Origin of the sequence: Streptomyces sp. NPDC017991 (assembly GCF_044328075.1) — a bacterium.
Taxonomy (GTDB): domain Bacteria; phylum Actinomycetota; class Actinomycetes; order Streptomycetales; family Streptomycetaceae; genus Streptomyces.
This window is the reverse complement of the sequence record NZ_JBIRGP010000004.1, coordinates 1-226,811: the sequence shown is the minus strand read 5'-3', so window position 1 is coordinate 226,811 and position 226,811 is coordinate 1. Positions and strand designations below refer to the sequence as shown.

Here is a 226,811-nt window from a genome sequence, read left to right as displayed (position 1 = left end):
ATGCGTCCCGGGCCGCGGCCGGTGTGCGGCCGGGGTGCCCCGGGGTGCGGCCGGCCGCCGGGCCGGAGCCGGACGGCCGGCGAGTCGGGAGGGTCGGGATTCGGGAGCCGAGCGAGCCGGGAGTCGGGAGTGGCGGCCGGGGACAGCCGGCTCCCGGCCGCCGTCAGCCGATGACGCCGCCGAAGAGACCGCCGTGCGCCATGCCGAGGAGGAAGCCGACAGCAGAGGCACCCAGACCGAGGATCAGCCCGAATCGTTCCCGGGTGGTCTCGGAGACGAACTGTCCGTACGCGCCGGTGATGATGCCGATCAGCCCCGCCCACGAACTGAGCAGATGGAGGCTGTGGAACATCGCGGAGACGAAGGCCGTCACTCCGAGGACCAGCGTCACGGCGAGCAGCGTGTCCTGGAGCGGATGGGGCTTGTGGTCGGTGGCGAAGAGAGAGCCGGCGGTGTTGGGTCGCAATGTCTGTGCCATCTGGCACCTCCTGCGGAAGGTGGCGCATCGTAGCGCCGTACACACCCGATGGGTACAGACTGACGGTCATCGGGCCCTGATTTCAACCGGAAGCCCGTGAGCGGGTAGTCTGTAGCGTCTGCACCGGTGTCTGCCCAGGCCGCAGCACGGTCCCTCGCTCAGTTCGCTGATCGGCGGTCCGATTGTCAGTGGCTGCCGATACCGTTGCGAACGCATCACAACCCTCCTGCCACGGAACGACCGTGGCCGCTGAGTCCAAAGGAGGTGGGTTACACATGCGTCACTACGAAGTCATGGTCATCCTCGACCCCGATCTCGAAGAGCGTGCTGTCTCGCCGCTGATCGAGAACTTCCTCTCCGTCGTCCGTGAGGCGAACGGAAAGGTCGAGAAGGTCGACACCTGGGGCCGTCGTCGTCTCGCGTACGAGATCAAGAAGAAGCCCGAGGGCATCTACTCGGTCATCGACCTGCAGGCCGAGCCTGCGGTCGTCAAGGAGCTCGACCGCCAGATGAACCTGAACGAGTCGGTCCTCCGGACCAAGGTCCTCCGTCCCGAGACCCACTGAGCATTCCAGCTCAGCTGAACTCGGGCATCGAGTAGCAGCACCAAGCAGCCAGCAGCAAACCCGCCGAGAGGTTCCCCCATGGCAGGCGAGACCGTCATCACGGTCGTCGGCAATCTTGTCGACGACCCCGAGCTGCGCTTCACCCCGTCCGGTGCGGCGGTCGCGAAGTTCCGTGTCGCGTCCACTCCCCGCACCTTCGACCGTCAGACCAACGAGTGGAAGGACGGCGAAAGCCTGTTCCTGACCTGCTCGGTCTGGCGTCAGGCGGCGGAGAACGTCGCGGAGTCGCTCCAGCGAGGCATGCGCGTCATCGTGCAGGGCCGGTTGAAGCAGCGGTCCTACGAGGACCGTGAGGGCGTCAAGCGCACGGTCTACGAGCTGGACGTCGAGGAAGTCGGCGCCAGCCTGAAGACCGCCACGGCCAAGGTCACCAAGACCACCGGCCGAGGTGGCCAGGGCGGTTACAGCGGCGGCGGTGGCGGCGGCCAGCAGGGCGGCAGCTGGGGCGGAGGCTCCGGCGGCGGTCAGCAGCAGGGTGGTGGCGGTGCTCCCGCCGACGATCCCTGGGCGACCAGCGCTCCTGCCGGCGGCGGCCAGCAGGCCGGCAGCAGCGGCGGCGGCGGTGGCTGGGGTGGAAACTCCGGCGGCTCCGGCGGTTCCGGCGGCTCCGGTGGCGGCTACTCGGACGAGCCCCCCTTCTAGGCCCAGGGCCGAAGAGGGTGGGCCGTACCCACACTTCTTGATCAAACAGGAGAGACACACATGGCGAAGCCGCCTGTGCGCAAGCCGAAGAAAAAGGTCTGCGCATTCTGCAAGGACAAGGTCACGTACGTGGACTACAAGGACACGAACATGCTGCGGAAGTTCATTTCCGACCGCGGCAAGATCCGTGCCCGCCGCGTGACCGGCAACTGCACGCAGCACCAGCGTGACGTCGCCACGGCAGTGAAGAACAGCCGTGAGATGGCGCTGCTGCCCTACACCTCCACCGCGCGATAAGGGAAGGGTGACCGAAACATGAAGATCATCCTCACCCACGAGGTCTCCGGCCTCGGTGCCGCGGGCGACGTCGTCGACGTCAAGGACGGCTACGCTCGCAACTACCTGATCCCGCGGAGCTTTGCCATCCGCTGGACCAAGGGCGGCGAGAAGGACGTCGAGCAGATCCGTCGTGCTCGCAAGATCCACGAGATCGCGACGATCGAGCAGGCCAACGAGATCAAGGCGCGCCTTGAGGGCGTCAAGGTCCGCCTGGCCGTCCGCTCCGGCGACGCCGGCCGTCTCTTCGGTTCCGTCACCCCGGCCGACGTCGCTTCGGCGATCAAGGCTTCCGGTGGCCCCGAGGTCGACAAGCGCCGCATCGAGCTGGGCTCGCCGATCAAGACGCTGGGCGCTCACGAGACGTCCGTGCGTCTGCACCCCGAGGTGGCCGCCAAGGTCAACATCGAGGTTGTCGCAGCCTGATCGCTGCGCTCAGCAGAGCTGAGAGAAGGGCCGCACCCCGCGTGGGTGCGGCCCTTCTTGCTGTTCTGCCCTGGTGCTCCAGGCTGACCGACCGGTCCCTTGTTTCACGTGAAACGGGAGCGGGAGCGTCCTCGTTTCACGTGAAACAACAATGCTCCAGCTTCCGTTTCACGTGAAACGTTCGGTCAGCGCGTAGCGCCCGTGACGATCCAGCGGCCCGAGCGGGTCCGCAGCCACAGGGTCAGCATGCGCACGGTCATCATGAGGGTCATCGCCGCCCAGACAGCGGTGAGGCCGCCACCGAGGGTAGGAATGAGCAGCGCCACCGGAGCGAAGACCGCCAGGACGAGCACCATGGCCCGTGCGAGGTACGGGCCGTCCCCCGCGCCCATCAGCACGCCGTCGAGGACAAAGACGATGCCGCAGATCGGCTGGGAGAGCGCAACCATGAGCAGAGCGGGCAGCGCGATGTCGTGGACGGCCGAGTCGCTGGTGAACAGCGGAAGGAACAAGGGCCGGCAGGCGATCACCAGGCCGCCGAGTACGACTCCGACGGCGATGCCCCACTCCACCATGCGTCGGCAGGCTTCACGGGCTCCTTGGGTGTCGCCGGCACCGAGGTAGCGCCCGATGATGGCTTGTCCCGCGATGGCGATGGCGTCGAGCGCGAAGGCGAGCAGGCTCCACAGGGTCAGGATGATCTGGTGGGCCGCGATATCGGCGTCTCCGAGACGCGCGGCGACGGCGGTGGCGATCATCAGCACCGCTCGCAGGGAGAGGGTGCGGACGAGCAGCGGTGCACCGGCCTGGGCGCAGGCGCGTATCCCGGTGGCGTCGGGCCGCAGGGAGGCGCCGTGCTTGCGCGCGCCGCGGACCACCACGAAGAGATAGGCGGCGGCCATTCCGAACTGGGCGATGACGGTGCCCCAGGCGGATCCGGCGATGCCGAGGTCCGCGCCGTAGACGAGACCCGCGTTCAGGGCCGCGTTGGCGACGAAGCCGGCGATGGCGACATAGAGCGGTGTCCTTGTGTTCTGCAGACCCCGCAGCACACCGGTGGCGGCGAGGACGACGAGCATCGCGGGGATGCCGAGCGACGAGATACGCAGATACGTGATGGCGTAGGGCGCGGCGGTTTCCGAGGTCCCGAAGAGCTCCACCAGTGCGGGTGCGGTGGGCAGGAAGACGGCGATGACGGCGGCGCCGAGCAGCAGTGCGAGCCAGATACCGTCCATCCCCTGGCGGATGGCGGCCTGGAGGTCGCCCGCCCCGACCCGTCGGGCGACAGCGGCCGTGGTGGCGTACGCGAGGAAGACGAAGATGCTGACGGCTGTCGTGAGGAGGGCGGAGGCGACTCCGAGACCGGCGAGTTGGGCGGTGCCGAGATGACCGACGATGGCGGTGTCGGCCATGAGGAAAAGAGGCTCGGCGATGAGCGCGCCGAAGGCCGGAACGGCCAGCGCGACGATCTCTCGGTCGTGCCGTCGCCGGGAAGCCTTGGGGGCCGATGGAGCCTGTGTCATGCACATCAATCTAATCTTCCACAGGTAAGAGATGCAACTGTCTAGCAACCCTTACTGGCAAACTCGTGCGACGTGCCACCACACGCCATTCGCATCGATCTTGGCCCGAGTCTGAAAGTTTTTCTTCTGCACAGCCGGTGGATGGGATATGCCCAGGTCAGAGCCGATGTGGAAAACAGGCTGAGTGCTTGTTCACAGGCCTGTCCACCGGGTCGTGCACAGGTTTTGCGGAGTTCTCCACAGCATCGGGGCCGTCGTCCACATGGCCTGTGGATAACCAGATTGGCTGACGGTGCCCGCGGGCCTACCGTGGTGCGGCACCCTCTCCCTCCTCCGTCCTCGGAAACCTCGCAAAACCGACGCGTCAGAACCGGAGTTGGGCGTCTCATTTGTCAGTGTCGTGCCGTAGGAATAAAGGGCACGGCGAGGTCCGCTCGGCGGACGGGAGGAGGTGGCCCGGTGAGTATCTCCGAGCCCTTGGACGACCCGTGGGCCGACAGCGGTCCCAGTGACCGTCTGCCCGCCTCCCGACAGCGCCGCGATGGTGGCGGCCGGGGCAGGGAGGATCAGCACGACCGCGGTTCGGACAGCGGTGGCTGGGACGGCGGGGGGTCCTCCTTCGAGCGAGTGCCCCCACAGGACCTGGACGCCGAGCAGTCCGTGCTCGGCGGCATGCTGCTCTCGAAGGACGCCATCGCCGACGTGGTCGAGGTGCTCAAGGGCCACGACTTCTACCGGCCCGCGCACGAGACCGTCTACGGCGCGATCCTTGACCTCTACGCCAAGGGCGAGCCGGCCGACCCGATCACGGTCGCCGCCGAACTCACCAAGCGCGGCGAGATCACCAAGGTCGGCGGTGCGTCGTATCTGCACACCCTGGTCCAGACGGTCCCGACGGCGGCCAACGCCGAGTACTACGCGGAGATCGTCCACGAGCGCGCGGTCCTGCGCCGCCTGGTCGAGGCCGGTACGCGCATCACGCAGATGGGGTATGCGGCCGACGGCGACGTGGACGAGATCGTCAACAGCGCCCAGGCCGAGATCTACGCGGTCACCGAGCAGCGCACGACCGAGGACTACCTGCCGCTCGGCGACATCATGGAGGGCGCGCTCGACGAGATCGAGGCGATCGGTTCGCGCTCGGGGGAGATGACCGGTGTGCCGACCGGCTTCACCGACCTCGACCAGCTCACGAACGGCCTGCACCCCGGCCAGATGATCATCATCGCGGCCCGTCCCGCGATGGGTAAGTCGACGCTGGCGCTGGACTTCGCCCGAGCCTGCTCGATCAAGCACAACATGCCGAGCGTGATCTTCTCGCTCGAAATGGGCCGCAACGAGATCGCCATGCGTCTGCTGTCCGCCGAGGCGCGGGTGGCCCTGCACCACATGCGTTCCGGCACGATGACCGACGAGGACTGGACCCGGCTCGCCCGCCGGATGCCCGACGTCTCGGCCGCTCCCCTCTACATCGACGACTCCCCGAACCTGTCGATGATGGAGATCCGTGCCAAGTGCCGCCGCCTCAAGCAGCGCGCCGACCTGAAGCTCGTCATCATCGACTATCTGCAGCTGATGCAGTCGGGCGGCAAGGGGCGCTCCGAGAGCAGGCAGCAGGAGGTCTCGGACATGTCGCGAAACCTGAAGCTGCTGGCCAAGGAGCTGGAGCTGCCCGTCATCGCGCTGTCCCAGCTGAACCGTGGTCCCGAGCAGCGCACGGACAAGAAGCCCATGGTCTCCGACCTCCGTGAATCCGGTTCCATCGAGCAGGACGCGGACATGGTGATCCTGTTGCACCGCGAGGACGCCTACGAGAAGGAGTCACCGCGCGCGGGCGAGGCGGACATCATCGTGGGCAAGCACCGAAACGGCCCCACGGCCACCATCACGGTCGCCTTCCAGGGCCACTACTCCCGCTTCGTGGACATGGCGCAGACCTGATCTCTCCCCAGGAGCGACCGGGTCGGGGCCAAATGCGCTCGACGGGGGGCGTCGGGGCAGGTGGACTGGGGTCATGACGACGACTTCCGCGGAAGAACTGCTTCCCGCCACGCGCCGGGCCCTCCTGCACAGAATCGCCACCGCCCAGGCGCAAGGGCGTGCGCCGTCGTTGGTCGCGGCGGTGGTGCGGGGCGGGGACACGGTATGGCACGGGTCCCGCACCTCGGTGGACGGTCATGGACCCGACGAGAACGTGCAGTACCGCATCGGTTCGATCACCAAGACCTTCACGGCCGTCCTGGTACTGCGGATGCGCGACGAGGGCCTGCTCGACCTCGGTGACCCGCTGGAGAAGCATCTGCCGGGCACCGGCGCGGGGGAGGCGACGATCGCCGAACTCCTCGCGCACACAGCCGGGTTGGCCGCCGAGGCGCCTGGCCCCTGGTGGGAGCGCACTCCCGGGTCGCTACGTCCCGAACTCGCCGACGTCCTGGGCGAGCAGCCGCACCGGCATCCGGTCGGCCGGCGATTCCACTACTCGAACCCCGGTTACACCCTGCTGGGCGCGCTGATCGAGGAGCTGCGGGGCGCCTCCTGGAAGGAGGTCCTGCGGAGCGAGGTGCTCGAACCACTGGGACTGCACCGGACGAGCGCGCAGCCGCAAGCCCCTCACGCGGGTGGCTGGGCCGTGCACCCCTGGGCGGACGTCATGCTTCCCGAGCCGGTCGAGGACCTGGGACTGATGGCGCCGGCCGGTCAGCTCTGGTCGACCAGCGGCGATCTGGCGCGCTTCGCCGTCTTCCTCGCGCGGGGCGACGACCGGGTGCTGAGTGCGGAGTCCGTACGGCAGATGCGTACGCCCGCCGCGCCCGCCGAACCGGAGGAGGTGGTGGCCGGTGCCGCGTACGGGCTCGGTATGCAGGTTCAGCACCGGAAAGGCCGGACCCTGGTGGGGCACGGCGGTTCCCTCCCGGGCTTTCTCGCCGGGCTCATGATCAGCGTCGAGGACGACCTCGCCGCCGTCGTGCTCGCGAACTGCACCTCGGGTCCGCCGGTGGCGACGGTCGCCGCCGACCTCGTGCGTATCGTCGCGGAGGCCGAGCCCCGGATTCCCGAGCCGTGGCGGCCACTGCCCGAAGTCGACCGGTCCGTACTGGAGTTGGCCGGACCTTGGTACTGGGGGACGCACGCGTTCGCGCTGCGTCTCACGTCCGACGGGGGTGTGACGCTCGGGCCCCTGGCGGGAAACGGCCGGCGCTCGCGTTTCCGGGCCGAGGGCGATGGGACCTGGACCGGGCTCGACGGCTATTACGCCGGTGAGCTTCTACGGGCCGTTGAGGAGCCTGAAGGGTCGGTGAGCCACCTGGACCTCGGCTCGTTCGTGTTCACGCGTCAGCCGTACGGTGAGGGCGCTCCGGTCCCGGGTGGAGTGGACTCCGAGGGGTGGCGCGGCATCAAGTAGCCGCTTCCCTGTCCGCGTCGCATGGATGCGGCATGCCGAGGGGCGTCCTGTTTCACGTGAAACAGGACGCCCCTCGGCATGCCGTCCAATGTCATGATCCATGGTCCATGACCCGATTCGCCGGGACGGGCCTCAGAGCTGCAGCTTGAACCCGACGTGTGATGCCGTGAAGCCGAGACGCTCGTAGAACCGGTGAGCATCCGTCCGAGTGGCGTCCGACGTCAGCTGTACCAACTGGCAGCCCTTGCTTCGGGAACGGTCCACGGCCCACTCGATGAAGCGGGTGCCCAGGCCGCTGCCCCGCTCGTCGGCCTGGACACGTACGGCTTCGATGATCGAGCGGGTGGCTCCCTTGCGGGACAGCCCGGGAACGATCGTCAGCTGAAGCGTGCCCACGACCCGGCCCTCCCGCACAGCGACGACCACGTGCTGGTTCGGATCTGCGCTGAGGCGTTCCAGCGCGGCCAGGTACGGGGGCAGGTCGTCCGGTGACTCACGCTGCGAACCCAGCGGGTCGTCGGCGAGCATCGCGACGATCGCGGGGATGTCGTCGGCGACCGCGGGGCGTATCTCAAGATCTCCCATGGCGTCAGCCTATGCAGAACGAGAACGGCACAGCCGTGTCCGCGGTGGACCCGCCCTATGCGGGCGCGGGCAGGCTCGCCGACTCCACGACGCGAACCAGCGGGGCAAGCTCGGGGCTCCGGGCCGCCTCGTCCAGCGCCTCCCGAAGGGCCGCGTCGTTGGTGGGCCGAGCCTCCTCCAGAAGCGTGAGCCCCGCCTCGCTGACGTTCGTGTAGATGCCGCGGCGGTCCGTCGGGCACAGGTAGCGCGAGAGCAGACCTCGGTCCTCCAGCCGGGTCACCAGTCGTGTGGTGGCGCTCTGGCTGAGGACGACCGCGTCGGCGACCTGCTTCATCTGCAGATGGCCGCCGTCGCCGTCGTGCTGACGGCTGAGGACGTCGAGGAGCGAGTACTCGCGCACGCTCAGCTCGTGTCGCGACTGCAGGGCTCGTTCGATGTGAGCCTCGATCCTCCCGTGCAGCAGAGAGAGGGCACACCAGCCCTGGGCGAGAGCGGTGAGCGCGGGGTCCGTCGCTGTCATGGCATTTCCTCCGTCCCGGAGTGGCTGACACCAGGATAGGGCACGACCGCAATATACCGCGCTTGCACTTAACCCGCGTCTGCAACTATTGTGGACGCACGTAAAGCGCTCGTGCAATCTTCTGGAAGGTCGTCCCCATGCCTCTCGCGCTTCTGGCCCTCGCGATCGGGGCCTTCGGAATCGGAACCACCGAGTTCGTGATCATGGGCTTGCTGCCCGAGGTCGCCGGCGACTTCGGTGTCTCCATCCCCACCGCGGGCTTCCTCGTGACCGGCTACGCGCTCGGAGTCATGTTCGGCGCGCCCCTCATGACCGTGCTCGGCACGAAGGTGTCCCGCAAGCGGATGCTGATGCTGCTGATGGGACTCTTCATCGTCGGCAACCTGATCTCCGCGGTCGCCCCCACCTTCACCGTCATGCTGATCGGACGCGTGATCGCCTCGCTCGCGCACGGTGCCTTCTTCGGCATCGGTTCGGTCGTCGCCGCCGATCTGGTCGCGCCGGACAAGAAGGCCGGCGCCATCGCCATGATGTTCACCGGCCTGACCGTCGCCAACGTCGTCGGCGTACCGCTGGGCACCCTCATCGGGCAGTCCGCCGGCTGGCGCGTGACCTTCATGGTCGTCGCCGCGCTGGGCGTCCTCGGCCTGGCCGGCATCGCGAAGCTGGTACCCGACATGCCCAAGCCGGAAGGCGTGCGACTGCGTCACGAACTGGCCGCCTTCAAGAACGTCCAGGTCCTGCTCGCCATGGCGATGACCGTGCTCGGCTTCGGCGGAGTCTTCGCGGCGATCACCTACATCGCGCCGATGATGACCAACGTCACCGGCTACGCCGACGGCTCCGTCACCTGGCTGCTCGTCCTCTTCGGCCTCGGCATGGTCGGCGGCAATCTCGTCGGCGGCAGGTTCGCCGACCGCGCCCTGATGCCGATGCTGTACGTGTCACTGGGCGCCCTCGCGGTCGTGCTCGCTCTGTTCACCCTCACCGCGCACGACAAGATCGCGGCGGCCGTGACCATCACGCTGATCGGAGCCCTCGGGTTCGCCACCGTTCCGCCGCTGCAGAAGCGGGTGCTCGACCAGGCACACGGCGCTCCGACACTCGCCTCCGCGGTGAACATCGGTGCCTTCAACCTCGGCAACGCCCTGTCGGCCTGGCTCGGCGGCGTCGTGATCGCGGCCGGCATGGGCTACACCGCCCCCAACTGGGTCGGCGCCGTCCTGGCCGCCGCCGCCCTTCTGCTCGCCGTCCTGTCGGCCGCCCTGGAGCGCCGTGCCGACTCCGCCGATTCGGCGGACCCGGTCGCCGTGACGGCGCAACAGACGCACTCGGTGCAGCAGCAGGCCGTCGTCCACAACTGAGCGTCGGCCGCATTCCCCCACACCGCACCCTCTCGCAAGGAGAAACCCCCTCATGAGCACCACCACCGTCACCCCGCTGACCATCCAGGACGCCGAGGCGCTCGTCACGGCCGCCCGTCGTGCCGCGGAAGCCGCGGACGTCAAGGTCAGCGTCACGGTCCTCGACGCGGGCGGCCACCTGCTCGCCTTCCGGCGGGACGACCGAGCGGTGCTGATCTCGGGCGAGACCAGCACCCGTAAGGCCTACACGGCACTGCAGCTCGGCGCTCCCACCGCGGATCTCGTCGAAGCTGTCCAGCCCGGAGGGCTCTTCCACACCCTGCCGACCGCACTCGACCGCCCGCTCCTGTTCATCGCCGGCGGTGTGCCGGTCCATCGCGACGGCCGCCTGATCGGCGCGATCGGAGTCGGCGGCGGCGCACCGGAGCAGGACCACGGCTTCGCCACCGCCGCGGTGAAGGCCCTCGTCTAGGAAGGCCGGCGACCGGAGCGCCCCGTACCGGCGAACCGCCTGCTCATCCCGAGCGGGCGGTTCGCTCGGTTCAGCCCAAGTTGCTCGGTTCAGCCCGCGGCCACGGTGAGCGGAGCGAACCGCCGCGTCCAGTCGCCGGGCAACTCCCCGATGCCGTACGTCATGACCGCGTTGAAACTCAGGGGGGCGAGTCCGCGCTCCTTGACCCACGCCAGCAATTCCTCATGGCGTACATCGATGTCCGTGCGCAGTGGACGGTCGATACGGGCGGCCAGCGAGGCGATGAGCGATTTCGCCGTCTCGGTGTCCCGGGCGATCAGCGGGCCCACGACATGGTTATCCATGTTGGGCCAGGCGGCTGCGTACCCGATGATGCGGCCGTCCTCCTCGGCGACGCGCAGCTGATCGGAGAAGGCGGGCAGCCGCGTGATCATGTGCGTCCGGTCCGTGCCGAAGACCTCCTCGTCGAGGCGGAGGATCGTGACGAGATCCTCCGCCGTGGCCGCGCGCGTGGCCACCTCGGGTTCCGGGCCCAGAGGGCTGAAGCGGCCACGGACCATCTCGACGCGCCCGATGGTCTTGAAACCCAGTTCCTCGTAGAGAGGGCGCCCGTACGGCGTGGCGTGCAGGGTCACCGGGGTCGTCCCCAGTTCGGCCACGACATGGCGCATGAGGCGGCGCCCGATGCCCTGCCGGGCGTACCGCTCGGCGACCAGCACCATGCCGATGGCCGTCAGATCCGGTTGTTCCCGGGGCCCGTAGGCGGTCACGATGCAGGCGGCGACAAGGCCTCCGCCGGGGTCGTCGATGCCGTAACCCGTCCCGGCCGTGAGCAGTAGACCCCACTTGTGTTCCTCACGGGGCCAGCCCCGGTTCTCGGAGAGGTCGGCGCAGGCGGAGAGATCGCGAGGCGTCAGACGGCGGATGGGCAGAGCGGCGGGGAAAGGAGTCGGCACGCAGATCAGGCTGTCCGACCGGCGGCTTCCACGTCCACCGGTTTGCGGGCGGCCGCACGGATCCTTTGCCCGCGTCGCGTCAGTCCCCAGGGCTTGAGGACCGAGATCACCGTCATGAGGAGATACGCGGACAGCGAGACGATCGGCCCGAACAGGACGTCACCGGGGTCGGGCAGTGGTCCGCCGTCCGACACCGCGGTGACTGCGGCGTCGACCCCGGGGCGCAGGGCGAAGACCGTGGCCGTGGCGGTGGCCAGAGTCAGCCAGAACTTGGTGTAGACCCACCGATGCCTCGCCAGCCCCCACGGCGTGCCCAGGGACAGCACCAGGCCGGTGAGGAGCGTAAGGAACGCGAGGGGGAGCAGAAGCCAGTCGGCGAAGGTCTTCATGGCGCGGACGGAGGCTTCCACGGTCACCGCGGACCCGGTGGTGGTCGCGGTGACTCCGAGGGCGAGCAGCCCGAGCGTGAGCCCGAGCCAGCACGCGGAGGCGGCTACATGGACGACGAGGTTGGCCCGGCGTGCGGGGCGGCTTAGTTTCACGTGAAACACCGTGCCGGGCACGAGCGGCCGAGGCGTCTGACAGCGGGAGTAACCCCGCGTACTAGCCTCGGCGTACACGCTGTGAATTGGCCTGCCCCGCCCGGTAATTGAAAGAATTGATGAGACGTCCACCACGCAATTCCTGACGTAAGGAAGTGGGGACTTGTGTGTCGGACCGCGGCCGGTATGGTCGACTCCGGTTCGTGTCCGACGAGGTGTCCGCACATCCCGTCGGGACGATCACAGGGCAATGCAGCCTAACGGGACAGAAAGATCGAAGACCCGCATTTCCGGTTACGCGACCGGGCTGATGGTAGTGGGCGGGATGCTGCTGACATGGCTGTAGTGCGGCCAATGTCACATTCTCAGCTCACTTGTCCCCAGCGTGCGGTGGCGCGGTCCAATATGGGCGCATTGGCCGACAGGACGGAACGGGGCGAAGCAAGCAGTCTGCGGGGGGAAAGCAGGCATCTTCCGATTGAGGAGGTGCGCAGACCGACCGAAAGATGTTCGAGGCGAGGCACAGCATGGACGCTCCGACCACCACGTCGGCCGACAACGGCACTTCAGGGGGTGGCGGCGGAGGCGGCTGGTTCACCCCGCACACGCCACCGGAGCCGCCCGCGGGCGGCGAGCAGGGGGCGACCGAGGGGCGGCGCCTGGCCGCTTTGCGGCCCGTCCGCAGGTCCGCGGCGGGAGAGAGCGGCCCGATACAGCGGCGAATACCCCCGAAGACGGAGCCCGGATCGGACACGGATCGATCCGACGTCGACCGATCCGACGTCGAGCGAACCGACGTCGACGACCGAGCCGACGCCGGCTCCGGCTCCGGCCGCGGAGCCGGAGGCGTCCCTGGCGAGAGCGAAGACACCGCTCGTGCCGTCTCGTCCGTGCCCCCGGCGGCGTCACGCGAGGCGACACCTCCCGCAGCGACACACAACGGGCCTCCCCCTTCGTCGAAGCCCGGTTACGAGCACCCGGGCCACGAGCACGTCGTCCCCGGTCGGCGGCCCTCTCACCTCGCAGCTCCCACAGCAGCCGCCACCACGCCGGTCTCGGTCCCCACGCCGGTCTCGGTCCCCACGGCGGTCTCCGCGCCCGCCCCGGACTCAGTGCCCGCGCCCCCGCCCGCCCCCGCGAGGCCCGCCTCCCCCGACGCCGTCCTCATCCGCCGCACCATGGCCGAGGTGGCGCCCGTCGCCGACAAGGTCACCTCGTACTTCTACGCACTGCTCTTCGTCCGCCATCCCGACCTGCGCCCCCTGTTCCCGGCCGCGATGGACACCCAGCGGGACCGGCTGCTCAAAGCCCTGCTGACAGCGGCCGAACACATCGACAACACCGAGGTCCTGGTCTCGTACCTGCAGAACCTCGGCCGCGGCCACCGCAAGTACGGCACGCGCCCCGAGCACTACCCCGCCGTGGGAGAGTGCCTCCTCGGTGCGCTCAGCCGGTTCGCCGAGGCGGCCTGGGACAGGGAGACGGAGGCGGCCTGGGTCAGGGCCTACACGAAGATCTCCCAGGTCATGATCGACGCCGCCGCGGCGGACGAACTGCGCGCCCCGGCCTGGTGGTACGCCGAGGTGATCTCGCACGATCTGAGGACCCCGGACGTCGCTGTCGTCACGGTCCGCCCCGATCAGCCGTACCCCTTTCTCGCCGGTCAGTACGCGAGCCTGGAGACCCCGTGGTGGCCCCGCGTCTGGCGGCACTACTCGTTCGCCTCCGCGCCCCGCTCGGACGGACTGCTGTCGTTCCACGTGAAGGCGGTTCCGGCGGGCTGGGTCTCCAGCGCGCTGGTGCACCGGGCCCGCCCCGGCGACATCGTCAGGCTCGGCCCGCCCGCGGGCTCGATGACCGTCGACCACACCACCGCCAGCGGACTGCTCTGCCTGGGCGGCGGCACCGGCATCGCGCCGATCAAGGCACTGGTCGAGGACGTCGCCGAACATGGGCGGAGGCGGCCGGTCGAGGTCTTCTACGGGGCCCGCACCGATTACGACCTGTACGACATCGACACCATGCTCCGGCTCCAGCAGAGCCACTCATGGCTCGCGGTGCGTCCCATCGTCGACCATCAGGCGCACCTCCAACTGCCGGACGCGGTCCGCGAATACGGTCCGTGGAACGAGTACGACGCCTATCTCTCAGGCCCACCCGGCATGATCCGCAACGGCGTTGACGCGCTCCGGGACATCGGTATCCCGTCGGAACGGATCCGTCATGACGCGGTGGAAGACCTCGTCGCGGCACGGGACTGACGCCGGACCGACCCGAAATCACGAACCCGGCCCGCCGAGCCGAGCCGCCGAGCCGTCGCGCCAACCCGGCCCGCCAACCCCGGGCCACTGACCAGGGCTGCCCACCAGGGCCACCAATCAGGGCCACCAAGCGAAATCGGCTCGCAACAGCGGAGCGGGCTGTTCAGCCGAGATCGGGTGCCTGCATCGCCCGTACGCCCTCGATGTTCCCGTCGAGATAGTGCCGCAGCGACAGCGGTACGAGGTGGACGGTCGCGATGCCCACGCGAGTGAAGGGGATCCGCACGATCTCGTACTCGCCGCAGGGCTCCTCGATCTCGGGGCCGTGGCGGAGCGAGGGATCCATGGATTCCAGATGGCAGACGAAGAAGTGCTGCACCTTCACCCCGGTCGAGCTGCTGTCCTCGCCGATGTGTTCGACGGTGTCGACGAAGCAGGGCACGACGTCGGTGATCTTGGCGCCGAGTTCCTCGTGCACTTCACGGTGGAGCGCGTCGACGACGGTCGTGTCCTCGGGCTCGACCCCGCCGCCCGGCGTCAGCCAGTAGGGATCGACGCCGGGTTTGGTCCGCTTGATCAAGATCAAGTCGTCGCCGTCCAGCAGGACGGCCCGGGCGGTGCGCTTGACCACGGGTCGGTCGGTCATGGGAGGAATGTGGCCCGGTTGGTTCCACGTGAAACATCGCCGTCCGGACCAGGCGAAGCATCCGTGTCACGACCAGCTGGCAGCGGCGCGCATCAGCCACTCGTGGGCTCGCGCGATATGCGGCATGGCCAGTGTGCCGGTCCGTACCACCAGGAAGTATGTACGAAGGGGTGGGACCGGCGGCTCGCTCAGCGCCACTACGTCGCCCCGCTCCAGAGCCGGTCCGCACAGATAGCGCGGCAGAACCGCGAGTCCCGCGCCGGTGGTGGCGCAGGCGAGTACCGCCCGCAGGTCGGGAACGATGACGGTGCCCGATGCGGCGGGCAGGGAGTCGAAGACGGAAGCCCAGTAGCGGGCGATGAACGGCAGTGACTCGTGAACCTCGACCACGGGCAGGTTCTCCAGGGCGGGCGCGCCCTGGCGTCGTAATGTGTCGGAGTCGATACGGGCGACCCAGCGCGGGGCGGCGACCAGTACATGCTCCTCGTCGCAGAGCGGAGTCGCGGTGAGCAGGGAGCCCCGGGGGCGTGCCGTGCAGATGGCCAGATCGTGATGCCCGGCAGCGAGTCCTTCCAGCGCCTCCTCCGCATTGCCGAAGGAGGCCCGCAGCGCGAAGCCGTGGCCGTCGTCCCCGATCAGCTCGGTGAGCGCGGGCAGCGCGCGCTCGGCGGTGAACTCCGGTGGCCCGGCCAGGTGGAGGGTGCGCAGGGAGGAGTCCGCGTCGAGGCCGGTCTCGGTGATCTCCACGAGGGCGTCGAGATGCGGAGCGGCCTTGTGGGCGAGTTCGTCTCCGATGGTGGTGGGGGTCACCCCGCGGGCCTGGCGCAGGAACAGGGGGCGCCCCAGCTGCCGTTCGAGTGTGCGGATCTGTGAGGTGACGGCCGGCTGGGAGAGGCCGAGCAGGGCGGCGGCACGGGTGAAGGAGCCGGCCCGGTGCACGGTCAAGAAGGTCCGCAGCAGGGCCAGATCCATGGCTTCCCTTCGATCTCCAGCGTTCCGGAAGCCCTTAACTATAAATAAGTCGATAGCCCCCTGTCGCTACCGTGATTGGACACTGACACAGAGTCAACTAGCCTTGTTCGCGCGGTTCTTAGCGCAGAGAACCGGGGCGGTCCGAGCCACGAGGGGGGAGGCTCGGACCGCCCGTTGTGCGTAGTACGGCTACTGGCCGGCCACTCAGCAAGCGCTCACTTCGCGGACTCGTCCAGCGCCCGCCGGACATCAGCCACCAGGTCCTCCGGATCCTCGGCGCCGACCGAGAAACGGATGAAGCCCTCCGGGACCGCGTCGCCGCCCCAGCGCCCGCGCCGTTCGGCGGTCGACCGCACCCCGCCGAAGCTCGTCGCGTCGTCCACGAGCCGCAGCGCGTCGAGAAAACCGTCGGCACGCGCGCGCGTGGGCAAGGTGAACGACACCACACATCCGAAGCGCCTCATCTGCTGCGCGGCGATCTTGTGCGAAGGGTCGCCCGGCAGCCCGGGATAACGGACTCCGAGCTCCTCGGGCCAGTCCCGCAGCAATTCGGCGATCACCTGGGCGCTCGCGTTCTGCCGGTCCACACGCATCTGCAGCGTGGCGAGCGAGCGGTGCGCGAGCCATGCCTCCATGGGCCCCGGGATCGCCCCGACGATCTTGCGCCAGCGCCGTACGGAGGCCATGGCGGAGGCGTCGCTGCCCGTGACGTACCCCAGGAGGACGTCCCCGTGCCCGGTGAGCTGCTTGGTGCCGCTGGCCACGGAGAAGTCCGCACCCAGCTCCAGCGGCCGCTGCCCGAGCGGGGTCGCCAGGGTGTTGTCGACCGCGACGAGGGCTCCGCGCGCGTGGGCCGCCTCGGCGAGCCGTCGCACGTCGCACACGTCGAGCCCCGGGTTCGACGGGGTCTCGATCCACAGGAGCTTCGCTCCGTCGAGGACGTCGAGCTGGGCGTCGCCGCCGGTCGGCGCCGTACGCACCTCGATGCCGTACGCCTCCAGTTGTCCGCGTACGAGCGGCAGGACCTGGTAGCCGTCGTCGGGCAGCACGACCGTGTCGCCGGCGCTCAGCTGGGAGAAGAGGGCGGCCGAGACGGCGGCCATGCCGGAGGCGAAGACGAGCGTCTCGACGCCGTCCCGGCCCGGCGCCTCCAGCTCGCCGATGGCGCGCTCCAGGTGGGTCCAGGTCGGGTTCTCGTCACGTCCGTAGGTGTAGGGGCCGGTGGGATCGCCCGGCAGATGGAAGTGGGCGGCGAAGACCGGGCCGGGGAGGGTCGGCTCGTGCTTGACCGGCTCGGGGAGCCCCGCCCGCACGGCACGCGTGCCGTCACCCACTCCCTCGGAACCCGCTTCCTCGAAAGAATTCGTCATGCCGCCTGTTCCTCCACTTGCTCGCGTACAGCGGCGAGCAGTCCGGTGCTCGCCGCCTCCACCATCTCAAGACACTCCTCGAAACCGTCCATCCCCCCGTAATAGGGATCTGGTACGTCGAGATCGGCGCGGGTGGCGAGGTCGTACGAGCGCATCAGCCGGACCTTCTCCGCGTCGGCCGGGGTCGGCGCGAGGCGGCGCAAGGCCTTGAGGTGGCCGGAGTCGAGAGCTATCACCAGGTCGAGCCGGGAGAACCAGTCGGGCCGGAACCGGCGGGCCGCATGGTCGCTGTCGTAGCCGTTCGTCTCCAGCACGGAGACGGTGCGCGGGTCGGCGCCGTCACCCTCGTGCCAGCCGTCGGTACCGCGCTGTCCACCTCGACCAGAGTGTCGAGCCCCGCTTCGGCCACCCGCGCGCGGAAGACGGATTCGGCCATCGGGGAGCGGCATATGTTGCCGGTGCATACGAAACACACGCGGTAGGGCATCCGGGTCGCTCAGTCCTCGTCGGGAAGGACGACGTTCAGGGCCCAGGAGACGATCGAGATGATCAGGCCGCCCAGGACGGCGGTCCAGAAACCGTCGACGTGGAAGCTCAGGTCGAGCTTGTCCGCCAGCCACGAGGTGAGCAGCAGCATCAGGGCGTTGACCACCAGCGTGATCAGTCCGAGCGTGAGGATGAACAGCGGGAAGGTGAGGACCTTCACGACCGGCTTGACCAGGAAGTTCACCAGCCCGAAGAGCAGCGCGACAAGCAGCAGCGTGCCGATCTCCTTGCCGGTGCTGTCACCGGTCAGGGTGATCTTGTCGAGCACCCATACCGCGATCGCCAGGGCGCCCGCGTTGGCGATCGTCTTGACTACGAAATTCTTCATGTGTCTGATCGTGACAGAAGAGATCGGACACGAGCAGCGGGGCAAGGGCGGACAAGGGCGATGAAGGCATTCCGGCTGGACGAACTGGAGGCGGAGCGCGCCGCCAACGACGGCGCGTACCTCCAGTTCCTGCGCGAGAAGAACATGTCGGTCGGCCTGTACGCGCTGGACGCGGGCGCTCAGGACCCGCAGCAGCCCCACCGCCAGGACGAGGTGTACCTCGTCGTCAGCGGCCGTGCCGCGATCACGGTCGGTATGGAGACGACGCAGGTGGCGCGCGGCAGCGTCGTGTACGTACCCGCGGGGGTGGCTCACAAGTTCCATCACGTCAGCGAGGATCTGCGGGTCGTCGTGGTCTTCTCTCCGCCGGAGAGCTGACGTCCGCCTCAGGGTTCCCTAGGGGAACGGTCAGGGGCAGACAAGGGGTGCGAGGCCCCCGCCGGCACCCCTGCCGCGCCTAGCATCGAGGCAGGACATTCGTGGCCCGTCGGCACGGCGGGAACGATCAGGGACAGCACTCGGAAACGGGCAGAGAGACAAGGAACAAGAGCGATGCGAGAGATCTTCGCGGGGATGCCGTGGTGGGTTAAGTGGATCGCGGTGCCGGTCATCGCTCTGGTCGTGTTCGGCGGCCTGATAGCGAGTGTCGTCGGATTCGTGATCGGCCTGCTCTTCAAGCTGCTGCTCTTCGTGGCACTCGTCGGCGGACTGATCTACGTCGTACGGAAGTTCATGTCGGGCTCCTCGTCGAGGAGCGACTGGTAGACGGGCGGCACGGGGGACAGATGATCCGCCGGACCTGACCCTCCGGCAGTCCCTCATCGTGGAGGCGAACTTCAGTTCCCTCGGGTGGGGGGAGTTTTCGAGGCATGTCGTCAGCGATCGGTGGCAGACGGTTAAAGTCCGGAACTCGCCTCGGGGTCGATCCTCGTGAGCGGCGTTTCGAACCGTCCCGTGTCACCCTCGCACGGGCGGCCCCTCGCGCTTCGGGAGTGACCTTTGGCCACGGTTGACACCGCACCCGCAGGACCGAAGGTTTCGGCCTCCGAGCCGCATCCCACGACCCTCATCGGTTCGGTGCAGCGTGCGATGCGTCTCCTGGAGTCCGTCGCGCGTCACGAGCTCGGGGCGCCCGCGAAGCAGCTGGCCCGCGAAGCCGGACTCGCTCTTCCCACGGCGTACCACCTGTTGCGCACCCTGGTGCACGAGGGATATCTGCGCCGCGAGAAGGGGCTGTTCTACCTCGGCGAGGCGGCCGAGCGGCTTAGCCGCGGTGGCGCCCAGCAGAAACGTCGCAGCACGATCGCCGACGCCCTGGGGAGCTGGCGTGATTCGATCGGTGCTCCCGTCTACTACGCGGTCTACCGCGACGGGGAGATCGAGGTCCAGTGCGTCGCCGACACCCCCGCCAATCCCGCGGTCGAGGAGTGGGCGGACTTCCGGGAGACGGGGCACGCGCACGCGATCGGCCAGTGTCTGCTGTCCCAGCTCAACGCGGAGGGGCGCAGGGACCACCTCGACCGCTACCCCGTGCGATCCGTCACGCCGTACACGGTGCGTGACGATCAGACCTTGATTCGCCGTCTCGAATCGACCGGACGCATGCAACCGGTGATCGAACGTCAGGAGTACGCGCTGGGCGCGGTCTGCGCCGCGATCCCTCTCACACTGGGCAGCACGGCCGCCACGGTGGCCATCTCCATGCCGTCCCACCAGGCCGAACGGCTGCTGCCCGCGGCGCGGCGACTGCAGAGCGAGATCGACACGCTGCTGGGGACACTTGCGGTCTCTATCAGCATCTGAAAACTCACTCCTTGTGATCTGGTGTACACGTTAAGCAAGATGCCAGAAGTGTTTAGGTGGACGATTCCCGGCCATGGACGGCAAACGACGGGGTAGGCGATGCGCGAGTCGGTAGTACAGGCAGAGGTCATGATGAGCTTCGTCGTCTCGGAGGAGCTCTCCTTCCGCATTCCGGTGGAGCTGCGTTACGAGACCTGTGATCCCTATGCCGTGCGTCTGACCTTCCACCTGCCCGGCGACGCTCCGGTGACCTGGGCCTTCGGTCGGGAGTTGCTGATCGACGGTGTGGGCCGACCGTGCGGGGACGGAGACGTGCACATCACTCCCTCGGACTCCGAGGGTTTCGGCGATGTGCTGATCCGGCTTCAGGTGGGCGTCGACCAGGCCCTGTTCCGCTGCGGTACGGCGCCGCTGCTGGCGTTCCTCGACCGTACGGACCGGCTGGTCCCGCTGGGCCAGGAGCGCTCCCTCGCCGACTTCGACACGCACCTGGACGAGGCCCTGGACCGCATCCTGGCGGAGGAGCAGAGCGCGGGGTGACGCGGCGGCGGCCGACGTGAGGTGACGCTTCCCCCCTTCGTCGGTCGTCGTTCCCCGCTGCCCGCGCTCGGCCGACAGCCGTCCTGCGCGGGAGCGCCCCCGCCCTGGGAAGGTCCAAGGAAGACCGGCCCGTCCCGGTGACGCGCCGGTTTCAGTGCTTGCGGCGGCGGCCGCTCCCACCGCGCAACGGTGCCTTCGAGCCGGACTGGGACTGCGGCTGCGATTGCTGTGGTTGCGGCTGCGGGGCCGGGACAGCGTCACCCGGGCGGTCAGCCGAGACGACCAGGGCCGCGAGAGCTGTCGTGACCGGCACCGAGGCGACCAGCCCGATCGAGCCGACGAGGGTGCGGACGATCTCCGCGGCCACCAGTTCGCTGTTGGCCACCGTCCCCACGCTGCTCTGCGCGATGGAGAAGAGCAGCAGCAGAGGCAGCGCCGCGCCCGCGTAGGCGAGGACGAGCGTGTTGACGACGGACGCGATGTGGTCGCGGCCGATACGGATGCCCGCGCGGTACAGACCTCGCCAGCCCATCGTCGGGTTGGCCTCGTGCAGCTCCCAGACCGCCGACGTCTGTGTCACCGTGACGTCGTCGAGCACTCCGAGCGAACCGATGATGACACCCGCGAGCAGCAGACCGCTCATGTCGATGGACGGGTAGAGACCGTGGATCAGGCCGGTGTTGTCGTCGGTGTTGCCGGTCAGCGCGGCCCAGTCGATGAACAGAGAGCCGAGCAGCCCGATCAGCACCAGGGACAGCAGCGTGCCCAGTACGGCGACCGACGTCCGGGCCGAGAGACCGTGACACATGTAGAGCGCGATCAGCATGATGGCGCTGGCCCCGACCACCGCCACGACCAGCGGATTCGACCCCTGCAAAATCGCGGGCAGGATGAAGAACGTCAGGATCAGGAAGCTGACGGCCAGCGCGATCAGCGCCATGACACCCCGCATCCGGCCCACCACGACCACGGCGAGGGCGAAGATGCCGGCGAGCAGCGCCATGGGGAGCTTGCGGTTCACATCGGTGACCGAGTACTGGAGTTCCTTGGGGGCGTCGGGCGCGTACGCCACGATCACCTCCTGGCCCTGCTCCAACTGGCGCGAGGAGTCCGGCTGGACGATCTCCGTGAAGGTACGGCCCTTGTCCTTGCCGGAGTCGACCCGGATCGTCGCCTTCTTGCAGGTGCCCGAGTCCTGCTGCTGAGCCGATGAGCCCTCGGCCGTCGAGGTGTCGCCGGTCGGAGTCTCGCCCGAGGCGTTCACGGACTTGCAGTCGACCTTGTCGATCTTGGTCACGGTGGCCTGCTGGGTCTGCCGGTCGAAGCCGACACCCGTGCGCTCATGTCCGGGTGCGCCGCCCGGCCAGAGCACCGCGAGACCCACAACGACCGCCACGGCGAAAGGAATCAGCACCGCCGCGATGATCTTGCGCAGATGCATGGAGACTGGGGCCGCGGGGCCATGACTGTGTGAGTGACCGTGCCCGCCGCCCGCAGGTCCGTCGCCGCCACCGCCGGGGCCGTGGGGTCCATGTCCGCCGCCGTGACCGTGGCCGTCGTGGCCGTGTCCGTGGGGCGGTTCGGACGGCGGAAGTGGGGGCTGCTGCGTCGTGGTCACCGACCGATCATCGCAAGAACGAGAGGGGCCCACTGTTCACCGCGCCCATTGTGACGCTAGCGTGGAAGCACCTTTGCACACGCGGGAGCTCGGAGCACCGGGCTGAGAGGGCGCTGACCTCCGTATCCGCGATGTTTCACGTGGAACATCGCCGGACGGGAAACGCTGCGTCGACCGCCGAACCTGTTACCGGGTAATGCCGGCGTAGGGAGTAGGTCTCATGACCAACAAGGACGTACGCACGCCTGCCTCCAGTCAGACGGGCGGGGCGCTCGCCCCGGTCGACGGCACCGAGGTGTCCGCAGCGGTCGAGGACGGCGGGGCAACTGCTTCACCCGAGAGCGGCGAAGCCGGGAAGTCCGAAGCCGGCAAGTCCGAAACCGGGAAGTCGATCGGCTGGCACAAGGCGTATGTCGCGGGCTCGCGCCCCGATCTGCGGGTGCCGGTCCGTCAGGTGCACCTCACCAACGGTGAGTCGATCACCCTGTACGACACCTCCGGCCCGTACACCGATCCGGTCGTCGACACCGATGTACGCAGGGGTCTGGCGCCTCTGCGCGACAACTGGATCATCACCCGTGGCGACACCGAGGAGTACGCGGGCCGTCCCGTGAGCCCCGAGGACGACGGGATCAAGCACACCTCGCCGCGCGGCGGCCTGCGCAACCTGGACGCGGTCTTCCCGGGGCGCCCGCGGCTGCCCCGCCGGAGCCGTGACGGGCAGGCGGTGACACAACTCGCCTACGCGCGGCGGGGCGAGGTGACGCCGGAGATGGAGTACGTGGCCATCCGGGAGAACGTCGACCCCGAGGTCGTCCGTACGGAGATCGCGGCGGGCCGGGCCGTGCTGCCGGCCAACGCCAACCATCCCGAGATCGAGCCGATGATCATCGGCAAGCGGTTCCTGGTGAAGGTCAACGCCAACATCGGCAACTCCGCGGTCACCTCCTCCATCGAGGAGGAGGTCGACAAGATGACCTGGGCGACGCGCTGGGGCGCCGACACGGTGATGGACCTGTCGACCGGCCGCAACATCCACACCACCCGCGAGTGGGTGCTGCGCAACTCCCCGGTCCCCATCGGCACGGTCCCCCTCTACCAGGCGCTGGAGAAGGTCGACGGACGGGCCGAGGAACTCACCTGGGAGATCTACAAGGACACGGTCATCGAGCAGGCCGAGCAGGGCGTGGACTACATGACCGTCCACGCGGGTGTGCGTCTGCCGTACGTCCCGCTGACCGCGAACCGCAAGACCGGCATCGTCTCGCGCGGCGGTTCCATCATGGCGGCGTGGTGCCTGGCGCACCACAAGGAGTCGTTCCTGTACGAGCGCTTCGAGGACCTCTGCGAGATTCTCGCCGCGTACGACGTCACGTACTCGCTCGGCGACGGCCTGCGGCCCGGGTCGATCGCGGACGCCAACGACGCCGCGCAGTTCGCGGAGTTGCGGACCCTGGGGGAGCTCAACAAGGTCGCGAAGCGTTTCAACGTACAGACCATGATCGAGGGCCCGGGGCATGTCCCGATGCACAAGATCAAGGAGAACATCGACCTTCAGCAGGAGATCTGCGAGGAGGCCCCGTTCTATACGCTCGGCCCGCTGACGACCGACGTCGCGCCGGCGTACGACCACATCACCTCCGGCATCGGGGCTGCGATGATCGCCTGGTGGGGCACGGCGATGCTCTGCTACGTCACGCCCAAGGAACATCTGGGCCTGCCCAACCGTGACGACGTCAAGACGGGTGTCATCACCTACAAGATCGCGGCCCACGCGGCGGACCTCGCCAAGGGGCATCCGGGCGCACAGGAGTGGGACGACGCGTTGTCGGACGCCCGCTTCGAGTTCCGCTGGGAGGACCAGTTCAATCTGGCCCTGGATCCGGACACCGCCCGGGAGTTCCACGACGAGACCCTGCCGGCCGAACCGGCCAAGACGGCACACTTCTGCTCCATGTGCGGGCCGAAGTTCTGCTCGATGAAGATCAGCCACAGCATTAACGAGCAGTTCGGCGGTACGGCGGCCGCAGGGGCCTCGCCCGAAGAGGTCGCCGACGGGATGCTCCAGAAATCCAAGGAGTTCGCCGCCGCGGGCAACCGGGTCTATCTGCCCATGGCCGACTGAACCGCGCGGCCCATCGGTTCCGCATACCTTTGGTCGACTGATCAGTCGTGTGCCGTGACGCCGTGGCCTTGGACGATCATTTCCAGGGCCTCGGCGTTCCGGGCCGTAGGAACAGTCTCGGCTCCTTTTCGGCCAGTCGTTTGGGCGACGCACCCTGCCCTTTGTTGTGTTTCTTGTGCATATACCTCCATTTAATAGCCTGCGTCAGGCGTTCATGTGCGTCTTGGCAGTGCTGATGGCGACGCCCATACTGATTTCGATGCCGAATTGCAGGGCATCGCCACTTTTCACAGGTGAAGATGTGGGGGTTGCATGAGGCCCGATGATGCTGAAGTGCGTTGGCTGAAGAGTTCGGCCAGCATCGAGGGAAACTGTGTCGAGGTGGCCGCCATCCGCGGGATAGCGGTACGAGACTCGAACCACCCTGGCAGGGCATCCGTGGGATTCAGTGCATATGCTTGGCGCTCATTCCTCTCCGCCCTGAAGGACTGTGACACATCCCTACGGGCATCCTCGTAGGAAGACCTGTATGTCCGAACGGTGACGGGATTCTGTTCGTGCGGTCAGAATGTTTATCCGTGGCACGCTCCCCTTGGCGCCTTTAGCTCTGGCCGAACAGAAACTCTCTCGTCACCTCCGTCGCCACCTCCCTCTCCACTTCCCAGAAGTCGTCCAGATAGTCGGTCGGGCGGCGTTGCGAGATGCGTCCCAACGCCTTCTCGCTGATGATGACTTCGCCGTCCGCGCTCTCCAGATAGGCGACCATCTCGTCTTCGTCGCCGGGAAATTCGAAGAGCACGTAGGGTGAGCGGAACTGCCGGTAGATGCCGGCGCCGAAAGGGACAGTGCGTACTGTCACGTTCGGCAGTTCGTTGATGGCCAGCAGTTTCTCGTACTGCCTTCTCATGGTCTCCTGCGAGCCCACCGCTCTGCGGATCACGGCTTCGTCCAGGACGCAGAAGACATCGGGGCCATCGGCTCGCACAAGACGGTTCTGCCGCTCGATCCTGAGCTGGACGAGCCGTTCCGTCGCCTCGGTGCCGGCGTTGGTCCGCGTCATGAGTTCTCGGGCGTACTCCTCCGTCTGCAGAAGACCGGGCACCACATGGGGTTCGAAGTTCCGAATGATCGACGCCGAACTCTCATAACCGAGATAGGTCTCGAAATCCTGGCTCACCCAGGAGCGGTACGGCGCCCACCACGGCGGTTGACGCGCCGCCCGGGCCATGTCGGTCAGGGCTTTCACCTGAGCCTGGCCGGTGATTCCGTAGTGGCCCAGGAGAACGCGTACATCGGTCACGGAGACTCCTACAGTGCCCGCCTCGATGCGGATCACCTTGGAGGGTGACCAGTCGAGCTGTTCGGCCACCTCGCGCTGCTTCAGCCCCGCGCCCTCCCTCGCCTTCCTCAGGCGGTCCCGCAGTCGTGCACGCTGGAATCCGGGATCTTCCTGGGCCACTTGACACTCCGTCCCCACGCAGTTGGCGTTCTCGGTCGGCGGGCTAACGGCCTCTCCGCCGCCGATACTCTGCACAGGGCCGCACGGCGGAGTGCCTGTCCGCTTCTTGCCTGGTGATGGATTGCCACATGGCATACAGCATCCGTCGTGTCACCGCACAGAACAAGCCCACCTGCGAATTTGTGCAGAAGAGCTACAGAAGTGCAGTCGTGTTGTTCCTGCCGCGCATGGAGCATTTCTTGTCCAGTGGTGCAATCGAAGGGCTGCGGGGCGCAAATCTTCGTATGCGGGCACGACTGTCAATTGCACAAAAAAGATCGACGACGGATTTCCGTCGTCGATCATTCTTGCCAGGGCGGGCGGTGTCGGCGGTCCCGGCCCTACTCCGGAGCGTGCTCCGGTCCCCCGAAGTCCGGGCTGCTGAAGTCCGGGCTTGAGTAGCTGGGGCGGGGGCCCGCTGCCGCACCCCCGTCCGGGCTGCTGAAGCCCGGGCGGTTGTAGCCGAGCTGCGGCATCCGGCTGACCGGTGCCGTCGGCTTCGTACGACTGAGGGCCGCTGTGCCCGGGTCGGCGAGAGCCTCCCTGAGGAACGGCATGAGGCCCCGCTCCAGGAGTGCTTCGTGCCAGGCTTCCCTGGCCAGAGAGATCTCCTCGCTTCGTTCGCCGTGCACACCGGCCCGGAGCGAGCTGGCCCCGTTGCGCAGGGCGGCGAGCAGCAGGCAGACCGCGGCGACCAGGATCGAGACCGCCGTGATGGCGCCGAAGACCCAGCCGGTGGTGAGAAGGGTCCGTGCGATGCCCGGCTCGGGGTCGAGCATCTTCAGGATGTAGCCGACGAGCAGGAAGATCGCCGCGGCGGTGCCGGCGAGGACCGGGGCGAGCACGGCGACGACCGCGGCGGCACCGGCCCCCGCGGTCTCGGCGACTTCCCCCATGGCGGTGGCGAGCCCCACCGCACTCGTGCCCGGATCCGACGAACTGCTGGATCCTTCGCGGACGGGAGGGGTGGACGGCGCAGGCTGGCGCAGTTCCTCGCGGACCTTCACGTAGTGCTGGTACTCGCTCGCCGCGGCCGCCGTGATGAGCGCGGTGGCGTTGAGCGCCATCGTGCGCAGTTGCTCGGGGTTGAGCCGCTGACCGACAGCGGCGAGTTCCGGACGGTGTGGTGCGGAGCGCAGCGCCTCGTCGAGGATCCGCTCGTACTCTTGGCGGTCCTCGCTCAGCAGGTGCTGCGGAACGCTGTTCATGTGCATCCCCCGATGCTCCGTAGGGCTGGGTGACTCGGCATGCTGACGAGCCGTCGGGCAGAAACGGAGGGGAGCCTGCTACGGATAAGCCGATGGTAGAGCGATGACGGCACAGGGTGACAGGGGGTTTCCAGAATTTGCCCCCGGACCGCACGCGTCCTCCATCGGAGGACGTGTGCCCCGTGAACGCTCAGATATCCAGGGGAAGCTGCTGGACCAGCAGTTTTCCGGCCATGGTCACGCCGCCGTCCATAGCGATCGCGAGCTTGTCGGCGTACACATGAGGTTCTTCGACCGCCTGAGCCGGCGAATTCTCCCCGTCCTCCGAGCCGACCTCGCCCCGGAGATACGGAATGGGGCTGTGACCATGGACGATGCGGGAACCGCCGTAGGTCTCCAGCAGGGAGCGGACCGCCTGCGCACCGCCGTCGTCGCGGAACGCGAAGCGCTTGGTGAACTTGCGGAAGAGGTCCCAGCACTCGTCCGCGTCATTGCGGGTGAGGGTTTCGCGGATGGTGTCGTTGACCGCTTCGATGGAGTCGCCGTAGTCGAGATAGGCGGTCGTGTCGGAGTGCACGAGCAGATGCCCGTCGGCGAGTTCCATCGCGTCCAGGCGGGCCATCCACTGCAGATGATGGTCCTGGAGACGCTCCATGTCGGTCTTCTGGCCGCCGTTGAGCAGCCAGGCGGCCTGGAAGGTGGCGGTTCCCGCGCCCGAGTTGACGGGGGTGTCCCCGAACCGCCTGGCGCCCAGGAGCAGCAGTTCGTGGTTGCCCATCAGCGCCTTGCAGTAGCCACCGACCGCGGCGGCCTCCGCGGAGAGCCGCATCACGAGGTCGATGACGCCGATCCCGTCGGGTCCGCGGTCGGTGAAGTCGCCGAGGAACCACAGCCGGGAGGTCCCGGCCGCCCAGCGGCCTTCGAGGTCGATGAGCCCCTTCTCGTGCAGCGCGGAGACGAGTTCGTCGAGGTACCCGTGCACGTCACCGACGACGTACAGCGGACCCGGCCCCTCCTCGGGCTGCGGAATCTGCCCGGCCTCGGGGTCGACCGGCACCTGAACGGTGTCACCGCGGTTGATGACCGGCAGATCGCGCTCCGTCGGCGTGTAGCCCTCCGGCTCGGCGGCGGGGACGCCGGCCTCACCGTGCGGCGGCCCGCCCGCGTAGGAACCGGATCGGACGTACGGCTCCGGGGGCCCGGTGTACGGGTCGGCGGCCTGGTCGTACGGCTCGGCGGAGCGGTCGTACGGCTCCGCCGGCCGGTCGTACTGTCCGGGCGGTGCCGGGTGCGGTCCGGGCGGCTGCGCGTACGGACCGGCTTCGTGGACGTACGCCGGTACGCGGAAGTCGCGCACCGTCGGCGTCCGCATCTCGGGTCCCTGACCGGCCCCCTGAGTCATCGACCCCTCCACCACCATCGCGCCGCATCTGCACCGCGTCGGACTGCCTGGTCGCAGCGGCCCGCGGTGTCGTCCGCCCATCATAGGAATGCGGATCGCGCCATGTGATGACCCAGGGGTGGTGAATCGGAGCAGAACCCCAGTTCACCGTGGTTTTCTCCCGAATTGGGAGGGGCTTTCCGCGTCGGAGGTCACCCCTGTTCCGGAGACCTCGGCGGGCTGACGGTCGTCCGTGGCGGCCGTCGCTCGGAGGAGGTGCGCACGATCAGCTCCGTCGGTATCACCTGCTCGACCGGTTGGTCCGATTCGACCCCCTCGATGGCGTCGATGAGGAGCTGGACCACGGCCGTACCGATTCGTCTCGGTTTGAGGGAGAGTGTCGTGACGGGCGGTTCGGTGTTGGCGTAGACGGTGGACTCGCTGCAGCACACGAGAAGCAGGTCGTCCGGTACGCGCAGGCCGTAGCGCCGGGCCGCCGCGAGGAGGTCGGTGCCGTTCGGGTCGAACAGCCCGTAGACGGCGTCGGGCCGGTCGGGCCGGGCGAGCAGCCTGTCGGCCGCGACCGCTCCCGCGCACGGATCGTGCGCGGGATAGGCCTCGTACACAGGATCCTGGCCCACACGCTCGCACCAGCGGAGGTACGCGGTCGTGGAGAGGTGGGTGTACGTGTCCGTGGTCGTCCCGGTCAGCAGGCCGATTCTGCGGGCCCCGGCGGCGGCGAGGTGGTCGAGGATGCCCAGGACCGCGGCCTCGTGGTCGTTGTCCACCCAGGCGGTCACCGGCAGCGAGCCGGCCGGGCGGCCGTCCGAGACCACCGGTAACCCTTGGCGGACGAGTTCGCTGACGACCGGGTCCTGGTCGGAGGGGTCGATGACGACCGTCCCGTCCAGGGCCACGTTCGACCACACGTCGTGGCGCGAGGTCGCCGGGAGGATGACCAGGGCGTAGCCCCGGGCGAGCGCGGCCGAGGTGGCGGCTCTGGCCATCTCCGCGAAGTACGCGAACTCCGTGAAGGTGAAAGGTTCGTCCCCGTAGGTCGTCACGGTCAGGCCGATGAGGCCCGACTTGCCGGTACGGAGGGTTCGGGCCGCCGCGGAGGGCCGGTAGCCCAGCCGATCGGCGACCTCGCGGACATGGCGTCTGGTGGCGTCCGGGAGCCGTCCCTTGCCGTTGAGGGCGTCGGAGACCGTCGTGATGGAGACTCCGGCCGCCGCGGCCACGTCTCTGATGCCCGCCCGGCCCGGCCGGTTTCCTCGACGTGAGGTATCCGAGCGGCTCACCTGGTGCTTCCCTGCTGCTGTCATGGCGAGCCGATAGTAGGGCTCATGCGGTGGGGTAGTGCGGACGCATATGCACTCGTTGACAGGCACGTTTCTGCATGGTCATAAGTAGGTAACTTCCTTGGAAAGCAAGGGAGTTGACCGTTTCAATGGCAGTACGTCACTTGTCGACGCGCATGAGCCTGCCAAAGGGGCCATGTCTCGAAGAGGTCTCAACTCACCTGCACGAGGGATGCGCGCCACGGCGCGAGCCACCGGCGCGGGCTGCGAGGAGCAGCGCGCCCCCTCTTTCGTACGCCTTCGTGCGGTGATGCCCGGGAGTGCGCACACGGAACTACGGTGCCGGCCGGGAGGTCGGTCCCGGGCCGTACTCAGCGGCTCCGAATCCTCTTAAGGTGAGCAGTATTGGTAGCCGGTGGTGTTGATGAGCCGGAGACGGTCACAAGGAGGACTGCGGTGAGCGAGACGAGCCCGAAGCTGCGAGCCGAGCTGGAGGGTATCCCCACGTACAAGCCGGGCAAGCCCGCAGCCGCGGACGGCCCGGTGGCGTACAAGCTGTCCTCCAACGAGAACCCCTATCCGCCGCTGCCGGGTGTGCTGGAGAGCGTGACCGCGGCGGTCGGGGCCTTCAACCGCTACCCCGACATGGCGTGCACGGGGCTGATGAGCGAGCTGGCGGACCGGTTCGGGGTGCCGCTGACGCATCTGGCGACCGGTACCGGCTCGGTCGGCGTCGCCCAGCAGCTGGTGCAGGCGACCTCAGGACCGGGCGACGAGGTGATCTACGCCTGGCGGTCCTTCGAGGCGTACCCGATCATCACCCGCGTCAGCGGGGCGACGCCGGTCCAGGTGCCGCTGACGCCGGGGGATGTCCACGACCTCGACGCGATGGCGGACGCCATCACCGACCGGACCCGGCTGATTTTCGTCTGCAACCCCAACAACCCCACGGGTACAGCGGTGCGCCGGGCCGAGCTGGAACGATTCCTCGACCGGGTGCCGGGCGATGTCCTGGTGGTCCTCGACGAGGCGTACCGGGAGTTCGTGCGCGACGCCGAGGTGCCGGACGGCGTCGAGCTGTACCGGGACCGGCCGAACGTGTGCGTGCTGCGCACGTTCTCCAAGGCGTACGGTCTCGCCGGGCTGCGGGTCGGCTTCGCGATCGCTCATGAGCCGGTGGCGGCGGCGCTGCGCAAGACGGCCGTGCCCTTCGGTGTGAGCCAGCTCGCGCAGGACGCGGCGGTCGCCTCGCTGCGCGCCGAGGACGAGCTGTTCGGGCGGGTCGGTTCGCTGGTCTCCGAGCGCACGCGGGTGGTCGAGACGCTGCGCGGGCAGGGCTGGACGGTGCCGGACACCCAGGCGAACTTCGTGTGGCTGCGGCTCGGGGAGCACACGGTCGACTTCGCGGCCGTGTGCGAGCAGGCCGGGGTCGTCGTGCGGCCGTTCGCGGGCGAGGGCGTCCGGGTGACGGTGGGGGAGACCGAGGCCAATGACATCTTCCTGAAGACGGCGGAAGGCTTCCGCAAGGAGATCTAGCCGAACTGCCGACAGAGGCTGTTGATCAAGGCCCCGGCCTCCCGCGCTCGCGGGAGGCCGGGGCCTTGTGGCGTTCGTCTCGTCCGGTGCCTTTGCGTGCCCTCTGACCTGGTGCTTCGTGCCGGACGTGCCGAGCTCCGCAGTTAGGCACCCCCACCTGTCACCGCTCGAACGGCCATGCGTCATAATTGCTTGTGAATGTGAACGCGTTCACAAGCGCGTCCCATTTGCTCCCGGGATGTCTGGGGCAAGCGGGGCAAACCGCCGCGGTTACCACGGCGACGTAAGGAGTTGACGACGTGGAATTGGCTTTGGCGCCGGAGACGATAGCGCGATGGCAGTTCGGCATCACCACCGTCTACCACTTCCTCTTCGTCCCGCTCACGATCTCGCTCGCCGCGCTCACCGCGGGCCTGCAGACCGCATGGGTGCGCACGGAGAAGGAGAAGTACCTCAGGGCCACCAAGTTCTGGGGCAAGCTCTTCCTGATCAACATCGCGATGGGTGTCGTCACGGGCATCGTGCAGGAGTTCCAGTTCGGCATGAACTGGTCCGACTACTCGCGCTTCGTCGGTGACGTCTTCGGTGCCCCGCTCGCCTTCGAGGCCCTGATCGCCTTCTTCTTCGAGTCCACGTTCATCGGGCTGTGGATTTTCGGCTGGGACAAACTGCCGAAGAAGATCCACCTGGCCTGCATCTGGATGGTCTCGATCGGCACGCTGCTGTCCGCGTACTTCATCCTCGCGGCCAACTCCTGGATGCAGCACCCCGTCGGCTACCGCATCAACGAGAAGAAGGGGCGCGCCGAACTCACCGACTTCTGGCTGGTCCTGACCCAGAACACGGCGCTCAACCAGGTGTTCCACAGCTTCTCGGCGGCCTTCCTGACGGGCGGCGCCTTCATGGTGGGCATCGCGGCGTTCCACCTGATGCGCAAGAAGCACATCCCGGTGATGCGGACCTCGCTCCGGCTCGGACTGGTCACCATGGCGGTCGGCGGTCTCCTCACCGCGATCAGCGGGGACACCCTCGGCAAGGTCATGTACGAGCAGCAGCCGATGAAGATGGCCGCCGCGGAGGCCCTGTGGGACGGCGAGAAGCCCGCACCCTTCTCCGTGTTCGCCTACGGGGACGTCGACAAGGGGCACAACTCGGTGGCCCTGGAGATCCCCGGCCTCCTGTCCTTCCTTGCCCACAGCGACTTCGACTCGTACGTGCCGGGCATCAACGACACCAACAAGGCCGAGCAGGAGAAGTTCGGCCCCGGCGACTACAAGCCCATCGTCCCCGTCGCCTACTGGGGTTTCCGCTGGATGATCGGCTTCGGCATGGCGTCCTTCTCCTTGGGCCTGCTGGGGCTCTGGCTGACCCGGAAGAGGTTCCTGCTGCCGGCTGCCCGGCGGACGGGCGAGGACGAGGTGCCGCATCTGGTGCTGCTGAGGAAGCCGCTCGGGTCCAGGCTCACCCGGCTGTACTGGCTCCTGGCGGTCTGGACGATGGCCTTCCCGCTGATCGCCAACTCATGGGGCTGGATCTTCACCGAGATGGGCCGGCAGCCCTGGGTCGTGTACGGCGTCATGCAGACCCGGGACGCGGTCTCCCCCGGTGTGTCGCAGGGCGAGATGATCACCTCGCTGATCGTCCTCACGACGATCTACGCGATCCTCGCCGTCGTCGAGGTGAAGCTGCTCGCGAAGTACATCAAGGCCGGACCGCCCGAGCTCACCGAGGCCGACCTCAACCCGCCCACGAAGATCGGTGGCGACCCCCGGGACGCCGACAAGCCGATGGCCTTCTCGTACTAGGCCCAGGGAGCTGCTGAGTCATGGAACTTCACGACATCTGGTTCGTCCTCATCGCCGTCCTGTGGACCGGCTACTTCTTCCTGGAGGGCTTCGACTTCGGGATCGGCGTCCTCACCAAACTGCTCGCCCGCGACCGGACCGAGAAGCGCGTACTGATCAACACCATCGGCCCGGTCTGGGACGGCAACGAGGTATGGCTGCTCTCGGCGGGAGGCGCGACCTTCGCCGCCTTCCCCGAGTGGTACGCCACGCTCTTCTCCGGCTTCTATCTGCCCCTGCTGCTCATCCTCGTCTGTCTGATCCTGCGCGGAGTCGCCTTCGAGTACCGGGCGAAGCGCCCCGAGGAGCAGTGGCAGCGCAACTGGGAGAACGCGATCTTCTGGACCTCGCTGCTGCCTGCCTTCCTGTGGGGTGTGGCCTTCGGCAACATCGTCCGGGGCGTGAAGATCGACCAGAACTTCGAGTACGTGGGCAGCCTCGGGGACCTGCTCAACCCGTACGCCGTCCTGGGCGGCCTGGTGACGCTGACGCTGTTCACCTTCCACGGAGCGGTGTTCGCCGCGCTCAAGACCCTCGGTGACATCCGGGAACGAGCGCGGAAGCTGGCTCTGCGGCTCGGAGTGGTGACGGCTGCGCTCGCGCTGGTCTTCCTGCTCTGGACCCAGGTCGAGAACGGCGACGGCAAGAGCCTGGTCGCACTGGTCGTGGCGGTGGCCGCACTGGTCGCGGCAATCGGGGCGAATCAGGCAGGGCGTGAGGGCTGGGCCTTCGGACTGTCGGGGCTCACCATCGTCGCCGCGGTCGCGATGCTGTTCCTGACGCTCTTCCCGAACGTCATGCCGTCCTCGCTGAACGACGAGTGGAGCCTGACGGTCACCAACGCCTCGTCGAGCCCGTACACGTTGAAGATCATGACCTGGTGTGCGGTGATCGCGACACCGGTGGTGATGCTCTACCAGGGCTGGACGTACTGGGTGTTCCGCAAGCGGATCGGCACCCAGCACATCGCTGACGCTGTGCACTGAGCCCGGCCGAAGCGTGTTCAGCCGGGCTGGAGCCGCGCGCCGAGGCCCGATGAATCCGGGGGCATGTTTCACGTGAAACATGCCCCATGAGAAGAAGGTGTGTTTCACGTGAAACACACCTGCTTGACCCGAGGGTGTGTTTCACGTGAAACCGATCGACCCGCGACTCCTCCGATACGCCCGGGCCACCCGTCTCTTCCTGATGGCGGTCGTGGGACTGGGAGTTGTGGGAGCGGGACTGGTCGTCGCGCAAGCCATGCTCATCGCCGAAGTGGTGGTCGGCGCCTTCCAGCACGGACTGTCGACGGGCGAACTCCGCACGCCCCTGCTCCTGTTGGCGGCTGTCGCGGTCGGTCGCGCGCTCATCTCCTGGCTCACCGAACTCGCGGCGCACCGGGCGAGCGCGGCGGTCAAGTCGGAGCTGCGCGGGCGGTTGCTGGAACGGGCGGGAGCGCTCGGTCCGGAGTGGCTGAGCGGGCAGCGGACAGGGTCACTGATCGCGCTCGCCACCCGCGGCGTGGACGCTCTCGACGACTACTTCTCGCGTTATCTGCCGCAGTTGGGGCTCGCGGTGGTCGTACCCGTCGCCGTGCTCGCGCGGGTCGTCACCGAGGACTGGGTGTCGGCGGCGATCATCGTCGGCACGCTGCCGCTCATCCCGATCTTCATGATGCTCATCGGCTGGGTCACGCAGTCCCAGATGGATCGGCAATGGCACCTGCTGTCCCGGCTCTCGGGCCACTTCCTGGACGTCGTCGCGGGGCTGCCCACGCTCAAGGTCTTCGGGCGGGCCAAGGCGCAGGCCGAGTCCATCCGGCGGATCACCGGGGAGTACCGGCAGGCGACCATGCGGACCCTGCGGATCGCCTTCATCTCGTCCTTCGCGCTGGAACTTCTCGCCACGATCTCGGTCGCCCTGGTCGCGGTGACCATCGGCATGCGGCTTGTCCACGGTGAGATGGCGCTGTACGACGGACTGGTCGTACTGATCCTCGCCCCCGAGGCGTATCTGCCGCTGCGCCAGGTCGGGGCGCAGTACCACGCGGCGGCGGAGGGGCTGTCGGCCGCCGAGGAGATCTTCTCGGTCCTGGAGACGCCCGTGCGGGAGTCCGGGACCGGTGTGGCGCCCGCCTCCGGGGAGCTGCGCTTCGAGGGAGTGACGGTCCGCCACCCCGGGCGGTCGTCCGACGCGGTGTCCAACGTGTCCTTCGCGGTCGGGCCCGGCGAGACGGTGGCGCTCGTCGGCCCCAGCGGCGTGGGCAAGACGACTCTTCTCAATGTGCTGCTGGGTTTCGTCCGGCCCACGGAGGGGCGGGTCGAGGTCGGGGGAGTCGAACTCACGGCAGCCGATCTGAGGGAATGGCGTTCGCACGTCGCCTGGGTGCCGCAGCGGCCCCATCTGTTCGCCGGGTCCGTCGCCGAGAACGTACGGCTGGCGCGGCCGGAGGCGGACGACTCCGCGGTGCGGGAGGCGCTGGTCGACGCCGGGGCCCTGGAGTTCGTGGACGCGCTCCCCGACGGAATGCGCACGCTCCTCGGTGAGGACGGTGCCGGGCTGTCCGCCGGGCAGCGGCAACGACTCGCCCTGGCCCGGGCGTTCCTCGCGGACCGGCCGGTGCTGCTGCTCGACGAGCCGACGGCCTCGCTGGACGGGGAGACCGAGGCCGAGGTGGTGGAGGCGGTCCGGCGCCTCGCCGTCGGACGGACCGTCCTGCTCGTCGTCCACCGGCCGGCCCTGCTGGGCGTGGCCGACCGGGTGGTGCGGCTGGAACCGGCGGCTTCGGCGGACCGTGCCGTGTGGTCCGCAGAGACGCGGACGCGTCGCTCCGACGTGGTGGCGTCGGTGCCCTCGGCAGGCGCCGACAGTGCGGCTCCGCTCCTGGAGAGGCGTGGTGACGTGCTCGCGCGGGTCCGTGCCATGGCCGGGCCGCGCCGGGGGCGGCTCGCGCTGGCCCTCCTGCTCGGCAGTCTCGCGCTCGGAAGTGCCGTCGGCCTCATGGCCACCTCGGGCTGGTTGATCTCCAGGGCCTCACAGCAGCCGCCCGTGCTGTATCTGATGGTCGCTGTGACGGCCACGCGGGCTTTCGGGATCGGGCGGGCCGTCTTCCGGTACGCGGAGCGGCTGGTGTCGCACGAGGCGGTGCTGCGGATGCTCGCCGACACCAGGGTCGCCGTGTACCGGCGCCTCGAACGGCTGGCGCCCGCGGGACTGCGGACCACCCGGCGCGGCGATCTGCTCTCGCGGCTCGTCAGTGATGTCGACGCGCTGCAGGACTACTGGCTGCGCTGGCTGCTGCCCGCCGCCGCGGCGGCCGTCGTGTCCGCCGGCTCGGTCGGGTTCACGGCCTGGCTGCTGCCCGAGGCGGGTGCCGTTCTCGCCGTCGGGCTGCTGGCCGCGGGCGTGGGCGTTCCGCTGGTGACCGGCGCCGTCGCGCGCCGCGCCGAGCGCCGACTGGCACCGGCACGCGGTGCACTGGCGACCCGGGTGGCCGATCTCCTCACGGGAACGGCCGAACTGACCGTCGCGGGCGCGCTGCCCGCCCGTACCGCCGAGGCGCGGCGGGCCGACGCGGAACTCACCCGCATCACCTCGCGAGCCGCCACCGCCACCGCGCTCGGCGACGGACTGACCGCGCTGATCTCCGGCCTCACCGTCACAGCCGCCGCGCTCGTCGGCGCCCAGGCGGTCGTCGACGGACGCCTCAGCGGCGTGGCGACGGCCGTCGCCGTCCTCACACCCCTGGCCGCCTTCGAGGCCGTCCTGGGGCTGCCGCTCGCCGCCCAGTACCGACAGCGGGTGCGCAGGAGCGCGGAGCGCGTGTACGAGGTCCTGGACGCGCCCGAGCCCGTACGGGAACCGGAGCGGCCGGTGGAGGCGCCCGGGTCGCCGTTCCCGGTCGTGGTGAAGGGCCTGGCCGCCCGATACGAGGGACAGGAGCGGGACGCGGTCACCGGGGTCGACCTGGTGCTCGAACAAGGGCGCCGGACCGCTGTCGTCGGGCCGTCCGGATCCGGCAAGACGACGCTGGCTCAGGTGCTGTTGCGCTTTCTGGACCCACGCGGGGGGACGTACACGCTGGGAGGCGTGGACGCGTACGGCATGGACGGTGACGACGTGCGGCGACTGGTCGGACTCTGTGCGCAGGACGCGCACCTGTTCGACAGCTCGGTGCGCGAGAACCTGCTGCTCGCACGGAAGGACGCGACGGACTCCGCGCTGCGGGACGTGCTGGGACGGGTACGGCTGCTCGACTGGGCCGACGGTCTGCCCGACGGGATCGACACGATGATCGGGGAGCACGGCGCACGGTTGTCCGGAGGACAGCGGCAGCGGCTGGCGCTCGCCCGTGCGTTGCTCGCGGACTTTCCCGTGCTGGTTCTCGACGAGCCCGCGGAGCATCTCGACCTGGCCACCGCAGACGCCCTCACCGCCGATCTGCTGGCCGCGACCGAGGGGCGTACGACGTTGATGATCACTCACCGGCTGGCGGGCCTCGAAGCGGTCGACGAGGTGATCGTCATGGCGGAGGGGCATGTGGTGCAGCGGGGCGCGTTCGACGAGCTGGTGCGTGCGCGGGGGCCGTTGCGGGAGATGTCGGAGCGGGAGAGCCGGACGGAGATGGCGGCCCTCGCACGGTGAGGGCTTCGGACGGGCCTGGCACTCCGTTCGGCGCTTCCTACGGCACTTCACGGGTCGCGACGTTCCACTTTCCCTGACAAATGGGACTAACTAGGCTCGGTGCATGTCAGTCGAGCCGGGCCCCGGTGGCGCCCCGAACCCAGACGACGTGCCGCGGCTGCTGGAAGCGATGCGGGCGGTCGGAAGCGGTCTGCAGCTGCGGTCCACGCTGGAGCGGATCTGTGAGACCGCGGCGGAGCTGGCGGACGCGCGGTATGCGGCGGTCGGGCTCGCGGCGGAGTGCGGGGACGGCCTCGCCGAGTGTGCGGGCGAGGACACCGACGGGCAGGCGGTCCGGTGGATCGGGCGGCTGCCGGACGGCTACGAGGAGACCGGGGGGACCGGAGGGACCGGGAGGTCCGAGGGGGCCTGTCATCCGTCCGAGGCCGGCTTCCTGGCCGTCCCCGTCCGCGTACAGGGCGAGAGCCTCGGGACCTTCTACCTCGCCGAGAAACGCGACGGGGGCCCGTTCGGCGAGCACGACCTCGACATGGTGCGGGTACTGGCGCGCGAGGCGGGCATCGCGGTGGGGAACGCGCGACTCTACGGGGCCGCCAAGCGGCGTGAGCGCTGGATCGACGGATCCGTGGCCGTCACCACCGCGCTGCTCTCCGGAGGAGACGCCGACGAAGCCCTCCAAGTGGTCGCCGAACAGGCCCGCCGGCTCTCCGACTCGATGGCCGGGCTCGTGCTGCTGCCCGCGGCGACGGGCGGACTGGAGATCGTCGCCGTCGCGTCCGAGCACCCGTCGAGGGCCTTGGGCCTCGTCGTGCCGCCCGAGAACGCGGTGGCGGGCCAGATCCTCGCGGGGAAGGCCGTGTTCGTCGAGGACGCGGCCTCGGACCCACGGATGCTCGTCGACCTCTCCCGAGGCTACGGGCCGACGATGCTCCTTCCGCTCCAGAGCGGAGGCCGGGTCCTGGGGACCCTTGTCATGGCACGCGCGGCGGGCGCCCGCCCGTTCACCGATGCCGAGCGCACCCTGGCGACGCAGTTCGCCTCCCAGGCCGCGCTCGCGCTGATGATGGCCGAGGCGCAGCGGGACCGGGAACAGCTCGCGGTCTACGAGGACCGTGACCGGATCGCCCGTGACCTGCACGATCTCGTCATCCAGCGGCTGTTCGCCACCGGGATGCTGCTGGAGAGCGCCCAGCGGCGGTCCGTGCTGCCCGAGGTGCGCAAGGGCGTCGGCAAGGCGGTCGACGAACTCGACGTCACCATTCAGGAGATCCGTACGGCCATCTTCGCCCTCCAGCAGGGACCTGCGGAGTTTCCGGCCCGGCTGCGGACGCGCGTACTGCGGGAGATCAACATGGCCGCCGTACCGCTCGGCTTCAAGCCGTCCCACCGCTTTGTCGGATCCGTGGACACGGTGGTCGGCGAACTCACGGCCAAGAACCTCGTCGCGGCCCTCCGCGAAGCCCTGTCCAACGCCTCCCGGCACGCGGGAGCGTCCAGGATCGACGTCACCGTGGACGCGACGGTACGGCTTCCGGACGAGGAGACCGGCGTACGCCTGACGGTCACGGACGACGGTATCGGCATCCCCGAGGGGGGCCGGCGCAGCGGACTGAAGAACCTGAAGCGGCGCGCGGAGTCGCTGGGCGGGGACAGCTGGTACGGGCCGGGGTCCGGGAAGGACGGCGGTGGCACGTCGGTGGTCTGGGAGGCGCCGTACTGAGTCCGGGGCAGGGCAGCGCGGGGGGCGTACGGGCGGGCGGCGCGACTCGACGAAGTGGTTTCGGCAGGACCCCTGTTCGGCCCAGCGCAGTGGTCCATCCGTGCCGGCCGCTCCCCCAGGTGTACGACTTGAACAGGACCGGAGCCGTCCCCGCGCGACACGATCCATGTCATGCGCTCACGTCGACGTCGCCGTCCCCTGCTCGTCACGGCGCTGTCGTGCGCGCTGGCCGTCCTGGTGGCGGGGCCCACGGCGGCCACCGGGGACGCCGACAGCTCCGGCGGGGTCGGCGCCGAGGTCGTGCGGTTGTACGAGGAGGCGTCACTGGCGACGCAGCGGTACGAGGCAGGGCGCCGCGAGGCCGAGGAGCAGCGGGGCCGGGCCCAGCGGCTGGAGCGGCTTCTCGACCGGGAGCGGCGGGACATCGCCGTGCTGCACGGGGACCTCGGCCGCATCGCACGTGCCCAGTACCGCACCGGCGGTGGGCTCCCGCACACCGCACAGCTGCTGCTCGCGGACAGCCCGGAGGAGCTGCTGCGCGGTCAGCGTGCTGTCCGGCAGGTGGATCTGGCGGTCGACAACGCCGTCACCAGGAGCCGCCGGGCCGAGAGCAGGCTCGCCGCCGACGAGTCGAAGGCGGCCTCCGCCCGGCAGGTGCTGGAGCGGCGCAACGACGAACTCGCCGGGATCAAGCGCGGCATCGAGCGGAAGCTGGCGGAGGCCCAGGGCACGCTCCAGGGACAGGCGGACGCCTCGGCGGCCGCCGGTGCGTGCCGGGGTTCGGTCCGGCTCGACCAGCCGGACGCGGCCTTCACCCAGCCGTGGATCCCCCCGGTGGAGACGTACGGACTCTCCGCGGGGTTCGGCAGCGGCGGTGAACGCTGGGTGAGCCGGCACACCGGGCAGGACTTCGCGGTGGACATCGGTACGCCGGTGCGTTCGGTGGGCCGGGGACGGGTGGTCAGGGTGTCGTGCGGCGGCCCGTTCGGCATCGAGGTCGTGGTGCGGCATCCGGGCGGCTACTACACGCAGTACGCCCATCTGGCGGCCGTCACCGTGGATCAGGGGGAGCGGGTGTCCACCGGGCAGTGGGTCGGCCAGTCGGGCACGACCGGCAACTCGACGGGTCCGCATCTGCACTTCGAGGTACGCCTGACCCCGCAGCCGGGCTCGGGGGTCGATCCGCGCGAGTGGCTCGCCGAGCGGGGAGTTCAGCTGTAGCTGCAGCTACAGGAGCGGGTCGGCTGCCGGCCGTGCTCCGTTCCTACCGGTGTTCCGCGAGCATCCGCTCGATCACGACGGCCACGCCGTCCTCGGTGTTGGCGGCCGTACGTCCGGACGCCGCGGCGATCACGGCGGGGTGCGCGTTGCCCATCGCGTACGACGTGCCCGCCCAGGTGAGCATCTCCACGTCGTTCGGCATGTCACCGAAGGCGACGACCTCTTCGTTCGAGATGCCGCGCTCGGCGCAGCACAGTGCGAGGGTGCTGGCCTTCGAGACGCCGGGGCCGCTGATTTCCAGCAGCGCGCTGGGGCTGGACCGGGTCACGTTGGCCCGGTCGCCGATGGCCAGCCGGGCGGTCATGAGGAAGTCGTCCGGGGCGATCTCGTGGTGGTACGCGAGGATCTTGAGCACTGGCTCATCGGCACCCGGGGCGTCCGGCGCCAGAAGTTTCTCGGCGGGCGCGACGGTGTCGGGCGCCTCCAGGTGCAGCTTCGGGTACGCGGGCTCCTGGTAGAAGCCGTAGGTCTGCTCGATGGCGAAGAGGGTGCCCGGAGCGGCGTCGCGCAGCAGCCGTACGGCGTCGAGCGCGTTCTCCCGCGCCAGTTCCCGCACCTTGACGAAGCGGTGGGCGCCGGGGCCGCCGTGCAGATCGACCACGGCGGCGCCGTTTCCGCAGATGGCCAGGCCGTGACCGTGGACATGATCGCTCACGACGTCCATCCAGCGGGCCGGGCGCCCGGTCACGAAGAAGACCTCGATGCCGGCCGCCTCGGCGGCGGCCAGGGCGGCCACGGTGCGCGGTGAGACGGACTTGTCGTCGTGCAGCAGGGTGCCGTCGAGGTCCGTGGCGATCAGGCGGGGCGGGAGGGAGGAGGCCGGAATCCCGGGCCGTCGGGTCGCTGAGGTCACTCCGTCATTCTCCCGCATATGCGCGCACGGGCGTGCGGCGGTCCGCACATGTGAGTGACGTAACCTTTCACCTGCCCTTTTGCGGGCGAGGGGCCGCTCGGCGACCACCGTCCGGCAGCGCTCCGCAAGGGGCGCGGGGAACAGGCGCGAGCAACCCACGACGACCCGCGGTCGCTCACCGGCCCCCTGGGCCTCCTTCCCACTGGGCGCCGGCCCGCAACTGAGCGTCAGCTCAACTGCGCGACCGCTTCCAGCGCGATCTGCTCGAAGACCTTCTCGTCCGCCGCGAAGTCGGAGCCCGGGATCGGCCAGTGGATCACGATGTCCGTGAAGCCCAGCTCCAGGTGGCGGCCCGCGAAGTCGACGAACGCGTCGAGGGACTCCAGCGGACGTCCGCGGTCCGGGGTGAAGCCGGTGAGCAGGACCTTGTCGAGTTCGCGCACATCGCGGCCGACCGTCTCGCACGCGGCGGCCAGCTTCTCCGTCTGGCCGCGGAGGGCGTCCACCGACTGCTCGGGAGTGCCCGCCTCGAAGAGCTTCGGGTCCCCGGTGGTCACCCACGCCTGCCCGTGCGCGGCGGCGAGCTTCAGCCCGCGCGGCCCGGTGGCGGCCACCGCGAAGGGCAGCCGGGGCCGCTGCACACAGCCGGGGATGTTGTACGCCTCACGCGCCGAGTAGAACGTGCCGTCGTACGACACGGTGTCCTCGGTGAGCAGCCGGTCGAGCAGCGGTACGAATTCGGCGAAGCGGTCGGCCCGCTCGCGCGGCGTCCACGGCTCCTCGCCGGTGCGCAGCAGTGTCGTGGCGTCGAACCCGGAGCCGCCCGCGCCGATGCCCAGCGTGATCCGGCCACCGGAGATGTCGTCGAGGGAGATCAGTTCCTTGGCGAGGGCCACCGGGTGCCGGAAGTTCGGGGAGGTCACCAGGGTGCCTAGGCGCAGCCGGTCGGTGGCGCCCGCGGCGGCGGTCAGTGTCGGCACGGCGCCGTACCAGGGGCCCTCGCGGAACGTGCGCCACGCCAGGTGGTCGTACGTGAAAGCGGTGTGGAACCCGAGCTGCTCGGCGCGCTGCCAGGTGGAACGTCCTCCCTCGTGCCAGCGGAGGTACGGCAGGATCACGGTGCTCAGGCGCAGACTCATGCCGCAGAGCCTAAGCGCAGCCGTGCGGCACACCGAAGCGGCCGACCTGCGGGGGCGGCCACGGCCGGACCGCGCGAGCCACACCGTTCACCGGTTCATAGGTTCATCGGGGCGTGGCTCATCGGGTCATCGAGGCATGGCCGGAAACCGCAGGTAGCGCGGAGGCACGGTGGCCGTGAGCCATACGCCGTTGGCGCTGACCGTGAAGACGTGGCCGTCGCGGCTCATGGCGCCGGCGTCCACGCGGAGCACGTCGTGCCGGTTCATGGGCCGCAGACCCTCGGCGCGGATCGCGTCCAGACTGCGGGCGGCGGTGCCGTGGTAGAGGTACGCGGGCGGGGTCGCCGACGGCATCCCCAGGTCGACCTCCACGGAGGGGTGCCTGGAGAGACGCTGATCACGCATTTGATTTTGGTCCGGAGGTTTGATCCACAGCCAAATGCGTTATCCACAGGCGTAGTTGGGGAATCTGTGGACAACTGCCTGACGGTTTACGACGGTTCGTCAACTACCGCTGCCGGAAGGGAACGTGCGGCTAGCGCATCCAAGGCCCGTGCCCTGACCTCGCGTTCGGCGGCCACGGTGAAGAACTCGGCCGCGTGCTCCGCGCCGACAAGCCCCTCCACAGCGGCCATTGCCGCCGCCGGAACCGTCACGGTACGCGTCTCCTGCGTGTCCGCCAGGGGTTCCTCCCCACCGAGATGCCGACGCAGCTGGCGGTGGGCGAACAGCTGCATGGCCCGGGCCAGTTCGGCGTCCACCGTCTGGCGTGCGAGCGGTCGCAGCCGGCGTACGAGCGCGGCCGCTTCCGTGGCGTCCGCGTCGGTCGGCGGATGTTCGCCGAGGTAGCGGGCGAAGACGTGCTCGGCCGTGAACTCCAGGAAACGGGAGGCGATGTGCTCCACCTGGCCCCTCAACTCCCGCAGATGGCCGGAGATCGCGGACAGCGGGACGCCCGCCCCGTACAACTCCGCCGCCACAGCCAGCTCTTGGGGGCTCGGCACGAGAAAGGTGTCCTCCTGCTCCGGGATCCGTTCGAGCACTCCCAATTCGATCGCCTCGGCGACCGCCGCGTCGTCCGGGTGACCGCCGAACCGTTCGTCGAGCTCGGCCCGTGAGATACGGACCGCCTCCTCGTCCGTCCACGGTCCGTCGACCTCGGCGACCAGACCGAGCACGCCGCCCAGGCCGCGCCCCGCGTCCCAGGCCTCCAGGAGCTCCTTGATGGAGGCCAGGGTGTAGCCGCGGTCCAGCAGGTCCGCGATCTGCCGCAGCCGGGCCAGATGGGTGTCCGCGTAGACGTTGGCGCGCCCGCGCCGCTCCGGGCGGGGGAGCAGCCCGCGGTCCTGATAGGCGCGGATCGTCCGGACCGTGGCACCACTGCGGTGCGCCAGGTCCTCGATCCGGTACGCCGCGCCGGCCGGCTCGTCGATCACAGTCCCTGCCCTTTCGGTTCCCGCCCTGCCGAGCGCCCGTCGCTACGCGATCGCCGCCCTGCCGATCGCCCCCGCCGCCGCCCGGGCCGCGGGCGACGTCGCCAGATACTCGACCGCGCGGCGCATCGAACCCTCCTGCGAAGGATGGTACGAGCGCCGCAGATAACGCGGTACGGCCGAGCCGAGCTCCTTCCACGTGGGCAGCAGCCCCTTGCGCACCGCACGGTTGTGCGCCCCGAGCGAATAGCGCGACCGCCCCGCCAACTGCGGGTCGTGGCGCAGCAGATAGGCCGCGCCCCACGCCCACATGTACAGCATCACCGGAGCCGTGACCGCCATGCCCGCCACCCGGCGCGCATACCGGGGCAGGCCCTCGCCGCCGCAGTGCTGGTACATGTCGAAGGCGACCGCACGGTGCTCGACCTCCTCGGCGCCGTGCCAGCGCAGCAGATCGAGCATGACCTCGTCGGACCCCGCCTCGTCCAGCCCTTCGGCGGCCAGCACCCAGTCACCGAGCACCGCGGTGAACTGCTCTATGGCCGCGACCACCGAGAGCCGGAAGAGCAGCCACTCCCGGGCCGGTATCCGGCCCAGCGGCGGGGTCTCGCCCAGGATCCTCCGGAAGAGGAACTCGACATGCCGCGTGTAGGCGTCCGTGTCCAGCCGCTGCGCCGCCAGATGGTCCAGCACGTACGAGTGCTGCACGCTGTGCGTCGCCTCCTGCCCCATGAACCCCTTGACGTCCCTGAGCAGTTCGGGGTCGGTGACCAGCGGCAGGCCCTCCTTGAAGACTTTGACGAACCACCGCTCCCCCGCGGGCAGCAGCAGATGCAGCACATTGATGACGTGGGTGGCGGTCGGCTCGTCCGGTATCCAGTGGAGCGGGGTCCGCTCCCAGTCGAAGGAGACCCGGCGGGGCGTGATGGTGTGGTGCTCGGTCACAGTGGTGGCTCCATCCGTGCGATCGCGCGCAGTGCCCTCGGAGTGAAACGGGACATGAGGCGGCCGCCGCGTGCCTCCGCCGTCACGGGCACCACGGCCTGGTTGCGGACGACGGCCCGTACAACGGCCTCGGCGACCTTCTCCGGCGGGTAGTTGCGCAGCCCGTACAGCCGCGCGGACCTCTTTCGGCGCCGCTTCTCCTCGTCGGCGTCGACTCCGGTGAAGCGCGCGGTCGAGGTGATGGCGGTGTTGACGAATCCGGGGCAGATCGCCGATACGCCGATGCCCTGGCCCGCCAGTTCGGCGCGCAGGCACTCGCTGAGCATCAGCACCGCCGCCTTGGAGGTGCTGTAGGCGGGCAGCGCCTTCGAGGGCAGATACGCGGCCGCCGACGCGGTGTTGACGATGTGGCCGCCCTGTCCGCGCTCCGCCATCTGTTTCCCGAAGAGCCGGCAGCCGTGGATCACACCCCACAGATTGACGTCGAGGACCTTCCGCCAGTCCTCCACGGTGGTGTCGAAGAAGGAGCCGGACAGTCCGATCCCGGCGTTGTTCACCAGGACGTCGACCACCCCGTACTCGGCGGCGACCTTCGCGGCCAGCTGCTCCATGGCCTGCTCGTCCGAGACGTCGACCGTCTCGGCCCAGGCCTCCGGGGCGCCGATGAGCCGGGACAACTCCGCGGTGCGCGCCGCGCTCTCCGCGTCCCGGTCGACGGCCACCACGCGCGCGCCGGCCTCGGCGAACGCGAAGGCCGTGGCCCGCCCGATGCCGCTGCCCGCGCCGGTGACCAGTACGAGCTGCCCGCCGAAACGGTCGGCGTGCGGGCCGCTCACCACGGGCGCCGGCCGTCCGCCCTCGGTCGAGGTCACGAACTCGGTGATCCAGGCGGCCACCTGGTCGGGCCGGGTGCGCGGAATCCAGTGCTTGGCCGGGAGGGTGCGGCGCACCAGCCGGGGGGCCCACTGCTCCAGTTCGTCGTAGAGCCGCTCCGAGAGGTAGGCGTCTCCCAGGGGCGTGATGAGCTGCACGGGCGCGTGCGCGTACGCGTCGCCGCGGGGTCTGCCCAGGCGGGGACGGATGTTGTCGCGGTACAGCCATGCGCCGTTGGCCGCGTCCCTGGGCAGCGACGCGGTCGGATAGTCGCCGGCGGGGACCTTCTCCAGGCGGCGCAGGATCTTCGGCCACTGCTTGCCGAGGGGGCCGCGCCAGGCCAGTTCGGGCAGGACGGGGGTGTGCAGCAGGTACACGTACCAGGACTTGGCGCCCTGGCCGAGCAGCTGCCCGACCCTGCGGGGCGTGGGGCGGGACATGCGCTTCTTGATCCAGTGCCCGAAGTGGTCGAGAGAAGGACCGGACATCGACGTGAAGGATGCGATCCGCCCTTGCGTGCGCTTGACCGTGGTGAACTCCCAGGCCTGCACCGAACCCCAGTCGTGGCCGACCAGATGGACCGGCCGGTCCGGGCTGACCGCGTCCACGACCGCCAGGAAGTCGTCCGTCAGCTTCTCCAGGGTGAACCCGCCGCGCAGGGGCCGGGGCGCGGTGGACCTGCCGTGACCTCGTACGTCGTACAGCACGACATGGAAGCGCTCCGCCAGGCGCCCGGCGACCTCGGACCACACCTCCTTGGAGTCCGGATAGCCGTGCACGAGCACCACCGTGGGCCGCGTCGCGGGGTCGCCCCACTCGGCGACGCACAGCTCGACGCCACCCGTACGCACCCAGCGCTCACGCGCGCCCGCGAGGGCCACTCGTCCTTCGCCAAGGGTCACTTGTCCTCCGCCCAGCGCCGCACGTGCGGCAAGTCGTCGTCCAGCCAGAACGCGCTCTGCTCGGAGTCCCTGGAATCGGTGACCACGAGGATCTCCTCGAACTTCGCTCCCGTACCCCGGAATCCGAGGTGCGGTTCGACCGCCCACAGGCCCGGATGCGGCGGGTGGTCGGAGAAGCGGTACGGCGACCACAGGGGCGACCAGCCTTCGCGGTGTCCGTGGAGCGCGTCGCCCGCCAGACCTTTGAGTGCCTGGGTGCCGAAGCCGAACAGACGCGGCGACCAGCGCCGTTCACGGACGCGGTCCACCTTGTGGGCGATCACGCCGAAGGGGTACGCCCGGTGCCGGTTCGCGTAGCCCTGGCGGACCATGAGCCGGTCCACATCCTCGTAGATCTCCCGCAGCGGGCGCCGCTCGCGCACCTCGCGCAGGAGCAGCTCGCGGTGCGCCTCCAGATCGGCGATCAGCCGGTCCTGGACCGGATTCGGGCCCAGCGAGCCGGAGTAGCCGATGTCCGCGGTGCAGCCCTTGAGGACCGGGGCCATGTCGAGGATGAACGGCATGCCCGGCTCCAGGCGTCTGTTCGTGGGGAAGAACTGCAGCGGGATCCGGAAGTTCGCGAACGCCGTCCGGTCCCCGAACCAGGCGAAGGGCAGATGGAACCAGTCCCGGACCCCGCGCTCACGCAACCACTCGCGCTGCATCCGTGCCGCCTCGCGCTCGGTCACCCCCGGCTTCAGCCGCGCGGCCACCGCCTCGGCGCACGCGTACGCGAGCCGCTGCACTTCCCTGAACCCGCCGAGCTCCCCGGTGAGCGGGCCGGATGAGGCCCCTGGCGAGGCCGCTGCTGAGGTCATGCCACCGTCCGTTCCAAGCCGACTGCCGTACGCGCCCGTAACTTGACACTGATGAATGTGACTGTTGTTGGTGGCTGCGTCAAGAGGTGGGTGCGGGACCTGTGGAAAACCGTGTGGTTGTGGACAACCCGGCCGACCCGGACGACCAGGGCACAGCGGCAGCCGCCGGTTGTTCGACCTGAGGGGGACCCCTACGGGCCCGTACGACTGGAGGGTGACAGCGATACAGCTCCCAGGTCTGACGACTGATGTGGCCTGCGCCACTACCTTCGAATCGTGACTGTGATCGCGACCGAAAGCCTGAGCAAGCGGTTCCCGAGGGTGACCGCTCTTGACCGGCTCTCCGTGGACGTCGGACCCGGTGTGACCGGACTCGTCGGAGCCAACGGAGCCGGCAAGTCCACACTGATCAAGATCCTGCTGGGTCTGTCCCCCGCCACCGAGGGCCGCGCCGCGGTGCTCGGACTCGATGTCGCCACCAAGGGCGGCGACATCCGGGAGCGCGTCGGATACATGCCCGAGCACGACTGCCTGCCGCCCGACGTCTCGGCCACCGAGTTCGTCGTCCACATGGCGCGCATGTCCGGCCTGCCCCCGGCGGCGGCCCGCGAGCGCACCGCGGACACGCTGCGCCACGTCGGCCTCTACGAGGAGCGATATCGCCCCATCGGCGGCTACTCGACGGGCATGAAGCAGCGCGTGAAACTCGCGCAGGCGCTGGTCCACGACCCGCAGCTGGTCTTCCTCGACGAGCCGACGAACGGCCTCGACCCGGTCGGCCGCGACGAGATGCTCGGCCTCATCCGCCGCATCCACACCGACTTCGGCATCTCCGTCCTGGTCACCTCGCACCTCCTGGGCGAGCTGGAGCGCACCTGCGACCACGTCGTCGTCATCGACGGCGGCAAGCTCCTGCGGTCCAGCTCCACCACGGACTTCACACAGCGCACGGCGATCCTCGCGGTCGAGGTCACCGACACGGACGAGCACCCGGACGGCACCGGCGCACTGCGCGAGGTCCTTCACGAGCGCGGGATCGAGACCCACGACGGCAGCGGACTGCCGGGCGCGGGCCACATCCTCCTGCTCACCGCGCAGGGCGAGGAGACGTACGACCTCGTACGGGACGTCGTCGCCGACCTGGGCCTCGGTCTGGTGCGCATGGAGCAGCGCAGGCACCACATCGCGGAGGTCTTCAAGGACAGCGACGAGCAGGCAGCCAGGGACGCCGAAGCGCGGTCGGCCCTGAAGGACGGCGACGAACAGCGGAAGGAGGCGGTCGGCCATGGCGGTTGAGCAGCCCCAGGCACAGGTCCCGGCTCCGGCTCGCCCGGGCGAGCAGACCCGGATCCACAACATCGGCTACCGCAACTACGACGGCCAGCGCCTGGGACGCGCGTACGCCCGCCGCTCGCTCTACTCGATGTCCCTGCGCGGCTCGTACGGCCTCGGCCGCTCGGTGAAGTCCAAAGTGCTGCCGATGCTGCTCTTCGTAGTGATGTGCGTCCCCGCACTGATCATGGTCGCGGTCGCCGTCGCCACCAAGGCGAAGGACCTGCCCGTCGACTACACGCGGTACGCGGTCATCATGCAGGCCGTCATCGGTCTGTACGTCGCCTCCCAGGGACCGCAGTCCGTCTCCCGCGACCTGCGCTTCAAGACCGTCCCGCTGTACTTCTCGCGTCCCATCGAGACCGCCGACTACGTACGCGCCAAGTACGCGGCGCTGGCCTCGGCGCTGTTCCTGCTCACGGCCGCACCGCTGCTCGTGCTGTACGTGGGGGCGCTGCTCGCCAAACTCGACTTCTGGGACCAGACCAAGGGCTTCGGACAGGGGCTCGTCTCCGTGGCACTGCTTTCCCTGCTCTTCGCCGGCATCGGCCTGGTCATCTCGGCGATCACCCCGCGCCGCGGCTTCGGTATCGCCGCCGTCATCGCCGTGCTGACCATCTCCTACGGAGCGGTGTCCACCGTCCAGGCCATCGCCTACGAGCAGTCCAGCACCGACGCGATCGCCTGGCTCGGCCTCTTCTCGCCCATCACGCTGATCGACGGGGTGCAGACCGCCTTCCTGGGTGCCACGGCCGCGTTCCCCGGCGGCGAGGGTCCTTCGAGCGGCCAGGGCGTCGTGTATCTGCTCGCCGTCCTGGGACTCGTCGCGGGCTGCTACGGCCTCCTGATGCGCCGCTACCGAAAGGTCGGACTGTGACCGCCCGCCCGTCGTCCGCCACCACCCTTCCAAGGAACGGGCCGCGCCCATGAGCACCCTCACCATCGACCACGTCTCACGCTGGTTCGGCAACGTGGTGGCCGTCAACGACATCACCATGACCATCGGCCCCGGCGTGACCGGCCTGCTCGGCCCGAACGGCGCCGGAAAGTCCACCCTCATCAACATGATGGGCGGCTTCCTGGCCCCCTCCACCGGCTCGGTCACCCTCGACGGCCGGCCGACCTGGCGCAACGAGCAGATCTATAAGCAGATCGGCATCGTCCCGGAGCGCGAGGCGATGTACGACTTCCTCACGGGCCGCGAATTCGTCGTCGCCAACGCCGAGTTGCACGGTCTCGGCGACAAGGCGGCGCACCGGGCCCTCGCCACGGTCGAGATGGAGTACGCGCAGGACCGGAAGATCTCGACGTACTCCAAGGGCATGCGCCAGCGCGTGAAGATGGCCTCCGCGCTCGTCCACAACCCCTCGCTGCTGCTGCTCGACGAGCCCTTCAACGGCATGGACCCGCGCCAGCGCATGCAACTGATGGAGCTGCTGCGGCGCATGGGCGACGAGGGCCGCACGGTCCTCTTCTCGTCGCACATCCTGGAGGAGGTCGAGCAGCTCGCCTCGCACATCGAGGTGATCGTCGCCGGACGGCACGCGGCCAGCGGTGACTTCCGCCGGATCCGCCGCCTGATGACCGACCGCCCGCACCGCTATCTGGTCCGCTCCAGCGACGACCGCGCGCTCGCGGCGGCGCTCATCGCCGACCCGTCGACGTCCGGCATCGAGGTCGACCTCCAGGAGGGCGCCCTGCGCATCCAGGCCGTCGACTTCCCGCGCTTCACGGCACTGCTGCCGCGAGTGGCCCGCGACCACGGCATCCGACTGCTCACGGTCTCGCCGTCCGACGAGTCCCTTGAGTCCGTCTTCTCGTATCTCGTCGCGGCGTAGGAGGCCGAAAGATGTACGACCCCACAGTCGCCCGGCTCACCTACCGCGGCCTCCTCGGCCGCCGCCGGGCCCTCATCCTGGGCGCCCTGCCCGTCCTGCTGATCGTCATCTCCGCGGCCGTACGCGGCTTCACGGGCGCCGACGACCAGGTGGCCGCGGACGTCCTCGGCGGCTTCGCGCTCGCCACGATGGTGCCCATCATCGGCGTCATCGCGGGCACCGGCGCGATCGGCCCCGAGATCGACGACGGCTCGGTCGTCTACCTGCTCGCCAAGCCGATCAAGCGCCCCACGATCATCTTCACCAAGCTGATCGTCGCCGTCGCCGTCACCATGGTGTTCTCGGCGGTCCCGACGTTCCTCGCCGGGCTGATCCTCAACGGCAACGGCCAGCAGGTCGCCGTCGCCTACACCGTGGCCGCACTGGTCGCCTCGATCGCGTACGCGGCGCTCTTCCTGCTGCTCGGCACCATCACGCGGCACGCGGTGGTCTTCGGGCTCGTCTACGCCCTCGTGTGGGAGGCCCTCTTCGGGACGCTGGTCTCCGGGGCGAGGACGCTCAGTGTCCAGCAGTGGTCGCTCGCGGTGGCCCACAAGGTGTCCGGCGGGGATCTCGTCACCTCGGACGTGGGTCTCACCACCGGCACGGTGCTGCTGGTCGTGGTGACCGTCGCCGCCACCTGGTTCGCGGGACAGAAGCTGCGGACGCTGACGCTGGCCGGCGAGGAGTAGCCGTACCGGGGCCCCGGAAGGCGGGGCTTCGGGTGGTCGATGCGGCTCCACGCGTGCGTGGAGCCGCATCTGGTTTGATCCAGCCGTGGATTCTCGATCTTGAAGTGGGTTTTACGCCGGTGACGGCACACTTGTCCGAGGGGATGCGACGAGGAGGAACGGGGATGGCAGCGCAGGAACCACGCGGTGACGGACAGGGCCACGGCGAAGGCCAGGGGGAGGCCGCCGGGGAGGTCTGGGACGAACTCGTCCTGGACGAGGACTTCATACGGTCCGCCGATACGGCTGAGCCGTCCGCGCGCGCCCGTATGCTCGCGGCCCGCTGGCGCGAGGGCGGCCCCGATCCGCAGCCCTGGCGCTCCGACGAGCCGCCCGCGGGATGGTTCTTCAGCAAGGCGCGGCGGCGCAGGTGGCGGCGCCGCTGATCCTCCCGCCCGCGGTGCGCCGGACGCGCCCTTTTATTCGGTGGCGTCCGACTCGTCCCACGGGCACAGTGGTCATGTCCCAGGCCGCCGGATTCATCCGGCGCCGCAGTCCGGGTGAGGAGCACGACGATGCCCGTCAGTGGCAGTTCGTCGGTCTCCCGAGAGGGCAGCGTGCGGGCTCCGGAGTAGTCAGCTCCGTCGAGTCCGCCCCGTACGGGAGCTGCCCGGGGCGGCCGCTTCGAGCGCGTACCTCCGCGCGGGCCGCCCTCCCCGGGCGGGGCCCCGAGATGCCGCAGAGCGGCTGGGGCCGCGACAGGCAAACGTTGCCTGCCGCGGTACTAGCCCAGCAGCCTCTCCAGCACCACCGCGATGCCGTCCTCGTCGTTCGACAGGGTCATCTCGTCGGCCACGGCCTTGAGTTCGGTGTGGGCGTTGGCCATCGCCACTCCGTGCGCCGACCACGCGAACATCGGTATGTCGTTCGGCATGTCGCCGAAGGCGATCGTGTCGGCGGCCTTCACGCCCAGGCGGCGGGCCGCCAGGGAGAGCCCTGTGGCCTTGGACAGGCCCAGGGGCAGGATCTCCACGATGCCCTCGCCCGCCATCACGATGTTCACCAGGGAGCCCGCCGCCGCCCGTGCCGCGGACGTCAGCTCGTCGTCGGTGAGACGGGGATGCTGGATGTACATCTTGGTCAGGGGTGCGGCCCACAGCTCGGCCACGTCGGTGAACGGGACGGACTGCAGCAGGCCCTGCACCCGGTAGCCGGGGCCGACCAGGACGTCACCGTCGAGACCGTCGCGGCTCGCGGCGAGGGCCAGCGGGCCGACCTCCGCCTCGATCTTGGCGAGCGCGAGCCCCGCCAGCTGCCGGTCGAGGGTCACCGACGTGAGCAGTCTGTGCGCCCCGGCGTCGTACAGCTGCGCCCCCTGGCCGCACACCGCGAGGCCCTCGTACCCGAGGTCGTCGAGGATGTGCCGGGTCCAGGGCACCGCCCGGCCGGTGACGACGAGGTGCGCGGCACCCGCCACGGTGGCCGCGGCGAGTGCCTCGCGTGTGCGCTCCGAGACCGTGTCGTCGGAGCGCAGCAACGTTCCGTCGAGATCGGTCGCGACAAGCTTGTACGGGAACGCCCCGGACGCCCCGGATACTTCGGCGGCCCCGGTGGACTCGGTGGACTCGGTGGTGCCGGTCACTTGGAGATCGGCTCCAGCAGCTCACGGCCGCCCAGATACGGACGCAGCACCTCGGGCACCCGTACGGAGCCGTCGGCGAGCTGGTGGTTCTCCAGGATCGCCACGATCGTGCGCGGTACGGCGCACAGCGTGCCGTTCAGTGTCGCGAGCGGCTGCACCTTCTTGCCGTCCCGCATACGCACCGACAGCCGGCGGGCCTGGAAGCCGTCGCAGTTCGAGGCCGAGGTCAGTTCGCGGTACTTGCCCTGGGTCGGGATCCACGCCTCGCAGTCGAACTTGCGCGAGGCGGACGAACCCAGGTCGCCCGAGGCCACGTCGATGACCTGGAAGGGCAGCCCGAGGCCGGTCAGCCACTGCTTCTCCCAGTCGAGGAGCCGCTGGTGCTCGTTCTCCGCGTCCGCGGGATCGACGTACGAGAACATCTCGACCTTGTCGAACTGGTGCACGCGGAAGATGCCCCGGGTGTCCTTGCCGTACGTGCCGGCCTCGCGGCGGAAGCACGGCGAGAAGCCCGCGTAGCGCAGCGGCAGCTTGTCCGCGTCGAGGATCTCGTCCATGTGGTACGCCGCGAGCGGGACCTCGGAGGTGCCGACCAGGTAGAAGTCGTCCTTCTCCAGGTGGTACACGTTCTCCGCGGCCTGGCCGAGGAAGCCGGTGCCCTCCATGGCGCGCGGGCGGACCAGCGCCGGGGTCAGCATCGGGATGAAGCCGGCCTCCGTGGCCTGCGTGATCGCCGCGTTGACGAGGGCGAGCTCCAGGAGCGCGCCGACACCCGTCAGGTAGTAGAAGCGCGAGCCGGACACCTTGGCGCCGCGCTCGACGTCGATGGCGCCCAGCGCCTCGCCGAGCTCCAGGTGGTCCTTGGGCTCGAAGCCCTCGGCGCCGAAGTCGCGGATCGTGCCGTGCGTCTCCAGGACGACGAAGTCCTCCTCGCCGCCGACCGGGACGTCGGGGTGTACGAGGTTGCCGAGCTGCTTGAGGAGGCGCTTGGTCTCCTCGTCGGCCTCGTGCTGCGTGGCGTCGGCGGCCTTGACGTCTGCCGCGAGCTTGCCGGCCTTCCGGAGCAGCTCGGCCTTCTCGTCGCCCGAGGCCTTGGGGATGAGCTTGCCGAGCGCCCTCTGCTCGGAGCGCAGCTCGTCGAAGCGGACGCCGGACGACCTGCGCCGCTCGTCGGCGGAGAGGAGGGAGTCGACGAGCGCGACGTCCTCTCCACGGGCACGCTGGGAGGCGCGCACACGGTCGGGGTCCTCACGAAGCAGGCGAAGGTCAATCACCCCACAAGGTTACCGGTGCGGGGTTCCGGGACACGACCCGGTATTCCGATCTGTCGCTTCTGTCATGCTTTGCAATAATTGACGATTCGTTTGGATTGTGCCGATCCGCGTCAATCGAAAAGGGCCCGACTCCCTGGAACGGGGCAGACGGGATGCGGTGGGTTGACTCGATTCCCTTGCGGGACAAGGGACTTGGCAGGGGGTTGTCCACAGGGATCCGCATTCCCGAAAAGTTATCCACAGGCTGTGCGAAAGATCTGTGGACATCGGAAGTGATCGTTCCGAAAGCCGCATCCGGGACGGGGAATTCGCGAGCCAAACCCTCTCTACACCCACGTTCGGGTGGAAATGGTTCCCTCTAAGGGATTGGTCAGGGAAAACAGGTGGACGAAGGGTGACCTGTGAGGCTGTGGACGCAGTGGTGGGTTGTAGGACGATTTGTCGACTGTGTCGCACTTCGTTGTCGACTTGTCCCCAGGTCGAGAAGCAAGCCTGTGGATAACTTTGTGGATGAAGAAAATCTGCAGGTAGGACCGACTCAGAAACGGCCGTCCTGGCAGCGCGCCAGCCAGTCCGAGGCCGCCGCGAACTCGCCGTCCGACGTTCCGGCCCGCGGTGCGCGCATGTCCTTCGGATCGACGTCGGCCTGCGGATAGGACCCGAGGAACCGCACCTTCGGGCAGACCCTCTTGAGCCCCATCAGCGCCTCCGCCACCCGCCGGTCCGCGATGTGCCCCTCCGCGTCGATGGCGAAGCAGTAGTTGCCGATGCCCTCGCCGGTCGGCCGTGACTGCAGGAGCATCAGGTTGACCCCGCGGACCGCGAACTCCTGGAGCAGTTCGAGCAGGGCACCCGGATGGTCGTCGCGCTGCCAGATCACCACGGACGTCTTGTCCGCACCGGTCGGCGCCGCGGGCCGGGCGGGCCGGCCCACCAGGACGAACCGGGTCTGCGCGTTCTCGGCGTCGTGGATCTCGGTCTCCAGGGCCACCAGGCCGTACCGCGCCGCCGCGAACTCGCCCGCGAAGGCCGCGTCGTAACGCCCCTCCTGCACCAGGCGGGCGCCGTCCGCGTTGGAGGCCGCCGACTCCCAGACGACGTCCGGGAGGTGGTCCCTCATCCAGTTGCGCACCTGCGGCTGGGCGGCCGGGTGCGCGCTGACCGTCTTGATGTCGGACAGCTTCGTGCCGGGGCGGACCAGCAGCGCGAAGGTGATCGAGAGAAGCACCTCGCGGTAGATCATCAGCGGCTCGCCGACGGCCAGCTGGTCGATCGTCGTGGTGATGCCGCCCTCCACCGAGTTCTCGATCGGCACGAACGCGGCCTCGACCTCACCGGCCCGGACGGCGTCGAGCGCCGCCGGAACGGACACCATCGGGACGAGCTGCCGGGTGGCCGACTCCGGAAGAGTCCGCAGGGCCACTTCGGTGAAGGTGCCCTCGGGGCCGAGATACGCGTAGCTGGCTGGCATGGCCTCACCCTAATGGGCCTTGCGGAACCGGGCTCACGCTTCCGGAAACGGGCTCACGCTTCCGGAACCACGCCCCAATGAGCGGATCTCAGCCCTCCAGCAACTTCTGCCCCACGTACTCCCCCTCCGCCGCGCCGCCCGGCACCGCGAACAGCCCGCTCGACTCGTGCCGGATGAAGGTGGACAGCGCGTCCCCGCGGTCGAGCTTGCGCTGCACCGGTACGAAGCCGCGCAACGGGTCGGCCTGCCAGCAGACGAAGAGCAGCCCCGCGTCCGGCACCCCGTCCGCGTCGATGCCGTCGTGGAAGGAGAAGGGCCGGCGGAGCATCGCCGCGCCGCCGTTCTCGTCGGGCCGGGTGATCCGGGCGTGCGCGTTGACGGGGACCACCAGCTTGCCGTCGCCGCCGGTCTTCTCCAGATCCATCGCGGTCGTCTCGGTACCGCCGGACAGCGGCGCCCCGTCGGACTTCCGGCGCCCGATCACGTCCTCCTGGTCCGAGACCGAAAGCTTCTCCCAGTCGTCGAGGAGCATGCGGATACGGCGTACGACGGCGTACGAGCCGCCCGCCATCCACGCCGGGTCGCTCGCGTCGGGCACGAAGATCCGCCGGTCGAAGTCGGACTCCGAGGGCTTGGGATTACGGGTGCCGTCGATCTGCCCCATCAGATTGCGGGCCGTCAACGGGCGCGTGGTGGCGCCGGGTGAGCGGTTGAAGCCGTTCATCTGCCAGCGCACCTTGGCCGCCCGGCCCGCGTCCTGCTGGATCGCGCGCAGGGCGTGGAAGGCGACGAGGGAGTCGTTCGCGCCGATCTGCACCCACAGATCGCCGTTGCTGCGGGCCCTGTCGAGATGGTCCGACGAGAAGTCGGGCAGCGGGTCGAGGGCGATCGGGCGCTGCTTCTCCAGTCCCGTACGGGCGAAGAAGCTGTGGCCGAAGCCGAAGGTGACCGTGAGGGAGGAGGGGCCGGCGTCACGCGCCACGTCCGTGTCGTCGTTCGCGGACGCCTCGCCCGCCATCAGCCGCTCGGCGGTCGCCGACCAGCGCCGCAGCAGGGCGGCCGCCTCCTTGCGGCCCGCGCCCGCCGCCAGGTCGAAGGCGACGAGATGGCCCTTGGCCTGCAGGGCGGTCGTGATGCCCGGCTGATGTTTCCCGTGAAACATCACCTCGTCCGCGCCCACCGAGTTGAGGAGCGCGGTCCGGTCGGCGGCGGGCGCGGCGGCGTAACCGGCGGCTCCGCCCGCCGCGCCGAGCGCGAGCCCCGTGGCACCGGCGGTGCCGAGCAGGCGCCGCCGGGAGACGACGCTCTTGGAGGAGCCCTTCGGAACAGGGGGCTTCGGAGTGGACTGTTCAGCCATGGTGTCGTTCAGCCGATCTGCGCGTTCTTGTCCACGGTCACCTGGTCGATGTCGGACGTCCGCACGGTCACCTCGATCTGCCAGCTGCCCGCCATGGGGATCTGCACCCCGCTCGCCGTCCAGTGTCCGGTGGCGATGCGGTCGGGGACCACGGGCAGCGGTCCGATGTCCTTCGCCTTGAGGGTGAAGGCGATCTTGACCTCGGGAATGTCGAAGGCCTTGCCGTTCGGCCGCTCCACGTAGACGTGCATGTCGTTGCCGCCGACGCGGGCCGGGTCCAGTTCGACGCGGGCTATCCCCTTGCCGTCCTGGCCGCCCGTGTCGAACGGGATGTCCAGCGACAGCGCCTCACCGGTCTGCTCCGCGGACGCGGCGGCGGTGGCGGCCTTCGCCTCCTCCTCCGTACGTCCGGGCTCGGTGGACGTGAGCACGGTGGTGACGGCCAGCAGGACGACCGCGACGCCCGCCTCGGCGAGCACCGAGCGGCGCAGGCCCGAGCGGAGCGGGTCGGCGTCGCGCAGGCGCTTGTCGCGCGCGATGGACACCGCGGCCCGCTGCCGGGCCAGCTGGGCTGCCCGCTTGCCGCCACCGCTGCCGCCTGCGCTGCCCGCGGGGACCGTTTCCTTCCCGTCCGGGCCTTCCTCGGATCCGGCGGATGCCGCGGACCCGGCGGACACCTTGGACACCTTGGAGGCCTTGGACGCCTTCGATCCCTCAGAGCTCTTCGGCCCCTTGGACCCCTTGGACCCCTTAGCCCCCTTGGCTCCGGACGATCCGGCCGATCCGTTCGACTTCTTCGATGCCGCGGCCCCGACCGAGGCCTTCACCGGCTCCTTGGCCGGCGTCTGCGCCAGCCGGGCGGTCCAGCGGCGCGAGACATACGCGATGCCGACGAGGACGACCACCAGGCCGACCTTGATCAGCAGCAGCTGCCCGTACCAGGTCCCGGTGAGCGCGGACCACGTGCCGACCTGCCGCCACGACTGGTAGATCCCGGTCACGACCAGCACGGTCACGCTGCCGAACGCGACCTTGGAGAAGCGCTGTACGGCGGACCGTTCGATCGACGGTGCCCGGTAGAGCACCACCAGCAACGTCGACAGCCCGCCGAGCCAGACCGCGACGGCGAGCAGATGCAGCACGTCGGCAGGCATCGCGATCCCCGCCTGGAGACCGGTCGAGGCGTGCTCGGCCATCGCCCACGTCGCGGCGAGACCGGCCGCCACGACGAACCCGCCGATGGCGAGCCCGAAGGTCAGATCGCCCTTCTCCTCCTCGTCCTCGCGCTTCTCGTACGCCCCGAAGAGCACGGCGATGAACAGCGCGGCCGCGGCGAGTAGCAGCAGCCTCGACACCAGGGCGGCGCCCGTCTTGGTCTGCAGCACCTCGCTGAGCAGGTTCAGGTCGAAGACGTCCCCGAACTTCCCCGAGCCGGTGTACGACCCGCGCAGCATCAGCATGGCGAGCGTGGCCCCGGTCAGGGCGAGCCACCCGGAGACCACGAGCCGCTGCACCGCCCGCACACCGGTGCCGCGCTGCCAGCAGGCCAGCACGAAGGCCGAGCCGCCGACGAGCAGGATGAATCCTGCGTACGACACATAGCGCGCGAAGCCGTAGAGGCCGCCCACGAGCCCGCCGCCGGCCTCCTGGTCGGACACGGCGACCGTGGTCGTGGAGGGCGCCCCGATGGAGAAGGTGAAGGCACCGGAGACGGGATGGCTGTCCGCCGACACCACCTGGTAGGTCACGGTGAACGTGCCGTCGGGCAGGCCGGAGTGCAGCTTCACGGCGTACGTGTTGCCGCCCTGCCCGGACGTCTTGCCGGTGTCGACGCGCTTGCCCTTGGGGTCGAGCACGCGCACCGAGCTGTCGGACATCGCGACCTGCTCGGAGAAGGTGAGCGACACCTGGGCGGGGGCCTCGGCGACCACCGCTCCCTGCTGGGGGTCGCTCCCGGTCAGGGCGGCGTGCGCGGAGACGGGCACGGCCCCGGCGAGGAGCGCGCCGGTGACGGCGAGGATCAGCAGCAACAGCGTCCGCACACGGGGAGCGATGGTCTGACTCAACGGTGGTCCCTCCCTCAGTGGTGCGATGTCATGGACAGAGCGGACAGGGCGGGCAGAGCGGGCAGGTGTGAGGCGGACAGGTGCGAGGCGGACGGGCGTGCAACCGAGCGCGCGGACGAATGTGCAGACGAACGTGCAGTCGACTGCGAGGACGATGACGATCTCGTCGCCGCCGACGGCTGGTAGGTGGCGGACTTCACCGGCATCTCGACCTTGATCGGGTCGGACTCGGTGAAGCGCAGTTCCAGGGACACCGTGTCGCCCTCCTTCGGCTTGCGCTTCAGCTTCTCGAACATGAGGTGGTCGCCACCGCTTTCGAGGACGAGCTTGCCGTGGGCGGGGATGCCGAGGTCCTTCACCTGCTCCATCGACTGCCCGACCGTCGTGTGGATGGTGACCTCGCCGGCCACGTCACTGGTGACGGAGGACAGCCGGTCGGCCGCGCCGCCGTCGTTGGCGATGACCAGGAAACCGGCCGCCATGGAGTCCGACACGGGCTGCGGCATGTAGGCGGAGCCCACCGAAAGTCCGCTCCCGTTGCCGCCCGAGCCGCCGGAGTCCGAGTCCCCGCAGCCCGTCAGGATCAGTGCGGCGGTAGCCACGAGGGCCGCCGCGGACGCCGTACGACGGGTCACGGCTTCGCGCCCTTGATCAGCGCGGGGAGGTCCTTGGTGTAGTCGTCGACGGTGGCGTCCTCGCCGTACAGCACGTAGCCGGCGTCGGTCTTCGGGGAGAAGGCGATGACCTGCGTGCCGTGCATGGAGGTGACCTTGCCGTCCTTGCCCTTCGTCGGCGCCTCGATGGAGATGCCCAGCGTCCGGGCGCCCGCCTGAATCGTGTCGAAGGAGCCGGTCAGGCCGACGACGTCCGAGTCGATGCCCTTGAGCCACTTGCCGAGCGCGGCGGGGGTGTCGCGTTCCGGATCGGTGGTGACGAACACGACGCGGAGCGAGTCCTTCTCGGCCTGGGACAGCTTCTTGTCCTGGGCGAGCTGCTTCTTGGCGACGGCGATGTTGTTCATGGTCAGCGGGCAGACGTCGGGGCAGTTGGTGTAGCCGAAGTAGATCAGCGTCGGCTTGCCCGCGGTCGCCTCGCGGAGGTCGTACTTCTTGCCCTGCGTGTCGGTGAGGACGAGGTCCGGCTTCTCGAACGGCTTGTCGAGGACCGTGGCGGCCTTGTCCGAGCCGGTCTCGGTGGACACCTCGGCGACGGCGTTGTCACCGCTCTCGCCACTGCCGCAGGCGGAAAGGGTCAGAGCGGCCGCGGCGAACAGAGCGGCCACGGCGTACGTCTTCTTGCGCATAGTGCATTCTCCTGGGGACTCCGCACCCACGATTTCCTGTGTACGGGCCCCGGCCCCGGCCGGAAACGGACCGGTCGGGGATCGCGGTGAGCGTCCGACGTCGGATCGGTCGGACCGGACCTGCGCGGAGGCCGTACCGGGCCGGCGCGGGCCGGTCCGGACCTGCGCGCAGGTCGTACTGGACTTATGCGTTGGTACGCCGACGGCTGGCGAGAACGCCGAACGCCACGCCCGCCACACCGACGACGATGCCCACGACGCCCAGCACACGGGCGGTGGTGTCGCTGCTGTCGTCGGAGGCGGCCTCGGTGGTCGAGGCGGCGGCCTTGGCGTCGTCGCCCTCCTCCTCGGCGTCGTCGTCGGAGGCGGCGGACCCGTGGTGGTCGTCGGTCGCGGCGGACAGCGCGAGCACCGGAGCGGGCGTCTCGGGCTCCTCCTCGCCCTTCTCCTGCGTCTCGATCCAGCGCACGACCTCGTCGTTGGAGTACGTCTGGATCGCCTTGAACACCAGTTCGTCGGCGTCCTCGGGCAGCGCGCCGATGGAGAGCGGGAACTTCTGGAAGAAGCCGGGCTGGATGCCCTTGCCGTCCGCGGTCCAGGTGACCTTGGTGACGGCCTCGCTGATCTTCTCGCCGTGCAGTTCGAGCGGCTTGTCGAGCTTGGAGGTGGTGACCTTGACGTTCCAGCCGTCGACGGGCTGCGGCATGACCGAGGCGAGCGGGTGGTCGGCCGGGAAGTTGATCTCCAGCTTGGTGGTCGAGGCCTTGTCGCGCTCGTTCGGCACCTTGAAGTTGACCGTCGCGTAACCGCCCTTGGCGGCCGTGCCCTCGGGCTGCACGCTGACGTGCGCGAACGCGGGGCCGGACAGGACGAGGACGGCGGAGGCGGCGACGACACCGGTCGCGGCGATACGAGAAGCCTTCATGGCAGGAAACACTTCGCTTTCAGCACTGGTTCGGTGAAGAACCGTTCGGTGAGGAACTGGGGATTGCGCCCGTGCGGGAGCGGGCACGCGCGCGTGCCGCACGACGGCACCCCCGGAGTGATACGTCCGAAGTGCTGCGTCGTGTCAGGCGGCGAGGGTGAGTGCCTCGCCGGCCGGCGGACCGCGCCGGCTGACCGAGTGCTGAAGAGCGGTCGTACGCGCGACCGGTGGCTCGTAGGCCCAGCTGCGCGGTGCGCCGGGCATCGCCGGGATCACGCCGGGCAGGCCCGACAGCAGGGCCCGTACGAGTGCCAGGGCTCCGCGCAGGGAGACCAGCGGCCCTTCCGCCACTCCGTGCGCCGAGAGCCGCAGGAGGCGCCGCAGGGCGATGTCCCCGCGGCGCAGCAGCCACCCGGCGGCGACCGCGGCGAGAACGTGACCGAGGAGCATCGGCAGTGACGGCAGCACCGACGACGGCGATCCGACGGCGGCCGACATGGCGCCCGCCTGCTCGTGCAGGGCGTGCGAGGTGTCCGCGCCCGCGCCAGCGCCCGTACCGGTGCCGAGTTGGGCGTCGGCGAGGATCCGCTGGGCCTGGGCGGGGCTGAGTGTCGCGACGGACGCGCCGCAGACCAGCCGCGCGGCCCGGGCCACGAGTGAGGCGTCCACACCGGTGGACGCGGTGGAAGCGGTGGAAGCGGTGACCGCCGTGCCGTGCTGTCCGAGTCCGAAGAGCGTGTGCAGCACCGTCTGGCCGGTCGCGAGGAGCACGGTGATGCCCGGCAGTGAGCGCTCGCGCCCGGCGAGCGGCGCCGCGACGGCGAAGACGGCGAGGAAGCCCACCCCGAGCGACCACAGCGGAACCGTCGCGCAGGAGGCGATGGAGTGGCCGGCCGCGGCCAGCACGACACAGACCGCGGTGAACACCGCGGCCCTCAGGACCCGGAGATCACCTCCGGTGCGCGCGCGCTGGTAGGAGGCAGTCATGGCGGGCTCATCATCGCACTGGCCTTACCCGCCCCATACGGCAGGTCCACAAGGTGACGTGCGGACCGGAAGATGGGGTTCTGGTGCCATTCGCCCGCACATGCGTCGGCTGTGTGTCGTCTGCGTGTCGTATACACATCGGCCATACACGGGCAGATGGCCTCGGTACATCCCCCGTATGGGCGTTGTCACGTCGACCGCACGCTTAGTTCCGGGTTCTCCCGGCAATACGTAACGGTATGTCGAGCCGCGGCCAGGAGGCTGGAGCATGAGCATCTGGTGGTCCCTCCATCTCCGGCGTGAGGCGGCGAGTGTTCCGCTCGCCCGGCGCCTGCTGATCGGCACGATGGAGTCCGCGGGGGTGGATCCTGACATCTCCTACGACATCTCCGTCGCGCTGAGCGAGGCCTGCGCCAACGCCGTCGAACACGGGGGCGATACGGACCGGGGCAAGCACACCGAGGCCTACCGGGTCACGGCCTATCTGGACGGCGAGAAGTGCCGTATCGAAGTGACCGACTCCGGCCCGGGGTTCCCGTCGGGACGTGGTCGTGCGCCCCTGCGGCCCTCCCACAGCGACGCGGAGCACGGCCGGGGTCTGTGTCTGATCCAGGAGCTCGCCGACCACGTCCACATCGGCAGTTCCGTCAGGGGCGGGGCCGTGGTCAGCTTCGACAAGATCCTCAAGTGGCGCGAGGGCACGCCGCTGCTGGCGACCTGACGACACGTCCCGGCGTCCCACACGGCGTCCCACACGGCGACTGACCCGGCGACTCACCCAAGCGATTCACTCTGGAGGGCCCTCCCAAGGGCTCTCCCTCCAGGCCCTAAAGAGGGGTGTTTTCCCGCCGATTTCAGCTTCCCCGGCATTCTCAGGGCGCTCACAGCTTTCACCCATGTCCCTGACGGGTGGCCTCCCTAGCTTTTCTGTCATGACGGGAACAAACAAAGGGACGAGCCTCACGCGGCGCCGGGCCCTCGCGGTCACCGGCGGTACGGCCGCGGCCGGTGGTCTCGCGATCGCCGGATACCAGTCCGCCTTCGCCGACGGGACGCCCGCCACGGCCGCGGAGACTGCCACGGAGACGGCCAGCGCGTCGGCCTCGTCGGGCAGCGGCACCTGCGTCCTCATGTCCAGCGTCACCGAAGGCCCGTACTACCTGGACGGCGCCCTCGTGAGGAAGGACATCACCGAGGGCAAGAGCGGTGTCCCGCTGACACTGCGGATCACCGTGCGGGACACCACGGAGTCCTGCGCCCCGGTCGCCGGCGCGGCCGTGGAGATCTGGCACTGCGACGCCTGGGGTTACTACTCCGGCTACACGACGGCCAACCCCGGCGGCTCCGCGCCCGCCGAGAGCGAGGACGGCTCGACCGCCGACGACAAGACCTATCTGCGGAGCTACCAGATCGCGGGCGCCAACGGGGTCGTCAAGTTCCGGACCATCGTCCCCGGCTGGTACACACCGCGGACCTGCCACATCCACGTGAAGGTGCACACCGGCGGCGAGAAGGAGGACGGCACCTACGAGGGCGGCAAGGTCAACTACACCGGCCAGCTCTTCTTCGACGACGACATCGCCGAGCAGATCTTCGAACTGGAGCCCTACTCCGAGCACTCGGGCACCTGGACCAAGCTCGACGACGACATGGTCTACGACGGCGGGGGCGCCTCCAGCGGCCTGCTCACCCTCGAACCCGTGCACAAGAAGGACCCCTCCAAGGGCTACAAGGGGTCCATCACGCTCGGGGTCGACCCGGACGCCGAGAACACCGGCGCGGGCGGCGGCGGCACGCCCCCGAGCGGCGCTCCTGGCGGAGCTTCCAGCGACGCCCCCAGCGACGCCCCGAGCGCGTCGGCCTCCTCCTCCGCCTCCTCCTCGTAAGGGGGCCGCGGGTGATGAGCAGCCGTGCGGACGAGACGCTCGCGCGGGCCGCGGTGACCGCACTCACCGGGCAGCTGGCGCTGGCACCCAAGCCAGGACTGCCCGACCCGCGTGATCTCGGCGTCCGGGTGACCGGTGAGGACCACTGTTCGCTGCGCTGGTCGGCCAAGGCGCTGGAGCCGGGCCTCGCGGCGATGGCCGCCGCCGCCCGCCGTACCGGTTCGGCGACCCCCGGACTGCGGGCGGAGCTCGGTGCGATCGGGCGCTGCACCGAGCACTCGGTGGCCCTGGCGGGCGGCGGGCACCGCGGAGCGCTGTGGGTGCTCGGCCTGCTGGTCGCCGCCGCGGCCCTGGAACCCCGGGCCGGCGGACAGGACCTGACCGCCGCCGCCAAGCGGATCGCGGCCCACTCCGACCGGCGGGCGCCGCGACGGCCCTCCCGCGGTTCGTCGGTCTCCGCGAAGTACGGCGCGGCCGGCGCCCGGGGCGAGGCGAGAGCCGGCTTCCCCCATGTGCGCCGGGCGTTGGACACGCTGGCCGCGGCCCGCACCGCGGGCGTCCCCGAGCCGTACGCGCGGCTCGACGCCCTGCTGACCGTCATGTCGACGCTCCAGGACACCGAGTTGCTGTACACGGCCGGCCCGCACGGGCTGCGGCACGTGCAGGCGGGTGCGCGCGGGGTCGCCGAGGCGGGCGGTACGTCCACCGGGGCGGGCCGCGCGGCCCTGGCGGCCTTCGACGAGGACCTCCACGCGCGCGCGTGGAGCCCCCGCGGAAGCAGCGGGCTGCTCGCGGGGGCCCTGTTCGCGGACTCGCTTCCGGTGGAGGTCGGTTCACCGGCACTGGCCGCTTGAGCGTCGGTTCGGCACCAGGGCTGCTGGGTGGCGCGGCGGCCGGGCTGTCCGTCGGTACGGGGGCCAGGACGCCCGTCGGTGCGGCGACCGGGCCGCTACAGGGCGCGGTAGTCCGGCCGCTCGTCGGCGCCCCGGCCCGGCTCTCCGTCGCCCACCGCACCGCGGGACCCATCGCGTACGAGGCCGTCGGCGTCAGAGCGCCGAGGTGCAGCCAGCCGGGCGTCCCCCCGGCCCACGAGCAGCGCCGTCAGCACCAGCGGGCCCGGCATACGCGCCACCGTCACATCCGTACCGAAGAAGCCCTGGTACTCGCCCACCCGGTCGGGCGGCGCGAGGTCGAAGGAGAGCTGCCAGGCCCCCGCGACTGCTGCATCTCGGCGCCGACCTGGAGCACCGCGCCGACCGCCAGCACCCCGACCGCCGTCCACGGCGAGACCCCGGCCGACAGGGCGAACACCGCGCACGAGACCGCCAGCACGAGCCCCGAACGCCGTATCGCGCGCGTGGCCGCCGCCGGGCCCGTCACACCGCGGAGACAACCCACGTCGAAGCCGCGGTCCGCTCGACGATCCACAGCGGGATGCCCGCCGGGGGCGCGCTTCCGGGGGCGCGGGGAACTGCGCGACCAGCCACGGATCACCCGCGGACGACGAAAATGGCCGGGCACCCCCTCGGTACCCGGCCATTCATGTCACTTGGTGCCACTACACGTGACTGCATGATGTGACTGCATGCCATTGCTTGTCAGCCGACCACAGGTCAGGCCGTGATCGCGGCCATCCACGCCTCGACCTCGTCGGACCTGCGGGGCAGCCCCGCGGACAGGTTCCGGTTGCCGCCCTCCGTGACGAGGATGTCGTCCTCGATCCGGACGCCGATGCCCCGGTACTCCTCCGGCACGGTCAGGTCGTCCGCCTGGAAGTACAGCCCCGGTTCGACGGTGAGGCACATCCCCGGCTCCAGCGTCGCGTCCACGTACGACTCCGTCCGCGCGGCCGCGCAGTCGTGGACGTCCATGCCGAGCATGTGACCGGTACCGTGCAGCGTCCAGCGGCGCTGCAGCCCCAGCTCCAGTACCCGCTCGACCGGGCCCTCGACGAGCCCCCACTCGACCAGCTTCTCGGCCAGCACACGCTGGGCGGCGTCGTGGAAGTCCCGGTACTTGGCACCCGGCTGCACGGCCGCGATGCCGGCCTCCTGGGCCTCGTACACGGCGTCGTAGATCTTCTTCTGGATCTCCGAGTACGTGCCGTTGACCGGCAGGGTGCGTGTGACGTCGGCCGTGTAGAGGGTGTGCGTCTCCACGCCCGCGTCCAGCAGGAGCAGGTCCCCGGAGCGCACCGGGCCGTCGTTGCGCACCCAGTGCAGGGTGCACGCGTGCGGTCCGGCCGCGCAGATCGAGCCGTAGCCGATGTCGTTGCCCTCGACCCGCGCGCGCAGGAAGAACGTGCCCTCGATGTACCGCTCGCTGGTCGCCTCGGCGCGGTCCAGGACCCGTACGACGTCCTCGAAGCCGCGCACGGTCGAGTCGACCGCCTTCTGCAGCTCGCCGGCCTCGAACTCGTCCTTGACCAGCCGGGCCTCGGAGAGGAAGACCCGCAGTTCGGCGTCGCGCTCGGCGGTGACCTTGTCGGTGAGTGCCGCCTCGATCCCGGCGTCGTAACCGCGCACGACCCGGACGGGCCCGGTCGCCTCGCGCAGCCTGTCGGGGAGTTCGCGGACGTCCGAGGCGGGGATGCCGTACAGCTGTTCGGCCTCGGTCAGGGAGTGGCGGCGGCCGACCCACAGCTCGCCCTGGCCGGAGAGCCAGAACTCGCCGTTCTCGCGGTCGGAGCGCGGCAGCAGGTAGATCGTGGCCTTGTGGCCGTCCGCGGCCGGCTCCAGCACGAGGACGCCGTCCTCGGTGAGACTGCCGGTCAGGTACGCGTACTCGACCGAGGCACGGAAGGGGTACTCCGTGTCGTTCGAGCGGGTCTTCAGGTTCCCCGCGGGGACGACCAGGCGCTCGCCCGGGAAGCGCGCGGAGAGCGCGGCACGGCGGGCCGCCGTGTGCGCGGCCTGGGCGATCGGCTGCAGTCCGTGCAGCTCCGTGTCGGCCCACCCGGACTTCATGCTCTCGGCCAGCTCGTCGGACACGCCCGGATACAGGCCGTTCTTGCGCTGCTTGATGGGCTCTTCTTCATCCGCCTGGTCGGCGGCATCTTCAAGCACGGCTTCCGGGGTCTCCGGAATGAGCGCCTCCGACACGATCTGCCTCCTCGATACGACTCTGGACGCTGTCCATCGTACGGTCGTACGGAAGAGCGCCCAGGGCCGGAAGACCCGATGACGCGCGGCTCACACACGGGGCGCGTCGGCCCCCGGAGCGGGCCCGCGCTTCACCGGGACCGGCCCGCGCGGCCGACGCGAAGCCGGATGTGCGGCCCGCGCGGAACCGGACGCGCGGCTTACTCGGAGCGGCCCGCGCCGGACCTGCGGCTCACTCGAAGCGGGCCGCCAGAAGTACCACGTCCTCGTCGCTGTCGGCGTCGTCGAGGCCGTCCGGCAGCATGGTCCGCAGGACGTGGTCGGCGACGGCGCCCGGCTCCGCCCGCAGCGCCCTGGGCACGCTCGCGGCGGCCGCGTGCAGCCGCGAGAAGGCCCGGTCCATGGGATCGCCGGTCCGGTGCAGCAGCCCGTCCGTGTAGAGCAGAACCGTCTCTCCCGCCTCGGCCCGGAACTCCACACCGGGCGCCTCCCAGCAGGCGAGCATCCCCAGGGGCGCCGAGAGCGACGTCTCCACGTACTCGGTGCGCCGCTCGCCGATCACCAGCGGCGGGCTGTGTCCGGCCCCGGCCAGTGTGATCTTGCGCAGAGCCGGCTCGCAGTACGCGAACAGGGCGGTGGCGGAGCGGGCCGGCTCGGTGAGCCGCAGCAGCAGTTCGAGGTCGGACAGGACGGCGACCGGGTCCTCGCCCTCCATCACCGCGTACGCCCGCAGGGAGGCCCGCAACCGGCCCATCGCGGCGACGGCACTGGGGCCGGACCCCGTGACGGACCCGACCGCGAGGCCGAGCGCGGCGTCGGGCAGCGGCAGCGCGTCGTACCAGTCGCCGCCGCCGCGCGGTCCCGTGCCGTGCCGGGCGGCCAGCTTGACCCCGGAGACCCGGGGCAGCCGGGAGGGGAGCAGCTCCTCCGAGATGGTCGTGATGCACGCGCGCGTGCGCTCCAGTTCCACCAGGCGGTCCAGGTGCTCGGCCGCGTACGCCGTGTAGAGGCCGGCCAGGTGGCGCTGCCGCTCGACCGGCTCGGCCGGCTCGTCGTAGAGCCACACGGCGGCGCCCAGCCGGCCTGCCGCGTCCGTGGACAGCGGCAGCGCGTAGCTCGCGGCATAGCCGAGCCGGGCGGCCACCTCGCGGTGCCGTGGGTCGAGCCCGTCCTCGGAGAGCAGGTCGGGCTGGGCGATCTCGCCCTCGCCCCCGGGAAGCCCGTCGAGGATCCTTCCGTACGACATGGAGCTGCGCGGGACGGTCTCGATGTGCCCGAGATCCGCCCGGGCGAGGCCCAGGCCGATCGTGGTGTCCGGGCCGAGGCCGTCGCCCGGTTCCAGCACCACGAGACCGCGCCGGGCGCCCACGAGGGCGGCTCCGGCGCGCAGCAGTTCCTGGAGGGCGTCCGCCAGTGAGGCGGTCCGTGCCAGTCGCTCGGTCAGCTCGTGCAGAGTGGTGAGATCGGACACCCAGCCTGCGAGTCTGTCCTGGAGGACGGCGCCCGGGGCGTGTGGGGAAGTGACCGGTGGGGAACCCGTGGTGGCACGTGTCGGCGCGACAGTGTGTGTGGGTGAGGGAACCGTTGAATCGATTCCGGCCACTTTCGGGAGGTGAGGGGCGTTCATGGTGTCCGGCTTTCCGACCGGTGCGTATTGCTCAATAGCATCGCAAACCCCCATGTCATTCTGCGCCGCTGGCAGTGTCTCCACATGTACACGCACTCGTAAGGGGATGTCCAGCATTGTCCTGCTGGGATTCCTGGTGTCCGTGGGACCGCTACAGAAAGGTAAAGTTGGCTTAAAACTGACTCCAGTCACGGTGTACTGCGGTCGACTGGCCTAGCTCGACAGAGCGTCACAGCGGTCGTGATGGGTACGTACTCGGTGAAAGCCAGGTGTGGTGGGGATCCTCACGGAACCCTTCCGGAACCTGGCGACGGACCCGGGCGTCTTAACCACCGACGACCGTGCCCCATCCTCCCGTGGCGGAGGCGGCGAGATATACGCGGGACAGCAAACGCCAGGCGCCGCCACCCCACGCCATGCCCGTGCTTTAGCCAGACGCAGTATGGACGCGGACGCAACCAACGCTCGGCCCATAGGGGTTCCCCTTGTCTCTGACGAGGGTGTGATGCGCCAGTAGGTACGCACAGTGAAGTGATCGACACATGGTGTGATGTGGTTCCTCGGCGTTCAACGGAAAGGAACGAGCGCACATGCGCGAGATCCTCGGAAGGCGACGCAGGCTCCTGTCCAGGCGAAACGGCGGGAGGCCTGAGATGCTCAGCGCGGCCCTGACGTTCGCGACCCAATGGCAGTGGCCCGTACTCCCGGGTGTGGCCCCGGACCCGCAGGGGCGGGCCCGATGCGGGTGTCCGGACCCGGAGTGCACGGTGCCAGGTGCCCACCCCTTCGACCCCGGCCTCCTCGCGGCCACCACCGACGAGCGCATGGCGCGCTGGTGGTGGACGAACCGGCCGACGGCCCCGATCATCCTCGCCACCGGAGGAAAGGCCCCGTGCGCGGTGAGCCTGCCGGCTCCGGCCGCGGCCCGGGCGCTGGCCGCCCTCGACCTCAAGGAAATGCGCCTCGGCCCCGTGATCGCGTCCCCGACGCGCTGGGCGCTGCTCGTGAAGCCGTACTCCCTGGAGCAGCTGGGTGAGCTGCTCTACGCCAAGGACTTCGTGCCGGGCTCGCTGCGTTTCCACGGCGAGGGCGGTTACGTGGCCCTGCCGCCGTCCGAGACCGGGCAGGGCGGGATCCGCTGGGAGCGGGCTCCGCTGCCGGGGTCGGCCGCCCCCTGGGTGCCCGATGTCGAGGCCGTGGTGGACGCGGTGGTGGAGGCTCTCACTCGTACGGGTGTGAGCGCCCCCGAGTTGTAGGGGACTCGGGCGCGCGGCGAACCGCGCGCCCGTCCTCGCTCGTTATCGTCCCCTTCATGCTGCGTCACTCCGGGGGACGACCCCTGGACTCCCTGTACTCACCGCATTCATCGCACCCATCGCACGCACCGGACCCCGACCGGCCGGATCCCCGAAGAGTCCGCTTGGTGATGCCGGCGGTCATCGTCGTCCTCACGGTCGCGCTGCCGCTGGCGGTGGCCTCCGCGGGGCCGGTGGGTCGCGAGGCTTCCGCGTCTTCCCCCGCATCCTCACTGTCGTCCGCACGCGCGTCCGCGCAGTCGTCGGCGTCGGACGGCGACGGCCGTGACGCCGGTGAGCGTGAGATCGGTGAGCGTGCGGGCGGCGGTCGCGGCGCCGACGGCCGTGAAGCCGAGGGTTCCGGCTCTGCTTCTGCCGGTTCCGGTTCCGGTTCCGGTTCCGGCGGTCCCGGTTCCGACGGGGCGCCCGGCTCAGGTCGTGCCGACGGTGGGGCGGCCGACCGGCACCCCTCGGCTTCCGGGCGCTCCCTGACGCTCGGTGCGGGGCTCGCCACCGCCGCCCGCTGCGGACCCGAACTCGCCTCCCCCGACGGCATCGAGGCGCAGACGTGCGTGCTGACGCAGGGGCGGGAGACCTGGGCGCGTACCTACTACCGCAACGCGACCGGTGACTCCCTCACGTCCGTACTGACTCTTCTGGCGCCCGGAGGCCGCACCCTGCGGATGTACTGCGCGGTGGGCGCGGACGACGAGCCGGGGGCGTGCGAGACACCGCGGGAGCGGACGGCCGGTGACGCTTCGGAGTACTCGGCGATCGCTGAGTTCGCCGGGTCCGACGAGGGCGCCGACGGGCCGCTGCTTCTGCGCTCGGGAAGCAACTCGCCTGTGCTGAAAGCCCGTTGAGGACTTCGCCGACGGCGGTCCCGTGTCCGGACATGAAAAGACCCGGTTGCTGGCGACGGGGGATGCACCAGCAACCGGGCTATTGGAACGGTAACAAGAGATCGGCGGTTCGCAAATTCGATCTCGGCTATTCAGACACGGATTCGCTTGTCACGACCGGGAGTTGTGACAGGAGTCACCCGCTTCGCACACCTGTCGCCCCGCCGGCCGGCCGGGGCCGGGTGTACGCCGGGCGTCAGCTGAGGGTGACCTGGCGGTTGGTGAGACCGCCGCGTGCCCGGCGCTCGTCCGCGGTGAGCGGTGCGTCCGTGGCCAGCGCGGTGGCGAGCCGCTCGGCGAACTCGGACGCGGGCTTCTCGATGTCCTCGGCCGTGACGCCGGTCGGCAGGTCCCAGACCGGGACGGTGAGGCCGTGGGCTCGGAAGGAACCGACCAGCCTGGTGCCCTCACCGAGGCTCGACCGGCCCTCCGCGTGCAGCCGCGCGAGCGCGTCCAGAAGCTGCTCCTCGGGATGCGGCATGACCCAGCGCAGGTGGTTCTTGTCGGGGGTCTCGCACCAGTACGCGGCGTCGACGCCGGCGAGCTTCACCGTCGGGATGGCGGCGGCGTTGGCGCGCTCCAGGGAGGCCGCGACCTCCGTGGCGGCGTTCTGTGCGTCCGGAACCCAGAATTCGAAGCCCGTGTGCACAACTGGCTCGAACGCGCCTTCGGGGTCGAGGAGATCCTGCAGGCGCACTCCGTCGCTCGGGGCGCGGCGGCCCTGCACCGGAGTGCCTGGTTCCGCCGTGAGCGCGCGCTGGAGCGTGTCGGCCAGGTCGCGGCTGATGTCACCGGACGCCGTGTCGTTCTGCAGGCCGATGAGGACCGACCCGTCCTCGCGTCGCAGGGCCGGCCAGGCCATCGGCAGCACCGTCGCGAGGGTGACCGACGGCACGCCCTCCGGAAGGGCCTCTTTCAGGTGCAGCTCGACGGTCGCCGCGGGCACCAGTTCGCGCAGCGCGATCCAGTCGCCCTCGCTCGGCAGGCCCTCGAACGGCCGGTGGACCAGCTCGGTCACGGCGTGTGCGGCGGCGCGTCCGTGACACGCCTTGTAGCGGCGGCCGCTGCCGCACGGGCAGGGCTCGCGTGCTCCGACAACCGGGACGTGTCCGTCTGCGCCGGCGGCGCGGGCCCCATCCTGCCGCTGCGGCTGCTTGGCCTTCGTCTGGGGTCGCTTCTTGGCCATCGTGGATGTCTCCCGGTTACGGCTCGACTCGTACTGGCGCGAGCCTAGCCGTTCGTACGAGGGCCGACGGGACCCTGTGGACAACGTGCCGGGTCGTACCCGGAGCGGCGCTTCGGTTCGTCCCGGAACCAGCACTTCCGTCTGCTTCGGCCCTGTCGGCCCCGTCGGCGCCGTTGGCTGAACCTGCCGGGTGGGTCCCGTCGATCGGTCAGTCCAGACCGTCGAAGGCGTCCCCGAAGTCCAGGTCGGATATCGCGGGCACCGTGGACGCGGCGGACACCGCCGGGGCCGTGACCCGCGTGGTGAAGTCGTTGCGCCGGCGTACGGCGCAGGCGCCTTTGTGTACGACCACCCACACCGTGACCTCACCGCGGGCGTCGTCCCTGACACCCCAGTCGTCGGCCAGCGCCGTGATGATGTTCAGCCCACGGCCGCCGTGCGCGGTGATCGAGGGCGTGGCCGGAACCGGACGGGTCGGACCACCGCCGTCCGTCACCTCGACGGTGAGTCTGCCGGTCGGTTCGACACGCCACGCGGCCCGGACGTCGCCGTCCCCGGCCAGGGCTTCACCCAGTGGCCTGCCGTGACGGCAGGCGTTGCTCAGTAGTTCGGAAAGGATCAGTACGGCATCGTCGATGACCGTTTCCGCGACACCCCTGGTGCGGAGTTGATCCCGCATCCGGTGTCTTGCTTCTCCCACGCCCGCAGGGCCATGGGGTACGGCCATGCTCGACGACGTGGGCACCTCTTGTGCCACCATCAACGCCACCCCCGAGACCTCCTTTGCCCCACGCCACGGTGTGGATGCCCTTCTGGGATGAACCGGAAACCGGCCAATGCGCGTGCGGTGACGCACTCGTAACGATCGAACACGGAGCGAGTGCGCCGGAGCACTCCCTGTAATCGAGTGACCTGAATTCGACTTTATGGCCGATATGCGGCACCACGTGGGTGGAACGTGTGGGACCTGCGAGAGCTGTGAGGGGAGCGGTTTCAGCGCCCCAGCTGGCGCAGCACCGCGCGCGGACGGTTGGTGATGATGGCGTCGACACCGAGTCCGAGGCAGAGGTCGACGTCCTCGGAGTCGTTCACCGTCCACACGTGGACCTGGTGCCCGGCCCGCTTCAGGCGCTCGATGTACGCAGGATGACTGCGCACGATCCGCATGGAGGGGCCGGCGATCCGGACTCCCGGGGGCAGCCGTCCGTCGCGCAGCCGGGGTGAGACGAACTGCAGCAGATAGACCGTCGGCATCGTCGGGGAAGCGGCACGGACGCGCTGCAGGGAGCGCGCCGAGAAGCTCATGACGCGTACCGGCGATTCGGCGGGCGAGGACGGCGCGTCCAGACCGAAGCGCTTCAGGAGGACCAGCAGGCGCTCCTCGACCTGGCCGGCCCAGCGCGTGGGGTGCTTCGTCTCGATGGCCAGCCGTACGGGACGGCCGGCGTCCGCCACGAGTTCGAGCAGGCGCTCCAGCGTGAGGACGGACTGCTGTTCCCAGGAGGGGGGCCGCTGCTGCTCCCAGTCGGGTGCCTCGTCGCGGTTCTTCCAGGAGCCGAAGTCCAGGGCGGCGAGATCCGCGAGCTCCAGGGCGGAGACGGCACCGCGACCGTTGGAGGTGCGGTTGACGCGGCGGTCGTGCACGCAGACGAGATGCCCGTCCGCGGTCAGCCGTACATCGCACTCAAGGGCGTCGGCCCCGTCCTCGATGGCTTTCTCGTACGCGGCCAGGGTGTGCTCGGGGGCCTCTTCGGAGGCCCCGCGATGGGCGACGACCTGGGTCGGGTGCTGTCGTGCGTGGGTCACCGCGTCATGGTGCCATCGCGAGTGGGTACGCGTGGGACCGGCGGCGGGATCGGTGGCGGGATCTATGGCGGGAGCCGCGGCGGGAGCTGTGGTGCGGGCCGTGCAGTGGTTTTGTCAGACCTGTCCTATATAAATGAAGATCTCGGAGTCACAGGTGCCGCTTATGGCGCCCTGACGTCCTGTGGGAAAAGCTGACGGCATACAAAAGCACATGCACAGCTGAATCGTGCCGGTTCCCGAACACGCGTGGTGGAGTCCTGAACACACGCGACCGAACGTGACCGGATGCGCACTTACTGAACAGCCGTGGATCGAGAGGAAGAGCTGTGAGCACCGAGAACGAGGGCACTGCAGTACCCCCGGCCCCGTCTGCACCTCCCGTGCCGGTGGATACTCCCGCTGCTTCCGTGCCCCCGGAGCAGGCGGTATCGCCGGGAGCGGATCCCGAGGGTCCCCAAGAGGGCCGGCACCGGCCCCAGGAGCCGGGCCCCTTCCAGGGAGACACGCCGACGGCCACGTTGCCCCCGACCCCTCCCGGGGCTCCCCAGGGCGCCGCTCCGGCTCCGGAGGCGGGCGCGTGGCCGCCTCCTCCGCCGGCCACGCCCGCGTACGCGAACGAGGCGGGCTCCGGCCCGTACGCGGCAGGGGGCGAAGGCGGCTCCGGCCCGTACGGAGGCGGGGGCGCGGGCGGCTCGGGTCCCTACGGAGGCGGCGGCGACGGCGGTTCCGGTCCCTACGGAGGAGGCGAAAGCAGCTCCGGGGACGTCTGGGGTTCCTCGTACCAGCAGCCCGCCCCCAAGCCGAAGTCCGGCGGGCGGGGCGGTCTGGTCGCCGCGGTCCTGGTGGCCGCGCTGATCGCGGGCGGCGTGGGCGGCGGCATCGGCTACTGGGCGGCCGACCGCAACGACGACTCCTCGGGCTCGACGACGGTCTCCTCGTCCGAGAGCGGCGGCGACCTCAAGCGCGACGCGGGCACGGTCGCGAACGTGGCCGCCACGGCGCTGCCGAGCACGGTCACCATCGAGGCCGAGGGCAGCAACGGCGAGGGAGGCACGGGCACCGGCTTCGTCTTCGACAAGCAGGGCCACATCCTCACCAACAACCATGTGGTCGCCGAGGCGGTCGAGAGCGGCAAGCTGTCGGCCACCTTCTCGAACGGCAAGAAGTACGACGCCGAGGTGGTCGGTCACGCCCAGGGCTACGACGTCGCGGTCATCAAGCTCAAGAAGGCGCCGGACAACCTCCAGCCGCTGCCGCTCGGCAACTCGGACAAGATCGCGGTCGGCGACTCGACCATCGCGATCGGCGCCCCGTTCGGGCTTTCGAACACGGTGACCACGGGCATCATCAGCGCGAAGAACCGCCCGGTGGCCTCCAGCGACGGCAGTTCCAGCAGCAAGGCCTCGTACATGAGCGCCCTGCAGACCGACGCCTCGATCAACCCGGGCAACTCCGGTGGCCCGCTCCTGGACGCCAAGGGCGCGGTGATCGGCATCAACTCCGCGATCCAGTCCACCAGCGGCGGCCTGGGCGGCACGAGCCAGTCCGGTTCCATCGGCCTCGGCTTCGCGATCCCGATCAACCAGGCGAAGAACGTCGCCCAGCAGCTCATCAAGACCGGCAAGCCCGTCTACCCGGTCATCGGTGCCTCCGTCTCCCTGGAGGAGGGCACGGGCGCGAAGATCACCGAACAGGGCGCCGCCAACTCCGACGCGGTCACGCCGAACGGCCCCGCCGCGAAGGCAGGCCTCAAGCCCGGCGACGTCATCACCAAGCTCGACGACCGGGTGATCGACAGCGGCCCCACCCTCATCGGCGAGATCTGGACCCACCAGCCCGGCGACACCGTCAAGCTCACCTACACCCGCGACGGCAAGCAGCGGACGGCCGAAGTAACCCTGGGCCAGCGCGAGGGCGACAGCTGACCGGTTAGTCTTGTCCCCGCGCCGATCTCTCAGCGGCGCGGGGTGGGTTGCCCGAGCGGCCTAAGGGAACGGTCTTGAAAACCGTCGTCGCAGCGATGTGACCGTGGGTTCAAATCCCACACCCACCGCAGGTGAACGGCCCCTGACCAGGTAAATCGGTCAGGGGCCGTTCCTGTGTGCGTTGCCGTCGGGTTGCAGGGAATCCGGTGGGGGCCGGACTTCTTTGGGCTCTCGGTGGGCCGGGTCTCCCGCGCCGGCTCCAGGGGCGCGGGCTACGGGCGGTGGCTCGTCATGCGGGACGCCGACGTGATGGTCGAGCGGGCCTCGCGTTCGGTGAGGCCCGTGCGGACGGCGGCGTCGACCAGGGCCTCGGTCAGTTGCGGGCCGAAGCCGTTCTCGTAGGCGCGGCAGGCCGCCCAGAACAGGCGGGTGTTGCGCTGGCCCTCGTGCGCGGCGAGGACGAACTGCACGAGTCCCAGGCCCTGCTGGGTCGGCGCGGCGGCCGTCGGGGCGTGGGAGCGGGGCGGGGGCGTCAGGAGGCGCAGCAGCGACGTCGGGCAGGGGGCGGGCGGCAGCTGGGCGGTGCCCGGAGCCGTGCTGTAGACGCCGTGTTCGGTACGGGAGCCGGGGCCGACGAGGTAGCCGCCGGCACCGCGGATGTCGATGCCCGGGGCCAGTCGGCTCGCGGAGTTGGGGACGACGACGTCGGGCGGGCCGCTCAGCCAGAGGTGCCGGCCGCCGCTGGGGGTCAGCACGACGACCGTCTCGGGGATCGTGAACAGATGGCGCAGCGCCAGTTCGCGAAGAGCCGCGGACGAGTCCGTACCCGACTTGGTGTCCAGGTCGATGCCGATCAGGTGGTGGGGGTCCAGGCCGCAGGCGATGCCGTAGCCGGTGGCCCAGGGGGCGGCGGCGAAGAGCACGCGGATGCGGCGGGGGTCGGTGGAGGCGTCGTACACACCGTGTCCGAAGCGGTCGCACTCGCCGTGGCAGGGCGGTGCCGCCGGGTCGTCGCGGTGGGGCGAGCGCAGCGCGGGGAGCTTGGTCCGGGACAGCGGGATGACGGCCAGTCCGCGTTCGGCGGCTGACAGGGCGTGTGCGAGGGCCAGCGTCGTGGCCTGCCGGTCGATGGTGGCCATGCATCCATGTTCGTACGAGTGTTCGAAAAAGGGAAGGGGTGGAGGTGTGGGGAGGCTCTGTGCGGGGCGGGAAACCCGTTCAAGTGGATTGGCTGAAAAGGCGACGAAACGCTTCATCCCTTGCGGTGTATGGGATTGAGTGCCCGCACCATCCTGAACTGTGGTTTTAGAGGCGTGAAGGGGGTTTATCGACATGTACTCACGCTTGCGAGCGAATAGCGGCTTCCAGGGTGGTTCGCTGGGGATTCGGTGGGCAATCCTGATCTCGCGACGTCGTGAACGATCACCGAGGCGGTCGGCCAACTGCCCCGGAACCAGCCGTACTCAGCCGGTCCTGACCGGTAACCGGTCCCGACCGGTACGTACTTCTCGCTTCTGGAGGAACTGACATGGCAAGCATCCGTACCGCCCGCGTTCTCGCCGCCGCGGCAGCCCTGCCGCTCGCCGCCGCCCTCTTCTCGGGAGTGGCAACGGCCGACAACGGCTCTTTCGCGGACAACGGATCGAACGCCGCGGTGGCGACTGTCGGGGGCAGCGGAGTCGGGGACGACAACTACGGCACCTCGTCCACGACGCAGCAGCAGGCCGTCGGTTCGGGCGCCTCGAACCAGAGCAACACGGCGCAGGTGAACGGTTCCGCGTTCACGGCCATCGACCAGTCGAACGACGACATCGCCGTCAACTTCACCCGCCTCTGGTGAGTCGGCGGCCGCCGGGGACTGGAGACCCCCGCCGGCCGTACGCCTCCTTGGTGGGGTGCTTTGTGGGGTCGTAACACGTCTGCGCGGCGGTGCTTCGGCATCGACGCGCAGACGTTTTTGCGTGCGGGAATCCAGGCATCCGGGCATCCAGGCATGCCTCTGCGACCGCGCCTCGCGCCTGGTGCGTCGAGCGACCTCGAACCTTGACAGTGGGATGTATCTGACGGACAGTCAGAAACCCTTGTTCGTACGAGGTCCGGGAGGGCCGTCGTCGTGCATCTCGCCCCCACCGAACGCCAGCGACGACTGCGCGCCGAACTCCGTGAGTACTTCCGTGACCTGATGCCCGAGGGACCTGCTCCCACCGGCGCCGCCGCCGGTGCCGACACCGATTCCGGCACCGGTACCGGTTCCGCGGGGCAACGGGCGCTGCTGCGGCGGATCGGCGCCGACGGATGGCTCGGTATCGGCTGGCCGGAGGCCTATGGGGGCCAAGGGCGGGGCGCCGACGAACAGTTCGTCTTCTTCGACGAGGCCTGCCGCGCGGGTGCCCCGGTCTCCATGGTCACGCTGAACACGGTCGGGCCGACGCTCATGAAGTACGGGACCGAGGAGCAGAAGGACTTCTTCCTGCCGCGGATCCTGCGCGGAGAGCTCGTGTTCGCGATCGGTTACAGCGAGCCGTCGGCGGGTACGGATCTGGCCTCGCTGCGGACACGGGCCGTGCGGGTCGGCGGCCGAGACGCAGGCAGTGGTGGCGACAGCGACAGCGACAGCGGCAGCGACAGCGCTGGTGGGGACGGTGCCCGTAGGGGGCGTGAGGGGCGTGAGGGGCGCGCGGAGCAAGAGGGGCGCGCGGGGCTCGACGAAGGGACCGGCGGCGGGTGGATCGTCGACGGGCAGAAGGTGTTCACCTCCAACGCCCAGCGCGCCGACTGGATCTGGCTCGCCTGCCGTACGGACCCCGACGCGCCGAAGCACAAGGGCATCTCGATCCTGCTGGTCCCCACGGACGCGCCCGGGTTCTCGTGGACACCGATCGAGACGGTGGGCGGGCTGACCACGACGGCCACGTACTACGACGGGATCCGGGTCCCGGCCTCCCGCCTGGTCGGTGAGGAGAACGGCGGCTGGGGGCTCATCACCAACCAGCTGAACCACGAACGGGTCGCGCTCGCCGCCATCGGTATGCAGGCCGAGGACTTCTATCTGGCCGCGCTGGCCGCCGCCCGCGTCCCCGATCGGGTGACTGGGCGGCGCAGGGTTGACGAGCCGTGGGTGCGTTCGAGGCTGGCCGAGGTGCATGCCCGGCTGGCGGCGACGCGCCTGCTCAACTGGCGTCTGGTGGGTGATGTGGGGGCCGGCAGGCTGGCACCCGGCGATGCCAGCGGCGTGAAAGTCGTGGGAACCGAATCGGCCGTCGCGGTGTATCGGATGTGTCAGGAGATCGTCGGTTCGGACGCGCTGATCCGGTCCGGTTCGCCGGGGGTGTTCGAGGACGGTGAGCTGGAGCGGATGAACAGGGCGGCGCAGATCAACACGTTCGGGGGCGGGGTGAGCGAGGTGCAGCGGGAGATCGTGGCGACGATGCGGCTCGGGATGACGAGGGGGCGGCGGTGACCGAGGGGCGGTACGAGGACATCCATGCGCGGTTGAAGACGTACGAGGGGCTGACGGCCGTCGGAGGTGTGGGCAAGGACCTGGTCAACGAACCGATGATCCGGCACTGGTGCGAGGCGATGGGAGACACCAGTCCGGCGTACGCGGGAGCGGACGCCGTCGCGCCGGCCACCATGCTCCAGGCCTGGACGATGGGAGGGCTCTCCGGACATGGGGGGCGCTCGGAGGCGTACGTCGAGATGCTCGGGCTGCTCGACGCCGCCGGGTACACCTCGGTGGTCGCCACCGACTGCGAGCAGGAGTATCTGCGGCCCCTTCGCCCGGGGGACCGGATCACCTTCGGCTCGGTGATCGAGTCGGTCTCCGAGCGCAAGACGACCAAGCTGGGCACGGGATATTTCGTCACGACGCGGACGGATGTACGGGCAGGGGGCGAGCCTGCGGGGACACATCGGTTCCGGATCCTCAAGTACGTACCTGCGGGGCGGCGCCGGAGGGGCGGCGCGACGGGCGGGGCGGCGACGGCGGTCGAGCAAGCCGTGGAGGCCATGGCGCCCACCGGGGAAGCCGCGCCGGCCTTCCGCCCCGAGCGGCCCCGCCCCGTCGTCAATCGGGACAACGCCGGCTTCTGGGAGGGCGTGTCCCGGCACCGGCTGCTCATCCAGCGCTGCGAGAAGTGCGAGACCCTGCGTTTCCCCTGGTTACCGGGGTGCAACTCGTGCGGCTGCCTGGAGTGGGACACGGTCGAGGCGGCCGGCGAGGGGACCGTCTACTCGTACGTGGTGATGCATCACCCGCCCTTCCCGGCCTTCGACCCTCCGTACGCCGTGGGACTGGTCGAACTCGTCGAGGGTGTCCGGATGATCAGCAATGTGGTGGGGGTGCCGCACGACCGCGTGCGCATCGGGATGCCGGTGCGGCTGGAGTTCGAGCGGGTGGACGAGGAGCTGGAGCTGCCGGTCTTCCGCGCCGTAGGGGGGAGCGGGGGCTGATGGACTTCACGCCGACGGAGGAGCAGACGGCGGCCCGCGATCTGGCCGCGCGGATCTTCGGCGACCTGTCCACGCACGAGCGGCTGACCGCCGCGGCGACGGGCAGCGACGGGGAGTTGTGGAAGGCGCTGTGCGAGGCGGGGCTGCCGGCCGCCGTCCTGGACATCGGGCTCCTCGGTCTTGTGCTCCTCCTGGAGGAGCAGGGGCGGACGACGGCCCAGGTGCCGTTCGCCGCGAGCTGTGTCTACGGGCTGCTGGCGGTGTCGGCGCACGGCTCGGCGAAACAGCGGGAGCGACTGCTGCCGGGGATCGCGGACGGGTCGGTCGTGCTGACGGGCGCCCTGCCCGACACCGTGGTACGAGCGGGTGGGCCGGGAGAGTTGAGCGGGGTGGTCCCCGTGGTGCCGTGGCTCCGCGACGCCACGCATGTGCTGATCGCCGACGACGAGCACCGGCTATGGCTCGTACGGACCGCCGACGCCCGGTGCGAGCCCGTGGAGTCGACGGCTCCGTGGTCGGCCGGACGCCTGAGCCTGGACGCCGCACCGGCCGAACGACTCGGTGGCGTCGGCGCGTACGACGACGTGCTGGCCACCGCGCGCACGGCTTTCGCGGGGCTGCAGGCGGGGGTGTGCGCCGGCTCGGTCGCCAGGGCCGTGGCGTACACCAACACCCGCGAGCAGTTCGGGCAGCCGCTCGCGGTCAGGCAGGGTGTCCAACTCCGCGCGGCGGACGCGCACATGGACACCGAGGCGATACGGGTCACGGCGTACGAGGCGGCCTGGCGGAGGGACGAGGGGCTGGACTACGCCGTGCACGCGCTGACCGCCGCCTGGTGGGCGTCGGAGGCGGGGCAGCGTGTCGTGCACGCGGGACAGCATCTGCACGGCGGTACGGGGGCCGACCTGGAGCACCCCGTGCACCGGCACTTCCTGTGGGGACGGCAGCTGGACGCGTACCTGGGATGCGGGAGCGAGCTGCTCCAGGAACTGGGGGAGTCGATCGCGCACGGTGAGGGAGAGGGCGAGGGGGACGCATGACCACCGAGGTCGGGCCGGCGCGGGTCGGTGACGCGCTGCCACCGCTGGAGATCGAGATCACCCGCACGCTGGTCGTCGCCGGGGCGATCGCGTCCCGCGACTACCAGGACGTGCACCACGACGCAGAGTCGGCACGGCAGAAGGGTTCGCCGGACATCTTCATGAACATCCTGACGACCAACGGGCTGGTCGGGCGCTACATCACCGACTACTTCGGGCCCCGGGCCGTGCTGCGCAGGGTGGCGATCAGACTGGGCGCCCCCAACCATCCGGGCGACACCATGGTCCTGACCGGGGTGGTGGAGGACGTCCGGGGCGACACGGCGACGGTGCGGGTCGTCGGCGCCAACAGTCTCGGCAAACACGTCACGGGCACGGTGACGGTCACCGTGCCGGTGCCGGTGCCGGTGCCGGTGCCGCGGGCGGCGACGGACAGTGCTCCGCAGGCGACCGCGGCCACCCCGGAGGCGACCGCGGCCACCCCGCAGACGACCGCGGCCACCCCGGAGAGCCGGTCATGAGCGTGCGGACGAGGGACAGCCTCGGCGGGCGGGCGGCCGTCGTCGGGATAGGGGCCACCGAGTTCTCCAAGGACTCGGGGCGCAGCGAGCTGCGGCTCGCGGTGGAGGCGGTGCGGGCCGCGCTGGACGACGCGGGGCTCACACCGGGCGATGTGGACGGCCTGGTGACGTTCACGATGGACACGAGCCCCGAGATCACCGTCGCCCAGGCGGCCGGGATGGGCGAGCTGTCGTTCTTCTCCCGGATCCACTACGGCGGCGGGGCGGCCTGCGCGACCGTCCAGCAGGCGGCGCTGGCGGTGGCCTCGGGGGTGGCCGACGTGGTGGTCTGCTACCGGGCGTTCAACGAGCGGTCGGGGCGCAGATTCGGCTCCGGGGTCCAGCGCCGGGTGCCGTCCGCCGAGGGTGCGGCCCTCGGCTGGGCGCTGCCCTTCGGACTGCTCACGCCCGCGTCCTGGGTGGCGATGGCGGCCCAGCGCTATCTGCACACGTACGGGCTGACCTCCGAGGCGTTCGGGCAGGTCGCGGTGGTCGACCGGAAGTACGCGGCGACCAATCCGGCGGCGTACTTCCACGGCAGACCGATCTCGCTCGCGGATCACGCGGCGTCCCGCTGGATCGTCGAGCCGTTGCGGCTGCTCGACTGCTGCCAGGAGACCGACGGCGGGCAGGCCCTGGTCGTCACCTCGGTGGAGCGGGCGCGCGACCTTCCGCGTCCGCCGGCCGTGATCGTCGCGGCGGCCCAGGGCGCGGGGCGCGCCCAGGAGCAGATGACCAGCTTCTACCGGGACGATCTGACGGGGCTGCCGGAGATGAGCGTGGTGGCGCGGCAGCTGTGGCGTACGTCGGGGCTCACGCCGGCCGGGATCGACGTCGGGATCCTGTACGACCACTTCACGCCGTTCGTGCTGACGCAGCTGGAGGAGTTCGGGTTCTGCAAGCCGGGTGAGGCCGCGGACTTCGTGGCGGCGGAGCGGCTGCCGCTGAACACGCACGGAGGACAGCTCGGGGAGGCGTATCTGCACGGGATGAACGGAGTGGCGGAAGGGGTCCGGCAACTGCGCGGTTCGTCCGTGAACCAGATACCCGGAGCCCGTCGGGTGCTCGTGACCGCGGGGACGGGCGTTCCGACCTCGGGACTGATCCTGGGTTCGGACGATCGGGCCTGATCCTGGTTCGGACGACCGGGCCTGATTCAGGGGTCCGCCCGGTCCCCGGTTCGGACGATCGGGGCTGATTGCGGGGCGGACGGATGAACGTGGCGCGTGTCCGGACCCGACAGCGCGTGCGGGGCCGTTGACTCGGCCTATGCGTTGGCTGCGATGTCACAAGATGATCGTCGGATTCGGGTTCGTGCTGCTCCTGCTGGGGCTCACGGCGGCACCACCGGCACAGGCGGGGCCCTGGTCGCCGGGTGCTGCCGCTCCGGTGGACTCCCCTGTCCGGGAGTCCGGCGCGAGACCCGGAACGCTCACGTTCAAGGGCCGTGCGTTCGACACCTGCCGGGCGCCGTCCGCGGACACGATGCGACGGTGGCGGGCGTCCCCGTACCGGGCGGTGGGTGTCTACTTCGGCGGTCGCGGACGGGCCTGCCGGTCACAGCCCCACCTGAGCCACCGCTGGATGCGGACGGTGCGGGACCAGGGCTGGCGGGTGCTGCCGCTGTACGTGGGCTCGCAGTCGACCTGTGTGTTCGCGCGGCACAAGAAGAACGTACGGATCGGGCGGCACCCCTGGAAGCAGGGGACGGCGGAGGCCCGCGATGCGGTGAAGAGGGCGGCGGCCCTCGGTATGAGGCCCGGCAGCCCGCTCTTCCTGGACATGGAGGCTTACGCGTACTGGAACAAGAGGTGTGCCCGCACCACGCTCCTGTTCGTGCGGGGGTGGAACCGTGAGGTGTCGCGCCGGGGGTATCTGCCGGGGTTCTACAGCAGCGCCGAGTCGGGAGTCCGCCACATGGAGCGCTCGCGGCGCGCCGGTGTGCGGGATCTGCCGTCGGTGGTGTGGTTCGCGCGATGGGGCGTACGGAACGGGCTGCACCGTGAGCCCGTACTGCGGAAGACCGCGTGGGCGCCCGCGCGGCGCATCCACCAGTACGCGGGGAACGTACGGGAACGGCACGGTGGCCGGACGCTGCTGATCGACCGCAATCTGATGCACGCGCCGGTCGCGCGCATCGGCTGACCTGTCGGGGGGGCCGTGCGGAGCGGCCTGCGTACGCGGTCGTACTACTCCGGCACCACGCCGGAGGCCGGGCTACTGCGGTGGGAGTGCGCCGGGGGCCCGCCTCTCAGGGGCGAACCCTCAGGGGTCCTGGGCCCCGTGTCCACCTTCAGGAGGTGGGGCCTGCCCCCCTCCTACAACCTGAGGCGGACAAAGCTTCGGGACCTGCGGCCGATCCGCTGGAGCAGGGGGCGATCCTAGCGTGGAGCCATGACCACACCCGTCTGCACCAGCGCTTCGAACGTGGCGACGCGGACCCATGCGTACCCGTCGTTCTCCTCGTACGTAAGGGCTCGCCAACCTGTGTTGCTGCGTACCGCGCGCTCGCTGACCGCGAACCCGTGCGACGCGGAGGATCTGCTGCAGACCGCCCTCACCAAGACGTATGTCGCCTGGGAGCGGATCGAGGACCACCGGGCGCTCGACGGATATGTGCGGCGGGCGCTGCTGAACACGCGGACGTCGCAGTGGCGGAAGCGGAAGGTCGACGAGTTCGCGTGCGACGAGATGCCGGAGCCGCAGGCTCCGCCGGCCGGGGATCCGGCGGAGCAGCAGGCGCTGCACGACGCGATGTGGCGCGCGATCATGAAGCTGCCCGCGCGGCAGCGGGCGATGGTCGTCCTGCGGTACTACGAGGACCTGAGCGAGGCGCAGACGGCGGAGGTGCTGGGCGTGTCGATCGGTACGGTCAAGTCGGCCGTGTCGCGCGCGCTGGGCAAACTCCGTGAGGACCCTGAGCTGGGCCCCGTGCGCTGACCGGCGCGGTGGAGGCACAGAGCGCGGGACCGGGCAAGCAATCCTTGCCGTGACGTGATCGATCACCCCGTAGTAGTGACATACCGCGCGGTATGTGAGCAGAATCAGCCCAACCCTTACTACCGCGTAGGCAATGTCGCCCCCGGGAGGACGCCGTGCTGAGCACGATGCAGGACGTACCGCTGCTGATCTCTAGGATCCTGGCCCACGGGTCGACGATCCACGGGTCGTCTCAGGTGATCACCTGGACCGGGGAGGCCGAGCCGCACCGGCGTTCGTTCGCCGAGATCGGGGCACGGACGGCACGGCTGGCGCACGCCCTGCGCGACGACCTCGGAGTCCGGGACGACGACCGGGTCGCGACGCTGATGTGGAACAACGCCGAGCATGTCGAGGCGTACTACGCGATCCCGGCCATGGGCGCGATCCTCCACACGCTGAACCTCCGGCTGCCCCCCGAGCAGCTCGTCTGGATCGTCAACCACGCCGCCGACCGGGTCATCGTGGCCAACGGTTCGCTGCTCCCGCTGCTCGCTCCGCTGCTCCCGCACTTCAAGTCGGTCGAGCACGTGGTCGTCTCCGGTCCCGGTGACCGCTCGCTGCTCGACGGGGCGACCGTCCAGGTGCACGAGTACGAGGAGCTGATCGCGGACAAGCCGGACAGCTACGACTGGCCCGCGCTGGACGAACGCCAGGCCGCCGCCATGTGCTACACCTCCGGCACGACCGGCGACCCCAAGGGCGTCATCTACTCGCACCGCTCCATCTACCTGCACTCGATGCAGGTCAACATGACGCAGTCCATGGGGCTCACCGACGGGGACACGTCCCTCGTCGTGGTCCCGCAGTTTCATGTGAACGCCTGGGGACTGCCGCACGCGATGTTCATGACCGGTGTGAACGTGCTGATGCCGGACCGTTTCCTGCAGGCCGCACCGCTCGCCGAGATGATCGAGAAAGAGCGTCCCACGCACGCCGCCGCCGTCCCCACCATCTGGCAGGGCCTGCTCGCGGAGCTCAAGGGCAAGCCGCGTGACGTGAGTTCGCTGACCCAGGTCACCATCGGCGGCTCCGCCTGTCCGCCCGCCCTCATGAAGGCGTTCGACGAGCTGGGTATGCGCGTCTGCCACGCCTGGGGCATGACGGAGACCTCACCGCTCGGCACGATCGCGCGGCCACCGGCCCAGGTGGAGACCGGCTCGGACGAGGAGTTCGCGTACCGGCTCACCCAGGGTCGTTTCCCCGCCGGCGTCGAGCCGCGGCTGACCGGCCCGGGTGGCGAGCGGCTGCCCTGGGACGGCGAGTCCGCGGGCGAGCTGGAGGTGCGGGGCCCCTGGATCGCGGGCGCGTACTACGGCGGCCAGGGCGTCGAAGCCCTGCGCCCCGACGACAAGTTCAGCGAGGACGGCTGGCTCAAGACCGGTGACGTCGGCACGATCAGCGCCGACGGCTTCCTGACCCTCACCGACCGCGCCAAGGACGTCATCAAGTCCGGCGGCGAGTGGATCTCCTCGGTCGACCTGGAGAACGCCCTCATGGCCCACCCCGATGTCGCCGAGGCGGCGGTCGTCGCCGTCCCAGACGACAAGTGGGGCGAACGCCCGCTCGCCACCGTCGTGCTGAAGGAAGGCGCCGGCGCCGACTTCGACACCCTGCGGTCCTTCCTCGCCGACGAGGGCAAGATCGCCAAGTGGCAGCTCCCCGAGCGCTGGACGATCATCGCGTCGGTGCCGAAGACGAGCGTCGGCAAGTTCGACAAGAAGGTGCTGCGCAGGCAGTACGCGGCGGGCGAGCTGGACGTCACCCAGCTCTGACGGTCACAGCAGGCGAGCTACGCGGGTTGGGGCGTTGTTTCACGTGAAACAACGCCCCAACCTCTTTGCGTAGGCCTTCGGTTGTGCGGACGTTCGTTTGTGTGGGTCCTCGGTTGTGCGGGCGTCCGGTTGCGCGGGCGCCCGGTTGAGCCGAAGCTCAGTTCGTACCGATGCGAGCCAGCAGATCCACGATGCGGTCCTGCACCTCGGCGCTCGTCGATCGCTCGGCCAGGAACAGCACCGTCTCCCCCGCGGCCAGCCGCGGCAGCTCGGACTGGTCGACGGCCGCGGTGTAGACGACCAGCGGAGTGCGGTTGAGCTGGCCGTTCGCGCGCAGCCAGTCGACGATCCCGGCCCGTCGGCGGCGTACCTGCATCAGGTCCATCACCACCAGGTTCGGCCGCATCTGCCCTGCCAGGGTGACGGCGTCCTCGTCGGACGAGGCCCGCGCGACCTGCATACCGCGCCGCTCCAGCGTCGAGGTCAGCGCGAGCGCGATCTCCGCGTGCTCCTCGATGAGGAGAACGCGCGGCGGGTGCTGCTCGCTGTCGCGCGGCGACAACGCCTTGAGGAGTACGGCGGGGTCGGCGCCGTACGCCGCCTCGCGGGTCGCCTGACCGAGGCCGGCGGTCACCAGGACCGGCACCTCCGCGGCGACGGCGGCCTGGCGCAGCGACTGGAGCGCCGTGCGGGTGATCGGGCCGGTGAGCGGGTCGACGAACAGGGCCGCCGGGAAGGCGGCGATCTGGGCGTCGACCTCTTCGCGTGAGTGCACGATGACGGGCCGGTAGCCGCGGTCGCTCAGGGCCTGCTGGGTGGTGATGTCCGGCGCGGGCCAGACCAGCAGCCGACGCGGGTTGTCCAGGGGCTCCGGGGGCAGTTCGTCGTCCATCGGCCGGGGGTGGGGCTGGTTCGCGACCTCCACCGCGCCGCCGGGGCCGTCGAGCGGCTCGGGGCCTTCGTCGGCGTTCTGGTCCGGTGCTCCTATGGCGTACGAACGGCCGGTGCCCTCGGTGGTGTGGGCGAGCCGGGACTGTTGTCCACCGGCACCCGGGTGCGAGCGCGCCCCCGTGTCCGTCTGCTCGGCCACGGGATCGGGCCGCGTGCCGAGCTTGCGGCGCCGCCCGGAGCCGTTGGTCGCGTGCGGGGGAGGGGTGGGTGCCTGGGGCTGCGGCGCGGCTGCCCCCTGCGCCACGGGCTGTGCCTGTGCCTGTGCCTGTCCCTGTGCCTGTCCCTGTCCCTGCGCCTGTGCGCGGCCCTGAGGAGCGGGAGACGCCGTCCGGCCGGGCTGCTTGGGCTGCTTCGGCTGTTGGGCGTCGATCATGCGACGGCCGAACGGGACACCCTGCCCGAGCGTACGGACGCTGATCGCCCGGCCCTGCGTCGAGTTGGGGTCGACGGGAGGCGCCGCCGCCTCCGCGGGGAGGGGCTGCGCGAGGCGCGGCTGTTCCGGGGCCGCCGCGGGCTCAGGAGCGGCCGACGTATCGGCCGTGCCGGGCCACGGCTGCGGCGCCGCCGCGGCTTCCGGCTGTACGGGTACGCCGGCGCCGGAGGTGTCGGTCGCGCCGGGCCACGGCTGAGGGGGCGCGGTCGTGTCCGCGTCCGGAATCCCGGCCGCGGGCGTTTGCGCCTGCGGTTGCGGTTGGGCGGGGGCCGCCGCGGGGGTGCCTTGGGCAGGTCCGGCGAGACCGGCCGGGGCGACCTGTCCGGGAGCGGCCTGCGGCGGCAGGGCCTGACCGGTGAGAGACCCTGCCTGCGGCGGGAGGGCCTGCCCGGGGGCGGACGGCTGGGGGACGCCCTGCGGAGGAACGGGCTGCGGGGGAACGGCCTGCGGGGGAACGGCCTGTCCCATGGCAGGGACGGCTGAAAGGGCGCCGTGCACCGGGTTTCCCTGACCAGATACGGATACGGGCGCGGGTGCGGGCTGTCCAGGGACGGCCTGTCCGGGGACGGGCTGAGCGGGCGCGCCCTCCGCGGGAGGGGCTTGCGCGGGAGGCAGATGGCCAGGCATCGGCTGCTGCCCGGGAATCCCGGTCGCCCCGTCCGGCGTCACATCGCCCATGCCTACGCCGGTTGCCTCGCCCACGCGGGCTGCCTCGCCCGCGGCCTGCCGAGCCCGTCGGCGTCCGCCGGGCGCCTGCACCGGATGCGGCTGGGGCGGAGTGTGATCGTCGGCGGGATCGCGCAAGGCGACGTCATGGCGTCCGCCGGCGGCCGGTGCCTGACCGTGGCCGTGGCCCTCGGTGAACTGCGTGGCGTAGTCGGGAGAGCGGTCGGCCTCGGCGGGCGGCAGTGCGAACACCGCGCGAGGCCCCGCCTCCTGAGCCGCCGCACGTTCCGCAGCGGCGGCCAGCGCACGCCGACGCCGCCCGGTCGGCTGAGAGCCGCCACCCTCGGCGTTCTCACCCGTTGCTGAGGCCGCGTCTGCATCCGGCCCCGGCCCCGGCCCCGGCCCCGGCCTGGAGGGTGTGGCCGCGGGCAGTGCGGCCGGGAGAGCCTGTCGGGCGCCGTCCTGCAGGGCACGCCGTCCGTCGGCGGGCGCGGGCACGCCCTGCGGGGGCACGGTCGCCCCCAGCCCCGTGGCCGCGGTACCGGCCGCATGCTCGGCGGCGGTCACCACAGCGCCCTCGGAGACACCACCCTCGACGGAACTCGGCCGCCCACGCCGCCGTCCGGTCCCGCCGTTGCCCTCGGAAGCGCTGTCGTCCTCGGAGACCTGAGCCGGCAGCGCCGGCTGCCGCCCGTCCTCCGCGGCACGCCTGCGCCGACCGGTGGGCACGGTCGTCTCCGTCGAGGGCCCGACCTCGCTCTCCAGGAAGGCGTCGACGGACGCGCGCCGGGCCCGCCGCCGCCCGCCCCCCTGGGAGGACGCCTGCTCGGGCAGCGCGAGAGCGGAACCGACCGCACCGGAGCCCGCTGCCACTGCCGCGGCCTGAGGGCCGTCCGAAGTCCCGTCCGGGCCTGCCCCCGCACCGGAAACGGCGCCCGCGTCCGGAACGACGGCCGGGACCGATCCCGCCCCGCCCCCGATGGGCACTTCGAGAACGAACGCGCTGCCGCTCATCCCGGGGACCTCGTGCGTCTGCAGCACTCCCCCGTGCGCGCGCACGATCCCGCGCACGATCGGCTCGTGCACCGGGTCGCCCCCGGCGTACGGCCCGCGTACCTCGATCCGTACGCCTTCACCGCGCTGTGCCGCCGCCACGACGACCGTGTTGTCCATGTAGCCGCCGGCCGAGGCCGGCGAGTTGCCCGTCGAGTCGACGCCCGCGACATCCGCGATGAGGTGCGCGAGCGCGGTGGCGAGCCGCTGCGGGTCGACCTCGGCCTCGATGGGCGGCGCGTGCACGGCGAACTGCACCCGCCCCGGCCCGATCAGCTCGACGGCCCCGTCCACCCCGGCGGCGACGACCGCGTCCAGCATCACTTTCGTACGGGTGACGCCCTCGGTCCCGGAGTCCAGGCGCTGGTACGCGAGCACGTTGTCGACGAGCGTGGTGATGCGCGAGTAGCCGGCCGAGAGGTGGTGCAGGACCTGGTTGGCCTCGGGCCACAGCTGTCCGGCGTCGTCCGCCGCGAGGGTGGCGAGTTCGCCGCGCAACTGGTCCAGGGGCCCGCGCAGGGAGCGTCCCAGCACGGCCAGAAGCTGTTCGTGCCGCGCGGACAGTGCCTCGTAACGGTCCTTCTCGCGCTCGCCGAGGGCCGCGTACCGGTCGTCACCCGCGGCCAGTTCCTCCTCGTGCTGCTCGCGCAGCTCGGCGAGCACCCCGGCGTGTTCCTCACGGAGGGCGGCCAGCTCCTCGGCGTGCCTCTCGGAGGCCTGCGCGAGCTCCTGCTGGTGCCGTTCGGCCTCGGCGTCTTTCTCCTCGGCGAGCGCGTCGTACGGCCGCCGGTCCGTGAAGGTCATCACGGCCCCGACGAGCTGGTCGCCGTCCCGTACCGGCGCGGTGGTCAGGTCGACCGGCACCCGGTCGCCGCTCTTGGACCACAGCACCTGGCCGCGCACCCGGTGCTTGCGCCCGGAACGCAGGGTGTCGGCGAGCGGCGACTCCTCGTACGGGAAGGGCTCGCCGTCCGCGCGCGAGTGCAGCATCAGCGGGTGCAGTTCCTGCCCGCCGAGGTCGCTGGCCCGGAATCCGAGGATCTGGGCGGCGGCGGGATTGACGAGGACGACCCGTCCCTCGGTGTCCGTGCCCACCACGCCCTCGGCGGCGGCACGCAGGATCATCTCCGTCTGCCGCTGCGAGCGCGCGAGCTCCGCCTCCGTGTCGACGGTGCCGGAGAGGTCCCGTACGACGATCATCAGCAGCTCGTCGCCGGTGTAGCCGTAACCGTCGTACGCCTGCTGCCCGTTCTCCAGGTTCGCGCTGGTGACCTCGACGGGGAACTCGCTGCCGTCGGTGCGGCGGGCGATCATCCGGGTCGGCCGGGTGCGCCCGTTCTCGTCGACCGTCTCGGCCCGCCGCATGGTGCCCGGGATGAGCCGGGAGTCGAACTGCGGCAGCAGATCGAGCAGCCCGCGCCCCACGAGCGCGGTGCCCGGGGCCTCGAAGGCCTCCAGGGCGATGGTGTTGGCGTTGACGACCGTTCCGTTGGCGTTGACCAGCACCAACGCGTCGGGAAGTGCGTCGAGTATGGCTGCGAGGCGAGCAGCGCCTCGGGATGGCCTGCTGCTCACGAGACGCTTCCTCCCTGTTACCGCTCCTTGCCGACCGCGGTAGCCATCTTGCCAACGGGTCCGCGACGTGTCACGCGAGGGAGTCTACGGGCAGTGGTTGCGCTCGCGGCGCCGGATGAGAGGGAGGTCGCACGTAGAGGGGACGCAGAACGCACGCAGAAGACCTGGAGAACCTGTGACCGCGCGATTCGCCGCCCCGCCCGCCTCCTGATCCCACGCATTCACCGAACCCCACCCACATGCCCTGCCCGCACGCCTCGCCCGTACGCCCTGTCTGCTCCGTCTGCCATGCCCTGCTATGCGCGTCTGCGCGTCTACGCGCCGAGATCGGGGAGTACGGGCACGAGGGCGTCCCAGCGCGCGATCTCGCACCCGTCACCGCGCTGGTACGTCGCGTCGACGGGCCGGCCGGCCCAGGTGCCCGTGACGTGTGCGGTGGCCGGACCGCCGTACTGCATCGTGCACATCCCGCGCTCCTGCGCGGGCGCGAAGGGGCTCTTGCCCCACGAGGTGTTCCGGTCCAGGTAGTCACAGGCGGCCTGCGCCTGGGGATGGTTGCCGCCGACCGGATGGCAGTCGAGTTCGAACCTCCCGTCGCGGCCGTCACCCGCCCCCTGCACCGTCACGGTGAGGTGGTCGGCCCGGTCCGCGCCGCTCACCGGCGGCGGCACGAGGGGAAACGAATCGGCGTACGCGACCGCCGGCGCACCGGACAGGGCGGCGAAGGAGGCGGCGGCGGAGGTGGCGACGGTGAGGGCGATGCGGCGCAGCATGGTGGCTCCTCTGACGGCGGTTCTGATCGGACTGCTCTGACGTCTGCTCCGACGACAGCTTTGACGCCTGCTCTAACGCCGTTCGGGCCCTGACGTTGCGCTGCGGACAAGGGCTTTGCCCTCGGGCCTTTCCGCCTAGTACCGTGGGGGGCGATTGGTGACAGCCCGCTCGGCTGTGTCATCATCTGCACGCACCATTTCGCGCTTGCGAGGATGGTTGTGCTGGAGGCGTCGCCTAGTCCGGTCTATGGCGCCGCACTGCTAATGCGGTTTGGGACGCAAATCCCATCGAGGGTTCAAATCCCTCCGCCTCCGCAGCAGATCACGAAGCCCCGGTCGTTCGCGACCGGGGCTTCGTCGTTTCTTGATCGTTCCCGGCGCTCCACGGGACCGCGTCAGGGGTCGCCTCGGAACCGTCTTGGGGTCGTTTTCGCAGGTCAGGCAGGGTCTGGCAAACGGATTTCGCCTCACGCCGCCAGTCATGTAATGTTGTTCCCGCAACGCCAACCGGGCAGAAAAGTCCGGAAGGAAGAGCAAACACAACAGAACACACAAGCACTCGTAGCTTAACGGATAGAGCATCTGACTACGGATCAGAAGGTTGCAGGTTCGAATCCTGCCGAGTGCACAGCAGCTCAAAGGCCCCGGAGTGATCCGGGGCCTTTGGCGTTTCAGGGGCGTACAGCAGCGAAGTACAGCAACCGCGTCAACCGGTACCGCCCATCGCGTCGGACAACTGGCCGATCGCGGCACGCACCTGCTCTTCGCTCGCTTCGGCGTAGACCTCCATCGTCATGGCGATCTGCGAGTGCCGGAGGATGCGCTGAGCCACCTTCGGGTGCACCTTCAGCGCCACCAGGAGCGAGCTGCACGTGTGCCGGGCGTTCCGCAGCGGGATGACCCGGAGCCCGGCACGACGAGCACGCAGCGCGAACATGCGGGTCATGTTGCCCGGCTCGATCGGCGTCCCGTACTTCGTGGTGAAGATCAGCCCGTGCCTGTCCTGCCAGACCTCACCAGCGGCTTTCCGGTCGCCGATCTGCTGAGCACGGCGCATCTGCAACGCCTTGAGGCACAGCGCCGGCAGCGGCAAGAAGTCGTCGGAGTCCTCGGTCTTGGTCTCACGGTGAAGGATCTGCCGCCCCGCACGCTGAATCTGGTGATCGACGTACAGCTCCCCCCTCTCGAAGTCGACGGACTTCCACGTCAGGCCCAGGACCTCACCACGGCGGAGCCCGAGACACAGCGCGAGAACCCAGGCCGCGAAGAGGCGATCGTCCCGAGCAGCGGCATCAGCGAGGAACCGGCCGGCCTCAGCGACGGACCACGGCTTGACCCGGCGACGACGAGGCTTGGGCACCTTCACGAACGACGCCACGTTTTTGCTGATCTCCTCTTCGGTGACCGCATGGGTGAGCGCAGCCCGCAGAGCGTCACGGGAGCCCTGGACCACGCGCCGGGATGGGTACGACTCGCAGCAGTCCCCGACCGCGCAGCACTTTCGCCGGGGGACTTCCCGCTTGGCGTCCTTCCCCTGGGCGCAGCACTGGCAGACGGTCGCCAGCTTGGTCAGCCACTCGCGCACGTCCCGGACCGTCAGCTTGTCCAGCCGCTTCGTGCCCAGGTACGGGGCGATGTAGAGACGCACGTAGCCCTCGTAGGAGACGTACGACAGGGGAGCCAAGTTCGGCTTGACGATCGAGTCGAGCCAGTACGCGAGGAACGCGGACAACGTCCGGTGACGAGTGGCGACCGGACCCTTCTTCGCCTCCGCATGGAGCGCGAGCCACTTCTCATGGACCTCTTCGCGGGTCTTGCCGTACGCGTACTTGCGGGCCCGCTTGCCGTCCGGCTTGGTCACCCAGACGTAGGCCGCATACCCGTTCCTGTACGGGTAGATCGAACCTTCGCCGTTGCCCCGCTTGCCGCTCATGCCGACCACTCCGCTTCGGCTTCCTGGGCACGGCGCTCAACGTATTCGTCCACGTACCGGGGCAGGATGCGGCGGTTACGGCCGTCCTTAATGGAGCGGATCTCGCCGGTCAGGACCAACATCTTGGTCTTGGAAAGGCCGTAGCCGAGCATCTCAGCGACCTCCCGTGTGGTGTGCCACTTCCGTTCGATCACAGCCGTGGTCATGCTGCGGATTCCTCCCATTCGAGTTGGTCTTGCAGGGCTTCGCGTGCGGTCTCGCGGTTGAGCTGGATGTCGCGGTGGATGTTGGCTGCGAGCCAGGATTCGCCGGGGGTGTAGCCGTGGCCGGCGTAGGTCCAGTGGGCGAGCACCAGGGTGGTCGCCTCGGGATGGTCGTCGGGGTCGGGCAGTCCGAGGGAGGCGCGTTGCTGGGCTGCGCGGTAGTCGGCGCGGACCTGGCGGAGGGCGCCGAGGGTGGTGGAGTAGCGGCGGGACTTCGTCGAGAAGTGGCCGCGGAAGCCGAGCATGTGAGCCCAGTCGCGGAGCTTGCGTTCCGGGTAGAGCCGGTGGAGGTCGAGGCACGCCTCAATCAGCCGGCGGGGGTGGTCGGGCACCCCGAGCAGGATCAGCGCCTCTTTGTTGCCAACGCGGCGATCCACGGTGCCTGTCGTCTCAGCCGCCTTCGTGGCGTACTTGGCCACGTACGCGGCGACCGCCTGCTCTGTGAGGTCTTCGCCGTTGCCGAACGCGCCGATCGGCTGGACGTCGAGTTGTGTGCCCCACCGCAGGGTGCGTGCAGGCTCATCCCCGGCGGGCGGGACGTCGACCGCGACGCGAGCGGCAGCGGCATGGATGGAGTCGGTGAGGAGGTCGAGGGTGGCCCAGTGCGGGGGCGGGGAGTCGGGCCCGTCCGGTCCGTCGAAGCGGATCACCGCATGGAAGTGGACGGCTCCGCGCTTCTGGTACTCGGCGACCTTGCCGAACGACAGCCGGGATTGTTCACGGGCGTCTTTCTGGGTGAGTCCGGCCCGCTTGGCGATCTCGCGGCGGAGGTAGATCGTGAAGTAGCGCCACAGGTCGGAGGCGTGGTTGTTCCACAGCACTGCGCCCGCGTAGTCGTACGTCGCCGCATCGAGCGCCGTGCCGAGTTCCGGGGCATCCTCCGCGTGTCGGGCACCGCAGCGGCACGGCCGGTTGCCGGGTCGGTTGTGGACCGGGCCGAACGAGGGTGCGGTGAGGGTGGCGAAGACCCGCGGGTGGTCGCGCACGTTGTGCGGGGTGCCCTTGGCCGGATCACCAACGAGCCCGGCGCGGATGAGGTGGTAGGTATCGCCGGCGTAGGTCCAGGCGCAGGCCGGGCAGCGCGAGGCACGGCGGTTGCCGCATGCGATGCGGAGCATGCCGCCCGGTTCATCCTCGGTCGAGTACGCGTGCAGGACGGTCTTGGTCGTCGGGTCGATCGTCTTCGTGGCGCCGGTCAGGCGGATCGGGTCGGAGCAGCCGCCCGTGCGCTTGATCTGTTCGTGCCAGCGGTCGAAGTCATCGGCGCCGGCCACCCTCAGCACGTCGCTGAGTGTGGCCGGGTCGAGACCCGCCAGGGTGGCGGTGTCGGTCATACGGCCACCTCCGGGTGGAGGTAGTCGACGGGCTTGCCCAGCGCACGGGCGTAGTGGATCTCGGCACGGGTGGAGGCGCCGATGCGGATGCCCACCACGATGACCCGATCGGCGAGGCGGATCTTTGCGCGGTGAAGGCGGTCGAGTTTCGGCTTCAACGCCGCAGCGTCAGCCGGGTCCGCCCACAGCGGGTGCGGCTGCTTGAGGTTGCAGCCGACCGACAGGACGATCCGGCCCATCGCGGTCTGCCGCAGGTTGATCTCTGCGAATTCGTCCATGAACTCGGTCGAGCCGCACAGGACGACGATCAGCGGCATGCCGTCGAGAGCAGAGGTCTCGGTCATCGCGCACCGTCCTTACCGCTCTTGCGCGGCGGGTCGGAGTGGTAGCGGGCGGTGCCGAGGTCGCGGCCCTCGTGCTGGAAGCGCGGCGCGGTGGGGGTGCGGTCGTTCCAGTCCTCCGCGCAGACCTTGTGGACGGGCTCACCGTCATGGGAGCGCAGCGGGGTGGGCTTGCCGCACTGGGTGCACGGGCAGTCGCCGCCGTGGTCGAAGTGCTCGCTGGAGTTCCAGTTCAGGAGTCCCATGGCGCTCACCTGCGGGTGGAGAGCACGACGGCGGGGGCGGGGTGGCCGGTGCCGTTGCAGGCCCGGCAGACGACGCGCAGGAGGACGCGGGAGCCGTCGCGGTGACGGGCGCCGGTCGTGATCGAGACGACGGGGAAGCCGCCGCAGTCGCGGCAGACGGGCGGGTTCGAGGTGGAGGCAGGCATGATGGACGGAGCCCTTTCGGATCGGAAGATCGGGAAGAGGTGCGGCCGTCCGGGGCGGCGGATCTTTGGCGAGAGAGGCCGCCCCGGTCGGTCAGTACTTGCGGTAGTGGCTCCGGGACCGGGCGGGCCGGGAGCGGACCGGGGACTTGCGTGGCGAGCGGGAACGCCGGCGGGTGCCCGCGCGGGATAACTCCCGGTTCTTGGAGCCGCGGCTGAGGGTGTAGCCGATGCCGCAGCTCGCGGACAGCACTGCGACGATGGACGCGGCGATGATCTGGACCACGAAGGCGATCACGATCAGGACCAGGACCGTGCCCAGGGTGATCGCGAGGGTGAGCAGGATCGGACCCTTGTAGGAGCGGGGGGCTTCCTGGACGATCACGACCTTGCGCATGTCGGTGCCGGGCGGGATCTGGTGGTAGAGGTCCGCGGGGATGTGACCGGCGCGGAACTGTTCGTCAGGCAGTTGCATGGGACAGCCCTCCTCAGGCCGGGCAGCGGTGGGTGCGGGCAGCGAGTTCGGCAGCCGACCGGTTGTCGTGCTCGGTCGAGAAGCCACAGCCGGGCGCGGTGCACGCCGCGGTGTGCTTGGTCTGGCCACGGCCGTTGTTGAACGAGCCGACCTTGACCGGTCCGATACGGATCACGTTGTAGAAGCGATTCGGGCGCACGGACTGAATCTCCTTGTCTGTCAGGCGAGTTGGGCGGCGATCGCGCCGGCGAGGTCTTCCGGGATGCTGAGCCGGGCGCGGAGCGTGGCGGTGTCGATGTCCGTCCCGGTACGGGCGTGATGATCGGCAGCGACCTTGCGTGCGTGGTCGACCAGCGCCGGAGGAACGCTCACGGCCGGAACGGCTTGAGGCAGGGCCGCAACGGGCTCCGGAGTGGTGCTCTGCGGTTCGAGGTCGGGCACCGTGGGACGGTCGACCGCGACCACGGTCGGCGAAGGCTCGGGGGCCGGTTGCGGGTCCGGTGCGGGGGTGGGCTGGTGGGCGAGGAGGGTGCCGCCGAGGAAGGCGAGGCCGGGCCAGCCCGCGACGAGGATGCGCAGCCAGGCCGGGACGTGCTCCAGGTCGAGGACCCCGGCGGTGGCGATGTTGGCGCCGAGCGAGGCGACCAGGGCAATGAGGAACCAGAACCAGGCGGACACTGACTGATCCAGGCGCAGTCGGCGCAGCACGGCGACCAGCAGCAGATCGACGGATACGGGGTAGGCCCAGGCTTTCCAGCCGGTCTGTCCGGCTGCTTCGGCAAGGTCGTGCAGGTGAGCGAAGGACAGTGATCCGGCGATCAGTGCCAGGACGATCAGGACGACGTCCACACGCGTGCGGGTCACGGGTCTTCACCTCCTTTCGCAGGGATTTGGGCCGGGACCGGGCGGCGAACGTGTCCAGCCGCCCGGTCCCGAGCGGTGTCAGTCGTTGGTCGCGGGGATCTCACCGGAGCCCAGGCAGTTCAGGCACAGGCCGGCCTGCTGACCCACGACCCGCTGCTTGCGGCCGACACGGACGGTCCGGGAAACCTCTCCGGTGCCACCGCAGGGCGAGCACGACTCGGCGGAGGGCTTCGCGGAGGGCTTGACGCTCTTGCGGGCCACGAGTGATCTCCTCTCGGCTTTGGGCATGGCGGGGGTAGGGACTTGGCGCACGGGCAGTGGGGTGGGGCGAGGATCAGGGGGTCCGCTGCGGGATCACCCGCGGCGGTGCGGCCGGCATCGGCGGCACGGCCCGGCTGACCGGGCGGAACGGCGCCAGAAACGGCGGGTTCGGGGTGAGGTGGGCGAAGTCGCGGCACACGGCTGCTACTTCGTCCGGGGACGTCTCGGGGGTGCGGATACGGGACCAGCCGCCGGAGGTGTCACCGGCCACCGCGACCCCGGGGCGATCCGGAGCGATCGCGGTCACCGCGACCACCGCGTCGGGGGCGATGTCGCCCAATCCCATGTCAGCGGTCTGTTTGTCGTTGACGCGGTGCACCACACGGCCGGTGAGCTGAGCGCGCAGCGCGGTGGCGCCCCTGCCGAGGTCGGAGCCGAAGCGCTGTCCGCACACCTCCAGGTAGATGCCGATCGCACGGGCCATCTGACCCAGCCGCACGAGCTGCATGACCGTGCGGTCGCGGGCCGCCTCATCCTTCTTCGAGGTGACCAGGAACAGCTCTGCCACCTCATCGATCAGCACGACCAGCGGCACCGGCCGCACATGCTCCGGCAGCTCCCACAAGTCCGAGACCCCATACAGGGCCAGCAGGTCAAAGCGCTCTTCCATCTCCGTGACCAGCGCCTCGATCAACTGCCCGGCACTGTCCGCAGTGGTCGCCAACGCCGACAGCCGGGACGCGTAGCGGCCGTGCTCGACACCGCGCTTGCAGTCGATCCCGATCACACCGACCGGGAGCTGAGCCAGCCCCTTGATCAGGTTGCGCTGATACATCGACTTGCCGGACTGGTTCGCGCCGAGCGTCAGCGCCATGGGGACCTTGCGGTAGTCCCGCTCGAAGACCGTGCCGTCCTCCCGCAGCGCCACCGGAATCACCAGGTCACGAGGCTTGGCCTTGCGCGGCATCGTGACACGCGCCAGCACGTCGTAACCGGTCATCCGAAGTTCGACAAAGCCAGGCTTGGTCTCCGCCACGATCACCGAGCGGACTCCCCAGGCATGGCGCAGGCGCTCGGAGGACGCGGCGATGTCGGCAGGCTCCAGGCCGGCGGGCAGACGCAGGGTCACGCGCAGACCGGTTGAAGTGCCCCGGACCCGGCGGACCTTCGGCGCCGACGGCCGCACCTCACGGCGAGCCACGTTGCGGGTCATGAAGGCCCGCATGCCGGACGGCTGCACCGTCAGCCCGCACACCTCCATCGTGGACCGATACGTCCAGGTGAACCGACCCCACGTGACCGGCATCCCGACCAGCGACCAGTACACGCGCGGAGCACGGACCTTCGCGTAGCCGAGACCACCGGCACCAGCGGCAGCGCCGCCCACCTCGAACCAGGTCGCGATGTCTGCCATCGTCAGGCACCGACCGGGGTGATCGCGACCGCGCGGAACGAGATGCCGTGACGCTTCTGTCCGTTGAACTCGTTCTCCCAGTCACGCGCCTTGAGACCGACCACCTGCACGATCGAGCCCGGCTGGAGACCGTCGGGGTAACCGGTCTCCGGAACGGTGACCTTGTAGAGGTTGCCCTCACCCTCGTCGGAGATCACCAGGCCCACCGTGGACAGACCAGCACCGGAATCCCGGTCCACGGCCCGCTCACCCGTGCGCTTGTCGACCAGCTTCGCTTCCGGGGCGGTCGCCACGATCACGACCGCAGTCGAAAGATCAATCTTGAAGGACGGCATGCAGTACTCCCTGAGTCGATATGCCAGGACAGCCCCTAAGGGCCACACACACTCGCTGTCCTGGGACTGCGAGCGGCTTAGGGAGACTGTGACACGCAGTCCCGAGACTGTCAACAGTCCTGGGACTGTGTTTGACTGTTCTCGACGAGAGGAGCCACGGAATGACGCCCAAGTGGCGAGAGCTGGCGGACAAGCTGGCCGAGGCGATCGCGAGCGGCAAGTACGCGCCAGGCGAGCAGCTTCCGCAGATCAGGGAGCTAGTCGCAAAAGGCGAGGGTTCGAAGTCCACCGTGCATGCGGCTTACAAGGCCCTGGAGGCGGAAGGGCTTGTGACCTCATCTCGGGGGCACGGCACCGTCGTACGGCAGCGGGTGCCGCTTAAGCGGCTCGGCATCGCCCGGTATGACAAGGCAAAGTGGCGGGATGGTGACGAGGTCGCATTCATCGCAGACCGCGTGGCTTCCGGGCGTAGCTACCGCCGGAATGAGCAGACCCAGACAGTCAGTCTCGTTGAAGCCCCGCCCGCAGTGGCGGCGGCACATGGCCTTTCCGAAGGGGCGCAGGTATATGCCCGAGCGCGTCTCGTGAAGGAAGGCAACCAGCCGACCCACACGTTGACCAGCTACTACCGCCCTGAGCACGTCGAGGGCACACGAATCGTGGACCCGACTCCCGGACCGGCCGGCCGTGGCGGCGGATTCCGGGTTCTGTACGACGCGGGGTACGAGATCGACCACATGAAGGAAGCGATCTTTGCCCGGGCGGCGACGTCGGACGAGGTGAAGTTGTTGCAGCTCCCCGCGGGCGAACCTGTCGTTGAGCTTCACCGGACGACCTACACGGCTTCTGGCACAGTGGTCGAATTCGCCATCGGTGTGCACGCGGCTTCGCGCTTCGCCTGGGAGTACGACTTCAAGGTTCCGGACTCGGCGAAGGGTGAGAAGGGGCAGTAATGATCTCGACGCAGGCATGGGCCGACGCGCGACGCCTGTGGGACTACCACCAGATGGGCCACGCCCTCCGGCCGTGCTCGGTCGCGGTGGGCTTGGGCAGCCACGACTTGGGCGTGGCCGACACGGCGGTAGACCTCTACGAGCGTGGCATGGCTCCGCTGCTTGTGTTCACGGGAGCCACCAGCCGCACGACGCGGGATCGCATGCCGCGGGGCGAAGCGGTCCACTACCGCGAACGGGCCCTCGAACGTGGCGTGCCCGCCTCAGCGGTGCTCGTAGAGCCTCACGCCCGCAATACCGGCGAGAACATCCGCTTCTCCAAGGCCGTGCTTGAGGAGGCGGGAGTGGACGTGTCCTCCGTGCTTCTGATCAGCAAGCCGTACGAGGAGCGGAGGGCGTACGCCACCGCGCGCAAGCTGTGGCCCGGAGTGGAGATCGTCAGCGCTTCTACTCCGATGGCGTTCGACGAGTACGTCGATTCCATCGGGGACGCGCGACTGGTCATCGACATGCTTGTCGGTGCACTTCAGCGCCTGCTGATCTACCCGGAGCAGGGGTTCATGATCAGTCAGTCCGTACCGGATCACGTGCTTCAGGCGTATGAACGGCTCTGCCGCGAAGGTTTCACCAGTCGGCTCCTCCACACCGACACGGCTTCCACCTGATCAACTCAGCCCGGGTCAGCTCACGCCGCGAGGGGCCGCCCATCTGACCGGCCGGAGCGAGTTGTTACAGGTTTCTCTACCTCATCAAGTCCGGCTGCGCTCCGCTCCGCCGGGCGCGCTCCCGGCTCCGCCGCCCTCCGCGCTCCTGCCTCCGGCCCGCGCTGCGGGCGCTGCGCCGACGCGCGCCCACGGGTAGACGGGCCGGTCTGATGAGTAGCGATCACCGCACGAACGCAGCCACGGTCAAGGACATGCCTCCGGCGGGGGCGCTCCGACTCCGGGATGGAGGGGGCGCCGTTCGCGGGTGCCGGCCGAGTGTGGCGTGCGCGGGGAGCTCTCATCCCGTCCACCGCCGACCCAGGCAGAGCCGAGCAGTCGCGGCCCAGGGCGTCAAGGTCGTTCGTACAGTGGCGCGCTCCACCTTGACGCCCTGAACCACGCCCGCTCCACGGTGTGTGGGTCGACGGCGGACGGGATGAGAGCTGGGGTGAGTGGTGGGTTGAGGAGGTAACAGCCCGCTCAGCCAGCGTCAGCAAGGCGAAACGGTCGCGCAAGGGCCGCCGACCACAGAAGCGGAACCGGATCCCTTATTTGTCAGTGTCGTGCCGTAGGACTAAAGAGGTCGGGAGGGCGTGCATCGAAAACCTCTCAGCATAAGGCGCGCCACCGACAACGCCGCGTGATCCACAATTCCCGAATAGGCCGCGTTCAAGAAAACTTCCAGTATAAGGGTCGCCACTGACAATTCAAGGTGTTCAACAAACGGCAGGCGAAGCGCCCATTAGAATGTGATGTCTGTCACCAGATCAAATATGGAAAACTGCACGTCAGCGCATTCCCGCATGATCGGCTCGGATGCCGATGTGTTCATTTACTCCGGAAGTTCGCCGGAGAAAGTTGCGAGGCTGTGGATAGTGGTGGAGCGACGTTGGTGGCGGTCGGCCAGCGCCGAGGCAACTCCCGCTCGGCACTCGGTCGTTGGCGCTTGTTGTCAGTGCCATGCGCTAGCGTTGCTGCCACCCAAAAACGACTGGGGCGCCCGCCTCCCGCGAAGAAGTGAGGGCGCCCCGTCGATGAACCGAAACCGAAGGAGAACTATGGCGTCACCCCTGGCTCGGAATGCGCTCCGCCAAAGCGGAGGCATGGTGTCTCGTACTCTCGCACACGGCACTGACAGTCGCAACCGCTATTTGATCTTGCTTGGCGCAATTCTGAGCTGCGTGATCAACGGTGACACGATGTCCGCGATATTGCGCCAGGCAACGTGGCTGGTGGTAGCCGTGATCGTCCTCCTCGCTATTCAGATCCTGGATAGCTGGCTGTGGAGTCGATCCCTTGATGGGCATCGGACGCGACTGCTGTACAGCAACGCGGTACAGCAACCGGGGTGACCTCTGCCAGCCCACAGCGACCTCTGGGGACCTTCATGCGCCCGCTGTGGCCGTAGTTGACCGATCTACATAGAGCTACGGATCAGAAGGTTGCAGGTTCGAATCCTGCCGAGTGCACACAGGTGAGAAGCCCCGGACCATGGTCCGGGGCTTCTTTTGTTGTGGCGTCCCGTTGTCAGTGCCGACCTCTACGCTCGTGAGTGATGGCACAGGTGTGGAAATGCAGGGGGCTTCGGTGGGCCGGGTGGGAGCCCGTGCTGGTCTGGGACGGGGGGCGTCGCAGTGTGTTGCCGTGGGGGAAGCAGGTCGCGTTCGCCGTCGTGGACGGGGATGGGCGGCGGTGTGTGGGGGCGCGCGGGCACGGCTGTTTCGCGGGGGCCGCGGTGTCCGGGCGCAGTGTCGGGGCCCGGTGCGAGGAGTGCGCACGGCTGGACCGGGCCCATTCCGTCGCGGCGGACACCATCGCCGACGACCCCCGGCCCTACTCGGTCTATCTGGCCTGGTTCGGACCCGGGATGGTCAAGGTGGGGATCACCGCCGTCGAGCGCGGGTCGGCCCGGCTGCTGGAGCAGGGCGCTGTCGTCTTCACCTGGCTGGGGCGGGGGCCGCTGATGTCCGCCCGGCGCAGCGAGGAGTTGCTGCGTACGGCGTTGGGAGTGCCGGACCGGATCGCCTACGACGCCAAGCGGGCCGTACGGAGTGCGCTGCCGGAGGCGGAGGCGCGGGCGGCGGAGGTCAGGGAACTGCACGCGCGGGCCGTGGGGCTGGGCGGGTGGCCGGACGCCTTGGAGCGGATGCCGTTCGAGGCCGTCGATCACACGGATGCGTTCGGGCTCGACGGGCTGCCGCCGGCGGTGGCCGTCGTCGGCGAGCTGGTGCCGGGGGGTGTCGTGCGGGGTGAGCTGGTCGCCGCCGCCGGGCCCGATCTGCATCTGCTGACCGGGCGGGGGGTCGTCGTGCTCGATACGCGGCTCATGACCGGGTGGGAACTGACCGGGGCGGCCGGGCCGGGGGAGCAGGGGGAGCGGGGGGACATCACCGTGCCCGTGCGGGAGTTCGGGGGAGTTCAGGACGGGCTTTTCTGAAAGACAGAGGCAAGGACAGGGACAAGGGCAGGGGCCCGAGGGAGTGTGGACATGACTGACGGCACGCAGGGGACGGATGCGGAGGGCGAGGCCGTCGGCGTACGGCGGTTCTGGGAGGGGCTCGGTCTTCCCGGGCTCGTCGACGTCCACACCCACTTCATGCCCGAGTCCGTCCTGAAGAAGGTCTGGGCGTACTTCGACGGGCTCGGGCCGCTCACCGGCGGTGTCGAGTGGCCCATCACCTACCGGGCCGAGGAGGACGTACGGGTCGGGACGCTGCGGGAGTTCGGCGTGCGTGCCTTCACCGCCATGCTCTACCCGCACAAGCCGGGCATGGCCGAGTGGCTGAACCGGTGGGCGGTCGACTTCGCCCGCCGGACCCCCGACTGCCTCCACACGGCGACGCTGTTCCCGGAGTCGGGCGTGGCGGAGTATGTGCGCCGGGCGCTGGACGACGGGGCGCGGGTCTTCAAGGCGCACGTGCAGGTGGGGGCGTACGACCCCGCCGACGCACTTCTCGATCCGGCCTGGGGGTTGCTCGCCGAGGCCGGGACCCCTGTCGTGATCCACTGCGGTTCCGGGCCCTCGCCCGGCAAGCACACGGGGCCCGGGCCGGTCGGGCGGGTGCTTGCGCGGCATCCGCGGCTGCGGCTGGTGATCGCGCACATGGGGATGCCCGAGTACGAGGACTTCCTGGACCTCGCCGAGCGGTTCGGGGAGGTGCGGCTGGACACGACGATGGCGTTCACGGACTTCAGCGAGGAGCTCACCCCGTTCCCCCGGCGTGCGCTCCCCCGCCTCGCCGGTCTCGGCGACCGGATTCTGCTCGGGACCGACTTTCCCAACATCCCCTACCCGTACGAGCATCAGCTGCGGGCACTGGAGCGGCTCGGGCTCGGGGAGGACTGGCTGCGGGCCGTCTGTCATGACAACGGGGCGCGGCTGTTCGGGCTGTGAGGGCCAGGCCCGCCCACCGCCGGGCCCGTCCACCCGCCGAACCCGCGCACCCGCCGGACCCGCGCACCCGCCGGACCCGCATGTGTGTGGAGCCGCGAGCCGTAGCGAGCCGCTCCCGAGTGCTGCCCGAGTGCCGCCCGAGTGTTGCCTGAGAGGCGGCTGTGTGTTTCTCAGGGTATTCACAGGTTCCCGAAAGGGTGCTCTCAGGGCGGGCCACCAATGTGTTGGCTATGACCACGACCTCGCCCCAGGGGCGCACCGAACTGCTGAGGCCGGACGGGAGCCCCGTCCGCGTGCTTGTCGTGGACGACGAGCTGTCGATCACCGAGCTGCTGTCCATGGCCCTTCGCTACGAAGGGTGGCAGATCCGCAGCGCGGCCGACGGGACCGGTGCGGTGCAGACCGCCCGTGAGTTCCGGCCCGACGCCGTCGTTCTCGACATGATGCTGCCCGACATGGACGGTCTCGCCGTCCTCGGCCGGCTCCGCCGTGAGCTGCCCGAAGTGCCCGTTCTCTTCCTGACCGCGAAGGACGCGGTCGAGGACCGGATCGCGGGGCTGACGGCCGGCGGCGACGACTACGTCACCAAGCCCTTCAGCCTGGAGGAGGTGGTGGCCCGGCTGCGCGGCCTCATCCGCCGCTCCGGCGCCGCCGACCGTCGCTCCGACTCGGTGCTCGTCGTCGGTGACCTCGCCCTGGACGAGGACAGCCACGAGGTGTCGCGCGCCGGTGACGGCATCCACCTCACCGCCACCGAGTTCGAGCTGCTGCGGTTCCTGATGCGCAATCCGCGCCGGGTGCTCAGCAAGGCGCAGATACTCGACCGCGTGTGGTCGTACGACTTCGGCGGGCAGGCCAACGTCGTCGAGCTCTACATCTCGTACCTGCGCCGCAAGATCGACGCCGGCCGTGAGCCGATGATCCACACCCGGCGCGGCGCCGGTTACCTGATCAAGCCCGCGACGTCGTGAGCGGCCGACGACGGCCGCGTACGCAGCGGCGCCGACTGTCCGGAGCCCCGCGCGCGCTGCGGCGCCGGCAGCCTCGGACCCTGCGGACGCGGCTCGTCGTCTCGGCGGTCGCGCTGATCGCGGTGGTGTGCGCGGTGATCGGTACGGTGACGACGATCGCGCTCCGCTCCCACCTGTACGAGCAGCTCGACGACACGCTGAGGGACGCCACCATGAGGGCGGCCGGCCCTCTGAGGATCGATGGCGGCCAGCCCGATCCCAGTGGCAAGGACAAGCCGAAGAAGCCGCTGTCGGAGTTCGTCAAGCAAGGCCCGCAGCCCAGCGGCACGGTCGCCGCGGAGGTCACGGGCGGCAGCATCACCGAAGCCCAGGTCGGCAAGAAGACCAAGAGCGACGACGGGGTGCCGGACCTCGACGCCGAGTCACTCACCACGGCACAGGAGGCCGTCCTCGCGAGCGTGCCGCAGGACGGGCGGCCGCACACGGTCACCCTGCCGGGCCTCGGCGAGTACCACGTCCAGTTCCAGACCGGTGACAACGGCTCGTTCTACGTGGGCGTGCCCACCGAGAACGTCACCAACACGCTCAACACCCTCATCCTCGTCGAGGTCAGCGTCACGCTCGCCGGGCTCATCGCCGCCTCCTTCGCCGGCGCGACCATCGTGACCGTAGCCCTCCGTCCCCTCCGCAAGGTCGCCTCCACCGCCACCCGCGTCTCCGAACTGCCCCTCCACACCGGCGAGGTGACCCTCAACGAGCGGGTCGCCGAGTCCGAGACCGACCCGCACACCGAGGTCGGGCAGGTCGGGGCCGCGCTCAACCGCATGCTCGACCACGTCCACGGCGCCCTGCACGCGCGCCAGGAGAGCGAGACCCGCGTACGGCAGTTCGTGGCGGACGCCAGCCATGAGCTGCGTACCCCTCTCGCGTCCATCCGCGGATACGCCGAGCTGACCAGACGCGGCAGGGAGGAGACCGGGCCCGACACCCGGCACGCGCTGGGCCGGATCGAGTCCGAGGCCGGGCGGATGACGGGCCTCGTCGAGGACCTGCTGCTGCTCGCGCGCCTCGACGCCGGACGGCCGCTCAGTTACGAGCACACCGACCTCTCCCCGCTGGTCGTGGACGCCGTGAGCGACGCCCGCGCGGCCGGACGCGAGCACAACTGGCGGCTGGAGCTGCCCGACGAACCCGCACTCGTGCTGGCCGACGCGGCCCGCGTCCAGCAGGTCATGGTGAACCTGTTCGCGAACGCGCGCACCCACACACCGCCGGGCACGACGGTGACCGCGCGCGTGCGCCGCCAGGGGTCCTGGGTGTGCGTGGACGTCCAGGACGACGGACAGGGCATCCCGCCCGACCTCCTGCCGCACGTGTTCGAACGGTTCGCGCGAGGCGACTCGTCACGCTCGCGCGCCTCCGGGTCCACCGGGCTCGGGCTCGCCATCGTGCAGGCCGTCGCGGCCGCGCACGGCGGTGTGGTGACCGTCGACAGCGTGCCCGGACACACGGTGTTTACCGTGCACCTGCCCGCGCTGACCCCTCAAGCGTCCCATTCTCATGAGGCGTTCATTTCTCAAACGGATTCACAACCGTACTCACAGGCACACCACAGCGCGACCACATGGGTGCAACAGGGCGCTTGACGACAGTCGTTGTCATGCAAACCGAACCTTCTCCCGGCAACCTGCCGGCGCGGGAGCACCTCCCGGCCGGAAATGCCGGTACGCCTGTCCTGGACGTAGTGATCCCCGTCTACAACGAGGAGAAGGACCTCCAGCCGTGTGTGCTCAGACTCCACGAGCACCTCTCCCGCACCTTCCCGTACGCGTTCCGCATCACCGTCGCGGACAACGCGTCCACGGACACCACTCCCCTGGTGGCGGCGCGGCTGGCGGCGGAGCTCCCCGAGGTCAGATCGTTCCGGCTGGAGCAGAAGGGCCGCGGCCGGGCGCTGCGGACCGTCTGGTCCGCCTCGGACGCCCCGGTCCTCGCCTATATGGACGTCGACCTCTCCACCGACCTGAACGCGCTGCTCCCGCTGGTCGCCCCGCTGATCTCCGGTCACTCCGACCTGGCGATCGGCTCGCGGCTCGCCCGTAGCTCGCGGGTGGTGCGGGGCGCCAAGCGGGAGTTCATCTCCCGTACGTACAACCTGATCCTGCGGGGGTCGCTGCAGGCCCGGTTCTCCGACGCGCAGTGCGGCTTCAAGGCGATCCGGCGCGATGTCGCGCAGGTGCTGCTGCCGCTCGTCGAGGACACCGGATGGTTCTTCGACACCGAGATGCTGGTCCTTGCCGAGCGGGCGGGGCTGCGCATCCACGAGGTGCCGGTCGACTGGGTCGACGACCCGGACTCGACCGTGCACATCGTGAAGACCGCGACCGACGACCTCAAGGGCGTGTGGCGCGTGGGACGCGCCCTCGCCACCGGCTCGCTGGCGCTCGACCGCCTCGCCCGGCCGTTCGGCGACGACCCGCGCGACCGCGAGATCAGCGGCGTACCGAAGGGCCTGGCCCGCCAGCTCGTCGGATTCTGTGTCGTGGGCGCCCTGTCCACGCTGTTCTACCTGGTGCTCTACAGCGGCTTCCGTACGTTCTCGGGTTCGCAGATCGCCAACGCGCTCGCCCTGCTCGTCTCGGCGGTCGCCAACACAGCCGCCAACCGCCGCCTGACCTTCGGCGTACGGGGCAAGGGCGGCGCGGTACGCCACCAGGCGCAGGGCCTGGTCGTCTTCGGTATCGGACTCGCCCTCACCAGCGGCTCGCTCGCCGCCCTGAACGCGGCGACGACCGAGCCGGCGCACGCCACCGAACTCGCGGTGCTGATCGTCGCCAACCTCGCGGCGACCGTGCTGCGGTTCCTGCTCTTCCGGGCCTGGGTGTTCCCGGACCGGCACGACACGTCACCGTCGACCGTCGTCGCCTCGCACACACCCGCCATGCCGACCGCGCCGCCGACCGTGCCGACCGGACCCGCGTCACCCGTCTACGCGACGGCGCCGCGGTCCCCGTACGGCTCGCAGTCCGCGTACGGCCCGCAGTCCCGGTACGGCACGGCGAACACATCCGGTTCGTACGGCACGGCCGACGTTCCGCACGACCACCAGACCTGGGGGGACTCGACCATGCAGATGCAGCCGGTGCGCCCGAACGACCACGGTCACGATCCGAGGAACGGGAACGGGAACGGGAACGCGCGATGACGACGACTCATGACCATCCGGGCACGGGGCCCGCCGGCCCCGACAACCCCGGCAGTCCCGCCAGTCCCGGCAGTCCCGACTGGCAGCCACCCGCCCCGACCGCCGTACGGGAACCGGCCGATCCGGTCACTCCGGCGGGGCCGACCGCCCCCGAGGACGGCAGCCCCAAGCAGCCCTTCGCGCGCCGCCTGTGGCGCGGGCGGCCCGAGGACAACCGCTGGGTGCGCCCCGCGTTCCTCGGCGCGCTGCTGCTGATCGGCGCGCTCTACACCTGGAACCTCACGGCCTCCGGGTACGCCAACTCCTTCTACTCGGCGGCGGCCCAGGCCGGCAGCCAGTCCTGGAAAGCCTTCTTCTTCGGCTCGCTCGACTCGGCCAACGCCATCACCGTCGACAAGCCCCCGGCCTCCCTGTGGCCGATGGCCCTGTCGGTACGGCTGTTCGGCCTGAACTCCTTCGCGATCCTGTTCCCGCAGGTCCTCATGGCCGTCGCCACGGCCGGAGTGCTGTACGGGGCCGTACGCCGCAGGTTCACCCCCGCGGCCGGCTTCATCACCATGGCGGTCTTCGCGCTCACGCCCGTGGCCGCGCTGATGTTCCGCTTCAACAACCCGGACGCGGCCCTCGCCCTCCTGATGGCCGTCACGGTCTACTGCGTCCTGCGCGCCATGGAGAAGGCCGGGACGAAGTGGCTGGTGTGGGCGGGTGCGGCCGTCGGTCTCGCCTTCCTGGTCAAGACCCTCCAGGCCTTCCTGATCCTGCCGCCCCTGGCGATCGTCTACGCGGTCTTCGCGCCCACGACCCTGCGCAGGCGCATCGGGCAGGTGCTCCTCTCCGGCCTGTCGATGATCGTCGCGGGCGGCTGGTGGGTGGCCCTGGTCGAACTGTGGCCCGCGTCCTCCCGCCCGTACATCGGCGGCTCGCAGAACAACTCCTTCCTCGAACTGACCTTCGGCTACAACGGACTCGGCCGGATCAACGGCGAGGAGACCGGCAGTGTCGGGGGCGGCGGCGGAGGCGGCGGCTGGGGCGAGACCGGCTGGGACCGGATGTTCAGCTCGTCCATCGGCGGTCAGATCTCCTGGCTGATCCCGGCCGCGCTGATCGTGCTCGCCGCGGGCATCGCCCTGACCTGGAAGGCGCGGCGGACCGACACGGCCCGTGCCGCGTTCCTCGCCTGGGGCGGCTCGCTGCTGATCACCATGGTGGTCTTCAGCTTCATGCAGGGCATCTTCCACGAGTACTACACCGTGGCCCTCGCCCCGTACGTCGCCGCCGTGGTCGGCATGGGCGCGAGCGTGCTGTGGGAAGAGCGCGGCCGGATGTGGATCTCGCTCACCATGGCGGCCGTCAGCACGGCCACCGCGGTCTGGGGGTACGTGCTCCTGAACCGTTCCTCCGACTACCTGCCCTGGCTCAAGTGGCTGGTCCTGGTCGGCGGACTGGTCGCGGCACTCGGACTCGTCTTCATCTCGCGGCTGGGGCGCAGGCTGTCCCTCGCGGTCGTCGGGCTCAGCTTCGTCGCGGCTCTCGCGGGCCCGACGGCGTACACGCTGAGCACGCTGAACGAAGGCCACAGCGGCTCGATCGTCACGGCGGGGCCCTCGGTCTCGGGCGGTCGCGGCGGCCCCGGCGGTGGCGGTACGGGCGGCGGCCCCGGTGGCGGTGGCGGTATGCCGGGCGGCAACCGGCAGGGCGGCACCGGTCAGAACCAGCAGGGCGGCGGCATGGGCCAGCCCCCGACCGGCGGCTTCCCCGGCGGCGGCCAGAATCAGCAGAACGGCAACGGCCAGACGGGTCAGAACGGCCAGAACGGCCAGACCCAGCCGGGTGGCGGTACCGCCGGCGGTACCGGTGACGGCGGCGGTACGGGCGGCGGAGGCGGTGGCGGCATGGGCGGTCTGCTCAACGGCGCGACCGTCAGCTCCGAGGCCAAGGCGCTCCTGGAGAAGAATTCGGGTGACTACACCTGGGCCGCGGCGGCCATCGGCGCCCAGAACGCCGCGAGCTACCAGCTCTCCACCGGCGACCCGGTGATGGCGATCGGCGGCTTCAACGGCAGCGACCCGTCGCCGACGCTGGCCCAGTTCAAGAAGTACGTGGCGGACGGGGAGATCCACTACTTCATCTCCTCCGGCTCCATGGGCGGCGGTGGCGGCGGCGACAGCTCCGGCACCGGGACCAAGATCAGCGAGTGGGTGCGGAAGAACTTCAAGGAGGTGACGGTGGGTTCGTCCACCTTCTACGACCTGACGCAGGCCGCCAGCAGCTGACGGTTCGCCCTTGTGGGGCGGTGACCGGGGTGGTGACCGGGCGGTGCCCGGGGTGAGAGTGCCCTGGTCACCGCCCTCTGCCGTGCGCCACGTAACTTCGTTGTACGCCGTACAGGAACTGTTCTACGGTGTATGGCATGCCAACCTCCCAGGGCCATCCGCCGGGCCGTCCGCCGGGCCGTCCCCAGGGCCACCCCCAGCGGTGGCTGATCCTCGGTGTCATCTGCCTCGCCCAGCTCACCGTGCTGCTCGACAACACCGTGCTGAACGTCGCGATCCCCACCCTCACCGAGGAACTGGGCGCCGGCACCTCCGACATCCAGTGGATGATCAACGCGTACTCGCTGGTGCAGTCGGGGCTGCTGCTCAGCGCGGGCAGCGCGGCCGACCGCTACGGACGCAAGAGGATGCTGGTCGCCGGACTCGGCCTCTTCGGCATCGGCTCCCTGGTCGCCGGACTCGCCGACACCACCGGGCAGTTGATCGCCGCCCGCGCGGGCATGGGTGTCGGGGGCGCGCTCCTGCTCACCACCACACTCGCCGTCGCGATGCAGATCTTCGCGCCCGACGAGCAGCCGAAGGCCATCGGCATCTGGAGCGCCGTCAACGCCCTCGGCTTCGCGACCGGCCCCCTGCTCGGCGGGTTCATGCTCGACCACTACCGGTGGGGCGCGATCTTCCTCATCAACCTGCCCGTGGTGGCCCTGGCCCTCACCGCGGTGATCATTCTCGTACCGGAGTCCAAAAACCCGCGCGGCGACCGCCCCGACCTCCTCGGCGCACTGCTCTCCACGATCGGCATGACCGCCCTCGTGTACGCGATCATCTCCGGCCCGGAGCACGGCTGGACCTCCGGCCGCGTCCTCACCACGGCCGCCCTGGCGCTCCTCGTACTGGCCCTCTTCGCCCACTGGGAGAGCCGGATCCCGTATCCCATGCTGGACCTGCACTTCTTCCGGGACCGGCGCTTCACGGGGGCCGTCGCCGGTGCCGTACTGATCACCTTCGGCATGGGCGGCGCGCTCTTCGTGCTGACCCAGCACCTTCAGTTCGTCCTCGGATACGGGCCCCTGGAGGCGGGTCTGCGCACGGCGCCGCTCGCCCTGACCGTGGTGGCCCTCAACTTCACCGGCCTGTCGGCGAGGTTCACGGCGAAGCTCGGCACGCCGGTGTCCATCGCCCTCGGCATGGTGTTGATGTCGGGCGGCCTTGTGTCGATCGCGACCCTCGCGTCGAGCGGTTACGCCGGCACACTGCTCGGCCTGCTGCTCATCGGCGCGGGCTGCGCGGTCGCCAACCCCGCCATGGCGCACGCCATCATGAGCGCGATCCCGCCGGAGAAGGCGGGCGTGGGCGCGGGGATCAACGGCACGCTGGCCGAGTTCGGCAACGGTCTCGGCGTCGCCGTCCTCGGCGCGGTCCTCAACGCCCGCTTCGCCGCGCTGATCCCGTTCGCCGCGGCCTCGCTCCCGGCGACGCTCGCCACGGCGGACTCGGCGGACGAGCGCGCGCGGATCACCGACGGGTTCGCGTCGGGCCTGGAGACCAGCCAGCTGGTGGGCGCGGTGGCCGTTCTCCTCGGCGGACTGCTGGCCGCCGCGTTGCTTCGGCGGGCCGAGAGGGCAGACTCCGCGGTGGCGGCGGTGCCGATGTGAGGACCGCCCGGTAGGTGTCGGAGCTGGGGCGGACCCCGATGGTCCGAGGCGTCCCGGCGTGGGAGTGTCGAGGAAGGTGCGCCATGGTGAGGGCAGTCGACCGGGCCGAGCGCCCGGCACGGACCAGCGTGTGGTTGGAGGGCAAGGCCCCGCGAGGCGGTGGCACCCGGGGCGGCCAGCCGGCGGCGCTCGACCGGGACCGGATCACCGGGGCGACGGTACGGCTGCTCGACGCGGACGGTCTGGCCAGGTTCTCCATGCGCCGGCTGGCCGCCGAGCTGAAGGTGACCGCGATGTCCGTCTACTGGTACGTGGACACGAAGGACGACCTTCTTGAGCTCGCGCTCGACGCGGTCTACGGCGAACTGGAGCTGCCCGATCCGGAGGCGGACGAGGACTGGCGGGATCAGCTCCGCGCGATCGCCTCCGGGTACCGGGCCCTTCTCGTACGGCATCCGTGGGCCTCGCCGCTCGCCGGGACGTTCCTCAACATCGGACCCAGGTCGGTCGCGTTCTCGCGGACCGTGCAGCGGGTGATCCGCAGGACCGGGCTGCCCACGCACCGGCTGGCGGGGGCCATCTCGGCCGTCTTCCAGTTCGTGTACGGGTTCGGCACGATCGAGGGGCACTTCACTGCGCGGTCGGCGGAGGCGGGGATGAGTCCTGATGCGTACTTCCAGCAGGCGCTGAGCACGTTGCGGTCGGCTCCTGAACTCGATGATGTCCTGGAGGAGTCCGACGAGCTGATGCGGGCGCGTGGGGGGAGCACGGTGGAGGAGATGTATGAGCGGGACTTCGGGTTCGCGTTGGATCTGGTGATCGCGGGGATCGAGACGGTGGTGCTGCGCGGCGGGGAGGGGTAGGGGTGCGGGTTTGTTGCCCGCGACCCCTCAAGACGAAAAGATTGCGCCGTTCCCCGCGGCCCCTGGCGGGGCTGAAGTCGGCCTATGCCAGCTATGCCAGGTGGGCCGGGAAGCCGCCCGTGGCTACCGGGCCCCATTTCTCCGGGGTGATGCGGATGATCGACTTGCCCTGCTTGAGCATGGCCGCCCGGTACTCGTCCCAGTCCGGGTGTTCGCCCGAGATGTTGCGGAAGTACTCGACCAGGGGTTCCACGGAGTCGGGGGAGTCGATCACCTCGGCCGTGCCGTCGATCTGGACCCAGGGGCCGTTCCACTCGTCGCTCAGGACGATCAGGCTGACCCGCTCGTCGCGCTTGGCGTTGCGGGTCTTGGCGCGCTCCGGGTAGGTGGAGACGACGATGCGGCCCGAGTCGTCGACCCCGCAGGTCAGGGGCGAAACCCTGCGGGCTCCCGTCGGCCCTGCGGGTCAGCAGGATGGCGCGATGACGGGGGCGTACGAAGTCGAGCAGTTCGGCCGACGATACGGAGGTGTTCGTAGCGATGTTCGGTGCCATGGGGGCAGCCTAGGGGCACAACGGTCCGCCCAGGCTGACCCTGCCGTGCCTACGCCCATGTCTATGCCTGCGGGAGTGACTCGCCCTGTACGGCCTGGATGTCCAGCTCCACCTTCAGCGTCGTACCGATCGCCGCGATGCCCGCCTGCACGACCTGGTTGTAGTTCATAGCGAAGTCCTCGCGGCGCAGTTCCGTGGTGGCGCGGAAGGCCGCACGGGTGCCGCCCCAGGGGTCGGCGCCGGTGCCGAGGTAGGCGAGGTCCAGGTCGACCGGCCGTACGACCCCGTGCAGGGTCAGGTCGCCGTGGACCGTCCAGCGGTCGCTTCCGGTGGCCGGGGTCAGGCCCGTCGAGACGAACGTGATCTCCGGGTGGCGCTCCACGTCCAGGAAGTCCGGCGACTTCAGATGCCCGTCGCGCATCGCGTTGCCCGTGTCGATCGAGTCGGCCCGGATCACCGCCTCCACCCGGGACTTGGCGACCTCGTCCGGGGCGATCTCGATCGCGCCGGCGAACTGCGTGAACCGGCCGTGCACGCTGGAGATCCCCAGGTGCTGGGCGACGGCGCCCACGGAGGAGTGGGCGGGGTCGACCGTCCACGGGCCGGGCGGCGGCAGCTCGGTGCCGCCCTGACGGGCGAGGGTCACGGTGCCGATCTCGGCCCGGCCGCTCGCCGTGACGATGGCGCTCGACGCGACGGGCGCGTACCCGACGGCCGTCACGATCACCGTGTACGCGCCGGGCACGAGCGCGACCGCGTCCCGCACGGCGCCCTCCTCGTCGGCCTCGGCGCGCACCACCTGGGCACCCGTCATGTCGGTCACGGTGACGACCGCGTGCGACACGGCCCAGCCGTCCCGCGTACGGATCCGCGCGGTCAGTCCCATTGCACACAACCTCATCTCGTAAATCCGGCCCGCGGAGCGCGCCTCCGCTCGGGACGCGCCCCACGGGCCGGGGTCTGCGACTACTCGTTCTTCAGGTACTCGTTCTTCAGATCGGCCGGTGACTACTCGCCCGGGTGGGCGAGCCGGATGTCGTGGCCGTCCACGCCGCCGCCGCTCACGGTCAGGGCCGTGGCCACCGGCGGGTAGCCGGTCGCGATGACGGTGTACTCGCCGCTGTCCAGGTCGGCGAAGGCGTACGCCCCGTCCGTCCCGGTGGTGGCGGTGCCGACCACGTTGCCCGCCGCGTCGACGAGCGTGACCCGGGCGTCGCCCAGGGGGCCGGCGGGTGCGTGCACCACGCCCTGGAGCTGCGCTCCGGCGGTCAGCTCGACCTCGACCCGGGTGACCCCGGTGCCGCCGACCTCGACGGGCAGGGCACGGGGGCGGTGTCCGGCGGCGTTCACCGCGACGGTCACGGCACCGGGCACCAACTCGGCGAAGGTGAACTCGCCCTGCTCACCGGTGGTCCCGGTGGCCAGCACGTCACCGCGCACATCGGTCACGATGACCATCGCGCCCACGACCGGCTGCCCGGTCCCGGCGGCCTTCACCGCACCGGCGAGCCCGCTCGTGCCGCTCAGCAGGATGTCGTACGCGAGCGGCTCACCGTTCACGACGACCGTCGAGGCCTGCGGCTGGAACCCGTCCGCGGAGGCGATCAGCACGTACGAACCCGTGCCGGGCGCGTCCACCGCGTAGGCGCCGTCGGCCTGGGCGACCGAGCGGCCCAGCTGACGGCCCGCGAGGGAGATCAGCGTGACGGCGGCCCGGGGGACGGGCGCGCTCTCGGCGCCGCGTACGAACCCGTGGACCGGCACCCCGCCGGAACCGGAACCGGAGCCGGCACTCGCGGCGGCGTCGGTACCGGCCGCCAGGGTGGCGACGGCCGAGAGCCGCTGGGTGCCCGCGGGCCCCTGCTCAAGGCCCGCACCGGCGCCGGTGTCCGCGACGGCCCAACTCGGTACGCGCTCGTCGGCCCCGTTCGGGAAGACGTCGGCCGAGCCGGCCGCTGCGGGGGAGTCCGCCGCGGGGGAGTCCGCGGCCGGGGCGACCTCGGCGACGGCGGCCGTGCCCTGGGCCTGGGCCTGGGCGGCCTCGGCGGCCTGCGCCAGCCCGCCCGAGGTACGCAGCGGGACCTCCTTGATGAACAGAGTGACGAGGAAGGCGAGCAGGGCCAGGGCGGACGCGATCAGGAAGACGTCCGCGATGCCGTGCCCGTACGCGCTCTCCATGACCGTGCGCAGCGGCGCGGGCAGGGAGTCCATGTCCGGGATGCTGCCGGTCGAATGGCTCGCCGCGGCGGCGTACTTGGGGTCGATGCCGGTGAGGCCGTCCTTGACGTAGTCGGTGATGCGGTTGGCCATCACCGCGCCGAGCGCCGAGACGCCCATCGCGCCACCGAGGGAACGGAAGAAGGTCACCGTGGAGCTGGCCGCGCCGAGGTCCTGGGGCGCCACCTGGTTCTGCGTGGAGAGCACCAGGTTCTGCATCATCATGCCGATGCCGAGACCCAGCAGCGCCATGAAGACGCCGGTCTTCCAGTAGTCCGTGTCGTAGCGGATGGTGCCCAGCAGACCGAGGCCCGCCGTGATGAGCACGCCGCCGCCGACCAGCCACGCCTTCCACTTTCCGGTCTTGGTGATGATCTGGCCGGAGACGGTGGAGGAGACGAACAGACCGCCGATCATCGGGATCGTCAGCACACCGGACATGGTGGGCGACTCGTCCCGGGCGAGCTGGAAGTACTGGCTGAAGAAGACGGTGCCGGAGAACATCGCGACACCGACGAACAGCGAGGCGACGGAGGAGAGCGCGATGGTCCGGTTGCGGAAGAGCCGCAGCGGGATGATCGGTTCCTTGGCCTTGGACTCGATGAACACGAACAACAGCCCGAGCGCGATCGAGCCGCCGACCATCGCGTACGTCTGCCACGACACCCACTCGTACTTGTCGCCCGCGAAGGTGACCCACAGGAGCAGCAGCGAGACCGCGGCGGAGATGAAGAACGCGCCGGCCCAGTCGACCTTCACGTCCCGCTTCACGACGGGCAGGTGCAGGGTCTTCTGGAGGACGATCAGCGCGATGATCGCGAAGGGGACACCGACGTAGAAGCACCAGCGCCAGCCGAGCCAGCTGGTGTCGGTGATGACACCGCCGAGCAGCGGGCCGCCGACGGTCGCGACGGCGAACGTGGCTCCGAGGTAGCCGGAGTACCGGCCGCGCTCACGCGGGGAGATCATCGCGGCCATGACGATCTGCGCGAGGGCGGACAGACCGCCCACGCCGATGCCCTGGACCACGCGGCAGGCGATCAGCATGCCCGCGTTCTGCGACAGGCCGGCGGCGGCCGATCCCAGGACGTAGACGACGAGGGCTATCTGGACGAGCGCCTTCTTGCTGTACAGGTCCGCGAGCTTGCCCCACAGGGGCGTGGTCGCGGTCATCGACAGCAGGGCGGCGGTGACGACCCAGGTGTAGGCGGACTGGCCGCCGCCCAGGTCGCCGATGATCTCGGGCAGTGCGTTGGAGACGATCGTCGACGACAGGATCGCGACGAACATGCCGAGCAGCAGCCCGGACAGGGCTTCCATGATCTGCCGGTGCGTCATCGGAGCGCCGTCGGGGGCGCCTCCGTGCTTGGCGTGTGAGCCCCGCACACCGGCTGGTGTGGTCGTTGCCATGGGCTTCCTTTTCTTGTGTTGCGTCATACAGGTGTACGGGTGGTCCGCTCGGAGGTCGCCGCGGCGGGCACGGCGGATGCGGTCGGCACGGTCGGCACGGCCGGTCCGGCTTGTACGGCCGGTACGGGCCGGCAGTCGCCGAAGCTGGCGCGCAGTCGTCCGAGCAGGGTGTTGAGCTGGTCGACCTCGTCGTCGGACCAGTCCGCCAGGTAGTGGGCGAGCGCGTTCATATAGCGCTCGGAGAGGTCGGCGAGCATGTCCCGTCCGGCGGGGGTGAGCCGCAGGATGCGGGAGCGCTTGTCGGCCGGGTCCGGGGACCGGTCGATCCAGCCGTGCTCGGCGACGTGCGCCACATGCCGGCTGGTCACCGACATGTCGATGGCCATCAGCTCGGCGAGACGGCTCATCCGCATCTCGCCGTGCCGGTCGAGCAGCGTGAGCACCGCGGCGGAGCCCGCCGGGCACTCGTGCGGGAGGATCCGGCCCAGCCCCCGCTTCACGGCGCCGATGGCGCTCAGCTGCTGGGCCAGCTCCTCGTACTGCCGTCGAGCGGCCATCGCACCTCCCTCATGTTCTTTTGTTGCTTCAGGCAACCATAAATACTGTTGGTTGCTGCAGGCAAACGAAATGGGGCCCTGCGGGCTAAAACCTTGGCAAAGGCAAGTATTGGCGAACGTAAACTCGCAGGTCAGGCGGTTCTCTGTGCCCGCCTGGCCGCCTGGCCGCCTGGCCGCCTGCCCGCCTGCCCGCCTGCCCGCCTGCCCGCCTGGCCGACACCCGGCTGCCGCTCGGCCTGTTTGGTTCGCTCGGTCGGTTCGGCGTCAGTGGTGGCCGTCCCCACCCAGCCCGTCCGGCGTCTGAGGACGAGGCCGCAAGGCCGACAAGGGGGTCCGGGGGCGAAGCCCTCGGGAACAGCGCGCACCAAGTAGACGGCCCCAAAACTTGGGGCCACAGATCGCACCCGATAGGGTCACGCGCATGGCAAACACCCAGGGCCCCGAGGGCAACTACGACCCCGCGGGTAGCACCCAGATGTTCCGAGCGTTCGTCGACGACCCGCAGAGCCGCCAGCAGCAGCAGGCCGCCACCACCAGGGGTCCCCGTGTCGGCCTGATCGTCGGTGTGGTCGTGGCCGTCGCGATCGTCGCCGTGGTCGCCTGGCTCGCACTCAAGTAACTGCGCGGGGGCGCCGCCGGGCGCCCTGCTCCCACCGGACGGACACGTCCCGCGTCTCCACGTGCATGCCGAGCGGCACACTCCCCCATGCTCGGCTGCGCTCGCGCGGGGGCCCCATGGCGTCGACACTTACCGTCCAGGTCTCCTCCGTCCGGCTGCCCGGAGCGATCGGCACGGGCAGTCGTGCGGCCGACTCGACGGTCGCCCAGTCGATCCCGAGTGCGCCGATGACGTGCGTCCCGAAGGTCGCCGTGCCCGAACGCACCGCGGTGCCCCCGGTGTTATGGGACCCGACGGTGACCGTCTCGCACCATCGCTTGTCGGCGGGCGCCCGCTCGGGCTCGCCGACGACCAGCACGGCGGGACCCGCGGGCACGCCCGCGCCGCCCGTAGCGCCCGTACCGCCGCCTCCGGCCGAGGGCGGGCTCGTACGACCGCTGTCGTGCGCAGCCGCCCCGGACGAACCGGACGCCGACGAACCGGCGTCACCCCCCCCGTACCACCGGGCGCCGCATCCGCCGAACTCGGGTCGTCCACCGCTCCCTTGGCCGCGGACGGACTCTCCAGGGGCACCAACTCCGCGCCCTCCGTGGGCGCGACGGCCCCCGCGGACGACGAGGGACCCTGCACGGCGACGTATCCGTCACCCGCGTCTCCGCCACCACTGATGCCGATACCGATACCGATACCGATGCTGATACCGATCCACTGCCGCAGGCGGCCGGCGTCACCGCTCCTAGACAGACCACAGCCGCCGAGACGCCCGCAAGGGCCCCTCGGCGACCACGTACCGACCGCTGTCCCACCCGTCGACGCATCGCACCAATGTGGCTGATGACCCGTCAACTATGAATCCCTCGCGGGGGCCTGGGCGATGACTCAGTCGGAGATAAGGCCTTCCCGCAGCTGGGAAAGCGTCCGCGTGAGCAGCCGGGAGACGTGCATCTGCGAGATGCCGACCTCGTCGCCGATCTGCGACTGCGTCATGTTGGCGAAGAAGCGGAGCATGATGATCCGCCTCTCGCGGGGTGGGAGTTTGGCCAGCAGGGGCTTCAGGGACTCGCGGTACTCGACGCCCTCCAGCGCCGTGTCCTCGTAGCCGAGGCGGTCCGCCAGGGAGCCCTCGCCGCCGTCGTCCTCGGGAGCCGGGGAGTCGAGGGACGACGCCGTGTAGGCGTTGCCCACCGCCAGGCCGTCGACCACGTCCTCCTCGGACACCCCGAGCACGACGGCGAGTTCGGCGACGGTCGGCGAGCGGTCCAGTTTCTGGGAGAGCTCGTCACTGGCCTTGGTGAGCGCGAGCCGCAGCTCCTGGAGCCGGCGCGGGACGCGCACCGACCACGAGGTGTCCCGGAAGAAGCGCTTGATCTCACCCACGACCGTCGGCATCGCGAACGTCGGGAACTCCACGCCCCGTTCGCAGTCGAAGCGGTCGATCGCCTTGATCAGGCCGATCGTGCCGACCTGGACGATGTCCTCCATCGGTTCGTTGCGGGACCGGAATCGAGCGGCCGCGTAACGCACCAGCGGGAGGTTGAGTTCGATGAGGGTGTCCCGCACATAGCCGCGCTCGGGACTGTTCTCGTCGAGTGCGGCGAGCCGCAGGAACAGGGAGCGGGACAGAGTGCGGGTGTCGATCACTTCCGGGGTCGGGGGGAAGGCCGGGGCTTCCGCGGCCGGGATGGCCGGAACCTCGACAACGACACTGTGAAGCACGTCTGGCGCGGATTCGCTCTTCGTGAGCGTGAGCACCTTCGAGCTGCCCTGGTCTGCGGACATGCCACCCCCTTTGGGTCGCGGACGGTCGCGGCGGACGCTCCCGTCGAAGGAACGCAGCCTCCACCTGAATACCGGAGGCGGGGCTGCGGCAAACGCGTCACCGGAAGAATGTCACATGTCGGCAACACGCTGTAGTGACATGTCGACACAAGAGGGGTGAATAGGCCCTGGAAAAGGGGGGTCTGACGGTTTTTCGCCGCAGAGATGACGAGAAAAGGCCTTGGAAGCGATTCGCTCCCCGGAGCTACGCCTCGATCCTGTTTGCGGATCGAAGCCGAGCGAAACTGCGGGCGAGGAGCCTTGACACATGCATCTGCGAAACACCCAGTTCCGCGCTGATCTGGGACTGCGTCAGATTGCTGTAGTAACGCAGCAGAAGGATGCGCTGCTCCCGCTCGGGAAGCTGGACGAGCAGGTGCCGTACGAGGTCCCGGTGCTCCACGCCGTCCAGCGCGGGGTCCTCGAAGCCGAGCCGGTCGAGAAGTCCCGGCAGCCCGTCGCCCTCCTGGGCGGCCTCTAGGGAGGTCGCGTGGTACGAGCGCCCGGCCTCGATGCAGGCCAGCACCTCGTCCTCGGTGATGCGCAGCCGTTCGGCGATCTCGGCGGTCGTGGGCGTGCGCCCGAAGGCCGTCGTGAGGTCCTCGGTGGCGCTGTTCACCTGCACCCACAGCTCGTGCAGCCGGCGCGGTACGTGGACCGTGCGGACGTTGTCGCGGAAGTACCGCTTGATCTCGCCGATGACGGTGGGCATCGCGAAGGTGGGGAACTGCACGCCCCGGTCGGGGTCGAAGCGGTCGATCGCGTTGATCAGCCCGATGGTCCCGACCTGGACGACGTCCTCCATGGGCTCGTTGCGGGACCGGAAGCGGGCGGCGGCGTACCGCACGAGCGGGAGGTTCGCCTCGATCAGGGCGGTCCGCACCCGGCCGTGCTCGGGGGTGCCGGGCTCCAGGTTCTTGAGCTCGCCGAAGAGGACCTGGGTGAGGGCCCGGGTGTCGGCCCCGCGGCGCCGCTGCGGGCTCTGGTCCGGGGAATCGCCCGGCTCGTCGAGCCGTTCGAGGGCCTGCGGCTTCTGCTGGGGAGGTGCAGGTGCTTGAGGGGCGGTACTGGCCGGCACGGTCAACTCCACCTCTGGGTCCGTCAACCCGTGAAAACACAAGTCCGAACGACGTCCGTCAGACACATGCGTCAACTCATCGGTCAAAAGCGGTCATAGCATCACAAGACATGTGCACTGTGTGCAAGCACCTCATCACTCCGTGTTGAGCGCGCTCGATCTCCGCCCGGTCTCCGCCAGGTCCCCGCCAGGTCCCCGCTCGGGTCCGCTCGGGGCCCGCTCCGGGTCCGCGGCATGAAAGAACCCCCCGCCGTTCGGGCGAGGGGCTGGTGTTCCGCGCGGGGCGCGCTGTGCGGCGGCTCAGAACTCGTAGTCGGCGATCACCCACGTGGCGAACTCCCGCCACAGTGCGACGCCCGCCTGGTGGGCGGGGTGCTCGATGTACCGCTTGAGCGCTTCGGTGTCCTCGACCGCGGAGTTGATCGCGAAGTCGTAGGCGATGGGGCGGTCGGTGATGTTCCACTCGCACTCCCAGAACTGCAGTTCGGGAATCGACCCGCCGAGCGCACGGAAGGCGGCGACGCCCTCGGCGACGCGGGGCTCGTCCCGCTCGACACCTTCGTTGAGCTTGAAGAGGACCAGGTGGCGGATCACGTGCACTCCCAGGACGAGCGGGGATACGGGGACAACGGGGACAACGGGGATACGGGGATAACAGGGATGTGGGGTAGGGGGGCGGCGGTGGTACGGCCGCTAGTCCTTGGCCCCGTCGGCGATCCAGGTCATGAAGTCACCGACCGACTGAGCGGCGTTCGAGATGCCCTCGAAGCCTATCTGGACGTAGTCCGCCGCCTTTTCGGGGTCGGTGATGATCACGTACAGCGCGAAGACCACGACTACGTAGACGGCGATCTTCTTCGCATTCACCGCCATCGCGGCCTCCCCCGTGTGCCTGCTGTCTGTGCCCGCTACCCACTGCCTGTGCCTGTCGGGGCCCCTGGTGTCGGCGGCGAGTGTAACCCCGGGCAGTTGATCTGACGATCTTTCAATGAGGTGGAACGGGGCAGCGCGAAGGGCCCGGTCCAGTGGACCGGGCCCTTCATCTACCTGCGGTAGCGGAGGGATTTGAACCCTCGGTGACTTGCGCCACACTCGCTTTCGAGGCGAGCTCCTTCGGCCGCTCGGACACGCTACCGAGAGAGATCCTAGCCCAAGAGTGGCCGTGCTCGGAAATCGGTTCAGCGGCCCCTGAAGAACTCCGTGAGCAGCCGGGCGCACTCCTCGTCGAGCACTCCGGCGATCACTTCGGGCCGGTGGTTGAGCCGGCGGTCGCGTACGACGTCCCAGAGGGAGCCGGCCGCGCCCGCCTTCTCGTCCCGGGCGCCGTAGACGACCCGGTCCACGCGGGACTGGACGAGCGCGCCGGCGCACATCGTGCAGGGTTCGAGGGTGACGACGAGCGTGCAGCCGGCGAGCCGCCACTCCCCGGTCCTTGCGGCGGCCCGGCGGATCGCCAGCACCTCGGCGTGGGCGGTCGGGTCACCGGCCGCCTCACGCTCGTTGTGCCCGGTGGCGAGCACCGTCGTGCCGTCCGGGGCCAGCACCACGGCGCCGACGGGTACGTCCTTGCCGCGGCCCGCGAGTCCGGCCTGCTCCAGGGCGAGCCGCATCGCGGGCCGCCAGCGGTCGCGTACGGGGTCGTCGTGTACGGGATCGTGCGCGGGACCGTCGGCGGGGTCCTGTTCCTCCTGCGCGTTCGACGGAGTCAGCGGACGGTCTCCAGGACCTCTGCCACCCCGAGGACCTCGGCGATCTCGCCGAGCGCGTCGGTGCTGTCCAGGGTCAGCAACTCCTTCTCGTTCACACCGAGATCGGTGAGGACCTCGCGGTCCCCGATGGGTCCGGACGGCACGGTCTCACCCTTGGAGGTGGTACCGACGTCGTCCTCTTCGTCGTCGTCGGCCTCGTCCTCGGGTTCACCGTCCTCCGTGCCGTCGAGATCGAGGGAGTCCAGGTCGGCGACATCGTCGTCGCCGGGCTCCCGTCCGAGCAGTTCGTCCGTGAGCAGGATCTCGCCGTACGAACTGCGGGCCGCGGCCGCGCCGTCCGAGACGTAGATGCGAGGGTCCTCCTCGCCGTCCACGCGGACGACTCCGAACCACGCGTCCTCCTGCTCGATGTAGACGAGCACCGTGTCGTCGTCGACCGAGGCTTCACGGGCCAGGTCGGCTAGATCCGACAGGGTCTCCACATCGTCGAGCTCTGTGTCGCTCGCTTCCCACCCGTCTTCGGTGCGCGCGAGCAGTGCGGCGAAGTACACCGTGACTCTCCCACTGGTCCTAGGCGTGCCGGTTGGGGGTCCCCCCGGCGGAGGTTGTGGGCGGGGGATACGTGCTCCGAGCCCCGCCCACTCGGAATCGTGGCAGAAACAGAGCGTTCAGGAGAGGTCTTCGGCTCGCTGTGTCCCGGTCGCGTTCCCACGCCCGGTCGCGTGGCGCGTGCGTCACGCCGCCGCATGGCCTCACCTGGGCGCCCGGCGCCCACCGACAGCGGGATCGTACGCCGCCGGGACCCGGCTTCGTACGCGCCTGTCCGAGGGCTGCCCGGCGGGTCGCGCCGCGATGCCCCTACGGGCGTGCCGCCGGGTGGGCCGGGGGCTGGCCGGGGACCTGTCGGTCGCACCCCGCCACGCGGCCAAGGCCCGGGGACACGGCCCCTGCCACGCGGCCAAGGCCCGGGGACACGGCCCCTGCGGCTGCCCGGCGGGGCACTCGCCCGAGGCTGCGTGCGGTGGGGCACTCGCTCAGGGTTGCGTGTGGCGAGGCGCCCGGCCAGGTCCGCGTGGGGTGGGGCGCGCCCGCCCACGACCGCGTGGGGTGCGGCGCGCCCGGTCACGGCCGCTGAAGACGGGGCACCTGTCCCGCGGCTACCCGCCGTGCGGGCGCCTGGTCCTTGGTTGCCCGGCGACGAGCGCCCGGCTCACGGTTGGCGGCCATGTCGGTATCGGTGCCGGTGTCCGTGTCTGTGTCGGGATCGGTATCCGGTCCTCGGCTGCCCGGCAGTGGGTACCCGGCCCGCGGCTACCCGCTCCCGCCGTGCGGGCGCCTGGCCCCGCGGTTGCCCGGCGGTGGGGCGTTCGGCTCGCCGCCAGGCGGTTGCGCCGGCGTTCGCTCCGGCGGCTGCCCGCGAGGGGGCGCGGCCCGCTGCTGTCGGCGGCGGGGGCCGTCCGGGCGTGGCTACCAGCGGAACGTGCGCATGCGCATGGCGTGGCGCAGGCGGGCCGTCTTCGCGCGGCGGGGCTGCACCCTGTCGCGCAGCTCGCGGGCTTCCGTGAGCTCCCGCAGGAACTGGGCCCTGCGCCTGCGGCGCTGGGCGTCGCTCTCCAGGTCTTCCCGGTTCTGTCGCTCCGGGTCCGGCATCGGCAACACCCCCAGTCGGTCACTCCCACTTTCCCCCCGACGGGCGGTTTGATGCCAGCGGAGGTTTGCGCGGTGTTACCGGCGAAGCGTTCTCGAACCAGGTGGCGACGGGCGACGGGCGCCCTGGACGGGCCCGGATACCCTGGTGGACATGCGTCTCCACGTCGTCGACCACCCCTTGGTCGCTCATAAGCTCACCACGCTGCGCGACCGCCGCACCGACTCCCCGACCTTCCGCCGGCTCGCCGACGAACTGGTCACCCTGCTGGCCTACGAGGCCACGCGGGACGTGCGCACCGAACAGGTCGACATCGTGACCCCGGTGTCGGGCACCACGGGTGTCAAGCTGTCCCACCCGCGGCCCCTCGTCGTCCCGATCCTGCGGGCCGGCCTCGGCATGCTCGACGGCATGGTGCGCCTGCTGCCGACCGCCGAGGTGGGTTTCCTCGGCATGATCCGCGACGAGGAGACGCTGCAGGCGTCCACGTACGCGACCCGTATGCCGGAGGACCTCTCGGGGCGACAGGTGTACGTCCTGGATCCGATGCTGGCCACCGGCGGCACCCTCGTCGCGGCGATCCAGGAGCTGATCAAGCGCGGTGCCGACGACGTGACGGCCGTGGTCCTGCTCGCCGCCCCCGAGGGCGTCGAGGTCATGGAGCGCGACCTCGCGGGCGCCCCGGTCACGGTCGTGACGGCGTCGGTCGACGAGCGCCTGAACGAACACGGCTACATCGTCCCGGGCCTGGGCGACGCGGGAGACCGTATGTACGGAGCGGCCGAATAGCCGGACCACCCTCTCAGCGGTCCTTCTTCATCCAGTCGCACTTCATCCAGTCTTACTTCTTCAGCAGTCCTTCTTCGTCGAGGGCGCCGGTTGGGGCCTGGCCAGCGTGGTCAGTGCCTTGTCGGCGTCCTCTTCCGTCGTCAGGGTCTTGTAGCCCTTGCCGAGGATGAGATCGACCTCCGCGGGCCTGGCCCGGGTGTCGGTCTTCAGCTCGGCACCGGCGAGCTGGGTCGCGAGAACGGGGAGGGCGGCGTCGGCGGCGGCCTTCGCACCGAGCACGATGCCGGGCCCGTCGACCTTCTTGTCGTACGCCTTGGTCGCGTTGCCCACCTCGCCGATCTTGAAGCCGCGCTTCTTCAGCGCGTCCGCGGTGTCCTTGGCGAGGCCTTTGCGGGCCGTGGCGTTGAGGACGTTCACGGTGATCCGGCTGGGCTCGGGCGGGGCCTTGACCGGGGTCGCGGAGGGCGAGGGGGACGTCCTGCAGCCCGGGGCCGAACCCACCGCGGACGCCTTGTCGCCGCCGCCCGTGAAGACGTCGATGAGCTGCAGGGTCCCCCAGCCGGCCAGTCCGAGTGCGGTGACGGAGGCGGCGACCGCGAGCACGATCCTGCGGCGCCCCCGGTTTCTGCGCATCCGTGGGTACTTGTCCCCCGTGATCCGGTACTGGCCGCCCATGCCAGGGGGAGTGAGCATGCTCATGTGCGCAGCGTAGTGCGCCGGAGCGGCGATGCCTACTAGATGATCATTGACCGGGGTTCAGTCCAACCCAAAAGGGCCAACCCGGGCAGGGGGTGACCAGGCATGGGACGGCACCGGGCCGGGTCGGGTCGGTACGCGCGGGCCGAGAGGGCTCCCCGGGCAGACGTCGGCCGCCCAGGGGTGAACCGGGCCGGGCGAAGGGGGAACTCAGTCCAGTTCGAGGACGCGGGCGTGCAGCACCTGGCGCTGCTGGAGCGCGGCGCGGACGGCGCGGTGCAGGCCGTCCTCCAGGTACAGGTCGCCCTGCCACTTCACGACGTGTGCGAAGAGGTCGCCGTAGAACGTGGAGTCCTCGGCGAGCAGCGTTTCCAGGTCGAGCTGGCCCTTGGTCGTCACCAGCTGATCGAGGCGGACCGGGCGCGGCGCGACATCCGCCCACTGCCGGGTGCTTTCCCGGCCGTGGTCGGGGTACGGCCGTCCGTTTCCGATGCGCTTGAAGATCACACGGAAAGCCTACCGGTCAAGAGCTTCCGGGCGCAGCCATGGCGCCGGAGTGCGACGCTGGAAATGACGTCGTAAATATGGGCAAACCGGTAATTCTCCCGGATCACCCGTTCATGATCCGTTCGGAAATGGGTCAGGGCGGGTTCGGGGAACCGGGAACAGGGGCCTGAAATGACTGACAGTGATCCGCCGCAGGCTCTGGAGATCGCCTCCGGGTACACCTTCCCGGGGGCCGCGCTAGATCTGGGTGCTCTGCTGTGGGACGGGCGGTGTCTGCCGGACGCGCAGATCCGGATCCCGCTGGGGATGCTCAACCGGCACGGGCTGGTGGCCGGAGCCACCGGCACCGGCAAGACCAAGACCCTGCAGCTCGTCGCCGAGCAGTTGTCGGCGCAGGGCGTGCCGGTGTTCCTCGCCGATGTGAAGGGTGACGTCTCCGGGATCTCGGCGCCTGGCCAGGAGAACGACAAGGTGCGGGCGCGGGCCTCGGAGGTCCGCCAGGAGTGGACGCCGGCCGGTTATCCGTGCGAGTTCTACGCCCTCGGAGGCATGGGCCACGGCATCCCCGTACGCGCGACCGTCACGAGTTTCGGCCCGGTCCTGCTGTCCAAGGTGCTGCGGCTGAACCAGACGCAGGAGCAGTCGCTCGGCCTGATCTTCCACTACGCCGACCGGAAGGGCCTGGAGCTGGTCGACCTGAAGGACCTGCGGGCCGTGGTCACCTTCCTCACCTCCGACGAGGGGAAGTCCGAGCTGAAGGGCGTCGGCGGGCTCTCCACGGCCACGGCCGGGGTGATCCTGCGCTCGCTGACCGCGTTCGAGGCCCAGGGGATGAGCCCGTTCTTCGGGGAGCCGGAGTTCGACACGAACGAGCTGCTGAGGGTGGCGGCGGACGGCCGGGGCACGGTCTCCGTCCTGGAACTGCCCGCGGTGCAGGACAAGCCGCAGCTCTTCTCGACGTTCCTGATGTGGCTCCTCGCCGATCTCTTCCACGACCTCCCCGAAGTCGGTGACGTCGACAAGCCGAAGCTCGTCTTCTTCTTCGACGAGGCGCATCTGCTCTTCAGCGACGCTTCCAGGGCCTTCCTGGACTCCATCACGCAGACCGTCCGGCTGATTCGCTCGAAGGGGGTCGGCATCTTCTTCGTCACACAGACCCCCAAGGACGTACCCGGAGACGTCCTCGCCCAGCTCGGCAACCGCGTCCAGCACGCGCTGCGCGCCTTCACCCCCGACGACCAGAAGGCGCTCAGGGCCACGGTGAAGACCTTCCCCGACTCCCCGTACGACCTGGAAGAGGTCCTCACCGCCCTCGGCACCGGGGAGGCCGTCGTCACCGTCCTCAGCGAGAAGGGCGCGCCGACGCCGGTCGCGGCGACGCGGCTGCGGGCGCCGGAGTCCCTGATGGGCCCGGTGGACCCGGCGGTTCTCGACCGGGCGGTCGAACAGTCGCCGCTGCACGCGCGCTACGCGCTCGCGGTCGACCGGGAATCGGCCTACGAGAAGCTGCGGGCCGCGGAAGCGGGAGCGTCCGAGCAGGCGGCTGAGCCGGTGGACGCGGAGGCGGATGTGGATGCCGATGCGGCTCGGGAGAAGGGTGGGGGCGGGGGTCGTGCCCGGAAGGCCGAGGAGGACCCCTCCGTCGTCCAGCAGGTCGTCGGCAGCGGCGTCTTCAAGTCGCTGGCCCGCAGCCTGGGTACGCAGATCGGGCGCGAGATCACCCGGTCGGTCTTCGGCACGGCCCGGCGCAGGCGATAGCCAGAGCGGTAGCCGGAGCCCGTAACCAGACCCCGTAGCCGGAACCGCTTCCCCGGCGGCGAGGGCGGGGGCGAGGGCGGAGGCGGACCGGCCGTGGTCCACCCCCGCGGTTGGTTCAGCCGAGCCCCTCGATTCAGTCGCGCTCGTGATTCCGAGCCGGGATCTGCTGCTCCGAAGCCGAAGCCGAAGCCGAAGCCGAAGCCGAAGCCGAAGCCGAAGGCGAACCAGGTGACGGTGTCGGCGTCGCTTTCGGGCTCGGGCTCGGGCTGGGGCTCGGGTTCGGTGCGGCCCGGGTTTCGGGGGGCGGCTTCGGGGCGTTGCGCAGGGATTCGGCGCGTACCAGGGCGCGCAGGATCGCGTACGGGTCCATCGGCATGGAAAGGGTCCTCTCGTGCTGCTGGGGAGGGGGAGCGGTCCGGTCGGAGCCGGGCTCCTCAGCAGCGGAGGACCATGCAGCGCAGGGCGCGCGGGGCGGGGGCGTGAGAGAGGGCGCGGTCCCGCGAGTGAGGGCGATGGGTGGCGGCGGGGCGGTGCGCGGACCGCCCCGCAGGGCGCTGGGGCACCAGAGGACGGTGGCTCTGGCGGGCGGCCGACCGGAAAGCGGTGTCCAGGGCATCGTGCGGGTGTTCGAGCCCGGGTTCGGTGGAGACGGCGGCGGGCGGAGCCGTACGGATGCCGCCGTGCCCGCCCGCTGAACCGGCCGCGCTCACTGCGCACAGCGCGCACAGCAGCGAGGCGAGCAGCACGAGGAACCGCTGCCGGGCAGGCCGGCGCGGAGTACGCGGGACGAACCGGTGGGGACTCCTGTCGGGACTCCGGCGGTCGAGGCTCCGGTCGGGGCTCATGAGAGGTCATGTCCCCGGCCGGAGGGCCCGTTGCATCGGCCGTAGCACCAGAACCGCTCGCTTGGCGTAGGGCGAGGGGCGACGGGCCGGGGCCGGAGCCGGGGTGGCCCGGCCGCGTACGCCGTCACGCCTCTCAGAGCGCGCGCGGTACGGCGCGGGCCCGCTTGCGCAGCTGGAACGCCGTGATGATCTCCGTGATGCCGAGGGCCAGCAGCCAGGCGCCGCCGACGACGGTGAGGACGGCCACCGACTCGAAGGGAGAGACGATCAGGACGACACCGGCGAGGAAGCTGAGGATCCCGAGGAGGATCTGCCAGCCCCGGGCGGGTACGGAAGGGTCGGACGCGGCGGCCAGGGTGTGCGTGACACCGCGGAACAGCCAGCCGATGCCGATCCACAGCGCGAGCAGCAGGATCGACTGCATGGCACCGCGGAAGCAGAACAGGCCCAGCAGGATCGACAGCGCTCCGCTGATGAAGGCCATCACCCGTAGGGAGGTCGCCGTGTGCGTCCCGAAGGCGGAGGCGAGCTGGAGTACGCCGCTGAAGAGCAGATAGAGCCCGAAGAGCACGCCCGCCGCGAGCAGCGTCGTCTTCGGCCACACCAGCATCATGATGCCGAGGGCCAGTGCGGCGATGCCGGCGACCAGCAGGGCCTGCCAGGCGGTGCGGGAGAGCAGGAACAGGGGACCTTCGAGTCGGTCCGGCTCGTGGAGATCGCCGGTCCGGCGCGGGTCGCGGGCCGCGTGGGCCCGCCGGTCGTCGTATTCAGGCCCCCAGGGGCCGCCACTCGGTACCTCGGCCATGCCTCATGCTCGGCCGGAACCGATGCCCCGGCCACTCGTGACACCCGAACGACCGAACGACTGAACGACTGAACGGCTGAACGCGACGAGCCCCGCGGAGCCTCACTCGCCGGAGACCTTCGCCCTCTTCGATGTCTTCGCCGTCCCCGTCGTCCTGGCCGCCTTCGCAGTCGTCTCGGCCGCCGCTTTCGCCGCCGCCTTCATCTCCTGCTTGTGGGCCCGCACCTTCGTGAGCGACTCCGGCCCCGTGATGTCCGCGACCGAGCGGAAGGACCTGGCCTCGCCGTAGGGGCCCGCGGCCTCGCGCCAGCCCCTCGGGCGTACGCCCAGCTGCTTGCCCAGCAGGGCGAGGAAGATCTGCGCCTTCTGGGTGCCGAAGCCGGGCAGCTCCTTGAGCCGCCGCAACAGCTCCGCCCCCGTCACCGCACCGGCCCCCGAGCCCGTACCCGTACTACCCGTACCCGAGTCCGTACCCGTACCGGCGTCCGTGTCCGTGTCCGTCCCGGCGTCCTCCCACACCTTCGCCGCGTCCCCGTCGTAGTGCTCCACCAGGTACTGGCACAGCTGCTGGATCCGCTTGGCCATCGAGCCCGGGTAGCGGTGGACGGCCGGTTTCGTGGACAGCAGGGCCGCGAAGGCCTCCGGCTCGTACGCCGCGATCTCGTGCGCGTCGAGGTCGTCCCCGCCGAGCCGCCGCGCGATCGTGTACGGGCCCGCGAACGCCCATTCCATCGGGACCTGCTGGTCGAGCAGCATGCCGACCAGTGCGGCGAGCGGGCTGCGCCCGAGGAGTTCGTCGGCCTCGGGCCGCTGGGCGAGATGAAGGGTGACGTCCATGCCCCGATCATCGCGCGTACGGGTTCAGGCCGCTCGCCAGTACCCCAGCGCGTTCACCCGCTGCTTCGGCAGGGCCAGTTCCTTGCGGAAGTACGCGGCCAGTGAGCGGGTCGTCGCCGTGTCGCAGGCGATCCAGACATAGGGGTCGGCGGTCCCCTTGAGAAGCTCGGGCACGGCCGCCCGCACCTGCGCCACCAGGTGGGCGCCCCGGTCGAGCCGGGGAACGGTACGCAGGTCGTGGCGGGCCGGGTCCACCCGCAGGGGCAGACCGTCCGTGCCCCGGGCATCCCCGCCCGCGCTGCTCCCGGCGGTCTCGAACCAGATCGTCGCGGGCGCCGTACCCACCGCGCCCAGCAGGGAGTTGAGGGCGGGGAGCGAGGCGGTGTCGGCGATCGCCAGCACACGGGACGGGGCCGGGTCCGGGTCGGTGAAGCCGGTGCCCTGGACCGTGGCCTCGACGGTGTCCCCGGGCTTCGCGGACCTCGCCCAGTCGCTCGCGCACCCCTCGTGCAGCGCGAACTCCAGGCTGAAGGTGCCCGCGGCCGGATCGGGGTCCACGAGTGTGTACGCCCGCTGGTGCGGCTTGCCCGCGTTGTCGAACCAGAGCCGTACCCACATCGTCGGATGCACCCCGGTCGCCGCGAGCATGCCGCCGTCGGAGAGGTGCAGCCGGCGGTAGTGGTCGGTGACGTCCTCCGCGCCCAGGACCGTGAACGTGAAGTCCTTGCCCCGGAACAGTTTGAGGACCGCGCCCTCCCAGCCGTGCCTCTGCCCCTGCCCCATGACGTTTTCACCCTTCACGTACGATTCCTACACGCCTTACTTAGGTGAGCCTAACCTAAATATGATGGGAGACGCAGGGTGACTGTCGAGATCTACCGTGACGCGTGGGGCGTCCCGCACCTGCGCGCGGGTGACGCGCTCGAACTGGCCCGCGCCCAGGGCCTCGCCACGGCACACGACCGCGCCTGGCAGATCGAGGTCGAGCGGCACAGGGCACGCGGCACCTCGGCCGCGTTCCTCGGCGCGGACGCGCTCGCCTGGGACCGGTTCGCGAGACAGGCCCTGCTCGACGACACGGCCAGACGTTGTTACACGGCCCTGGAGAGACGGGACCCCGAGACGGCCGCCTGGGTCCGGGCGTACGTCGACGGGGTGAACCAGGGCCTGCCCGAAGGGGCCCGCCGCACACCCGAGTTCGGGGCCGTCGGGCTCGTACCGGGCCGGTGGGAGCCGTGGACCCCGCTGGGCGTCTGGCTCGCCACGCACATCCTGTTCGCCGGGTTCCCGGCGAAGCTGTGGCGGGAGGAGGTCGTACGCCATCTGGGTCCGGACGCCGTCGGTCTGTTCGCCACCGATGGACCCGGCACCTCCGGCAGCAACGGCTGGCTCGTCACCGGCGAGCGCACCGCCACCGGTCGGCCGGTCATCGCGGGCGACCCTCACCGGTACATCGAGGCGCCGGGTGTCTACCAGCAAGTGCGCCTCTCCTGCCCGGAGTTCGACGTCGTGGGCCTGGCCGTACCGGGCGTCCCCGGCATCGCCCACTTCGGCCACACCGGCACGGTGGCCTGGGCGATCACCAACGCGATGGCCGACTACCAGGACCTGTACCGGGAACGGCTCCGGCGCTCCGGTGCCGGAGCGGAGCGGGTGGTCGAGGCCCTCGGCCCGGACGGGAAGTGGCACCTCGCCTCCCGCCACGTCGAGACGGTCGAAGTGGCCGGCGCCGACCCCGTGGAGGTCGAGGTGATCGAGACCGACCGCGGCCCGGTCATCATCAACGGTCACGCCGATGGCGCTGACGCCCTCAGCGCTGACGCCGTCAACGGTGACGCCGATGGCGAGGGTGCGACCGGCCCCATCAGCCTCCGTCACCCGCCCCGCGTCTGCGAAGACCTCGGCTTCGGCTCCCTCCTCCCCCTCCTCCGCGCCCGCCGGGTCGCCGACGTGGACCGCGCCCTCGACGACTGGGCCGAGCCCGTCAACGTCGTCCAGGCGGCCGACACCGAGGGCGGCCTGCTGCACCGCGTCGCGGGCCGGGTGCCGGTACGCGATCCGCTGAACGGCACGCGCATCGTCGCGGCCTGGGAACCCGGCCACGAGTGGCACGGCTGGTACGCCCCCATGCCGCGCGGCACGGTCGACGACGGCATCGCGGTCATGGCCAACCAGCGCGGCCCCGCCACCCCCCTCGGTGTCGAGTTCGCGCCGCCGCACCGGGCCGCCCGCCTGCGCGCCCTTCTCGACGCGCGGAAGGACTGGAGGGCGGCCGACATGGCCGCCCTCCACATGGACACCCATCTCGCCTCCGCGGCCCCGCTGCTGGACCGCCTCACCGCCCTGGACGGACTCACCCCCGAGGCCGTCGCCCTGCGCGGACAACTCCTGCGCTGGGACCGTCACATGGCCGCCGACAGCACGGAGGCGACCCTGTACGCGGCGGTCCGCAGCGCCGTCGTACGCCGCCTCGCCGCCCACCCCGCCCTGGCCCCGCTCACCGAACCCCCGCCGTATCCCGAGGTGTTACGCCCCTGGCTCGCGCTCCTCCCCCGGGTCGCCTTCGCCCTCGAAAACCTCCTCACGGCGAAGACGCTGTACGGGATCGACCGCGCCGAGATCGTCAGGGCGGCCGTGGAGGAGGTGGCCGGGGCCCCGCCGAAGGGTGTCTGGGGCGACACCCACCGCCTCGCTCCGTGGCGGGCGCTGCCGGACCCCGCGTACGACGCGAGCGAGCCGGGGCTCTCCGGTGATCACGACTGTGTGCTGTGCACCTCGGCCGTGCCGGGTCTCACCGACCGGGCGGCGCGCGGCCCCGCCGCCCGCTACGTGTGGGACGTGGCACGGCGTGAGGACAGCCTCTGGGTGGTGCCGTTCGGCACGTCGGGCGTCCCGGGTGCACCGCACCACCGCGACCAGCTCCCCCTGTGGCTCGGCGGAGAACTGGCCCCCGTGACCACCGACTGGAACCTGCTCCGCCCGGACCGGCTGAGCAACGAGAACGAGGACAACGAGGACAACGCATGACGTCGTACACGACCACGACCCCGGCCCTGACCACGACGACGACCACGACCTTGACCACGGCCACGACTGCGACCTTTCAGGACCGCGCGGCCGTCCACGAGGAGGCCGTCGAGGGTCTGGGCACCGTCCGTATCGTGCCCGTGGACGCGGAGGCCGACCTGGACGTGCTGCATCCCTGGGTGACGGCCGAACGGGCCCGTTTCTGGGGCATGGGCGGTTTCACCAGGGAGCAGGTGCTGGAGACCTACCGGCATCTCGGCTCGCTCGACACGCACCACGCGTTCCTCGCCGTCCTGGACGGCGAACCGGCCGCGCTCTTCCAGACGTACGAACCGGAGGCCGACCGGGTCAGCGAGTGCTACGAGGTGGCACCCGGCGACATCGGCGTCCACCTGCTGATCGGCCCGGCACCCGGGGGCGTCGGCCGCCCCGGCCACAGCACCGCCCTGCTGGGGGCCTTCACCACGTACGTCCTGCGGGTTCTCGACCGGCCGCGGGTCGTGGTCGAGCCTGACCTCCGCAACGAGAAGGCGATCGCCCGTCTGATCCGCCAGGGCTTCGTGCTCGGGCCGCCGGTCGTGCTGCCGGAGATCGACCTCCCGGAGGTGTATCTGCCGGAGAAGAAGGCCCGGCTGGCATTCCTCGTGAGGGACGGCGCGTCGGCGGCCTCCGGTGGGGCATGGTCGGGGGGTGGCCAATGACATCACTCCGGAAGCCCTCGCCGCGCACTACCGCCTGGAGCCCATCCCCAAGGAGGGCGGCCTCTTCCGCCGTACCTGGGCCGGCCCCGAACGCCCCGACGGACGGCCCGAGGGCTCCGCGATAGTGGCCCTCCTGACCTCGCGGCCCGGCGACTTCTCCGCCCTGCACCGCCTCCCGGCCGACGAGACCTGGCACTTCTATCTGGGGGACCCGCTGGAACTGCTGCTCCTCGCCCCCGACGGCACGTCCCGTTCGGTCCTGCTCGGCCCGGACGTCCTCGGGGGCCAGCACGTCCAGTTCACCGTGCCCGCACACACCTGGATGGGCGCGCGGGTCCACGCGGACGGCGCCTGGTCGTTCTTCGGCTGCACGATGGCACCCGGCTTCACCTACGAGGGGTACGAGCACGGTGACGGGGCCGAACTCACCGCCCGCCACCCGGCGGAGGCGGCGCGGATCACCGCGCTGAGCCGCCCGTGACGGGCGCGAGCAGTGCGAGGGATGAGAGCGGTGCGAGCGGTGCGAGCGGTGAGAGGGGTGCGCGCGGCGGGCTGCTCGACGGCCAGGTGGCGCTGATCACCGGCGCCTCGGGCGGCCTCGGGCGGGGGATCGCGCTCCGGTTCGCGGCGGCGGGCGCGGCCGTGGCCGTCCACTTCCGTACGAACGCGGAGGCGGCGGGCGAAGTCGTCGCCCGCATCGCGGACTCGGGCGGTCGCGCGGTGGCCCTGCGGGCCGACCTGACCGCGGAGTCCGAGTGCCACCGGGTGGTGCGTGAGGCCGCGGACTGGGGAGGCGGTGTACTGACGGCACTGGTCAACAACGCGGGCGTACAACCGGTCCAGGAGCTGCCCCGTATGACGCTGGCGGACTGGCGGGCGGTGGCCGACGCCAATGTGTCGAGCGTGTTCGCGTGCACGCAGGCCGCGGCAGAGCTGATGCGGGACGCGAGTGAGGGCGTGGGGGGTGAGGGGAGCGACGAACCCGGTGGGCGTGTGCGCAGCATCACCCACATCGCGTCCGTCGAGGCCACGCACCCCGCCCCGCACCACGCGCACTACTCCGCGTCGAAGGCGGCCGTCGTCATGCACGCGCGGTCGGCTGCCCTGGAGTACGGTCCCTACGGAATCCGCGTGAACACCGTCTCCCCGGGGCTGATCGACCGCGAAGGCCTCGCGCGGGCATGGCCGGAGGGCGTACGCCGCTGGCAACAGGCGGTGCCCACCGGGAGGCTGGGGCGTCCGGAGGACGTGGGTGACGCCTGCGTGTTCCTCGCCTCGCCGATGGCCTCCTGGATCACCGGGCACGACCTGGTCGTGGACGGGGGGATCTCGGCGCGGCCGACGTGGTGAACGGGTTGAACAACATGCCGGGTACATCCGTACTCCCCCAGAGGCCGCGGACGCACGCGCGTCGGGCACGAGAAGCAGGGAGAGCCGACGTGGGCCGAGTGCGCCGTACACACCGGGCCGCGGCCCTCGTCACGCTGCTGGGGACGCTGCTCCCGCTCGTGCTCCTGCTCCTGCTCGGCGGCGCGACCTCCGCGTCCGCCCACTCGGCCGTGCGGGACACCGACCCCCGTGAGGGGTCCGTCCTGCGGACCGCGCCGCGCGAGGTCACCATGACCTTCACCGAGTCGGTCGGCATCACCGACGACTCGTTGCGCGTGCTCAGCCCCGCGAACCGCCGGGTCAACGCCGGCGACACGGAACACGTCTCCGGCAGCTCCGACAAGGTCCGCGTGCGGCTCCGCGACGATCTCCCCGACGGTACGTTCACGGTCGCGTGGCGGGTGGTCTCGGCGGACAGCCACCCCATCTCCGGCGCCTTCACCTTCTCCATCGGCGAACCCTCCGCGACGACCGCCTCCCTCTCCGCCGAGCCGGCCGTGAACCCTGCCTCGGGCGCCCTCTACGACATCGCCCGCTATGCCGCGTACGCCGCCGTCGCCCTGCTCATCGGCGTGGCCGTCTTCGTCCTGGCCTGCCGCCCGCCGAGCACACAGCCGCTCCGCGGGCTCGTGCGCGGCGGCTGGTGGACCCTCCTCGGCACCACGGTCGTCCTGGTCTTCCTGCGCGGCCCGTACGAACGCGGCACCGGCCCGTCGACCCTCCTCGACCCGGCCCTCATCGAGAACACCCTGACGAGCAGGCCCGGCTGGGCGCTGCTCGCCCGGCTCCTGCTGCTGGCGGGAGTGGCGGTCTTCCTCGTACGGACGGAGGCGGCACTGCGGCGGTCCGGGTCCGCGCGACCGGGGCAGGGACCAGCGCAGGGGCCGGGGCAGGGACCGGCGCCGGCGCCGGCCGTTCTCGCGGTCGGTGGGTTCCTGGCGCTGGCCCTGGCGGGCACGTGGGCCGTCGCCGAGCACGCGTCCGCGGGCATCCAGGTGCCCCTGGCGATGACTTCCACCGTGCTGCATCTGCTGGCGATGGCGGTCTGGCTCGGCGGTCTCGGCGCCCTGCTCACCGCGCTCCACCGTTCCGGGACACCGCTCCCGGCCGCGTCCGTGCACCGCTTCTCGCGTCTGGCGTTCACCTCGGTCACGGTCCTGGTGCTGACCGGCGTCTACCAGTCCTGGCGCGGACTCGGCTCCTTGGACGCGGTGTTCGGTACCTCGTACGGCCGGATCCTGGTAGCGAAGGTGTGCGCGGTGGTCCTGCTGCTGGCCGCGGCGGGCTTCTCGCGCCGCTGGACGGCCAGGCTGACGGAGGTGCCCCGACCGTCGAAGGCCCGGGTGCCGGAGATGGCCGTAACCGTGTCCGGCCCGGCGTCGGACACGACACCGGATTCGGCCTCGGACCCGACACCGGACTCGGCGTCGGACCCGACATCGGGTGCGACGGCCGACGGCCCCTCGTCCTCGTCCTCGCCCTCGCCCTCGTCCGGCGGGGCAGGCGGTGCCGGTCACCGCTCCCTGCGCCGCTCGGTTCTCGCCGAGGTCGTCGTGGGGGTGGCGGTGCTGGTCATCACGACGGTACTGACCGGTACCCAGCCCGGCCGCGCCGAACTGGAGACGGCCGCGGCGGCCGAGTCCACCGCGGACGCCGCCGGGGGTGGCCCGACCGCGTCCACGACCCTGATCCCCTTCGATGTCGGCACCCCGGGTGGCCACGGAAAGGTCCAGATCGTCCTGGAGCCGGGCCGCGTCGGCGAGAACACGGTCGAGGCGGTCGTCATCGGCCCGGACGGAGGCATCGCCACCGTCCCCGAGATCAAGCTCTCCTTCACCCTCGGGTCCCAGAAGATCGGCCCCATCGACGCCCGGCTCACCGACCAGGGCGGTTACTGGGGGACCCGGTCCCTCAACCTGCCCCTCGCCGGCACCTGGACGATGAAGGTCACCGTCCGTACGTCGGACATCGACCAGGTGTCGGAGACACGGCGAGTGAAGATCGCCCGCTGACCTGCGGAAACGACTTCCGGGCCGGCCCGTGGTGTCACCAGGTCGGCATGATCGCCTCGGGGTACCGGGACCCGGCGGCCCCCCTGGGCAGGATCTCCTGGACCCGGGCCAGGTCGTGCGGGGTGAGCGTGACGTCCGCGGCGGCCACGTTCTCGGCGAGGCGCTGCGGGCTGCGGGTGCCCGGGATCGGGACGACGTCGTCGCCCTGGGCCAGCAGCCAGGCCAGGGCCAGCTGCGTGACGGAGATCCCCTTGGCCGTCGCGAGGTCGGTCAGTTCGCGGACGGCGGTCAGGTTCCGCTCGTAGTTGCCGGGCTGCCAGCGGTCGTCCCAGCTGCGCATGTCGTCGGCGGGATACTCGGCGGCGGGCTGCACGGTGCCGGTCAGGAACCCCCGGCCGAGCGGCGAATACGGTACGAATCCGATACCGAGCTCGCGCACCACGGGCAGCACGTCGGCCTCCACGGCCCGCTCGAACACGGAGTACTCGGTCTGCAGCACGGACACCGGATGGACGGCGTGCGCGCGCCGGAGCACGTCGGGCCCGGCCTCACTGAGTCCGAGGTACCGCACCTTGCCTTCGGCGATCAGTTCGCCGATCGTGCCCGCCACGTCCTCGATGGGGACATCCGGGTCGACCCGGTGCTGGTACAGCACGTCGATGTGGTCGGTACCGAGATGGCGGAGGCTGTTCTCCGTGACCTCGCGGATGTGCTCGGGGCGGCTGTTGAGGGCGTACCCCCCGGCGTTCTGCGGCGCGTCCATGTCGAAGCCGAACTTGGTGGCGATCACGACGTCGTCGCGGATGCCGCGCAGGGCACGGCCGAGCAGCTGCTCGTTGCTCCCGGTGCCCATGCCGTACAGCTCGGCGGTGTCGAAGAGGGTGACGCCGAGCTCGTACGCCCGGCGCACGGTCGCGATGCCGCCGGGTTCGTCGCCGGCGCCGTACGCCATGGTCATGCCCATGGTGCCGAGACCGATCGCGCCGACGGTCAGCCCCTGCCCGCCGAGAGCGCGAACGGACAGCCCACCGCTCTTGCCCCGCTGGTCGTTGTTCTGCTGGTCCTGGTTCTGCCGGTTCTGCTGGTTCTGCCGTTCATCGGCGCCTTGCTGTGTCATGCCGTCAACGCTAGGAGCGCGCACGCCGCAGGTCATGGGCCGTCGGCCGCATAGGATTGCCTGATCCTCTCAGAGCCACTCGGCCCCTGGAGACGGACACGGACACGGACCCGGCCACGGCCACGGACAGGGACAGGGAGCGCGCATGCTGGACGAACTCGCCGCGGCCATCGCCCGGCACGGCAGCGACATGTGGTCCGACACCGCGGTCCCGCGCCAGCGACTGGTGACACTCGACGAGGCGAAGGCGCCGCTCGACCTGCTCTACGAGCCGATGATCTGCTTCGTCGTCCAGGGCTCCAAGAGCAGTGTCGCGGGCGACCGGAGCTGGACGGCCGGCCGCGGGCAGGTGTTCCTCAACTCGCTGGTCCTGCCGGTCACGGCCACGTTCGAGGAGGTGCCGTACCGTTCGGCGGTGCTGCGCCTGGACGGTGGCAGACTCGCCGAACTCCTGCTGGAACTGGAACTGGAACCGGACGGCACGGATCACCCCGTTCCCTCCGGGCCGGGCCCCGCCGGCCAGGTCACGGCGCCGATGACTCCCGAGATCACCGACGCGGTCACCCGCTGGGTACGGCTGCTCGACACCCCGCAGGACATCCGCGCCCTGGCGGGCCGTTTCGAGACGGAGATCCTCTACCGGCTGCTCGGCACCGCTCTCGGGCCGACCCTGCGGCACTACACCCTGGCCGACTCGCCCGCGGCCAGGGTCCGCACGGCGGCCCGTTGGATCTGCGCACGTTTCGCCGAGCCGCTCGCCGTCGCCGAGATCGCGGCGACGGCGCACATGAGCACCGCGAGTCTGCACCGCAACTTCAAGGCGGCCACGGGTATGAGCCCTCTGCGCTTCCAGAAGCACCTCCGCCTGCAGGAGGCCCGTCGGCTCCTCCTCGCCGGTGACACCACGGCGGCGCTGGTCGCGGAGAGGGTCGGCTATGTGAGCGCGACCCAGTTCAACCGCGAGTACCGGCGGACGTACGGCCTGCCGCCGGGCCAGGACACGGCACGCCTGCGCGACCGGCTGGCGGACGCGGGCGGCCGGGCGGGGTGAGCCGTTCCCGGTCTCCCCTTTCTTCCGGCCCCTTCCGGCCCCTTCCGGCCCCTTCCGGCCCCTTCCGGCCCCTTCCGGTCTCTTCCGGTTCCTTCCGGTTCCTTCTGGTCCCTGCCGGCTTCACTCGGGATCCCGTTGGGCGAGCGGTGCCGGGGCGGCGGCGGTCGGCGCGCAACCTTGGTCGCCGAGAGGGCGCGCGGCTCACCGTTGAAGCGGTCGATCTCCGGCTGGGCGGCGCGCGGAGCGGCGTCGCCCTCGGCGGTGGGTTCCGGCGTGACGGCCCGGTGCTCGTGCGGACGGACCCGTGACCCGCAGGGCGACGAACCCGGCCGCGGTGAGCCGCGCGACGAGGGCGGTGACGGCGGTGACGGTGGTGACGGCGGACTCGCGCGGCCCCGGTGCGTGGGCGAGCTGCCGCCGGATCCCGCCCGGCCGGCCCCCCGGCGAACAGCGCACCGAGCTGGGCGGTGGTGACCCCGGCGGCGGCCACACAGCGCCGATCGGCGGTCGTACGCGGCGTCGAAGACGCGTTCTTCGTCGCGCGGGCCGGCCCCTGGTGGAGGCGGTGAGGAGATCGCCACGCGTACTGCGGACACGTACTGCGGACACGTACTGCGGACACGTACTGCGGACACGTGCTGCGGACACGTGCTGCGGACGCGTACAGGTGCCGAAGCGGGTCAGGACCGGGGGGCGGCTTCGCCGTTCGGAGTTTTCAGCAGGAGGTCGGTCCCCCGAGGGTCGGTGAGGACCTGCTCGGCGAGAGCGGACAACAGTTGCCGGCGATGGCGGGCCATGTCGCGCAGGAGCCGGAAGGCTTCCTCGGGGCCGATGGAGAGGCGGGCGGTGATGAAACCTTTCGCCTGCTGGATCCGGTGGTGACTTTCCAGAGCCCGGTGGAGCTGGCCGTTGAGGGTCACGCCCTCCGCGATGGCCCGCTGCTGGAGCAGGCTGATGCCCGCCATGTTCGCGAGACTCTGCGCCAGATACACATCACGGGCGGAGACCGGATGGTCATGGAAGAGGCTCAGCCCACCGATCGTCTCCTCGCGCAACCGCATGGGCAGCGTGGTGATGCGCGGATGCCCCAGCGTCCGAAGGTCCGCTGCCGCAGCGGGCCAGCGGCGCTCGATGTCGTCCCAGCCGGCTGCCAGAACCGGCTGCTCGGCAGAGAAGCAGTCCAGCCAGGGTCCCTGCGCGTGGTGGTAGCGCAGCAGGTCGAGCAGTTCGGTGCTGTCGCCGGAGGCAGCCACCGGTAGAGGCGCGGACTCCTTGCTCTTCAGTACGATCCCGACCTTCGGCACCCCCAGCAGCACAGCCGTCCGGTCCGCCAGGCTCATCAGGAATTCGACGGGGTCGAAGTCGTCGACGAGGGTGTCCGCCGCTTCGAGAAACAGGCGCAGCAGACTACGTTCACGGTCTTCAGGCACAACTACTCACTTCCGGGCGGGCACCAGGACACGAGACGGATGGAACCCACCGACGCTCACACTCCCGGCCCTCAGCCGCTTCGAACTCCACCCTCCCACCCGTCCCGCTCCTGCGGACCGGCGCGCCCGGAATTGGTACGCGAGTAGCAGATTCCGAATGGCAGACACACGGTTGCGTCATGGACCTGCGGCACAACACCGCGGCGTGGAAACGCGTCGTCGAGATCGCGAGTGCCGCCCGGGTTATGTCCGGTCAGGTTTTTCGGTGGGCGCGATGGCACCCTCGAAGGTGTTCTCGATGATCTGCCTGGCGAGTTCCGTGAGGAGCAGGTGGCGGGGGCGGGCGTAGGCGCGCATGGCGTCGAAGGTCTCGTCGAGGCTGAGGCCCTGGCGTTCGGAGAGGATGCCTTTCGCCTGTTCGATGACGACACGGCTGGACAGGGCGGTCTGGAGCTGTGCCTTCTCGGTGTGGCTCTGTTCGATGGTGCGCTGCTGGAGGATGGCGATGGTGGCGAGGTCGGCGAGGGCCTGGCCGACCCGGACATCGGATTCGCTGAGCCGGCTGAGCCCGGTGCTGAAGAGGTTGACGGCGCCGACGACATGGTGGCGCAGCTTCATCGGCAGGGCGTGGGTGGTCATGAAACCGGCTGCCCGGGCGTGGGCGGCGAAGGGGCCGAAGCCCGCGGTGGCGACACTGGAGGTGAGGTTGATGTTCAGTTGGGCCTGACCGCTGTGGTAGCAGCGGACGCAGGGCCCCTGGGCGTGCTGGAGGGCGAAGAGTTCCAGGAGGTGGGTCTTCTCGTCGGAGGCAGCGATGAGCTGCAGTTCGTCATGTTGATCGACGATCATCAGGCCCACGGCGTCGACATCGAGCAGTTCGACGCATCGGGTGGACAGGCGGTGCAGGAACTCGATGAGGTCGAATTCGGCGGTGAGCGTGTCCACGGTCTCCACGAAGATGTCCAGCACGCGTTGCTGACTTGTCATCGTCCTCAGTCCTTGTTCCCGGGCGGGGTGGCCGTCCCGTCTCGATTGTCTCGGAAGTGCAGTCGCCGCGACACCACCTCTTCGGCCGCTGTGAGGAGAGGCTTCTCGGTGCGGTAGGCGTGGGCGCGCAGGAGAGCCATGGCCTCGGCGAGGGAGACGCCGGCCTGGACGCTGATCATGCCGGTGGCCTGGTGAACGGCGGCACGGTGCAGCGAGGTGTGGGGTTCGGCCTGGGCGAAGGACGCCCGCTGTCCGCTGTCGTGGATCAGCGCCGCGGTGATGGCGGCGGCCAGGATGAGCGCGTCGTTGGTCCGGGCGGGGTCCAGGACGGCGGGGTCGGCACACTGCGCGGTGAGGACTCCGAGGGAGACGGCCCCGAGGTGCAGGGGGAAGCAGAAGAGTGCGCGTACGCCGAGCTTTCCGGCTTCGGGCAGGAAGGCGGGCCACCGCTGTGGAGCCACCTGCCGCAGATCCGGGACGGCGATCAGGGTGCGGTGGCGGTAGGCGTCGAAGCCCGGTCCTTCACCGAGGGTGCACTGCAGATCCTCCAGTGTGGCGCTGGGGCCGGGGGTGGACCACACCAGCTCGGTCAGCGCCCCGTCGGTTCCCAGTGACACCGCGATCCCGTCCACGCCCAGCAGTCGCGCGCACCGGGCCGGGTCGCCGCCCAGAAGAGCGGACCCGCTCTCGTCGGGAAGATCACGCAGGATACGGGCCAGGGTCGCGTTCATGTCCATCAGACCGTCGCTTCCAGACCGGGGCGCCACCCGATGTGAGCAATCGCCTCATCCATATTATCCGGCACACGCGGGCGTCCTTCCGATCCGCGGTTGTCCTCACCGGGCGCCGGTGAGGACGCCTGCCGCACCCCGGCGCGGCACCGGGAAGGGGGTCGGCCGAAGCCGTCGTGGTGGTGATACGGCTCCGGCCTGCTCTCGATCGGCCATGACATGACCCGGGGGCTGAGGGTCGGGGAGATGCCACAGCCAGTAGCCCGGCCGTGACAGCTTGTGCCTCCCAGAGTAGGCCACCTGTCCTCGGGACGGGCCGTGCGTTCCGGGCCTTTACCGACCGGGATGTTCGACCCGGTCCGTCCTCGACGGAGTCCCCGGCGACGTCCTCGACAGCGTCCTCAACAACTACCGGAAACGGCGTACGGCCGTACGCGTCCGTCACGCCACCGTCATCGCGGGGGCCCGCCATATGCACGACCGGGGCGGGATGTTCATTCACGACCAGGGCGGATGTTCAATCACGACCAGGGCGGGATGTTCGCCGCATCGCCCAGCTCCCTCACCTCATGTTGCGCCTCAAGAACCACTCATTCGAGTGGAGCATCGAGTGCGTGAACGTTTTTGCGTCCCCTCGTTTTCGTACGGTTGTCGGGCGTTGCCCGGGCCCCCGGTGACGGTCCACCGTCTGCGAACTCCCGGCTTCCGCGGGGGTCTTCGAGCCAGGAACCGCCATGGACATCCAGGACGCAACGACGGCCTCGACGCAGCGCACTACGGCGCCGTACGAGATACCGACTCCGAGCCCGCACGCGCGCAGCCACCTCGAAAACGGGATCACCGTGACCGAGATCCACGGCGTCACCGACCTCAGCACCGTTCCCGAGATCCGGGTCCATATCGACGCCGTCACCGCTCCGCACGGGGCTCAGGTGATCGTGGACCTGCGACACGTGGAATTCTTCGACTGCGCCCTCCTCGGCCTTCTGTGCCGGGCACGACGCAGGACTCTGGAGCGAGGCGGCCGGCTGGCGGTGGTCTGCGTCCGGCCCTGGCACCTGCGCATCATCAGGGCCGCCGGACTCGGCGAGGTCTTCCAGCCCTTCGCCACGGTTCAGGACGTGACCCACGGGCAGCGGCAGGACACCCCGGCGGGGGCGGCACCACCGGTCCCGGCGCAGCCGCCGCACTGACCCGGCGGGGCTCGCGGCCCTCTCCCACGACGACCGGGAGCCCCGCCATCACCGACCGACCTGTACCACCGGGCCGTACCACCGACCCGTACCGCCGACCCGTACCACCGGGCCGAGCGGCTGGCGCGAACCGCGCTCAAGCCTCAGAACCAGCGAGTCGGACTCCCGTGAGCCTGAGCCCCGAAGGAGCTGTACCTGTAGCGCCACTTCACCGAAGGAGCGGCGCCCGTCCGAAGAGGCCCCGCGACCCACCGGAAGGCGGTTCTTGCCCAGGCGGCCGTGCGCTCGCGTGTACGGGCCTTCGCGCCGACTTCCGGCCAGGGCAGGGCCTCCCTCGGGCGCCCGGGAGTATGGTGGTGCGGCGAGGACTCTTCGTATACCGGTACGCAAGCCGGTCTCGGCCTCGCGGATCCATGACATCGGGCGCATCGCGCTTGAGGCAGGTTCCGCCCTATGACCGCCGAAGCCTTTCCAGTGCCGCACCGCCTGAGGGACTGGCAAGAGGGCGACAACTCGTCCATCACCTCTTCCGCCACCTCTTCCGCCCGAAGTCCGCAGCGGAGCACCGGTGTTCGCCCCTGCCGACTGATGGTGGATCCCTAGCCGTCCTCGGGAGCGTTCCCTCCTCCGCGGAGACCGGCCTCCGCGGAGACCGGCCGACAGCCGTGTACGCGTCCGCCGAGACCACCTGACCGTTCACAGGCAGCACACCGCCTGTCCGTACCGAGCAGCCCGTGACCCCGGCCGCACCCCCTCGCACCGAGGTCAAGGAGCTGCACATGTCCGCCGGTTCACCCACGATCACCCCCGGTTCCCCGCCCGCGGCACCGCCGTCGAACACTGTCCCGCCCTGTCGGGAGTACGACGGAACAGGACCGTTCCCGGCGGAGGAACCGTCCGCTCCGCGCGACCACGGCGAGCGGCTGTACGTGACCGTCACCGCGCTGATCGTCGTCGCCCCCTTCCTGGCACTGGGCCTGGCCTGCTGGCTGTTGTGGGGCCGACTCGTCCACCCCGCCGACATCGTCCTCGGCCTCGTCCTCTACACGGTCACGGGCCTGGGCGTCACGGTCGGCTTCCACCGCGGTCTCACCCACGGCGGATACCGTGCCGTCCGGCCCCTGCGCGTCGCGCTCGCGGTAGCCGGCTCGATGAGCTTCCAGGGCGATGTCATCGGCTGGGTCGCCACCCACCGACGCCATCACGCGTTCACGGACCGCCCCGGCGACCCGCACTCCCCGTACCGCTACGGCACCCACCTGCGCGGCCAGTTGCGGGGACTGCTGCACGCCCATATCGGCTGGCTGTTCCGCAGCAACCACACACCGCCCGCACGGTACGCCCCTGACCTGCTCGCCGACCGTGACATCCGCGCCGTGTCCCGCGCCTTCCCCGCGCTGTGCCTCCTCACGCTCGCACTGCCCTTCGGCCTGGGCTGGGCCATCGGCGGAACCTGGACGCACGCGCTGACCGCCCTGCTGTGGGCGGGACTTGTACGCATCGCACTGCTCCACCACGTGACCTGGAGCGTGAACTCCCTGTGCCACGTGATCGGTCACCGGCCCTTCCGCACCCGGCGCCACGACCGTGCCACCAACCTGTGGCCGCTGGCCCTGCTGTCCTTCGGCGAGAGCTGGCACAACCTCCACCACGCCGACCCCACCAGTGCCCGCCACGGCGTCGACCGCGGCCAGCTCGACCCGTCGGCCGCCGTCATCCGCGCCTTCGAACTCATCGGCTGGGTGAGCGACGTGCGCTGGCCGACACCCGAGCGCGTGACCGCCCGCCGCCTGTGAAGGCGGCCCACCCGTTCACCCCTCGACACCACAGCCAGGGTGCCGCGAAGACCGGACAACCACTCCTGCTACCGGACAGCCACTCCTGCTCAGGCACGGACGACAAGACCACAACCGCCCCCCGATCCACCTACGTACGGAGACCTCGTGACCACGGCACTGCAGCCCCCGATCCCCCCGCACCCGCTTCTCCGCCTACGCCTCGCCCCCCGCAACAACGCGCCGTACCGCATCGACGGGGCGTGGTGGCCCCGCTCGTACGATCTGCTCGCGGAACTTCCGCGGCTGCTCACCGGTCTGCCGCACGCCTGGGGCCACATCAGCAGCGTCACGGTCAACGACGCCACCTGGGCCGCGACACCCGGCCGGATGCTCGTCCTCAACCAGGTCGTACGACTGCACAGGACCGCAGCCGCGTCCGCACCCCACACGATCTGCCTGCTGGCCCCCGGCCGCGGACGCTGGGACCTCCTGGTCGTACCGCCCGACACCTCGCCCGACGACGCCGGACAGCTCATGGCCGTCGGCGCGGCCCCGCGCGCCTGATCGGGCAGCCGCCGGGCCGGCGGGTCCGGCAGGTCCGGCAGGTCCGGCGGGGTGACGTCCCCGCGGTCACGTGGTCAGGCGCTCACGCGGTCTGGCGGGACCGCGTGAAGTGATCGCTGCCGCCTGCCGGCCGCTTCTCCCCGCCGTCCTGCCGGCGATCGGTCGCAGAGCCGCCGTGGAACGCCTGTTCCGCGGCCATGAGCGAACTCGCGGTCGTCGCGCGACCGGTGCTCTCACTCGCGGCGGCCATCAGGCGGGCGGCTGCCGGGGCGCTGGTCTCCGGCGGAATCACCAGCAGGTCCCAGCGGCCGGCGGTGTAGGACGACAGCAGAATCTTGTGAGGATCCAGTTCCGTGAGCCGACCGACCCTCACCACGTGCCCGTTGACCGCCACCGTTCGCGGGATGGGAGGCCAGTGAAGAGGGTTGACCGCGATCCGGGTGATCCGCCCCCACAAGGGATCCAGCATGTCGGCCAGAGCGGAGAGTTCCCGCGTCAGATCCCGGGAGCAGGGCCACCAGGCGCCGTCCAGAAGCCCCCGGAGGTTGCTCACGGGCTTCAGCGCGAGGCGGGCGGTCGGAGCCATGAACGGAACTGTTCGCACAGGGGCCGGGTCAGCGATCGCGAACATCGCGCGAACCTGTCTCCCGACCGTCCCTGATGGGCCACGGCCCGGCGTCATCACTCACCGAGAACGACTCCGACGAAAAGGCCGGGGTGCGAAAAACCCTCGATACCCAGAAGGCTACTCCCCGGAGGGGTACAACGGACCACGCCGAAGCACCGACTCCCCGTACCTCCTGCCTGTCTGCGACAAGCGCTCCTCCGCTACCCCGCCCGACCGGCCAACGGCGGGCCCACGCTCTCCGACCGTCGGGGCCTCTCTCCGGCCCCCCGGGGTGAACCGGCTTGAGGAGTACCCTGCTGGGCGGTCGTCCCGAACCCCGACGTCTCGTCGTCGCTCGACACAGATGACTGCGCGGAGCGGGTCCTCCATCCGTCACCGCGCAGTCCTGGAGTGGGCTCGGTGGGTCCTTCGCCCTGGTGCACAGGCCGTCGGACCAGTCGCTGCTCCGCCGCCGAACACAAGCCCTTGCCGGGAGCGCGCCCGGAGACCGGGAAGTCCGGCCTCCCCGCGCGCTCTGTCCGGTGGCCCTGGGAACCGAGGCGTCATGCCCCAACCACAGCTCACCGTCCACCGCCACGACCGCGGACACCAGACACCGGGCACTGATCACTCTGGCCGGTGAGATCGACCTGCAATCAGCGCCGCTGGTGAGCGCGGCACTTGCACAGTGCCGGAGCGACGGCATCCGCGTCATCGATGTCGACCTCACGCCCGTCACCTTCTGCGACTGCAGCGGCCTCAACTCGTTCCTCGACGCCGCACTGCGGACCACGGAGACCGGCGGAACCCTACGACTGCACCACCCACCGCCGACACTGGGCCGACTCCTCGACCTCACAGACTCCGGACCCGTGCTTCTCGGCCTCCCACCCGGCCAGCCGCCCCAGCCTCCGGTGGCCGCACCGGCCGCACCACAGCGCGGCGACTACATCGGGCGCCGGGTCCCGACCTCCTCGACCACCGCGGAGTCCCGTCACAGCACTGAACGGCAGCACTGAACGGCAGCACTGACCGACAGCGGTGAACCACATCACCGCGCACCGAGCTCCCCTCACGAAGAAGGGCCCCACTGCAAGCAGTGGGGCCCTTCGACATCGTGCCCGGTGAGGCACTGGCGGAGGATACGAGATTCGAACTCGTGAGGGGTTGCTTTCCAAATGTTCGTCTGGGGGTGCAGGGGTGGGCGGGAGCGTTCTGACTTGCGGTGCGGCTGTGGTGAGCGGGGCTCCTGAACGGTGCTGTACGGAGGTGAACGCAACCAGAACCGCAACCATCACCCGCCTATCTGCCGCTCTCCGGGCCGTACCACTGGAGCGCCTGGCCGGTCACTGCTGCGATGCAGGCGAAGTCGTGGTCGCGGTGCAGGAGGGTGAGCCCCTGCAGTTCGGCTGTCGCGGCGACGACGAGATCCACCGCACCCGCGCTGCGATGCTTTCCCTGTTTGGTGAGAGCTTCCTGGACCTGCCAGGCGCGGTCGTAGGCTCGGTCGTCGACGGGAACCCAACCGAAGATCAGTCGCACGTCCTCGATGCCGCGCGCCCTGTCGGCGGCCGACCGAGCGCTGTAGAAGAACTCAAGCTCGGTGATCGGGCAGGTGGCGATGAGCCCGGCGGCTGCCGCCTGGTCCCAGCCGTACTGCTCTGCGTCCTCGCGCATGAACCGCGCGAGCGCACTGGTGTCGATCAGGAACTGGGCCGCGTTCACCGGCGGTAGTTCGTCTTGTCCTCGAACAGCTCCAGATCGAACGCGCCGTTGCCGGCCGAGGCCCGCAGCCGGGCGACAGCCAGGGCGCGACGCCGGTTCTCCAGCACCTCGCGAAGAGCGGTGTTGACGGTCTCCTTCTTGGTGTTCGTCCCGAGGGCCTTCGCCACGTCCGCGACCAGGTCGTCGTCCAGATCAATGACCGTCCGACTCATGTGCACCTCCCTGATATCAAATGTGGAGTCAAGTATATCTCGCAAGGTGCCCTGTGGGATGGCATCGGGCACCCTGCCCCAGACTGCCGGGTCAGACAAGCGCACCGGCGAGCTCCTCGGTCTCCTCGTCGCGTGCTCGGGTGAGGTGAACAGCGGTTTCCGCCGCGTCCGTAGCGGTACGGCGAACTGTTCTGCGGCTACCTGCTCGGCCCAGGTGTCGCACTCCTCGGTGGGAAGTACGCGATCGCCGTTGCGGATCGGCAACTGGTCGGCGTACCTGGTCTCCAGATTGATATGTACGAGGGCGTCGTCCGCCTGGCTGGCCCTACCGATTCGGGCTGGTTCTCGTGCTCCGATTCCGCCCGACTTCGGCGGGGCCGCTGGGGGTCGGCAGATGGGCGGGCTCGTAGCGGCGACAGTCGGCTCCGGCGGATCTGTCCAGGACCTGACCGACTGATTGAAATCAACAACCCTGAAGGGCTCCATCACAAACGAGATGGGGCCCTTCGATATCATGCCCGATGGAGGATACGAGATTCGAACCCGTGAGGGGTTTCCCGCAACACGCTTTCCAACTTTTCGTCGATTACCCAGGGAAGTTTCCAGGTGTCCCGAGCTGCGAAAAATAGTTCAACTCGGTGCGAGGCTAAGATAACCTTCCCAGGTATCCACCTGGCCGTAATGCTGAAGCAGGCGCGTACGGAGAATTTCACTGCAGCGAAAGGCTTAGGGTAGTTGGCCGAGAGTGGATCATCGGGACGGGGGGTCTGTAACCGTCAGGTGCTGGGTGAAAAAGTGGAGTAGACTATTGATCCCCAATTTGGGAAGCTCCATTCTCCACATCGTCTGGATGTAATATAGGGTCCGGTATGTCAAGTATTTCCATGAGCGACTTGACCGCAGCAGCTCTGCTATTGCCAATCCAGAGCACGCGAAAAGGAAGTGATCCCTTCCCGCTCCTCCTTGATGCTTGCGATTCCGAGAGGTCGAAGATATTGGCTGCTTGCTTGAATCCTATATGTCGTGGCAGGAGGTCGGAAAATCGGTAGTAAAGATTTTTTCCGTCAATCCAGGATCGCCCCACCTGCTGAGGGCTGATGGCAGGAGCATCCGCCTCATCGCGGCCGCCGTCACGGATCTGGTCATGTAAACGCTTCGCATCGTCTATGGCCCCCGTGCGTTGCAGAAGGGCCCCTATGCACTCACCGCGAATTCTCTCATCTGTGTCCGGATCTCTTACTGTTCCAGCATCGATAATTGACGACGCGCGCAGGGTGGGATCGCCCCCATGGGGGCGATTCAAAATCCAAAACTCGACACTGTCCGTGCAAGTTTCTGAGGATCCGATGCTCACCAGGTTGCGAGCACGGGCGAAGGCGCGAGCCATCATGGCATCTCGCAGCTTCTTGCAAGATGTGTCATCTCCTGTAGACGACCACGCCTCAAGGAGCCCTTCCACTATCGCAGACCTGATGTCGGAAATTTCATAGTGCCACGTTCGTGCCAGTTCTTTTGACCAGCCCTCGAAGTGTGGGGTCAGTATATCCAACGCGATCATCAGCCATTTCTCTTTCCTTCTTTGGTCACCTTCTCTTGCCAAGGTGACTACCGACTCCCAGAGGCGCAGGCTTGCTGAAGGTTTCGATCGATTTAGGCGAACTTGCCGGCGAAACATCTGATACGTCGGATGCTTCTTGATTGCGCAAAAGCGAACGTCACCCACGTGTGTACAAACAGGCTCCTCGCCGCAGTTGCGCAAGATTTGTTCGGTAATGACAGCGAAAATGTTGGACATGATCTCCCTTTTATGTAATTCGATTTACACTAAGGGGGATTATCAAGGGGGTCCGCTGTTCTTTTGCTAATTACAATAGAACCGTGACCCAATCGAGTGAACATTCCGCTGATCGGCAAGGTTTGGGGATTGGTATGAGGTAGTAGCACTCAACAGGTGATTCCGTCCGAGCTGGGGCGGGAGCTTGGGGGCGGCCAATCTGTCGGGACGCTTCGCTCAGACACGTTGCCCTTGGAAATCTGATCGCCGGGAGCTCCGCCGGTACCGCCCACCACGTGCACTGGCCGACATGACAGCGCTCGTTGGGTCATCGCCCCGGCGCTCGGTCTCCGCCAGGGGGAAGCGCGCTCGGGCTGCCCTGGGAAGACGTCGATCTGCACGCCGGGTACGCCCGCATCCGAAAGAACCGGCTGCGGCCCGAGCGCGCCCACAACCTCGCGCGCGAGCGGATCGCGGCCGATGCCGAGGAGGCAAGAGGTACGTGTTTGCCCCGCCGAGCGGCGGACCACCGAGCCTGAAAGCCGGCTTCCACACCTGGGAGCGACTTCTCCGGGACGCGGGAGTATGGCCATCTCCACGTCGCGCTCCACAACGCCGCGTCCGTGCTCCTGATCGTCGGCGTCCTGGTGTCGTGATCGACTCGATTATGGGTTGGGAGCCCGAGGGAGCGGCCTGGATGCGCGCTCGCTACATGCACGTGACCCGGACCATGCCGACGGAGAGTCCAACTGAGACGGACGACGCGAAGGGCCCCACCGCAAGCGGTGGGGCCCTTCGACGTTAGTGCCCGGTGAGGCACTGGCGGAGGATACGAGATTCGAACTCGTGAGGGGTTGCCCCCAACACGCTTTCCAAGCGTGCGCCCTAGGCCACTAGGCGAATCCTCCGCGGCAAACAATACAAGACGTTGAGGAGTGCTCGCGAACTCGTTCCCCCCGCTCGGATCGGGTACTGTGTGCGCAGCCCCTCACGTGGCGCTATCTGACTGAACTCCCCCAGGGCCGGAAGGCAGCAAGGGTAGGTTGGCTCTGGCGGGTGCGTGGGGGGCGCTTGCGTTTGCGGGGCGGGATCGGGGCTGATGCGGACGGGTCGGCCCGAAGGCGCGGGCCGGTGTCGGTGGGGCCGGGGCGGCGGGAGTCGGCGGGCGTTCCCCGTTGTCAGTGGGCGCCTATAACCTCGTACGTGTGTCGTCCCTCGCGCTGTACCGCCGTTATCGCCCGGAGTCGTTCGCCGAGGTCATCGGGCAGGAGCATGTCACCGACCCGTTGCAGCAGGCGCTGCGGAACAACCGGGTCAATCACGCGTACCTGTTCAGCGGGCCGCGCGGCTGCGGGAAGACGACCAGTGCGCGGATCCTCGCGCGCTGTCTGAACTGCGAGCAGGGGCCCACCCCCACACCCTGCGGCGAGTGCCAGTCCTGCCGGGATCTCGCGCGGAACGGGCCCGGGTCCATCGACGTCATCGAGATCGACGCGGCCTCCCACGGTGGTGTGGACGACGCCCGTGACCTGCGCGAGAAGGCCTTCTTCGGGCCCGCGAGCAGTCGTTACAAGATCTACATCATCGACGAGGCCCACATGGTCACGTCGGCCGGTTTCAACGCGCTCCTCAAGGTCGTCGAGGAGCCCCCGGAGCATCTCAAGTTCATCTTCGCCACCACCGAGCCCGAGAAGGTCATCGGGACGATCCGGTCGCGTACGCATCACTATCCGTTCCGGCTGGTTCCCCCCGGGACCCTGCGGGAGTACCTCGGCGAGGTCTGCGGACGCGAGGGCATGCCCGTCGAGGACGGGGTGCTTCCGCTCGTCGTGCGGGCCGGCGCCGGATCCGTGCGTGACTCCATGTCCGTCATGGACCAGCTCCTCGCGGGGGCCCGCGACAACGGTGTGACGTACGCCATGGCCACCTCCCTCCTCGGTTATACGGACGGCTCGCTGCTCGACTCCGTGGTCGAGGCCTTCGCCGCGGGCGACGGCGCCGCGGCCTTCGAGGTCGTCGACCGGGTCATCGAGGGCGGCAACGACCCCCGGCGGTTCGTCGCCGACCTGCTGGAGCGGCTGCGGGACCTCGTGATCCTGGCGGCCGTGCCCGACGCCGGTGAGAAGGGGCTCATCGACGCCCCCGTGGACGTGGTGGAGCGGATGACGGCCCAGGCCGGGGTCTTCGGCGCCGCCGAGCTGAGCCGTGCCGCCGACCTCGTCAACACCGGTCTTACGGAGATGCGGGGGGCCACCTCGCCCCGCCTCCAGCTCGAACTCATCTGCGCGCGCGTGCTGTTGCCCACGGCCTACGGCGACGAGCGTTCCGTCATGGCCCGGCTCGACCGGATCGAGCGCGGCGTGAACTTCAGCGGGGGAGGAGTGGGGGCAGCAGGGGCCGGGGGCGGGGCCGGGGTCGGCGGGCCTGCTGTCGGTTACGTGCCCGGGCCCGACGCCCACCCGGGGGCCGCCGGGGGACAGCCGGGGCACGCGGGGATGCAGGGCGGTGGGCCCGTCGACGGCCCGGCCCCCTTCGTTCCGCCGGGCGGTGGGGCCGCCGCCGCCCGCGCCGCCGTGCGGGGTGGAGGAGTGGGGCAGGGGGCCGGAGCTTCCGGTCCCGGTCCCGGCCCCGACCTCGGCCCCGGTGGTGAGGCGGGGACCGGGCCTGCCCAGGTGCCGGCAGCGCCCGCAGCGCCCGCAGCGCCCGCAGCCGCGTACACGCCGCCGCCCGCTCCAGCCGAGCCTGCTCCCAGCCCCAGCCCCAGCCCGAGTCCCAGCCCTAATACGGTCGGGCCTGCTGCGGAGCAGCCGTCCGCCCCGGCCGCCGGTGGTGCGCCCGGAGCCTGGCCCACTGCGACGGCCGTGGGCAGCGGGCGGCGGCCGGGAGGCTGGCCGACCACGGCAGCCGCGGGCGGGGGACAGCCTCCGGCTGGAGAGTCCGCCGCGTCCGGCTCCCGCCCGGCATCGGCGTCCGCGCCCTCCCAAGCCCCTGCCTTCGCCTCCCCTTCGCAGGGGACTGCGGGACCCTCCGCGTTTTCCGCTCCCGCGAGCGGTGGGCCTGACCCCCGCACTCTCTGGCCGAACATCCTGGAGGCGGTGAAGAACCGGCGCCGCTTCACCTGGATCCTGCTCAGCCAGAACGCCCAGGTGACCGGCTTCGACGGCACCACCCTCCAGATCGGCTTCGTCAACGTCGGAGCGCGGGACAACTTCGCGAGCAGCGGCAGTGAGGAGGTGCTGCGGCAAGCGCTGTCCGAGCTGTTCAACGTGACCTGGAAGATCGAGGCGGTCATCGACCCGTCCGGAGGCTCGGCACCGCCGCCCTCACCCGGCGGCGGCTTCGGTGGCGGTGGCTACGGCGGCAGCACCGGCACCGGCGGCGGAGGCTACCCGTCGGGTGGCGGCGCCGCTCAGAGCACGGGCACGGGCATGGGCACGGGCGCGCCCCGCCCCGCCCCGCAGCAGCCTGCGGCCCCGGCTCCGGCGTCCGGACCGTCCTCCCCGGCGTCCCAGAACCGCCCGGCGTCCGCCTCCGGCGCGGCGTCCTCGTCCGCGCCGGCTCACCAGCCCCCGTCCCGTCCCTCCGCCCAGGAGCCGCCTCCCATCTCGCCGGAGGACGACACCCCGGAGGACGACGATCCCGACCTCGACGAGTCGGCACTCTCCGGCCACGAACTGATCGTCCGCGAGCTGGGAGCGACGGTGCTGGACGAGTTCTCGAACGAGTAGCCGCCTCCCCGGCCACCCTCTCCGTCCTCGCAGAGAGGGGCGCGGAGAACCGCGCGCCCAGCCCTCACCGCCCCGCACCCGCCCAGGCCACGGACGGTCGTCCCCGGGTGGGCCGCCCCGCCGGGCGCGCAGTCGTTCCGGGCCGACGGCCCCCGCAGGAGCGCGGGGAACTGCGCGCCCAGCCCTCACCGCCCCGCACCCGCCCAGGCCACGGACGGTCGCCCCCGGGTGGGCCGCCCCGCCGGGTAAGCAGTCGTCCCGCGCCGACGGCCCCCGCAGGGACGCGAGGAACCGCGCGCCCAGCCCCCACCCACCCGCACCCGGGCACCCACAACCCCGTCATCCCCCCCCGGGGCACCCACCCCCCCCCGGCACCTATGCCCCCGTCATCGCCCCCCCGGCCGGCCAGGCCCCCGTCACCAACCCCCCCGCCCGCCAGGCGCCCGCTAGGCTGACCCCCGTGAAGGTCCTAGTAATCGGCGGCGGTGCCCGCGAACACGCCCTGTGTCGTTCTCTCTCCCTCGACCCCGACGTCACCGCGTTGTACTGCGCCCCGGGCAACGCCGGTATCGCCGACGTGGCCGAGTTGCACGAGGTCGACGCCCTCGACGGCAAGGCCGTGGCCACGCTGGCCACGGATCTCGGCGCCGAGCTGGTGATCGTCGGCCCCGAAGCGCCCCTCGTGGCCGGGGTCGCCGACGCCGTGCGCGAGGCGGGCATCCCGGTGTTCGGCCCCTCGCGGGAGGCCGCCCGGCTGGAGGGCTCCAAGGCCTTCGCCAAGGACGTCATGGCGGGCGCGGGCGTCCCCACCGCCCGCTCGTACGTCTGCACGACCCCCGCCGAGGTGGACGAGGCACTGGACGCCTTCGGCGCCCCGTACGTCGTCAAGGACGACGGTCTCGCCGCCGGCAAGGGCGTCGTCGTGACCGACGACCTCGAAGCCGCCGCGGCCCACGCGGGCGCCTGCGACCGCGTGGTCATCGAGGAGTTCCTCGACGGCCCCGAGGTCTCCCTCTTCGCGATCACCGACGGTGTGACGGTCGTCCCGCTGCAGCCGGCCCAGGACTTCAAGCGGGCCCTCGACGGCGACCAAGGCCCCAACACCGGCGGCATGGGCGCGTACTCGCCCCTCCCGTGGGCCGACCCGAAGCTGGTCGAGGAGGTCATGCAGACCGTTCTGCAGCCGACCGTCGACGAGCTGCGCCGCCGCGGCACCCCGTTCTCCGGGCTGCTCTACGCCGGGCTCGCGATCACCTCGCGCGGCGTGCGGGTCATCGAGTTCAACGCCCGCTTCGGCGACCCCGAGACCCAGGTCGTCCTCGCCCGTCTGAAGACCCCGCTCTCCGGGATCCTCCTCGCGGCCGCGAACGGCACCCTCGCCGACCTCGAACCGCTGCGCTGGAGCGACGACGCGGCCGTCACCGTGGTCATCGCCTCGCACAACTACCCCGGCACCCCGCGCACCGGCGACCCCGTCGAGGGCCTCGCCGAGGTGGCCGCCGAGGACGCCCCGCACGCGTACGTCTTGCACGCCGGTACGAAGCGTGAAGGCGACGCGGTCGTCAGCGCGGGCGGCCGGGTGCTCTCGGTCACAGCGAGCGGTAGGGATCTCACGCAGGCCCGCACCCGTGCGTACAGGGCGGTCGACCGGATCCGCCTCGACGGCTCCCAACACCGTACGGACATCGCGGCGAAGGTGGCGGAAGCCGCCGCGGAGTAGGTCCAGTAACCGTCGGTTACGGGCTTTCACATGCACCGTCCCCGACCGCGCGGTACCCCGAGCAGCACGCGCCCAGCACGCGCGCAGTACCCGTACAGCCCCTTCGGGCCCCGGATCCAGCAACGGATCCGGGGCCCTTTCGTCAGCCACCTTTAGCCAAAGCCATTCCATCGAGTGACCGATCCCCCATCCGGCTGACGACGGCCGGGGCCCCAACTAGGGTGCGGCGCAAGCGTTCCGGCACTTGGCCCACCGGCATTGCGATGTCAGTCGTGGGTGCCACAGTGGGGGAGTGAGTAACGCCATGGACGTCCGCCGGCGGTGGCTTGGTATGCACACGCCGGGCGGGCAGTAGGGGGTGAGATCGGTCGTGTCCGGTATGGGAGTGGAGTTGGGCGCGCACACCGCGCGCTCACGGGCTCTCGCCGTGCTGCGCATCCGCAGCAGGGCGCTGGCCGTCGCCCTGCTGCCCGCGGCCGTCGCCGTCGTCCTGCTCGTCGGCGGGTCGACCGGGCACATCGACGGCCCCGGCTGGGGCGTGGTGCGCGCGGTCGTGACGGGGATCGCCGTGTTCGTGCTGCTGGGCGCGGTGGGTGTAGCGCTGCTCGTCGCCCGTTCGCGGCCCGCCATGAGCCCCACGGTCCCGGTCGCCGAGGAGTCGGCGCCGGACCTGTACCGCATGGTGCGGGATCTGGCCGACCGCCTCGAAGTGCCCGCGCCCTCCGCGATAGCGCTCACCCCGGACTGCGACAGCTGGCTGGAGGACCGGACCCACTCGGCCCACGCCCCGCCCCGCCCGGAGTCAGGGGACGAGATGGAGGGCGGCCGGGGCCTGGGACCTGCGCACCGGCGTACGCCCGCCGCGCCCGTCCTCGTCATCGGCTCCCCCTTCCTGTGGTGGATGCGGGTCGGCGAGCTGCGGGCCGTCCTCGCCCCGGTCGTCGCGGGTACGGGACCGTCGGCGCACCCCGACATAGCCGCGGCCCGGCGTTTCGTACGAGGTCTCGACGCTGCCGTGGCGGTGGCCTCGGCGCCCACCCGCGGCCCGCTGACCCGCCCGGTGCTCGGCGCGGCCGGCTGGGTGGCGAGGATCATGCTGCGCGGCTGCCGCGTGCACGCGGCGGAGATGGAACGGGGCGTGGCGACCGCGGCGGCGGAGCGTGCGCAGACCGTGGACTACGGGCTGCGGATCGTCGCGCAGGAACAGGTGGGCCTGGCGTACGCGGGCTGGGACCGGCTGCTGACGAGGGTCGCGCTGCCCGCCTGGCGCATGGGGCGCTGGCCGTCCCGGCTCGACGCGGGTGTCGTCGCGGCGCTCACCGAACTCTCACGGCGTGACCGGCTCGCCGAGGGCTTCACCTCCCGGCTCGGCGAACGCCCCGCCTGCGATCTCCTGGAGGAGCCGGGCGCGATCGACGAGGCGACGTCCCTGCTGGCCGCGCGCCTCTTCCACGGCGGACCCGCCGAGACCGGACCCGACTGGGCCCCGGTCGACTGGGCCGAGTACCCGGACGAGGTCGTCGACCGCAAGTGGCGTACGGACGCGGCACGGCTCCATCGCGTACTGGACGGACTGGGCGTGAGCCGCACCGCGGTGCCGGGAGCGTCGGAGCCGGAGGGTCCGACCCTGGACCGCGTGATGGCCCATCTGACGTCCTCCCCGCCCCCGCCCCCGCCCCCGCCCTCGCCCCCGGAGGACGAGCAGCTCGCCAACACGGGCACAGACAGCGGCGCGACACCGTACGAGGCCGACAGCGACGCGACGGCGTACGAGGCCGACAGCGGCCCGGAGAGCGACGAGGACGGCGGCCCGGAGACCGAGCGGAGCGCGGAGCTCGCGGCGGTGCTGAGCGCCGAGCTGGCGCGCGAGGAGGCCGCGACGGCCGCCGGGCCGACGGCGTCCTCTGCCTCCTCGACGGCCGCCGCGGGACAGGGCGGCCCCGACCTGGCGCTCTGGGACGACGGGGCGCTGCCGCTCTTCCCCCTGCAACCGCCGCGGACAGGGCGGGAGTTGCTCGGCGACCATGTGACGGCGATGGTCTGCTGCGCGGCGATGGACACGGCCGGGGCGCTGCCGGGGCTCGACTGGCTGGACGGCCCGTCGCTCCTCGTCGACGGCGAGCGCTCCGCCGACCTCGGCCCCCGTGTCCTCAGCCTCATCGAGGAGGGCGACCCCGCCCCCCTGCGCGCCTGGCTCCTGGACCTGGGAGTGCGCGCGGAGAAGCCGGTCAGACTGGTCTGAGCCCGGGGGCTCACCAGGGGCGCGAGGAACGGCGCACTCAGCCCCCACGACCCGCACGTCACGAACAACCCCCGGCCAGCCCCCGGCCAACTCCCAACCAGCCCCCGACCAGCTCCCGACCCGTCATCTCCCCACCCACCGCAGGCAATTAGCGACGAACGGTGACGGCACGCATGCGTAATGTGATGTGCTGGGCCCACCGGTGCCCACCCGCGTGCGGGGGCACACATGGGCCGCGCGGGGGCACACATGGGCAAGGACGTACGAGGGAGGGAACGTCACATGGGGACCGAGCAGATCCGCCGATGGGAGTCGGGAGCGCTGGCGCACGCCGTCACGGACCCATTCGGACAGGGCCCCGTCCCCTGGCTGCGCGGCAGTGAGAACTACTTCGACGACACGGGCCACGTCGTCCCCTGGTACGTCGACCACGCCCCACCCCCCGGTGCGACCACCGCGCACGACCGCTACCGAAGCCCCGGCCCGCGAGTCCCCACCCCGCGCGCGACCGCCGGGGACCCCCGCTCGGCCGACGACGTCCACCGGCAGATCAAGGGGTTCGCCTCCACCGGCGCGGTCGCCCCCGGCGAGGCCGTCGACTTCCACATCACGGTGGATCCGCCCCAGCAGTTCGGCGTGGACATCTACCGCATCGGCCACTACGGCGGCGACGGCGCCAGCAAGATCACCACCAGCCCGCGCCTCTCCGGGATCGTCCAGCCGCCCCCGCTCACCGCGGACCGCACGGTCTCCTGCCACCACTGGTGGCTCTCCTGGCGGCTGCAGATCCCGTCGTACTGGAGCATCGGCGCGTACGTCGCCGTCCTCACCACCGACGACGGGCACCGCTCCCACATCCCGTTCACGGTCCGCGACGACCACCCCGCCGACCTGCTGCTCGTCCTGCCGGACATCACCTGGCAGGCGTACAACCTCTACCCGGAGGACGGGCGTACGGGCGCGAGTCTCTACCACGCGTGGGACGACGACGGCCGGCTGCTCGGCGAGGCCGACGCCGCGACGACGGTCTCCTTCGACCGTCCGTACGCGGGCGCGGGCCTGCCCCTGCACGTGGGCCACGCCTACGACTTCATCCGCTGGGCCGAGCGCTACGGCTACGACCTCGCGTACGCCGACGCCCGCGACCTGCACGCCGGCCGTATCGACCCCACGCGCTACCGCGGCCTGGTCTTCCCGGGGCACGACGAGTACTGGTCGACGACCATGCGCCGTACCGTGGACGTCGCCCGCGAGCAGGGCACCTCGCTCGTCTTCCTCTCCGCCAACACCATGTACTGGCAGGTGGATCTGGCGCCCTCCGCGTCCGGTACCCCCGACCGCCTGCTCACCTGCTTGAAACGCCGGGGACCCGGCAGACCCGCGCTGTGGCGGGAGATCGACCGCCCGGAGCAGGAAGTACTCGGAATCCAGTACGCGGGGCGGGTCCCCGAGGCCCACCCACTCGTCGTCCGCAACGCCGACCACTGGCTGTGGGAGGCGACCGGAGCCCACGAGGGCGACGAGCTGGAGGGCATGGTCGCGGGGGAGGCCGACCGCTACTTCCCCCGTGTCGCGCTCCCCGAACACCAGGGCCGCATCCTCCTCTCGCACTCCCCCTACCGGGACACGGAGGGGACGATCCGCCACCAGGAGACATCGCTGTACCGCGCGCACTCGGGTGCCCTCGTCTTCGCGGCGGGCACCTTCGCCTGGTCCCCGGCCCTGGACCGGCCGGGCCACACCGACGCCCGTGTCCAGCGGGCCACGGCCAACCTCCTGGACCGCATCTGCAAACGTGACTGAGGCCACCGGCCCACGTCCGCACAGCCCCCTGGCCGAGGCCGGGCCTCCCGTACGGGAGAATCGAGCCATACAGTCAGAACCCCGCGGAGGAACCGTGTCCGGATTCGTCGAAAAGCCCGAGCCTCTTGAGGTTCCGGGTCTGGTGCACCTGCACACCGGCAAGGTGCGCGACCTGTACCAGAACGAGGCGGGCGACCTCGTGATGGTCGCCAGCGACCGCATGTCCGCGTTCGACTGGGTGCTGCCCACGGAGATCCCCGACAAGGGCCGCGTCCTGACGCGGCTCTCGCTCTGGTGGTTCGACCAGCTCGCCGACCTGCTGCCGAACCACGTCCTGGGCACCGAACCGCCGCCCGGCGCCCCCGCCGAGTGGCAGGGCCGCACCCTGGTCTGCAAGTCGCTGCGGATGGTCCCGGTCGAGTGCGTCGCCCGCGGCTATCTCACCGGCTCCGGTCTCGCCGAGTACAACGAGACCCGTACCGTCTGCGGCCTCGCGCTCCCGCACGGGCTGACCGACGGCTCGGAGCTGCCCGCCCCGATCTTCACCCCGGCGACCAAGGCCGCGGTCGGCGAGCACGACGAGAACGTCTCGTACGAGGAGGTCGCCCGGCAGGTCGGCGCGGAGACCGCGGCCCAGCTGCGGCAGGCGACGCTCGCCGTCTACGGCCGCGGCCGTGACATCGCGCGCGAGCGCGGCATTCTCCTCGCGGACACGAAGTTCGAGTTCGGCTTCGACGGCGAGACGCTGGTCCTCGCCGACGAGGTGCTGACCCCGGACTCGTCCCGCTTCTGGCCCGCCGACCAGTGGGAGCCGGGCCGCGCACAGCCCTCGTTCGACAAGCAGTACGTACGCGACTGGCTGACCTCCGCCGACTCCGGCTGGGACCGGAAGAGCGAGCAGCCGCCGCCGGCCCTGCCCCAGCAGGTCGTGGACGCGACCCGCGCCAAGTACGTGGAGGCGTACGAGCGTCTGACGGGCACGCCCTGGGCCTGAGCGACCCCGTGGCCCCCGCGGCCAACGCAAGAACCCCCGGCCGACGACCGGGGGTTCTTGCGTTCTTCCTGCGCTGAGCGGACGACCAGGTTCGAACTGGCGACCTCAACCTTGGCAAGGTTGCGCTCTACCAACTGAGCTACGTCCGCGCCGCGCCGTGGCTTTCACCGTGGCGCGAGAGCAACTATACCCAACCTCGCTCGCGCGCGAGACGCACCGCCGAGTGACGGTTCTCCGCTCCGAGCTTGGACACGGCCGACGACAGATAGTTGCGTACGGTCCCCTGCGACAGCGCGGCCCGCTCCGCGATCTCGGCGACGGGCGCTCCGTCGGAGGCCAGCTCCAGCACCTCGGCCTCGCGCGCGGTGAGCGGCGAATCCCCGGCGGAGATCGCGTCGGCGGCCAACTCGGGGTCGACATAACGGTTTCCCGCGTGGACGGTACGGATGATCTCCGCGAGCCGTTGCGCGCTCACGGTCTTCGGGACGAAACCGCGCACACCCGCCGTCAGCGCCCGCTTGAGATGTCCGGGGCGCCCATGGCTCGTCACGATGAGCACGCGGCAGGCGGGCAGCTCGGTCCGCAGCGATGTGGCCACCCTCACACCGTCGGCCCCGGGCATCTGCAGATCCAGGACGGCCACATCGGGTTCGTGCGCCCGCGCCATCGCCAGCGCCTCGGGACCGCCGGCCGCCTCCGCCACCACGAGCAGATCGTCCTCAAGACCCAGCAGCGCGGCGAGCGCCCCCCGGATGAGGTGCTCGTCGTCGGCGAGCAGCAGCCGGATGGGTCGTACGGATGTCATGGCGTGACCTCTTCACTCACTGAGCGCGCGACGGTGTCCGACGAGGAACCGGACGAGGAACCGGACGAGGAACCCGCCGGGGAAGCCGACGAGGAGGCGGGCGGCAGGGGCACCTCGGCCACGACCCGGAAGAGGCCGCCGTCGACGGGTCCCGCCTGCAGCGTCCCGGCCACCGCGGCCAGCCGCTCCCGCAGCCCGGCGAGACCGGATCCCCCGCCGGACCTTCCGCCGGGCGTACCCGGCCCGCCGGTCGCTCCCTGTCCGGCGGCCCGCTCCACCCCGTCGTTCTCGACCGTGAGGACCACGTGGTTCCCCGCCGGTGACAGCGTCACGCGGCACCGCCGGGCGTCGCCGTGCCGCAGTACGTTCGTGGTGGCCTCCCGTACGACCCAGCCGAGTGCCGACTGGACGGCCGGCGGCAGCCCGGTCGCGGAGCCGGTCACCGAGCAGTCGACCCCGGCCGCGGCCAACACGCCCTGCGCGCCGGAGAGTTCGGCGCCGAGGTCGGCCTCGCGGTAGCCCCGTACGACCTCGCGGACCTCGCGCTGCGACTCGCGGGCGATCCGCTGCACCTCGATCATCTGGTCCACGGCCTCGGGGCGCTCGCGACGGGAGAGCTGGACGGCGAGTTCGCTCTTCAGGGCGATCACCGCGAGGTTGCGGCCCATCACGTCGTGCAGATCGCGTCCGAAGCGGAGCCGCTCCTCGGCGACCGCGAGGCGGGTCCGGGTCTCGCGGGCCGCGTCCAGCTCGTACACGGCGTCGAGCAGCCAGACGGAGAAGACGGAGGTGAAGGTGAGGCCACCGCCGCCGAGCAGTACCGCGAACGCCGTGCCCAGCGCGGCACGTCCGTCGAGGCCCAGCGCGAACGCCATGACTCCGGCGTACACGGCGGAGCCGGCCACGATGCCCAGGACGCGCTGCCGGCCGCGGACGCCGAGCGCGATGGTGCCGGTGCCGAAGACCAGCACGCCCACGCAGAGCGGGACCGCCGCCGACGCCATGTCCTCGCCGCCCGGCCCGTGCTTCACGAGGCCGATCGCGGCGGTCCCCAGCAGCGCGGAGACCGCGCCGAGTACGACGAGCAGGCGTACGGGCTGTTCACGGGTGCCCCGCGTCCAGTCGAGCGACTTGGACGCGGTCACCGCGCACAGCACGGCGTGGGCGCACAGCGGCAGGACCAGCCAGACGGCGAGCCCGGCCCCCACCTGCCCGAAGACCGGAAGCCCGATGGCGGTGAACTCCACCAGCGGAAAGAAGTGGAAGGACCAGCGGGTGTACGTCTCGACCTTCGCCGGCGTGCTCTTCCCGCGCCACCAGAGACCCGGCCTGCGCATTCCCGAACTCCCGATTCCCATGACCGACCGTCCCCGTCCCTGTCTGCGTCTCCTTCGCCGCTCCCGCTCTTGTGCACTGCGCGGGCCGGGGTCAGCGCCTCGGTTCCCAGCGGAACCACTTGTGTACAGCAAACACCGCGAGCACGGTCCAGGCCAGCGCCGTAGCGAGCGCGCCCAGGGCCTCGTACGTGGAGAGGTTCCCCGCCCAGCCGCCGCGGATGAGGGTGATCACCGGGGACAGCGGCAGCAGTTCGCAGAAGGTGGCGAGCCGGTCCGGCATGACCTCGAAGGGCACGACGGTGCCGGAGCCCATCATCGACACGAGCAGCAGCGGCATCGCCGCGACCTGGGCGCCCTCCACGCTCCTGCTGAAACTCGCGGTCACCGCCGCGAGCGCCGGCCACATCATGAGCCCCAGCAGCAGTCCCACGACTGAGAGGAGGGGCGCCTCGGGCGTTCCCACGTCCATGAGCGCCGCGCACGCGGCCGTCAGCACCAGGCTCTGCACCAGGCCGATGAGGACCGACGGGACGGCGGCACCCGCGAGGATCTCGGCGTCCCGCAGCTCCCCGGTACGCAGCCGCTTGAGGACGAGTTCCTCGCGGCGGGCGGCGTAGACGCTCACCAGCGAGCTGTAGACGGCGAAGAGCAGGGAGAAGCCGACGGCGGCGGGCAGGATGACCGAGCCGACCGAGAGACCGGACCCCTTCAGGTCCATGTCCTCGACCGTCGAGCGAAGGCTGAGCGGCAGGACCAGCGGCACGAAGACGGCCGCGAAGAAGGTGGCCCTGCTGCGCGCCAGGAGGGTGAGTTCGGCGCGGGCGAGGGAGGTCATGCGGCCGACCGCGGTCACGGTCGACGCCGGGGGTGCGGTCCTGGTCACGGTGTCCGCGCTCATGCCACATGCTCCTTCTCGGAGTGCTGAGACTGCCCTGCCTGCCCTGCCTGCCCTGCCTGCCCTGCCTGCCCTGCCTGTTCCGCCTGTTCCGCCTGGGCCTCCTGTTCCGAGACGTGCCGCGCGATGCGCAGGAACGCCTCCTCCAGGGACCCCGACCGGATGTCGAGCCCCCGCAGCTCGACACCGGCCCGCTCGGCCCACATCAGCAGCCCGGTGGCGGCCCGCTGCAGCTCGTTCGTACGCAGCCGGAGTACGCGTCCGACGACCTCGTGCCCGGTGACGCCGAGGGAGTCGAGCGGCGGCAGATCGCCGGGGAAGTAGCCGCCGGGCAGTTCGAAGGAGATCCGCGACGGCTGGGAGGCGGTCACCTCGGCCGGGGTGCCGGAGACCGCTATCCGCCCGGCGTGCAGGATCGCGAGCCGGTCCGCGAGCCCTTCCGCCTCCTCCAGGTAGTGGGTGGTGAGCAGCACGGTGGTGCCCTGCGCGCGCAGTTCGCGCACCAACTCCCAGGTCTCCTGGCGTCCTTCGGCGTCGAGACCGGTCGTCGGCTCGTCCAGGAAGAGCACCTCGGGCCGTCCGAGGAGCGCGAGTGCCAGGTCCAGGCGCCGCTTCTCCCCACCGGACAGCTGCTTCACGCGTACGCCGGCCCGGCGGGTGAGGCCGACCAGGGACAGCGCCTCGCTCTCGGGGCGGGCTCCGCTCGTGCAGCCGGCCCACATCCGTACGGTCTCCGAGACGGTCAGTTCGGAGGGGAAGCCGCCCTCCTGGAGCATGAGACCGATGCGCGGGCGGACGGCGGAACGTTCGGTGTACGGGTCGTGGCCGAGGACGCGCACCTGGCCGCCGGCCGGGCGGGCGAGGCCCTCGATGAGTTCGACGGTGGAGGTCTTGCCCGCGCCGTTGGTGCCGAGCAGTGCGAAGAGTTCGCCCCGGGCGACTTCGAAGGAGACCCCTCGGACCGCCTCGAACCCTCCCCCGTAGACGCGTCGGAGATCAGTGACCTCGATCACGGGCTCATTCGTATTCATGACTCAAGCGTCTCGGGCGACGCCGGGGCTCGGCAGTGCACGCTGTCACCGCTGCACATGACAAATGTCAGACGGCGGGGAACGGTGTGACGGATGCGGGGTGACGGACGCGCGCACGAGAAAGACCCCGGTCATATGACCAGGGCCTTTACTCACTGCTTCTTACGCTGAGCGGACGACCAGGTTCGAACTGGCGACCTCAACCTTGGCAAGGTTGCGCTCTACCAACTGAGCTACGTCCGCATTGCCTCCGACCGGCTTTCACCGATCGGCGCGAGCATCAGCCTACCCGATCGAAAGACGATCAGACCGGCGATGCAGAGCGGGTGACAGGAATTGCACACTGCGCCTTCCCCCTGGAAGGGGGATGTTCTGCTACTGAACTACACCCGCGTGACTCCGGTGAGCCGGGCCTTTCGGCCTTGCCCCTCGGCGTGCTCCAGACTCTAGCCGATCGCCAGGGGTACAACGCAAGTCGACTACCCCCAGGCCCGAATGAACCCCGAACCACGCCCCCCGCACACACCCCCTACAGGGGCCGCCCCGCCCCCCCCCAAGGGGCGCGGCGAACGGCACACTCAGCCCCCGCCCCCCAAGGGGCGCGGGGAACTGCGCGCCAAGCCCCCACGCACCTGCACCCGACGAACCAAGGGGCGAGGCCGAACGGCGCACTCAGCCCCCGCCCCTCCAGGGGCGCGGGGAACTGCGCGACAAGCCCCCACGCACCCGCACCCGACGAACCAAGGGGCGCGGGGAACGGCGCGACAAGCCCCCACCCCGCCGCACCCGACGCACAACCCCCGACCCCGCCCCCCAGCAGCCCCCGCAGGGGCCGACGCAGGGCCCGGCGCAAGGCCCGGCCCAGGAGCCCGACCCCCGAGCGGCCGAGCTCCCCGCACCACCCCACCACCCACCACCGCCCAAGAACCCGAAGCCGCCCGCCGGGCACCGGTCACTACTGCGCAGCGGTGAACGCCTCATACACCCGCTTGGGAATCCGCCCCCGCGCAGGCACCTCCAGCTTGTTGGACTGCGCCCACGCGCGAACGGCCGCCGGATCGGGCGCCACGGCGGTCTGCCGGTACGCCTTCCCGGAGCGCGACCGCTTGCGCCCGGCCTCCACGTACGGCTCCAGCGCCGTGCGCAACTGCTCTGCATTGGCCGGATTCAGGTCGATCTCGTACGACTTGCCGTCCAGACCGAAGGCGATCGTTTCCGCCGCTTCCGAGCCGTCGATGTCGTCGGAGAGAGTGACTACGACACGCTGCGCCACGAATATCGGTCCCTTCGTGCGGCACCTATCCGACGACGTGCGATGACGTGCCGAGATGCCGACTGTCCGACTGCTTTTATGGGTGATTGGGCAAAGTATCGGCTATTGCCAATTCATTTGTACAGTGCCCGGCAATCCAATGTGAAGCTCGACTAAATCTCTTGGCGTGTCCCCAGGCAATAGGGGGCCCGGTCTCGATCCGGATCTTTCCCAGGATTTTTCGTGAAGGCAGCCCGGCGATAGGTTCTCGATGCGCAATCGTGATGACGGTCACGTAGATTCCTACGAATCTACCCGCGTAGAAATTTTGTACGGGTAGTCTGAAGGAACCTGCTCAGCACCACACACCGGGAGTGCCAGTGGCACGCGTCGTAGTCGACGTCATGCTCAAGCCGGAGATCCTCGACCCCCAGGGCCAGGCGGTGCAGCGTGCACTGCCGCGCCTCGGTTTCGAAGGCATCTCCGACGTCCGTCAGGGAAAGCGATTCGAACTGGAAGTGGACGGACCGGTGGACGACACCGCGCTCGCCCGCATCCACGAACTCGCCGAATCCTTCCTCGCCAACACCGTGATCGAGGACTTCACCGTCAAGGTCGAGGAAGTCGCGGAGGCCGGAAAGTGACCGCTCGTATTGGCGTCGTCACTTTCCCGGGAAGCCTCGACGACCGGGACACGCAGCGTGCGATCAGGCTCGCCGGCGCCGAACCCGTCGCCCTCTGGCACAAGGACAAGGACCTCAAGCAGGTCGACGCCGTTGTCCTGCCGGGTGGTTTCTCGTACGGCGACTATCTGCGCGCCGGTGCGATCTCGCGCTTCTCGCCGGTCATGGCGACGGTGATTGAGCAGGCGAAGTCGGGAATGCCGGTGCTCGGCATCTGCAACGGCTTCCAGATCCTCACCGAGGCCCATCTCCTTCCCGGCGGGATGCTCGGCAACGACCACCTCCACTTCATCTGCCGTGACCAGAAGTTGAAGGTGGAGAACGCGGAAACCGCCTGGACCGCGGACTACGAGTCCGGCCAGGAGATCCACATCCCGCTGAAGAACATGGACGGGCGGTACGTCGCCGACGAGCGCACCCTCGACATGCTGGAGGCGGAGGGCCGCGTCGTCTTCCGTTACGTGGTCGGCGGCGAGTTCGCCGACGGTTTCGGCAATCCCAACGGCTCGCTGCGGGACATCGCCGGCATCTCGAACGAGGCGGGCAACGTCGTCGGTCTGATGCCGCACCCGGAGCACGCTGTCGAGCCCCTCGTCGGGTCCGGCCGCACCGACGGCCTCCCCTTCTTCACCTCGATCCTCAAGAAGCTGGTCAACGCATGAGCCGGACGCCCTCCCGTCTCCCACCGCCGCCCTCGACCGAGGCCCTTCGGGCCGCCCCCAGGATTCTGGACACGGTCGAGCACGCGGCCGGAACCCCCGACGTCGAGCTGCCCTGGGCCGAACTCGGCCTGAAGAAGGACGAGTACGAGCGGGTCGTGGAGATCCTCGGCCGCCGCCCGACCGGTGCCGAGCTCGCCATGTACTCGGTCATGTGGTCCGAGCACTGCAGCTACAAGTCCTCGAAGGTGCACCTGCGCCAGTTCGGCGAGAAGGCGCCCCGGTCCGACGCGCTGCTCGTCGGCATCGGCGAGAACGCGGGCGTCGTCGACGTCGGCCAGGGCTACGCGGTCACCTTCAAGGTCGAGTCGCACAACCACCCCTCGTACGTCGAGCCCTACCAGGGCGCGGCCACCGGCGTCGGCGGCATCGTGCGCGACATCATCGCGATGGGCGCGCGGCCGGTGGCGGTGGTTGACCCGCTGCGCTTCGGCGCCGCGGACCACCCGGACACCAAGCGCGTACTGCCCGGTGTCGTCGCCGGCATCGGCGGCTACGGCAACTGTCTGGGCCTGCCCAACATCGGCGGCGAGGTCGTCTTCGACGCCTGCTACCAGGGCAACCCGCTGGTCAACGCCGGTGCCATCGGCGTCATGCGGCACGAGGACATCCACCTCGCGAAGGCGTCGGGCACGGGCAACAAGGTCATCCTGTACGGGGCCCGCACGGGCGGCGACGGCATCGGCGGCGCCTCCATCCTGGCGAGTGAGACCTTCGACGACGCGAAGCCGTCCAAGCGTCCCGCGGTCCAGGTCGGCGACCCCTTCCAGGAGAAGCTCCTCATCGAGTGCACCCTGGAGGCCTTCGCCGAGAAGCTGGTCGTCGGCATCCAGGACCTGGGAGCGGCCGGACTGTCGTGCGCCACCAGCGAGTTGGCGTCCAACGGCTCCGGCGGCATGCGCGTGACGCTGGACGACGTACCCCTGCGCGACTCGACTCTGTCTCCCGAGGAAATCCTCATGAGCGAGTCGCAGGAACGCATGTGCGCGGTCGTCGAGCCGTCGAAGGTCGACCGCTTCCTGGAGATCTGCGACAAGTGGGACGTCATCGCCACGGTGATCGGTGAGGTCACCGACGGCGACCGCCTGGAGATCTTCTGGCACGGCGGCAAGATCGTCGACGTCGACCCGCGTACGGTCGCGCACGACGGCCCGGTCTACGAGCGCCCGTACGCCCGCCCGCACTGGCAGGACGCGCTGCAGGCGGACGACGCCAACAAGCTGCCCAGGCCCGCCACTTCGGAGGAACTGAAGCAGCAGGTCCTCCAGCTGGTCGCCTCGCCGAACCAGGCCTCCAAGTCCTGGATCACCTCCCAGTACGACCACTTCGTGCAGGGCAACACGGTGCTGGCGCAGCCCGAGGACTCGGGCATGATCCGCATCGACGAGGAGTCCGGGCTCGGGGTGGCCATCGCCACGGACGGCAACGGCCGGTTCGCGAAGCTGGACCCGTACACGGGTGCGCAGCTCGCCCTGGCCGAGGCGTACCGGAACGTCGCAACGACCGGTGCCAGGCCGCTCGCCGTCTCCGACTGCCTGAACTTCGGTTCGCCCGAGGACCCGGCCGTCATGTGGCAGTTCGCGGAGGCCATCCGTGGACTGGCCGACGGTTGCCTGCAGTTGGGCACGCCGGTGACCGGGGGCAACGTCTCGCTCTACAACCAGACGGGCGAGGCGGCGATCCACCCGACTCCGGTGGTCGCGGTCCTGGGCGTCATCGACGACGTGGCCCGGCGTACGCCGGTCGCCTACCGGGAAGAGGGCCAGCTCCTCTACCTGCTCGGCGACACCCGTGAGGAGTTCGGGGGTTCGGCCTGGTCGCAGGTCGTCCACGACCACCTGGGCGGGCTGCCTCCGGCCGTGGACCTGGAGCGGGAACGCCTTCTCGGCGAGATCCTGATCTCCGCCTCCCGCGACGGCATGATCGACTCCGCGCACGACCTGTCCGACGGCGGTCTGATCCAGGCCGTGGTCGAGTCGGCGCTGCTCGGTGACAAGGGGGCGCGGCTCGTCGTACCCGACGGGCTCGACGCGTTCACGTTCCTGTTCTCCGAGTCCGCGGGTCGCGCGGTCGTCGCGATCCCGCGTTCCGAGGAACTGCGCTTCACCGACATGTGCGGTGCGCGGGGGCTGCCGGCCGCGCGTATCGGTGTCGTCGACGGTGACGCGGTGGAGGTCCAGGGCGAGTTCACGCTGCCGCTGTCCGACCTGCGCACGGCCCACACGGAGACGATCCCGAAGCTGTTCGCGTAACCCGTCCCCCCGACCCGGCCCCGCCCGAAAACCGGCGGGGCCGGCTCTCGTCTCCCCCCCGCCCCCACCGGCGGGGTGGTGTTCTGTCTGCCGCACGGTGGGGGCTGATCGCGCAGTTCCCCGCGCCCCAAAAAAGCGGAAGCCCCGCCGCTGCCGGCGGGGTGATTTCCGTCTGCCGCCCAGTAGGGGCTGGCCGCGCAGTTCCCCGCCCCCCCAAGGGGCGCCGCCGAGCGCGAGGCTGTGAACTCGATCGAGCCCGGCTCGCCTCCAGGGGCGCGGGGAACTGCGCGATCAGCCCCCGCCGGCCCGCAGACGAAGTACGTCCGCTCGCTGCCGGTTCCGCCGAGCCAGTTGAGCTGGGCCCCGTCCGCCCAAGGGGCGCGGGGAACTGCGCGATCAACCCCCGCCGGCCCGCAGACGAAGTACGTCCGCTCACCGCCGGCTCCGCCGAGCCAGTTGAGCTGGGCCCCGTCCGCCGAAGGGGCGCGGGGAACTGCGCGGCCCGCCCCCACCGGCCCGCAGACGAAAATCCACCCCCCTAAACTCCCCCCATGCCCCCGGCCAAGAAGCGCCCCCGTACCTACGACCCGGCAAAGACCCGCGCCGCGGTCCTCGCGCAGTTCGGGAACGTCCGGGCGGCCGTCCGCACCCTCACCCCCGGCCAACTCGCCTCACCCGCCGGCCTCGGCGACTGGACCGTGCGGGAGCTGGCCGCGCACCTGGCCATGGCACTGGAAGCCGTGAACCGGGGCCTGGACGGACCGGAGCCCCCCGCCCCCACGCTCGCCCTGCTCGACTGGCCGTCCGCCACGGCCCCCCGGGCGGCCGAGGTCGACGAGGACGTACACGCGCTCGCCGCCACCGAACCGGACCTCGACGCGCTGTACGAGCGCACGGAAGCCCGCTTCACCGAGCGCCTCCCACAAGCCCCGGGCGGACGCCTGCTGGGCACCCGCGTGGGAGCGATGACTCTGGCCGACCACCTCGTCACCCGCACGGTGGAGCTGGTCGTCCACACCGACGACCTCAACGCGGCAGTCCCCGGGCTCGACGTCCCGTACGACCGCCAGGCCCTCGCCACCTGCACCCGTCTGCTCGCCGACGCCCTCGCCGCGAAGGCGCCCGGCGCCTCCACCGAGGTGCGCGTACCCCCGTACGCCGTCGTGCAGTGCGTGGAGGGCCCGCGCCACACCCGCGGCACCCCGCCCAACGTCGTGGAGACGGACCCGCTCACCTGGATCCGCCTCGCGACGGGGCGGATGGGGTGGAAGACAGCCCTCGACGAGGCGCGGGTCCGCGCGAGCGGAGAACGGGCCGACCTGGGCGCACTGCTCCCCCTCATGAGCTGAGCCCGACGGCCGAACCGAGCGCGCCCGTATGCGCGGCCGTTGCCCCGTGAGGGAACCAATCACCCCACCCGCCCCGTCAAAGCGGCATGCACACGCAGCGACGCAACCTCAGCGCACTCAGCCCGCGGGTCGGCCTCAGCGCCCTGGCGGTCACCGGACTCCTCGCCACGGCCGCCTGCGGCACGGAGAGCGGCGACAGCGGCAGCGGCGGCAAGGAGTCCGGTGCCAGTTCCGTCGGGACCCGGCAGGACACCGGACTCACCGGCAAGCAGTGGAACGTCGAAAGCGTGACGGCCGACGGGAAGACGCAGAACGCCCCGGCCGGCGCGCACGTCGAGTTCGGCAAGGACGGCAAGGTGGGCGGCAACTACGGCTGCAACCACTTCGGGGCCACCGCCGAGATCGAGGGCGACACGATCACGATCGGCGACGACACCTTCAAGACCGAGATGGCCTGCACGGCCGACGGGACGATGGGCTTCGAGTCGAAACTCGGCGAGGTCATGTCCGACAGCACGATCAAGGCCGAGGTCAACGGCGACAAACTGACGCTCACCACCGAGGACGGGTACACCGTGAAGCTGACCGCCGAGAAGCAGGCCGATCTCCACGGCACGAAGTGGAACGTCACCGGCACGGTGAAGGTCGACGCGAAGGGCGACGCCCAGGGCGGCTCCGCCGTCGCCCTGGCCTCCGAGGCCAAGGACAAGGTCCATCTCACCTTCGACGAGAAGGGCACGGTCGCCGGACAGCTCGGGTGCAACAAGGTGACCGCGAAGGCCACGGTCGGCGACGGCACTATCACTCTGGGCGCGCCGGGCACCACCCGGAAGATGTGCTCCGCCTCACTCATGGACACCGAACGCTCCCTCCTGAAGCTCTTCGGCGGCACGGTGAAGTACCAGCTGAAGGGCAGCAAACTCACGCTGACCAGCGAAAACGGCGCGGGCCTGGAAGCCGTCGCCGCGAAGTGACCCCCGGCGGGCGGCGTCTCACCGCGCCGCTCGGGCGCTTCCCCAATTCGGACCAGTGGTCGATCTCGCCTACACTCGGTGGCGTGCCACGTGGTGACGGTCGACTCAGTCATGATCTGCTCCCCGGCGAGAAAGGACCCCAGGACGCTTGCGGCGTCTTCGGAGTCTGGGCTCCCGGTGAAGAGGTCGCCAAGCTCACTTACTTCGGGCTCTACGCCCTCCAGCATCGAGGCCAGGAATCCGCGGGAATCGCGGTCAGCAACGGCTCTCAGATCCTCGTCTTCAAGGACATGGGGCTCGTGTCCCAGGTCTTCGACGAGGCCTCCCTCGGCTCCCTGCTCGGTCATATCGCGGTCGGTCACGCCCGCTACTCGACCACCGGTGCCTCCACCTGGGAGAACGCCCAGCCGACCTTCCGTGCCACCGGGCACGGCTCGATCGCGCTCGGCCACAACGGCAACCTCGTCAACACGGCCGAGCTGGCCGGAATGGTCGCCGACCTCCCCAAGCAGGAGGGCCGCACCCCGCGTGTGGCGGCGACCAACGACACCGACCTGCTGACGGCCCTGCTGGCCGCCCAGGTCGACGACGACGGCAAGCCGCTGACCGTCGAAGAGGCCTCCGCGAAGATCCTCCCGCAGGTCAAGGGCGCCTTCTCGCTCGTCTTCATGGACGAGCACACCCTCTACGCCGCCCGTGACCCGCAGGGCATCCGCCCGCTGGTCCTCGGCCGTCTGGAGCGCGGCTGGGTCGTCGCCTCCGAGTCCGCCGCCCTCGACATCTGCGGCGCGGCCTACGTCCGCGAGATCGAGCCGGGCGAGTTCGTCGCCATCGACGAGAACGGACTGCGAACCTCCCGATTCGCGGAAGCGAAGCCCAAGGGCTGTGTCTTCGAGTACGTGTACCTGGCCCGCCCGGACACCGACATCGCCGGCCGGAACGTGTACCTCTCCCGTGTCGAGATGGGCCGCCGCCTCGCCAAGGAAGCTCCGGCGGAAGCCGATCTGGTCATAGCGACTCCGGAGTCCGGCACGCCCGCCGCGATCGGTTACGCGGAGGCCTCCGGCATCCCGTTCGGTGCCGGTCTGGTGAAGAACGCGTACGTCGGCCGGACCTTCATCCAGCCTTCACAGACCATCCGCCAACTGGGCATCAGGCTGAAGCTGAATCCCCTCAAGGAAGTCATCAAGGGCAAGCGCCTGGTCGTCGTCGACGACTCGATCGTGCGCGGCAACACCCAGCGCGCCCTGGTCCGGATGCTCCGCGAGGCGGGCGCGGCCGAGATCCACATCCGGATCTCCTCGCCCCCCGTGAAGTGGCCCTGCTTCTTCGGCATCGACTTCGCGACCCGCGCGGAGCTGATCGCCAACGGCATGTCCATCGAGGAGATCGGCACGTCCCTGGGCGCCGACTCCCTCTCGTACATCTCCATCGACGGCATGATCGAGGCCACCACCATCGACAAGCCGAACCTCTGCCGTGCCTGCTTCGACGGCGAGTACCCGATGGACCTCCCGGACCCCGAGCTGCTCGGCAAGCAGCTCCTGGAGACCGAGCTGGCCGCGGGCCCCGCGTCGGCCGCGGCCGACGCCATCCGTCGCCCGTAAGACCTCGCAGCAACATCGCAGCGACAGCGCTGTACGACACCGCTGTACGACACGAAAGTTCTCACCGTCATGTCTGAGACAACTGGTGCCAGCTACGCAGCCGCGGGCGTCGACATCGAAGCGGGCGACCGCGCCGTCGAACTGATGAAGGAGTGGGTGAAGAAGACGCAGCGCCCCGAGGTCCTCGGTGGCCTCGGCGGCTTCGCCGGCCTCTTCGACGCCTCCGCCCTCAAGCGGTACGAGCGCCCGCTGCTCGCCTCCGCCACGGACGGCGTCGGCACGAAGGTCGACCTCGCCCGGCAACTCGGCGTGTACGACACCATCGGCCACGACCTGGTCGCGATGGTCATGGACGACATCGTGGTGTGCGGCGCCGAGCCGCTCTTCATGACCGACTACATCTGTGTCGGCAAGGTCCACCCGGAGCGCGTGGCGGCCATCGTGAAGGGCATCGCCGAGGGCTGTGTCCTCGCGGGCTGCGCCCTGGTGGGCGGCGAGACGGCCGAACACCCCGGTCTGCTCGGCCCGGACGACTTCGACGTCGCCGGCGCCGGTACGGGTGTCGTGGAGGCCGACCGGCTGCTGGGCGCGGATCGTATCCGTACGGGTGACGCGGTGATCGCCATGGCGTCCTCCGGCCTTCACTCGAACGGGTACTCACTTGTCCGGCATGTCCTGTTCGACCGCGGGAATCTGAAGCTCGACCAGCACGTCGAGGAGTTCGGCCGCACCCTCGGCGAGGAACTGCTGGAGCCCACCAAGATCTACTCGCTGGACTGTCTGGCGCTGACCCGCACGACCGACGTGCACGCGTACTCGCACATCACGGGCGGCGGCCTCGCGGCCAACCTGGCCCGGGTGATCCCGGACGGCCTGCACGCGACGGTCGACCGCGCCACCTGGTCCCCGGCCCCGGTCTTCGACCTCGTCGGCACCACCGGCCAGGTCGAGCGCCTGGAACTCGAAAAGACGCTGAACATGGGCGTGGGCATGATCGCGATCGTCCCCCAGGACTCCGCGGACGCGGCCCTCACCACCCTGGCGGACCGAGGAGTCGAAGCCTGGGTGGCAGGCGAGATCACGGACAGAGGCACCCACAAGACGGGCGCGGAACTGACCGGCGACTACGCGGCCAGGTAGCCCCGTACGGGGCGCCCACAGGGGCGCCCTTCAGGGCAGCCCCGCAAGGGGCGCGGGGAACTGCGCGACCAGCCACGACGAACCTGCAGCCGACCAGCCCACAGCAAGTACTCCCAGCCAACCCGCGGAGCGACATGCACAAAACCCGGTCCGGCAACCAACCCCGGACCGGGTGAAGCGCAGCTAGAACGACGAGCGCAGCTGGTACGTCAAGCCCCGCGGCGTTGCGACGCAGGACCGGACTCATCGTCCTCGTCCTCGTCGTCGTTGTAGAGATCCGCGTACTGGGAGTACGGGTCGTCTTCCTCGTCGTCGTCCTCGAACGGCTCGCCATTCGGCGGCTGTTGCGAAGTCGAAGCGCCCAGCTCATTGGCCAGACGCGACAGATCAGTCCCGCCGCTGCTGTACTTCAGCTGGCGGGCGACCTTCGTCTGCTTGGCCTTTGCCCGGCCGCGCCCCATGGCTCGACCCCCTCGGATACGGGGCTCGACGGCCCCAGAGTCTTGACACGCGTTCATGATCTGGAACGGGCTCTCCGTGGAGAGACCGGTCCGTAGGGCTTCCACGGTACCTGAGCCCACGCCCATACGGTACGTCGCCCGCAGGAAGCTCGTGTGCACAGGACCCGCGAGGTGCCCCGTCCTCGCTGGTCAACCGCGATTTTAACCTCTTCTTGGCGAGCGACCCGCCGACGAACGTGAGAGTTCTCTCCCGCACCCGCCGACGGGACCCCGCGGAGCCGTGCGCACAGCCTTCCGAACGGCGGCCGAACGGCTGCCGAACATCAGGGGCGACGGGCCTCCGCCATGCGGTGCTCGGCGATCCGGTCGGCCGCGGCGGCCGGCGGAATACCGTCTTCCTTCGCACGAGCGAATATGGCCAGCGTGGTGTCGAAGATCTTCGCGGCCTTCGTCCGGCACCGCTCGAAGTCGAAGCCGTGGAGCTCGTCGGCGACCTGGATGACACCGCCCGCGTTCACCACGTAGTCCGGCGCGTAGAGGATCCCGCGGTCGGAGAGGTCCTTCTCCACACCCGGGTGCTCCAGCTGGTTGTTGGCCGCGCCGCAGACGATCTTCGCGGTGAGCGCCGGCACGGAGTCGTCGTTCAGGGCGCCGCCGAGCGCGCACGGGGCGTAGATGTCGAGCCCCTCGGTCCGGATCAGCCGCTCGGTGTCCGCGGCGACCTCCACGGAGGGGTGCTTGTCGGCGATGCGGCCCACGGAGTCCTGGCGCACGTCCGCGATCACGACCCGGGCGCCGTCCTCCAGCAGGTGCTCCACCAGGTGGCGGCCGACCTTGCCGACGCCCGCGACGCCGACCGTGCGGTCGCGCAGCGACGGATCGCCCCACAGGTGCTGCGCGGAGGCCCGCATGCCCTGGAAGACCCCGAAGGCCGTCAGGACGGACGAGTCGCCCGCGCCGCCGTTCTCGGGGGAGCGCCCGGTGGTCCAGCGGCACTCGCGCGCCACGACGTCCATGTCGGCCACGTAGGTGCCGACGTCGCAGGCGGTCACGTACCGCCCGCCGAGCGAGGCCACGAAACGGCCGTACGCGAGGAGCAGGTCCTCGGTCTTGATCTGCTCGGGGTCACCGATGATCACGGCCTTGCCGCCGCCGTGGTCGAGCCCGGCCATGGCGTTCTTGTACGACATCCCGCGGGCGAGGTTCAGCGCGTCGGCGACGGCGGCGGCCTCGTTCTCGTACGGGTAGAAGCGGGTGCCGCCGAGGGCCGGGCCCAGGGCGGTGGAGTGGATGGCGATGACGGCCTTGAGGCCGGTGGCGCGGTCCTGACAGAGCACGACCTGCTCATGGCCGCCCTGATCCGACCGGAACAGGGTGTGCAGTACGTCGTCAGGGCTGCCGGTTACGTCGGTCACGGTGGTGACTCCCAGGTAAAGAGCGGCGGGTCGGGGCGGCCCTCGTACGGGTGGCGGGGGTCCGTGTGGCACGAGATTAGAGCCTGCGCGGGACCACCATCGGCCCAGTGGTCAGGATCACCCCCGCCCGGAGTACGGTCACGGGCGGGCGTGGGACGATTTGCAGGGGTTTCCCGCGTGCCCGCGCACAGGCCGCGCGGTTTTCCACCGGGTCGGCTGGGGAGGGAGCAAGCGTGCCCAAGGTGTCCTCGTTGATCGTCCCGTACGCGTCCTATCTCCGGGTGTACGAACCGCTCGCGGCCTTCCCGGAACCGGAGCGCGGCCACTGGTCCCGCTACGCGCGCCGGCCCGAGCGTCCCTCGTACCAGGACGAACTGCGCCGTTCGCTGGCCGACCTGCTGCCCGTGCCGCCGGTCGCGGTGCCGGTGCAGGAGAGCGGTGACGCGTTCGTCGCGGAGGTGGACGGCGTGCTGTGCGTGTGCCCCTGGCGGACCCGGCTGCGCGGCTGGGAGGCGCTGGGGGACCTGGCGGAGGAGTTGCCGGCCGCCGTCCTGGACGCGGCGCTGCCCGAGCTCGTACGCCGTCAGGCGGCCCAGGACTACGAGCGCTGGCTGACCCGCAACCCCGACGCCCGGCCCTGGATCCGCACCTCGACCTGGCAGGTCCCGCTGCACTGGTTCGTGCTCGTCTCGGACGAGGAGCGCGAGTACGACAAGGGGGCCGGGTCCGGGGGCGGTTCGCGGGCCGAACAGGACGCGCCCGTGCTCCGCTACCGCACGCCGATGGTGCAGGCGCGGCGGCGGGTGGCGCGGGCCCTGCGGACGCTGCGGGACACCCTCGACGAGGGGCCGCTCATCGACGGCCTGGTGGACGTGGGGCGTTGGCTGGAGGAATTCCATCCGCGCTCCCTGGTGGAGCTGGACTACGGCGGCCTCGTCCACGTCCTGCCCGCGGGGGAGCTCGACGGCGACCACTCCGCCGCCGATGTCGCCGAGGGCATCGAGGCGTTGCGCACGGGCGACGGGCCCGGCGCGGGGGAGGCATACGGTCGGCTCGTGGAACGGTGGCGTTCGGTCCGGGACCGGCGCTCGGCGAACTGAGGGGCGCACGGAGGCTCTTCGGGCCCCCGGTTCCTGTGCGTCACGGAGCCTGACAGGACGTAAGTCCCGATCCGGGTCGTACGGGGTAAGCGTGACGGACAGCACTAACACGGACCTTGCGCCCAACGGCCTTCCTCATGCCAAAATAGGACAAGGAGTCCGGGGAGGGCTCTTTCTGCCCACGTTTGGGTGGAATCTCGGCATTGCGCTGCAGGGGGGTCCCGTGGCTCCTGATCGTCCTGTGACTGATCGTCACAGTGTCGTGACTGTCCGCTATGGCATGGTCCATCGGCTTCCGTCGCTGATGAACACCTGGGAGGGCAATTCCATCGGTTTGGCCGACGCGGCTGGACGGATGGTGTAGTTGTAGTGCCGAGGACAAGCCGTTCGTCCTATAACCGACTCGACCCGCATCCGCCATTTCGGGCAACGCGGGTCAAGGTGCAGAATTTAGAGGAAAGAACCGAGAACGATCGGTTCTCCCGAGGAGGCCGCTCATGACCGCTCGCACCCCTGATGCCGAGCCGCTGCTGACCCCGGCTGAGGTCGCCACGATGTTCCGCGTGGACCCGAAGACGGTCACGCGGTGGGCGAAGGCCGGCAAGCTCACGTCGATCCGTACGCTCGGCGGGCATCGCCGTTACCGCGAAGCAGAGGTACGTGCACTGCTCGCGGGCATCCCGCAGCAGCGCAGCGAAGCCTGAACAACAACTGCATAGCCACATAGCAGGGTATTTCGGCAGGTCCCCCAACTTGTCGGTAGGGCCCTGACGCAAGTACCGCTTCAGCGTCACCCAAGCACCACTCAAGCACCACCCAAGTACCAAGCGACGCGGATCCCGCCCCAACGGGGTCCTCGCCCGAGCAAGAACCACAAGAACTGTGGGTGCGTCGTAGATCGCGCTGGACTCCGCCGGGTCCAGCGCGATCTTTTTTGTGCGCTGGTCATGGGGTGTGCGCGCTTACAAGGTCGGTCTGTGAGTGGCCTTGTCGCAGTCTGGGTGAGGCTGTCGGATCGGCTGTGAGTCCCTTTCGGGCTCAGTGCAATTGCACATATTAAATTGACAAGTTGTAGGTGGGGGGTAAGATCCGCAGGTTTGAAAACTTATGCGGTGACACCCGTCACATGTCGGAGTCCTTGTTGCGCGTGGCATACCTGCGCTAATGGGGGACTCGTTCATCTGGGGCCGCGTGAGGGGTAGTTGATGCGCGGCCCTCGTTCATGCGGTGGCTCACGCGGTCGCTCACGCCGGGGAGGGGTCGTCGTCCTCCGGGGTGCCGTCCAGGTCCTCGGGGCCGGCCTCCGAGGCCAGTCGCAGGAGGCGGTGGCAGATCGGGCAGTGCCCCGTCCGGTGCCGGTGGCCGGAGGCGGCCGACAGGTGGGCACGGAGCAGGGCTCCCGTCTCATGCCGAGCGGTCGCCGCCATGGTCACCTCCGGTGGGGTCTGTGGCTCTGGTTTCTAGGTACTTGGGGAATGTGACGGCGTCAAGGGCGGGTGGTTGCCGGGAGGGCCTGATGGGGCCTGTGGGGGTGGTGTCGGGATCTGTGGCGATGATCGGGGCGCTGTGGGGTGTCGGCTGGCGGCCGGTGGGGGTGGGGGTGTTGCGCAGTTCCCCGCGCCCCTGGGGGGTGGGGGGTGCCGTGGAGTGTCGGCTGCGGGCCGGTGGGGGCTTGTCGTGTCGTTCCCCGCGCCCCTAGAGGGGAGGCCGGTGGGGGCTTGTCGTGTTGTTCCCCGTGCCCCTTGTAAGGGTGGGCGCAGTAAGAAGGCCCCGCTTCCGTTGCCGGATGCGGGGCCTTCTTTTTCTTCTTCTGCGGTCCTGACGGGATTTGAACCCGCGGCCTCCACCTTGACAGGGTGGCGAGCACTCCAAACTGCTCCACAGGACCTTGTTTCGCAGTGCGATCTTGCGTTGCGCTGCGAAACAAGACTGTACAGGAGGGGTGGCCCCCCGAGCGAACTCACGCGGTGTGCGGACGCCGTTACGGCGCGGCCGCGTCGATCGCCTTCACGATGCGCTTGTCGGAGACCGGATACGCCGTGCCCAGCGCGTGCGCGAAGTAACTGACGCGCAGCTCCTCGATCATCCACCGGATGTCCCGGACGGAGGAGGGGACGGGCCGGCCCTGCGGCAACTGCTCCAGCAGCCAGGCGTACTCGTCCTGCATCTCGTGGACCTTCTCCATCCGGCTGGTGTCCCGCTGCGCGTTCGTCGGCATCTGCTGCAGCCGGCGGTCCGCGGCGACCAGATAGCGCATCAGGTCCGGCAGCCGCCGCAGACCCGTCGCCGTGACGAATCCGGGCCGCACGAGGGCGTCCAGCTGCGTCCGTACGTCCGTCAGGTTGGCGAGGAGCACAGGGCTGCGTACGCCCTTCAGACGGCGTTCACAGGCCTGCCAGGCGGCCAGCACCTGTTCGACCTGGCCGACCGTGCGGACCGTCGTGTCGACGATCTCCGCGCGCACCTTCTCGTACAGCTTCCGGTACGACTCCTCGTCCCACGCCGGGCCTCCGAAGTCGCCGATCAGCTTGTCGGCGGCGGCCGTCGCGCAGTCGTCGAACAGGGCCTGGACCGAGCCGTGCGGGTTCGCGGACAGGGCGATCTTCTGCGCGTTCGTGAGTTTGTCCGACGCGAACTTCGCCGGATTCACCGGGATGTTGCGCAGGATGAGCCGGCGCGTGCCCTTCCACATCGCCTGCTGCTGCTCGGCCTCGGTGTCGAAGAGGCGTACGGAGACGGTGTTCGCCGCCGGCCCGTCGTCGACCAGCGCCGGGTACGCCTTCACCGGCTGGCCCGCGCGGCGCGTCTCGAAGAGGCGGGTGAGGGAGCCGATGGTCCAGTCCGTCAGCCCCGTGCGTTCCAGGGACTCCCCGCCCTGTCGCTCGGCCGTCGCCGCCGCGGCCTGTGAGATCGCCTGGCGCGCCTTCGGCCTCAGACGGATCTTCAGGGCCTCCAGGTCCTTGTCCTCGGCCAGCTTGCGGCGCCGCTCGTCGACGATCCGGAAGGTGATCTTCAGGTGGTCGTCGAGCCGGGACCAGTCGAAGTCGTCGGCGGTGAGGGGCACTCCGACCATGCGCTTCAGTTCGCGCGCCATCGTCACGGTCAGGGGCTCCTGCAGGGGCACCGCCCGCTCCAGGAACCGCTGCGCGAAGTTGGGCGCGGGCACGTAGTTGCGGCGGATCGGCTTCGGGAGGGAACGGATCAGCTCGGTGACGACCTGCTCGCGCAGTCCCGGGATCTGCCACTCGAAGCCCTCGTCCGTGACCTGGTTCAGCACCTGCAGCGGCACGTGGACCGTCACACCGTCCGCGTCGGCGCCCGGCTCGAACTGGTACGTGACGGGGAACTTCAGCCGCCCCTGTCGCCACGAGTCCGGATAGTCGTCCTTGGTGACCGCCCCGGCCGTCTCCCGGATGAGCATCGACCGCTCGAAGTCGAGGAGTTCGGGCTCCTCGTGGCGCTTGTGCTTCCACCAGGAGTCGAAGTGCGCGCCCGACACGACGTGTGCGGGCACCCGTTCCTCGTAGAAGTCGAAGAGCGTGTCGTCGTCGACCAGGATGTCCCGGCGCCGAGCCCGGTGCTCCAGCTCCTCGACCTCGGTGAGGAGCCGCCGGTTGTCGGAGAAGAACTTGTGGTGCGTACGCCAGTCGCCCTCGACGAGCGCGTTGCGGATGAAGAGCTCGCGGCTGACCTCGGGGTCGATGCGCCCGTAGTTGACCTTCCGCTGGGCGACGATCGGCACCCCGTACAGCGTGACCTTCTCGTACGCCATCACCGCCGCCTGGTCCTTCTCCCAGTGCGGTTCGCTGTAGGTGCGCTTCAGCAGGTGCTCCGCGAGCGGTTCGATCCACTCGGGCTCGATCCTCGCGTTGACGCGGGCCCACAGCCGGGACGTCTCGACGAGTTCGGCGGACATCACGAAGCGCGGGGGCTTCTTGAAGAGGGCCGAGCCGGGGAAGATCGCGAACTTGGCGTTGCGGGCACCCACGTAGTCGTTCTTCGCGCTGCTCCTGCCGTCCTTCCCGCCGTCCTTTCCGCCCTCCTTCCCGGTCTCCTTCACGTCCTTCATGCCGATGTGGGAGAGCAGGCCGGCCAGGAGGGAGAGGTGGACCTGCCGCTCGGGCACGTCGGCACCCGCCGCGGGCTCCTCCACCTGGAGGCCCATCTGCTTGGCGACGGTCCGCAGCTGCGAGTAGATGTCCTGCCACTCGCGGATCCGCAGGAAGTTCAGGTACTCCTGCTTGCACATGCGACGGAAGGAGGAGGAGCCGCGCTCCTTCTGCTGCTCGCGCACGTACCGCCAGAGGTTGAGGTACGCGAGGAAGTCGGAGGTCTCGTCCTTGAAGCGGGCGTGCTGCTGGTCGGCCTGCGTCTGCTTCTCGGCCGGCCGCTCGCGCGGGTCCTGGATGGAGAGCGCGGCGGCGATCACCATGACCTCGCGGACGCAGCCGTTCCTGTCGGCCTCCAGGACCATCCGGGCCAGGCGGGGGTCGACGGGCAGCTGGGCGAGCTTGCGGCCGGTGTCCGTGAGCCGCTTGCGCGGGTCCTTCTCCGTCGGGTCGAGCGCGTTGAGCTCTTGAAGGAGCTGGACGCCGTCGCGGATGTTGCGGTGGTCCGGCGGGTCGATGAAGGGGAACTTCTCGATCTCGCCGAGCCCGGCCGCGGTCATCTGGAGGATGACGGACGCCAGGTTCGTACGGAGGATCTCGGCGTCGGTGAACTCCGGGCGGGCGAGGAAGTCGTCCTCGGAGTACAGCCGGATGCAGATGCCGTCGCTGGTACGGCCGCAGCGGCCCTTGCGCTGGTTGGCGCTGGCCTGCGAGATCGCCTCGATGGGCAGGCGCTGGACCTTCGTGCGGTGGCTGTATCGGGAGATGCGGGCGTTGCCCGGGTCGATCACGTACTTGATGCCCGGGACGGTGAGGGAGGTCTCGGCGACGTTGGTCGCCAGAACGATCCTGCGCCCGGTGTGTTGCTGGAAGACGCGGTGCTGCTCGGCGTGCGAGAGGCGCGCGTAGAGAGGGAGTACCTCGGTGAATCTGTACTTCTTCTTCTCCAGCGCGTCCGCCGTGTCCCGGATCTCCCGCTCCCCGGAGAGGAAGACGAGGATGTCGCCCTTCCCCTCGCCCTGCAGCTCCTCGACGGCGTCGCAGATCGCGGTGATCTGGTCGCGGTCGGCGTCGTCGCCGTCCTCTTCGAGGAGCGGGCGGTAGCGCACCTCGACGGGGTACGTGCGTCCGCTGACCTCGACGATCGGCGCGTCCCCGAAGTGTCTGGAGAAGCGCTCGGGGTCGATGGTCGCGGAGGTGATGACGACCTTCAGGTCCGGCCGCTTCGGGAGCAGCTGGGCCAGATAGCCGAGCAGGAAGTCGATGTTCAGGGACCGCTCGTGGGCCTCGTCGATGATGATCGTGTCGTACGCGCGCAGCTCGCGGTCCGTCTGGACCTCGGCGAGCAGGATGCCGTCCGTCATCAGCTTGACGAAGGTGGCCTCCGGGCTGACCTGGTCGGTGAAGCGGACCTTCCAGCCGACGGCCTCGCCCAGCGGGGTGTCCAGCTCGTCGGCGACCCTCTCGGCGACGGTACGGGCGGCGATGCGGCGGGGCTGGGTGTGCCCGATCATGCCGCGGACGCCACGGCCCAGCTCAAGACAGATCTTGGGGATCTGGGTCGTCTTGCCGGAGCCGGTCTCGCCCGCGACGATGACGACCTGGTGATCACGGATGGCGTCCGCGATCACGTCCTTCTTCTGGCTGACGGGCAGCTGCTCGGGGTACGAGACGGCGGGCACGCGGCCACGCCGCTCAGCCATACGGACCTCGGCCTTCGCCACCTCCGTCTCGATCTCGGCGGTGACGGCGGCGCGGGCCTCGGGCTTGCGGATCCGGCGCGCGCCTTCGAGCCTGCGCCCGAGCCGGTGCGCGTCGCGCAGTGACAGCTCGGTCAGACGGGAGGCGAGATCGCCGAGGGCGGGGGCAGGATGCGTAGACATACGCGGTCCAGGATCTCACCTCGGGGAAACGTGGGGCGAACGCTTTTGCGTCGGGGGGTCCTCACCGGGTGACCGTCGCGGAGAAATATCCCGTACGCCCCTTTAACGTGAGCGTATGTCCGAGATGCCGCACGGTGCCCATGGCAGACCGCCCACGCGGCGCGAACGCTGGGCCTCCTTCAAGGAGTCCCCTTTCCTTCCCGCGTCGGTGCTGGTGCTGATCCTCGCCGCGGCGGCGGGCCTCTTCGCGGGCTCGTACACGTACTCCATGGCGAACCCGACCCCGCGCCATGTGCCGACCGCGACGGTGGGCTCGTACGAGGAGGGGCGGGGCAGGGCGTTCCTCGCCGGGATGGAGAAGGAGCTCGACGCCTCCTTGAAGATCCACGCGTACGACAGCCGGGCGGCGGCCGTGGAGGCGGTGAACGACCAGAAGGTCTTCGCGATCCTCGACGCGCGGGACGACGGCAGGGCGGTGGTCCTCGACGTCTCCGGGGCGTCCGGGGCGTCCGTCGCGGAACTGCTGGAGCAGGCGGCGCCGGCCGTCGGCAAGGCCACCGGGGTGGCGGTCACCGTCCGGGACATCAAGCCCCTCCAGGAGGGCGACCCGCGCGGCCTCGCCATCTTCTACATCTCCCTGGCGGCCGTGATCATCGGCTTCATCGGGGCGATCCAGCTCAGCGTGCACGCGCGGGGGCTGAACCCGATGGAACGCATCGCGTTCACCGCCGCGTACGCCCTGCTCGGCGGGTTCGTGATCGTGGTGGCGGTCGACTGGATCCTCGGAGCCCTGAATCTGCCGTTCGTGGAGTCCTGGCTGATCCTCGCGCTGACCATGTTCACGTCCGGCATGGTCTTCACGATGTTCAACACCCTGTTCGGGCGCTGGGCGATGCTGCCCACCTGGGGGCTGATGGTCATGCTCGGCAACCCCTCCTCGGGCGGCGCGGTCTCCTGGCCCCTGCTGCCGTCCCCGCTCGGCGTCATCGGCCGCTGGCTCCCGCCCGGCGGCTCGGTCAACGCCCAGCACACGGCGGTGTACTTCGCCGGCCACCAGCACGTCTTCCCGTTCCTGGTCCTGACCGGCTGGGCCCTGCTCTCCTGCGCCGTCTTCTGGACCTGGCGCCACCGCCACCCGGGCGGCCGGCAACCCCACCCGTCCCACGCGGCGGGGGCAACGCCCTGATCGCCACACCGGCGGCGCCCTTCAGGGGCGCGGGGAACCGCGCGCCCAGCCACGACGCACCCGCAGCAGAACGTTCCACCGCAGCCCGCAGCCCGCAGCCCGCAGCCCGCCGGGCACCAGGCACACGGCAAAGGCCCCGTCCAACTGGACGAGGCCTTCGACTTGTGGCTGGGGCCGGGATCGAACCGGCGACCTATCGCTTTTCAGGCGATCGCTCGTACCAACTGAGCTACCCAGCCACGCGATCCGATGAAGAATCGCAGCGGTCCTGACGGGATTTGAACCCGCGGCCTCCACCTTGACAGGGTGGCGAGCACTCCAAACTGCTCCACAGGACCCAGCTTTGTGCGCGAGCGAACTCAGTCTCGCACACGGTGTTGCGTGCCCCCAACGGGATTCGAACCCGTGCTACCGCCTTGAAAGGGCGGCGTCCTAGGCCGCTAGACGATGAGGGCTATCGGCCCACCTGGGCGCTTCGCAGCGCGTCGGGGACGTGAGAAGCATATGGGATGTCGGGAGGGATCGCCAAAACGGTTTACGGGGTGGGGGCGGAAGGGGTGGTGGAGGCGGGCGCGCCGGGTCGGTTCTCCTTGGGGAGGTGCCGGCTGACCTCGGCCGTTGTCAGCCCCAGGCCGCCCAGTTTGATCTCGTCCCAGGCCTGGAGCCGGCGGGTGTCGCGGTCCAGATAGAGGATGGACGTCTCGATCGGCGCGGGATCCTCCCCCTCCAGCGCGCGCAGGCCGCCTCCGCCCGTCGAGCCCTCGACGCGCAGCCGCGTGCCGTACTTCATGACCTCCATCTCCTGGTGGTGGACATGTCCCGCCAGCACCAGCGGCACGTCACCGTCCGTCTCGCGCGCGGCCGTCGGGTTGTGCGCCACCGCGATGTCGACCGGGGTCCCGGCCGCCTTCTGGTCACGGAGGGAGGAGGCGAGGCGGGCACCCGCCAGCACCTCCGACCGGCCGGCGCCGCCCACCCCGGCCGAGCGGTCCGGGGTGAACTGCGGGTCGCCGATCCCCGCGAAGCGCAGGCCCGCGACCGAGACCGCCCGGCCGTCGTCGAGCACATGCACGTTCTTCATGCGCCGCAGATAGTCCTGGGTGACCCGGCCGTCGTGGTTGCCGCGCACCCAGACGTACGGGGCGCCGAGGTCGGCCGCGGGGTCCAGGAAGCCGTTCTCCGCCGCCGTCCCGTGGTCCATCGTGTCGCCGGAGTCGACGACGACATCGATCCTGTACTGCTTCACCAGCGACGCGATGATCTTCCAGCTCGCCGGGTTGAGATGGATGTCGGAGACGTGCAGGACCCGGATCGTGGAGGGGTCCGGCGCGTACGCGGGCAGCGTGGACGTGACGTCGTACAGCTTCGTCACGTTCGTCACCAGGCGGGCCAGTTCCTTCTGGTAGACGTCGAACTCGCTGACGATGCTGCGGGCGTTGCCGACGACCGAGGGCGCCGAGGAGAGCAGGCCCGAGAACTTCGGCTCCAGGACCGACTTGGGGTTCCAGGTGGCGAAGGCCGTCGCCCCGCAGGCGGCCAGCAGCGTCAGCGCGAGGCCGCCCGCCGCGAGGGCGCGGCGCGGGCGGCGGTAGACCGCGAGGCCCACCCCCGTCGCACCGGCGACCACGGCGACACAGGACCGTACGGCCAGGTCGAGCGTGCCGGCGCCGACGTCCTCGGCGACCTCGTCCTGGAGGCCGGAGAGCCGTTCCGGATGGTCGACGAGGGCCTGCGAGCGGACCGGGTCGAGCTGGTCGACGTCCACGTCGAGCCGCAGGGGCGCGGTGTGGCTGCGCAGTTCGAGGGCGCCGAGCGGGGAGACGTTGATCTTCGTGCCGCCCGTGAGGGAGGGGCGCAGGGTCATCGTCGTGTCCATGGGGCCGACCTGCGCCCGGACGTTCCCGACGACCAGCAGGCCGAGCCACGCGCCGAGCAGCACGACGGCGACGAGCCCGAGCGCACGGGTATAGGGGTGCGGCTGGTGGACGAGTTCGACGACGGGGTGGGAACGGCGTGAGCGGTAGTGGCGTACGAGGACGCGGGGAACCTTCCGTACGCGGAGCAGTGCGGCGGCAGCGGGGACGCGGGCCATTGGGCCCGTATGCCCAAGTGGTGGGGCCGGTATGCGGCGCGTCGGCCGCCGTCCGTCACGGGTCCCGTACGCGGCAGCCCTACCGTCCGGGCGTCCGTACCGGACAATGGTCCTGTGCTGGAGATGACGCGCGAGGAGTTCGAGGAACTGGTCGCCGAGGCCCTGGACCGGATTCCGCCGGAGCTGACGCGGTTGATGGACAACGTGGCGGTGTTCGTCGAGGACGAACCGCCCGCCGACGATCCCGAGCTGCTCGGGCTCTACGAGGGGACTCCGCTGACCGATCGCGGTGAGTGGTACGCCGGGGTGCTGCCGGACCGGATCACGATCTACCGGGGGCCCACGCTGCGGATGTGCGGGGCGCGCGAGGAGGTCGTGGCCGAGACCGAGGTGACGGTGGTGCACGAGATCGCCCACCACTTCGGCATCGACGACGCACGCCTGCACGCCCTCGGATACGGCTGACACCCGGCCGCCAGATACGGCTGACGTCCGGCCGGCGGGTACGGCTGATGTCCGGCCGTCGGGCACGGTTGACGTCCGGCCGTCGGGCACGGCTCGGGTCCGGCGGACGCGGCTGACAGCCGGCGCCGAGCGCGCGGGGCGCGTACGGCCGCGTGTCCTCTTGCGGGCGGCGGGAGTTGGGCAGGGGGACTCCTCATACCCATCCCCGTGCTCCCGGCTCCGCCCGGACAGGAGGGGACCCCATCCGGAGGTAGCTGCCCGTGCGCGCCATGTACGTACCCGTCCGTCTGGCCGTCGCGGCCCTGGCAGTCGCCGCCTCCGCGGGCTGCATGAGCGTCGGCGACGACGAGGGGAGCAGCCGGGCCAGGCCCTCCCACTCGGCGGGGGAGCAGGGTGGCGACGAACCCGACGGGGGGTCCGCGGTGAGCCGCGGGGGCTCCGGCCCGCACGGGGCGAGTGACGGAAAACACGCCAGGGCGAAGCCGGGTGGGTCCGCGGCCGGGTCGGCGTCGCCGTCGGCGGGGAAGAGCGGCTCGGCCGCGTCGAAGAAGCCGGTCAAGGGCGACACCGGCGGGAAGAAGCCCAGGCCGGGGATGCCTTCGCCGACGAAGGAGCAGCCCACGCCGACGCGACCGGACCCGGAGCCGACGCCCCCCAAGGAGACCCCGCCGCCGTCCCCGGACCCGACCACCGCCGAGCCGTCGTCCTCGGCGCACCCGGAGCCCGAACCGCAGCTCGTCGAGCGTCGGGAGCCGGCGCCGCAGGCCGGGATCGAGGCCTGAGCGGGGTCCGGCCGAACCCGGCGGCAGGGTCCGGCCGCCCACTGCGTGAGGGTGTCCTGCGCGCCTCTGACCTGGGCATTCGTACCTGGTTTGCCTTGAGAGGCAGAGGGTGCGTATGGTAGTAGATCGTTTGATCCCATCGCCCGGCGCCATCACAGAGCGCCGCGTGGCGCGTACTCTCCCTTGCCGTGGCTGACCGCATTGAGGCGGTCGTTTGCGAAATCACGGAGTTGACGGGCGCGTGCCGAAGAGACTCCGGAAGGTTTCGCATTCGCATGTCCATTTCCAGTACTGATCACATCGTCGTGCCCGAGAACGAGGCGCCCGAGGTGACCGAAGAGGCCGCGGCCCCCGAGCTTTCCGCGGCTCCCCAGACCTCTGAGACCCCCGAGACCCCCGAGGTCACCTTCACCGACCTCGGTCTCCCCGAGGGCGTCGTGCGCAAGCTCTCGCAGAACGGTGTGACCAGCCCCTTCCCGATCCAGGCCGCGACCATCCCGGACGCCCTGGCCGGCAAGGACATCCTCGGCCGCGGCCGTACCGGCTCCGGCAAGACCCTCTCCTTCGGTCTGCCGCTGCTCACGCGGCTCTCCGGCGGCCACACCGAGAAGAAGAAGCCCCGCGGCATCATCCTCACGCCGACGCGTGAGCTCGCGATGCAGGTCGCGGACGCCCTCCAGCCGTACGGCGACGTGCTCGGCCTGAAGATGAAGGTCGTCTGCGGCGGTACGTCGATGGGCAACCAGATCTACGCCCTGGAGCGCGGGGTCGACGTCCTCGTCGCCACCCCGGGCCGCCTGCGCGACATCATCAACCGCGGCGCCTGCTCCCTGGAGAACGTCCAGGTGGCCGTGCTCGACGAGGCCGACCAGATGTCCGACCTGGGCTTCCTGCCCGAGGTCACCGAGCTGCTCGACCAGATCCCCGGCGGCGGCCAGCGCATGCTGTTCTCGGCCACGATGGAGAACGAGATCTCCACGCTGGTCAAGCGCTACCTGACGAACCCGGTGACGCACGAGGTCGACAGCGCCCAGGGCAACGTCACGACCATGTCGCACCACATCCTCATCGTGAAGCCCAAGGACAAGGCGCCGGTCACCGCCGCGATCGCCTCCCGCAAGGGCCGCACGATCATCTTCGTCCGCACCCAGCTGGGCGCCGACCGTATCGCCGAGCAGCTGTGCGACTCCGGCGTGAAGGCCGACGCGCTGCACGGCGGGATGACCCAGGGCGCCCGTACGCGCGTCCTTGAGGACTTCAAGAAGGGTTACGTCAACGCGCTCGTCGCGACCGACGTCGCCGCCCGCGGTATCCACGTCGACGGCATCGACCTGGTCCTGAACGTGGACCCGGCCGGTGACCACAAGGACTACCTGCACCGCTCCGGCCGTACGGCCCGTGCGGGACGCAGTGGCACGGTCGTGTCGCTCTCGCTGCCGCACCAGCGCCGCCAGATCTTCCGTCAGATGGAGGACGCGGGCGTCGACGCCACGCGTCACATCATCCAGGGCGGCGCCGCCTTCGACCCGGAGGTCGCGGAGATCACGGGTGCCCGGTCGATGACCGAGGTCCAGGCCGAGTCCGCGGGCAACGCGGCGCAGCAGGCCGAGCGTGAGGTGTCGCAGCTCACCAAGGAGCTGGAGCGCGCGCAGCGGCGTGCGGTCGAGCTGCGCGAGGAGGCCGACCGCCTGGTCGCCCGCTCCGCGCGTGAGCGTGGCGAGGACCCGGAGGCCGCGCTGGCCGAGGCCGCCGCCGTCGTCGAGGCCGCCGCGGCGGCCGTGGCGCAGGAGCCGGTGGCGCAGACCGCCGAGTCGCGCGACGAGCCGCGTCAGCGTCGTGACGACCGTGGCAACTACGAGCGTCGTGACAACCGTCGCGACGAGCGTCCCTCGGGCGGTTCCGGTGGTTTCCGCCGTGACGACCGCGGTGGCGACCGTGGCGGCTTCCGCCGCGACGACCGTCCCTCGGGCGGCTCCGGTGGCGGCTTCAACCGTGACCGCCGTGACGGCGACCGTCCCTCGGGCGGTTTCAACCGTGACCGTCGTGACGACCGCCCGTCGGGTGGCTTCGGCCGCGACCGCCGTGACGAGCGTCCCTCCGGCGGCTTCCGCCGGGACGACGAGCGTGGCGGCCGTTCCTTCGACCGCCGTGACGACCGTCCCTCGGGCGGCTTCCGCCGGGACGACCGTCGGGACGACCGCGGTGGCGACCGTGGCGGTTTCCGCCGCGACGACCGTCCCTCGGGCTCCTCGGGCGGCTCCGGTGGCGGCTTCAACCGTGACCGCCGCGACGGCGACCGTCCCACCGGCGGCGGCTTCCGCCGTGACGACCGTCCCTCGGGTGGTCATCGGGGCAGCGACCGTCCGTTCAACCGTGACCGGCAGAGCGACCGTCCCACCGGCGGCGGCTTCCGTTCCGGCGGCCACGACCGCCCGTCCGGCCGCCGTGACGACCACCGCGGCGCGGGCTCCGGCTCGGGTTCCGGTTCGGGTACCGGCTCCTCCTTCGGCCGCCGCGACGACAAGCCGCGCTGGAAGCGCAACGGCTGACGGCACGTGCCGTCACCTGACGGCAGCTGATGTCGTAGCAGCAACGCAGTAGGCGAAGGGCCCGGACGACCTCGGTCGTCCGGGCCCTTCGGCGTTCCCGCAGGTCGGGGGCCCGGGTCGGGGCCGGGCTGCGTCGATGCCGTACCGGGGCCGTGTTTCGGCCAGATCAACCGCACTGTGGCGCATGTCATACCCCCGGCGAGGGAATTGCTGGGGGCATGACAGAAGACGCCAGAGTGAGTGGGCTGTCGGACGAAGAGCGGCTGGCCCAGCTCGGTTACACGCAGGTTCTCGCCCGCCGCATGTCGGCGTTCTCCAACTACGCGGTCTCCTTCACGATCATCTCGGTCCTGTCGGGCTGCCTGACGCTCTACCTGTTCGGCATGAACACCGGCGGCCCGGCGGTGATCACCTGGGGCTGGGTGGCGGTGGGTCTGATGACCCTGTTCGTCGGGCTCGCGATGGCCGAGATCTGTTCGGCGTACCCGACCTCCGCGGGCCTGTACTTCTGGGCCCACCGCCTCGCCCCGCCGCGTACGGCGGCGGCCTGGGCGTGGTTCACGGGCTGGTTCAACGTGCTGGGCCAGGTCGCGGTGACCGCCGGCATCGACTTCGGGGCAGCCTCGTTCCTGGGCGCGTACCTGAACCTCCAGTTCGATTTCGAGGTCACCCCCGGCCGCACGATCCTGCTCTTCGCCGCGATTCTGATCCTGCACGGCCTGCTGAACACCTTCGGCGTACGGATCGTCGGCCTGCTCAACAGCGTCAGCGTGTGGTGGCACGTCCTGGGCGTCGCGGTCATCGTCGGCGCGCTGACCTTCGCGCCGGACCACCACCAGTCCGCGTCCTTCGTCTTCACGGAGTTCGTGAACAACACGGGCTGGGGCAGCAGTTTCTACGTGGTGCTGCTCGGCCTGCTGATGGCGCAGTACACCTTCACCGGGTACGACGCCTCGGCGCACATGACGGAGGAGACGCACGACGCGTCCACGGCCGGGCCCAAGGGCATCGTCCAGTCCATCTGGACCTCGTGGATCGCGGGCTTCGTCCTCCTCCTCGGCTTCACCTTCGCGATCCAGTCGTACGACGGCGCCCTCACGTCGCCGACGGGCGTACCGCCGGCCCAGATCCTCCTGGACGCGCTCGGCGCGACGGCGGGCAAGCTCCTGCTCCTCGTCGTCATCGGCGCACAGCTCTTCTGCGGCATGGCGTCGGTGACGGCCAACTCCCGCATGATCTACGCCTTCTCGCGCGACGGGGCACTGCCGTACTCGAACCTCTGGCACACGGTGAACCCGCGTACGCGTACGCCCGTCGCGGCGGTGTGGCTCGCGGCGCTGAGCGCGCTGGTCCTCGGCCTGCCGTACCTGATCAACGTGACCGCGTACGCGGCGGTGACGTCGATCGCGGTGATCGGCCTCTACATCGCGTACGTCATCCCGACGCTGCTGCGGCTGCGGAAGGGCGAGGCGTTCGAACGGGGGCCGTGGCATCTGGGCCGCTGGTCGCGCCCGATAGGCATCGTGGCGGTCGCCTGGGTGGGCGTGATCACGGTCCTGTTCATGCTCCCCCAGGTCTCCCCGGTCACCTGGGAGACCTTCAACTACGCCCCGCTCGCCGTCCTGGCGGTCCTCGGCTTCGCGGCGGCGTGGTGGTTCGCCTCGGCCCGCCGCTGGTTCCTCAACCCGACCCACGAGCGCACCCGCGCCCGAGAGGCGGCCCGAGCGGGCACCCCGGAGCCACTGGATCCGTGACGTCCGGCCTGCTCCGGAACCGATCGATCCGTGACGTCCCGCCCCGCCCTGGACCCGGTTGCTCCGTGACCTTCCGACCGGCCCCGGAGCCGGTTCCCCGTGACCTTCCGACCCGCCGTGGAGCCCGTTGATCCGTGACCTTCCGACCCTCCGGCGCGGCCGGGACACCGATACCCGATCGGAGTCCCGGCCGCGTCCGGCTATGCTCGTTCCTGCGTCGACCATGGTCGGTGCGTGCGTTGGCGTTGCCCGGCGCACGGACCCTTAGCTCAATTGGCAGAGCAGTGGACTTTTAATCCATTGGTTGTGGGTTCGAGTCCCACAGGGTCTACGGACAAGGCCCAGGTCAGAGGGAATCTGACCTGGGCCTTCGGTGTGTTCTGGTGGGTCGGAGATCGTCAGCTCGCCCGCTGCTGGCTCAAAGTGCCGGTGATCACCGCGCTGTGACTCCTTGCGGAGGGCGGCCGTAACAGCTGGCACGACCGACTCGTGGCCGGGAGATCCTCGACCCTCACGGACCCACCACCACCGGTGGATACGTCTCCAACTCGCGCCGGACCCAGCCCATGCCGACTCAGGACGCCGACTCCGTCGCTCGGTTCATGGAAGCCGCTCCGATGCTGGGCACGGACATCCAGACCACGCTGATAGCCCTGGCCGTCGGGCGGCATGAGAAGGCCGTACCCGGTATCTCAGCTGGCCAACGCGCACCCCGACAGAACGATCCCACCCAGGGCGACTCCAGCGTGCAACAGCGCCCACAGGAAATAGAGGCGAACCTTGAAGAGCCTCGGGTACTTGGGCAAATGCGTCGCGAAGGCGCGGGGCCAAGCCGCCTGGACATTCAGCTGAGGGTGCAAGGCGGTCAGTTGGTCCCGCAACTGCCGAGCCACAGTGTTGTGATATTCGAAGCGTTCCCGGAACTTGAGGCACACCAGGACGCCGTACAGACCCAACAGAGTCATCGGCACCGAGATCACCAAGGTCGACATGCGTATGCCTCTTTGCGACACGAGACCCAGGCCTGCGGCTACAACCAGAATGACGATGTTGGAAAGCGTCGCTCGTTGGTTCTCCGACTGAACTGCTGCCTGACGTTGATCCCGCCAGATCTCCAGAAGAACATCGCTGTCGTCAGCCATGCGCCCACCCCCTCCTGGTGGCCTACCCCCACGCCGGCCCAGGCATCGCTGACGCACACGACCATGAGGCCTACGCTCCCCGGGGCTTCGTCGTGTAACCGTCCGCCGTCCGGATCTGAGGATGGTGGGGCCGCCCACGGAACACGGGCCGCTCCCGGGCAGCGGACACCCCACCGGAGCCGCGGCAACCGGACCCTGCCCCAGAAGCCACACAGGTCCGCACGGCGGTGGTGACAAGCTCCCGCTCTGTCGCCACCCTGGACGCATGCCATACGTGGGACCTGCCACCGTCACCTCGAACGGCCAGACCTACGAGGTGCAAGCCGACCTCCGCGTCACCGAGAACCGCCGCCACTGGAGCGGCCGGATCACAGCCGCCACGCCTGCCATCTGCCAAGAAATCCAACAGGACGAGCGACCGCACCTCCGGCTTCCCGACGGTCGCGAGGACACCTTCACCTTCATGGAGCAGACAATGGGCATGGTGACTGTGACGATCTTCGGGAGCGGACCGCCGCCCTCTTTGGAGTGAGGTGCTGTGCTGTTCGTGGTCACCAGCCCGCCGGCCTCCCGGCAAGTCCAGCTCCATCGACGCGCACGCCAAGCCGACTGACGTGGTCATCGACCTCGGGTCCTCGTCCGCGCCACGCGGGATGTACGAGGCCTGGCAGCCGCAGCAGCCCTCGACGGCCGGCCGCTGTGAGAACACCAGCATGCTCCTCGGCCGTAGACGCTGGCGAATGGCGGGCACGAGCAGCGCCGGGTCGCTGAACCACAGCGTCCCGTACACGGAGTACACGGCGTCGTACGTGGCTGTCGTCCCGCCCAGGAACTCGACGGCCTCCGCTTGGCGCAGAGCCAGCCCCGGCATCCTTGCCCAGCGCTCATGGGCGGCCCGCAGTTCGGCTGCCGAGACGTCGACGCCTGTCGCATGCACGCCCAGTGACGTCAGGTGTGCCGCGTTGCCGCCCTTCCCGCAACCCAGATCGAGGACGCGCGCGCGAGCCGCAAGGTCCAGCAGTTCCGGGCCCGGCCCGTGGTCCTCGTACTGGGACTGGGCCCAGTTGAACCACGTCGACCCACCACGGGAGTTGACCGCCCGGCGCGGGGGTCGCTGCGCGGAATAGGGGTCCCACGCGATGCTGCTGTCCGGCATTCGCTCTCGAAGCGGCCCCGCTCCCCTTCGGGAGTACGGGGGCCCGCAGCCGCAGCCCTCAAGCGCTCGGTTTGCTCCCGTCGCCGGGCGGCCGTTCCGCGACGAAGGATCCCTTGCCGCGCACGGTGACGATGAGCCCACGCTCGCGCAACTCCTGAGCGGCCCGCCGGGCGGTGAGCCGGGCCACGCCGTACTCGTCGGCGAGGTGGTTCTCCGAGGGGATGGGCCTGTCCGGTGCCAGTTCGCCGGACGCGATCTTCTCGGAGATGACGTCAGCCAGCTGCGCGTAGAGCGGCCTCGCGCTCATCGGATCCAGGACAGCCTTCGGCTCTTCCGTATCGCTCATATGTCCAACGTAGAGCAGCAGGGATACCCGCGAACGTGTGGATCCCTCTCTACTTGTATGTAGAGGGCTGCATCCTGATATAGCGTCGAAGACGTAGAGACCCCGGCGAGGTGGCAAGACCTCCCGGGGCATGGCCAACGCTATGCAAGGAGCGTCAACATGCTCGACCTTATCCGCCGCACCCTCCATTGGATGCGGCTTCTTTTCTGTCCGGGTACGGGCAGGCGGCGGCGCACTCGACACCGCGCCCGCCTCTGCCTTCACATCACCGCCGTACGGCACCCCGTGCACCCTCGCCTCGCCGACCGTGACCCGGAAGCGACACTCCAGCAGCGCCGTCGGCTCGCCCTCGTGCTCGCCGCCGATCTGGGGATCGACCTCGACTCGCATCTGGTCGGGGCGCGGGAGGTGGCCGCCTGATGGAGCGCCCCCTCGACACCGCACCCCGTCTGCTGCCCTGGCAGTCGCTCGACGGGAAGCCCTGTTATCTGGTCACGGACGACGGTGGCGGCGGGCAGCTGGCCCGGCTCGCCGACGACCTGGAGAGCGTCCTGCTCGCCACGGGCGCCGACGTGCTCGACCTCGCCCGCCCGTTGCTGGACGACCCGGCGTCACCGCCCGCGGAGCCGCGCTTCGCCGGCCTCCGGCTCGCCGAGTGCCTGACCGACGCCCTGTGCGTCGCCGAGTTCCGGGGCCTGCGCCTTCCCGTACGGGGCATCGAGGTCGGCGGGACCCCGTAAGCGCCCTGCGCCCCGCCCAGGTCATGCCCGGGCGGGGCGCGGGGAATGAGGCTCGAACAGCTCACCCTCAGTCCGCGACCACGGCTATCGTCGTCAGGACATCGTCGTTCAAGGAGCAGATATCAGTGACGACACAGCCCGACCACGGGCGTGAGTTGATCCCGCGCCCCGAACGAACCCCTGGCTGCGTCCGAGTCGCTCTGGCCCGTATCGCTCCATACCGACTGAGTGAGATGGAACGCCACAAGGAAGAGGCTCTGGCAGCTGCCATCCAGGACGGCGAGATCGGCCATCTCCAGCACTGGCTCACCCACTGGCAGGCCCAGGTCGAGATCGAACGGCGCCCCGATCTGGCTGCCCGTTATCACGCCGCGCTCGCCGTGGTGCACGGCACGAGCGGCCGTGAAGACCCGACATTCCGCCCTGCCATGAACGAACTGCGCGCAGTCGAAGCCGAGGCCCAGCAGGCGGTGTCCGCGTGACCTGGATGCGGGAGTACGACCCGAGCGAGGAGCACGTCATCGGAGGGGCGCCCCCGGCTTTCGTGGCAGAGGTCGAGAAGAGGGCTGACGAACTTGTCAGTGCCGCCTCCGCGTTCTGCCTCGCAGGCACCGGATACCGAGAGCAGGATCCGAAGGGAGGCGTCGCCCACGTTCCAGGCGGCTTCCTCAATTACCAGGTCATCCCCCGGCACGAGTGCGTCTACGTGCTACAGGTGACCTACCTCTGAGCGCTCGCTGCTGCAACGCCAACTTCACGTGATCACCAGCAACGCCCCCCACATCACCACCGCCAGGCCCGGCAGCGCGTACGCGATCAGGGCGATCGAGCGGCCCCGGCCCCGTCCCTGGCCGCGCGTGGACCAGCTCGACCAGGTCGCCGCGTACTCCGGCAGACGTTCCACCGCTCGGCGCTGTACGTGCTGGTAGTACAGGCGGTGCCGGTGGCCCACGTACAGCCAGGTGAGGGCCAGTACGAGGCCGAAAGCGGCCAGGACGCGTGCCGCCACGAGGTGTTGCTCCGAGGTGAGGAGCGTCGTGTACGCCACGGCGAAGAGCGACTGGCCCACCAGGAAGAGGTTGCCCCGCTGGAACAGCATCGTGTTCTCGTGCAGCGTGTGCTGCCAGAGCCGGCCGTCCTCCGCTATGCGCTGCGCCTGGGCCCGGGCCTGTGCCTGGGTGCCGGTGTCGGTGTCACTGTCGTCCCCCATGTCCACCGTTCTGCCCCGCCGTCGCGCGGAGCCACCGCTTCCGCAGGGGGCGGCAGCGGTGTCAGCCCGCCGTGAGCTTCGCCAGCGGGAGCGTGTGCTGGGTCTGGAGGACCTTCGCCCGCAGGTACAGCACGTTGTGGGCCGTCGTGAACACGCCCGTCGGGACGCGGTGCTGCACGTCGATGCCGAGCGCCCGGAGCTGTTCCGCCTTGTCCGGGTTGTTGGACAGCAGGTCCAGCTCCGCGATGCCGAGCGACGTCAGCATCTGGGCCGCCGCCGTGTAGTCGCGGGCGTCCTCGGGCAGGCCCAGGGCCGTGTTGGCGGCGTACGTGTCGAGGCCCTCGTCCTGGAGGGCGTAGGCGTCGAGCTTGTTGTACAGGCCTATGCCGCGGCCTTCCTGGCGAAGGTAGAGGAGGACACCGCCGCGCTCGGCGATCTGCTCGACGGCCTCGCGCAGCTGCGGCCCGCAGTCGCAGCGCGACGAGCCGAAGGCGTCGCCCGTCAGGCACTCGGAGTGCAGGCGGACCAGGGGCGTGGCGCCGGCGGGGTCGCCGAGGATCATCGCCACGTGTTCCTGTCCGTCGGTCAGGCCGTGGAAGGTGACCAGTTCGGTGTCGACGCTGTAGCCGTCGTGGAAGCGCAGGGGCACCCGGACGCGCGAGCGCTGGGTGGCGGCAGGGTAGTCGGGCATGCGGGTACTCCGGTCCACGTCTCTCATCTGCTTCAGATTTGAAGCAGATCCTCGAATCGAGACACTAGCCCATGCTTTAAAGTTAAAGCAATGGGCCTCTTGCGGGCTATGCGCACGGGCCCGGCGAGCGGCGGCGCCACGGGACGTCGTCCGGGGCCGCCTGGGGATCGTCGCCCTCCAGGCCCCGCGCGACACTCGCGCAGATCTCCTCCAACTGCCCCACCTGCTCCGGAGTGAGGCGGTCGAAGAGAGCCGCGCGGACCGTCGCCACATGGCCGGGAGCCGTACGCTCCAGCAACGTCGTCCCCTCGGCGGTCAGGACCGCGGTACTGCCGCGCCTGTCGCTGGGGCAGCCCTCACGGCGTACCGCCCCGTCCTTCTCCAGGCGGGTCACCGCGTACGTCAGCCGGCTGCGGGTGATCTTCGTCCGCTCGGCGAGATCGGTCATGCGCAGGCGGCGGTCCGGCGCCTCGGCGAGGTTGGCCAGGATGGAGTAGTAGACATGCGGCATGCCGGCCTCCTGCTGGAGCTGCCGGTCGATCGTGTCCTCCAGGAGGAGGGAGGCGGCGATGTATGCGCGCCAGGCGCGCTGCTCCTCGGGGGTGAGCCAGCGGGTCGTCATGCCGCCAGTGTAAGTTTGCTTCAAACTTGAACCAAGCCGAGCCGAAGGCAAGCCCCCAGGGTGAAGCCGAAGCGCGGGCTCAGGCCCCGCCCCGCGAAAGAGAGCGCGTCCATGCCCCACCCCTACGTCCTGTTGTCCGCCGCCGTCTCCCTCGACGGCCGCCTGGACGACACCGGCCCCGAACGGCTGCTGCTCTCCGGCCCCGCCGACTTCGACCGGGTCGACGAGGTGCGGGCCGACTCCGACGCCATCCTGGTCGGCGCGGGCACCCTGCGCGCCGACAACCCCCGGCTCCTCGTCAACTCCGCCGAACGGCGCGCCGCCCGTGTCGCCGCGGGCCGGCCCGCGTACCCGCTGAAGGTCACCGTCAGCGGGACCGGCGACCTGGACCCCACTGCCAACTTCTGGTCCACCGGCGGCGAGAAGGTCGTCTACACGACGGACGAGGGTGCCGTGACTGCCGAGCAGGCCCTGCGCGGCCTGGGCGTCGACGTCGTCTCCGTGGGGCCCCACCTGGACTGGCGGGCCGTGCTCACCCACCTCCACGACGTCCGCGGCGTACGCCGGCTCATGGTCGAGGGCGGCGGCCGGGTCCACACCCAGCTCCTCCAGCAGGGCCTCGCCGACGAACTGCAACTCGCCCTCGCGCCTCTCGTGGTGGGGCAGCCGCACGCACCGAAGCTGTTCGGGGACGGCGAATACCCCGGCGGACCCCGCAACCGGCTGCGGCTGGTCGAGACCAGGCCCGTCGGAGACGTGGTGCTCATGCGGTACGTGCCCACCGCGCCCGGCACCGGGCCCGTACCCTTCGCCGCCGACCACCGGTGGCTGCGGCTGGCCTGCGAACTGGCCGCCGACTGTCCGCCCTCGGAGACCGCCTTCAGTGTCGGCGCCGTTGTCGTCGCGGCCGACGGCACGGAGCTGGCCCGCGGGTACTCCCGCGAGTCCGACCCCGTCTCGCACGCCGAGGAGGCCGCGCTCGCCAAGATCGAGCCGGGCGACCCCCGCCTCCCGGCTGCCACGGTCTACAGCAGCCTGGAGCCCTGCGCCCGCCGCGCCTCGCGGCCCGCGCCCTGTGCCCGGCTGATCCTCGACGCGGGCGTGCGCCGGGTCGTCACCGCGTGGCGCGAGCCCGACACGTTCGTCGCCGCCGCGGACGGGAACGGTCTGCTCGCCGCGGCGGGCGCCGATGTCCTCGTACTCCCGGAGTACGAGAGCGCGGCGAAGGAGCCCAACCGGCACCTGAACCGAGGCTGACATCTACCCGTGTGCGTCAGGTCCCGCGAATGGCGTACAGTGGTCTCAACGACGCGGGGTGGAGCAGCTCGGTAGCTCGCTGGGCTCATAACCCAGAGGTCGCAGGTTCAAATCCTGTCCCCGCTACTGAAGGCCCGAGGCCGGAATCCAATGGATTCCGGCCTCGGGTGTTTCCGGGGCGCAACAGGTCCTCGTGAGGGCACAACAGGTCCTCGTGCTCACCCGCCCGGCCCCCGTCCGCTCGCCCCTCCCCGCCGGTCCCGGAACTCTGGACGGAGCGAGTGGTCGAGGGCAGGAGACATGTGGACGGGCGTCGAGCGGTCGAGCAGCGGGCGCCGGGCTCCCTCGGCCGGCCGCCGGACAAGCGGACCGGCCTGTACCCCCGTACCCGCGCGGTCATCCGCGTACTGCCGGCCCTGCTGATCGTCGCGGGTGTCCTGTACGACCTCCTCACCCCGCAGTACTTCACCGCCGCCCCCTTCCTCTCGGCCGCCTCGCTCGTCGCCGCGCCTCTGCTGTCGCTCGGCGCCACCGTGTGGACGGGCGTCGCGGGGACGGCGGCCATGGTCCTCGTCACCCTGCGGTTCGCCGTCGACGAGAGCGGGATCACCGAGATCGCCACCGTGGCCGTCGTGGCCTGCCTCGCCGTCGTCATCAACCGGCTCGTGAGCCTGGGCAACGCCCGCCTGGCCTCCGCCCACCAGATCGCCGAGGCCGCCCAGCGGGCCGTCCTGCCCGAACCGGCCGCGCGGACCGGGGGCCTCGACCTCGCGGTCCGGTACGTGGCGGCGCAGACCGACGCGCTCATCGGCGGCGACCTCTACGCCGTGCAGGACACCCCGTACGGCGTACGGCTCGTCGTGGGCGACGTGCGGGGAAAAGGCATGGGCGCGGTCGCCGCCGTGGCCGTCGTCATCGGTGCTTTCCGGGAGGCCGCCGAGCAGGAGAGCACCCTGGAGGCGGTCGCCCAGCGGCTGGAGCGGTCGCTGATGCGCGAGGGCGTGCGGCGCGACAGCGTCGAGGTCTTCGAGGGCTTCATCACCGCCGTGCTCGCCGAGATCCCGCACGGCGCCCAGCGCGTACGACTCGTCAACCGCGGCCATCCCGGACCGCTTCTGCTGCGCGGCGACGGAACCGTACACACGCTCGCCGCGGCGGAACCCGCGCTGCCGCTCGGCATGGGCGACCTGGGCGCCTGGCCCGACCGGGCGCAGGAGGAGGAGCTGCCGTGCGGGGCCATGCTGCTCTTCCACACGGACGGGCTGTCCGAGGCCCGGGACGAGCGGGGCGTGTTCTTCGACCCGGTGGCACGGCTGTCCGGACGGCGGTTCGCCGGGCCCGACGCGCTGCTCGCCGAGCTGGTGGACGACGTGGCCCGGTACACCGGGGGCGGCGGTACGGACGACATGGCGCTGCTCGCCGTCCGGCGGCCGTGAGGGCGGTGAGGGTTGTGCGGCTGTAGCGGTCCTGATGGCCGTGACGGCCGTGTTGACCGTGATGGCTGTGGGGGTGTCCGGGCGCCTCTCCGGACCTATATCACCTGCAGTAGTCGAACGACGCCCCTGCGCATAACAACTGACGCACCATCAACAAAAGCGGTACCTGTGAATGACGATCAACTCGCCCGATTTACCCCGCTCGCAGTGTTTAAGTCCAGGCCGGGAGCCGTAACGATCATCAGGAACAGCTTGGAATCCGGTGCCTGCGTCTATTAACGTTCGATAACGCAGCGCGGTGTCCCAGCCGTCACAAGAGACGGCTCCGTGCGCACGCGCCGAATCCCGCAAGGGAACCGGGGAACCACCTACATGGGGTGAATCGCGTGTCTTTCGTGGTGGTGAACACCGCGGTTGACGCGCGTAGGAGACCTTCCTGCTCCGAACCCGTCAGCTAACCCGGTAGGCGAGAAGGAAGGAAAGGAGCGCGCCCACGTGGCGTTCAACAGGCCTGCCCCCACACCGTCGTTCATGCCGGACGAGGTGACGGGAGAGACCTCGGGCGAGAAGAAGCCCGACACCTTCGCCTTCGGCGCCCGCAAGGACGACGAGACCTGGGAGCCCTGGAATCCCAGCGCGGACACCGTCGTTCCCGTCCGTGGCAAGCACCGCGTCTCCAAGCAGCGTGGCGGGGGACTCGCCCGCAGCTCCACCGTTCTGGGCGTCGGTGTCATAGCCGCCGTCGGCGCGGGCGGCATGGCCTCCGCGCAGACCGGCAAGCCGCCGGTGTCGATCTCGATCCCCGACCTGCCGAACGTCGGCTCGCTGATCTCCGACGACGAAGAGGCCCCCGAGGGTTCCAGCACGGCGCTCACCGCCGCAGGACTCACCGAGGCCGACGCCGAGGAGGGCAACGCCGACGCCGGTGAGGCCCTGCGCTCGCGCATCATGCTCCAGGCCGAGCTCCAGCAGGACCAGGTCGACCGCGAGGCCCAGGCGGCCGCCGAGGCCGCCGCCGCGAAGAAGGCCGCCACGCTCGCGGCCAAGGAGCAGGACGCGGCGAAGGCCAAGGCCGCCGCCGCGAAGGAGAAGAAGGAGGAGGAGGCCAAGGCGAAGGTCGAGGCCGCGCGCCTCGTCGCGCTCGCCAAGCAGTTCACACTGCCCACCTCCTCGTACACGATCACCTCCACCTTCGGGCAGTCCGGCTCGCTGTGGTCCTCCGGTCAGCACACGGGTCTGGACTTCGCCGCTCCCACGGGTACCCCGATCAAGGCCATTCACAGCGGCACGATCACGGAGGCGGGCTGGAGCGGCTCGTACGGCTACCGCACGGTCCTCACGCTCGACGACGGTACGGAGCTGTGGTTCGCCCACCAGTCGTCGATCGGCGTCAGTGTCGGGCAGAAGGTCAGTACCGGCGACGTCATCGGCCGCGTCGGTGCCACCGGCAACGTGACCGGCGCGCACCTCCACCTGGAGGTCCACACCGCCGGCGGCACGGGCATCGACCCGATGGCCTGGCTGCGCGGCAAGGGCCTCAACCCGTAAGCCGGTCCCCGCGGTCCTGCGACGCAAGGAATACGGCCGTCCGGTCCGGCCGTTGTTTTCGGCATGACTTCTCTTCGCAAGCTGGGTTCGTCCGACCTTGAGGTGTTTCCGCTCGCCCTGGGCGGCAACGTCTTCGGCTGGACCGCCGACCGGGACGACTCCTTCGCCGTGCTCGACGCGTACACGGCCGCCGGCGGGAACTTCGTGGACACCGCCGACGCGTACTCGGCCTGGGCGCCGGGCAACGGGGGCGGTGAGTCCGAGACCGTCATCGGCGAGTGGCTGACCGCGCGCGGCAACCGCGCCGACGTGCTCATCGCTACGAAGGTCGGCGCGCATCCCTCGTACAAGGGCCTGTCCCCGGCGAACGTGCGGGCCGCGGCCGAGGCGTCGCTGCGCCGTCTGAAGACGGACCACATCGACCTGTACTACACCCACTACGACGACCCCTCCGTGCCGGTCGAGGAGTTCCTCGGGGTCCTGGACGAGCTCGTACGCTCCGGCAAGGTGCGGGCGATCGCCGCGTCCAACATCTCTCCCGAGCGGCTCCAGGAGTCCCTGGACGCCTCCGACCGCGAGGGGCTCGTGCGGTACGTGGCGCTGCAGGCCCAGTACAGCCTCGTCTCCCGCGACACGTACGAGGGCCCGCTGCGGGATGTCGCCTCGCGGGGCGGACTGGCCGCCGTCCCCTATTACGGGCTCGCCTCGGGCTTCCTCACCGGCAAGTACCGGGCGGGCGCGGAGGTCGACAGCCCGCGTGCCGGCGCGGCGGGCAAGCACCTCGCGTCGGAGCGGGGGCAGCGAGTACTGACCGCGCTCGACGAGGTCGCCCAGGAACGGGGCGCCGAGATCGCGACCGTGGCCCTGGCCTGGCTGGCCTCCCGCCCCACGGTCGCCGTCCCCCTGGCCAGCGCCCGCACACTGTCCCAGCTCCCGGCGCTCCTGTCGGTAGCGGACCTCACCCTCACGGACCAGGACCTCACCAAACTGACGCACGCGTCCGAATAAGACGCACGTCATCCGCCCGTTTTCAGGGGCGCGGGGAACTGCGCGGCCGACCACGGACGGCCGACGCTGAGGTCTCGGCGTCAGGGGTCACGGCGGGTGTCTTGTGTCTTTAGGGGCGCGGGGAACTGCGCGCTCAGCCACGGACGGCCGGTCGTGAAATGTCGGCATCACGCGTGACGGCGGGTGGCTTGTCCTCGGGGGCGCGGGGAACTGCGCACTACGGCGTCAGGACCGGTACGGGTTGTACGCGGGGTACGGAGGCGGATACCCGTACCCCGGCACAGGCCCGGGCACAGGCCACGGCGCGGGCGCCGAAGCCGGCGCCGTCTCCCGCGCCGCGTACGCCAGCGCCGGCCGAGCCGGCTCCCGCCGCACCCACAGCTCGTGCAGCAACTCCCGCTCACGCACGGCGAAGTCCGCCCCCGCCCGCCCCCGCCGCCCCCGATGGCGCAGAAACGCCAGCGACGTCGCGTACGCCTCGTACTCCGCCACCGCCCGCCCCGCGTCCCGCCCGCCATGATGCGTGGCGTACTCCCGGGCCAGCCGCCGCGCCTTCATCGAGCCGAGGACGAACGGCTCGGGCGCGGCCAGCCACCCGGCCACGGCGTACGAGGGCAGTTCCGTGCGGACCGTGCCCAGTTCGCGCTGGCGGGTCCAGACGGCGAGCCAGGTGAGCAGCCCGAAGGACGGGACCATGAAGGCCGCGTAGACCGCGAAGAAGCCGTACTCGCCGAAGGCCGACGAGCCGTTCCACATCGCGTGCATGCCCATCGCGAGCAGCAGCCCGGTGAGGGGCAGGAGCACGCGCCGCAGCCGGTGGCGGTCCGCCGAGAGCGCCGCGATGCCGAAGCCGATGCCCGTCAGCACGGTGAACAGCGGATGCGCGAAGGGCGACATGATCACGCGTACGAAGAAGGTCGCCGCGGTGACGGAGAAGATGCCCGTGTCGCCGGTGAGCTGGTCGGTGCCGAAGGCCGTGCCCAGGTAGAGGATGTTCTCGGTGAACGCGAAGCCGGTCGCCGTGACGCCCGCTATCACCACGCCGTCGACTATCCCCGTGAAGTCCCGTCTGCGGAACAGGAAGACGAGCAGGACCGCCGCCGCCTTCGCGGACTCCTCGACGATCGGCGCTATCACCGTCGCGCCGAGGGTGTCCGCGTGGGACGGGTCCGCCGTGGCCGTCGCTATCCACTGCGTCGCGAAACTGTTCGCGACGATGGCTATCAGCGCGGCGGCGCAGGCGCCCCACGCGAAGGAGAAGAGCAGGTTTCTCCAGGGGCCCGGATCGACCCTGTCCAGCCAGCGGAACGCGGCGACGAGCAGGGGGACGGGGAATATGGCGAGGCCGAGGCCCACCAGGAAGCCCTCCGTGCCGGTCTGCTTGCGGACCAGGGCCAGGATGACCAGGCCGGACAGGGCGAGCAGCGTGGTCAGCGCGGCGTAGCGCACCCAGGTGCGCTGCCACCAGCGCGCGTGCCGACGGGCGCCTCCGGCGGGTAGGCCGGGGGGTGTCGGGGGTGGGGGGCTGGTGGCCATGACAAAAACCCTAACGAGGTTGGGGCGTGGCCCGCGAGAGCGCCCCGTCAGGGGGCTCAGGTGCCCGTGCTGTCCGCACCATGCGGTACGCGGCGGAACAGGAGATCGTTCACCACGTGACCCTTGTCCAGGCCCTGGCCCTCGAAACGGGTCAGGGGGCGGAAGTCCGGGCGGGGCGCGAAGCCGCCGTCGGGCCGGGTGTTCTCGAAGTCCGGGTGGGCGGAGAGAACGTCCAGCATGACTTCGGCGTACGGTTCCCAGTCCGTCGCGCAGTGCAGCAGCGCGCCGGGGCGCAGGCGGGACGCGGCGAGGGTGAGGAACTCCGGCTGGATCAGGCGCCGCTTGTGGTGGCGCTTCTTGGGCCAGGGGTCCGGGAAGTAGACGCGCAGGCCGGCGAGGGAGTCCGGGGTCAGCATCTCGCGGAGCAGGATGATCGCGTCGCCGTTGGCCACGCGGAGGTTGGACAGGCCGGCCCGGTCCGCGAGGTTCAGCAGGTTGCCCTGGCCGGGGGTGTGGACGTCCACGGCGAGGATGCCGGTGTCCGGGTCCGCGGCGGCCATCCGGGCGGTCGCCTCGCCCATGCCGAAGCCGATCTCCAGGACGACGGGGAGGTCGGCCGCGAAGAGTTCGGCGAGGTGGAGGGTGCGCTGCCCGTCGATGTCCAGGCCCCACTTGGGCCAGAGCCGCTGCAGCGCGTCCGCCTGGCCCTGCGTGACGCGGCTGCGGCGGGGCTGGAAGCTGCGGATCCGTCGCTCGAAGTGCGAGCCTGCCGGGTCGGGCTGGGGGCCGTCGGGGAAGCGGGGTTCGCTCTTCGGGCGGGGGGTTCGGGATGCATCAGACACAGTGCGTCGATTTTACGTCCGCCGGGGGGCGGGGTGCGGCGGGGGCGTCGGGCCGCGGTGCGGCGGGGTGGGGCCGCGGTGGGTCGGGGCCGTGCCGGTACGGCCCCTTACGTGCGATCCCGGCCCCCGCCCGCCCCCTTGCGCTTGCGTAGGCCGTCAGGCGGCTGCCAGGGCCTTGAGGGCTCTCTGGGCCACCTCGCGGCCGATGGGGAGGGAGGCCGTGGCCGCGGGGGAGGGCGCGTTGAGTACGTGGACCGTGCGGGGGCCCTCCTGGATCAGGAAGTCGTCGACCAGGGTGCCGTCGCGCAGGACCGCTTGGGCGCGGACGCCCGCGGGGGTCGGGATCAGGTCGTCCGAGGTGATGGCGGGCAGCAGGCGGCGGACCGCGCGGGTGAAGGCCGCCTTGGAGAGTGAGCGGTGCAGTTCGCCGGTGCCGTAGCGCCAGTGGCGGCGGGCTATGTGCCAGGAGCCGGGCCAGGCGAGGGTCGAGCCCAGTTCGCGGGGGCGGACGGTTCGCCAGTCGTAGCCCTCGCGCGCCAGGGCCGGAACCGCGTTCGGGCCGACGTGGACGCTGCCGTCGACGCCGCGGGTGAGGTGGACCCCGAGGAAGGGGAACGCGGGGTCGGGGACGGGGTAGACAAGACCGCGTACCAGGTCGGGGCGGGCGAGGGTGTAGTACTCGCCGCGGAAGGGGACGATCCGCATGTTCGGTTCGTCGCCTGTGAGGCGGGCGATCTCGTCGCAGTGGAGGCCGGCGCAGTTGACCAGGACGCGGGCGCGGACGATCGTGCCGTCGTCCGTGCGGACGGCCACGCCGAGGCCGGGGCGGCGGTCGATGTACGCGGCCTTCGTGCCGTACCGGATCAGGGCGCCCGAGGCGTTCGCGAGGTGCCGGGCCACGGCGGCGTAGTCGCACACCCCGGTGGTGGCGACGTGGATCGCGGCGAGGCCCCGTACCTCGGGTTCGTACTCCCCGATCTGGGGGGCGCCCAGTTCCCGCACCGGAATGCCGTTCTCCCGGCCTCGCTGGACGAGTGCGTGCAGGCGGGGGAGTTCGTCCCGCTCGGTGGCGACGATCAGCTTGCCGGTCACGGCGTGCGCGATGTCGTACTCGGCGCAGAACTTGACCATCTCGGCCGCGCCGCACGCCGCGAACCGTGCCTTCAGGGAGCCCGGACGGTAGTAGATCCCGCTGTGGACGACTCCGCTGTTGCGGCCCGTCTGGTGCCGGGCCGGGCCGGCTTCCTTCTCCAGCACGGTCACGCGCGTGCCCGGTGCGGCACGCGTGATCGCATACGCCGTCGACAGACCGACGATCCCGCCGCCGATCACCAGCACGTCACAGTCGTAAGCGATCTCCCGCACCATCCGCCCGCCCACCTCCGCTTCCGACTCCGTCACCTCCGATAGTGCACTGCGCCACTGACAACGCCCTCAAACCACGATCTCGGACGAACGGCGATCGGACATGGTCGAGAGGGCGATGCCGGGGCGGTCACGACCGTACTGCTGGTGCTGGTGCCGTCACCGGTGCGGGCGGGGGCGCCCCCGGGTCTTGCAGGGGCGCGGGGAACTGCGCGACCAGCCGCAGCGCACCCGCGGCCCCGAGACCACTTCGGCCCCGCGGACGCGAAGGAAGCCTCGACCACCTGGTGCCGTGGCAGGCACTAGGCGGGCGCCATCAGCAACGGCCGGGCCCGCTCCCGCAGCTCGACGACCCGCGGCTCGTCCCCGTACGGCTCCAGCCGATGAAGAAGATCCTTCACATACTCCGTCGTGCGCGCCGAGGAGATGCGCCCGGCGACCTCCACCGCCCGCACCCCCTGCTCGCACGCCGCGTCCAGGTTGCCCGATTCGAGCTCGGCGACCGCGGACACCACCAGCCGCAGCCCGTGCGAGCGTACGAACTCCTCCGTCGGCTTCGACAGGGCCTGCTCGGTGAAGCGGCGGACCTGGCGCGGAGCCTTCAGATCGCGGTAGCACTCCGCCGCGTCCGCCGCGAAACGGTCGTACGAGTAGAAGCCGAGCCAGGACGGATCCTGGTCGCCGTCCCGGGCGCGCTCCAGCCAGCCCTCGGCCGCCTTCAGGGCGCCGCCGGCCGCGTGGGCGTCACCCGCGCGCGCGTGGGCCCGTGCCTCGACCAGTCGGAAGAAGCTCATCGTGCGGGCCGTGGCCAGCCCCCGGTTGCGTTCGAGGGCGGCCTGCGCGAGGTCCACGCCCTCGTCGCCGAAGCCGCGGTAGGTCGCCTGGAGGGACATGGAGGCCAGTACGTAGCCCCCCAGGGGAACGTCCGCTGCCGCGCGGGCCAGGCGCAGGGCCTGGATGTAGTAGCGCTGTGCCGCTTCCTGCTGGCCCGTGTCGAAGGCCATCCAGCCCGCGAGCCGGGTGAGTTCGGCGCTCGCTCCGAAGAGGGAGCGGCCCACCTCGTCCGAGTACGAGCCCAGGAGCAGCGGTGCCGCCTCGACCCGTAAGCACTCCGGCACCATGGACGAACGCCAGTCGCCGCCTCCGTATTTGGAGTCCCAGCGCCTGGCGTCCTCGGCGGCCTCCCGCAGCTTCAGCACGTCGGTGTGGCCGACTTTCAGTGGCGCTCCGGAGCCTTCGAGCGGGCCGGCGTCCCGTGCCACCGAGGTGTCGGCCGGGGTTATCAGCCAGCGGGAGGCGGGAGTCGCGTAGGCGCTCACCGCGAACGATCCGGCGAGCGACTGCCAGATGCCGCCGGAGCCGGCCCGGCGTCCGGCGAGGTCGAGGCGGTACAGATCCGTCGCCGACCGCACGGCCTGTCCTACGTCGCGGGGGAAGGCGAGGCCCACCTCCGGTGCGGGATCCGCGTCCGCCAGGCCGATCTCGTGGAGCGGCACCGGGCGGCCGAGTTTCTGGCCGATGGCGGCCGCGATGAGGTGCGGCGCGGCGCCTTGCGGCACCATGCCTTTCGACACCCAGCGCGCCACCGACGTCTTGTCGTAGCGAAGAGTCAACCCGCGTTGGGCGCCAAGGTCGTTGACGCGACGCGCGAGTCCTGCGTTGCTGATTCCCGCGAGGGCGAGAACGGTGCCGAGTTTTTCGTTCGGCCCGCGTTGCTCCCTGGACATGCGCCACCCCTCGACACAGACGGCTGCCGCGCGGGTTCAGCCACGCGGCATTCGTGCTGTGTCTTCCCGGGCTGTCAACCCCTGGAACCCCGCCCGCACAAGCACGTGGCTGAGCCCTCAGGAATATGCCTCCCGCGAAAACACAGGCAAACACAGGGTAGTTCGCCGCATCCCAAGCGTTAAGGGGCATTGTTCCGGATGGCGGGATTGTGGTCCGCGGGTCAGCACGGAGCGTCGTGTCGTGCTCCCGCTGTGTGGCAGTGCGCCCGTCCGTGCGCTCTTCTCCGGCCAACAGGGGAGCGCTTCGATGGATGGTGCGTGGGTCGGCCCGCTGTACTGGATCCAGTGGGCTGGGGGACGCCGCCGCCTACATCCCCGCGGGCGGCGGACCGGTCCGGGAGGCGGAGTCCGCCTCCCGGACTGTGCGTTGCGCACAGCATGTACGGAGCGTGTGCAAGCCTGTCCGTCCATCCCTGATTTGGCTTGATATCGCCCCTGCCTCTCGGGGCCAAAAACCGCGTCTACCACGGTACTTGAGGGCGCGTTGGACGTTTTTGGGGAGTGTTTCGGGGGCGCATTCACGTCGTAGCCCATCAGTCAATTCTTCGCGATCGCCTTTCGTCGCGCGTGAGTTCACCGCCGAGGGGGCATCTCCCAGGGGCGCACTCCGGGGAGCGCGAGCGGCCCCGTCGGCTCTCCGGCGCGCTTTCTTCGTGGCAGCATGGTGACCGGTTCGTGCGGTGCACTGGTTGTCCACAGCCTGTGGAGGCGGCGATGCGATGGTTGGTGGGATGGAGCAGCACCGCCGCCCGTGCGTCTGCGATCGGTTCGGCGGGCGCGACCGGCGGCGACGGAGAGACGGTGCATCCGGTCGGGTCCCAGCTCCTGTGGGGCGACCCCGATCCGCTCTGGGCGGTCGGCGACTGGCGTCCCGACGAGGTGCGGGTCGTCAAGGCCGACGACCAGAACCGCATGGCGGTGCTCGGTACCTGCGGCGCCTCCGACGAGGAACTGCGCGTGGGCCTGTTCGCCGCGCGCGGCGGGGCACTTCGGCATCTGACGGCCTGGTCCGGCAGTTACACGGCCGTTGTCCAGGTGGGCCGCCGTGTCATGGTCTGCGGCGACCTGGCAGGCGTCAGACCGGTGTTCTACACGCCTTGGGCCAGCGGTACGGCGTACGCGACCGCCGCCCTGCCCCTCGCCGACCTCATCGAGGCCAACCTCGACTTCGGGCACCTGGCGGCCCTGCTCGCGGCTCCCGACGTACCGGCCGCCCTCCAGGACTCGACCCCCTACGAAGGCGTGCGGCGTATTCCGCCGGGGCACGCGCTGATCCTGCGCGCCGGGGCGCGCGAGATCGCCGGGTACGAGCCGGTGGCCTCCCTCGCCGTGGCGGCCCCCATCGCCGACGCCGACAGCGCGGTGGACGGGGTCCGGGACGCCCTCGTGGAGGCCGTACGCACCCGGCTCGCCGCTCCCCGACACGTACCGGGAGCTGACATAGATCCCGGACCGGTACCCGGCATGGGGCCCGCTGAGAGGCGTGCGGCCCGCGGTATGCCGGTGCCCGGTATCGGGGCCGACCTCTCCGGAGGACCCGCCTCCGGCACGCTCGCCCTTCTCGCCGCCGGCCTTCCCGGCGCCCCCGGCACCGTCCTCGGGCACGGCACGGGCGCCGGCGAACGCCTCCTGGCGGTCACTTTCAACGACATGGTGGTGAAGGGCCGGGAGGCCGAACTGGAACGGGCCGGCACGCTCGCCGCCAACCCGCGACTGCACCACGTGGTGGTGGCCGGCGGCGAGGAGGTCCTTCCCTACGCCGAGTTGGAGGGCCCGCTGACCGACGAGCCGGGCCCGTCCCTGGTGACGGCCGCCCGCCATCGCGCACGCCTGGCCTCCGGCAGTGCGGACCACTTCACCGGGTACGGCGCCAAACAGGTCCTGGACGCCCACCCGGCCCGCCTCGCCGACCTGCTCATGGACCGCAAACGACGCCACCTGGTGCGTCCGGTCGCGGCCCTGACGAAGGCCGACGGTTCCGTCATGGTCCCCGCGCGCGTGTACGGCGCCGCCCGCAAACTGTCCCGTACGCCCTACCTGGTAGGCATAGAGGGGCTGGCCGACCGGCTGCTGCACAAGCGGTTCGAGGAGCCGGTGGGTGCGGTGGGGGCGTCCCTCGCCGCGCTCACGTGGGCGAGGCCGGGCCCCGCCGCGCGTTGGCTGACCGGTGAGGCCCTCGCTGAAGTATCGGTTCGCCTGACGGGTGCGACGACCCGGGCGAGCGTCGGTCCCGGTCAGCGACCGGGCGATTTCCGGGCGCGCTCGGCGCTCACCCGGCACGCCGCGGACCTCCGGATCCTGGAGCAGGCCGCTGAGGTCCGCTTCCAGCGCCTGCACGCCCCCTTCCTCGACAACCAGGTCGTACGCGCCTGTCGCGCCCTCCCCGAGGCGCTGCGCGTGCAGCCCGGGGCACGGGCCGCGATCCTCCGTACGGTCCTGGAGGGCGCCGGGGTGGCGGACCTGCCGCCCGGCTGGGGCGCACCCTCCCACGCGTCGTCGAACGCCGCCGCGCGCACCGGGCTGCGGGTCGCCGTGGACGAACTGGTGGCCCTCTTCGACACGCCTCTCCTCGCCCAGGCGGGCCTGGTCGAGGCACGCGTCGTCCGCAAGGCCCTCCGGGCGGCGGCCGACGGCGAGCCCCTCCCGCTGGAAGGCCTCGCGGACCTGGTCTCCCTGGAACTGTGGCTCCGCCGCCTGCTGGACCGCCGGGGGACGTGCTGGACGGGCACCCCGGCCCGCCAGCGGGCTGTCCCGGAGGGGATCCGGCCGCAGCGGGGGGCGTTGGGGGCGGGGGCAGGCAGGGGGTAGGGGTGTGTTCGTCTGCGGGTCCGGTGGGGGCCGGCCGCGCAGTTCCCCGCGCCCCTGGCACTCTCAGCCCGTCCGGCGTTTGAGGACCGGGGGGTTCGGGGGCAGCGCCCCCGAGTCAGTGATGGGAACGGGTAGGGGCGGCGGGGGCGAAAAAAGCCCGGCCACCCCCACCGAACCCGCGACAATGCCCCCGTGCGGTACAAAATTCTGGGTGTCACCCAGGCCACGGACGACCAGGGCGACAACCTCCCCCTGAACGGCCCCCGCCTGCGCGCCCTCCTCACGGCCCTGGCCCTCAGAACCCCCCACCCGGCACCCCCGCAAGCCCTCATCGATGAGATCTGGCCGGACAACCCCCCGAACGACGCGCCCGCCGCCCTCCAGGCCCTCGTGGGCCGCCTGCGCAGAGCCCTGGGCAAGGACGCCGTCACCTCGGAACCGGGCGGCTACCGCCTGGACGCCACCCCGGAGGACGTGGACCTGTTCGTCTTCGAGCGCCTGGTCGAAGAGGGCAGGACCCGCCTGGACGCGGACCCGGCCACCGCCGCCCGGATCCTCCGCGAGGCTCTGGACCTGTGGCGGGGCCCGGCACTTGCCGACCTCCCCGACCGCGACACGGCGGCGACCCGCCCGGAAGCACTCCGGCAGGAGGCGACACGCGCGCGCGTGGAGGCGGATCTGCGCAACGGCCACGCCCAGGACGCCGTACCGGAACTGCGGGCCCTCACCGAGACCCACCCGTACGACGAAGCGCTGCACGCCCTCCTCGTCCGGGCCCTGCGTGACACCGGCCGCCCGGCGGACGCCCTGGCGGCGTACGAACGGGCCCGCCGAGCCCTCGCCGACGGCCTGGGCACGGACCCGAGCCCGGAACTGCGCGCCCTGCACGCGCAACTGCTGAACCCGCGGCCCACACCCGAGCGAGCGCCCGCGTCCCCGCCGAACCCGGACCCGTACGCGGCCCCCGCCCCCGCCCCCGTCCTCACCCCCGCCCAGCCCGAACCGGCGGGCAACATCCGTCCCCGCCTCGACTCCTTCGTGGGCAGGGAACCCGAACTCGACGCGATTCGTTCGGATGTGCACCAGGCCCGTCTCGTCACCCTCACCGGACCGGGCGGCTCCGGAAAGACCCGCCTCGCCGAGGAGGCCGCCTCCGGGCACCCGCAGGCATGGCTGGCCGAGCTCGCCCCGCTCGACCGGCCGGAAGCGGTGCCCGGTGCGGTCGTCAGCGCCCTCGGCCTGCGGGAGACCGCGCTGATGACCCACGAGATGGCGGGCCAGCAGGACGACCCGGTCGCCCTGCTCGTCGAGTACTGCGCCCCGCGCGGCCAACTCCTGATCCTTGACAACTGCGAGCACGTCATCGACGCGGCGGCCGAGCTCGCCGAGACGCTCCTGACCCACTGCCCGGGGCTCACGATCCTCGCCACCAGCCGTGAACCCCTGGGAGTGCCCGGTGAGTCCGTGCGCCCGGTCGGGCCCCTCCTGCCCGGACCGGCACACCGCCTCTTCAGGGAGCGCGCGGCGGCGGCCCACCCCGAGGGCGATGTCACCGACGACGACGCCGTGGACGAGATCTGCCGCCGCCTCGACGGCCTGCCGCTCGCCATCGAGCTGGCCGCCGCCCGGCTGCGGATGCTCGCCCCACGCCAGATCGCCGACCGCCTGGACGACCGCTTCCGGCTCCTCACCTCGGGCAGCCGCACGGTCCTGCCCCGCCAGCAGACCCTGCGCGCGGTCGTCGACTGGTCCTGGGACCTGCTCGACGAGCCCGAGCGGACCGTCCTGCGCGAGGTGTCCGTCTTCGCCGGCGGCTGGGACCTGGAGGCCGCGGAGGCCGTGTGCAGCGGGCCCGTGGCCGAGCTCGTCGGAGCGCTCGTCGACAAGTCCCTGATCGTCGCGGCACCCGGGCGGCGGGGCAGCGGCGCTATGCGCTACCGCATGCTGGAGACGATCCACGAGTACGCGGTGGAGCGCGTCGCCGAAACCCCCGAACTGAGTGCCGCGGCCGAGCGCCGGCATCGCGCGTGGGCCTGCGCGCTGGTCGAGGAGGCGGACCCCCTCCTGCGGTCGGCCGACCAACTGCGCTGGATCGACCGCCTGGAGAGCGACCTGGACAACATCCGCGCGGCCCTGCACCGCAGCGTTCTCGCCGCGGACGAGCCGGAGGCGGCGGCGCTGGTCCTCTCCATGGGCTGGTTCTGGTGGCTGCGCAACTTCCGCCGGGAGGGCGCGACCTGGACCAACCGGGTCCTGCTCCTGGGAGCGGCGCTCGACGCGGCGGCGACGGATCCGACGGTGACGGATCCATCACCGTCGGATCCGGTGGGGACGGAGTCTCCCCGCCTCCACACCGCCGGCCTCGCCGCGGTCCAGCTGGACTCGATCGACCCCCTGGCGATCTGCCTCGACACGACGGACCCCTTGAGAGTGCGTCTCGGCATCGACATCGACCCCGTCGGGGCCTTCCTCGCCGATCCGGAGGGCATGAGCGGGCACCCCCTGCACAGAGTCCGTACCAAGCTGCGGGTGCTGCAGATCTTCCTGGCCTCGGAACTCGGAAAGGTGCCGCTGACGGAAGAGCGGACCGTGGAGTACGTCGCACGACTGCGGAACACGCTGGCGCGCGGCGGTCCGGACGCGGCGAGTTTTCCCGGCATCCTCTGGCCGCTGATCGGGTTCCTGACAGGCAACACCGACGGCGTGCGCGAGACGATGGAGGCCTCACTCGCCAACTGCCGCGCGTACGGCGGCGAATGGGAGATCGGCATAGCCCTGCTGTTCTCCGTGCACGTGGCCGTCGACATGCCCGGTGGCATGGAGTACGTCGACGAGTACATCAAGGAGCTGCGGACCGTCTCCCTGCGCGTCGGCGACCGCTGGATGCGGGCCCAGGTGTGCGGCGCGGGCGGCGAGGCGGCCATGGCGCGCAGTCGGTTCGCAGAGGCGAAGGGGGAGTTCCAGGAGGCGTTGCGGCTCGCCCACGAGGTGAGGGCGTACGCGGAGAAGCCGTTTCTCATCGCCCGGCTCGGCGAGATCGCCTACCGCGAGGGCGACCGGGCGGCGGCTCTCAGCGCCCTGGACGAGGCGACGGCCGCGGCCGACCGTTACGCGGTGCCGGACTCACGGGCGTTCGTCCTCCTCGTACGGGCCCAGATGGCCGTCGACGACCGGGAGTTCGGCCGGGCGCGCGAACTCTGCGAGGCGGCCCGCCAGGAGACGACCCGGGGCACCCCGCCACCGCAGTTCCTCGCCGCGCTGAACGGCATCGACGGTCTTCTCACCGCGGTCGAGTCGGGTCCCGGCCAGGGGCTGCTCCGGCTGACCGACGCCCTGCGGGAGGCCATGGAGGGGAGATGCGCGGAGGGGGTCCTCGCCACCCTGGCCGAGCAGGCGGCCGGAGTGCTGTCCGGCATCGGCGAGCACGCGCGCGTGGTCCGCGTTCTCACGGCCGCCTCCCGCTGGCGGGAAGGCCACCCGCGCCCCCTGCCCCAGCGGGTGGAGCTCGAACGTGTCGAGGCCACGGCGCTGGCCGAACTCGGCCGCCGGGCCTACGACACCGAGCGCGCCACCGGTGCCGCGCTCACCCGGGACGACGTCCTGAAGGAACTGACCGGGGCGTCACCGGCACCGGAAGCGTGAGTCGGCCCAGTCCGCCAGTGCCGCCGCGCCGAGGCCGGAGTGCGGTTCGACGACCAGGCGGATCGTTTTCCTGCCCGTCAGATCGACGTGCACGGGCACCGCGGCGCCGCCTCCCCGGACCAGCCCCGACTGCCACCTGCGCACACCGTCCGCGAACACGGAGAACCGCACCTGACCGAGGCCCATCGTCAGGTCGTCCACGCCGACCATCGCGTCGTACGAGGAACACGAGCGGTTGAGGTCGATGGTGACCGACGAGGCGCCGCGCACGGTGACACCGTTCGTGTACCGCTTGCCGGCGATGGACATGCCGTACCGCTGCCAGACCCAGCTGCTCTCACCGAGCCGCATCTCGGGCTCGGTGCCGTCCCCGGTGATGCCGTACTCCAGCGCGTTCCACTGGAAGTCCTCGGGGGCCGGCGGCGGCGGAGGGGCGGGAGCGGGGGGAGGCGGGGGTTTCGGTGTGGGTGCCGGAGTGGGTGTCGGCCTCGGCTTCGGGGTGGGTTCGGGCGGGGGCGTACGGGTCGGTGCCGAGGCCGGCTTCGATTTCGGTTTGGCTTTGGGCGCCGCCGCGGCCACCACGGGCTCGGGTTCGGCCTTCTGCGGTTTCGAGGACCGGGACGGCGGCTGAGGCGGCGACTGGGACGGCGACGGTGACGGCACGTTCGGTTCGACGGCCGGGCCGGGCGGGCGCGGCCCGGCCACGTCCTTCTTCACGGCCGTGTCGTCGCCCGCGAGCGCGAACACCACCGTGGCGACGGCCGCCGCGACGACTCCCGCGATGATCCCGGCCTTCGCGGGCGTGCCGAGCCCCTCCGCCGCGGCCCCGCCGGCGCCCGCGCCGGCCGAGCCGCCACCGGCCGCGGACGCGGCTCCCGCGGCCCCGGCCGCGCCGGTCCCGCCCGCGATGAGGGCAGCCGCCTTCGCGTACCCGGCGGCACCGAACCAGCCGATGACCGCGACCGGCACGACCGCCGGAATACCGCTCGCGACGTCCTTGATCTGGCCGGCGGCGAGCCGGCACTTGGCGCACTCCTCCAGGTGTTTGCGCAGCCCGCGCTCGGCGCGCGTACGCAGCCCGCCCCGCGCGTACGCGCCGAGCCGGTCGGCATAGCGCGCGCACTCCTCGTCCGCGGTGAGCGTGGCGCTCACATGGGCCTGCAGATAGGCCTGCTTGAGGCCTTCACGGGCCCGACTGGCCAGTACGCGCGTGCCGTTGGCGTCCAGCCCGAAGAGCGTGGCGACCTCGCTGGGCGACTCGTCCTCGACCTCGGTGTGCCACAGCACGGCCTGCCAGCGCTCCGGCAGGGACCGGAACGCCTGCATGGCCATGGACTGCTCGGCCTCGTGCATGGCCTCTACGTCCGCACCCAGTTCGTGGCCCGCTCCGAAGGAACCGGCGGGCGCGGTGTCGTCCGACATCTCGGAACCGCGCGCGGCCTGCGCCGCGAACACGGCGAAGTCGTCGACCAGGTGCTCCCGCCGCGCCGATCTGGTCCAGCCCGCCGCGACGCGGCGTACGGTCGTCAGCAGATAGGCGCGTACGGAGTGCTCGGGGCCGCTGCCGCCGCGGACGGCCTGGAGCATGCGGGCGAAGACCTCGGCGGTGAGGTCGTCCGCCGTGTGGGCGTCGCGGCAGCAGGTGCGCGCGTACCGGCGGACGGCGTCCGCGTGCCGCCGGTACAGCTCCTCATAGGCCGTGTCGTCGCCCGAGCGCATCCAGCCGATCAACTCGGCGTCCGCGGGCGGCACTTCGACGGGCTCGACCGGAGGCGGCAGCACTCCGCCGTCACCCTGCTCACGCCACTCTCGCCGCTCGCGCTGCGGCGGAACAACAGCTTCCGGTACGGCGCTCCTGAGCGGCTCGTCCTGATCGTCAACGCTCATCGCGGAAAGCCCCCGCCTGCACACTCGGACCCGGACACCGGGAAAGAGTGCCACAGGCACCCACCGCTGTTACCCCCAGGAACGCAGCAACCACTCATCCGTATGGATCACCCGAACGGGGCTTGACGAACCAACGAAACCCCACTCACACCCCCGACAGGGTCACGCGGAAGGTCACCCCCAACCCCCAAGCCCCCATCCAGGGGCGCGGGGAACTGCGCGCTCAACCCCCACGCCCCCGCACCGGACAAGGCACCCGCACCCCACCAAGGGGCGCGGGGAACGGCGCGCTCAACCCCCACGCTCCCGCACCGGACAAGGCACCCGCACCCCACCAAGGGGCGCGGGGAACGGCGCGCTCAACCCCCACGAACCCGCACCCGACGCCCCCGACCGAAGCCACCCCCGACCGAAGTCGCCCCCCACCCCGCCGGAGGCGACCCCGCGCCAAGCGACTACGCGGGACGAGACCGAAGCCCCTCCAGCAGGATGTCCAGCAGCCGCGCAGACGCCGCAGCCTGCTGCGCAGCATCCGGCAGCGACGGCGCCGCCGTGGCTATCACGAGCAGTACGTCCGACACCGTCACATCCGCCCGCAGCTCACCCGCCCCGCGCGCCCGGTCCACGAGCCGTCCCACGACCTCAAGCAACTGGGCCGCCCCGGCGTCGTCCTCGTCCGGCTCCCCGAGGGAAGCCGGACGCTGCTCCACGAGCCGCAGATCGGGCCCGCCGGTCTGGGACCGCTGCTGCGGCACCCGAGCCCCGTCGCGCACCGACGCCCCGTCCCGCACCGACGCCCCGTCGAGCACCGCGGTCCCGTCGAGGACCGAACCGTCCTCGCCGACCCCCACCCGCAGCACCTGCGGCGGCAGCAGCCGCCCGGCGCCCGAGGCCACCGACGTCCGCAGGAAGCGCGAGAGCGCCGACCACGGCTCGTCCTCCTGTCCGAGCGCGGAGCGTGCCTGATCGGTCAGCCGGGAGGTCTCCTCCTCGGCGATGCGCCGGACCAGGACGTCCTTGCTCGGGAAGCGCCGGTACACCGTGCCGACACCGACCCGCGCGCGCCGTGCCACGTCCTCCATGGGAGCGCCGTACCCCAGCTCCCCGAAGACCTCGCGCGCCGCGCGCAGTACGTGCTCCAGATTGCGCTGTGCGTCCACCCGCAGTGGCGTGGTGCGCGACAGATCCCCCGCGCGTCCGTTCCCCGCCGCCGCCCCGGTCGCGCCGCCCGTTGGAAGGGCGGACGCGGATGTCCAATGAGTGTCCTGAATATGCATGTGTGTTCCCCCGGTAATGACGTCTCCCCCCGGAGACTCTCCCCGCCATCGACAGACCGGAGTCAGCGGAACAACCTTCGCCGTAGGACCCCGCCGTACGGACCCGTCGAGCGCATCCCCCTACACCCCGATGACACACGAACATAGTTGAGGCGGAGTCAATTCAGAAGGGGGAGGTTCCGCACGGAGCGCCCCCCGATCGGAGTACGGGCCGGTTACGTCCCGGTTGCGCCCCCTAATGCCACCCCGCTCACACCTGCTGACCTGCGAACCTTCCTCGCGCTCCGGCGGAGCGGACCGCTCCGCGCGTCTTCGGCGGCCGGTCACACAAATTGACGGGCCTGTGGACAAACGCCTGTAGCCGGTGCGTCATGGGTGAGTGAAGGAACGTGCGCGCATTCTCGTTGTCGGCGGCGGCTACGTCGGGATGTACACCGCCCTGCGTCTCCAGCGGAAGCTCAAACAGGAGCTGAAACGGGGGGACGTGGAGATCACCGTGGTCACTCCCGACCCGTACATGACCTACCAACCCTTCCTGCCGGAGGCGGCCGCGGGCTCCATCTCACCGCGCCACGTCGTCGTACCCCTGCGCCGCGTCCTCGACCGGTGCCGCGTCGTCATCGGCGAGGCCACGTCGATCGACCACGCCAAGCGCACCGCGACCGTCGTGACCCTCGCCACCGAGGAGGAGGGCACGGGCCCCGACCAGCTCTCGTACGACGAACTGGTGCTGGCCCCCGGCTCCGTGTCGCGCACCCTTCCGATCCCCGGTCTCGCCGAGTTCGCCATCGGCTTCAAGACCGTCGAGGAAGCCATCGGTCTGCGCAACCACGTCATCGAGCAGATGGACATCGCCTCCTCCACCCGCGACCCCGCGATCCGCGACGCCGCCCTGACCTTCGTCTTCGTAGGAGGCGGCTACGCCGGAGTGGAGGCGCTCGGCGAGCTGGAGGACATGGCTCGTTACGCCTGCCGCTACTACCACAATGTCAAGGCCGACGACATGAAGTGGATCCTCGTCGAGGCCTCGGACCGCATCCTCCCCGAGGTCGGCGAGGAGATGGGCAAGTACACCGTCACCCAGCTGCGCCGCCGCAACATCGACGTACGCCTGCGGACCCGGCTCGACTCGTGCACCGACCGTGTCGCCGCCCTCAGCGACGGGGCCCGCTTCCCGACCCGTACGGTCGTGTGGACCGCGGGCGTGAAGCCCCACCCGATCCTCGCGGCCACCGACCTGCCGCTGAACGAACGCGGCCGGCTGAGGTGCACCGCCCAGCTGACCGTGGACGGCACCACGCACGCGTGGGCAGCGGGCGACGCCGCCGCCGTGCCCGACGTGACCGCGTCCGGGCCCGGCACGGAGACGGCCCCCAACGCCCAGCACGCGGTCCGCCAGGCGAAGGTCCTCGGCGACAACATCGCCCGCTCCCTGCGCGGCGAGTCGCTGGAGACGTACTCCCACACGTACGTGGGATCGGTCGCCTCCCTGGGGCTGCACAAGGGTGTCGCACACGTCTACGGGCGCAAGCTGAAGGGATACCCTGCCTGGTTCATGCACCGCGTCTACCACCTGAGCCGGGTGCCCACCTTCAACCGAAAAGCCCGCGTGCTCGCCGAGTGGACCCTGTCGGGTCTCTTCAAGAGAGAGATCGTCTCTCTCGGTTCGCTCGAACATCCCCGCGCGGAGTTCGAACTCGCGGCCGGTGGAAAGCCTCCCCAGGACCACCCGAAGGGGTCGTCCTGACCGGAGTGAGGAACTCCGCCCGCGGGACCGGCGTCTGACGAATGTCGGTCCCGTCGGACACACTGGTCCATCACGACCATGGGCGGGCCGACCGCTCGCCCTTCGATCCCACGAGGCCTGTCCCACAGTGAACTTCACGCGCTGGAGCGCTCGGCTCCCCGGAACGCAGCGCCGCACGGCGGCGCGGGCCGACGGACTGTCCACGGCACTCCCCTCGGAGAGCTCCGTGCCCGCGGCACGCGCCGAGCGGCCGACCGCCGAGGGGACCTCGGTCGCGCTCGCCCCCGCCGTGGACGAGCTGCCGGTCCGTGAGGTCCTGGACCGCATCCCGGCCCTCGTCGCACTCGTCCACGGGCCCGAGCACCGCCTCGCGTACGTGAACGACGCCTATGTGACCGCCTTCGGAGTCCGCCCGCCCGGCGAACCCGCGCGCGAGGCGCTGCCCGAGCTGGCCGAGATCGGCCTCCTGCCGCTCCTGGACCAGGTCCTGCGCAGCTCCAAGCCGCGTACGGTCAAGTCCCGCAAGGTGCCCGGCGGCCGCTCGTACACGTTCACGTGCACCCCCGTCGAGGTGTCGGCCACCCCTGAAGGGGGTGGCGTACTGATCTTCGCCGCGGACGTCACCGACCACGCCGAGGCCGCCGAGCGGCTGCGGGCCAGCGAGCGCCGGCAGCGCGAGACCGCGGTCACCCTCCAGCGCTCCCTGCTCCCCCAGGAACTGGAGGAGCCGGACGACCTGCGCGTCGCCGCGACCTACCACCCCGGCGGCACGGAGGCCGCGGTCGGCGGCGACTGGTACGACGTGATCACCCTCGGCGGCGGGCGTACCGCCCTCGTCATCGGCGACGTGATGGGCCGCGGGATCCGCGCGGCGGCCGTCATGGGCCAGCTCCGTACGGCGGTCCGCGCGTACGCGCGCCTGGACCTGCCCCCGCACGAGGTGCTCCAGCTCCTCGACGGCCTCGCCATGGAGATCGACGCCAACCAGATCGCCACCTGCGTGTACGCGGTCCACGACCCGAACGAGGGACGGCTGGTGTACGCCTCCGCGGGCCACCTCCCGATCCTCGTACGCGACGAGAGCGGCACCGTCCACCGCGCCGACGAGCCCACCGGACCCCCGCTCGGCACGGGCGGCTGGATGCACGCCTCCGGCTCGGTGCCGCTGGGCCCCGGCTCCACCGCCGTCCTCTACACCGACGGTCTGGTCGAGCGCCGGGACGCGGACCTCGACGAGGGAATCGCCTCCCTGGAGGGCGCACTCGCCGGCGCCAGCGGCACCCCCCAGGTGGTCTGCGACCGGCTGGTCCGCTCCATGGGCGTGACGGCCGAGCACGACGACGACGTGGCCGTCCTGGTCCTCCAGCACCCGGCGCGTACGGGCCCCGACGGCGACCTCTTCCGCAACGCGGCCCTGGAGCTGCTCGGCGGCACGGAAGCGGCCCCACGCGCGCGTGCGTTCGCCTCCGGCGTCCTCACCAGCTGGCGCTTCGCACCCGACCTGCACGACCTCGGCGTACTCGCCGCCAGCGAACTCGTCGCGAACTCCCTCCAGCACGGCACCCCGCCGATGCGCCTGCGCCTGCGCCGCACCGACCGCCGGCTGATCGTGGAGGTCACCGACGGCGACGACCACCTGCCGCGCCGCCGCCGCGCCGAACCGGCCGACGAGTCCGGCCGCGGCATCGCGATCATCGCCACGATCGCCTCGAACTGGGGCTCCCGCCGCGCTCCGGGCGGCGGCAAGGCGGTGTGGTGCGAGTTCGCACTCCCCCGCACCACCTGACCCGGCAGCCGCGCGTGCCCCGCCGGGCCCGTCAGGCCGCGGTCCGCACCGACTCCGCGGACGCCCCGCCCCGCACCACGACCCGGCTCTTCGCGAGCGAGGGCTGGTTCTGCACGGGAGTGAGCTGCCGCCCCAGCCGCACCGCCAGGAACGTGATCCCCAGCGAGAACAGCAAGAACGTCACGATGTAGGGGGCGTGCAGCGAGGCACCCATCGGGCCGCCCACCGCCGGACCGACCGCGAGGGCGAGCTGCTTCACCAGGGCGAAGGCCGAGTTGTACTGTCCTGCCAGCCCGCTCGGCGCCAGATCCGCGACCAGTGGAGCCACGGTCGGCGACAGCATCGCCTCCCCGAGCCCGAACAGCGCGTACGTCGACACGAACGCGGCCGTCGCCATGGCCTGGCTGCCGTGCCCGAGACCCGCGTACCCGGCGATGACCCAGGCGAGGGCCCAGATCAGCCCGACCGCGCCGATCACCCGGGACCGCTTGCGCCGCTCGACGAACCTCAGCACGGCGAACTGCGCGACGACGATCATCGCCGTGTTCGCGGCGAGAGCCGTCCCGAGCGCGGACGTGGAGATACCGGCCGCCTCGACGCCGTACGCGCTCAGCCCGGACTCGAACTGCCCGTAGCAGGCGAAGAACAGCACGAAGCCCACCACACACAGCTGCACCATGGCCCGGTTGCCGAGCAGCTGCTTCCAGCTGCCCCTGGCCTGCCCCGGCGCACCCTCGACCCTGGGCGCCCGCGGCATGCGTACGGTCGCCATGACCACCACGAGCAGCAGGAACATCGCCGCCTCGATCGCGAACAGCAGGGTGAACGAGCTGGCCCGCGAGGCGTCGACGAGATGACCGCCGATGAGCCCGCCGACCCCGAGACCGAGGTTCTGCAGGAAGAACTGGGTGGCGAAGGCGCGCGAGCGGGTCTCGGCGGTCGAGCAGTCGACGATCATCGTCGCCAGCGCGGGCTGCATCACGGCCTGCCCGGCGCCGAGCGCGGCAGCCGACATCAGTACGGTCGTGGAGCTGCTCGCCAGCCCCAGGCTCAGCGAGCCGACGGCGGCGGTGACCAGGGCGAGGAGCAGCACGGGCATCGGCCCCCGCCGGACGATGGCCCGCCCGGCGAACGGCAGCACCACGAGCGCGGCCACGGCGAAGACAGCGAGCACGAGACCCGCCGTCATGACACCGAGATCCCGTACCTGCGCCACATAGACGTACAGATACGGGACGGTAAAGCCGAGCCCGAACGCGCTGAGTGCGTTGCCCACATGGATCCGGCGCATCTCCGCGCCCATCGCCCTGGTCACTTTCACCTGCCTTGATCAAGAAGTCTTACGCCTCTCTCAGGAGTTAGGCGTGAAGACTTCGAAGCTAAAGTTCGAAGCTAAACAATACATCCCGAAGGACTTCAATGCCAAGCGGGCGCGTGCCATACTGCGGCCATGGGTGACACCCCCGCCGCGAACGAGCCGACGCTGGACGAGCAGATCGCCGCGTACCAGCGCGAGTTCCGGGACCTCGACCCCCAGGTCGAGAAGATCGTCTCGGCGCTCGGCCGCCTCAACCGCCGTATGAACGTCGCGTACGGCCGTCAGACCTCCGCCCTCGGCATCAGCAACGCCGAGTGGGAGGTCCTCAAGGCGCTGGTCCTCTCCGGAGCGCCCTACTGCCTGGGCCCCAGTGACCTGGCGAAGAGGCTCGGCCTCACCCCGGCAGCCATGACCCACCGGATCGACCGGATGGTGGGGGAAGGTCTCGTCACCAGGGAGCGCGACGAGTCCAACCGGGTACGCGTGATCGTGGAGCTCACGAACGAGGGCCGCGACAAGTGGCTTGAGGCCATGCGCCTCGCCACCGTCTTCGAGGAGGACCTGCTCCAGGACCTTTCACAGGCGGAGCGCGGTGCTCTGGAAGACGTACTGACCCGGTTGCTGCGACGTGTGGAGGACGCACAGCCGGACGCCGGCGGCCGGCTCACCGACCTCGACTGAGGCCCGAGCAGGCCGAGTTGGGGTTTGCCGGACGGCCACCATGGGGAGACTTGACACTCCCCTCGCGGATCCGTAAGGTTCTTCGAGTTGCCATGGAGCCGTAACGGTTCTGCGACAGCGCCTCCGCCGCAGTTGCGGCCCACCAAACCACCAGCTCGATCTCCCAACGAGATTCAATTCGGCGTGCCCGAATTGCTTTCGATTTGGGGTCGGCGGCTCCGATTAGGAACTGCCGAGAGGATCCGCTAAAGTTTTGGACGTCGGAACGGCCCAACAGCCGCAACGGCAAACCCGGTTGACTGGGAGTCAGGCCCGAAAGGATCTGATAGAGTCGACACCGCCGGAAAGGGAAACGCGAAAGCGAAAACCTGGAAAGCGCCGAGGAAATCGGAACCGGAAACGGTCTGATAGAGTCGGAAACGCAAGACAGCAAGACCGAAGGGAAGCGCCCGGAGGAAAGCCCGAGAGGGTGA

195 protein-coding genes, 14 tRNA genes, 1 other RNA gene, 5 pseudogenes and 2 riboswitches are annotated in these 226,811 nt (G+C 70.4%); of the genes and pseudogenes, 103 read left to right on the top strand and 112 right to left on the bottom strand.

Translation table 11 applies throughout. The annotated features are described in order from the left end of the window. Positions 1-163: 163 nt before the first annotated feature. On the bottom strand, positions 164-478 hold the full coding sequence (locus ACH4DZ_RS13745; RefSeq protein ID WP_189771410.1) for a hypothetical protein: 315 nt from the start codon (positions 476-478) through the stop codon (positions 164-166). A gap of 275 nt (positions 479-753) precedes the next feature. Here ACH4DZ_RS13745 and rpsF point away from each other — a divergent pair, with 275 nt between their 5' ends. The 4 genes from rpsF (at position 754) to rplI (ending at position 2,508) form a co-directional block, all read left to right on the top strand. Beyond that, positions 754-1,044: a 30S ribosomal protein S6 gene (rpsF, locus tag ACH4DZ_RS13740; protein ID WP_028804085.1), complete on the top strand. Its 291-nt coding sequence runs from the start codon at positions 754-756 to the stop codon at positions 1,042-1,044. A gap of 78 nt (positions 1,045-1,122) precedes the next feature. Then, complete coding sequence (locus ACH4DZ_RS13735; protein ID WP_398287266.1) at positions 1,123-1,746, top strand: single-stranded DNA-binding protein; 624 nt, start codon at positions 1,123-1,125, stop codon at positions 1,744-1,746. A 60-nt stretch (positions 1,747-1,806) separates the two neighbouring features. Beyond that, positions 1,807-2,043: a 30S ribosomal protein S18 gene (gene rpsR, locus ACH4DZ_RS13730; RefSeq protein ID WP_003949403.1), complete on the top strand. Its 237-nt coding sequence runs from the start codon at positions 1,807-1,809 to the stop codon at positions 2,041-2,043. Between the two features lie 18 nt (positions 2,044-2,061). Next, positions 2,062-2,508: a 50S ribosomal protein L9 gene (gene rplI, locus ACH4DZ_RS13725; RefSeq protein WP_107020428.1), complete on the top strand. Its 447-nt coding sequence runs from the start codon at positions 2,062-2,064 to the stop codon at positions 2,506-2,508. Positions 2,509-2,693: 185 nt separating this feature from the next. Here rplI and ACH4DZ_RS13720 read toward each other — a convergent pair whose 3' ends face one another. Beyond that, on the bottom strand, positions 2,694-4,031 hold the full coding sequence (locus tag ACH4DZ_RS13720; protein WP_398287265.1) for an MATE family efflux transporter: 1,338 nt from the start codon (positions 4,029-4,031) through the stop codon (positions 2,694-2,696). A gap of 459 nt (positions 4,032-4,490) precedes the next feature. On the opposite strand from ACH4DZ_RS13720, the gene dnaB reads away from it, so the two are divergent. After that, a complete protein-coding gene (gene dnaB, locus ACH4DZ_RS13715; RefSeq protein ID WP_267028153.1) occupies positions 4,491-5,972 on the top strand; it encodes a replicative DNA helicase in 1,482 nt (493 codons plus the stop codon). Positions 5,973-6,045: 73 nt separating this feature from the next. Then, positions 6,046-7,434, top strand: a complete 1,389-nt coding sequence (locus tag ACH4DZ_RS13710; protein ID WP_398287264.1) for a serine hydrolase domain-containing protein — start codon at positions 6,046-6,048, stop codon at positions 7,432-7,434. 132 nt (positions 7,435-7,566) lie between these two features. Here the strand turns inward: ACH4DZ_RS13710 and ACH4DZ_RS13705 are convergent, their stop codons facing one another. Together ACH4DZ_RS13705 and ACH4DZ_RS13700 are read right to left on the bottom strand one after the other, a co-directional pair. Then, positions 7,567-8,019: a GNAT family N-acetyltransferase gene (locus ACH4DZ_RS13705; protein WP_398287263.1), complete on the bottom strand. Its 453-nt coding sequence runs from the start codon at positions 8,017-8,019 to the stop codon at positions 7,567-7,569. A 55-nt stretch (positions 8,020-8,074) separates the two neighbouring features. After that, entirely contained in the window at positions 8,075-8,539 is a 465-nt protein-coding gene (locus ACH4DZ_RS13700; RefSeq protein ID WP_398287262.1) for a MarR family winged helix-turn-helix transcriptional regulator, read from the bottom strand. Positions 8,540-8,676: 137 nt separating this feature from the next. On the opposite strand from ACH4DZ_RS13700, the gene ACH4DZ_RS13695 reads away from it, so the two are divergent. Both ACH4DZ_RS13695 and ACH4DZ_RS13690 read left to right on the top strand, forming a co-directional pair. Next, positions 8,677-9,903: an MFS transporter gene (locus ACH4DZ_RS13695; RefSeq protein WP_398287261.1), complete on the top strand. Its 1,227-nt coding sequence runs from the start codon at positions 8,677-8,679 to the stop codon at positions 9,901-9,903. Positions 9,904-9,955: 52 nt separating this feature from the next. Further along, a complete protein-coding gene (locus tag ACH4DZ_RS13690) occupies positions 9,956-10,375 on the top strand; it encodes a heme-binding protein (protein WP_398287260.1) in 420 nt (139 codons plus the stop codon). 89 nt (positions 10,376-10,464) lie between these two features. On the opposite strand, the gene ACH4DZ_RS13685 is transcribed toward ACH4DZ_RS13690, so the two are convergent. After that, positions 10,465-11,331 (bottom strand): GNAT family N-acetyltransferase, encoded by an 867-nt coding sequence (locus ACH4DZ_RS13685; protein ID WP_398287259.1) that lies wholly within the window; start codon positions 11,329-11,331, stop codon positions 10,465-10,467. 5 nt (positions 11,332-11,336) lie between these two features. Beyond that, entirely contained in the window at positions 11,337-11,873 is a 537-nt protein-coding gene (locus tag ACH4DZ_RS13680) for a DUF2269 family protein (RefSeq protein WP_398287258.1), read from the bottom strand. 527 nt (positions 11,874-12,400) lie between these two features. Here ACH4DZ_RS13680 and ACH4DZ_RS13675 point away from each other — a divergent pair. Then, complete coding sequence (locus ACH4DZ_RS13675; RefSeq protein ID WP_398287257.1) at positions 12,401-14,134, top strand: globin domain-containing protein; 1,734 nt, start codon at positions 12,401-12,403, stop codon at positions 14,132-14,134. Between the two features lie 163 nt (positions 14,135-14,297). On the opposite strand, the gene ACH4DZ_RS13670 is transcribed toward ACH4DZ_RS13675, so the two are convergent. The 5 genes and pseudogenes from ACH4DZ_RS13670 to ACH4DZ_RS13650 all read right to left on the bottom strand — a co-directional run bounded on the left by ACH4DZ_RS13670 (position 14,298) and on the right by ACH4DZ_RS13650 (position 17,996). Next, positions 14,298-14,780, bottom strand: a complete 483-nt coding sequence (locus tag ACH4DZ_RS13670; RefSeq protein WP_398287256.1) for an NUDIX domain-containing protein — start codon at positions 14,778-14,780, stop codon at positions 14,298-14,300. 66 nt (positions 14,781-14,846) lie between these two features. Beyond that, positions 14,847-15,752 carry a LysR family transcriptional regulator gene (locus ACH4DZ_RS13665; protein ID WP_398287255.1) on the bottom strand — a complete coding sequence of 302 codons (906 nt, stop codon included), beginning with the start codon at positions 15,750-15,752 and terminating at the stop codon, positions 14,847-14,849. Between the two features lie 215 nt (positions 15,753-15,967). After that, positions 15,968-17,122: a cystathionine gamma-lyase gene (locus ACH4DZ_RS13660; protein WP_398287254.1), complete on the bottom strand. Its 1,155-nt coding sequence runs from the start codon at positions 17,120-17,122 to the stop codon at positions 15,968-15,970. After that, positions 17,119-17,609 (bottom strand): annotated as a pseudogene (locus ACH4DZ_RS13655) (low molecular weight protein-tyrosine-phosphatase). Before ACH4DZ_RS13655 ends, ACH4DZ_RS13660 begins: the two are co-directional and overlap by 4 nt. A 9-nt stretch (positions 17,610-17,618) precedes the next feature. Continuing rightward, the gene (locus tag ACH4DZ_RS13650; RefSeq protein WP_398287253.1) at positions 17,619-17,996 is read right to left on the bottom strand and encodes a phage holin family protein; all 378 of its coding nucleotides are present in this window, start codon (positions 17,994-17,996) and stop codon (positions 17,619-17,621) included. Positions 17,997-18,056: 60 nt separating this feature from the next. Between ACH4DZ_RS13650 and ACH4DZ_RS13645 the strand changes: the two genes are divergently transcribed. The 4 genes from ACH4DZ_RS13645 (at position 18,057) to ACH4DZ_RS13630 (ending at position 20,339) form a co-directional block, all read left to right on the top strand. After that, positions 18,057-18,374, top strand: a complete 318-nt coding sequence (locus tag ACH4DZ_RS13645; RefSeq protein ID WP_398287252.1) for a cupin domain-containing protein — start codon at positions 18,057-18,059, stop codon at positions 18,372-18,374. 174 nt (positions 18,375-18,548) lie between these two features. Then, positions 18,549-18,761 (top strand): DUF5326 family protein, encoded by a 213-nt coding sequence (locus tag ACH4DZ_RS13640; protein ID WP_398287251.1) that lies wholly within the window; start codon positions 18,549-18,551, stop codon positions 18,759-18,761. Positions 18,762-18,995: 234 nt separating this feature from the next. Beyond that, complete coding sequence (locus ACH4DZ_RS13635) at positions 18,996-19,799, top strand: IclR family transcriptional regulator (protein ID WP_398287250.1); 804 nt, start codon at positions 18,996-18,998, stop codon at positions 19,797-19,799. A gap of 99 nt (positions 19,800-19,898) precedes the next feature. After that, positions 19,899-20,339, top strand: coding sequence for an SsgA family sporulation/cell division regulator (locus ACH4DZ_RS13630; RefSeq protein WP_189771437.1), 441 nt, complete (start codon positions 19,899-19,901; stop codon positions 20,337-20,339). Between the two features lie 151 nt (positions 20,340-20,490). Here the strand turns inward: ACH4DZ_RS13630 and ACH4DZ_RS13625 are convergent, their stop codons facing one another. Then, entirely contained in the window at positions 20,491-21,957 is a 1,467-nt protein-coding gene (locus ACH4DZ_RS13625) for a YibE/F family protein (protein WP_398287249.1), read from the bottom strand. A gap of 71 nt (positions 21,958-22,028) precedes the next feature. Beyond that, positions 22,029-22,185: riboswitch (TPP riboswitch) on the top strand. On the opposite strand from ACH4DZ_RS13625, the gene thiC reads away from it, so the two are divergent. Next, a complete protein-coding gene (gene thiC, locus ACH4DZ_RS13620) occupies positions 22,178-24,082 on the top strand; it encodes a phosphomethylpyrimidine synthase ThiC (protein WP_398287248.1) in 1,905 nt (634 codons plus the stop codon). It overlaps the preceding riboswitch by 8 nt. 312 nt (positions 24,083-24,394) lie before the next feature. Then, entirely contained in the window at positions 24,395-24,601 is a 207-nt protein-coding gene (locus ACH4DZ_RS13615) for a DUF397 domain-containing protein (protein ID WP_398287247.1), read from the top strand. A gap of 82 nt (positions 24,602-24,683) precedes the next feature. Here ACH4DZ_RS13615 and ACH4DZ_RS13610 read toward each other — a convergent pair whose 3' ends face one another. From ACH4DZ_RS13610 to ACH4DZ_RS13595, 4 genes are all read right to left on the bottom strand, one after another. After that, the gene (locus ACH4DZ_RS13610; protein WP_398287246.1) at positions 24,684-25,541 is read right to left on the bottom strand and encodes a Scr1 family TA system antitoxin-like transcriptional regulator; all 858 of its coding nucleotides are present in this window, start codon (positions 25,539-25,541) and stop codon (positions 24,684-24,686) included. A 380-nt stretch (positions 25,542-25,921) separates the two neighbouring features. After that, positions 25,922-26,794 (bottom strand): hypothetical protein, encoded by an 873-nt coding sequence (locus ACH4DZ_RS13605; RefSeq protein WP_398287245.1) that lies wholly within the window; start codon positions 26,792-26,794, stop codon positions 25,922-25,924. A gap of 184 nt (positions 26,795-26,978) precedes the next feature. Continuing rightward, a complete protein-coding gene (locus ACH4DZ_RS13600) occupies positions 26,979-28,205 on the bottom strand; it encodes a metallophosphoesterase (protein WP_398287739.1) in 1,227 nt (408 codons plus the stop codon). A gap of 176 nt (positions 28,206-28,381) precedes the next feature. Next, the gene (locus ACH4DZ_RS13595; protein ID WP_107020452.1) at positions 28,382-29,494 is read right to left on the bottom strand and encodes a LacI family DNA-binding transcriptional regulator; all 1,113 of its coding nucleotides are present in this window, start codon (positions 29,492-29,494) and stop codon (positions 28,382-28,384) included. 432 nt (positions 29,495-29,926) lie between these two features. Between ACH4DZ_RS13595 and hisC the strand changes: the two genes are divergently transcribed. From hisC to ACH4DZ_RS13565, 6 genes are all read left to right on the top strand, one after another. Then, positions 29,927-31,006, top strand: coding sequence for a histidinol-phosphate transaminase (hisC, locus tag ACH4DZ_RS13590; RefSeq protein WP_398287244.1), 1,080 nt, complete (start codon positions 29,927-29,929; stop codon positions 31,004-31,006). Between the two features lie 299 nt (positions 31,007-31,305). Further along, the gene (locus tag ACH4DZ_RS13585) at positions 31,306-32,811 is read left to right on the top strand and encodes a cytochrome ubiquinol oxidase subunit I (protein WP_398287243.1); all 1,506 of its coding nucleotides are present in this window, start codon (positions 31,306-31,308) and stop codon (positions 32,809-32,811) included. 20 nt (positions 32,812-32,831) lie between these two features. Further along, positions 32,832-33,836, top strand: coding sequence for a cytochrome d ubiquinol oxidase subunit II (cydB, locus tag ACH4DZ_RS13580; RefSeq protein ID WP_398287242.1), 1,005 nt, complete (start codon positions 32,832-32,834; stop codon positions 33,834-33,836). A 145-nt stretch (positions 33,837-33,981) separates the two neighbouring features. Next, on the top strand, positions 33,982-37,476 hold the full coding sequence (gene cydD / locus ACH4DZ_RS13575) for a thiol reductant ABC exporter subunit CydD (RefSeq protein ID WP_398287241.1): 3,495 nt from the start codon (positions 33,982-33,984) through the stop codon (positions 37,474-37,476). Between the two features lie 103 nt (positions 37,477-37,579). Continuing rightward, positions 37,580-39,196, top strand: coding sequence for a GAF domain-containing protein (locus ACH4DZ_RS13570; RefSeq protein WP_398287240.1), 1,617 nt, complete (start codon positions 37,580-37,582; stop codon positions 39,194-39,196). 171 nt (positions 39,197-39,367) lie between these two features. After that, on the top strand, positions 39,368-40,417 hold the full coding sequence (locus tag ACH4DZ_RS13565) for a peptidoglycan DD-metalloendopeptidase family protein (RefSeq protein WP_398287239.1): 1,050 nt from the start codon (positions 39,368-39,370) through the stop codon (positions 40,415-40,417). 43 nt (positions 40,418-40,460) lie between these two features. Here the strand turns inward: ACH4DZ_RS13565 and ACH4DZ_RS13560 are convergent, their stop codons facing one another. The 7 genes and pseudogenes from ACH4DZ_RS13560 to ACH4DZ_RS13530 all read right to left on the bottom strand — a co-directional run bounded on the left by ACH4DZ_RS13560 (position 40,461) and on the right by ACH4DZ_RS13530 (position 47,479). Beyond that, positions 40,461-41,348, bottom strand: a complete 888-nt coding sequence (locus ACH4DZ_RS13560) for a Cof-type HAD-IIB family hydrolase (RefSeq protein ID WP_398287238.1) — start codon at positions 41,346-41,348, stop codon at positions 40,461-40,463. A gap of 209 nt (positions 41,349-41,557) precedes the next feature. Beyond that, the gene (locus ACH4DZ_RS13555; protein ID WP_398287237.1) at positions 41,558-42,469 is read right to left on the bottom strand and encodes an LLM class flavin-dependent oxidoreductase; all 912 of its coding nucleotides are present in this window, start codon (positions 42,467-42,469) and stop codon (positions 41,558-41,560) included. Between the two features lie 126 nt (positions 42,470-42,595). Continuing rightward, a pseudogene (locus tag ACH4DZ_RS13550) lies at positions 42,596-42,862 on the bottom strand (RNA 2'-phosphotransferase); the annotation flags it as partial. A 98-nt stretch (positions 42,863-42,960) separates the two neighbouring features. Continuing rightward, positions 42,961-43,905 (bottom strand): MerR family transcriptional regulator, encoded by a 945-nt coding sequence (locus ACH4DZ_RS13545; RefSeq protein WP_398287236.1) that lies wholly within the window; start codon positions 43,903-43,905, stop codon positions 42,961-42,963. A gap of 42 nt (positions 43,906-43,947) precedes the next feature. Then, positions 43,948-44,847 carry a metal-dependent hydrolase gene (locus ACH4DZ_RS13540; RefSeq protein WP_398287235.1) on the bottom strand — a complete coding sequence of 300 codons (900 nt, stop codon included), beginning with the start codon at positions 44,845-44,847 and terminating at the stop codon, positions 43,948-43,950. After that, the gene (locus tag ACH4DZ_RS13535; protein WP_398287738.1) at positions 44,844-46,601 is read right to left on the bottom strand and encodes an SDR family oxidoreductase; all 1,758 of its coding nucleotides are present in this window, start codon (positions 46,599-46,601) and stop codon (positions 44,844-44,846) included. The genes ACH4DZ_RS13540 and ACH4DZ_RS13535 overlap by 4 nt, the downstream gene beginning before the upstream one ends. A 17-nt stretch (positions 46,602-46,618) precedes the next feature. Continuing rightward, on the bottom strand, positions 46,619-47,479 hold the full coding sequence (locus ACH4DZ_RS13530) for a M24 family metallopeptidase (RefSeq protein WP_398287234.1): 861 nt from the start codon (positions 47,477-47,479) through the stop codon (positions 46,619-46,621). Positions 47,480-47,761: 282 nt separating this feature from the next. Here ACH4DZ_RS13530 and ACH4DZ_RS13525 point away from each other — a divergent pair, with 282 nt between their 5' ends. The 5 genes from ACH4DZ_RS13525 to ACH4DZ_RS13505 all read left to right on the top strand — a co-directional run bounded on the left by ACH4DZ_RS13525 (position 47,762) and on the right by ACH4DZ_RS13505 (position 51,805). Next, positions 47,762-48,775, top strand: coding sequence for an ABC transporter ATP-binding protein (locus tag ACH4DZ_RS13525; RefSeq protein WP_398287737.1), 1,014 nt, complete (start codon positions 47,762-47,764; stop codon positions 48,773-48,775). Next, on the top strand, positions 48,765-49,688 hold the full coding sequence (locus ACH4DZ_RS13520; protein WP_398287233.1) for an ABC transporter permease: 924 nt from the start codon (positions 48,765-48,767) through the stop codon (positions 49,686-49,688). The genes ACH4DZ_RS13525 and ACH4DZ_RS13520 overlap by 11 nt, the downstream gene beginning before the upstream one ends. Before the next feature lie 49 nt (positions 49,689-49,737). Next, positions 49,738-50,649, top strand: a complete 912-nt coding sequence (locus tag ACH4DZ_RS13515; RefSeq protein WP_398287232.1) for an ABC transporter ATP-binding protein — start codon at positions 49,738-49,740, stop codon at positions 50,647-50,649. 11 nt (positions 50,650-50,660) lie between these two features. Further along, on the top strand, positions 50,661-51,380 hold the full coding sequence (locus ACH4DZ_RS13510; protein ID WP_398287231.1) for an ABC transporter permease: 720 nt from the start codon (positions 50,661-50,663) through the stop codon (positions 51,378-51,380). Between the two features lie 164 nt (positions 51,381-51,544). Beyond that, positions 51,545-51,805, top strand: a complete 261-nt coding sequence (locus ACH4DZ_RS13505) for a hypothetical protein (protein ID WP_398287230.1) — start codon at positions 51,545-51,547, stop codon at positions 51,803-51,805. A 338-nt stretch (positions 51,806-52,143) separates the two neighbouring features. On the opposite strand, the gene ACH4DZ_RS13500 is transcribed toward ACH4DZ_RS13505, so the two are convergent. The 9 genes and pseudogenes from ACH4DZ_RS13500 to ACH4DZ_RS13460 form a co-directional block, all read right to left on the bottom strand. Then, on the bottom strand, positions 52,144-53,001 hold the full coding sequence (locus ACH4DZ_RS13500; protein ID WP_398287229.1) for an HAD family hydrolase: 858 nt from the start codon (positions 52,999-53,001) through the stop codon (positions 52,144-52,146). Beyond that, entirely contained in the window at positions 52,998-54,275 is a 1,278-nt protein-coding gene (gene serS, locus ACH4DZ_RS13495) for a serine--tRNA ligase (RefSeq protein WP_398287228.1), read from the bottom strand. Before serS ends, ACH4DZ_RS13500 begins: the two co-directional genes overlap by 4 nt. A gap of 538 nt (positions 54,276-54,813) precedes the next feature. Next, positions 54,814-55,746, bottom strand: a complete 933-nt coding sequence (gene pheA / locus ACH4DZ_RS13490; protein ID WP_398287227.1) for a prephenate dehydratase — start codon at positions 55,744-55,746, stop codon at positions 54,814-54,816. An 88-nt stretch (positions 55,747-55,834) separates the two neighbouring features. Next, the gene (gene efeB, locus ACH4DZ_RS13485; RefSeq protein ID WP_398287226.1) at positions 55,835-57,103 is read right to left on the bottom strand and encodes an iron uptake transporter deferrochelatase/peroxidase subunit; all 1,269 of its coding nucleotides are present in this window, start codon (positions 57,101-57,103) and stop codon (positions 55,835-55,837) included. Between the two features lie 8 nt (positions 57,104-57,111). Further along, on the bottom strand, positions 57,112-59,169 hold the full coding sequence (locus tag ACH4DZ_RS13480; protein WP_398287225.1) for a copper resistance CopC/CopD family protein: 2,058 nt from the start codon (positions 59,167-59,169) through the stop codon (positions 57,112-57,114). 173 nt (positions 59,170-59,342) lie between these two features. Continuing rightward, positions 59,343-59,804 (bottom strand): annotated as a pseudogene (locus ACH4DZ_RS13475) (copper chaperone PCu(A)C); the annotation flags it as partial. Next, positions 59,801-60,472, bottom strand: coding sequence for an SCO family protein (locus ACH4DZ_RS13470; protein WP_398287224.1), 672 nt, complete (start codon positions 60,470-60,472; stop codon positions 59,801-59,803). The gene ACH4DZ_RS13470 and the pseudogene ACH4DZ_RS13475, both read right to left, overlap by 4 nt. Before the next feature lie 184 nt (positions 60,473-60,656). Continuing rightward, on the bottom strand, positions 60,657-61,397 hold the full coding sequence (locus ACH4DZ_RS13465) for a YcnI family protein (protein ID WP_398287223.1): 741 nt from the start codon (positions 61,395-61,397) through the stop codon (positions 60,657-60,659). Positions 61,398-61,541: 144 nt separating this feature from the next. Next, a complete protein-coding gene (locus ACH4DZ_RS13460; RefSeq protein WP_398287222.1) occupies positions 61,542-62,384 on the bottom strand; it encodes a hypothetical protein in 843 nt (280 codons plus the stop codon). A gap of 268 nt (positions 62,385-62,652) precedes the next feature. Between ACH4DZ_RS13460 and ACH4DZ_RS13455 the strand changes: the two genes are divergently transcribed. The 3 genes from ACH4DZ_RS13455 to ACH4DZ_RS13445 all read left to right on the top strand — a co-directional run bounded on the left by ACH4DZ_RS13455 (position 62,653) and on the right by ACH4DZ_RS13445 (position 65,124). Beyond that, a complete protein-coding gene (locus tag ACH4DZ_RS13455) occupies positions 62,653-63,105 on the top strand; it encodes an ATP-binding protein (protein ID WP_398287221.1) in 453 nt (150 codons plus the stop codon). Between the two features lie 211 nt (positions 63,106-63,316). Beyond that, positions 63,317-64,270 (top strand): intradiol ring-cleavage dioxygenase, encoded by a 954-nt coding sequence (locus ACH4DZ_RS13450; RefSeq protein WP_398287220.1) that lies wholly within the window; start codon positions 63,317-63,319, stop codon positions 64,268-64,270. A 14-nt stretch (positions 64,271-64,284) separates the two neighbouring features. Next, positions 64,285-65,124: a triphosphoribosyl-dephospho-CoA synthase gene (locus tag ACH4DZ_RS13445; protein ID WP_398287219.1), complete on the top strand. Its 840-nt coding sequence runs from the start codon at positions 64,285-64,287 to the stop codon at positions 65,122-65,124. A 95-nt stretch (positions 65,125-65,219) separates the two neighbouring features. Here ACH4DZ_RS13445 and ACH4DZ_RS13440 read toward each other — a convergent pair whose 3' ends face one another. The 4 genes from ACH4DZ_RS13440 to ACH4DZ_RS13425 all read right to left on the bottom strand — a co-directional run bounded on the left by ACH4DZ_RS13440 (position 65,220) and on the right by ACH4DZ_RS13425 (position 69,115). Then, a complete protein-coding gene (locus ACH4DZ_RS13440) occupies positions 65,220-65,402 on the bottom strand; it encodes a hypothetical protein (RefSeq protein ID WP_398287218.1) in 183 nt (60 codons plus the stop codon). Between the two features lie 2 nt (positions 65,403-65,404). After that, positions 65,405-65,650: a hypothetical protein gene (locus tag ACH4DZ_RS13435; RefSeq protein WP_398287217.1), complete on the bottom strand. Its 246-nt coding sequence runs from the start codon at positions 65,648-65,650 to the stop codon at positions 65,405-65,407. 233 nt (positions 65,651-65,883) lie between these two features. Further along, positions 65,884-67,371 carry an aminopeptidase P family protein gene (locus ACH4DZ_RS13430; RefSeq protein ID WP_398287216.1) on the bottom strand — a complete coding sequence of 496 codons (1,488 nt, stop codon included), beginning with the start codon at positions 67,369-67,371 and terminating at the stop codon, positions 65,884-65,886. 232 nt (positions 67,372-67,603) lie between these two features. Further along, entirely contained in the window at positions 67,604-69,115 is a 1,512-nt protein-coding gene (locus ACH4DZ_RS13425; protein WP_398287215.1) for a PP2C family protein-serine/threonine phosphatase, read from the bottom strand. A gap of 473 nt (positions 69,116-69,588) precedes the next feature. Between ACH4DZ_RS13425 and ACH4DZ_RS13420 the strand changes: the two genes are divergently transcribed. Further along, the gene (locus ACH4DZ_RS13420; protein WP_398287214.1) at positions 69,589-70,254 is read left to right on the top strand and encodes a bifunctional DNA primase/polymerase; all 666 of its coding nucleotides are present in this window, start codon (positions 69,589-69,591) and stop codon (positions 70,252-70,254) included. Between the two features lie 170 nt (positions 70,255-70,424). Next, complete coding sequence (locus tag ACH4DZ_RS13415) at positions 70,425-71,156, top strand: hypothetical protein (protein WP_398287736.1); 732 nt, start codon at positions 70,425-70,427, stop codon at positions 71,154-71,156. Between the two features lie 235 nt (positions 71,157-71,391). Here the strand turns inward: ACH4DZ_RS13415 and ACH4DZ_RS13410 are convergent, their stop codons facing one another. The 3 genes from ACH4DZ_RS13410 to ACH4DZ_RS13400 form a co-directional block, all read right to left on the bottom strand. Further along, positions 71,392-72,381 carry a DUF5926 family protein gene (locus tag ACH4DZ_RS13410; protein WP_398287213.1) on the bottom strand — a complete coding sequence of 330 codons (990 nt, stop codon included), beginning with the start codon at positions 72,379-72,381 and terminating at the stop codon, positions 71,392-71,394. A gap of 208 nt (positions 72,382-72,589) precedes the next feature. Further along, positions 72,590-73,237, bottom strand: a complete 648-nt coding sequence (locus ACH4DZ_RS13405) for an ATP-binding protein (protein ID WP_398287212.1) — start codon at positions 73,235-73,237, stop codon at positions 72,590-72,592. A gap of 137 nt (positions 73,238-73,374) precedes the next feature. After that, positions 73,375-74,187 carry a glycerophosphodiester phosphodiesterase gene (locus tag ACH4DZ_RS13400; RefSeq protein ID WP_189771495.1) on the bottom strand — a complete coding sequence of 271 codons (813 nt, stop codon included), beginning with the start codon at positions 74,185-74,187 and terminating at the stop codon, positions 73,375-73,377. A gap of 326 nt (positions 74,188-74,513) precedes the next feature. Between ACH4DZ_RS13400 and ACH4DZ_RS13395 the strand changes: the two genes are divergently transcribed. Together ACH4DZ_RS13395 and ACH4DZ_RS13390 are read left to right on the top strand one after the other, a co-directional pair. Then, complete coding sequence (locus ACH4DZ_RS13395; protein WP_398287211.1) at positions 74,514-76,112, top strand: S1C family serine protease; 1,599 nt, start codon at positions 74,514-74,516, stop codon at positions 76,110-76,112. 41 nt (positions 76,113-76,153) lie between these two features. After that, a tRNA-Ser gene (locus tag ACH4DZ_RS13390) sits at positions 76,154-76,240 on the top strand. 144 nt (positions 76,241-76,384) lie between these two features. On the opposite strand, the gene ACH4DZ_RS13385 is transcribed toward ACH4DZ_RS13390, so the two are convergent. Further along, positions 76,385-77,251, bottom strand: a complete 867-nt coding sequence (locus ACH4DZ_RS13385; RefSeq protein ID WP_398287209.1) for a bifunctional DNA primase/polymerase — start codon at positions 77,249-77,251, stop codon at positions 76,385-76,387. A 389-nt stretch (positions 77,252-77,640) separates the two neighbouring features. Between ACH4DZ_RS13385 and ACH4DZ_RS13380 the strand changes: the two genes are divergently transcribed. The 9 genes from ACH4DZ_RS13380 (at position 77,641) to ACH4DZ_RS13340 (ending at position 86,918) form a co-directional block, all read left to right on the top strand. After that, the gene (locus tag ACH4DZ_RS13380; protein WP_398287208.1) at positions 77,641-77,952 is read left to right on the top strand and encodes a hypothetical protein; all 312 of its coding nucleotides are present in this window, start codon (positions 77,641-77,643) and stop codon (positions 77,950-77,952) included. A 273-nt stretch (positions 77,953-78,225) separates the two neighbouring features. Beyond that, entirely contained in the window at positions 78,226-79,572 is a 1,347-nt protein-coding gene (locus ACH4DZ_RS13375) for an acyl-CoA dehydrogenase family protein (protein ID WP_398287207.1), read from the top strand. Next, positions 79,569-80,564, top strand: a complete 996-nt coding sequence (locus ACH4DZ_RS13370; protein ID WP_398287206.1) for a bifunctional MaoC family dehydratase N-terminal/OB-fold nucleic acid binding domain-containing protein — start codon at positions 79,569-79,571, stop codon at positions 80,562-80,564. Before ACH4DZ_RS13375 ends, ACH4DZ_RS13370 begins: the two co-directional genes overlap by 4 nt. Beyond that, positions 80,564-81,604, top strand: a complete 1,041-nt coding sequence (locus tag ACH4DZ_RS13365) for an acyl-CoA dehydrogenase family protein (RefSeq protein WP_398287205.1) — start codon at positions 80,564-80,566, stop codon at positions 81,602-81,604. Before ACH4DZ_RS13370 ends, ACH4DZ_RS13365 begins: the two co-directional genes overlap by 1 nt. Next, the gene (locus ACH4DZ_RS13360) at positions 81,601-82,125 is read left to right on the top strand and encodes a MaoC family dehydratase (RefSeq protein WP_398287204.1); all 525 of its coding nucleotides are present in this window, start codon (positions 81,601-81,603) and stop codon (positions 82,123-82,125) included. Before ACH4DZ_RS13365 ends, ACH4DZ_RS13360 begins: the two co-directional genes overlap by 4 nt. Beyond that, the gene (locus ACH4DZ_RS13355; protein ID WP_398287203.1) at positions 82,122-83,294 is read left to right on the top strand and encodes a lipid-transfer protein; all 1,173 of its coding nucleotides are present in this window, start codon (positions 82,122-82,124) and stop codon (positions 83,292-83,294) included. The genes ACH4DZ_RS13360 and ACH4DZ_RS13355 overlap by 4 nt, the downstream gene beginning before the upstream one ends. A 139-nt stretch (positions 83,295-83,433) precedes the next feature. Further along, a complete protein-coding gene (locus ACH4DZ_RS13350; protein ID WP_398287202.1) occupies positions 83,434-84,309 on the top strand; it encodes a DUF1906 domain-containing protein in 876 nt (291 codons plus the stop codon). Between the two features lie 249 nt (positions 84,310-84,558). Continuing rightward, the gene (locus tag ACH4DZ_RS13345) at positions 84,559-85,104 is read left to right on the top strand and encodes a SigE family RNA polymerase sigma factor (protein WP_387320435.1); all 546 of its coding nucleotides are present in this window, start codon (positions 84,559-84,561) and stop codon (positions 85,102-85,104) included. 167 nt (positions 85,105-85,271) lie between these two features. Then, positions 85,272-86,918: a long-chain fatty acid--CoA ligase gene (locus ACH4DZ_RS13340; RefSeq protein WP_398287735.1), complete on the top strand. Its 1,647-nt coding sequence runs from the start codon at positions 85,272-85,274 to the stop codon at positions 86,916-86,918. Between the two features lie 157 nt (positions 86,919-87,075). On the opposite strand, the gene ACH4DZ_RS13335 is transcribed toward ACH4DZ_RS13340, so the two are convergent. Both ACH4DZ_RS13335 and ACH4DZ_RS13330 read right to left on the bottom strand, forming a co-directional pair. Then, positions 87,076-91,596 carry a PAS domain-containing protein gene (locus ACH4DZ_RS13335; protein WP_398287201.1) on the bottom strand — a complete coding sequence of 1,507 codons (4,521 nt, stop codon included), beginning with the start codon at positions 91,594-91,596 and terminating at the stop codon, positions 87,076-87,078. Between the two features lie 314 nt (positions 91,597-91,910). Beyond that, a complete protein-coding gene (locus ACH4DZ_RS13330) occupies positions 91,911-92,369 on the bottom strand; it encodes an SSI family serine proteinase inhibitor (protein WP_398287200.1) in 459 nt (152 codons plus the stop codon). Between the two features lie 224 nt (positions 92,370-92,593). Between ACH4DZ_RS13330 and ACH4DZ_RS13325 the strand changes: the two genes are divergently transcribed. Both ACH4DZ_RS13325 and ACH4DZ_RS13320 read left to right on the top strand, forming a co-directional pair. Further along, positions 92,594-92,684, top strand: a tRNA-Ser gene (locus tag ACH4DZ_RS13325). Between the two features lie 240 nt (positions 92,685-92,924). Further along, positions 92,925-92,997, top strand: a tRNA-Arg gene (locus ACH4DZ_RS13320). Positions 92,998-93,075: 78 nt separating this feature from the next. Here the strand turns inward: ACH4DZ_RS13320 and xerC are convergent. The 12 genes from xerC to ACH4DZ_RS13260 form a co-directional block, all read right to left on the bottom strand. Further along, the gene (gene xerC, locus ACH4DZ_RS13315) at positions 93,076-94,311 is read right to left on the bottom strand and encodes a tyrosine recombinase XerC (RefSeq protein WP_398287199.1); all 1,236 of its coding nucleotides are present in this window, start codon (positions 94,309-94,311) and stop codon (positions 93,076-93,078) included. Further along, positions 94,299-94,508: an excisionase family DNA-binding protein gene (locus ACH4DZ_RS13310; protein ID WP_398287198.1), complete on the bottom strand. Its 210-nt coding sequence runs from the start codon at positions 94,506-94,508 to the stop codon at positions 94,299-94,301. Before ACH4DZ_RS13310 ends, xerC begins: the two co-directional genes overlap by 13 nt. Beyond that, entirely contained in the window at positions 94,505-95,899 is a 1,395-nt protein-coding gene (gene repSA / locus ACH4DZ_RS13305) for a replication initiator protein RepSA (protein ID WP_398287197.1), read from the bottom strand. Before repSA ends, ACH4DZ_RS13310 begins: the two co-directional genes overlap by 4 nt. Then, entirely contained in the window at positions 95,896-96,243 is a 348-nt protein-coding gene (locus tag ACH4DZ_RS13300; RefSeq protein ID WP_398287196.1) for a hypothetical protein, read from the bottom strand. The genes repSA and ACH4DZ_RS13300 overlap by 4 nt, the downstream gene beginning before the upstream one ends. Continuing rightward, on the bottom strand, positions 96,240-96,485 hold the full coding sequence (locus ACH4DZ_RS13295) for a hypothetical protein (protein WP_398287195.1): 246 nt from the start codon (positions 96,483-96,485) through the stop codon (positions 96,240-96,242). The genes ACH4DZ_RS13300 and ACH4DZ_RS13295 overlap by 4 nt, the downstream gene beginning before the upstream one ends. A gap of 5 nt (positions 96,486-96,490) precedes the next feature. Further along, positions 96,491-96,670 (bottom strand): hypothetical protein, encoded by a 180-nt coding sequence (locus ACH4DZ_RS13290; protein ID WP_398287194.1) that lies wholly within the window; start codon positions 96,668-96,670, stop codon positions 96,491-96,493. 91 nt (positions 96,671-96,761) lie between these two features. Next, entirely contained in the window at positions 96,762-97,142 is a 381-nt protein-coding gene (locus ACH4DZ_RS13285; protein WP_398287193.1) for a hypothetical protein, read from the bottom strand. Between the two features lie 13 nt (positions 97,143-97,155). Continuing rightward, entirely contained in the window at positions 97,156-97,341 is a 186-nt protein-coding gene (locus tag ACH4DZ_RS13280; RefSeq protein ID WP_398287192.1) for a mobile element transfer protein, read from the bottom strand. A gap of 20 nt (positions 97,342-97,361) precedes the next feature. Then, the gene (locus ACH4DZ_RS13275) at positions 97,362-98,006 is read right to left on the bottom strand and encodes a DUF2637 domain-containing protein (RefSeq protein WP_398287191.1); all 645 of its coding nucleotides are present in this window, start codon (positions 98,004-98,006) and stop codon (positions 97,362-97,364) included. 78 nt (positions 98,007-98,084) lie between these two features. Continuing rightward, complete coding sequence (locus ACH4DZ_RS13270) at positions 98,085-98,267, bottom strand: hypothetical protein (RefSeq protein WP_398287190.1); 183 nt, start codon at positions 98,265-98,267, stop codon at positions 98,085-98,087. A 73-nt stretch (positions 98,268-98,340) separates the two neighbouring features. Beyond that, a complete protein-coding gene (locus ACH4DZ_RS13265; protein WP_398287189.1) occupies positions 98,341-99,681 on the bottom strand; it encodes an FtsK/SpoIIIE domain-containing protein in 1,341 nt (446 codons plus the stop codon). A 2-nt stretch (positions 99,682-99,683) separates the two neighbouring features. Further along, a complete protein-coding gene (locus ACH4DZ_RS13260; RefSeq protein WP_398287188.1) occupies positions 99,684-100,016 on the bottom strand; it encodes a hypothetical protein in 333 nt (110 codons plus the stop codon). A gap of 161 nt (positions 100,017-100,177) precedes the next feature. Here ACH4DZ_RS13260 and ACH4DZ_RS13255 point away from each other — a divergent pair, with 161 nt between their 5' ends. The 10 genes from ACH4DZ_RS13255 (at position 100,178) to ACH4DZ_RS13210 (ending at position 114,034) form a co-directional block, all read left to right on the top strand. Then, positions 100,178-100,969, top strand: coding sequence for a GntR family transcriptional regulator (locus ACH4DZ_RS13255; RefSeq protein WP_398287187.1), 792 nt, complete (start codon positions 100,178-100,180; stop codon positions 100,967-100,969). After that, a complete protein-coding gene (locus ACH4DZ_RS13250; RefSeq protein ID WP_398287186.1) occupies positions 100,969-101,634 on the top strand; it encodes a YdcF family protein in 666 nt (221 codons plus the stop codon). The genes ACH4DZ_RS13255 and ACH4DZ_RS13250 overlap by 1 nt, the downstream gene beginning before the upstream one ends. 1,594 nt (positions 101,635-103,228) lie before the next feature. Beyond that, a complete protein-coding gene (locus ACH4DZ_RS13245; protein ID WP_398287185.1) occupies positions 103,229-104,110 on the top strand; it encodes a DUF2797 domain-containing protein in 882 nt (293 codons plus the stop codon). A gap of 51 nt (positions 104,111-104,161) precedes the next feature. After that, entirely contained in the window at positions 104,162-105,067 is a 906-nt protein-coding gene (locus ACH4DZ_RS13240; protein ID WP_398287184.1) for an amidohydrolase family protein, read from the top strand. Between the two features lie 230 nt (positions 105,068-105,297). Then, a complete protein-coding gene (locus ACH4DZ_RS13235) occupies positions 105,298-106,038 on the top strand; it encodes a response regulator transcription factor (protein WP_398287183.1) in 741 nt (246 codons plus the stop codon). Beyond that, positions 106,035-107,684 carry a sensor histidine kinase gene (locus ACH4DZ_RS13230; protein ID WP_398287182.1) on the top strand — a complete coding sequence of 550 codons (1,650 nt, stop codon included), beginning with the start codon at positions 106,035-106,037 and terminating at the stop codon, positions 107,682-107,684. Before ACH4DZ_RS13235 ends, ACH4DZ_RS13230 begins: the two co-directional genes overlap by 4 nt. A 14-nt stretch (positions 107,685-107,698) precedes the next feature. Beyond that, positions 107,699-109,243 (top strand): glycosyltransferase, encoded by a 1,545-nt coding sequence (locus tag ACH4DZ_RS13225; RefSeq protein WP_398287181.1) that lies wholly within the window; start codon positions 107,699-107,701, stop codon positions 109,241-109,243. Then, positions 109,240-111,516, top strand: coding sequence for a glycosyltransferase family 39 protein (locus ACH4DZ_RS13220; RefSeq protein WP_398287180.1), 2,277 nt, complete (start codon positions 109,240-109,242; stop codon positions 111,514-111,516). The genes ACH4DZ_RS13225 and ACH4DZ_RS13220 overlap by 4 nt, the downstream gene beginning before the upstream one ends. A 137-nt stretch (positions 111,517-111,653) precedes the next feature. Continuing rightward, complete coding sequence (locus ACH4DZ_RS13215) at positions 111,654-113,171, top strand: MFS transporter (RefSeq protein WP_398287179.1); 1,518 nt, start codon at positions 111,654-111,656, stop codon at positions 113,169-113,171. Between the two features lie 83 nt (positions 113,172-113,254). Continuing rightward, positions 113,255-114,034 (top strand): TetR/AcrR family transcriptional regulator, encoded by a 780-nt coding sequence (locus ACH4DZ_RS13210; RefSeq protein ID WP_398287178.1) that lies wholly within the window; start codon positions 113,255-113,257, stop codon positions 114,032-114,034. Positions 114,035-114,125: 91 nt separating this feature from the next. On the opposite strand, the pseudogene ACH4DZ_RS13205 reads toward ACH4DZ_RS13210, so the two are convergent. From ACH4DZ_RS13205 to ACH4DZ_RS13190, 4 genes and pseudogenes are all read right to left on the bottom strand, one after another. Then, positions 114,126-114,588 (bottom strand): annotated as a pseudogene (locus ACH4DZ_RS13205) (PPOX class F420-dependent oxidoreductase). A gap of 61 nt (positions 114,589-114,649) precedes the next feature. Beyond that, on the bottom strand, positions 114,650-115,474 hold the full coding sequence (locus ACH4DZ_RS13200) for a YceI family protein (RefSeq protein ID WP_398287177.1): 825 nt from the start codon (positions 115,472-115,474) through the stop codon (positions 114,650-114,652). 122 nt (positions 115,475-115,596) lie between these two features. Next, positions 115,597-118,215, bottom strand: a complete 2,619-nt coding sequence (locus ACH4DZ_RS13195; protein WP_398287176.1) for an MFS transporter — start codon at positions 118,213-118,215, stop codon at positions 115,597-115,599. Between the two features lie 23 nt (positions 118,216-118,238). Next, positions 118,239-118,772, bottom strand: a complete 534-nt coding sequence (locus ACH4DZ_RS13190) for a MarR family winged helix-turn-helix transcriptional regulator (RefSeq protein ID WP_398287175.1) — start codon at positions 118,770-118,772, stop codon at positions 118,239-118,241. Positions 118,773-119,193: 421 nt separating this feature from the next. Here ACH4DZ_RS13190 and ACH4DZ_RS13185 point away from each other — a divergent pair, with 421 nt between their 5' ends. After that, positions 119,194-119,391 (top strand): hypothetical protein, encoded by a 198-nt coding sequence (locus ACH4DZ_RS13185; RefSeq protein ID WP_398287174.1) that lies wholly within the window; start codon positions 119,194-119,196, stop codon positions 119,389-119,391. On the opposite strand, the gene ACH4DZ_RS13180 is transcribed toward ACH4DZ_RS13185, so the two are convergent. The 9 genes from ACH4DZ_RS13180 to ACH4DZ_RS13140 all read right to left on the bottom strand — a co-directional run bounded on the left by ACH4DZ_RS13180 (position 119,384) and on the right by ACH4DZ_RS13140 (position 125,646). Further along, positions 119,384-119,767 (bottom strand): hypothetical protein, encoded by a 384-nt coding sequence (locus ACH4DZ_RS13180; RefSeq protein ID WP_398287173.1) that lies wholly within the window; start codon positions 119,765-119,767, stop codon positions 119,384-119,386. The two genes, ACH4DZ_RS13185 and ACH4DZ_RS13180, sit on opposite strands and share 8 nt — an antisense overlap. A gap of 503 nt (positions 119,768-120,270) precedes the next feature. After that, positions 120,271-121,170 carry an RNA polymerase sigma factor SigF gene (locus tag ACH4DZ_RS13175; RefSeq protein WP_398287172.1) on the bottom strand — a complete coding sequence of 300 codons (900 nt, stop codon included), beginning with the start codon at positions 121,168-121,170 and terminating at the stop codon, positions 120,271-120,273. Positions 121,171-121,414: 244 nt separating this feature from the next. Next, entirely contained in the window at positions 121,415-122,287 is an 873-nt protein-coding gene (locus ACH4DZ_RS13170) for an RNA polymerase sigma factor SigF (RefSeq protein ID WP_398287171.1), read from the bottom strand. A gap of 300 nt (positions 122,288-122,587) precedes the next feature. Further along, a complete protein-coding gene (locus ACH4DZ_RS13165; protein ID WP_398287170.1) occupies positions 122,588-122,881 on the bottom strand; it encodes a Dabb family protein in 294 nt (97 codons plus the stop codon). Between the two features lie 99 nt (positions 122,882-122,980). Then, a complete protein-coding gene (locus ACH4DZ_RS13160; protein WP_398287169.1) occupies positions 122,981-123,160 on the bottom strand; it encodes a hypothetical protein in 180 nt (59 codons plus the stop codon). 177 nt (positions 123,161-123,337) lie between these two features. Beyond that, positions 123,338-123,422: transfer RNA gene (locus ACH4DZ_RS13155), tRNA-Ser, on the bottom strand. A 43-nt stretch (positions 123,423-123,465) separates the two neighbouring features. Beyond that, positions 123,466-123,897, bottom strand: a complete 432-nt coding sequence (gene tadA / locus ACH4DZ_RS13150; protein ID WP_398287167.1) for a tRNA adenosine(34) deaminase TadA — start codon at positions 123,895-123,897, stop codon at positions 123,466-123,468. Positions 123,898-123,992: 95 nt separating this feature from the next. After that, positions 123,993-124,547 (bottom strand): hypothetical protein, encoded by a 555-nt coding sequence (locus ACH4DZ_RS13145; RefSeq protein ID WP_398287166.1) that lies wholly within the window; start codon positions 124,545-124,547, stop codon positions 123,993-123,995. Positions 124,548-125,463: 916 nt separating this feature from the next. Next, entirely contained in the window at positions 125,464-125,646 is a 183-nt protein-coding gene (locus tag ACH4DZ_RS13140; protein ID WP_107020608.1) for a hypothetical protein, read from the bottom strand. A gap of 151 nt (positions 125,647-125,797) precedes the next feature. On the opposite strand from ACH4DZ_RS13140, the gene upp reads away from it, so the two are divergent. Further along, positions 125,798-126,433, top strand: a complete 636-nt coding sequence (gene upp, locus ACH4DZ_RS13135; protein ID WP_398287165.1) for a uracil phosphoribosyltransferase — start codon at positions 125,798-125,800, stop codon at positions 126,431-126,433. Between the two features lie 60 nt (positions 126,434-126,493). Here the strand turns inward: upp and ACH4DZ_RS13130 are convergent, their stop codons facing one another. Continuing rightward, positions 126,494-127,132, bottom strand: coding sequence for a LytR C-terminal domain-containing protein (locus tag ACH4DZ_RS13130; RefSeq protein ID WP_398287164.1), 639 nt, complete (start codon positions 127,130-127,132; stop codon positions 126,494-126,496). Positions 127,133-127,339: 207 nt separating this feature from the next. Next, positions 127,340-127,636, bottom strand: coding sequence for a type II toxin-antitoxin system VapB family antitoxin (locus ACH4DZ_RS13125; protein WP_003999914.1), 297 nt, complete (start codon positions 127,634-127,636; stop codon positions 127,340-127,342). 171 nt (positions 127,637-127,807) lie between these two features. Here ACH4DZ_RS13125 and ACH4DZ_RS13120 point away from each other — a divergent pair, with 171 nt between their 5' ends. Further along, entirely contained in the window at positions 127,808-129,394 is a 1,587-nt protein-coding gene (locus ACH4DZ_RS13120; RefSeq protein ID WP_398287163.1) for a helicase HerA-like domain-containing protein, read from the top strand. 434 nt (positions 129,395-129,828) lie between these two features. Here ACH4DZ_RS13120 and ACH4DZ_RS13115 read toward each other — a convergent pair whose 3' ends face one another. The 4 genes from ACH4DZ_RS13115 to ACH4DZ_RS13100 all read right to left on the bottom strand — a co-directional run bounded on the left by ACH4DZ_RS13115 (position 129,829) and on the right by ACH4DZ_RS13100 (position 132,664). Beyond that, positions 129,829-130,239 (bottom strand): hypothetical protein, encoded by a 411-nt coding sequence (locus ACH4DZ_RS13115; protein ID WP_398287162.1) that lies wholly within the window; start codon positions 130,237-130,239, stop codon positions 129,829-129,831. A 133-nt stretch (positions 130,240-130,372) separates the two neighbouring features. Beyond that, positions 130,373-131,044, bottom strand: a complete 672-nt coding sequence (locus ACH4DZ_RS13110; RefSeq protein WP_398287161.1) for an HdeD family acid-resistance protein — start codon at positions 131,042-131,044, stop codon at positions 130,373-130,375. A 102-nt stretch (positions 131,045-131,146) separates the two neighbouring features. Then, positions 131,147-131,881 carry an HhH-GPD-type base excision DNA repair protein gene (locus tag ACH4DZ_RS13105; protein WP_398287159.1) on the bottom strand — a complete coding sequence of 245 codons (735 nt, stop codon included), beginning with the start codon at positions 131,879-131,881 and terminating at the stop codon, positions 131,147-131,149. A gap of 24 nt (positions 131,882-131,905) precedes the next feature. Continuing rightward, entirely contained in the window at positions 131,906-132,664 is a 759-nt protein-coding gene (locus tag ACH4DZ_RS13100) for a siderophore-interacting protein (protein ID WP_398287158.1), read from the bottom strand. Between the two features lie 78 nt (positions 132,665-132,742). On the opposite strand from ACH4DZ_RS13100, the gene ACH4DZ_RS13095 reads away from it, so the two are divergent. The 5 genes from ACH4DZ_RS13095 (at position 132,743) to ACH4DZ_RS13075 (ending at position 139,010) form a co-directional block, all read left to right on the top strand. Further along, positions 132,743-134,908: a penicillin acylase family protein gene (locus tag ACH4DZ_RS13095; protein ID WP_398287157.1), complete on the top strand. Its 2,166-nt coding sequence runs from the start codon at positions 132,743-132,745 to the stop codon at positions 134,906-134,908. Further along, a complete protein-coding gene (locus ACH4DZ_RS13090) occupies positions 134,905-135,609 on the top strand; it encodes a GNAT family N-acetyltransferase (RefSeq protein WP_398287156.1) in 705 nt (234 codons plus the stop codon). The genes ACH4DZ_RS13095 and ACH4DZ_RS13090 overlap by 4 nt, the downstream gene beginning before the upstream one ends. A 1-nt stretch (position 135,610) precedes the next feature. Continuing rightward, positions 135,611-136,090 (top strand): cupin domain-containing protein, encoded by a 480-nt coding sequence (locus ACH4DZ_RS13085; protein WP_398287734.1) that lies wholly within the window; start codon positions 135,611-135,613, stop codon positions 136,088-136,090. A gap of 71 nt (positions 136,091-136,161) precedes the next feature. Further along, positions 136,162-136,959 (top strand): SDR family NAD(P)-dependent oxidoreductase, encoded by a 798-nt coding sequence (locus ACH4DZ_RS13080; protein WP_398287733.1) that lies wholly within the window; start codon positions 136,162-136,164, stop codon positions 136,957-136,959. A gap of 89 nt (positions 136,960-137,048) precedes the next feature. Further along, a complete protein-coding gene (locus tag ACH4DZ_RS13075; RefSeq protein ID WP_398287155.1) occupies positions 137,049-139,010 on the top strand; it encodes a copper resistance CopC/CopD family protein in 1,962 nt (653 codons plus the stop codon). Between the two features lie 34 nt (positions 139,011-139,044). Here ACH4DZ_RS13075 and ACH4DZ_RS13070 read toward each other — a convergent pair whose 3' ends face one another. Then, positions 139,045-140,127, bottom strand: a complete 1,083-nt coding sequence (locus ACH4DZ_RS13070; RefSeq protein WP_398287154.1) for an aldo/keto reductase — start codon at positions 140,125-140,127, stop codon at positions 139,045-139,047. 145 nt (positions 140,128-140,272) lie between these two features. Here ACH4DZ_RS13070 and ACH4DZ_RS13065 point away from each other — a divergent pair, with 145 nt between their 5' ends. Further along, a complete protein-coding gene (locus tag ACH4DZ_RS13065) occupies positions 140,273-141,178 on the top strand; it encodes an AraC family transcriptional regulator N-terminal domain-containing protein (protein ID WP_398287153.1) in 906 nt (301 codons plus the stop codon). Between the two features lie 680 nt (positions 141,179-141,858). On the opposite strand, the gene ACH4DZ_RS13060 is transcribed toward ACH4DZ_RS13065, so the two are convergent. From ACH4DZ_RS13060 to ACH4DZ_RS13050, 3 genes are all read right to left on the bottom strand, one after another. Next, a complete protein-coding gene (locus tag ACH4DZ_RS13060) occupies positions 141,859-142,608 on the bottom strand; it encodes a GAF and ANTAR domain-containing protein (protein ID WP_398287152.1) in 750 nt (249 codons plus the stop codon). Positions 142,609-142,851: 243 nt separating this feature from the next. After that, positions 142,852-143,595: an ANTAR domain-containing protein gene (locus ACH4DZ_RS13055; protein WP_398287151.1), complete on the bottom strand. Its 744-nt coding sequence runs from the start codon at positions 143,593-143,595 to the stop codon at positions 142,852-142,854. A 5-nt stretch (positions 143,596-143,600) separates the two neighbouring features. Continuing rightward, on the bottom strand, positions 143,601-144,332 hold the full coding sequence (locus ACH4DZ_RS13050) for an ANTAR domain-containing protein (protein ID WP_398287150.1): 732 nt from the start codon (positions 144,330-144,332) through the stop codon (positions 143,601-143,603). A gap of 728 nt (positions 144,333-145,060) precedes the next feature. On the opposite strand from ACH4DZ_RS13050, the gene ACH4DZ_RS13045 reads away from it, so the two are divergent. The 3 genes from ACH4DZ_RS13045 (at position 145,061) to ACH4DZ_RS13035 (ending at position 147,861) form a co-directional block, all read left to right on the top strand. Continuing rightward, positions 145,061-145,519, top strand: a complete 459-nt coding sequence (locus ACH4DZ_RS13045) for an STAS domain-containing protein (protein ID WP_398287149.1) — start codon at positions 145,061-145,063, stop codon at positions 145,517-145,519. A gap of 779 nt (positions 145,520-146,298) precedes the next feature. Further along, a complete protein-coding gene (locus ACH4DZ_RS13040) occupies positions 146,299-147,315 on the top strand; it encodes an acyl-CoA desaturase (protein ID WP_398287148.1) in 1,017 nt (338 codons plus the stop codon). Between the two features lie 147 nt (positions 147,316-147,462). Beyond that, positions 147,463-147,861: a DUF5994 family protein gene (locus ACH4DZ_RS13035; protein ID WP_398287147.1), complete on the top strand. Its 399-nt coding sequence runs from the start codon at positions 147,463-147,465 to the stop codon at positions 147,859-147,861. 82 nt (positions 147,862-147,943) lie between these two features. Here the strand turns inward: ACH4DZ_RS13035 and ACH4DZ_RS13030 are convergent, their stop codons facing one another. Then, complete coding sequence (locus tag ACH4DZ_RS13030) at positions 147,944-148,447, bottom strand: DUF5994 family protein (RefSeq protein ID WP_398287146.1); 504 nt, start codon at positions 148,445-148,447, stop codon at positions 147,944-147,946. 563 nt (positions 148,448-149,010) lie between these two features. On the opposite strand from ACH4DZ_RS13030, the gene ACH4DZ_RS13025 reads away from it, so the two are divergent. Next, positions 149,011-149,487, top strand: coding sequence for an STAS domain-containing protein (locus ACH4DZ_RS13025; protein WP_398287145.1), 477 nt, complete (start codon positions 149,011-149,013; stop codon positions 149,485-149,487). Between the two features lie 283 nt (positions 149,488-149,770). Here ACH4DZ_RS13025 and ACH4DZ_RS13020 read toward each other — a convergent pair whose 3' ends face one another. From ACH4DZ_RS13020 to ACH4DZ_RS13005, 4 genes are all read right to left on the bottom strand, one after another. After that, positions 149,771-150,193: a PIN domain nuclease gene (locus ACH4DZ_RS13020; protein ID WP_398287144.1), complete on the bottom strand. Its 423-nt coding sequence runs from the start codon at positions 150,191-150,193 to the stop codon at positions 149,771-149,773. Continuing rightward, a complete protein-coding gene (locus ACH4DZ_RS13015; RefSeq protein WP_398287143.1) occupies positions 150,190-150,405 on the bottom strand; it encodes a type II toxin-antitoxin system VapB family antitoxin in 216 nt (71 codons plus the stop codon). The genes ACH4DZ_RS13020 and ACH4DZ_RS13015 overlap by 4 nt, the downstream gene beginning before the upstream one ends. Positions 150,406-151,210: 805 nt before the next feature. Beyond that, on the bottom strand, positions 151,211-152,200 hold the full coding sequence (locus ACH4DZ_RS13010; protein WP_398287142.1) for a hypothetical protein: 990 nt from the start codon (positions 152,198-152,200) through the stop codon (positions 151,211-151,213). 799 nt (positions 152,201-152,999) lie between these two features. Continuing rightward, positions 153,000-153,087, bottom strand: a tRNA-Ser gene (locus ACH4DZ_RS13005). Between the two features lie 71 nt (positions 153,088-153,158). Between ACH4DZ_RS13005 and ffs the strand changes: the two genes are divergently transcribed. The 6 genes from ffs (at position 153,159) to ACH4DZ_RS12975 (ending at position 162,666) form a co-directional block, all read left to right on the top strand. Beyond that, positions 153,159-153,257: signal recognition particle sRNA small type (gene ffs / locus ACH4DZ_RS13000), an RNA gene on the top strand. A gap of 127 nt (positions 153,258-153,384) precedes the next feature. Then, positions 153,385-155,907 carry a DNA polymerase III subunit gamma and tau gene (locus ACH4DZ_RS12995; RefSeq protein WP_398287141.1) on the top strand — a complete coding sequence of 841 codons (2,523 nt, stop codon included), beginning with the start codon at positions 153,385-153,387 and terminating at the stop codon, positions 155,905-155,907. Between the two features lie 460 nt (positions 155,908-156,367). Further along, positions 156,368-157,627 (top strand): phosphoribosylamine--glycine ligase, encoded by a 1,260-nt coding sequence (purD, locus tag ACH4DZ_RS12990; protein WP_398287140.1) that lies wholly within the window; start codon positions 156,368-156,370, stop codon positions 157,625-157,627. A gap of 379 nt (positions 157,628-158,006) precedes the next feature. Then, positions 158,007-159,869, top strand: coding sequence for a hypothetical protein (locus tag ACH4DZ_RS12985; RefSeq protein ID WP_398287732.1), 1,863 nt, complete (start codon positions 158,007-158,009; stop codon positions 159,867-159,869). 282 nt (positions 159,870-160,151) lie between these two features. Beyond that, on the top strand, positions 160,152-161,672 hold the full coding sequence (locus ACH4DZ_RS12980; protein WP_398287139.1) for a N,N-dimethylformamidase beta subunit family domain-containing protein: 1,521 nt from the start codon (positions 160,152-160,154) through the stop codon (positions 161,670-161,672). Between the two features lie 94 nt (positions 161,673-161,766). Further along, entirely contained in the window at positions 161,767-162,666 is a 900-nt protein-coding gene (locus tag ACH4DZ_RS12975; protein ID WP_398287137.1) for a phosphoribosylaminoimidazolesuccinocarboxamide synthase, read from the top strand. 76 nt (positions 162,667-162,742) lie between these two features. Here the strand turns inward: ACH4DZ_RS12975 and ACH4DZ_RS12970 are convergent. From ACH4DZ_RS12970 to ACH4DZ_RS12935, 8 genes are all read right to left on the bottom strand, one after another. Continuing rightward, positions 162,743-162,815: transfer RNA gene (locus tag ACH4DZ_RS12970), tRNA-Gly, on the bottom strand. Between the two features lie 35 nt (positions 162,816-162,850). Then, on the bottom strand, positions 162,851-163,471 hold the full coding sequence (locus tag ACH4DZ_RS12965; RefSeq protein ID WP_384806555.1) for a response regulator: 621 nt from the start codon (positions 163,469-163,471) through the stop codon (positions 162,851-162,853). Continuing rightward, positions 163,468-164,808: a sensor histidine kinase gene (locus tag ACH4DZ_RS12960; protein WP_398287136.1), complete on the bottom strand. Its 1,341-nt coding sequence runs from the start codon at positions 164,806-164,808 to the stop codon at positions 163,468-163,470. Before ACH4DZ_RS12960 ends, ACH4DZ_RS12965 begins: the two co-directional genes overlap by 4 nt. 91 nt (positions 164,809-164,899) lie before the next feature. Further along, the gene (locus ACH4DZ_RS12955; protein WP_398287135.1) at positions 164,900-165,706 is read right to left on the bottom strand and encodes an ABC transporter permease; all 807 of its coding nucleotides are present in this window, start codon (positions 165,704-165,706) and stop codon (positions 164,900-164,902) included. After that, the gene (locus ACH4DZ_RS12950) at positions 165,703-166,734 is read right to left on the bottom strand and encodes an ABC transporter ATP-binding protein (protein ID WP_398287134.1); all 1,032 of its coding nucleotides are present in this window, start codon (positions 166,732-166,734) and stop codon (positions 165,703-165,705) included. The genes ACH4DZ_RS12955 and ACH4DZ_RS12950 overlap by 4 nt, the downstream gene beginning before the upstream one ends. 170 nt (positions 166,735-166,904) lie before the next feature. Next, positions 166,905-166,977, bottom strand: a tRNA-Gly gene (locus tag ACH4DZ_RS12945). Between the two features lie 78 nt (positions 166,978-167,055). Further along, positions 167,056-167,127 (bottom strand) — tRNA-Gly (locus ACH4DZ_RS12940). A gap of 562 nt (positions 167,128-167,689) precedes the next feature. Then, on the bottom strand, positions 167,690-168,007 hold the full coding sequence (locus ACH4DZ_RS12935) for an Lsr2 family protein (protein ID WP_398287133.1): 318 nt from the start codon (positions 168,005-168,007) through the stop codon (positions 167,690-167,692). Between the two features lie 359 nt (positions 168,008-168,366). On the opposite strand from ACH4DZ_RS12935, the gene purS reads away from it, so the two are divergent. From purS to purM, 7 genes are all read left to right on the top strand, one after another. Continuing rightward, positions 168,367-168,630 (top strand): phosphoribosylformylglycinamidine synthase subunit PurS, encoded by a 264-nt coding sequence (purS, locus tag ACH4DZ_RS12930; RefSeq protein ID WP_055518089.1) that lies wholly within the window; start codon positions 168,367-168,369, stop codon positions 168,628-168,630. Then, positions 168,627-169,331 (top strand): phosphoribosylformylglycinamidine synthase subunit PurQ, encoded by a 705-nt coding sequence (gene purQ, locus ACH4DZ_RS12925; RefSeq protein ID WP_398287132.1) that lies wholly within the window; start codon positions 168,627-168,629, stop codon positions 169,329-169,331. The genes purS and purQ overlap by 4 nt, the downstream gene beginning before the upstream one ends. Then, positions 169,328-171,640 (top strand): phosphoribosylformylglycinamidine synthase subunit PurL, encoded by a 2,313-nt coding sequence (gene purL, locus ACH4DZ_RS12920; RefSeq protein ID WP_398287131.1) that lies wholly within the window; start codon positions 169,328-169,330, stop codon positions 171,638-171,640. The genes purQ and purL overlap by 4 nt, the downstream gene beginning before the upstream one ends. A gap of 551 nt (positions 171,641-172,191) precedes the next feature. Next, positions 172,192-172,989 carry a sterol carrier family protein gene (locus tag ACH4DZ_RS12915; protein ID WP_398287130.1) on the top strand — a complete coding sequence of 266 codons (798 nt, stop codon included), beginning with the start codon at positions 172,192-172,194 and terminating at the stop codon, positions 172,987-172,989. 86 nt (positions 172,990-173,075) lie between these two features. Continuing rightward, positions 173,076-173,963, top strand: a complete 888-nt coding sequence (locus ACH4DZ_RS12910; protein ID WP_398287129.1) for an META domain-containing protein — start codon at positions 173,076-173,078, stop codon at positions 173,961-173,963. An 83-nt stretch (positions 173,964-174,046) separates the two neighbouring features. Continuing rightward, positions 174,047-175,570 (top strand): amidophosphoribosyltransferase, encoded by a 1,524-nt coding sequence (purF, locus tag ACH4DZ_RS12905; protein ID WP_398287128.1) that lies wholly within the window; start codon positions 174,047-174,049, stop codon positions 175,568-175,570. A gap of 69 nt (positions 175,571-175,639) precedes the next feature. Then, positions 175,640-176,710, top strand: coding sequence for a phosphoribosylformylglycinamidine cyclo-ligase (gene purM, locus ACH4DZ_RS12900; RefSeq protein WP_398287127.1), 1,071 nt, complete (start codon positions 175,640-175,642; stop codon positions 176,708-176,710). Positions 176,711-176,919: 209 nt separating this feature from the next. Here the strand turns inward: purM and ACH4DZ_RS12895 are convergent, their stop codons facing one another. Beyond that, positions 176,920-177,171, bottom strand: coding sequence for a DUF3073 domain-containing protein (locus tag ACH4DZ_RS12895; protein ID WP_107020614.1), 252 nt, complete (start codon positions 177,169-177,171; stop codon positions 176,920-176,922). Positions 177,172-177,494: 323 nt separating this feature from the next. After that, positions 177,495-178,586, bottom strand: a complete 1,092-nt coding sequence (locus ACH4DZ_RS12890) for a Leu/Phe/Val dehydrogenase (protein WP_398287126.1) — start codon at positions 178,584-178,586, stop codon at positions 177,495-177,497. Between the two features lie 233 nt (positions 178,587-178,819). On the opposite strand from ACH4DZ_RS12890, the gene ACH4DZ_RS12885 reads away from it, so the two are divergent. Then, the gene (locus ACH4DZ_RS12885) at positions 178,820-179,686 is read left to right on the top strand and encodes a hypothetical protein (RefSeq protein ID WP_398287125.1); all 867 of its coding nucleotides are present in this window, start codon (positions 178,820-178,822) and stop codon (positions 179,684-179,686) included. Between the two features lie 497 nt (positions 179,687-180,183). After that, positions 180,184-180,390, top strand: a complete 207-nt coding sequence (gene bldC, locus ACH4DZ_RS12880) for a developmental transcriptional regulator BldC (RefSeq protein ID WP_003949541.1) — start codon at positions 180,184-180,186, stop codon at positions 180,388-180,390. Positions 180,391-180,930: 540 nt separating this feature from the next. On the opposite strand, the gene ACH4DZ_RS12875 is transcribed toward bldC, so the two are convergent. The 3 genes from ACH4DZ_RS12875 to hrpA form a co-directional block, all read right to left on the bottom strand. Further along, entirely contained in the window at positions 180,931-181,113 is a 183-nt protein-coding gene (locus tag ACH4DZ_RS12875) for a DUF6274 family protein (RefSeq protein ID WP_398287124.1), read from the bottom strand. A gap of 386 nt (positions 181,114-181,499) precedes the next feature. After that, positions 181,500-181,574, bottom strand: a tRNA-Asp gene (locus ACH4DZ_RS12870). Positions 181,575-181,667: 93 nt separating this feature from the next. Then, entirely contained in the window at positions 181,668-185,678 is a 4,011-nt protein-coding gene (gene hrpA / locus ACH4DZ_RS12865; RefSeq protein ID WP_398287123.1) for an ATP-dependent RNA helicase HrpA, read from the bottom strand. Between the two features lie 124 nt (positions 185,679-185,802). Here hrpA and ACH4DZ_RS12860 point away from each other — a divergent pair, with 124 nt between their 5' ends. Then, complete coding sequence (locus tag ACH4DZ_RS12860) at positions 185,803-186,864, top strand: ABC transporter permease (protein WP_398287731.1); 1,062 nt, start codon at positions 185,803-185,805, stop codon at positions 186,862-186,864. 165 nt (positions 186,865-187,029) lie between these two features. Here the strand turns inward: ACH4DZ_RS12860 and ACH4DZ_RS12855 are convergent. From ACH4DZ_RS12855 to ACH4DZ_RS12840, 4 genes are all read right to left on the bottom strand, one after another. Further along, positions 187,030-187,103: transfer RNA gene (locus ACH4DZ_RS12855), tRNA-Phe, on the bottom strand. 24 nt (positions 187,104-187,127) lie between these two features. Then, a tRNA-Asp gene (locus ACH4DZ_RS12850) sits at positions 187,128-187,202 on the bottom strand. Between the two features lie 44 nt (positions 187,203-187,246). Continuing rightward, a tRNA-Glu gene (locus ACH4DZ_RS12845) sits at positions 187,247-187,319 on the bottom strand. A gap of 80 nt (positions 187,320-187,399) precedes the next feature. Then, the gene (locus tag ACH4DZ_RS12840) at positions 187,400-188,956 is read right to left on the bottom strand and encodes a metallophosphoesterase (protein ID WP_398287122.1); all 1,557 of its coding nucleotides are present in this window, start codon (positions 188,954-188,956) and stop codon (positions 187,400-187,402) included. 114 nt (positions 188,957-189,070) lie between these two features. Here ACH4DZ_RS12840 and ACH4DZ_RS12835 point away from each other — a divergent pair, with 114 nt between their 5' ends. The 5 genes from ACH4DZ_RS12835 (at position 189,071) to ACH4DZ_RS12815 (ending at position 194,837) form a co-directional block, all read left to right on the top strand. Next, entirely contained in the window at positions 189,071-189,421 is a 351-nt protein-coding gene (locus tag ACH4DZ_RS12835; RefSeq protein ID WP_398287121.1) for a metallopeptidase family protein, read from the top strand. Between the two features lie 269 nt (positions 189,422-189,690). Beyond that, a complete protein-coding gene (locus ACH4DZ_RS12830; protein WP_398287730.1) occupies positions 189,691-190,203 on the top strand; it encodes a hypothetical protein in 513 nt (170 codons plus the stop codon). Positions 190,204-190,478: 275 nt separating this feature from the next. Continuing rightward, entirely contained in the window at positions 190,479-192,752 is a 2,274-nt protein-coding gene (locus ACH4DZ_RS12825; RefSeq protein ID WP_398287120.1) for a DEAD/DEAH box helicase, read from the top strand. A 218-nt stretch (positions 192,753-192,970) separates the two neighbouring features. Further along, a complete protein-coding gene (locus ACH4DZ_RS12820) occupies positions 192,971-194,506 on the top strand; it encodes an amino acid permease (protein ID WP_398287119.1) in 1,536 nt (511 codons plus the stop codon). 258 nt (positions 194,507-194,764) lie between these two features. Continuing rightward, a tRNA-Lys gene (locus tag ACH4DZ_RS12815) sits at positions 194,765-194,837 on the top strand. Between the two features lie 361 nt (positions 194,838-195,198). On the opposite strand, the gene ACH4DZ_RS12810 is transcribed toward ACH4DZ_RS12815, so the two are convergent. Continuing rightward, positions 195,199-195,648: a hypothetical protein gene (locus tag ACH4DZ_RS12810; protein WP_398287118.1), complete on the bottom strand. Its 450-nt coding sequence runs from the start codon at positions 195,646-195,648 to the stop codon at positions 195,199-195,201. A gap of 265 nt (positions 195,649-195,913) precedes the next feature. Between ACH4DZ_RS12810 and ACH4DZ_RS12805 the strand changes: the two genes are divergently transcribed. Next, the gene (locus tag ACH4DZ_RS12805) at positions 195,914-196,180 is read left to right on the top strand and encodes a DUF4873 domain-containing protein (protein ID WP_398287117.1); all 267 of its coding nucleotides are present in this window, start codon (positions 195,914-195,916) and stop codon (positions 196,178-196,180) included. Positions 196,181-196,357: 177 nt separating this feature from the next. Here ACH4DZ_RS12805 and ACH4DZ_RS12800 read toward each other — a convergent pair. Together ACH4DZ_RS12800 and ACH4DZ_RS12795 are read right to left on the bottom strand one after the other, a co-directional pair. After that, a pseudogene (locus ACH4DZ_RS12800) lies at positions 196,358-196,804 on the bottom strand (class I SAM-dependent methyltransferase); the annotation flags it as partial. Between the two features lie 58 nt (positions 196,805-196,862). Beyond that, positions 196,863-197,150 carry a GntR family transcriptional regulator gene (locus ACH4DZ_RS12795; protein WP_398287115.1) on the bottom strand — a complete coding sequence of 96 codons (288 nt, stop codon included), beginning with the start codon at positions 197,148-197,150 and terminating at the stop codon, positions 196,863-196,865. A gap of 159 nt (positions 197,151-197,309) precedes the next feature. Here ACH4DZ_RS12795 and ACH4DZ_RS12790 point away from each other — a divergent pair, with 159 nt between their 5' ends. The 4 genes from ACH4DZ_RS12790 (at position 197,310) to ACH4DZ_RS12775 (ending at position 198,620) form a co-directional block, all read left to right on the top strand. After that, positions 197,310-197,570: a hypothetical protein gene (locus tag ACH4DZ_RS12790; protein ID WP_398287114.1), complete on the top strand. Its 261-nt coding sequence runs from the start codon at positions 197,310-197,312 to the stop codon at positions 197,568-197,570. Beyond that, complete coding sequence (locus tag ACH4DZ_RS12785; protein ID WP_398287113.1) at positions 197,570-197,890, top strand: hypothetical protein; 321 nt, start codon at positions 197,570-197,572, stop codon at positions 197,888-197,890. Before ACH4DZ_RS12790 ends, ACH4DZ_RS12785 begins: the two co-directional genes overlap by 1 nt. 233 nt (positions 197,891-198,123) lie before the next feature. Next, positions 198,124-198,372 carry a hypothetical protein gene (locus tag ACH4DZ_RS12780; RefSeq protein WP_398287112.1) on the top strand — a complete coding sequence of 83 codons (249 nt, stop codon included), beginning with the start codon at positions 198,124-198,126 and terminating at the stop codon, positions 198,370-198,372. 5 nt (positions 198,373-198,377) lie between these two features. Next, a complete protein-coding gene (locus tag ACH4DZ_RS12775) occupies positions 198,378-198,620 on the top strand; it encodes a hypothetical protein (RefSeq protein ID WP_398287729.1) in 243 nt (80 codons plus the stop codon). A gap of 24 nt (positions 198,621-198,644) precedes the next feature. Here ACH4DZ_RS12775 and ACH4DZ_RS12770 read toward each other — a convergent pair whose 3' ends face one another. The 3 genes from ACH4DZ_RS12770 to ACH4DZ_RS12760 all read right to left on the bottom strand — a co-directional run bounded on the left by ACH4DZ_RS12770 (position 198,645) and on the right by ACH4DZ_RS12760 (position 200,413). Continuing rightward, positions 198,645-199,100, bottom strand: a complete 456-nt coding sequence (locus tag ACH4DZ_RS12770; protein WP_398287111.1) for a hypothetical protein — start codon at positions 199,098-199,100, stop codon at positions 198,645-198,647. Positions 199,101-199,161: 61 nt separating this feature from the next. Then, positions 199,162-199,791 (bottom strand): GTP cyclohydrolase II, encoded by a 630-nt coding sequence (gene ribA, locus ACH4DZ_RS12765; RefSeq protein WP_398287110.1) that lies wholly within the window; start codon positions 199,789-199,791, stop codon positions 199,162-199,164. A gap of 106 nt (positions 199,792-199,897) precedes the next feature. Continuing rightward, positions 199,898-200,413: a MarR family winged helix-turn-helix transcriptional regulator gene (locus tag ACH4DZ_RS12760; RefSeq protein WP_398287109.1), complete on the bottom strand. Its 516-nt coding sequence runs from the start codon at positions 200,411-200,413 to the stop codon at positions 199,898-199,900. A gap of 111 nt (positions 200,414-200,524) precedes the next feature. Between ACH4DZ_RS12760 and ACH4DZ_RS12755 the strand changes: the two genes are divergently transcribed. From ACH4DZ_RS12755 to ACH4DZ_RS12735, 5 genes are all read left to right on the top strand, one after another. Next, positions 200,525-201,670: a dihydrofolate reductase family protein gene (locus ACH4DZ_RS12755; protein ID WP_398287108.1), complete on the top strand. Its 1,146-nt coding sequence runs from the start codon at positions 200,525-200,527 to the stop codon at positions 201,668-201,670. 52 nt (positions 201,671-201,722) lie between these two features. Then, a tRNA-Met gene (locus ACH4DZ_RS12750) sits at positions 201,723-201,796 on the top strand. Positions 201,797-201,972: 176 nt separating this feature from the next. Then, on the top strand, positions 201,973-203,106 hold the full coding sequence (locus tag ACH4DZ_RS12745) for a PP2C family protein-serine/threonine phosphatase (protein WP_398287107.1): 1,134 nt from the start codon (positions 201,973-201,975) through the stop codon (positions 203,104-203,106). A 326-nt stretch (positions 203,107-203,432) separates the two neighbouring features. Next, a riboswitch (cyclic di-AMP (ydaO/yuaA leader) is annotated at positions 203,433-203,590 on the top strand. 11 nt (positions 203,591-203,601) lie between these two features. Continuing rightward, positions 203,602-204,654, top strand: a complete 1,053-nt coding sequence (locus ACH4DZ_RS12740) for a M23 family metallopeptidase (protein WP_398287106.1) — start codon at positions 203,602-203,604, stop codon at positions 204,652-204,654. 63 nt (positions 204,655-204,717) lie between these two features. After that, positions 204,718-205,662: an aldo/keto reductase gene (locus tag ACH4DZ_RS12735; RefSeq protein WP_398287105.1), complete on the top strand. Its 945-nt coding sequence runs from the start codon at positions 204,718-204,720 to the stop codon at positions 205,660-205,662. Positions 205,663-205,887: 225 nt separating this feature from the next. On the opposite strand, the gene ACH4DZ_RS12730 is transcribed toward ACH4DZ_RS12735, so the two are convergent. From ACH4DZ_RS12730 to ACH4DZ_RS12715, 4 genes are all read right to left on the bottom strand, one after another. Then, complete coding sequence (locus tag ACH4DZ_RS12730; RefSeq protein ID WP_398287104.1) at positions 205,888-207,198, bottom strand: PrsW family intramembrane metalloprotease; 1,311 nt, start codon at positions 207,196-207,198, stop codon at positions 205,888-205,890. A gap of 56 nt (positions 207,199-207,254) precedes the next feature. Further along, positions 207,255-208,040 (bottom strand): tRNA (guanosine(46)-N7)-methyltransferase TrmB, encoded by a 786-nt coding sequence (trmB, locus tag ACH4DZ_RS12725; protein WP_398287103.1) that lies wholly within the window; start codon positions 208,038-208,040, stop codon positions 207,255-207,257. A 156-nt stretch (positions 208,041-208,196) separates the two neighbouring features. Continuing rightward, entirely contained in the window at positions 208,197-209,408 is a 1,212-nt protein-coding gene (gene lhgO, locus ACH4DZ_RS12720; RefSeq protein ID WP_398287728.1) for an L-2-hydroxyglutarate oxidase, read from the bottom strand. Between the two features lie 299 nt (positions 209,409-209,707). Beyond that, positions 209,708-211,132 (bottom strand): MFS transporter, encoded by a 1,425-nt coding sequence (locus tag ACH4DZ_RS12715; RefSeq protein ID WP_398287101.1) that lies wholly within the window; start codon positions 211,130-211,132, stop codon positions 209,708-209,710. Between the two features lie 774 nt (positions 211,133-211,906). On the opposite strand from ACH4DZ_RS12715, the gene ACH4DZ_RS12710 reads away from it, so the two are divergent. Both ACH4DZ_RS12710 and ACH4DZ_RS12705 read left to right on the top strand, forming a co-directional pair. Further along, entirely contained in the window at positions 211,907-214,000 is a 2,094-nt protein-coding gene (locus ACH4DZ_RS12710; RefSeq protein WP_398287100.1) for an asparagine synthase-related protein, read from the top strand. A 192-nt stretch (positions 214,001-214,192) separates the two neighbouring features. After that, positions 214,193-217,642: a BTAD domain-containing putative transcriptional regulator gene (locus ACH4DZ_RS12705; RefSeq protein WP_398287099.1), complete on the top strand. Its 3,450-nt coding sequence runs from the start codon at positions 214,193-214,195 to the stop codon at positions 217,640-217,642. On the opposite strand, the gene ACH4DZ_RS12700 is transcribed toward ACH4DZ_RS12705, so the two are convergent. Together ACH4DZ_RS12700 and ACH4DZ_RS12695 are read right to left on the bottom strand one after the other, a co-directional pair. After that, complete coding sequence (locus tag ACH4DZ_RS12700) at positions 217,622-219,529, bottom strand: sigma-70 family RNA polymerase sigma factor (protein ID WP_398287098.1); 1,908 nt, start codon at positions 219,527-219,529, stop codon at positions 217,622-217,624. The genes ACH4DZ_RS12705 and ACH4DZ_RS12700 overlap by 21 nt on opposite strands. 455 nt (positions 219,530-219,984) lie before the next feature. Then, positions 219,985-220,806, bottom strand: coding sequence for a TetR/AcrR family transcriptional regulator (locus tag ACH4DZ_RS12695; protein ID WP_398287096.1), 822 nt, complete (start codon positions 220,804-220,806; stop codon positions 219,985-219,987). 379 nt (positions 220,807-221,185) lie between these two features. On the opposite strand from ACH4DZ_RS12695, the gene ACH4DZ_RS12690 reads away from it, so the two are divergent. Beyond that, a complete protein-coding gene (locus tag ACH4DZ_RS12690) occupies positions 221,186-222,553 on the top strand; it encodes an NAD(P)/FAD-dependent oxidoreductase (protein WP_398287095.1) in 1,368 nt (455 codons plus the stop codon). Between the two features lie 127 nt (positions 222,554-222,680). Then, positions 222,681-224,339, top strand: coding sequence for a SpoIIE family protein phosphatase (locus tag ACH4DZ_RS12685; protein WP_398287094.1), 1,659 nt, complete (start codon positions 222,681-222,683; stop codon positions 224,337-224,339). A 31-nt stretch (positions 224,340-224,370) separates the two neighbouring features. Here ACH4DZ_RS12685 and ACH4DZ_RS12680 read toward each other — a convergent pair whose 3' ends face one another. Further along, positions 224,371-225,642, bottom strand: coding sequence for an MFS transporter (locus tag ACH4DZ_RS12680; RefSeq protein WP_398287726.1), 1,272 nt, complete (start codon positions 225,640-225,642; stop codon positions 224,371-224,373). A gap of 147 nt (positions 225,643-225,789) precedes the next feature. Between ACH4DZ_RS12680 and ACH4DZ_RS12675 the strand changes: the two genes are divergently transcribed. Beyond that, on the top strand, positions 225,790-226,338 hold the full coding sequence (locus ACH4DZ_RS12675; RefSeq protein WP_398287093.1) for a MarR family winged helix-turn-helix transcriptional regulator: 549 nt from the start codon (positions 225,790-225,792) through the stop codon (positions 226,336-226,338). Positions 226,339-226,811 lie beyond the last annotated feature (473 nt).

Excerpts from the sequence above, each read along its gene's own strand:
- ACH4DZ_RS12675 (WP_398287093.1), top strand. The coding sequence starts at position 225,790 with ATGGGTGACACCCCCGCCGCGAACGAGCCGACGCTGGACGAGCAGATC.
- ACH4DZ_RS12805 (WP_398287117.1), top strand. The coding sequence starts at position 195,914 with ATGCCATACGTGGGACCTGCCACCGTCACCTCGAACGGCCAGACCTAC.
- ACH4DZ_RS12825 (WP_398287120.1), top strand. The coding sequence starts at position 190,479 with ATGTCCATTTCCAGTACTGATCACATCGTCGTGCCCGAGAACGAGGCG.
- ACH4DZ_RS13285 (WP_398287193.1), bottom strand. The coding sequence starts at position 97,142 with ATGCAACTGCCTGACGAACAGTTCCGCGCCGGTCACATCCCCGCGGAC.
- ACH4DZ_RS13010 (WP_398287142.1), bottom strand. The coding sequence starts at position 152,200 with ATGTCCAACATTTTCGCTGTCATTACCGAACAAATCTTGCGCAACTGC.
- ACH4DZ_RS13520 (WP_398287233.1), top strand. The coding sequence starts at position 48,765 with ATGGCGGTTGAGCAGCCCCAGGCACAGGTCCCGGCTCCGGCTCGCCCG.
- ACH4DZ_RS13505 (WP_398287230.1), top strand. The coding sequence starts at position 51,545 with ATGGCAGCGCAGGAACCACGCGGTGACGGACAGGGCCACGGCGAAGGC.
- ACH4DZ_RS13310 (WP_398287198.1), bottom strand. The coding sequence starts at position 94,508 with ATGACCACGGCTGTGATCGAACGGAAGTGGCACACCACACGGGAGGTC.
- ACH4DZ_RS12860 (WP_398287731.1), top strand. The coding sequence starts at position 185,803 with ATGCCGCACGGTGCCCATGGCAGACCGCCCACGCGGCGCGAACGCTGG.
- bldC (WP_003949541.1), top strand. The coding sequence starts at position 180,184 with ATGACCGCTCGCACCCCTGATGCCGAGCCGCTGCTGACCCCGGCTGAG.
- ACH4DZ_RS13065 (WP_398287153.1), top strand. The coding sequence starts at position 140,273 with ATGCTGGACGAACTCGCCGCGGCCATCGCCCGGCACGGCAGCGACATG.
- ACH4DZ_RS13030 (WP_398287146.1), bottom strand. The coding sequence starts at position 148,447 with ATGGCTCCGACCGCCCGCCTCGCGCTGAAGCCCGTGAGCAACCTCCGG.
- ACH4DZ_RS13245 (WP_398287185.1), top strand. The coding sequence starts at position 103,229 with ATGGCACAGGTGTGGAAATGCAGGGGGCTTCGGTGGGCCGGGTGGGAG.
- ACH4DZ_RS13090 (WP_398287156.1), top strand. The coding sequence starts at position 134,905 with ATGACGTCGTACACGACCACGACCCCGGCCCTGACCACGACGACGACC.
- ACH4DZ_RS13445 (WP_398287219.1), top strand. The coding sequence starts at position 64,285 with ATGAGCAGCCGTGCGGACGAGACGCTCGCGCGGGCCGCGGTGACCGCA.
- purL (WP_398287131.1), top strand. The coding sequence starts at position 169,328 with ATGAGCCGGACGCCCTCCCGTCTCCCACCGCCGCCCTCGACCGAGGCC.
- ACH4DZ_RS13385 (WP_398287209.1), bottom strand. The coding sequence starts at position 77,251 with ATGGCCACCATCGACCGGCAGGCCACGACGCTGGCCCTCGCACACGCC.
- ACH4DZ_RS13350 (WP_398287202.1), top strand. The coding sequence starts at position 83,434 with ATGCGTTGGCTGCGATGTCACAAGATGATCGTCGGATTCGGGTTCGTG.
- purM (WP_398287127.1), top strand. The coding sequence starts at position 175,640 with ATGTCTGAGACAACTGGTGCCAGCTACGCAGCCGCGGGCGTCGACATC.
- ACH4DZ_RS12895 (WP_107020614.1), bottom strand. The coding sequence starts at position 177,171 with ATGGGGCGCGGCCGGGCAAAGGCCAAGCAGACGAAGGTCGCCCGCCAG.
- ACH4DZ_RS13425 (WP_398287215.1), bottom strand. The coding sequence starts at position 69,115 with ATGCTGGACATCCCCTTACGAGTGCGTGTACATGTGGAGACACTGCCA.
- ACH4DZ_RS13160 (WP_398287169.1), bottom strand. The coding sequence starts at position 123,160 with ATGGCGGTGAATGCGAAGAAGATCGCCGTCTACGTAGTCGTGGTCTTC.
- tadA (WP_398287167.1), bottom strand. The coding sequence starts at position 123,897 with ATGCGGCTCGCCCTGGAGCAGGCCGGACTCGCGGGCCGCGGCAAGGAC.
- ACH4DZ_RS12695 (WP_398287096.1), bottom strand. The coding sequence starts at position 220,806 with ATGCATATTCAGGACACTCATTGGACATCCGCGTCCGCCCTTCCAACG.
- ACH4DZ_RS13210 (WP_398287178.1), top strand. The coding sequence starts at position 113,255 with ATGGTGAGGGCAGTCGACCGGGCCGAGCGCCCGGCACGGACCAGCGTG.
- ACH4DZ_RS13380 (WP_398287208.1), top strand. The coding sequence starts at position 77,641 with ATGGCAAGCATCCGTACCGCCCGCGTTCTCGCCGCCGCGGCAGCCCTG.
- ACH4DZ_RS13745 (WP_189771410.1), bottom strand. The coding sequence starts at position 478 with ATGGCACAGACATTGCGACCCAACACCGCCGGCTCTCTCTTCGCCACC.
- ACH4DZ_RS13220 (WP_398287180.1), top strand. The coding sequence starts at position 109,240 with ATGACGACGACTCATGACCATCCGGGCACGGGGCCCGCCGGCCCCGAC.
- ACH4DZ_RS13605 (WP_398287245.1), bottom strand. The coding sequence starts at position 26,794 with ATGCACATGAACAGCGTTCCGCAGCACCTGCTGAGCGAGGACCGCCAA.
- ACH4DZ_RS12760 (WP_398287109.1), bottom strand. The coding sequence starts at position 200,413 with ATGACGACCCGCTGGCTCACCCCCGAGGAGCAGCGCGCCTGGCGCGCA.
- ACH4DZ_RS13450 (WP_398287220.1), top strand. The coding sequence starts at position 63,317 with ATGACGGGAACAAACAAAGGGACGAGCCTCACGCGGCGCCGGGCCCTC.
- ribA (WP_398287110.1), bottom strand. The coding sequence starts at position 199,791 with ATGCCCGACTACCCTGCCGCCACCCAGCGCTCGCGCGTCCGGGTGCCC.
- ACH4DZ_RS12910 (WP_398287129.1), top strand. The coding sequence starts at position 173,076 with ATGCACACGCAGCGACGCAACCTCAGCGCACTCAGCCCGCGGGTCGGC.
- ACH4DZ_RS13565 (WP_398287239.1), top strand. The coding sequence starts at position 39,368 with ATGCGCTCACGTCGACGTCGCCGTCCCCTGCTCGTCACGGCGCTGTCG.
- efeB (WP_398287226.1), bottom strand. The coding sequence starts at position 57,103 with ATGGCTGAACAGTCCACTCCGAAGCCCCCTGTTCCGAAGGGCTCCTCC.
- ACH4DZ_RS13365 (WP_398287205.1), top strand. The coding sequence starts at position 80,564 with ATGGACTTCACGCCGACGGAGGAGCAGACGGCGGCCCGCGATCTGGCC.
- ACH4DZ_RS12915 (WP_398287130.1), top strand. The coding sequence starts at position 172,192 with ATGCCCCCGGCCAAGAAGCGCCCCCGTACCTACGACCCGGCAAAGACC.
- ACH4DZ_RS13050 (WP_398287150.1), bottom strand. The coding sequence starts at position 144,332 with ATGGACATGAACGCGACCCTGGCCCGTATCCTGCGTGATCTTCCCGAC.
- ACH4DZ_RS13140 (WP_107020608.1), bottom strand. The coding sequence starts at position 125,646 with ATGCCGGACCCGGAGCGACAGAACCGGGAAGACCTGGAGAGCGACGCC.
- ACH4DZ_RS13040 (WP_398287148.1), top strand. The coding sequence starts at position 146,299 with ATGTCCGCCGGTTCACCCACGATCACCCCCGGTTCCCCGCCCGCGGCA.
- ACH4DZ_RS13455 (WP_398287221.1), top strand. The coding sequence starts at position 62,653 with ATGAGCATCTGGTGGTCCCTCCATCTCCGGCGTGAGGCGGCGAGTGTT.
- ACH4DZ_RS13675 (WP_398287257.1), top strand. The coding sequence starts at position 12,401 with ATGGACGCTCCGACCACCACGTCGGCCGACAACGGCACTTCAGGGGGT.
- ACH4DZ_RS13340 (WP_398287735.1), top strand. The coding sequence starts at position 85,272 with ATGCAGGACGTACCGCTGCTGATCTCTAGGATCCTGGCCCACGGGTCG.
- ACH4DZ_RS13660 (WP_398287254.1), bottom strand. The coding sequence starts at position 17,122 with ATGACGAATTCTTTCGAGGAAGCGGGTTCCGAGGGAGTGGGTGACGGC.
- ACH4DZ_RS12755 (WP_398287108.1), top strand. The coding sequence starts at position 200,525 with ATGCCCCACCCCTACGTCCTGTTGTCCGCCGCCGTCTCCCTCGACGGC.
- ACH4DZ_RS13120 (WP_398287163.1), top strand. The coding sequence starts at position 127,808 with ATGACTGACAGTGATCCGCCGCAGGCTCTGGAGATCGCCTCCGGGTAC.
- ACH4DZ_RS12950 (WP_398287134.1), bottom strand. The coding sequence starts at position 166,734 with ATGAATACGAATGAGCCCGTGATCGAGGTCACTGATCTCCGACGCGTC.
- ACH4DZ_RS12735 (WP_398287105.1), top strand. The coding sequence starts at position 204,718 with ATGACTTCTCTTCGCAAGCTGGGTTCGTCCGACCTTGAGGTGTTTCCG.
- ACH4DZ_RS13595 (WP_107020452.1), bottom strand. The coding sequence starts at position 29,494 with ATGACAGCAGCAGGGAAGCACCAGGTGAGCCGCTCGGATACCTCACGT.
- ACH4DZ_RS12785 (WP_398287113.1), top strand. The coding sequence starts at position 197,570 with ATGGAGCGCCCCCTCGACACCGCACCCCGTCTGCTGCCCTGGCAGTCG.
- ACH4DZ_RS13735 (WP_398287266.1), top strand. The coding sequence starts at position 1,123 with ATGGCAGGCGAGACCGTCATCACGGTCGTCGGCAATCTTGTCGACGAC.
- ACH4DZ_RS12830 (WP_398287730.1), top strand. The coding sequence starts at position 189,691 with ATGTACGTACCCGTCCGTCTGGCCGTCGCGGCCCTGGCAGTCGCCGCC.
- ACH4DZ_RS13300 (WP_398287196.1), bottom strand. The coding sequence starts at position 96,243 with ATGACCGAGACCTCTGCTCTCGACGGCATGCCGCTGATCGTCGTCCTG.
- ACH4DZ_RS12955 (WP_398287135.1), bottom strand. The coding sequence starts at position 165,706 with ATGAGCGCGGACACCGTGACCAGGACCGCACCCCCGGCGTCGACCGTG.
- rplI (WP_107020428.1), top strand. The coding sequence starts at position 2,062 with ATGAAGATCATCCTCACCCACGAGGTCTCCGGCCTCGGTGCCGCGGGC.
- ACH4DZ_RS13695 (WP_398287261.1), top strand. The coding sequence starts at position 8,677 with ATGCCTCTCGCGCTTCTGGCCCTCGCGATCGGGGCCTTCGGAATCGGA.
- thiC (WP_398287248.1), top strand. The coding sequence starts at position 22,178 with ATGACCAACAAGGACGTACGCACGCCTGCCTCCAGTCAGACGGGCGGG.
- ACH4DZ_RS13515 (WP_398287232.1), top strand. The coding sequence starts at position 49,738 with ATGAGCACCCTCACCATCGACCACGTCTCACGCTGGTTCGGCAACGTG.
- ACH4DZ_RS13115 (WP_398287162.1), bottom strand. The coding sequence starts at position 130,239 with ATGAGCCCCGACCGGAGCCTCGACCGCCGGAGTCCCGACAGGAGTCCC.
- ACH4DZ_RS13110 (WP_398287161.1), bottom strand. The coding sequence starts at position 131,044 with ATGGCCGAGGTACCGAGTGGCGGCCCCTGGGGGCCTGAATACGACGAC.
- ACH4DZ_RS12875 (WP_398287124.1), bottom strand. The coding sequence starts at position 181,113 with ATGGCGGCGACCGCTCGGCATGAGACGGGAGCCCTGCTCCGTGCCCAC.
- lhgO (WP_398287728.1), bottom strand. The coding sequence starts at position 209,408 with ATGGTGCGGGAGATCGCTTACGACTGTGACGTGCTGGTGATCGGCGGC.
- ACH4DZ_RS12980 (WP_398287139.1), top strand. The coding sequence starts at position 160,152 with ATGGGGACCGAGCAGATCCGCCGATGGGAGTCGGGAGCGCTGGCGCAC.
- ACH4DZ_RS13265 (WP_398287189.1), bottom strand. The coding sequence starts at position 99,681 with ATGGCAGACATCGCGACCTGGTTCGAGGTGGGCGGCGCTGCCGCTGGT.
- ACH4DZ_RS13410 (WP_398287213.1), bottom strand. The coding sequence starts at position 72,381 with ATGGCCAAGAAGCGACCCCAGACGAAGGCCAAGCAGCCGCAGCGGCAG.
- ACH4DZ_RS13670 (WP_398287256.1), bottom strand. The coding sequence starts at position 14,780 with ATGACCGACCGACCCGTGGTCAAGCGCACCGCCCGGGCCGTCCTGCTG.
- ACH4DZ_RS13330 (WP_398287200.1), bottom strand. The coding sequence starts at position 92,369 with ATGCTGCGCCGCATCGCCCTCACCGTCGCCACCTCCGCCGCCGCCTCC.
- ACH4DZ_RS12965 (WP_384806555.1), bottom strand. The coding sequence starts at position 163,471 with ATGACATCCGTACGACCCATCCGGCTGCTGCTCGCCGACGACGAGCAC.
- ACH4DZ_RS13555 (WP_398287237.1), bottom strand. The coding sequence starts at position 42,469 with ATGAGTCTGCGCCTGAGCACCGTGATCCTGCCGTACCTCCGCTGGCAC.
- ACH4DZ_RS13240 (WP_398287184.1), top strand. The coding sequence starts at position 104,162 with ATGACTGACGGCACGCAGGGGACGGATGCGGAGGGCGAGGCCGTCGGC.
- repSA (WP_398287197.1), bottom strand. The coding sequence starts at position 95,899 with ATGACCGACACCGCCACCCTGGCGGGTCTCGACCCGGCCACACTCAGC.
- rpsR (WP_003949403.1), top strand. The coding sequence starts at position 1,807 with ATGGCGAAGCCGCCTGTGCGCAAGCCGAAGAAAAAGGTCTGCGCATTC.
- hrpA (WP_398287123.1), bottom strand. The coding sequence starts at position 185,678 with ATGTCTACGCATCCTGCCCCCGCCCTCGGCGATCTCGCCTCCCGTCTG.
- ACH4DZ_RS13615 (WP_398287247.1), top strand. The coding sequence starts at position 24,395 with ATGAGGCCCGATGATGCTGAAGTGCGTTGGCTGAAGAGTTCGGCCAGC.
- ACH4DZ_RS13530 (WP_398287234.1), bottom strand. The coding sequence starts at position 47,479 with ATGACCTCAGCAGCGGCCTCGCCAGGGGCCTCATCCGGCCCGCTCACC.
- ACH4DZ_RS13185 (WP_398287174.1), top strand. The coding sequence starts at position 119,194 with ATGGCAAACACCCAGGGCCCCGAGGGCAACTACGACCCCGCGGGTAGC.
- ACH4DZ_RS13175 (WP_398287172.1), bottom strand. The coding sequence starts at position 121,170 with ATGTCCGCAGACCAGGGCAGCTCGAAGGTGCTCACGCTCACGAAGAGC.
- pheA (WP_398287227.1), bottom strand. The coding sequence starts at position 55,746 with ATGCCAGCCAGCTACGCGTATCTCGGCCCCGAGGGCACCTTCACCGAA.
- upp (WP_398287165.1), top strand. The coding sequence starts at position 125,798 with ATGCGTCTCCACGTCGTCGACCACCCCTTGGTCGCTCATAAGCTCACC.
- ACH4DZ_RS13650 (WP_398287253.1), bottom strand. The coding sequence starts at position 17,996 with ATGAAGAATTTCGTAGTCAAGACGATCGCCAACGCGGGCGCCCTGGCG.
- rpsF (WP_028804085.1), top strand. The coding sequence starts at position 754 with ATGCGTCACTACGAAGTCATGGTCATCCTCGACCCCGATCTCGAAGAG.
- ACH4DZ_RS13290 (WP_398287194.1), bottom strand. The coding sequence starts at position 96,670 with ATGCCTGCCTCCACCTCGAACCCGCCCGTCTGCCGCGACTGCGGCGGC.
- ACH4DZ_RS12960 (WP_398287136.1), bottom strand. The coding sequence starts at position 164,808 with ATGCGCAGGCCGGGTCTCTGGTGGCGCGGGAAGAGCACGCCGGCGAAG.
- ACH4DZ_RS13195 (WP_398287176.1), bottom strand. The coding sequence starts at position 118,215 with ATGGCAACGACCACACCAGCCGGTGTGCGGGGCTCACACGCCAAGCAC.
- ACH4DZ_RS12715 (WP_398287101.1), bottom strand. The coding sequence starts at position 211,132 with ATGTCCAGGGAGCAACGCGGGCCGAACGAAAAACTCGGCACCGTTCTC.
- ACH4DZ_RS13130 (WP_398287164.1), bottom strand. The coding sequence starts at position 127,132 with ATGAGCATGCTCACTCCCCCTGGCATGGGCGGCCAGTACCGGATCACG.
- ACH4DZ_RS12710 (WP_398287100.1), top strand. The coding sequence starts at position 211,907 with ATGCGATGGTTGGTGGGATGGAGCAGCACCGCCGCCCGTGCGTCTGCG.
- ACH4DZ_RS12775 (WP_398287729.1), top strand. The coding sequence starts at position 198,378 with ATGCGGGAGTACGACCCGAGCGAGGAGCACGTCATCGGAGGGGCGCCC.
- ACH4DZ_RS12820 (WP_398287119.1), top strand. The coding sequence starts at position 192,971 with ATGACAGAAGACGCCAGAGTGAGTGGGCTGTCGGACGAAGAGCGGCTG.
- ACH4DZ_RS13465 (WP_398287223.1), bottom strand. The coding sequence starts at position 61,397 with ATGAAGGCTTCTCGTATCGCCGCGACCGGTGTCGTCGCCGCCTCCGCC.
- cydB (WP_398287242.1), top strand. The coding sequence starts at position 32,832 with ATGGAACTTCACGACATCTGGTTCGTCCTCATCGCCGTCCTGTGGACC.
- ACH4DZ_RS13645 (WP_398287252.1), top strand. The coding sequence starts at position 18,057 with ATGAAGGCATTCCGGCTGGACGAACTGGAGGCGGAGCGCGCCGCCAAC.
- ACH4DZ_RS13235 (WP_398287183.1), top strand. The coding sequence starts at position 105,298 with ATGACCACGACCTCGCCCCAGGGGCGCACCGAACTGCTGAGGCCGGAC.
- ACH4DZ_RS13225 (WP_398287181.1), top strand. The coding sequence starts at position 107,699 with ATGCAAACCGAACCTTCTCCCGGCAACCTGCCGGCGCGGGAGCACCTC.
- ACH4DZ_RS13630 (WP_189771437.1), top strand. The coding sequence starts at position 19,899 with ATGCGCGAGTCGGTAGTACAGGCAGAGGTCATGATGAGCTTCGTCGTC.
- ACH4DZ_RS13510 (WP_398287231.1), top strand. The coding sequence starts at position 50,661 with ATGTACGACCCCACAGTCGCCCGGCTCACCTACCGCGGCCTCCTCGGC.
- ACH4DZ_RS13720 (WP_398287265.1), bottom strand. The coding sequence starts at position 4,031 with ATGACACAGGCTCCATCGGCCCCCAAGGCTTCCCGGCGACGGCACGAC.
- ACH4DZ_RS13355 (WP_398287203.1), top strand. The coding sequence starts at position 82,122 with ATGAGCGTGCGGACGAGGGACAGCCTCGGCGGGCGGGCGGCCGTCGTC.
- ACH4DZ_RS13345 (WP_387320435.1), top strand. The coding sequence starts at position 84,559 with ATGACCACACCCGTCTGCACCAGCGCTTCGAACGTGGCGACGCGGACC.
- ACH4DZ_RS13045 (WP_398287149.1), top strand. The coding sequence starts at position 145,061 with ATGGACATCCAGGACGCAACGACGGCCTCGACGCAGCGCACTACGGCG.
- ACH4DZ_RS13255 (WP_398287187.1), top strand. The coding sequence starts at position 100,178 with ATGACGCCCAAGTGGCGAGAGCTGGCGGACAAGCTGGCCGAGGCGATC.
- ACH4DZ_RS13200 (WP_398287177.1), bottom strand. The coding sequence starts at position 115,474 with ATGGGACTGACCGCGCGGATCCGTACGCGGGACGGCTGGGCCGTGTCG.
- ACH4DZ_RS13560 (WP_398287238.1), bottom strand. The coding sequence starts at position 41,348 with ATGCGGGAGAATGACGGAGTGACCTCAGCGACCCGACGGCCCGGGATT.
- ACH4DZ_RS13690 (WP_398287260.1), top strand. The coding sequence starts at position 9,956 with ATGAGCACCACCACCGTCACCCCGCTGACCATCCAGGACGCCGAGGCG.
- ACH4DZ_RS12680 (WP_398287726.1), bottom strand. The coding sequence starts at position 225,642 with ATGGGCGCGGAGATGCGCCGGATCCATGTGGGCAACGCACTCAGCGCG.
- ACH4DZ_RS13100 (WP_398287158.1), bottom strand. The coding sequence starts at position 132,664 with ATGGGGCAGGGGCAGAGGCACGGCTGGGAGGGCGCGGTCCTCAAACTG.
- ACH4DZ_RS12770 (WP_398287111.1), bottom strand. The coding sequence starts at position 199,100 with ATGGGGGACGACAGTGACACCGACACCGGCACCCAGGCACAGGCCCGG.
- ACH4DZ_RS13105 (WP_398287159.1), bottom strand. The coding sequence starts at position 131,881 with ATGGACGTCACCCTTCATCTCGCCCAGCGGCCCGAGGCCGACGAACTC.
- ACH4DZ_RS13360 (WP_398287204.1), top strand. The coding sequence starts at position 81,601 with ATGACCACCGAGGTCGGGCCGGCGCGGGTCGGTGACGCGCTGCCACCG.
- ACH4DZ_RS13070 (WP_398287154.1), bottom strand. The coding sequence starts at position 140,127 with ATGACACAGCAAGGCGCCGATGAACGGCAGAACCAGCAGAACCGGCAG.
- ACH4DZ_RS12810 (WP_398287118.1), bottom strand. The coding sequence starts at position 195,648 with ATGGCTGACGACAGCGATGTTCTTCTGGAGATCTGGCGGGATCAACGT.
- ACH4DZ_RS13470 (WP_398287224.1), bottom strand. The coding sequence starts at position 60,472 with ATGCGCAAGAAGACGTACGCCGTGGCCGCTCTGTTCGCCGCGGCCGCT.
- ACH4DZ_RS13420 (WP_398287214.1), top strand. The coding sequence starts at position 69,589 with ATGCGCGAGATCCTCGGAAGGCGACGCAGGCTCCTGTCCAGGCGAAAC.
- ACH4DZ_RS13190 (WP_398287175.1), bottom strand. The coding sequence starts at position 118,772 with ATGGCCGCTCGACGGCAGTACGAGGAGCTGGCCCAGCAGCTGAGCGCC.
- ACH4DZ_RS13015 (WP_398287143.1), bottom strand. The coding sequence starts at position 150,405 with ATGAGTCGGACGGTCATTGATCTGGACGACGACCTGGTCGCGGACGTG.
- ACH4DZ_RS13215 (WP_398287179.1), top strand. The coding sequence starts at position 111,654 with ATGCCAACCTCCCAGGGCCATCCGCCGGGCCGTCCGCCGGGCCGTCCC.
- ACH4DZ_RS13260 (WP_398287188.1), bottom strand. The coding sequence starts at position 100,016 with ATGCCGTCCTTCAAGATTGATCTTTCGACTGCGGTCGTGATCGTGGCG.
- ACH4DZ_RS12780 (WP_398287112.1), top strand. The coding sequence starts at position 198,124 with ATGGAACGCCACAAGGAAGAGGCTCTGGCAGCTGCCATCCAGGACGGC.
- ACH4DZ_RS12840 (WP_398287122.1), bottom strand. The coding sequence starts at position 188,956 with ATGGCCCGCGTCCCCGCTGCCGCCGCACTGCTCCGCGTACGGAAGGTT.
- ACH4DZ_RS13640 (WP_398287251.1), top strand. The coding sequence starts at position 18,549 with ATGCGAGAGATCTTCGCGGGGATGCCGTGGTGGGTTAAGTGGATCGCG.
- ACH4DZ_RS12790 (WP_398287114.1), top strand. The coding sequence starts at position 197,310 with ATGCTCGACCTTATCCGCCGCACCCTCCATTGGATGCGGCTTCTTTTC.
- ACH4DZ_RS13250 (WP_398287186.1), top strand. The coding sequence starts at position 100,969 with ATGATCTCGACGCAGGCATGGGCCGACGCGCGACGCCTGTGGGACTAC.
- ACH4DZ_RS13460 (WP_398287222.1), bottom strand. The coding sequence starts at position 62,384 with ATGACTGCCTCCTACCAGCGCGCGCGCACCGGAGGTGATCTCCGGGTC.
- ACH4DZ_RS13705 (WP_398287263.1), bottom strand. The coding sequence starts at position 8,019 with ATGGGAGATCTTGAGATACGCCCCGCGGTCGCCGACGACATCCCCGCG.
- ACH4DZ_RS12985 (WP_398287732.1), top strand. The coding sequence starts at position 158,007 with ATGGGAGTGGAGTTGGGCGCGCACACCGCGCGCTCACGGGCTCTCGCC.
- ACH4DZ_RS13710 (WP_398287264.1), top strand. The coding sequence starts at position 6,046 with ATGACGACGACTTCCGCGGAAGAACTGCTTCCCGCCACGCGCCGGGCC.
- ACH4DZ_RS13055 (WP_398287151.1), bottom strand. The coding sequence starts at position 143,595 with ATGACAAGTCAGCAACGCGTGCTGGACATCTTCGTGGAGACCGTGGAC.
- ACH4DZ_RS12700 (WP_398287098.1), bottom strand. The coding sequence starts at position 219,529 with ATGAGCGTTGACGATCAGGACGAGCCGCTCAGGAGCGCCGTACCGGAA.
- ACH4DZ_RS12795 (WP_398287115.1), bottom strand. The coding sequence starts at position 197,150 with ATGAGCGATACGGAAGAGCCGAAGGCTGTCCTGGATCCGATGAGCGCG.
- ACH4DZ_RS13570 (WP_398287240.1), top strand. The coding sequence starts at position 37,580 with ATGTCAGTCGAGCCGGGCCCCGGTGGCGCCCCGAACCCAGACGACGTG.
- ACH4DZ_RS12730 (WP_398287104.1), bottom strand. The coding sequence starts at position 207,198 with ATGGCCACCAGCCCCCCACCCCCGACACCCCCCGGCCTACCCGCCGGA.
- ACH4DZ_RS13665 (WP_398287255.1), bottom strand. The coding sequence starts at position 15,752 with ATGGATCTGGCCCTGCTGCGGACCTTCTTGACCGTGCACCGGGCCGGC.
- ACH4DZ_RS13415 (WP_398287736.1), top strand. The coding sequence starts at position 70,425 with ATGCCGGCGGTCATCGTCGTCCTCACGGTCGCGCTGCCGCTGGCGGTG.
- ACH4DZ_RS13295 (WP_398287195.1), bottom strand. The coding sequence starts at position 96,485 with ATGGGACTCCTGAACTGGAACTCCAGCGAGCACTTCGACCACGGCGGC.
- ACH4DZ_RS13700 (WP_398287262.1), bottom strand. The coding sequence starts at position 8,539 with ATGACAGCGACGGACCCCGCGCTCACCGCTCTCGCCCAGGGCTGGTGT.